The sequence below is a fragment of the Streptomyces sp. NBC_01244 genome, assembly GCF_035987325.1.
GTDB lineage: Bacteria > Actinomycetota > Actinomycetes > Streptomycetales > Streptomycetaceae > Streptomyces.
Genome location: NZ_CP108488.1, coordinates 1 through 230,686, shown reverse-complemented (window position 1 = coordinate 230,686; position 230,686 = coordinate 1). Strand labels below are relative to the sequence as shown.

Sequence of the window (230,686 nt, the reverse complement as noted above, 5' to 3'; positions counted from 1 at the left end):
GACCCCTGGATATCCGCTCGGTTCAACTCCTTGACAGCGGTTGCACCGCTCCCTTTACTGGCCAAACACGAGACGACCAATCGTTCGGTCGGGGGTTGTGGAGGCTATCGGTCACCACGCCAGCAGAGAGCCGCGGCAGTGGCAAAACCGCCTCACAAAGGCCTGCCCGTCGCGCATTCGACAGACCCCCATTCCCTGGCGCAAGCCACCCCGTCTGGAGAGAAATGGCCATCAACCAGGAGTTGAGTGAAAGAGTGGCCCCGAAAGGGATCAACCCCCTTCGCGTGGCAGCGGCGAGTTTCGTCGGGACCGCTATCGAGTGGTACGACTACTTCATCTACGGGATGGCCGCGGCAGTCGTTTTCGGACCACTGTTCTTTCCCACGGTCTCCCCGGCGGCGGGCACCCTGGCGGCGTTCGCTACCTACTCCGTGGGCTTCGCGGCCCGGCCGCTCGGCGGCATCATCATGGGCCACTTCGGAGACCGGGTCGGCCGGCGGTCCATGCTGCTCATCTCGCTGCTGACCATGGGTCTCGCGACCGTGGGCATAGGACTGCTACCCACCTACGAGACGGCGGGCGTCTGGGCGCCGATCCTCCTGGTGACCCTTCGGTTCATCCAGGGAATCGGCGTCGGCGGTGAATGGGGTGGAGCGGTCCTCATGGCCGTCGAGCACGCTCCCGAGCGCAAGAAGTCCTTCTACGGGAGTTTCCCGCAGATGGGTGTACCGGGCGGGCTGATCATCGCGAACCTGGCGTTTCTGGGGCTCACCACCAGTCTCACCAAATCGGAATTCATGGACTGGGGCTGGCGGGTCCCGTTCCTGGCCAGCTCAGTTCTGATCATCGCCGGTCTCATCATTCGATTCACGGTGACGGAGAGCCCGGACTTCGAATCAGTAAAGAACACCGGATCCGAGCAGCGTCTTCCGATTGTCGCCGTGCTGCGCGAGAACTGGAAAGAAGTCCTCCTTTCCGCCGGCGCCTTCATCGGCATCAATGCGGTGGGCTACATCTTCATGAGTTACCTGCTCTCCTACACGACCGCGGTACTGGGTTTGAGCAGGAACCTCATCCTCACCTTCACCCTGCTCGCGTCCCTGGTGTGGCTCGCCGTCATCCCGTGGGCCTCGGCACTGTCGGACCGGCGCGGCAAGCGTGAAGTCCTTACCGTCGGATCGGTCGGTCTGGCCGTCTGCGCCGCGATCCTGTTCCCGCTGATCAACACCGCGACCCCGGCCCTCATCCTGATCGCCCTGCTCGTGACGGCGGTGTTCATGGGCATCGTCTACGGACCGATCGCGGCACTGTTCTCCGGGCTGTTCAAGGCGGAGGTCCGCTACAGCGGTGCTTCCCTCGGCTACCAGCTCGGATCGGTCCTGGGGGGCGGCATCGCCCCCACCGTCGCCACCGCCCTCTACACGAGCTGGGGATCCACCACCCCGATCAGCATCTACCTGACGGCCGTCACCCTCGTCAGCCTCGGCTGCGTATGGCTCGTCACCCGTGGAACGAGCGGCCGACCTGCGGTCAGCCCTGCGGTCAGCACTGACCCCAGCGGGCTGTAACAGGCCGCACCGCCTTCTCCGTGAGGCCCGCTGAAGAGCCGCGCCTGCCTCATCCCGCAACAATTCGAAGGAGAGTCATGACGTTCAGTTCGAGGAACATGCTCGTAGGCGCGGCAATGTGCGGATTGGCCCTGGTGGCAGGCGCTCCAGGGGTGGCCACGGCGCAGACGAGCGCGACGGCTGCGTCGCTGATCGGCTGCGGATCACTCCCGCCGTTCAGCGCCGGAGTTCCCTTCGCCGCCACCGTGGCGGCCGGTGACCTGCGTACGAGCGTGCTCATCGCCCCCCGGGCGACCGACCCGCAGATGCAGTGCGGAGCCAGGGCCCTCACGCTCCGCACCGACGTCACCTACGGAACGGGCCAGAGCGCCGGCGGACAACTGCGCGGACTGAAACTGGATGTCCAGTTCCCGACGTCCGGCGGTCTCAAGCCGCTCGTCGTGTACGTCCCCGGCGGCGGATTCGTCACCGCCGACAAGTCCCAGTCCCTCGACAAGCGAACCCACATCGCCGAGCAGGGCTATGTGGTGGCGTCCGTCGAGTACCGCACCATCCTCGACGGGGCGACCTACGTCGACGGGGTCGCGGACGTCAAAGCCGCGATCCGGTACCTGCGCGCCCACGCCGCCGAGTTCGGCATCGACCCGAACAACGTCGCCGTCTACGGAGAGTCCGCCGGCGGATACCTGGCTTCCATGGTCGGGACCACCGGCGGGGTCCAGAAGTTCGACCAGGGCGAGAACCTGAACCAGAGCAGCCGCGTCCAGGCCGTGGTCGACCTCTTCGGCGCTTCCGACCTCTCCAAGTTCGCCGCCGACTTCGACCCCGCGACCCGCGGATACTTCGAGAACTCCACCGACAACCCGCTGGTCAAGTACGTCCTGGGCCCCAACCAGCAGGCTCGGCTGCTGGACGTGCCCACAGCCGTCGCCGCGGCCAACCCGGTCACCTACATCGACCGCACCGATCCGCCGTTCGTCCACTTCCACGGCACCCAGGACCGCGTGGTCTCCCCGAGCCAGTCCCTGATACTCCACGACGCGCTGCTCAGGAAGGGAGTCCAGAGCACACGCTTCGTCGTCAAGGACGCCGGCCACGGCAGCCTCGTGCCGAACGGCGACACCAGCGCTCCCATGTGGACCACGACCCAGATCATGAACCGCGTCACGACCTTCCTGGATTGGCGGCTGTGAGGGCTTGATCGGCCCGGCTCCCGGCCCCGTAGCCACGATCCGACCGGGTCGGCGGCTGCGGGGCCGACGCGTTCCTCAGCGGGTGTGGCGGCGGACCGCTTCGAGGAGCTGGTCGATGTCCTCGGCGCTGTGGGAGAAGGCGGTGACGAAACGGACGATCCCCGGCTCCCACCGGTCGTGGTAGAAGGCGTAGCCCTCGGCCAGGAGCCCTGCGGTGACGTGCTGCGGCAGCCGGCAGAAGAGGATGTTCGCCTCGGGGACGGCCAGAAGCCCGGTGTCCGCAATGGCCTTGAGGCCCTCTCCGAGCCGGGTGGCCATCTCGTTGGCCTGGCGGGCGTTGTCCAGCCACAGGCCGTCGGTGAGATACGCATCGATCTGAGCCGTCTGGAAGCGCATCTTCGAAGTGAGCTGGCCCGCACGCTTGGTGCGGAAGGCGAGTTCGGTGGCGATCGCGGGGTCGAAGGAGACGATCGCGTCGGCGGTCATCGCCCCGTTCTTCGTCGCACCGAAGGACAGGACGTCGACCCCGGCCTTCCAGGTCATCTCCGCCGGGGTGGCGTCGAGGTGGACCAGGGCGTTGGCGAAGCGAGCGCCGTCCATGTGCACCCGCAGCCCGGCGTCCCTGGCGATGGCGGACAGGGTGCGGATCTCGTCCAGGGTGTAGACGCTGCCGCTCTCGGTGGCCTGGCTGATGCTGAGTACGGACGGCTGCACGCTGTGCACGTCACCGGCCCGTCGGCGTACCGCCTTCTTCAGCAGTTCGGGGTCGATCTTGGTGTCGGGGCCCGCGACGTCTACGAGCTTGGCGCCGCCCGTGAAGAACTCCGGGGCGCCGCACTCGTCGTGGTTGATGTGGCTGTCGGGGTGGGACAGCACGCTGCCCCAGGGCGGGGTGAGGGCGGCCAGGCTCAGACCGTTGGCGGCGGACCCGGTGGAGACGGGGAAGAGGTCGACCTCCCGCTCGAAGATCTCGCCGAGCCTGCGTCGGGCGCACTCGGTGTAGGGGTCGTTGCCGTACGGGAGGACTTGTCCGGCGGCTGCGTCGGCGACGGCCCGGGCTATCCGAGGGGAGGCCCCGGCCATGTTGTCGCTGATGAAGGCACGGCCGGAGGGGGTGGTGGCGATGGTGGTGCTCATGTGGGGGACTTCCTTGGTACTCAGGTGCTCAGGTGCTCAGGTGCTGATGGGGGAGGCGAAGACGACGGTGATGTCCACCTCATCGGCGCCGGTGCGGTAGAAGTGCGGGGCGTCACCGGCGAAGGCGAGCATGTCGCCGGGACCGAGATCCTGCGGCGCCTCGACCGGGCCGGCGGTGACGTACCCGGTGGCGATGAGCAGGTGCTCGATGGTGCCGGTGGCGTGGGGCACACCGGCGAGCTCCGTCTCGGGCGGGATGCGCAGCCGCCAGATCTCCAGGCTGTTGCCGCTGCTGATGCGGCGCAGCAGCTCCCGGGAGACCTCACCCGGCTCGGCGTCCGTGCCGGCCCGGAAGACCGGCCCGGTGTCGGCGTCGCGCGCCAGCAGGTCGGCGATCGGGATCCGCAGGGCGATCGCGATCGCGTCGAGAGTGTCGATCGTCGGATTGCCGTTTCCGGACTCCAACTGCGACAGCGTGGCCTTGCTCAGCCCGGCACGGCGGGCCATTTCCGCGGCGCTCATGCCGCGCTGCTGCCGCCGCAGCCGGATCTTCGCGCCGACCGCGGCAGCGGTACTGCTCACCGGTCGGCGGCCGGTCGGCGAAGGAGGCGTCATCGGCCATCCCAGGCGGCGCATGAGTGAACCATACGTTCACTATAACGTACGAACCCAGCAAGTCGAACCTGGCGTTCGTTTTAACGAACGACGTCGCGGACCCCTGCTGCGCCGCTCATGGGCGGCCCAGGTGGTGCCCCTTCTTCGCCAGGAACCGTGTCATGCGGTCCCTCTTGTCCTGGCCCCGGCCGAGGAGCGGGCCATGCGATCCAGCAGGGCGTGTGCCTCCTTCAGGAGGTCTGCTGCCGCGACGACGTCGATGACGAGCCCGCAGTCCAGTGCGGCGGCGGCGTCGAGGTTCCGGCCGGCCAGTAGGACCTACCTGCTTGGCGATCGGCTCGCCGACCAGCTCCGGCAGCCCCCGGCACGCCCCTGCGGCGGCGAGGATCCCCAGGCCCGGTTCGGGGTTCCCGAACACCGCGTCGGGGCCCGCGATCCTGATGTCGCAGGCGTCGGCAGTCGGTGGATCCGCTCGAACAAGCGGCTGTTGATGCCTTGCTGTCTCTCATACGCGTTCCACCAGCATCGCGACGCCCTGACCGACGCCCACGCACAGTGTGGCCAGGCCGCGGCGGGCGCCTTCGCGTTCCAGTCGGCCGACCAGGGTGAGCAGGATCCGGGCACCGGAAGCCCCGAGCGGGTGGCCGAGCGCGATGGCGCCCCCGTCGGCGTTGACCCGGTCCTCATCCAGCTTGAGTCGGCGGATGACCGCCAGCGCCTGCGCGGCGAAGGCCTCGTTCAGCTCCACGGCTCCCAGGTCATCGCTCTGCCAGCCCGCCCTGGCCAGCGCCTTCTCAGTGGCGGGGACCGGTCCGAGGCCCATCAGGTTGGGCTGCAGGCCCGCCGACACGGAGGTGACGATGCGGGCGCGCGGGGTCAGGCCGTAGCGCTCGACGGCGGCTCCGCTCGCCACCACCAGGGCGGCCGCGCCGTCCGAGAGCGGGGAGGAGGAACCCGCGGTGACGATCCCGCCCTCCCTGAAGATCGTGCGCAGCGTGCCGAGCTTCTCCAGGGTGGTGGACGGCCGGGGATTCTCGTCCTGGGTGACTGGGCCGTCCTTGACCGGCACGGGCACGATCTCCCGGTCGAAGCGGCCGGCGAGCTGGGCCGCTACGGCCCGTTGGTGGCTGCGGAGCGCGAAGGCATCCGATTCCCTACGGGTGATCCCGTCGAGCGCCGCGACCTCCTCGGCGGTCTCACCCATGGACAGGGTGGTCTTGACCGTCTCGGGTCCGGCGCCGAGGGGCACGGCGCGGTCGGCCGCGGTGAAGCGGGGGTTGGTGAAACGCCAGCCGAGGGACGTATCGACGACCGAGCCGGGCTTGGCCCAAGGGGAGCCGGGCTTCTCCATGACCCAGGGTGCGCGGGTCATCGACTCCACGCCGCCCGCGACCACGACCTCGGCCTCGCCGGCGCGGATGGCCTGGGCCGCGGAGACGACCGCCGTCAGGCCGGAGGCGCACAGGCGGTTGACGGTGTAGCCGGGGACGGTGTGGGGGAGCCCGGCGAGGAGCACGGCCATGCGGGCCACGTCCCGGTTGTCCTCCCCGGCCTGGTTGGCCGCGCCGAGGATGACCTCGTCCACCGCCTCGGCGGGGACACCGGCCCGGCGGACCGCCTCACCGACGACGAGGGCGGCCAGGTCGTCCGGGCGTACTGAGGCCAGGGCGCCGCCGTAGCGGCCCTGCGGGGTGCGGGCCCCGTCGACCAGGTAGACCTCGGGCGTGGTTGCTCTCGTGTGCGCGTACGGCGCCATGCGTTCCACCTCTTGACAGGCAGTTCCGATGTGGGGTTACTTAACCGCACCGAAACGCTAACCGAATGTTCGGTCGGTGGCCAAGGTGGTGAAGAGCACATGGAAAGAGCAACACCCGCACCTGTTCAACAAGGCCCCGCTCATGCGATGTTCGCCGCCGACGAAGCGTCCCGGCACCTGGGCATCGACCTCCGGATGGCAGGTGACGGGACCGCTGTCGCGTACATGGCCGTGACCGCGCAGATGGTCAACGGGCACGGCATGGCCCACGGCGGCTACCTGTTCCTCTTGGCGGACACCGCGTTCGCGGGTGCGTGCAACAGCCACGGCCCCGTGACCGTGGCCGCGGGCGCGGACATCACCTTCGTCGCCCCGGCCCGCCAGGGTGACCTACTGGTGGCGACCGCGCACGAACGCACCCGCTACGGGCGCAGTGGCGTCTACGACGTCACCATCCAGCGCGGCGACGAGGTGATCGCGGAGTTCCGCGGCCGAAGCCGCACCCTCAGGCCTGCCAAGGAGAAGCCATGAGCACCAGCACGACAGTTCCGGACGGCCTGGTCCGCCGACTCGGTGAGACGCCCCCTCCGGGCCTGCTGGACGCCGCAGAACGGATGGCTCCCGAAGAGCTGAGGACCGTACAGCTCGCGCGCCTGCAGCGCACCCTGAAGCACGCGTACCAGAACGTCGAGCTCTACCACCGCAAGTTCGACCAGGCCGGTGTCAAGCCGGAGGACTGCCGCACCCTCGCGGACCTGGCCCGATTCCCGTTCACCACCAAGGCCGACCTGCGCGACGGCTACCCGTTCGGCATGTTCGCCGTACCGACGGCCGATGTCCGCCGCATCCACGCCTCCAGCGGCACCACCGGGCGCCCCACCGTGGTCGGTTACACCGAGCAGGACCTCTCGATGTGGGCCGATGTCGTGGCCCGCTGCATCCGCGCCGCGGGCGGCCGGCCCGGCGACATCCTGCACAACGCCTTCGGGTACGGCCTGTTCACCGGCGGACTCGGCGCCCACTACGGAGCCGAACGCGCCGGCTGCACGGTCATTCCGGCCTCCGGCGGCATGACGGCCCGACAGGTCCAGATCATCCAGGACTTCAAGCCCAGGATCATCATGGTCACCCCCTCCTACATGCTCGCGCTCCTCGACGAGTTCGAACGCCAAGGAGTGGACCCCCGCACCACCTCACTGGAGATCGGCATCTTCGGTGCGGAACCCTGGACCGAGCAGATGCGCTCCGAGATCGAGGAACGCCTCGGCATCCACGCCGTGGACATCTACGGCCTGTCCGAAGTCATCGGCCCCGGCGTCGCCGGCGAGTGCGTCGAGACCAAGGACGGACTGCACGTCTGGGAGGACCACTTCTACCCCGAGGTGCTCGACCCACTCTCGGACGAGGTCCTGCCCGACGGCGAAAGCGGAGAACTGGCCTTCACTTCCCTGACCAAGGAAGCCATGCCCATCATCCGCTACCGCACCCGCGACCTCACCTGCCTGCTGCCCGGAACGGCCAGGCCCGCCTTCCGGCGGATGGAGAAGGTCACCGGCCGCTGCGACGACATGATCATCCTGCGCGGAGTCAATGTCTTCCCCACCCAGATCGAGGAAATCGTCCTGCGCATCCCCGCCCTGTCCCCGCACTTCCAGCTGGAGCTGACCCGGCGCGGCCGTATGGACAGCCTGACCGTCCGCGTCGAGGCACGGCCGGACGCGACGGCGGACGCACGCGCCGCAGCGGCGGGAATCCTCGCCAAGGGAGTCAAGGACGGCGTCGGGGTCACGGTCACCGTCGACATCGTCGACCCCGAGACCCTCGAACGCTCGGTCGGCAAACTGCGCCGCCTCATCGACTCCCGCGAGCAGTGACCACCGGTCCTGCCACCCTGATCGCATGAGCCCGTCCGCCCCCCGAGCCGAAGCGACGAAGGCTGCTCGACGGCTGTTCCGGGTATGCAGTGCGGCAGATGTACGGGTTCACGGCGTGCCCGCTGGGGCACACGGGGGATCAGGGCGCGACAGGGCCTGGCACCGGCTGCTCGCCGTGGTGTCACCGATGGTTTCGAAGACCTGCGCCGCCCGCAGGTAGGCACTGCGGCTTTCGTCGGTCAGGCCTTCTTCGGCCAGTAGGGAAGCCAGCGTTTCCAGGGCGTCCGCCTGCCGGTAGTCGGACGCCCGGAGCTCGTCCACGAGGTCGATTCCCGCGCGGAGCGCGGTGATCGCCTCCGCACGACGGCCGAGATGTCCGAGGCAGGAGCCGATGCGGAGCAGCGCCAGCGGCCGACTGTGTACGGCGACGCTCGGTGTCATCCCTGACTCGGGATCGTCCAGCACCGCGAGCAGCCCGAGGTAGCGCTCCAAAGCCTCGGCGTAGCGCCCTTCGTCAAAAAGACACTTGGTGATGGCGGCGTTGCTCTGGATATAGGAGTCGACGTCGCCGATGGCCCGGAACATCTCCGCTGCCCGGGAGGACGACTCGATGGCCCCGTCGTGTCGGCCCAGCAGGAGGAGCGCCTCAGCGGTGTACTCGTGCGCCCAGGCGATCTGCGCAGTGACATCGGCCCGGGTGGCCAGCTCCAGCGCCTCGGCCGCGTACCGCAGGACCGCCTCCGGATCAGCGGGCGGCACCGAGTGGACCCAGGCCAGATAGTTCAGCTGGGTCGCTTGCTGCCCGGGGTCGCGGAGAGCGCCTGCGACTTCTGCTCCGAGCGCGAAGACCTCCCGCCAGTGCGGGCTGTGTGCCCAACGGTCGGAAAACCAGTGCATCGACTCCGCACAGTCGAGGACGAGAGAGTGCAGACCGTTGCCTGCCGCGCCCCGCATCGCACCCATCCAGTTGTCCACGTTCACCCGCAGCCACCCGTCTGCCTCCTCCTCGCAGGACAGCGCCGTGAGATCGGGGTCGGGTCGGTCGGGGCGGCCGTAGCCGGGCTCGAACCACCGCCCGGACATCGTCGCCATCCGCAGCAGCCACGACGTCACCCTCTTCTCCAGCGCCTCGCGCCCGGTAGAGGTCTCCTCCTCCTGGAGCCGGTCGCGCGCGAACAGACGGACGAGATCGTGGAACCGGTATCGTCCCTCGGCGCTGTCCTGCAGCAGGCCCAGGTCGACAAGCTCATCGAGGGCATCCCACGCGTCCGCGATCGGTACCCCTCCGGCCACGGCCGTGAGAGCGGCATCCAGATCCCGGCCGGGTACCACGGCAAGGTTGCGGAACACCCGCCGCGTGGAGTCCGCGAGCTGCTCGTACGACATGCCGAACGCATTGGCGATCTTGAGGTCGCCCGCCTTGAACTGATGCAGCCGGCGCTCCTCGTCCGCCAGCCGGGCGGCGAGTTGAGCAGCGTCCCAGTCGGGGCGGCTGAGCAGTCGGTTGCCGATGATCCGCAGCGCCAGGGGCAGCCCTCCGCACAACTCGGCGAGCCCGGCGAGCGTCGATTCCTCGTCCCGTGCGGAACGCTCGCCCAGAATCCCGGTCAGCAGTTCCGTGGACTCCGGCAACGGCAGGGGACCCAGGGCGAGTCTGCGGACCCCCTCCAGACCCGCCAGCAGCCGCCGTGTGGTGATCAGCGCTCTGCTCGCGCCCCCTCCCGGCAGCAGCGGGCGCACCTGCTCCTCCGCGGCGGCGTTGTCGAGGACGACCAGGACACGCTTGTCCCTCAGCAGCGACCGGTACAAGGAGGCGCGTTCGCGGGGATCGCCCGGGACGTCCTGGTCGGCGACACCGAGGGCGCGCAGCAGCAGCCGTAGCGCGTCATCGGGGGTCAGGGGTTGCTGCGACATGCCGAACAAGTCGAGGAACAGAACCCCGTCGGGGAAACTCGGTCGCACGGAATGCGCGGCACGGACGGCGAACGTGGTCTTCCCCAGACCGGCGGAGCCGGTGATGAGCCCCACCACACCGACACCCGGCGAACTCTCGGCACACACCAGCTCGCCCAACCAGAGGAGTTCCTCGCCGCGCCCGGTGAAGTCACCAACCGAACCGGGAAGTTCACACAGACTGCTGCGCCGCGTCCAGTGGTCCCGCAGGCGCCCGTCGCGTGCCAGCCCGATCAGCCTCGCGCGAGCGCCGTCGTCCAGCTTCAGTGCGTCCGCCAGGGCGGTCACGGTCCGGGCCTGAGGCCCCTTGCTCCGTCCGCGCTCCATGTCCGACAGGGTCCGCGCGCTGACCCCCGAAACCTCGGCCAACTGCTCCAACGTCATTCGCGCCGCGCGGCGGTGACCACGCAGTACCTCACCGAAGCCGGCTCGGTCTGTCTCACTCATGGAGTCGCTCCCGATCAGCGGCGATGGCAGGGACGGCCCGGCCCAGGTCGGTGTTGACCTGGCCATCGTGGCCCGGCTCAGCTTCTTGTAGCGGGCCGTGGTCCTCTGGGCCCGCCCGGCGGGCGGGGCCGCCGTGCTCCTCGGCTCGCGCGGTGAACTCGGCCGGTCGCCGGTTCCAGGTGGCCAGTACGATCGCGTTGGCGGCCGGCCGGGAGAGCAGCCCCTGACGGACCGAGTCGGGCCCCAGCCGCTTGCGTACCGCCGCCACCAGCAGCATCTGCAGAGGGCCGCGGCACACGGAGCGCTGCGGCCATTGGCATTCGGCTGCGCGTCCCGGCGGCTTCTCCTGGACCATTTCGCCCGTCCGGTCGTGCTGGCTCAGCCCGTGCGGGGGCGGCGCGAGGGAGTCCAGCCCGCCGTCCAGGCCGAGTTCGGAGAGTTCCCGGACAGCGTGCGCTAGCGGGCTGATCCCGACGCCGACGGCCTCGACCTTCCGCGGCGCTTCGTACACCCGTGGCTCGAAGCCGGTGGCGCGCATGCCCGAGGCACAGGTCCACACGGCGATGCCGTCACCGACGATGGTCACTTTCACTGGCCCGCCCTCGCCCTTCGCCGAGGCCACGGGCATGGCCGACAGCCTCGTATCACCCTCGGGATATGGGCCGCGACGCACGTCCGATGCACAGTGGTGATGGCAGCGGCCACGATCCATGGTGGCATCGGGTCCCGTTGCACAGGGTACGCACGGGTTCGGCTGACAGCCATCACAACCTGCAGGGCTGACCGCGTAGTTGATAGTTCCGCGGTCATGGAGCGCGCCGCCCACCCGCCAGACATGGAGCAGGGCCCTGGACGCCATGGCCGGCATCCGCTCCGGCCGGGCCAGCGACACCGTCGTCCAGGTGGGACGTTCCCTCTCCCTGGACGACTGCCAGGGTGGCACTCAATCCATCACCCGCCTCGTCGAAGAGCCCCAGACGGTGCGAGTCGAGGAGATCGACTTCAGCTTGTCGAATGCGTTCGACTGCGCTGCGAGTCCCACTCGTAGTCCTGCCGCTGATCCGCGGGCCGGCGGAGCAGGTCGGAGACTGGGTCGAGGCGAGCGGGAAGCGGCTGACGCACACCGTCGCCACCCACGGCCACGGCGGGCTGGAAGGCGCGCGGCTCCGGAGGTAGGCGGAAGGGGCCGGGGCGGCGACACATGAGCGCGGCGCCGGTCCTGCGCAGGCCCAAGGTCAGGGCTGGCGGATCGCGGAGACCTCGAACTCCAGCACCACCTTGTCGCCGACGAGGACGCCTCCGCCTTCCAGTGCGGCGTTCCAGGTGATGCCGTAGTCCTTGCGGCTGATCGGCGCCGAGCCTTCGAATCCGACGCGCAGGTTGCCGTAGGGGTCCGTGGCGCTGCCCTGGAATTCGAAGTCGATGCTGAGTGGCCGGGTGACGTCCTTGATGGTGAGGTCGCCGGTCAGTCGGAAGTTGCTGCTGTCGAGCTGCTGCACCCCGGTGGAGACGAAGGTGATGTCGGGGAAGTTCGGCGCGTCGAGGAAGTCGTTGGTGCGCAGGTGGCCGTCGCGCTGCTCGTTACGGGTGTCGATGCTGGCGGCCTTGATGGTGACGGACACGGTGGACTCGGTGGGGTCCTCGCCGTCGAAGTGTCCGGTGCCTTCGAACTCGTTGAACGCGCCGCGGACCTTGGTGACCATGGCGTGACGGGCCACGAACCCGATCTGGGTGTGGGCCGGGTCGAGGGCGTAGTTCCCGGTCAGTGAGGTGAGGGGGGTGGTGGTCATGGACCTGCTCCGCGGTGGCTCGGGGACGGGAAGGGGAGGCGCTCGTCCACGCTAGCCATCCCCGAGGTGACCGGCGTGACGGGCGTTCGAGCGCGCCCGCACATCACCCGATCGGCCAGAGAGGGCTCGCGGAGATCGTCCGGACAGGGCCATACGTGGGCGTGGGCGGCCAGGGTGCCTGAGGAGGTCCGGGAGGGACGGGTGTAGGCGTAGAGGATTGCGGCGGACCGGCGGGTCCGGGTGGAGGCGGCGGTCGGCGGGTCCGGGCGGCAGCAGATTGGCGGGAACCACGGCGAGCCCAGTCCGCCAGAGGCCAGTAGGGTGCCTGCTCGGTGCCTACGGTGACGCGGGGGTGGAATCCGGCGGCAGCGCAGGCGGCGTCCAGGATTTCGGCGAGGCCGTTGCCGGGGGCGTACTGGGACCAGTACCGGTGGGCGAGGTCGGCGAGGCGGATGCGGTCCAAGTGGTCGCCGAGGGCCGGGTCTCCGGCGGGAAGGACAACCAGGAACTCCTCCTTACCCGGTTCCCGTGCGGATCCTTCCCGGTTCTGCGGCCCGGGCCCGACGGCGAGGTCGGCGCGGTTCTCGGTCATGGCCGCCCGCAGCTCCTGGGAGTGGCGGAACTCCAGCAGACGGATGCGGACCTCGGGGTGAGTGCCGTGCCATGCGCGCAGTACCGGGGGCAGCATCCCGCGGCGCGGAAGTGCGGGGTCAACCGACAGAATTCGTTGAGCTGTGGCGTTCTACAGGTATTGGGGCATCGGTTCCCAGGCAGACCAAGATTTTTTCCCAACGCGCCGATCAGACCTCATCCGTGGCTCGGCAGCCAGGCGTCGAGGGTTGCCGCCAGTTCGTCGCTTCCGGTGAAGACGTGTCCGTTCATGCCGAGGGACCGCGCGGCGCGCACGTTCTCGGCGCGGTCGTCGACGAAGAGGAAGTCGGTGGGGTCGGCGTGGAGGGCGGCGATGCAGTGGCGGAACGCCGCCGGGTCCGGCTTGGCCGCATGGATCTTCCCGGAGAAGGCGACGTGGTCGAGGTGGTGCAGCCAGGGCTGGGAGGCCAGGAAGGCGTCCGCGTGATCGGCGGGGATGTTGGACAACAGGGCGACTTCCGCGACGTTCCGCAGGGACTGTACGTAGGCGACCATGCGGTCGTCGACGCGTGACCAGCTGTCGATGTCGGCGAGCCGCAGCTCCTCGATGATGTCGGGGTGGGCAGGGAGTGCCAGCTGGTGCAGGACGGCCGTCCAGTACTGGCGCGGGGAGAACAGCCCGGCGTCGTAGGGCTGGCGACAGGCCCAGTAGGCGGCGTCGAAGGCATCGGTGGGCGCACCGCCGCTCAGGGCGGCCATCTCGTCCATGGCGCCGGGGCGCTGGTGGCGTGCGATGACGCCGAAGAGGTCGAACAGCACGATGGGTCGGTCGGTGGACATGGGGAGGGTTCCTTCTACCTGTTGCGGGTTCTTCTCCCCCTGCACTGGTGGCTGGGGAGACGGGCCCTGTGCGGCACGGGTTGAGGTGACGCGTATCAGGGCGCGGGCGGTGGTCTGGATGCGCCGCAGCAGCGGAGTGAGGGGTGGCGTAGTCATCGCGGAGCTCCTGAAGGGGATGCGAGCGGATCGGGCGTGCGGTCGGATCCGGTGCGCAGGACCCCGGCGGCCACGGCGGTGGTCACGCACAGCAGGGTCAGCAGGATGAAGGTGTGGTTGAGGGCGACGAGGTGGGACAGCCAGCCGATGACGGCGGGGCCTGCGAGCATGCCGACATAGCCGAGCCCGGCGACGCGAGAGACGTTGGCGCCGGCGGCGGCGGGGTCGGCGTGCCCGGCCGCGCTGAACAGTTGCGGGACGCAGCCCGACAGGCCCAGGCCGAACAGCGCCCAGCCGGCGAACGTGGTCCACATCCACGGGCCGAGGGCCACGAGCGTGATGCCGGCGGCGGCCGTGGCGGCGCCGTGGCGAAGGATCGCCATGGAGCCGAACCGGGAGACGAGGCGGTCGGCGAGCAGCCGGCCTGCGGTCATGGCCGCCGCGAAGGTGCCGTACGCGAAGGCGGCCGTACTGGTGGACGCGCCGAGGACGTCCTTCAGGTGCAGGGCGCTCCAGTCGTTGGCGGCGCCCTCGCACAGCATGACCATCAGCGCCAGGACGGCCAGGAGCCGGACGCGCCCCGCGGCGCTTCGGCGCGTGCCGTCCGGCGAGGGCCCGGTCTCCTCGGCGGTGCCGTTGCCGGCACCAGCGGGTGCAGTCGGCAGCAGGGCGCGTGCCGAAGCCAGGGTGATCACGATGCCCACGACTCCCAGGGCGGCCATGCTCGCGGCCGGGTTCAGGCCTGAGCTCGCGGCGCCGGCTCCGACGAGCGCGGCCAGGACGCCACCGACCGAGAACGTGGCGTGGAAGCCCGACATGACGGGCCGGCCGTAGGCCTTCTCCACGTGCACGGCGTGGGCGTTCATGCTTACGTCCAGGCAGCCGTTGCAGAAGCCGAAGACCAGCAGGGCGCCCGCCAGCGTCCACGGATCCCGGGCCAGGCCGGGCAGGACCAGGGCCGCACCGCACAGGACGCCGCCGACGGGGATCACGACGCGTGCGCCGAGGCGGTCGGTCAGACGGCCGGCCACTTGCATCCCGGTGAAGGCACCGAGTCCGAGCAGCACCAGCAGGCCGCCCAGCGTCGCGTGGCTGATGCCCACGCGCTCCTCGATGGCGGGGATGTGCACCACCCAGGCACCCATCAGAGTGCCGCACAGGACGAAGTGGACGTAGGTCGCCACCCGGGCGGCTCGAAGTGAACGTTCCATGACATCCACCATAACGAACATTTATCATGTTCGTAAATGCCGTTCTCGAACATCTTGCATGTTCAGTTCTCGGTGGTGTTCAATCGCCGCATGAGCAACACAGACCGGCACGGGCTGATCGCGAAGACCGTCAGCGCCTCCGGCGGCGCCACCGTCCAAGAACTCGCGGAGCTGACCGGGGCCTCGGAAATGACCATCCGGCGCGACCTGGACACCCTGGCCGCACAGGGCGTCCTCGAACGCGTCCGCGGCGGGGCGCGCACCCTGCTGCTCAGGGGCGAGGAGCCGCCCTTCGCGCTGCGCGCCCACGAGGCCGTCGACGCCAAGCGCCGGATCGCGGCCGAGGTCTCCGCGCTCATCGCCGACGGCGAGAGCGTCGTACTGGACAGCGGCACCACCTGCCTGGAGGTCGCCCGGCTCCTGCGCGAGCGCCCCGTCACCGTGATGGCCTTGTCCCTGCAGGCCATCCATCTGCTCAGCGAGCCCCCCGGCCCGGCCACGCTGGTGCTTCCCGGCGGTCAGCCCCGCGCCGCCGAGGGGGCCCTCACCGGGCCCCTCACCCTCGCCTCCCTGGCAGCCCTGCGCTTCGACACCGCCGTCATCGGCTGCTGCGGACTGAGTGCGACCGACGGCCTGACCGCCTACGACCTCGACGACGCCGCGGTGAAGAAGGCGAGCATCGCCGTAGCCCGCCGCACCATCGTCGCCGCGGACGGCGGCAAGCTCGGCCGCACCGCCTTCGCCCACGTCGGACCTCCAACGCTCCTGCACACCCTCGTCACCGACACCACCGCACGCGCCGCCGAGGTGACCGCACTCGAAGACGCCGGCATCATCGTCAGAACCGCCTGAACCGTCCGCTGCGCGGACGCACCGCCTCGCCGTTGCGCATGCCGCAGCCGCTCATGAGGTCGGCGATCAGGAGGAAGCGGTCGTCGCCGGAGGTGCGGATGTCGCGGAGTTGGGTGGGGGAAGGGGTGACCGCGCGTTCCGGGTCGTACTGAGGGGGTTTGACGCCCAGGACGGGGTTCTCGGCGTAGATGCCGAGGCGGTAGGCGTCGCGGATCCGTCCGGCGTCAATGCTGACCTATTGCTGACGCTGGAGGGTCTAATGCGTTCCTGACCTGCACGAAGACGGATATCTCGTGTGATGTCCTGGAACTGGATCGGACGGTCCCAGGAGGATATCGCGGGCTTCCGCGAAGAGTGGATGAACGGCACCCGCTACGGCGAGGTGAAGGGCTACGACGGCCCTCCGATTCCGGCGCCGGAGCTGCCCCCAACTCGCCTGAAGCCTACGGGAAGAGTGTGTTGACCTGCGCTGACGCTGTCCGGGAGTGGATCGGACGGGGACTGTCATTTCGTTCCGGTCCCCGTGGCCTGGTGAACGCCGCCACGGCCTCCGGACAGGGTTCTTGATCTTGGCGTCGCGTCCCACGTGGAGCAGGGTGTGGTCAGGTCTGGCCGGACGAGTGCTGACCCTTTGCTGACCTTACTGACGAGTAGTTAGATTTCTGAATCGGAAGCTCGGGGTGTCGTCCAGCAGGGCGACGCCACGGCGAGGCGCCACGTCTTGGACTCTCCGGCTGTCACGGACGGCGCTGGGTGGCTCTCGCGCGAGGCTGCGGCCGGCTTGCGGTCTGTCGCGCAGGCGGGCGGTACGTTGTGGGCAGTCAACAATGCGCGGTGTTGAAGCCGCCGTCGCTACTTGCGGCCAGGACGTGGCGTGGCCGGCCCTGATCCGGTACCTCGACGGGGAGCTGGCCCACCACCCGCGCAGCGCTCTACCTCCACGGCGTGTGGCAGCCGACCTCACCGCCCGGATCCGCGACCGGCTCGCCCCCGGCGATGTGTTCATCGACGTCGGCGCCCACACCGGCCACTACACGCTCCTGGCTTCCCGCCAGGTCGGAGCGTACGGCCGGGTCGTCGCCATCGAGGCATCCCCCGCCTTCCACACCAGCGTCACCGAGGCCGCACACCGTAACGCCTGCCGCAACGTCCGCACCGTCAACGTCGCGGCCGCCGACACCGCCCGCACCTCAACTCTCTACCTCCAGGACGCCGCCAACCTCGGCAATACCTCCGCGGTACGGCCGAACGCCACTGCTGCCAGCCCTGCGGAAGATCGACCTGGCCTGCCGTCGTTCGGCGGGCGGCAACCTTTTGCGGAGCTGCGGCGACTGACGGGCGACCCGAAGACGATCACACCCACGGATCGTCTGATCACACCGCCGCATGCTGCTGCGCACCGCTGACCAGAACCGGTGTGCGAGGCAGGCTCGGAGCGAGGAGCCCCCCATGAACGAGACGGATCCCACCGCGCACGGTCGCGGTCGGCGCACGCGCGCGGCCGGTGGCGGGCGACGTACGCGTGGACGCCACCGCCGGCGCTGGACGACGATGGGCCTGGCGCTGGGCGTGCCCGGTGTGCTCGGCCCCTACCTGCTGTTCGTGCAGGCCGACTCGGAGGCCGCGACGTTGGATTCCGACGCCTATTACGAGGTGGTGTCCGTGCGCAGCGACAAGGTGCTGGACGTGCCCGGCGCCGACACGTCCGACGGCGCCTGGACACGGCAGCAGAGCCGCGTGGCCGGTGCCGCGAGTCAGCAATGGCGGCTGAGGCCGACGGGGGACGGCTACTACGAGCTGGAGAACCGCAGCAGCAAGAAGGTCCTCGGTGTACGGGGTGCCTCCGTACAGCCGGCGGCCGCCATCGAGCAGCAGTCCGGCCACGGCGACGCCGCGCAGCAGTGGAAGATCGAGAAGGCCGGCGGTGCATCGGTGAAGATCGTCTCGCGGAGCAGCGGCATGGTGCTGGACGTGTGGGGCGGCTCCAGCGGCGACGGCGTGCCGCTCATCCAGTACGCGGACCAGGGCGGCACCAACCAGCGGTGGAAGCTGGTGAAGGCGGGCGGCTCGGGCAGGTACACCTGGCACAACGCGCAGATCGTCGGTGGCGGGTTCGTCACCGGGCTGGTCTTCAACCCCGCCCGCAAGGACCTGCTGTACGCACGGACCGACATCGGCGGCGCCTACCGCTGGGACGCTACCGCCGCCCGCTGGACCTCCTTGACCGACTGGATCGGCGGAGCCGACTGGAACCTGCTGGGGATGGAGAGCCTGGCGACCGACCCGGTCGACCCGAACCGCCTGTACCTCGCGAGCGGCACCTACACCAACGACTGGGCGGGCAACGGCGCGATCCTGCGCTCCACCGACCAGGGCAGGACGTTCCAGCGCACCGACCTGCCGTTCAAACTGGGCGGCAACGAGGACGGCCGGTCCATGGGCGAGCGGCTGGTGGTGGACCCGTCCGACCACGGCACGCTCTACCTGGGTACCCGAAAGAACGGGCTCTGGCGCAGCACCGACTACGGCGTGACGTGGAGCCAGGTCGGCAGCTTCCCCGTGAAGGACGGTGCGAGCAGCGGCGTCGGCCTCTCGTTCGTGACCTTCGGTCCGTCCGGCAGCCGGACGATCTACGTCGGGGTGGCCGACAAGACCACCTCGCTGTACCGCTCCACCGACGGTGGAAGCACCTGGCAGGCCGTGCCCGGCCAGCCGAAGGGGCAGCTGCCGCAGCACGGTGTGCTGTCCGGCGACGGCTCGCTGTACCTGACGTACACCAACGCGCCGGGCCCGAACGGCGTGACGGCCGGTTCGGTGTGGAAGCACACGCCGTCCACCGGGGGCTGGAAGAACGTCTCGCCGTCCAGTGGCGGTTACGGGTTCGCCGGCCTGGCGGTCGATCCGCAGCGCCCGTCCACGGTGATGGTGACCACGCTGGACCGCTGGTGGCCCTCGGACGAGATCTACCGGTCGGCCGACGGCGGCGCCTCCTGGAAGGCGCTCGGCGCGACCTCGGTCCGGGACAGCTCCGCAGCGCCGTACGTGGGCACCGGCATCGGTCACTGGATGGGCGCCCTGGCCATCGACCCCTTCGATTCCGGGCACGTGCTGTACGGCACCGGATCGGGGATGTGGGGCAGCAACGACGTGACCGCGGCGGACAGTGGGCGGGCGACGCACTGGACCATCCCGGCCAAGGGCCTGGAGGAGACCGCGACGCTCGGACTGATCAAGCCTCCCGGTCTTCCCCTGATCAGCGCCCTCGGCGATGTCAGCGGGTTCCGGCACGAGGACCTCACCAAGGTGCCCGCCAAGGCGCTCTCCGAACCGTTGTTCACCAACACCACGGGTATCGACTTCGCCCAGTCGAAGCCGCAGTTCATGGTGCGAGTCGGTCTCGGTGGCGAGCAGCACGGCGCCTATTCGACCGACGGCGGAGCCGACTGGGCGCCGTTCGCCACGGCGCCGGTGCGCGACGCGGGCGGCGGTTCCGCGGCAGTTTCGGCGGACGGCGGCACAGTGGTGTGGACCCCCGACGGCCAGGTTCCGTTCTACTCGACCAACCGTGGCTCGGCCTGGGCGGCGGCCTCCGGTCTCCCCAAGGACACGGCCGTCGTGGCCGACCGGTCGGCGGCGAACACCTTCTACGCCCTCAGCGGCGGCACCTTGTACGCGAGCACCGACGGCGGGAAGCGTTTCACCGCCCGGGCCACCGGTCTGGGCGGCGGGCAGCTCAAGACGGTTCCGGGCATAGCCGGTGATCTGTGGATCGCCGGCGGGGGCAACGGACTCCTGCACTCCACCAACGGGGGTACGAGCTTCGGCAAGCCCGGCGGCGTGCAGCAGGCGAGCGCCGTCGGCTTCGGCAAGCCGGCCCCGGGCGCCCGGTACCAGGCGCTGTACCTCAGCGGGAAGGTGAAGGGCGTCACCGGGCTGTTCCGTTCAACCGACGGCGGCTCGGTCTGGGTCCGGATCAACGACGACCAGCACCAGTTCGGCGGGATCGCCGTCAACGTCATCAGCGGCGACCCCGACGTGTACGGGCGGGTCTACCTGGGCGCCTACGGCCGTGGCGTGGTGTACGGCGACCTGTCCTGATGCTCCGGGCCCGTGGGCGGGCGGCGGTCCGCGCCGTCCACCCACGGGCCGGCGAAGCGGCACGGCCTCATCGTGCCGGGGTGAAGCCGCCCCAGACCGAGAGGGCGCCGCGGGGACCGTGGGCGTCGACGCGGTAGCCGTCGTGCTCGACCTCGCGTGCGCCGGCGGCGTGGTTGTACTGGCCGGCGAAGACATGCTGTCCGGCCGGTACCGTGCGGCCCGGCTTGAGGATCCAGCGGTAGACCACTGCTCCGCCCTCGTTCTGTACGGTGACGGTGAAGTCCTCGGCGGGCAGCGTCCGCCAGCTGCCGGTGCTCTGCACCGCGCCGGTCTGTGTGATGCGCAGTTCCACGGTGAGTGCGGTGAGCGGTTGGGTGGACTTCAGGGTGATGTTGCTCTGCGCCCAGAAGCTGTTGCTGTTCGTGCCCAAGGAGCCGGCCGACGACAGAGGCCCGTCCTGGACGTGCGCGTTGCCCGGCCGGGCCGAGCCCGCGGCGCCTGATGCCGAAGGGCTGGGGCCCGTCGGGGACGAACGGTCCGGCGTGGTCGGGCGGCCGGTGGCGGGCGCCGATGGTGTCGGCGGTGTCGGCCGGGGAGTCCCGGACGGCACGGACGGCGCGGATGGCGCGGCGGGGGTGGCCGAGACATCCGGCCGAGCCGGCGGCGACTGGACGATGGCGGCGACGGCGAAGCCGCCGACCGCCAGAGTGCCGGCCGCTGCCAGGGAAGCGAGCGCGATCCTGGGCCAGGGCCTCGCGCCCGAAGACTCGCGGTGGCGGACGGGGGCACCGGACATGCCGCGTTCCACGCGTGCCAGGATCCGGGCACGGTCGGGCTGGTGGGCCTCGGCGGCCGCGCGCAGCCGCCCGGTGAGTTCCTCGTTCAACGGCTCCTCCTCCCCGCCAACAGTTCCCCGGCTGCTCCTGTGCTGCCCAGCATCCGTTCCAGCTCGGCCATCCCCTTCGAGGTCTGGCTCTTCACCGTACCGACCGATATTCCGAGCGCCAGAGCGGTGTCCCTCTCCGACAGGTCGAAGGCATGCCGCAGGACCACGCACGACCGCTTCCGGAACGGCAACCGGGCGAGAGCGGTCCGCACGTCCACCACGGCGGCCACGTCCGGACCGTGCGACGGCTCCGCACCGCGGGACCAGAACAGGGCGATCCGGCGGCGCTCGCGCACCGTGCTGCGGATCCGCGACCGTGCCAGGTTGGCGACTACGCCACGGGCGTAGGCGAGCGGGTACTCGGCCTGGCGCAGCCGGTCCCAGCGCTGCCACAGCGCGATCAGGGCGTCCGCGGCCAGATCGTCGGCCCCGTCCGCCTCGCCCGTCAGGAGACGGGCGAACCGGGCGAGTTCGGCGTAGTGGCGTTCGAAGAAGTCGTGGAACTCCGCGGACGCGTCATCGAGGACCATGTCCGTTGGTCGTCCCCTCCGCAAAATGTGTGCGCTAACATCCGGGCGGCAGCGTACCAGTGCCCGGTTGGCCGGGGCGCGCCGATGCGGCGTGCCCCGGCTCTGCCCCCGCCGCGGTGAGTCTCAGTGCGCGGCGAACTGGACCCTGGTCGGTTGTGCGACGTTCGGCAGCAGCGCGGTCCCGTCGACCGTCAACTGCTCTCCGTAGATGTCGGTGATCCTTATCGCGCCGCCGCACCCACCGCCGTCGGCGGAGAGGAAGTAGTTGTAGTCGGTACGGGGCAGCTTCCGCCAGCCCTTGCTGGTGCGTACCTCCAGCCGTGCGACCGGATTCCGGTGGTCGATCACCTGGATGCCGCACCAGTGGGCGCTGGACCCGGTCTTGTACCGGAGGGAGAGGGTGTCGGACGTGCGGGGGCTCACCAGGCTCCAGGTGATCGGGATGCGGCCGACCTTGAGCTCGGCCAGTTTCGCGAAGGCCTGTTCGCTGAGGTCCAGTTGTCCGGGCGCGCAGGGGAGCGGGCATACGTTGGTGATCCGGACCGTGATCGAGGCGCCGTTCGCGGCGCGGACGCGCACGTACGCGCCGCAGGCCCTGGACGACTCGTAGTCGGTGGCGTTCATCGCCGCGATCATGAGGTCGTCGCTCGGGCCGAACAGGCAGGCGCCGTTGCCGTCGGCGGCGGCGTAGGCGGTGGCGACGCCCTTGTAGATGGTATCCGGCCGGATGCGTCCTGCCGACGGTGCCGGGGTGGATGCCGCCGGTGGGGTCTTCTTCGCCGCAGGCGGGGGCGCCGCCGCCGCGGTGGTTGTCGCGGCGGTCGCGCTCGGGGTCGCCGCGGTAGGCGAGCCGGACGCCGGGGGTGCTGGGCTCGTCGGGGCCGAGGGCGTGGCTCCCGTACGGGTGGCGGCGGGGGCGGCCACGTCGGCCCCAGCGCCGGCCCTGGCCTTGGGGCCGGGGAGCATGGCCGTCACCAGGCAGAAGAGGACGCCCGCGGCGGTCAGTATCACCGCTGTACCGAGCATCAGCCTGTGTCTGCGCCTGCGCTGCCGCGCGGCCTGCCGTGCAGTCTGCATGTCCGTCCGTTCGAAGATCCGAGTCGAGGTGCACTGCCTTGTCGCCGCAGGACGCGAAAAGGTTGCCGACGGTGGGAAGCAGGCGCGCGGCGGGTCCTTCAGGGCGGCCGGGCAGCGGTGTCCCGCATCGGTCCGCTCACTGAGCGAGGGAGTGCGGGGAAACGGGTCGGGCGGCACGGATGTCGCGAGGAGAGGCTCCGAGTGCGCGGCGACAGGCCTTGTTGAACGCCTGGAGGTCGGGAATGCCGACCGACGCGGCGACGGCGGGCACGCAGAGACGGGGTGCTCGGCCAGGCGGCCAATGCCTGCCGCAACTGAGCAGTCGGCACGTGAGTTCGGCGCCGGAGTCCTGGATCACCGGGACGCTGCGCGGAGTTCCACCTGAGCCCAGGCGGAGGTGGACGTCGGGGTGTGAGGACCGGCCCCGGTAGCGATGGCGGACCTCGGCGCCGGGCGGTACCAGGCTGACCTGGCCGGGGCGGATCGCGTACTCCGTGCCGTCCACCGTCAAATCGGCCTGGTGGTCGTACAGATGGAGCTGCCAGAGATCCGGGCAGGGAGAACACGTCCACGTGGCCGACCGGGCCGTGCATGCCGATGCCGACGGGGGCGAGAGCGGGTGGCTCGTCAAGGTGGGCGAGTGCCGCGTCGCTCACCGTGCCGGGCAGCCACCTCCGGCGGATCAACGAGTCCGACACCGGCCGCTACCAGAACCTGCGCGGCCAGGACCGACTGGCCTGTCCGGCCGTGACGGTGGTGCTTCTGCACCACGGCCTCTGGCACGAGGGCCGGCGCAACGACAGCGACGCCTGACCAGGGTCTCCAATCGCCCCGCGGAGGCACAGGCATGACGACCGGAGCGATCCTTCCCGAGCGGGGGCAAGACGCCGTGCCGGTGCTGCGGCAGCGGATCGTCGACGCGCGAGCGGAGCCGCAGGAGAAGGATCCCCGTCAGGCGCCGCACCCCTCCTCGGGCGGGCGGCCGGGCGGTGCCGCTGAGCCGAGGAGGGGTGGGGTCGGACTCCGAGCTTCGGGCTTCGGGGTCAGGATCCGGCCTTGCGCTTGTTGTAGACGTCGAAGCCGACGGCCGCCAGCAGTACCAGGCCCTTGATCACCTGCTGGTAGTCCGTGCCCACGCCGACCAGCGACATGCCGTTGTTCAGTACGCCCAGCACCAGACCGCCCGTGAGCGCGCCGATGACGGTGCCCACACCGCCGCTCGCGGAGGCGCCGCCGATGAAGGCGGCGGCGATCGCCTCGAGCTCGAAGTTGATGCCGGCCTGCGGCGTACCCGCGTTGAGTCGCGCGGCGAAGACCATCCCGGCCAGGGCCGCGAGGACGCCCATGTTCACGAAGGCGAGGAAGACGACCCGCTTGCTCTTCACCCCGGACAGCCTCGCCGCCGCCTCGTTTCCGCCGATGGCGTAGGTGTGCCGGCCGAGGATCGAGTTGCGCATCACGTATCCGAAGCCGACCAGCAGGACGCCGAGGATCAGGAGGACGATCGGCACCCCGTGGTAGCTGGCCAGCAGCAACGTGAAGGCCACCACGGCCGCGGTGATCGCGCCGAGCTTCACCAGGAACAGTCCGGCCGGGAGCGGTTCCAGCCCGTACGAGGCGGCCCGCCGCCGTCCGCGCACCTCCTGCAGGATCGCGACGGCCAGCACCACGAAGCCCAGCAGCAGGGTGAGGTTGTGGTAGTTGGTGTGGGGGCCGACCGCGGGGAGGAAGCCACTGCTGATGTTCTGGAAGCCCTTGGGGAACGGAGCCACCGACTGGCCTTGAAGGAGGATCTGGGTTCCGCCGCGGAACAGCAGCATGCCGGCCAGCGTGACGATGAACGAGGGGATCCCGAGATAGGCGATCCAGAACCCTTGCCAGGCTCCGGCGAGAGCCCCGATCAGCAGCGCGGCCACCAGCGCCACGGGCCACGGCGCGTGGTGCTTGACCATCATCACCGCCGCGGCCGCCCCGACGAAGGCGGCGAGCGAACCGACCGACAGGTCGATGTGCCCGGCGATGATGACGATCATCATGCCGATGGCCAGGATGAGGATGTAGCCGTTCTGCTGGATCAGATTGGTGATGTTGAGCGGCTGGAGCAGGATGCCGCCCGTCCAGAACTGGAACAGCAGCACGATCAGCGCCAGCGCGAGCAGCATCCCGTACTGGCGCAGGTTGCCGCGCAGCGCTCGTGCCAGTACGGCACCGGCCGACGGTCGTCGGCCGGGCTCTGGTGTGCGGGGCGTGGTCTCTGGGTTGGTCTTGGTCTGGGCCATGCCTCACACCTGCTTGTCGGGGTATGCCGCGCTCATGGTCATGAGCCGCATGAGGGATTCCTGGGTGGCTTCCGCGCGGTCGACCTCACCGGTGATCCGGCCTTCGGCCATGGTGTAGATCCGGTCGCACAGGCCCAGGAGTTCGGGCAGTTCGGAGGAGATGACGAGCACCGCCTTGCCCTGGGCGGCGAGTTCGGCGATGACGGTGTAGATCTCCGCCTTGGCGCCGATGTCGATGCCCCGGGTGGGCTCGTCGAGGATCAGCACCTCCGGTTCGGCGAAGATCCACTTGCTCAGGACGACCTTCTGCTGGTTGCCGCCGCTGAGTTTGCCGGTCTGCGCGAACACCGAGGGGGCCTTGATGTTCATGGTCCGCCGGAACGATTCGGCGACCCTCGCCTCCTCGTGCCGGTCGACCCAGCCCCGCCGGGCGACCTTGCCGAGGGCGCTCAGGGAGATGTTCCGGCTGATGTCGTCGCCCAGGTTGAGGCCGAGCTGCTTGCGGTCCTCGGTCACGTAGGCGATGCCGTGCCCAATCGCCTCCGGCACCGTCCGGGTACGGATCTCCCGGCCGTCCAGCCGCACCCGGCCGCCGGTCCACCGCCCGTACGAGCGGCCGAAGACGCTCATGGCCAGTTCGGTGCGGCCGGCGCCCATGAGGCCGGCGATGCCGACGATCTCGCCTCGACGGACGTTGAGGGAAACGCCGTCGACCACCTTGCGCCGGTGGTCGATCGGGTGTTGGACGCTCCAGTCCTCGATCTCCAAGGCCACCTCGCCGATCTCGGGGGCACGCTCGGGGAAGCGGTGTTCCAGGTCGCGGCCGACCATGCCACGGATGATCCGCTCCTCGGAGATGCCCTCGGAATCGATCGCGATGGTCTCGATGGTCCGCCCGTCGCGCAGGATGGTGACGGCATCGGCGACCCGGGCGATCTCGTTCAGCTTGTGCGAGATGAGGATGCAGGAGATGCCCTGTGCCTTGAGTTCGAGGATCAGGTCGAGCAGCTTGCGGCTGTCCTCGTCGTTCAGGGCGGCCGTCGGCTCGTCCAGGATCAGCAGCTTGACCTTCTTGGCGAGCGCCTTGGCGATCTCGACCAACTGCTGTTTGCCCACGCCGAGATCGGCGATCCTGGTGTGCGGGCTCTCGTCGAGTCCGACCTGCCGGATCAGTGCGGCGGCGTGGGTCAGCGTCTTGTGCCAGCTGATGACGCCCCGGGTGGCATGCTCGTTGCCGAGGAAGATGTTCTCGGCGATGGACAGGTAGGGCACCAGCGCGAGTTCCTGGTGGATGATCACGATGCCGCGCTGTTCGCTGGCCCGGATGTCCCGGAACCTGCAGGGCTCGCCCTCGAAGTAGATCTCGCCCTGGTAGCCGCCGTGGGGGTGGACCCCGCTGAGCACCTTCATCAACGTGGACTTGCCGGCGCCGTTCTCACCGCAGACGGCGTGCACCTCACCCGCGGCGACGGTCAGGTTGACCTCGGAGAGGGCCTTCACGCCGGGAAACGTCTTGCTGATCGACCGCATCTCGAGAACGGGTCGGGCCATGGTTGTGCATCCGTATCGTCGGGGCGGTGCGGCGCCGGGCGGTCCCGCGGGCGTCGCACCGCCGTTTCTTCGTCGCCGGACCCGTCGGTCGGGCTCCGTGGGCTACTTGAGCTGGTCCGCGGTGTACTGGCCGCTGTCCACCAGGACCTTCTGGTAGTTCTCCTTGTCGACACTGACCGGCTGGAGCAGCTGCGCCGGTACGGTCTTGACTCCGTTGTTGTACTGGCCGGTGTCGTTGACCTCGGGCTTGCCGCCGGTCAGTAGCGCGTCGCCCATCTGAACTGCCGCCTTGGCCAGTTGGCGGGTGTCCTTGTAGACGGTCTGGGTCTGCTCGCCCGCGATGATCGACTTCACCGAGGCCAGCTCGCCGTCCTGGCCTGTGACAACGGGAATGGGCTGGCCGGCGCCGTAGCCGACGCCCTTGAGCGAGGAGATGATGCCGATCGAGATGCCGTCGTACGGCGAGAGCACGGCGTCGACGCGGGCGGCGGTGTACGACTTGCTCAGCAGGTTGTCCATCCGGGACTGGGCGAGGCCGCCGTCCCAGCGCAGCGTGGCGATCTGATTGAAGGAGGTCTGGCCGCTCTGCACGACCAGCTTCTTGTCGTCGATGTACGGCTTGAGGACGCTCATCGCACCGTTGAAGAAGAACGTGGCGTTGTTGTCGTCCGGTGAGCCGGCGAACAGCTCGATGTTGAACGGGCCTTTGCCGTCCTTGAGGCCGAGCTTGTCGACGATGTAACTGCCCTGGAGGACGCCGACCTTGTGGTTGTCGAAGGTCGCGTAGTAGTCGACGTTCTCGGTGCCGCGGATCAGCCGGTCGTAGGAGATGACGGGGACGTGGGCGTCGGCGGCCTTCTGCAGCACGTTGGTGAGCGAGGAACCGTCGATGGCGGCGATCACCAGGAGCTTGGCACCCTTGGTGATCATGTTCTCCACCTGGGAGACCTGGTTCTCCACGACGTTGTCGCCGTACTGGAGATCGGTCTTGTAACCCTTGGCCTGGAACTCCTTGACCATGTTGTTGCCGTCATTGATCCAGCGCTCCGACGACTTGGTCGGCATCGCGATGCCGACGAGGCCGCCTTTGGCCTCCCCGCCGCCCCCGGCGGTCCCACCCTCGCCTGCGCCGTTGGCACTCTGGCCGCAGGCTGCCAGCGACAGCGTCAGACCCAGGGCGACAAGGCCCGCTGAAAGCTTCCGCACAGTTCCTCCAGTGATGTTCCGCGACCGGCACGGTGCGACCCGGTTGGGAGAAACCGGAAGCGGTCGAGCGGGGCCGGCCGGGAGTCGTTTCCTCGCACTGTGTGAAGTCCGGGTTCGCGGCGGCTCCGGCCTGGCGATACCTGAGTGTTAACGCTCACAAGTGCGCCGTCAAGGGTCTGTTCGGATCGCCGTTGGGGCGACGACGGGGCGGGGATCGCCGTTCTCCGCGATGCGCCTCCGCATCGAGCGCGTCCGGGGCGGTCTGACCGCAAGCGGCGGCTCCTGCGGCTGGGGTGAGGCGTATCCACGAGTGGACCGGATCTTGGTCCTGGGCACCCCGCCTGCCTACCGCCGCCCGCCTACCGCCTACCGCCTACCGCCTACCGCCGACCGCTCGTCTGCTCGAGGACGGGAGCGTGACGGGGTTTCGAGGGGCCCGCCCCGCCCGGCCCGCCGGTTCGGTGCCGCACGTCGCGGTCGGATCCAGCAGCTGGCCGAGGGTCCCATGGCTGTGGTGGAGAACAGATCCGGGCCCCGAGGCGGCCACCAGGCACCGTACCTGCTGCTCGGTCTCGGCCACCGCGCCGTGCACGACCTGGGCGGCCGGGGTTGGGTGCCTGGTCTTACGTTCTTACTGCGGTTCGGACCGCTCATTCGTGGGATCGATGGAGCCCGACTGCTGTCCCGCCGCGTCATGAACGACGAGACAGAACTGCTCCAGCTCATCGGCGATGTCCTGAAGTTACCGGGTGACGTGCGGTGGGCGTGGGCGCCGGCATCGCCGCGCTGGCGACCGGTCTCCTCCTCAACCACGGCCAGTCCGTCGCCTACCTCACAGGCCGGGCCGCGATCCGTCGCATGGGCGTCAGGCGGCTGGAGACATGGCTCCGCAACCGCAAGCTCGGCGGGGCGGCCGCGCTCGCAGCCCGGGCCGTGGAAGCTGTCCGGAACCAGATGGCCGCCCTGCGAGGCGAAGAGCTGGGCCGCCGAGCTCGTCGCCCGCTCGGTAGCCGCCCACAACCCGTCCCCTGGGACTCCGGGAAGGTCGGCGGGAACATGCGCGGACCTCGCCGCTACCACCGAGGCCTCCAGCGGGCCCTCAGCCTCTCCGCGCAGGTCGGCGTATTCTTCTGCCCGGTCTCCAAGGCGTACTGCGGCCGGAAGAGGAAGGAAGGTGAAGGACACAGGCAAGCAGTCCTCGCCCTCGCCCTCGCCCGGCGCCGCGTCAATGTCCTCTGGGCCGTGATCCGCGGACCACACGCCCCTTCCAGGCCGCTCCAGTCCGCGGCAGACCCGCTTGGCTTCAGGTGGGCAGTGCGGGGCCGTTACGGGTTGAGGCCGACTTACGGGGGCCTCAACTCCACCAACTCCCCGTGCGGTTGACCGTCCCGATTCTGCTTCAGCGATCCGACGGATTCTTGCAGAAGATCTTGACAGTCGCTCAGGCCCCTGGTCTCCTGCCTCCAACGCCGATGTGCGAGCTGCAAATTGTTAGCGCTAACAACGCTCGGCGTCCCCCCAGGGGGCCACACCTTGTCGCCGCTCCGACGCGCCGTGCCCGATCCAGCCGGATCCGCAGGCGCCGAGGGCAGGTCGCCCCTGCCTCAACCGTGTGACAGCCCATCCGGTCACAAAGGAGATCTCAATGCGCAGACAAAGTTCCAGCCGCAGACGCCTGTCCGCGGTGCTCGCCGCCGCGGTTGCGGCCCTGGCCGCGTTGGCGGCGCTGCTCGTCGCCAGCCCGGCTCAGGCGGCCACCACCAGCGACTTGCGCGGTGTTGCCTCCGGCCGCTGTCTTGATGTGGCGGGCTTCAGCCAGACCGACGGCGCAAACGTGCACATCTGGGACTGCCACGGTGGAATCAACCAGCAGTGGACGTTGACGGACAGCAGCCAGCTGACCGTGTACGGCAACAAGTGCCTGGATGTCCGGGGCGGCGCCACCACGTCCGGGGCCCCGGTGCAGATCTGGACGTGCAACGGCAGCGAGAACCAGCAGTGGCGGGTGAACTCCGACGGCACGATCGTCGGCGTGCGGTCCGGGCTGTGCCTGGAGGTCTCGGGCTGGGGTACGGCCAACGGCACGGGCGTGCAGCTCTGGTCGTGCCACGGTGGCAGCAACCAGAAGTGGACCGGTCTGTCCGGGGCGAGCAACGCGTGTGCTCTTCCGTCGACCTACCGGTGGACCTCGACGGGTCCGCTGGCGCAGCCGGCGAACGGGCAGGTCGCGCTGAAGGACTTCTCCACCACTACGTACAACGGCAAGCACCTGGTCTACGCGACCACCTCCAACGGAACGGCGTGGGGCTCGACGGCGTTCAGTCCCTTCACGAACTGGTCGGACATGGGGGCGGCCACCCAGACCAAGATGAACGAGCCTGCGGTGGCGCCCGAGCTGTTCTACTTCGCGCCCAAGAACATCTGGGTGATGGTCTCCCAGTGGAGTCAGTGGCCGCTCTACTACCGCACGTCCAGCGACCCCACCAACCCCAACGGCTGGTCCGCCGCGCAGCCGCTGTTCACCGGCAGCCTCCCCGAGGGCCCCGCGCCGGGCCAGAAGGACGCCCCGATCGACCCGACCATGATCGCCGACGACCAGAACATGTACCTGTTCTTCGCCGCTGACAACGGCAAGATCTACCGGGCGAGCATGCCGATCGGGAACTTCCCGGGCAACTTCGGCTCCTCGTACACGACGATCATGAGCGACGCGACGGACCTCCTGTTCGAGGCGCCGGAGGTCTACAAGGTCCAGGGCCAGAACCAGTACCTCATGATCGTTGAGGCGCAGGGTTCGAACCGCTACTTCCGCTCGTTCACCGCCTCCAGCCTGAACGGTCCGTGGACCGTCCAGGCCGGCAGTGAGAGCAGCCCCTTCGCGGGCCAGGCCAACAGCGGTTCCACCTGGGCCAAGGGCGTCAGCCATGGTGACCTGGTCCGCAACAACCCCGACCAGACCATGACCATCGATCCCTGCAACCTGCAGTTCCTCTACCAGGGCCTCCCCACCAGCACACCGGAGGGCACCGACTACCTGAAGCTGCCGTACCGGCCGGGTCTGCTCACCCTGCAGCGCTGAGCCGCCCGATCCACGGTGATCGCGATGTGGTGCGGTCCGCCGACGTGTAGACGAGCGGTTTACGGCGTGGGCAACTCCACCTGCTGACCCATACTCACCGCACCGAGGAGCCCCAGCCGCGCATCGGCTGGGGCTCCTCATTCTGTCTCCGGCGTCGATCTCGCCCGCGTCTATCCCTTACAGCTCCGGTTCGGCCAAGGCACAGGGGAGCCGGGCCGTGGAACGCCACGGCCCGGCTCTTGGGTGCACCGGCTCAGCGGGCGCCGAGGAGGTGTTCGAGGGCGAGCTGGTCCAGCTGCTCGAAGGCCATGCCGCGGCGGGCGGCGGCGTCGACGTCGAATTCGGCGAAGGCGGTCGGGTCGGCCAGTAGCCCGGCCAGGCCGTCCGCGGCAGTGGGGAGGGCCAGTTCGGGCAGCCGGGAAGCGGCGAGCGCGGCCTGGACCTCCGGATCGGACCGGAAGGCGCGGGCGCGCTCCGCCAGGAGCAGGTAGTTGCGCATGCAGCCGGCCGCCGAAGCCCAGACTCCGGCGGAGTCCTCGGTGCGCGGCGGCTTGAAGTCGAAGTGACGGGGGCCGTCGTAGCCGGCCGACTCCAGGAGGTCGACCAGCCAGAAGGCCTGGCGCAGGTCGCCCGCGCCGAAGCGCAGGTCCTGGTCGTACTTGATGCCGGTCTGACCGTTGAGGTCGATGTGGAACAGCTTGTCGTGCCACAGGGCCTGGGCGATGCCGTGCGGGAAGTTCAGCCCGGCCATCTGCTCGTGGCCGACCTCCGGGTTGAGCCCGACCCGCTCGGGCCGCTCCAGCTCGTTGATGAACGCCAGGGCGTGGCCGATGGTGGGCAGCAGGATGTCGCCGCGCGGCTCGTTGGGCTTGGGCTCGATCGCGAAGCGCAGGTCGTACCCCTGGTTCTCGACGTACTCGCCCAGCAGGTCGAAGGCCTCCTTCAGCCGGTCGAGGGCGCAGCGCACGTCCTTGGCCGCGCCCGACTCCGCGCCTTCGCGGCCGCCCCAGGCGACGTAGACCGAGGCGCCGAGTTCCACGGCCAGGTCGATGTTGCGGATCGTCTTGCGGAGCGCGTACCGGCGCACGTCCCGGTCGTTCGCGGTGAAGGCGCCGTCCTTGAACACCGGGTGGGTGAAGAGGTTGGTGGTGGCCATCGGGACCTTCAGCCCGGCCGTGTCGAGTGCGGTGCGGAAGCGCTTGACCGCCTGCTCGCGGGCGGCCTCGCCGGCGCCGAAGGGGATCAGGTCGTCGTCGTGGAACGTGACGCCGTAGGCGCCGAGCTCGGCCAGCCGCTCCACGCTCTCGACCGGGTCGAGGGCGGGTCGGGTGGCGTCGCCGAAGGGGTCCCGGCCCTGCCAGCCGACGGTCCACAGGCCGAAGGTGAACTTGTGCGCGGGGGTGGGGACGAGCGGGTCGCTGGTCATGAGGCGCTCCGGTTCCGGGCCGAGGGCTATTTGTAATGGCGAAAAACAAATTAGTATGCCGAGACGCCAGAAGGAACCCCACCGGAGGAACGCATGTCTGCTCAGCGTGTCGTGATCGGTGTCGACAGTTCGACCCAGTCCACGAAAGCCCTCGCCGTCGACATCGACACAGGCGCCGTCGTGGGCGAGGGCCGCGCCGCACACACCGTCAGTGAGGGCGCCGGCCGCGAGAGCGACCCCGAACAGTGGTGGCGGGCGCTAGGCAAGGCCATGGCGGGCACTGGCTGGGCGGATCGCGCCGCCGCGTGCTCGATCGCCGGCCAGCAGCACGGCCTGGTCACTCTCGACGCGGCCGGACGGCCGGTGCGCCCGGCGCTGCTCTGGAACGACGTCCGCTCCGCCCCGCAGGCCGCCGAACTCGCGGCCGCGTTCGGCGCGGCAGAGCTCGCCCGCCGCACCGGAAGCGTCCCCACGGCCGCCTTCACGGCCGCCAAATGGGCCTGGCTGCACACGAACGAGCGTGCCGCCGCCGACCGCGTCGCGGCCGTCCGGCTTCCCCACGACTTCCTGACGGAGCGGCTGACCGGTGAGGCGGTGACTGACCGCGGTGACGCGTCGGGAACCGGCTGGTGGGGCCCGGACGGCTACGACCAGGACGTCCTCGGCCGGATCGGCCTCGACCCCGGGCTGCTGCCGCAGGTCCTGGCGCCGGGCGCCCGGGCGGGCGTCGTCCGAGCCGGGATGCCGCTGCGCGAGGGCGCCCTGGTGGCGACCGGGACCGGTGACAACATGTCCGCCGCCCTCGGGCTGGGCCTGACCCCCGGGCGTCCGGTGCTGAGCCTCGGTACCTCCGGCACCGTCTACGCCGTCGGCCGGACCCGGCCCGCCGACCCGAGCGGAACCGTCGCCGGCTTCGCCGATGCCCTCGGCGGCTGGCTGCCGCTCGCCTGCACGCTCAACTGCACCCTCGCCGTGGACCGCTTCGCCGCCCTCGTCGGCCGCGACCGGGAGGACGTCGAGGGAGGCGGCACGGCGGTGGTGCTTCCCTACCTGGACGGCGAGCGCACCCCCGACCTCCCGGGTGCTTCCGGCCTGGTCCACGGCCTGCGCCACGACACGACGCAGGGCCAGCTGCTCCAGGCCGCCTACGACGGCGCCGCCCACGCCCTGCTCACGGCCCTGGACGACGTGCTGCGCGCCGGAGGCGAGAACCCCGCCCCCGACGAACCACTCCTGCTGATCGGCGGCGGAGCCCGCGGCAGGGCCTGGCAGCGGACCGTACTGCGACTGTCCGGCCGAGCGGTCCAGGTGCCCGAGGCCCGGGAACTGGTCGCGCTCGGGGCCGCCGCCCAGGCCGCCGCACTGCTCACCGGTGAGCCCGCCGACGCCGTCGCCCGGCGCTGGCGGACCGCCGAGGGCCGGGTACTGGAGCCCGTACCCCGTGACGACGACACGCTCGAACGGATCACCAGTACGCTGCGGCGGGCGCGGGCCTTGCAGGAGGTCCCGCCGGGAGAGCGATAGGAGGGTCGGGCCGATGACGGGGACCGGCAGGGCGAGCGGGGGCGCGGAGGCCGCGCCCGCCTCGCAGCAGGGGATGCGCCGGCGGAACCTCGCGGTGGTGATCGGCGTGGTCGCCGCACACGGACCGCTCTCCCGGGCGGACGTGGCCGGGCACACGGGCCTGACCAGGCCGGCCGTCTCCTCCATGGTCGACGAGCTCATCGGCCGAGGAGCGCTGACCGAGACGGAGACCGCGCCCAGCGGACGGGTCGGCCGCCCCGGACGGGCGCTGGCCCTGAACGACCGGGGTCCCGCGGGCCTCGGCCTGGAGATCGGCGTCACCCATCTCGCCGCGTGCGTCGTGGACCTGCGCGGTGAACCCCGGGTGTGGCGTCGCGTGGAGCGGGCCAACGCGGGCCGGCCGGCCGGAGAGGTGCTGGCGGAGGCCGCCGCGCTGGGCGCCGAGGCGGAGTCCGAGGCCGCGGCCCTCGGCCTGCGCGTCGAGGGCCGCGTCCTGGCCGTGCCGGGGGTGGTGCCGAACTCGCCGGGCGGGCTGGTCGCGAACGCGCCGAACCTCGGCTGGCAGGCGGTGCGCCCCGCCGACCACTGGCCCGACCCCGAGACCGCGCCCGAGCCGGAGAACGAAGCCAACCTCGGGGCGCTGGCCGAGCAGTGGCACCGGGGCAACCCCGCCGAGACCTTCGTACACGTCTCCGCCGAGGCCGGAATCGGTGCCGCACTGGTCATCGGCGGGCAGCTGTTCCGTGGCGCCCGCGGCTTCGCGGGCGAACTCGGCCACCTGCCCGTCCACCCGGAGGGCGCCCCTTGCGCCTGCGGGGCACGCGGCTGCCTGGAGCAGTACGCGGGCGAAGCGGCCGTGCTGCGCGAGGCCGGGCTGGAACCCGTCGGCGACCCGGTGGCCCTGCTCGCCGAGCGGGCGGCCGCCGGGGACCCCGCGACCCTGCGCGCCCTGGACCGCGCGGGACGGGCCCTGGGCCTCGCCCTCACCTCGGCGGTGAACCTGATCGACCCGGACGGCCTCGTTCTGGGCGGCGCCTACGCCGAACTCGCCGACTGGCTCCTCCCGTCGGTACGCGCCGAACTGGCCGCCCGGGTCACCGTCCGGCCCTGGAACCCGGAGGCGGTACGCCCCTCCGCCCTGGGGCGCCGCGGACCGGTGCTGGGCGCAGCATGGTCGACCGTCCGGCAGATCATCGCTGATCCCGCCCGCCTGCCCATCCGCTGACTGGTGCTGTGACCGGAAGGGCTCACCGTGCCAGGACGCCAGGCACGGCCCGGCGCCCGGTGTGATCGAACACGTACAGCTGCCCCAGATCGACCAGCAGCGGAATCCGGGCGCCCACCCGTACCCGGACATGGGGCCCCGTGCGCACCACGAGGTCGCCGCGCACCGCCCCCTGTCGTGCCGGAGCGGTGTTCGCGTCAGTGCCCTGAGCTGATGCCGGCGGCGCCTCCAGGACCCCGGCCGGACCGGACAGCCGTTCCATGGCCCGGTCCCTGAGTCGGCTGAGGCCGCTCTGGTTCTGTCTGTGGCTGCGCCTGGGACTGGTACACCGCTGCGGGGCCACTCGGAAGCGGGCCGGGACTCCCACGCCGCCGAGCACTTCTCCCTCACCGTGGAACCGGCAGAGTTCCTGGTCCTGTTGGGCCCTTCGGGCTGCGGATCACCAGGACCCCCTGGGCGTCGCCGTCCAGGAGACCCGGACCGACTACAGCCGCTTCGACAACCCGGTCTACGTCCCCAGCACGTGGACGGGCACGATGCCGAACGGCGACGCGGTGAACGCCGCCTCCACCTTCGCCTCGATCCGCACCTTCTACCAGGACGACCCGGCCTGGCCGAAGATCGAGGCCTACCTCGAGGGCGGCGCCGCGCCCGCCTTCACGTACCACCGGTTCTGGGCCCAGGCGGACATCGCCCTGGCCATGGGTTCGTACGCGGAGCTGCTCGAATAACAGCCCGCCCCGCCTGAAGAGCAGCTCCGCGTACGACGAGGCCGGGCAGCCCGCAAGGGCTGCCCGGCCTCTACGCGTCCATCCGGCACCCGCTCTGCCGGAAGCCCGGGCCGCGTCGTTACCGGTGACGGCGGCACGCCCCGGGCTGCGAGCGGTTCACAGCCCCAGCGCCAGCCGGTAGTACGCCTGGTTCCAGCGGAGATCGCGCCGGAACTGCTTCGGGGTGGTGGTCTCGTCGATGAGGGCGAGCTCCAGGCGGAGCATTTCCGCGAGGTCGTCGAGGTGGTCGGAGGTCAGGGCGGTGCTGAGGACGGTGTGGTGCGGTCCTCCGGCCGTCAGCCAGGATTCGGTGGAGGTCCGCAGGTCGGGGCGCGGCCGCCAGACCGCGCGGGCGACGGGCAGTGCGGGCAGCGGGTGAGGGGGTGCCACCACGTCGATGTCATTGGCGATCAGGCGGAAGCGGTCGCCGAGGTCGGCGAGCCCGACCACCACGGCCGGGCCGGGGGCCGCGTCGAACACCAGGCGCACCGGGTCCTCCCGCCCGCCGATGCCGAGGGGGTGGATCTCGCAGCTGGGCCTGGCGGCGGCGATGGTGGGGCAGACCTCCAGCATGTGCGCGCCGAGGATGAGCTCGTTGCCGGGTGTCAGGTCGTAGGTGTAGTCCTCCATGAAGGAGGTGCCGCCCGGGAGGCCGGCGGCAGCCACCTTGAGGGCGCGCAGCAGGACGGCGGTCTTCCAGTCGCCCTCTCCTCCGAAGCCGTACCCCTGGGCCATGAGCCGCTGGACCGCGAGGCCGGGCAGCTGGCGCAGTCCGCCCAGGTCCTCGAAGTTGGTGGTGAAGGCCCCGAAGCCGCCCGTTTCGAGGAAGGTGCGCAGGCCGGCTTCGATGCGGGCCGCGTAGCGCAGCGCGTCGTGCCGTTCGCCGCCCGGTCGCAGTTCCGGCGCCAGGTCGTACAGGTCGGCGTACTCCTCGACGAGGGAAGCCACCCCGGTCTCGTCCGCGCTGTCGACGACCTCCACCAGGTCGTTGACGCCGTAGGTGTTGACGGAGACGCCGAAGCGCAGCTGGGCCTCGACCTTGTCGCCCTCGGTGACGGCCACGTCGCGCATGTTGTCGCCGAAGCGGGCGACCTTGAGGGTGGCCAGTTCGGATCGTGCGGCGGCCGCCCGCGCCCAGACCGCGACGCGTGCGCTCGTCACCGGATCGGTGACGTGGCCGGCCACGGTCTTGCGGGGTACGCCGAGACGGGTCTGGATGTGCCCGAACTCGCGGTCTCCGTGGGCGGCTTGGTTGAGGTTCATGAAGTCCATGTCGATGGTGTCCCAGGGCAGGGCCACGTTCGACTGGGTGTGGAGGTGCAGCAACGGCTTGCGCAGCGCGTCCAGTCCGGCGATCCACATCTTGGCCGGCGAGAAGGTGTGCATCCAGGCGATCAGCCCGATGCACCGGTCGTCGGCGTTGGCATCGAGGCATACCCGGCGGATGGCGTCGGCGTCGGTCAGCACCGGCTTCCACACCACACGCGCGGGAATGCCGGAGGCGTCGGCCAGCGCGGCGGCGATCTGCCGCGACTGTTCGGCGACCTGCTTCAGCGTCTCCTCTCCGTACAGGCCTTGGCTGCCGGTGAGGAACCAGATCTCCTGGGCGGGGGATGCTTGGCTGGGCACATGGACTCCTGATGGTGACGTCCCGCAACGGTGGTGAGACGGCGGGCGGTTGGGGAAGTGGTGACGGACGGTCAGGCAAGATCCGAAGGAGGCGGCCTAGGTCAGCCCGCTGTGCGGGTCGTGTCGCGCATGCTCCTCAGGCGGTGCAGCAGACCGCCGGTCCCGAAGTGGTCGTGCAGGAGCCTGTACTCGGCGAACAGGGCGTCGTAGGCGTCGGCCCGGGAGGTGTCGGGCCTGTAGACGGCAGGCAGTCGGCGGCCCATGGCGGCGGTGGCCGTTCGCACATCGGTGTGCGCGCCGGCGGCCACGGCGGCGTGGATGGCCGACCCGAGGGCGGGGCCCTGGTCGGATGCGGCGAGGGAGACGGGGCGGCGCAGCACGTCGGAGTAGATCTGCATCAGCAGTTCGTTCTTGGCCAGTCCGCCGGCGACGATGAACTCGTAGACCGGTACGCCGCCTGTTTCCAGGGCCTCCACGATGACGCGGGTGCCGAACGCGGTGGCTTCGAGCATCGCGCGGTAGACGTCCTCGGGGCGGGTCGCGAGGGTGAGACCCACGATGACTCCGGAGAGGTGGTGGTCGACGAGGACCGAACGGTTGCCGTTCAGCCAGTCGAGGGCGACCAGTCCGTGTCCGCCGACCGGCTGGCCGGCGGCCTTCCGGGTCAGCAGGGTGTGCAGGTCCTCGCCGCGCTCGGCGGCCTCGGCGAGGTAGTCCGACGGGATGCCTTGCTCCAGCACCCAGGCGAAGATGTCGCCGACCGCACTCTGGCCGGCCTCGTAGCCGTAGGTTCCCTCGACGATCCCGCCGGCCACGACACCGCAGATGCCGGGGACGTCGGCGAGGACGGGGGCGTTCACGACGTGGCAGGTGGAGGTCCCCATGATGGCGAGCAGTTGTCCGTCCTCGACGGCCTGGGCCGCCGCCGCGGTGACATGGGCGTCGACGTTGCCCGCGGCCACGGCGATGCCGGGCCGCAGCCCTGTCCACGCTGCGGCCTCCGTACTGAGCGAGCCCACGCGTGAGCCCAGGGCGGAGAGCGGGAATGCGAGGCGGGTGCGTGCGAAGTCGGCGAACCGGGGGTTCAGCGCGGCCAGGTACTCCTCGCTCGGGTAGGCACCGTCCTGGTGGATGCCCTTGTACCCGGCGGTGCAGGCGTTGCGGGACTCGGTTCCGGTGAGCTGCCACACGATCCAGTCGGCGGCCTCGATCCACCGCGCGCAGTTTTCGTAGACGAGCGGATCTTCCTCCAGGACCTGGAGGGCCTTCGCGAACTGCCACTCGGCGGAGATCCGGCCGCCGTAGCGGGCGATCCACTTCTCCCCGCGGGCGTGGGCGAGTTCGTTGATGCGGTCGGCGTGGGACTGGGCGGCGTGGTGCTTCCACAGCTTGGGCCAGGCATGCGGCCGTCCGGCGAGCTCGGTCTCGGCGAGGGGGGTCCCGTCGGCCCGCGTGGGCAGGACGGTGCAGGCGGTGAAGTCGGTGGCGATGCCGATCACCGCGGCGGGATCGATCCCCGCCGCCGCCAGGGCCTGCGGGACGGCGTGACGCAGTACGTCCCGCCAGTCCTGGGGGTGTTGCAGGGCCCAGTCCGGAGGCAATGGCGCGCCGCCTTGCGGCAGGTATCGGTCGATGACGCCGTGCCGGTAGGGGTGGACCGCCGCGGCAAGTTCCTGACCGTCGCGAACCCGCACCACCACGGCGCGGCCCGACAGCGTGCCGAAGTCGACGCCGACCGTGTACTGCTCCGATTCCTCGGAGGGAGGGATGGGCGCGAGGAGATGGGGTGACGTCAACAGAGTGCCTTTCGAAGGAGCCGTGGGCGGCACGCGGCGCGGCCCGGCAGCCGGAGATGCCGTCCCGACCATCCTGGCGGTCGGCGGAGGATCCGATCAGCTTGCAGTGTGAGCGCTAACAATGTCGATAGGCAAGAGGTCTGCGTGGATCATGCGGGAGACCCTCTTGGTGTGGTGGCCTTCGTATACAGGGTCACGCCTCGATGTGTCGTTGATTCGAGGCGGGTTGAGGTCTCCGATTCGGGTAGCGGGGTCGATGGTCGCGTGAACGGATGGAGTCCGTCTTGTCGCCGCACGTCACGCGGTAACGGACAGGTAACGTGCGCAAAGGGGTTGAGAACCCAGCTTGTTAGCGCTCACAATGCGACGGCGCCCCTCAAAGGCATCCCGCTCCTGTCACCCCCCCGCCCCCGGCCCCGCCACGCCCCCGACCGCGGGCACAGCCCGGCACCGGCCGTGCGGAGCCTCATCCGTAGCCCCGAAAGGACACCCGTCATGGCTCGCAGAGCAGCCCTCGTCCTCACCGCCGCCCTTCTCGCCTCCTCGGCGTTGACCGCCTGCTCGACCGAGGGTCCCGCCTCCGCCCCGGCCTCCGGGGCCAAGACGGGCTCCGGCGGCGCCATCACCATGGGCTTCGCCCAGGTCGGCGCCGAGAGCGGTTGGCGTACCGCCAACACCAAGTCCGTGCAGGAGGCGGCGAAGAAGGCCGGGATCGAGCTCAAGTTCTCCGACGCTCAGCAGAAGCAGGAGAACCAGATCAAGGCGATCCGCACCTTCATCCAGCAGAAGGTCGACGTGATCGCCTTCTCGCCGGTCGTGGAATCCGGCTGGGACACGGTGCTCAAGGAGGCCAAGGACGCGGGCATCCCGGTCATCCTCACCGACCGCGCCGTGGACACCAAGGACACCTCCCTCTACAAGACCTTCCTGGGCTCGGACTTCGTCAAGGAGGGCAAGTCCGCGGGCGAGTGGCTGACCGGCGCGTACGCGAACGAACAGGGCCCGGTCAACATCGTCGAGCTCCAGGGCACCACGGGCTCAGCACCCGCCAACGACCGCAAGGCCGGCTTCGCCGATGCCATCCGTGCCGACGGCAAGTTCAAGATCGTCGCCTCGCAGACGGGCGACTTCACCCGCGCCAAGGGCAAGGAGGTCATGCAGGCGTTCCTGAAGTCCCAGAAGGACATCGACGTCCTCTACGCCCACAACGACGACATGGCCCTCGGCGCCATTCAGGCCATCGAGGAGTCCGGCAAGAAGCCCGGTACGGACATCAAGGTGATCTCGGTGGACGGAATCAAGGACGCCTTCGTCGCCATGACCGAAGGCAAGATCAACGTCGTGGTGGAGTGCAACCCGATGCTCGGCGACCAGCTCATGGAGCTGGCGAAGAAGGTCGTGGCGGGGGAGAGCGTCCCGACCCGGGTCGAGACCCAGGAGGGCGTCTTCCCGCAGGACAAGGCCGCGGCCGCCCTGCCGACCCGGAACTACTGACCCCGCAGGTTCCGGTGCCGCAGGAGGCCGGCCCGGCCCGGCCCCGCCGGAGCTCGCGGGGCCCGCGACGCCTGGCACCGGAGCCCGCTCCACCACCCCACACACGAGAGGAGGGCGGATGGCATCTCCGTCCACCCCGCCGCCCACGGGCGCGGGCGGCCCGCACCCGGTCCTGGAAGCCCACGACATCCGCAAGCAGTTCCCCGGCGTGCTCGCCCTCGACGGAGTCGGCTTGCGGCTCTTCCCCGGTGAGGTGCACGCCCTGATGGGCGAGAACGGCGCCGGGAAGTCCACCTTGATCAAGGTGCTCACCGGTGTCCACCCCGCCGACGGCGGCACCATCGTCGTCGACGGCCGGAGCCACGCGTTCGCGGACCCCCTCCAGGCGCAGCGGGCCGGAATCAGCACCGTCTACCAGGAGGTGAACCTCTGCCCGAACATCTCGGTCGCAGAGAACATCCTCATCGGGCGCGAACCGCGCCGGTTCGGTCTCATCCACTGGTCCGCGATGCGGCAGCGGGCGGCCGAACTGCTGACGGAACTGGACCTCGAACTGGACGTCACCAGCCTGCTCGATTCGCATTCCCTGGCGGTGCAGCAACTGGTCGCCATCGTCCGGGCGGTGGACGTCTCGGCGAAGGTGCTCGTGCTGGACGAACCCACCTCCAGCCTCGATCGCGAGGAGGTCGCCCAGCTCTTCACCCTGGTGCGGCGCCTGCGGGACCGCGGCGTGGCCATCCTGTTCGTCACGCACTTCCTCGACCAGGTATTCGATCTCTGCGACCGCGTCACCATCCTGCGCAACGGCCGGATGGAAGGCGAGTACCCCATCGGCGAACTCACCCCGGTGACCCTGGTGCAGCGCATGATCGGCGGAGAACTGGCCACCCTCGACCAGTTGTCCGGCCGTGCCCAGGAGGAAGCGGCCGAACGAGCGACCAGCGGGCCGTTCCTCCAGGCACGACAGCTGGCCCGTACGGGCTCGATCGAACCGTACGACCTCGACATCCATTCCGGCGAGGTCATCGGACTGGCCGGCCTCCTGGGCTCGGGCCGCACCGAGGTGGCGCGCCTCCTGTTCGGCGCGGACAGCGCGGACTCCGGAGACGTGAGCATCGAGGGCAAGAAGGTACTCCTGCGCACCCCCCGCCACGCCATCGCCCGGGGCATCGCGTTCTGTTCCGAGAACCGCAAGTCCGAGGGCCTGGTGGGCGAGCTCACGGTCCGCGAGAACATCATCCTCGCGTTGCAGGCCACCCGCGGCTGGACCAGGCCGCTGGCCCGCACGAAGCAGGACGAACTGGCACGGCACTGGATCGAAGCCCTGGACATCCGCCCCGCCGACCCCGAAGCGCAAGTGCGCCACCTCAGCGGAGGCAACCAGCAGAAGGTCCTCCTCGCACGCTGGCTGCTGACCGACCCCCGGCTCCTGATCCTCGACGAACCCACCCGGGGCATCGACATCGGCGCCAAGGCCGAGATTCAGAAACTCGTGGCCCGCCTGGCGGGCGAAGGCACCGCGGTGCTGTTCATCTCGGCGGAACTCGAAGAGGTCCTGCGCCTGAGCCACCGCATCGCCGTGCTCCGCGACCACCGCATGGTGGCCACCCTGGCCAACGACGACACCGTCACGCCCGAACGCCTCCTGACGACCATCGCCACCGGAACGGACTCATGACCACCCAGCCCGCCAAGTCCGAGGCGGCCGGAGCGATCGGGAGACGTCTGGCCGGCCACCGCCTGCTGTGGCCCGCGCTCATCCTGCTCGCCCTGCTCCTCGGCAACCTCGCGTTCCACCACGACTTCTTCTCCGTACGCGTGCGCGACGGCCACCTCTACGGCAGCCTCATCGACATCCTCCAGTTCGGTGCGCCCCTCATCCTGGTGGCGCTCGGCATGACCCTGGTCATCGCCACCCGCGGGATCGACCTCTCGGTGGGTTCCACCGTCGCCATCGCCGGCGCCCTCGCCTGCGGGCACATCTCCACCGCCGCGCGTCCCGGCAGTGTCGCCACCATGCTCACGGCCGTCGCCCTCGCACTCGGCGTCGCACTCGTGCTGGGCCTGGCCAACGGCTTCCTGGTGTCCGGGCTGGGTGTGCAGCCCATCGTGGCCACCTTGATCCTCATGGTCGCGGGCCGCGGCGTCGCCCAGCTGATCACGGACGGCCAGATCGTCACGGTGACCAGTGCCCCCTACAAAATGATCGGCGGGGGCTACTGGCTGACCTTCCCGTTCGCCGTCCTTCTGGCAGCCGCCCTCGTCGCGCTCACCGCCTTCGTCACCCGTCGCAGCGCACTCGGCATGCTGATCGAGTCCGTTGGCGGCAACCCCGCCGCCAGCCGCCTGGTCGGCATCCGGGCCGGCGGCCTGCTCGCCCTGGTCTACGTCTTCAGCGCGCTGTGCGCCGCCGTCGCCGGGCTGATGATCAGCTCCAACGTCTCCAGCGCCGACGGCAACAACGCCGGCCTGTGGATCGAGCTCGACGCGATCCTCGCCGTCGTCGTCGGCGGCACCGCACTGACCGGAGGACGCTTCTCCCTCGGCGGCACCGTTCTGGGCGCCCTGATCATCCAGACCCTGTCCACCACCGTCTACACCCTCGGCGTCCCGCCCGAGACCACCCTCGTCTTCAAGGCCTTCGTCGTCATCGTCGTCTGCCTCGTGCAGTCCCCGGTCTTCCGGGCCAAGGTCCTGCGCCGCCGCGGGCCGGCCACTCCCCGATCCCACACCCCGGCGGGCGCCACCCCGCAGCAGCAGGAGGTACGCGCATGAGTACCGGCATCGCGAGCGCCGCCGCGCATCTCACCCGCCCCTTCGCGACGGTGTCCCCGCGCACCCGCACCCGTATCCCACTGATCGTCACGGCCGTCCTGCTGGCCGTCATGTTCGGCGTCGGATCGGTGCGCTACGAGGGCTTCCTCTCCGCGCAAGTCGTACTGAACCTGCTGATCGACAACGGATTCCTCCTGGTCGTCGCGGTCGGGGCGACCTTCGTCATCCTCACCGGCGGCATCGACCTGTCCGTCGGCTCCATGGTGGCCCTGTCGACCATGCTCACCGCCTGGCTGGTCGAGTCGCACGGCTGGCCCCTGGCCACCGTCATTCCACTGGTCCTGCTCGTCGGCGCCGGGAGCGGGACGCTCATGGGCTGGATCATCCACACCTTCGAGATCCAGCCGTTCATCGTCACCCTGGCCGGCATGTTCCTCGCCCGCGGGCTCTGCTACACGATCAGCACCGAATCCATCACGATCAGCGACCCCACCACGGCCGGAATCGCGCAGACCCGGCTGTACGGCCCGGGAGGACTGTTCGTCTCGATCCCGGTGGTCATCGCCCTGGCCGTACTGGTGATCGCCTTCGTCGTACTGCACCACACGCGGTTCGGCCGCAACGTGTACGCACTGGGCGACAACGAGTCCTCCGCACGCCTGATGGGTCTTCCGGCGGGCTCCACCAAGATCGCCGTCTACGCCGTCAGCGGCCTGTGTTCCGCGCTCGGCGGCCTGTTGCTGACCTTCTACATGCTCTCCGGCTACGCCCTCCACGCCATGGGCATGGAACTCGACGCGATCGCCGCCACCGTGATCGGCGGCACGCTGCTGACCGGAGGCTCCGGCTTCGTCCTGGGCACGGCCCTCGGCGTGCTCGTCCTCGGCACGATCCAGACGGTGGTCAACTTCCAGGGCACGCTCAGCTCTTGGTGGACCCGGATCGTCATCGGCGCCCTGCTGCTCGTGTTCATCGTGCTGCAACGACTGATGAGCGGCCGCCGCCCCGCCGCCGGCTGACGCCCTGCCGCTCTGCACGTCAGCCCCGGCCCCAGCGTTCGAGTGCCGCGATTCCACCTTGCTTCCCGGCATGCCCTCCGACGGACCGACTTCCAGGGAACACCGCCATGGAACACACATATGAATCCACCGACCAGGCCACTGACCCCGGGCAGGCTCCCACCTGCCCGGGGGCGGGCCGTCCCCTGCGTCTGGCCGATGAGGAAAGGGGGGAGAGGTGGCGGTTCGGCTTCCCCGGCCGGGCCCGCGCGGAGGTGCACACGCGCGGCGCCCGCCTCCGTTCCCTGATCCTGCCGGACCGCTGGGGCCACACCGCCGACGTGGTGCTCGCGCCCCGCGACCCCGCCGACCGCGAGGGCTCCGCACGCTACTTCGGCGCGACGGTGGGCCGTTACGCCAACCGCGTCGCGCACGGCCGGCTCGTCGTCGACGGAGTCACCCACCAGCTCGCCACCCAGGAGACCGGGCACACGCTGCACGGCGGTCCCGACGGGTTCGACCAGCGCCTGTGGCGGTGCGAACCCTTCCACTCGGCGCACCGCACCGGTGTCCGCCTGTTCCTGCACAGCCCCGACGGGGACCAGGGATTCCCCGGTGCCCTGAACGTGCGCCTCACCTACACGCTGGACCGCGACGACAACCTGACCATGTTGTACCAGGCGGTCGCCGACGCGCCGACGATCGTCAACCTCACCAACCACGCCTACTGGAACCTCGAAGGGGAGGGGCGCGGCAACGTCCTGGCGCACCACCTCCAGGTCGCGGCTCCCCTCTACACCTCCGTCGGCGCCGAGTTGATCCCCGACGGCCCCCACCGCCCGGTCAGCGACACCCCGTTCGACCTCCGCCGGCCCCGGCGTCTCTCCGACGTCCTGACCCATACGGAGGCGCAACTGGCTCTCGCCGGCGGAGGCTTCGACCACAACTGGGTCCTCGACGACGCCCGGCGAGCCGGTCCTCGTAAGGCCGCTGTGCTGTACGCCCCCGCATCCGGCCGCCGCATGGAGGTGCGCACCACGGAACCGGGCATCCAGGTCTACACCGCCCAGGGCCTGACCGGTGACATCACGGGCAAGGCCGGCAGACCCTACCACGCCTACGCGGGGATCGCGCTGGAGACACAGCACTTCCCGGACTCCCCGAACCGCCCCGACTACCCGACGGTCGTCCTGCGGCCGGGCGAGCTGTACCGGTCGACCACGATCCACAGTTTCACCACGGTCACCGCCTGAGAGGGGCGGCGGCCGTAGCTGCTGTCCGGTGCCGCAGGGGGGCGCCGGACAGCGGCTTTCGCGCTTGTGCCGACTTTCCCCGTACGAGGTTTCCCGGGGCCCGGCTCTCGGCGGAAGGGGCCAACAGCCGGGCAGGTGGGGGTCATTCACCGGGTGGAGCGATCCTGCGGGCCGTGCTGGCGCGCACGATGAGCTCGGGCGCCACCACCAGGTGGGTCGACTCGTCGGTCCTGCCCTCGATGTGGTCCAGGAGCAGCCCGATGCTGTCGCGGCCGAGCGAGGCGAAGTCCTGACGGATCGTCGTCAGCGGGGGCGGGAAGAACTCCGCCTCGGGGATGTCGTCGAAACCGGCGACCGCCACGTCCTCGGGCGTCCGCAGGCCCGCTTCCCGCAAGGCCCGTAGGACACCGAGGGCCATCTGGTCGTTGGCGACGAACACCGCGGTGAGGCCGGCTCCCTGCCCTCGGGACGCCAGGAACCGCCCCGCCAGCTGCTGGCCGGCCTGGTATCCCGACAGCGGACTCCAGTCGCCGCGCAGCACGGGCGGCACCTCGGCGCCGGCGTCGCGCAGCGCGTCCTCCCACCCCTGCGTGCGGGCCTCGCTCTCGAGCCAGTCGGGCGGGCCCGCCACATGCCACACGGTGGCGTGGCCCGACGCGAGAAGGTGCTCCGTGATCATGCGGGCGCCGAGGTTCTGGTCCAGCGACACCCCCGGCAGGTCGAGGGTGTGGCCGCCTTCCACGGTGACCACCGGGCACGGCGCTTCCAGCGCCGCCAGGGCGCGCACCGCGGCGCGTTGCGGAGTGACGGCGACGATCCCCTCCACGCCCCACCCGGCGAGGTGCTGCATGGCTTCGGCGAGGGCTGTCTGTGTGGCGGTGCGCAGCGTGACGGCGGACGTCAGGTAGCCGCGGTCCCGAGCCGCCTCCTGCACTCCCGCCACGGTGCTGGCGGGCCCGTGCAGAGTGGTGTTCACCGCGATGACGCCCAGCGTGTGGGTCCGGCGGGTGGCCAGCGCCCGGGCCGCCGAGTTGCGCCGGTACCCCAGCTGCTCGATGACCTGAGTCACCGCCGCCCGGGTCTTGGCGCTGACGTTCGGGTGGTCGCTGAGCACCCGTGAAACGGTCTGATGGGACACGCCGGCGACGCGCGCGACGTCCGTCATCGTGGGCGCTCGCGAGACGTCTGGGAGCTGGGTCAACTCTCTTCCTTTCCTCATCGAGCGGCCTTCCCTCAAGGTACCGAACCAGCCGCGGCCCGCACACATCTCGGACCGACCGGAAGATCGTCGACCAGGTAAAGATGTTGGCGTTCACATTATGCAGCGTGGATCGCACGTTGTGGGCAGGAATCTTCTCGTACCTCTTGAGATTGCTGCATGTTAGCGCTCACAATCTGATCGGGGCGGCCGAGGTGGGTCAACCGCGACGCCTGCTGCTGCGGCCCCCGATCAGTCCAGCCCACTCATGCGCGACCGCGGGGCCTGCCCGACGGCGGTCCCGGAGAAACCCGCCGCGCATGCCGGAGAGACGGTGAGAGCGTAGTGAGCAAGACCTTCCTGGGGGACCTCCGTCGTGAGGTCCTCGCGGCCAACCTGCGCATCCCGGAGGCCGGTCTGGCCACCCTCACCTGGGGAAACGTCAGCGGAGTGGACCGAGACGCCGGCGTCTTCGTCATCAAGCCGTCCGGGGTCTCCTACGCCGACCTCACGGAGGAGGACCTGGTGGTGGTGGCGCTGGAGGACGGCCGGGTCGTCGAGGGGCGGCTCAGGCCGTCCACCGACACCGAAACCCATCGGTGCCTCTACCGGGCCTTCCCTTCCATCGGCGGGGTCACCCACACGCACTCGACGCACGCCGTCGCCTTCGCCCAGGCGCGCCGCCCGATCCCCGTACTGGGCACGACGCACGCCGACACCTTCAACGGGCCCGTCCCCGTGACGGAGGACCTCACCGCGGAACAGTGCGCGCGGGACTACGAGTACAACACCGGGCAGGTGATCGTCGCCCGGCTCGGCGGCGACCCCCGGCGGGCCGAGGAGGTTCCCGGAGCGCTCGTCTCACGACACGGACCCTTCACCTGGGGTGCCACCGCGAAGGCGGCGCTGGAGAACGCCGTCGTCTGCGAGGCCGTGGCGGAGATGGCGCTGCACACGCTGGCGCTGGGCTCCCGCCTCGGGGAAGCCTCCGAACCGCCGAAGCACCTGCTGGAGCGGCACTTCACCCGTAAGCACGGACCTGACGCCTACTACGGCAACGCCCCTCACGCCCCTCACGCCCCGGGCGTCTGAGGCGCGGCCTGAGTCAGGGGGACTCAACTACCGTTTCAGCCAGGCGCCTTGACGTTCCCGTCGGGCGCCTGGCTTCATTGGGAGCGCTCCCACATGAGCTCCCACCCCCCGAGGAAGGCTTCACCGTGCCTCCTGCTACCTCCGCCCGCGGCGTGCCACGTCGCGCGGCCGCCGTGCTCGCCGGCGTCGCGCTGGCCGTCGGCGGCCTGTCCACGACCGCCCTGACCGTTCCGGTCGCGGCTGCCGCCACCACGGCAGCCGCCGCCGTCACGCCCGTACGGGTCAACCGGCTCGGCTACCTGCCCGACGGCCCCAAGCGAGCCACCGTGGCCGCCTCCGCGACCGCTCCGCTCGTCTGGCAACTGCGCGACGCTTCCGGCGCGGTGGCCGCCTCGGGTGCCACCACGGTGCGCGGGTTCGACCAGGCGTCCGGCCAGTCCACGCACCTGGTGGACTTCGGCGCGTACACCGGCACCGGCACCGGCTTCACCCTGGCCGTCGACGGCCAGAGCAGCCACCCCTTCGACATCTCCGCATCGCTGTACGACGGACTGCGCGCCGACAGCATGTCGTTCTTCTACCAGCAGCGCAGCGGCATCGCGATCGAGGCGGCCCTGGCGGGCGGCAGCGCCTACGCCCGCCCCGCCGGGCACCTGGGTGTCGCCCCGAACAAGGGCGACACCAGCGTCCCCTGCCAGGCCGGGGTGTGCGACTACCAACTGGACGTGCGCGGTGGCTGGTACGACGCGGGCGACCAGGGCAAGTACGTGGTCAACGGCGGCATCTCCGTCTGGGAGATGGTCAACTCCTATGAGCGGGCACGGCGTTCGGGCGGCGACGCGGCGCTCGGCGACGCGACGCTGCGGGTGCCGGAGCGCGGCAACGGAACGCCGGACGTGCTGGACGAGGCCCGCTGGGAACTGGAGTTCCTGCTGCGGATGCAAGTCCCCGCCGGGAAGCCGTTGGCCGGGATGGCCTTCCACAAGATGCACGACGCCAAGTGGACCGCCCTGCCGACCCGGCCCGAACTCGATGCCGAACAGCGCGAGCTGCACAAGCCGTCGACCGCCGCGACGCTGAACCTGGCGGCCTCGGCCGCGCAGTGCGCCCGGGTGTACGCGCCCTACGACGCCGCGTTCGCCGCGCGCTGCCTGGACGCGGCCCGCCGCGCCTGGACGGCCGCCAAGGCCAACCCGAACGTGCTCGCCCTGGCGAGCGACAACACCGGCGGCGGTGCGTACGAGGACGCCGACGTCTCCGACGAGTTCTACTGGGCGGCGGCGGAACTCCTGGCCACCACCGGAGAGGCACAGTACCGGGACGCCGTCACCTCCTCCCCGCACCACACCAAGGCCGTCGACGCGTTCTGGTGGGGCGGCACCGCGACGCCCGGCCGCATCACCCTCGCCACGGTCCCCGGCGTGGCCCTGCCGGCCGACGACGTGACCCGGCTGCGCGGCCTGCTGACCACGGCCGCTGATGGCCACCTGTCCACCATGGCCGGACAGGGCTACGCGGTGCCGCTCCCCGCCACCGGATACGTGTGGGGCTCCAACAGCTCCGTCACCAACAACGCGATGGTGCTGGCCGTGGCGTACGAGATCACCGGGCAACAGCGTTACCGAGCTGGAGCGTTGGAGTCCCTGGACTACCTGCTCGGCCGCAACGCGCTCGACCTCTCCTACGTCACCGGCTACGGCGACCGTTACTCCGCGAACCAGCACCACCGGTTCTGGGCACACCAGAACGACGCCTCGCTGCCGCAACCGCCGGCCGGTTCCTTCGCGGGCGGGCCGAACGCGGGGCTGGAGGACCCGGTGGCCAAGGAGAAGCTCGCGGGCTGCGCACCGGCGGCGTGCTACGTGGACGACATCGGCTCGTACTCCACCAACGAGGTGGCCATCAACTGGAACGCCTCGCTGGCCTGGCTGGCGGCTTTCGCGGCTGAGCGGCGCAGCGCTCCGGCGGTGCCCGTGGTCCAGGTGGCACCGGCGGCCGTGACGGTCCCGGAGGGCGGTTCGGTCCCCGTGGGCGTGCGGCTCTCGGCCGCCCCCGCGCAGAACGTCACGGTGACGGTGGCCCGGAACTCCGGCGACCAGGACCTGTCGGCGGCCGCGACCCTGGTGTTCACCCCGGCCGACTGGGCGACGGTGCAGCAGGTTCCGGTCTTCGCCGCGCAGGACGCCGACGCGTCCTCGGGCAGTGCGACATTCACCGTCGGTGGTCCTGGCGCGCAGCCGGCGACGTTCACGGCGACGGAGGCGGACGACGAAGTGTCGGCGGCCTCATGCACAGTGGCGTACCGGATCGACAACGCCTGGGGCAACGGCTTCACGGCGACGGTGACCGTGAGGAACACCGGAACCTCGGCGGTCTCCGGGTGGACCCTCGGCTGGGGCTTCGCGGGTGATCAGCGGATCAGCAATGGCTGGAACGCCACGGTGAGCCAGTCGGGCAGCACGGTCACCGCCCGGGACGCCGGATGGAACGGAACACTGGCACCCGGCGGCAGCGCGAGCTTCGGCTTCCAGGCGACGTACTCGGGTACCAATGCGATCCCGGCGCGCTACACGCTGAATGGTGCACTCTGCTCCTGAACGATCGTCACGCCCCGCCCGCCCGGCGATGGACGACGGAGTGGAGCCAGGTTCTTCCCGGCTCCACTCCATGGTGCGGGCGTGTCACTGGAACTGCGAGAAGAACCTCCAGATCTCTGCCTTGGTCCAGGTCGTGACGCCGCTCTCGTTGGGGGAGCCGTCGACCGGACCGGGCAGGTGGCCTCCGTCGAAAGCGGCCCATTGGACCGGGTACCCGGCAAGGCACCCCGAGTAGGTGGAGGTGATGTGCGTCCGGCTGCCCGGCGCCGGCTCGCGCGGGTTCTGGGGAGTGCAGCCGTTGTTGCCGACGAACCTGTCGCGCAGGGACCGTCCTTGCGCGATGTTGAGGACGGAGTCGCCGACGCCGTGGATTCCGAAGTAGGCGATGGGCTGGGTGCCGCCGCTGCACCCGCTGATCTCGCCGCCGGAGATGACCGCGACAGCCCTGAAGACGTTCGCCCGGGTGCATGCGAGTGCGTGGCTCATACCGCCGCCCCAGCTGAATCCGGTGGCGAAGCGCTGGGTCGTGTTGACGCAGAGGCCGCCCTCGATTCGCCGGATCATGTCGTCGACGAAGGTGACGTCCTCACCGCCCGAATTGGCCCAGCCGTTGCCGAGTCCCTGGGGGGCGACGAGGATGGCGCTGTTGCTCGATTGTTCCTGTTGGCCGTAATAGGACCATGCAGTCCCGCTCGTTCCGCCCGAGGCGACGTCGCCGGCGGTTCCGCCCCGCCAGTGGAACGCGAAGATCAGCCGGTAGGGCCGGCTGTTGGTGTAGTTGTCGGGAACTCTGAGGATGAAGCTGCGGCTCTTACCACTGCTCTGAATCGTGTGCGTACCGCTCGCCAGAGTCGGGGCGCTGCCGCATCCGCCGCCACCGGACGACAGCTTGACCATCTGCCATTGCTGGTTGGCGCCACCCCAGTCGGTGTACTGGACGACGTTGCCGCCGTCGGCGGTGGAGCCGCCCTGCATCTCGACGGCCTTGCCGCTGTTGCGGTTGATCAGCCGGACGTGGCCCGAGTCGGAGTCGGCCAGGCGGAACTGCTGGTTGGCTCCGTCGCTGCGCGTCCACTGACTGACCCGCGCGCCGTCGGCGGTGGACGAGCCATAGACGTCCAGCGCCTTGCCGCTGTTGCGGTTGACCAGGACGTACCAGGCATTGCCGTCCACCGTCGCCGCCTCGGCGGGCGTCGGTTTCACCGCGAAGAACACGCCGATCGCGAGCGTCGCAGCCACCACGGCGGCGATCCGGGACCACCGGCGATGCCTTCGTGGAGGGGCGGGGGAAGCCGCACCATAGGTCTTCATCGGTTCACCCTTTCACCGTGGCAGGTCGTCAGGTGCGGGTCCAGCGCTGGTTGCTGCCCCCCGAGCAGGAGTAGAGCTGGATCAGGGTGCCGTTGGCGGTGCCGTTGCCGGTGGCGTCGAGGCAGAGGCCGGACTGGACTCCGACGATGGATCCGTCGGAGTTGAGGCGCCACTTCTGGTTTTCGCCGCCCCAGCAGGCGTAGATCTGGACCTTGGTGCCGTTCGCGGTGCCGGCTGCGTCCAGGCACTTGTTGCCGTAGACCTTGAGCTCGCCTCCGGCGGTGTACGACCACTGCTGGTTGGTGCGGTTGTTGCAGTCCCACAGGTTGACCTGGGTGCCGTCGGTGGTGCTGGAACCGGGCACGTCCAGGCAGCGGCCCGAACCGACGCCCTTGATCTGACCGGAACCGGGCGTGGGGGTCGGAGTGGAGGAGCCGGCGTTGAGTGCGTTGAGCACGGAGGTGTAAGCGGGCTTCTTGTTGCCGTTGCCGTCGAACAGCAGCGGCGAGTGCTCCGGTCGCCAGGAGTCGGTGTCGCGCACACCCCAGACGGTGATGCCGAGGCAGCGCGGGACGGCCAGGCAGTCGTTGGTCACGTTGGCGTAGGTCGTGCCGGAGGCGCCCTGGATGTCGAGTTCGGTGACGGCGACATCGACCCCGAGGGCGGCGAAACTCTGCAGGGTGGTGCGGAAGTTGCTGTTGTAGGGGCTGTCGCTGTTGAAGTGCGACTGGAAGCCGACGCAGTCGATCGGCACGCCGCGCTGCTTGAAGTCCCGGACCATGGCGTACATGGCCTGGGTTTTCGCCCAGGTCCAGTTCTCGACGTTGTAGTCGTTGTAGCAGAGCTTGGCGGCCGGGTCGGCGGCGCGCGCGGTGCGGAAGGCGACCTCGATCCAGTCGTTGCCGGTGCGCTGCAGGTTGGAGTTGCGTCGGGCTCCCGAAGTACCGTCCTCGAAGGCCTCGTTCACGACGTCCCACTGGACGATCTTGCCCTTGTAGTGGGCCATCACGCCGTTGATGTGGTGGGTCATCGCCTGGCGCAGCGTGCTGCCGCTGAGGTTCTGCATCCAGCCGGGCTGCTGCGAGTGCCAGGCCAGGGTGTGGCCGCGTACCTGCTTGCCGTTCTGTACCGCCCAGTTGTAGACGCGGTCACCGGCGGTGAAGTTGAACTGGCCCTGCTGAGGTTCGGTGGCGTCGATCTTCATCTCGTTCTCGGGCGTCACCGAGTTGAACTCGCGGCCGGCGATCGTCGTGTACGCCGAGTCGCCCAGCCTGCCCGAGGCGATGGCGGTGCCGAAGTAGCGGCCGCTCTGCGCGGCCGCGCCACCGAGCGTGCTCTCGGCGGCGTGTGAGGTCAGCGGAGCCACCAGCGCGGCGGCCGAACCGAGGACGCCGAGGACCAGGGCCGTGCGAAGAGCGCCGATCTTCCGGCGGACGGTGGGTGGGTGAATGGCATGCGAGCCCATGAAAGAGCCTCCAGGAAAGAAAACACGGAAGGATTGGAGCGCGGCAGAGTGAATCCGCGCGAACGACGCCCGCGTCCATTGACAAAGGACGCTCATCGGTCAGGGCGTACATATTCAAGGCCGATACCCGGCACCCGGATTCAGACGGGGGGTATCGCCTCTGGCATCAGTCTGGAAACACCGCCGAAACATGTCAATAGTTTCGAAAGGGTTTCGAGAAATCGTCTCTCTGGATAGCCCAATAGCCGCTTTTCATAGAGCGATCCTCATCGAAAGTATTTCGATGAGGATCGCTCGACTGGGCTGCGGGTATTTCCTTCGGTTCGTATCTCCGGTCAGCGCAGGACCGTGTTGAAGTCCAGTGCGGGCTCGGCGTTCCGGACGAGGGACTTGGCCTGCTCCGGCCACCACACGCCGGCCGCGGGATCGACGATGCCGTACTCCGGATCGATGGTGCCGCCCGGGATGCCGCGGTTGCACTGGCCGTCTGACTGGCCGACGGTCTTGATCCACAGGTAGGCGTCGACGAGCGGGACGCCGGTGTTCGCGGTCGGCCGGTCGCCGACGCCGCGACCGGGAGCGTTGCACCAGGTTTGCGGGTCGCCGCTGTACTTGCCCGCGGGCGGGGTCCAGGCGCCCCGGCCGTTGCGGCTGGTGTCGACGACGAGGTGGGTGAGCTCCTGTGCGGGCGGGGTGCCGACGTTCTGCTGGAACCACCGGTCGGTCCAGTGCCAAGTGGACGGGTCGTCCACGTTCACGGAGTTTCCCGGCTGCCCGTCGTTCGGTGCTGCGGGGGAGTAGTACTGGCTCGCGCACCAGTCGGCGTGTCCCCTGGCCCAGTCCGGGCCCTTGGTGGCGAACCACAGGCACTGCGAGACCCAGGTGCCGTAACGGGTGGACAGGTCGGTGGCCAGATAGTTGGAGACGTTCAGTGAGAAGCCCTGGGTGCGGGTGACACCGGCCTGGAGGAGGCGTTGCGCGATGTCGCCGACGCTGCGCCAGTGGCTGTTGCCGGCGTCCAGGTAGACGATGCTGTTCGGCTGCCGCTCCAGGGCGTCGATCGCGTGGTTGAGGTCGGCGAAGCGTCCGGTGGTGATCGCGCCGGTGGGGTCGCTGCCGGGACCGCAGTCGGAGGGGAGGTTGGCCAGCCCGTCCGGCTCGAGGATGACGACGGCCTTGCTGCGGCCGAGCCCCCGGGCGAAGGCGCTGATCCAGGCCTGGTACTCGGCATCCGACTGCGCGCCGCCGGAGGAGTACTGGGAGCAATCGCGCAGCGGGATGTTGTAGGCCACCAGGACGGGAACCGTCCGGGTCCGCTCGGCGCGGCGTACCAGGTCGCGTACTCGGGATTCGACCTGCTCCGGGGTGCCATCGGTGAACCAGGAGGCCTCCGGCCAACTGGCCAGCTTCGCCATGGACCTGGCGCCTTCAAAGTCGCGGTGGAGGAGGTCGGTGACGGCCTGGTGGACCGCGTCGCCGTCGGGATCGACGTAGAAGCGGGTGTTCGTGGGGAGCGTGTGGGAGGCCGGCGCGGAGCTCGCCTCGGCAGAGGCCGGGGCGACGGCGCCGAGGAGCAGCGTGAGTGCGCTCGATGCCAGGACTAATCGGTGCAGGGGGATACGCACGGGGTTCCTTCGGTAGGGGTGTTCGGGTCGCGGGGTCAGTAGCCGTAGATCATCTTGTAGGCGACCTCCGGCAGGAACTGCCCGGCCGAGGAGCCGGCCCCGACACCGCAGTTGCCGTCGGACTCGCCGGGGACCTTGATCCACAGCAGCATCTCGGCACCGCCGCCGCGCTGACTGGGAGTGCCGATCCGGCGGCCGGCGGGGTTGCACCACTGGCCGTTGGAACCGTTGCCGTTGCGGCTGGTGTCGACGACGAACGGCTTGGTGTAGCCGTAGGAGCCCAGGGCGGAGTTGACGGCGTTGCCGTAGGAGGTGTTCTGGTCGGTGGTGAAGTAGTTGGAGACGTTCAGCACGAAGCCGCGTGCCCCGCTGACACCGGCGGCGGCGAGCTGCTGCGCCATCGTCGAGGCGCCGATCCAGCCGGGGTTCCCGGCATCGAGGTAGACCCAGGTATTGGGTGCCTTGGCCTTCAACTGGGCGATCGCGTTCTTCAGCATGGCGTTGCGTTCGGTGATCTGGGCGGCCGTCATGCAGCTCTCGTGGCCGAGCGCGTCGGGTTCGAGGACGACGACGGCCGGGCGGCTGCCGATGCCACTGGCGAAGGCGGCGATCCAGGCGTCGTACGCGGCGCGGCTCCCGGCGCCGCCGCCGGAGTGGCCGGCGCAGATGTCCCGGTTGGGGATGTTGTACGCGACCAGGATCGGCAACTTGTCGTAGGAGTCCGCGCGGCCGGCGTAGGCGCCGGTGGCCGCGCCGATGTCGCCGCTCCAGTTGCCGAACCAGCGGGCCGCCGGGGTGTTGGCGATGGACGTCCGGATCGCCGCCGCCCGCCCGTCGCCTGGGTTCGCGTTGGTCCACCGCAGGGCGGAGTTGTCGGGGTCGGCGTAGAAGCCGCTGGTCATGGTGGTCGGGTCGGCGGCGTACGCCGGGCCGGCGTTGATCAGGGCGAGACCGGCGGTGAGGGCACTGGCCAGCAGGGCGGATGCGGCTCGGACGGACTTGCGCATGGTTCTTCCTCCGGTGGGGGTGGGGAAGTGGAAGCGCTTCCAGTTTTGGTGTGGGGTCGGACCGCGCTGATGGGATGATTGGGGCCGTCGCCGGGGTGTGTCAAGTGGTTGAACACGGAAGTACTGTCGGGGGTCGGTGTGGCGCCATTGGTTGGAAGCGCTACCAGATCGAGGCCGAGGGCGGCGCCGGGTGCAGGCCCGAACTCGGGGCGGTGATGGAATCATGGCCGCTGTTCGCTGTTCGCTGTTCGCGTGAGCCTGAGGAGCAGTTCGTTCATGGAGCCGTCGCCCAAGCGCATGCCCACGCTCGACGAGGTGGCCGCACGAGCCGGTGTGTCACGCACGGCGGCATCCCGGGTGATCAACAACGCCCCGCACGTCAGCCGCGCCAAACGGGAGGCGGTCGAACGAGCGGTGCGCGAGCTGGATTTCGTGCCCAACCCGTCCGCTCAGGCCCTGGCGACCCGTAGGGTGGGAGCGGTGGTGCTGGCAGTCTCCAGCGACGAACCGGGGCTGTTCGCCGACCCGTTCTTCGCGGAGGTCATCGTCGGCGTCAGCGAGGCGCTGGAGCAGACCGAACTGGAACTGATCCTGCTGCTGGCCAACACCCCGCGCGGCCGGGAGAGGTTCGAACGGTTGCTGCGCTCCCGACGGGCCGACGGCGTCATGCTGATGGCGCTGCGGGGCGACGATCCGCTGGGACGCCTGGGCGAGGAGGTCGATCTGCCCGTCGTCTTCGGCGGACTTCCCCTCATTGGCGAACCTACCTGGTACGTGGACGCCGACAACCGGGGCGGTGCCCGCCTGGCCGCCGAGCACTTCGCGCGCACGGGCCGCCGACGGCCCGTCATGATCACCGGCCAGGTGGACACCAGGGCCTCCGTCGCGCGGGAGCAGGGGTTCACCGACGGTCTGACCTTGTCCGGGCTGCCGCTGCTCGGAGTTGAGCCCGGGCAGTTCACCGAGGAGGGCGGGGCCGGGGCGATGGAGAGGCTGCTCCGGGCACACCCCGATCCCGACGCGGTGTTCGCGGCCTCCGACGCGATGGCCATCGGCGCTCTGCGCACCTTGCGGGAACGGGGGCTCCGGGTGCCCGAGGACGTCGCGGTGATCGGCTTCAACGACCTGGCGAGCGCCCGGCACACCAGCCCGCCGCTGACCACGGTCCATCAGCCGGTGCGGGCGCTGGGCCAGGAGATGGCCAGGATGCTGGTCAGTGCCATCGAGGGACACCGCCCCACCCCGCTGATCCTCCCGACCCGCCTGACCGTGCGCGAGTCCGCCCCCGATCTGCCCGCGTCGGCCTGATGGGCGGGCGCTTCCGGCAGGGCCGGCCCGATCTGACGGGAGCGCCTCCCACTCGACTTCCCGTCGCCGCGATCGGCCCGTGGCGATCGGGGGACTCGGCGCCGGGTCAGATGAATCGCCACAGGTGGTCGCTGGTGCCGTTGTCGTCCCAGAGAACGGTCTGTGCTCCCTGGGCGGTGGAGGCGCCGGAGACGCCGAGGACGCGGCCGCTGTTGGCGCACTGGATCCTGAAGGTGTCGCCGCCGCCGTGGCGCAGGCGCCACCGGTGGTCGGCGGCGCCGTTGTCCGCCCACTGGACGATCCGGGCGCCGTTGGCGGTGTCGCCGTTCTCCACGGCGAGGACCTTGCCGCTGTGGGAGTTGCGCAGGCGCAAGTGGCCGCCGGTGTCGACTACGGCCGTCCAGAGATGGTCGGCGGTGCCGTTGTCATCCCACTGGATGGCGAGGCCGCCGTCGGCGGTGGACATGTCCCGCACACCGAGCACCCGCCCGCTGGCGACGTTCTGGATGCGCCTGGCGCCGTCGGGGACGAACTGCCACTGGCCGGCGGGGGCGCCGCTGTCGGGCACCTGTACGGCTGCGGCGCCGTTGGCGGTGGAGCCGCCTTCGATGCCGAGCAGCTTGCCGGTGTGGACGTTCCGAAGCTTGTGGTACCCGTTGCCGGCGTCGACGACGGTCCACCGGTGGTCGGCGGTGCCGGTGTCGGTCCACTGGAGGATCGGGGCGTTGTCGGCGCTGGACATGTCCTTCACACCGAGGACCTTCCCGCTGTTGAGGTTGCGCAGCCGCAGTGCGGCGCCGTCGACGATGAGGACCCACTTGTGGTCGGCGGTGCCGGAGTCGGTCCACTGCAGGGCGAGGCCCCCATCGGCGGTGGACATGTCCCGGATGCCGAGGACGAGTCCGCTGGCCGCGTTGACGAGACGGAAGCCGGGACTGCCGGTCCGCCAGTAGACGGTGTAGTTGAAGCCCTGGGCGTCGTGGAACGGGCCGAGGCCGACCTTCGTACCGTTGGCGGTGGCCGTGAAGGCGAGGGCGGTGCTGTTGGTTCGGGTGATCGAGGAAGGGTCCAGGGCCGGCAGGGAGGACAGTGCGGTGCTGCCGTAGTCGCCGGCGAGGACGGCGGGGCCGTAGGTGATCGCCGCGACACCGGGGTTGTCGTTGGCGGCCTGGAGAGCCACGCGCATGGGGAGCTTCACGGTGATGGTGTCGCCCGAGGCCCAGGATCGGGTGAGCGTGGCGTAGGTGCCCGGACTGGCCGTGACGGTCTGGGCGACGCCGTTGACGCTGATGGTGGCGTCCGAAGCCCATCCGGGGATGCGGACGCGCATCGACCAGGTCCCGCCTACGCCGCCGGTGACCTTGAGCGTTGTGGTGTCGTCGGCCGGGTAGGTGGTGGTCTGGGTGACGGTGATGCCTCGCTGGGTCCAGTTCAGGACGGAGGGGAGGAACAGGTTCACGGTGAGGGTGGTGCTGCCGTCGTGGAAGTAGACGGAGTCCATCAGCTTGGTGTTGGACTCGATGCCCGTTCCCTGGCAGCACCAGAACGTGCCGTAGTCGGTGCTCCAGGTGCCGCCGCCCCACGCCGGGCCCTTGCCGCGGCGGCCGCCCGGGTTGAGGGGGGTGAAGTAGGTGACGTGCCCGTGCGGGTCGGCCGGGTTCTGGGCGCCGATGACGTGGTTGAGCAGCGTCTTCTCGTAGAAGTCGAAGTACGACGCCCGGCCGGGGTCCAGTTGCCACAGTTCTCGGGTCAGCTTGAGCATGTTGTAGGAGTTGCAGAGCTCGCAGGTGTCGGGGACGAGGAAGCCGGAGATGGCGTTCGGGGCCCGGAAGTGTTCCGCCTGGCTGTTGCCGCCGATGGCGTACGTGTGCGAGGTGGTGCAGATCGTCCACGCGTTGGCGGCGATGTCGCGGTATCGGGTCGTCCCGGTGGCCTTGTACTCGCGGACGGCTCCGATCCACTTGGGCACCTGCGTGTTGGCGTGCAGACCGTTCAGTTGGTCCAGGTTCGCGGCGAGGGGGTCGAAGACCGCCGCGTGGTCGAACCGCTGGGCGGTGGTCAGCCAGCGTACGTCGCCGGTCTGCTGGTGGAGGTCGGCCAAGACCTCGTTCATGCCGCCGAACTCGACGCCCAACAACGACTGCATCCGGCTCTGGCTGAGCGCGGCGCTGCGCCGGTCGACCCAGCCGGCGAGCGCGAGGAGCACGTCACGGGCCTGCGTGTTGCCGATGAGGCGCCACACGTCGAGCAGACCGGCCATGGTCTTGTGGACGCAGTAGTACGGGACGTTGCCGTTGGTCAGCGTGCCTGCTTCGAGGCTGGTGAAGTCGGCCTCGGGAAAGCCCGACAGGTAGCCGGCGGAGAAGCCCGCGGCGGAGTTGTTGGCCTGGCACTTGGCGAGTTCGGCCACCATGCGGTCGGCCTTGTCGCGGCAGGTGGTGTCCCCGACCGCGGCGTAGGCCTGGGCCCATGCCGTGAGGAAGTGGCCCTGCACGTGGGTGCGGAAGGGGAACGCCGGGTCGTCCCACCCTCCGGTCGGGGACGCGGCGTTGGTGGAGAGCCGGTGGTTGGTGCGGAAGTTGTACAGCAGGCGGTCGACGTCGATGAAGCGGAGATAGGCCAGGGTGCGGTTCTGGTTGTCGAGCCAGCGGCTGCTGGTGAGCCGGACCTGACCCAGGTCGAACGGGAACACCGACACTCCGACGTCAGACCTGACCGGGGGCGTCTGCGCCGTGGCGGAGACGGTGTTCAGTACGGGGCCGACCGTCGCGGCCACGGCGGCGACGCCGGTCGCCTTGATCACGGCGCGGCGGCTCAAGGGGGGAACCGGCATGGCGAACTCCATGGTCCGTGAGAGATAGGGGTGCCGCGCACAGGGGCTGTTGGGCTTCGACCGGCGGCCGCGAGGTCGGTGCGGTGGCGGCCTGCTGCGGACGAGTGTTAACGCTCACAATTGACGTGTCAATACTTTCGACGGGGGCGGCGACAAGGCCGTCCCGCGCACCGCCACCTGGTCGCGGCGTCAGCGACGTCAGGGCCTGCCTGGTGTCTCCTGCCGGCTCGGGTACGTGATGTCGAACCGCGTGAAGTGGGCTTGGTTGGTGGAGGGTCGGCCGTTGGAGGTGGCGTAGAGGCCGAGCTGGATGCTGGTGAACAGCGGTCTGAGGAAGGTGGCTTCGATGGTGGCCAGGTCTTCCCAGAAGCCGTTCGGAGCCGCGTGGGCGAAGGTGTGACTGAACCCGCGGATGCGGACCCCCAGGCGAACGGGGCCCGGGGGGACGGGAACGCCGGCCAGGACCTCGGGCCCGTGGCGGAGGCTGAGTCCCTCCGTGGTGCGAAGAAGGAGGAGATGGGCGTCGTCGTCGAGGACTACGGCGAGGCCTGCCTGTTCGGCCGGTGCGGCGGGGGTGAAATGCAGTTCGGTGGAGACGTCGCAGTCGGGCTGTTCTTGGGGGCGGGCCAGGAGGGACGGGGTGGTGCGTTCGCCGAGGCGGTCGGGGCGCAGCTGGAGTCGGAGCCCGTCACCGGTTGTCCAGAACCGTGCGGGTGGGGTGCGCAGGGTGCTCCAGTCGGGGGAGAAGGTGGCGAAATCGTCGTGGAGCGGGCGGTGACGGTCGGTGTGGACGACGGGGGAGAAGACCGGCCAGCCCGCGTCCCAGGTGATCCGGCTGAGGAAGGTCTCGCGGCCGAGAGCGGAGCCCGGGCGGATGCCCAGGAGGACGGCCCGCCAGTCGCCGTACGGGGTTTGCACGAGGTCGGCGTGCCCGGTGCAGGTGACCGGCCCCTTGGCGGGTGGGAGCACCGGGTTGCCGGGGGCGCCCTCGTAGGGGCCGGTCACGCGGGCGGCGCGGGCGGCCGCCACGCTGTGGTCCACATCGGTGCCGCCCTCGGCGGTGAGCAGGAGATAGCTGCCGTCGATCTTGTAGAGGTGCGGGGCTTCCGACCATCGGGCGCCCGGGTGGCTTCCCGTCCACAGGACGTGCTCCGGTCCCGTGAGCCGTCGCTCGCGGGGAAGGTATTCGCGCATCCAGATCTCCGTGCGGCCCGCGGCTTCGTCCACGACTCGTGCGGCGGTGAACCAAGCCCGGCCGTCGCCGTCGCCGTCGCCGTCCCCGCCGCCGCCGTCCGGACCGTCGTCGAAGAACAGCGACGGGTCGAAGCCCTCACCGTCCAACCAGTGGGGCTCCGACCACGGCCCCGCCGGGTCGGTGGCCGTGACGACGAAATGGCCGGGGCCGTCCATCAGCGTGCAGACGAGATGGAAGACCCCGTCATGGTGCCGGATCGTCGGTGCGAACAGTCCCCGTGAAGGCTCGCACCCGTCGAGATCGAGCTGGGACGCCCGGTCGAGCGCGGAGCCGATGCGCCGCCAGTTCACGAGATCACGGCTGTGGAACACGGGAAGGCCCGGGAACCATTCGAAGCTGGACGTCACCAGGTAGTAGTCCGCGCCCACTCGGCAGACGGACGGGTCGGGCCGGAACCCTGGCAGCACGGGATCACCGAGGAACCCGGTCATGGAACAGGGACGATCTCGACCGGCACGGACAGCACCCGGTCGGCCGCCGGGTGGCGTACGGGGCCCTCCAGAGTGAAGGAGCCCTGGAGCGGAAGATCGCCGCTGGACCGTCCGACGGCCACGCCGATCTCCCCGGGCTCCACTCTTCTGCGCAGGTCGAGCCCGGTGAAGGAGGTCCGGTCGGCATGGACGAAAAAGGTGATCCGGGCGGCCGCGCCCGGCTGCAGCCCGACCCTGCCGAATCCGGCGAGCCATCGCTGCGGCCGGACGACGGACGCCACGGGGTCCGAGAGGTACAGCTGGACCACCTCGGTCCCGGCCACCTCGCCGACGTTGCGCACGGTGACCGAAACGCAGACGGCCCCGTCCGTCGCGGCAACGGGATCCACCGACAGTTCCGAGTAGGTGAAGCTGGTCCAGCTCAGCCCGTGTCCGAAGGGGAACAGCGGGGTCGGGTCCACCGAGCTCCAGTCGGTGTGGCCGCCGAGCCTCGCGTGCAGGTAGGTGCCGGGCTGGCCGCCGACCTGGCGGGGGATGGAGACGGGCAGCCGCCCGGACGGTTCTGCCGCCCCGCTGATGATCCGGGCCAGCGCCGTCCCGCCCTCCTCGCCGGGGAAGAAGGCCTGCACCACCGCCGATGCGCGCTCGGCCAACGTGCCGAGCGCGTAGGGCCGTCCGGAGACGAGGACCAGGACGGTCGGCACCCCGGAGTCCAGAACGGCGGAGGCGAGTGCGGCCTGGTCGCCGGGCAGGTCGAGGGTCTCGGCGTCACAGCCCTCTCCGGAGGTGCCCCGGCCGAACATGCCGGCCCGGTCCCCGAGCACCAGGACGTTCACGTCCGGATCGTCCGCGGTGACCGTGAACCCGGCAGCGGTGAGCGCCTCGCCGAGCGTCGGAATGTGCAGTCCGAGGTCGCCGGGCAGGGCGACGTGGTTGGGGAAGGAGTAGCAGCCGAGGAAGGACTGGGGGTCGTCGGCGTACGGCCCGCTGATCGCCACGCGGCACGGCCGCAGCGGAAGGATGCCGTCGTTGGCGAGCAGCACGGTGGACCGTTCGGCCAGGAGCCCGGCCAGTGCCCGGTTCTCCGGCGGGTCGAGGTCGACCGGCTCGGGCTTGACGGGTTCCCAGTCGGGGTCGAGCAGGCCGAGTTCGGCTTTCTGCCGCAGGACCCGTTCCGCGGCCCGGTCGATGAGCTCCTCGGGTACGGCTCCCGACCGGACGAGTTCGGTCAGCGGTTCGCCGTAGCAGCGGGCCGTGGGCAGCTCGACGTCGATTCCGGCGGTCAGCGCCAGCGCGCCGGCCGCGCCGCGCGATCCGGTGACGCCGTGCCGGGTCTCCAGGAAGGAGACGGCGTAGTAGTCGGCGACGACCACACCTCGGAAACCGAGCTCACCCCTGAGCAGCTCGGTCAGCAGCCGCTCGTCGGCGGCCACCGGGACTCCGTCCACGTCGGTGTAACTGTTCATCACCGACCGGGCGCCTCCCTCGCGCAGTGCCCGTACGAAAGGCTCGACCAGTACGTCGGCGAACTCGCGCGGCCCCGAGGAGACGGGGGCCATGTTCCGGCCGCCGCGCGAGGCCGAGTACCCGGCGAAGTGCTTGAGCGTCGCCACGATCCCGGCGCCTTCCAAGCCCTGCACGTAGGCGGTGCCGATCGCTCCGACGAGATAGGGGTCCTCGCCGATGCACTCCTCGGTCCTGCCCCACCGGTAGTCGCGGACCACGTCGAGCACCGGAGCCAGCCCTTGGTGGACGCCGACCCGCCGCATCCCCGCCCCGATGGCGGCGGCCATCCGGCGCACGAGCTCGGGATCGAAGGACGCTCCCCAGGCCAGCGGCCCGGGAAAGACCGTCGCCCCGAACGTCATGAACCCGGTCAGGCACTCCTCGTGAGCGATCGCCGGGATCCCGAACCGGCCGGATCCGGTCACCTGCCGCTGGAGCGAGGCGAGCCGCTCCATCCCGGCCTCCGCGGTGATCGGCGCGGTGCCGTACACCCGGGTGAGCTGGCCGAGCCCGTGGGCGACGATGTCGTCCAGGCCGGGCGCGGTCTCGCCGGAATCGTCCTCCATCGGCGCGACCGGTGCGCCCGGATCCGAGGGCAGCGCCCAGAAGCCGGTGAGCTGCCCCGCCTTCTCCTCCAGAGTCATCCGTTTCAGCAGATCGGCGACTCGTGCGGACGCGGGTATGAGGGGGTCACGCCAGGGCTCGGTCAAGGAGTTCTCCTAGGGACTTCGACGACACGACCTAGAGACGGGGCGGGGCGGTGGAGAGCCGGAACTTGAGCTCGGTCGAGAGCTCCATCCGGGGGCTGACCAGCGGCTGGCCGTCCAGGAGCTGGAAGAGCGTGCGGGCCGCGAGCCGGCCCATCTCCTCCAGCGGCTGGCGCACCGTCGTCAGTGGCGGTGACAGCCATTCGCACATCGGCAGGTCGTCGAAGCCGACGACGCTGAGGTCCTGCGGGATGCTCAGCCCGCCCTGCCGGGCGGCTTCGTAGACGCCCATCGCCTGCTGGTCGCTACCGGCGAAGATGGCGGTCGGCGGCTCGGGAAGGGCGAGCAGTTCCCGGGCGCGCTGGAACCCGCCCTCGTGCTGGAAGTCGCCGAACCGGATCAGGTCGCGGTCGACCTCGATCCCGGCCCGCTCCAGCGCGGCGCGGTACCCGTCGATGCGGGCCTGGCTGCAGAGCATCTCCTTGCGCCCGCCGATCGCGGCGATCCGGCGGTGCCCCAGCTCCAGCAGGTGCTCCGTGGCGGCGAGGCCGCCCGCCCAGTTGGTCGCGCCGATGCTCGGCACACCGTTGCCCGGCAGGTCGATCGGGTCGATGACCACCAGCGCCACCCCTGCCTGTTCGACCTGGGCACGCTGGGCCTGGGTGACCGAGGCGGTGACGAGGATGACGCCGTCGCTGTGGTGCAGGACCGGCAGGGCGGCCCAGCTCGACGGCGTGGCCTCGCCCGGCGGGACGAGCGACACGACGGTGCCGACGCTCCGCTGGGCGCACTCGGCCTCTACGCCGCGCAGTATTTCCACCGCCCACGCGCTGTCCAGACCGCCGATGATCAGGTCGACCAGGCCTGACCTGCGGGCCCTGGCCTGCCCGCCGGGGTGGAGGTAGTTGTGGGAGCGCAGCAGGCCCTCGATCCGTTCGCGCGTCGAGGGTGCGACATCGGAGCGGCCGTTGACAACTTTCGACACGGTGGCCTGGGAGACCCCTGCCTCCGCGGCGATGAGGGCCAGGGTCGGACGCTGCTCGCTCAACTTCTCTCCTCTGCGCGAACGTCTTGGGCTCACGACAGGTATCGCAAACTTTCGAAGAGTTTCCGGTCGGTGCGACCAGGTTGTCAAGCTCCAACTGCGTTGCTGCATCGGGGAAATCGGTAAGAAGGCTTGACCCAGGAGTCACGCGTTCCTAGTTTGTGGCAGCACCGAAGCGAGGATTTTGCGAAACAGTTTCGAAATCGAACCGCATTCCCCACCCCGGAGGTCCCATGGCCAGCACACCCCCGAGCCGACGAAGCTTCCTGGCGCTCTCGGGCCTGACCGCTCTGTCCGTCTCGCTGACCGCGGCCTGTGGCGGCGGGGACTCCGGCTCGGGGCCGACGGCCGGCGGCAAGGTGAGCTTCGCGTGGTGGAACATCGCCACGACGGAGCCGGGTAAGTCCCTCTTCCCGCAGATCTCCTCGGCGTTCACGGCCGCTCACCCGAACATAACGATCAAGACGACCTCGTTGGAGAACGAGGCGTTCAAGTCCAAGCTGACGGCCACCACTTCGTCGGGCAAGCTCCCCGACGTCTTCCAGACCTGGGGCGGCGGCGTGCTGCAACAGCAGGTCGACGCGGGTCTGGTGGAGGACCTCACGGACGTGCTCGGCTGGTCGTCCGAGCTCACCCCGGTCTCGCTGCAGGCCTATCAGTTCGAGGGCCGGACCTACGGGGTGCCCTACGACGTCGGCATGGTCGGCTTCTGGTACAACAAGAAGCTCTTCGCCAAGGCCGGGATCACCGCTCCGCCGGCCACCTGGGCCGAGTTCCTCGAAGACGTCAAGAAGCTCAAGGCGGCGGGCGTCACTCCGATCGCCCTCGCGGGCAAGGAGAAATGGCCCGGCCACTACTACTGGGCCTACCTCGCGATGCGCGTCGCAGGCCTCCCCGCGCTGCAGCAGGCCGCGACCACCAAGGACTTCACCGGCGCCGGCTTCGTCCAGGCAGGCGCCCACCTCAAGGAGCTGGTCGACCTCCAGCCGTTCCAGACCGCCTTCCTCGGCGCCGGCTACGCCACCCCCGGCGGCCAGGCCGCGACCATGGGCAACGGTCAGGCCGCCATGGAGCTGATGGGGCAGTGGGGACCGTCGGTCCAGAAGGACGCGGGCGCCGACCTCGGGGCGGACCTGGGCTTCTTCCCCTTCCCCACGGTCGACGGCGGGGTCGGCCGGGCCACCGACGTGTTCGGCGGCGGCGGTGGCTTCGCGCTGCGCAAGGGCGCGCCCAAGGAGGCGCTGGACTTCCTGAAGTTCTTCGTCCTGGACAACCAGTCCAAGCTGCTGGCCTCCAACGGCTACCTGCCGGTGGTCAAGGGCGCGGAGAGCCAGCTCGCCGACCCCAACAGGAAGGTGGTGGCAGAGAGCCTGGTCAAGGCGACGGGCTTCCAGCTCTTCCTCGACCAGGCCTACCCGCCGGCGGTCGGCCAGGAGGTCAACGACAGCGTCGCCGACCTCATCGCGGGCAAGAAGACGCCCGAGCAGGTCACCAAGTCGATCACCGAGGCTGCGAAGGGTGCCTAGCTCCGTGTCCACCCTGACCAAGGAGCGGACGCAGGACGCCGGGCCGGTGGGCCCGCCCGCCCCGGCACGCTCGCTCCCTCGCCGGCTGGGAAGCTGGGCGTCCGTCGCCTGGTTCCTCGTCCCGGCTCTGGTCCTCTTCCTCGTCTTCGTCCTCGCCCCGATCGCGGTCGCCGTCTACACCGGCTTCTTCAAGTGGGGCGGGGTCGGCCCCCTGGAGGAGTTCGTCGGCTTCGGGAACTACGCCACCCTCTTCCGGGATCAGGTCTTCCTCGGTGATCTGGAGCGCGGGCTGTACCTGATCACGCTGTCGATCACGGTGCAGTTGCCGTTCGCGCTGTTCACCGCCGTCCTGCTCAACCAGAGGCTGCGCGGCCGGGCCGTCTACCGGATGCTCTTCTTCGCGCCGTACATCCTGTCCGAAGTGGTCACGGCGGTCCTCTTCACGATGATCTTCCTTCCCGGTGGCGGCATGGCCGACCATCTCGCGGGCGCCCTCGGGCTGGAAGGGCTGCAGGGCAAGTGGCTCGCCGATCCCTCGACGGTCATGCCGACCCTGTTCGTGGTCATGACATGGAAGTACTTCGGGTTCCACATGATGCTCTTCCTCGCCGGACTGCAGAGCATTCCGGGCGAGATCCTCGAGGCCGCCTCCATCGACGGCGCCGGCGCCTGGCAGCGCTTCCGGCACGTGACGCTGCCGTTGCTCGGCCCGACGATCCGGATCAGCGTCTTCCTTTCGGTCATCGGTGCCATCCAGCTCTTCGACCTCGTCTGGGTCATGACCGCCGGCGGGCCCAACCACTCCTCCGAGACGATGGCGATCTCGATGTTCCAGTTCGGGTTCAAGCGCTACCAGGTCGGCTACGCCAGTGCGATCAGCGTGGTGCTGTTCATGATCAGTCTGGTCTTCTCCCTCTTCTACCAGCGCTACGTACTGCGCCGTGACCTGAGCGGGGCCGTCACAACGGGAGGTGGCCGATGAACGCCCGCAGAACGGCACGCGGCCTGTCGCTGCACGCCGTGGTCTGGATGATCGGCGCGTTCGTCGTCGTGCCGCTGGTCTACGCGGTGATCTCCGGGTTCAAGAGCACCGCCGAGCTGACGACCAACCCGTTCGGGCTGCCCGAACACTGGAAGACCGGCAATTACACCGGCATTCTCGGCGATGGAATGTTCTGGCGGCAGATCGCCAACAGCGCGGGCATCGCGATCGGCACGACGTGCTGCACGGTGGCGGCGTCCGCGATGGCGGCGTTCGTGCTCGCCCGCTACGCCTTCCGGGGCAGAGAGCTGTTCTACACGCTGTTCACGATCGGGCTCATGTTCCCGTTCGCCGTGGCCGTCCTGCCGCTGTTCCTGCTCCTGCGCAACTTCGACCTGCTCGACAACCCGCTCGGAGTGATCCTCCCGCAGGCGGCCTTCGGACTCCCGATGACGATCATCATTCTGCGGGGGTTCTTCCGGACCATTCCGGCAGAGGTCGAGGAGGCGGCCGTCATGGACGGCTGCGGCAAGTTCCGCTTCTTCTGGAAGATCCTGCTGCCGATGGCGCGTCCGGCGCTCGGCACGGTGTCGGTGCTGGCCGTCGTCGCGAGCTGGAACAACTTCTTCCTGCCGCTGCTGGTGTTCAACGACCCCCAATGGCAGACGATCCCGGTCGGCGTCCAGCAGTTCCAGGGCCAGTACTCGACCGACTACGCGCTCGTCCTCGCCTACATCGTGCTCGCCATGGTCCCCGCCCTCGCCTTCTACGCCGTCGCCGAGCGGCAGTTGATCGGCGGACTCACCGCGGGCGCCACCAAGGGCTGATTCGTCCCGCACGACATCCACCCCCGAGGAGACGTTGTGAAACGCCTGATCGCCCTGGCAGTCCCAATTTTGTTAGCGCTAACAACGCAGGCCGCGGCCGCCCCCACCACCGCGCGAAACGGCATCGACTTCCGCACAGCGCTCCAGTCCATGGACGGATTCGGCTTCTCGATGGCCTTCCAGCGGGCCGACCTGCTGCACGGCGCGCGGCCTCAGCCCGGCCAAGCAGCGCGAAGTGCTCGACCTGCTGCTCAGCAAGGACAAGGGCGCCGGCCTTTCGATCCTGCGCCTGGGCATCGGGTCGTCGACCGACAGGGTCTACGACCACATGCCGACGATCCTGCCGGCCGATCCCGGCGGGCCGGACGCCACGCCGAAGTACGTCTGGGACGGCTGGGACGGCGGCCAGGTCTGGCTCGCGAAGGAGGCCAAGTCCTACGGCGTCAAACGGTTCTACGCCGACGCCTGGAGCGCCCCGGCCTTCATGAAGACCAACGGAAGCGAGAACGGCGGCGGCGAGCTGCGGCCCGAATGGCGTCAGGCCTACGCGAACTACCTCGTGCAGTACGCGAAGTTCTACCGGCAGGAAGGCATCGGGATCACCGACCTGGGATTCACCAACGAACCCGACTGGACGGCGACCTACGCCTCGATGCGGTTCACCCCGCAGCAGGCCGTCGACTTCCTCAAGGTGCTCGGGCCGACCGTTCGCGCATCCGGGCTGAGGACCGAGCTGGTCTGCTGCGACGCCGCCGGCTGGGACCGGCAGGCCGCCTACACCGAGGCCATCGAGGCGGACCCCGCCGCCGGCAAGTCGGTGCGGGCCATCACCGGCCACCGCTACAGCGGTCCGACCGCGGTCCCGCAGCCGACCGACAAGCCAGTGTGGATGTCGGAATGGTCTCCGGACGGCGCCACCTGGAACGAGAACTGGGACGACGGCAGCGGCTACGACGGTCTCGCCGTCGCGGCCGACATCCAGAACACACTGACCGTCGGAAAAGCCAGCGCCTACGTCTACTGGACCGGCGCGTCCCTCGGCGCGACCCGGGGGCTCATCCAGCTGGCCAACCCCGGTGACGACTACCGGGTGTCCAAGCGGTACTGGGCCCTGGCCGCCTTCAGCCGCTTCATCCGCCCCGGCGCCGTCCGCGTGCCGGTCACGAAGGCGGACCCGGCACTGCAGATCACGGCCTTCCGCAACACCGACGGCAGCCGCGTGATCGAGATCCTCAACACCGCGACCAACGAAAGCTCCGCCGAGTTCTCTCTCCGCGGCGGGCACGACCGCCGCCCCGACGGCTACGTCACCGACGAGACCCGCTCGATCACCCCGGCCGACATCGTCTCCATGCACGGCACGACCCTCAAGGCGACGATCGCCCCACGCGCGCTGACCACGATCGTCCTCGACTGAACCGACCATCACCGCAGGAGTAGTCCGTCATGCCCATTCCCAGGTCAACGTCCCAGATTTTCACCGCTCTGTCCGCCGCCGTCTGCCTGGCGGCCGGCCTCGCCGCCGCGCCCGCATCCGCCGAGCCCCGCCCCAGGACGCTCGGAGAACTGGCCAAGAAGCACCACAAGTACTTCGGCTCGGCCACCGACAACCCCGAGTTCACCGACGCCGCCTATCTGAAGCTCCTCGGCAGCGAGTTCGGGCAGACCACCCCCGGCAACGCCATGAAGTGGTACGCCACCGAGCCCGAGCGCGGCGTCTTCGACTTCACCGCCGCCGACGAGGTCGTCTCGTTCGCCAAGGCCCACCACCAGAAGGTCCGCGGCCACACCCTCATCTGGCACAACCAGCTCCCCGCCTGGCTCACCGAGCGCGCCTGGACCGCCGACGAACTGCGCGCCGTCCTCAAGAACCACATCCAGACGGAAGTCCGGCACTTCAAGGGCCAGGTGATCCATTGGGACGTAGTCAACGAGGCCTTCAACGAAGACGGCACCTACCGCGAGACCCTCTTCTACAAGACGCTCGGCCCCGGCTACATCGCCGACGCCCTGCGCTGGGCCCACGAGGCCGACCAGCACGCCAAGCTGTACCTCAACGACTACAACGTCGACTGGATCGGACCCAAGAGCGACGCCTATTACACCCTGATCAAGCAGTTGAAGGCCGACGGCGTCCCGGTGGAGGGCTTCGGCATCCAGGGCCATCTGGCGCTCCAGTACGGCTTCCCCGCCGATGTCCGGCAGAACATGCAGCGCTTCGCCGATCTCGGGGTCGAGGTCGCGATCACCGAGCTCGACATCCGGATGAACCTCCCCGCGACCCCTTCGAAGCTCGCCACCCAGGCCACCTGGTACGCCGACTACGTCAAGGCCTGCCTGGCGGTCGAGAAATGCGTCGGCATCACCATCTGGGACTACACGGACAAGTACTCGTGGATCCCCTCCGTCTTCCCCGGTGAGGGCGCAGCGCTGCCCTACGACGAGAACCTGCTGCCCAAGCCGGCCTATCACTCGATCAGGAAGGTGCTGGGCGGATGATCCGAACGGCGATCGTCGGAGCGGGCGGGATCGCGGGTCTCTGCCACGTTCCCGCCCTCCGGGCGCAGGCGCACCGGGCCGTGATCGTGGCCGCCGTCGACGTGGACGCCGCGCGCGCCGAGGCGTTCGCGGCCGAACACGGCATACCCGCGGTCTACACCGACCTGCACACGATGCTCCAGGAGCAGAGGCCGGACCTCGTGCACCTGTGCACGCCTCCGTTCCTGCACGCCGACCAGGCCGTGGTCTGCCTGGAGTCGGGCGCGTGGGTCTGGTGCGAGAAGCCGGTGGCCCTGTCGCTGGCCGAGCTCGACCGGATCCGCGGCGCCGAGGGGCCCGCCGTCGCGGGCGCGGTGTTCCAGCACAGGTACGGCTCGGGGGCCGGGTACCTGCGTGACCGGATCGCGGCCGGGACGCTGGGCCGTCCGCTCGTCGCGCAGTGCGTCACGGCGTGGTACCGCGACGACGCCTACTACGACGTGCCCTGGCGCGGCAGCTGGGAGGGTGAGGGCGGTGGCCCGACTCTGGGCCACGGCATCCACCAGATGGACCTGATGCTCGCGGTGCTCGGCGAATGGACCGAGGTACGCGCGATGGCCGGCCGCCTCGAACGCGAGATCCAGACCGAGGACGTGTCCGCGGCCCTCGTCCGGTTCGAGAACGGAGCCATCGCGACGGTCGTCAACAGCGTCCTTTCCCCGCGGGAGGAGAGCTACCTGCGGTTCGATCTCACCGACGCCACGGTCGAACTGCGCCATCTGTACGGCTACTCCAACGCGGACTGGACGTTCACCACCAGCTCGAAAAGCGTGAAGTGGGAGCCGCCGGAGGACCTGCCCAGCTCGCACACCGCCCAACTCGCGGCCTTCCTGGACGACTACGAGGCGGGGATCCGGCCCGACCTCGGCAGGCCCACCATGGAACTGGTCACCGCCTTGTACAAGGCCGCGATCACCGGCCTGCCGGTCCGGCGCGGAGAGATCGACGCGGCCGACCCGTTCTACGGCTTGCTCAACGGAGGCCGCCCGGAGGTGTTCCGATGACCTTCGAACTCATCGAGGACGAGGACTCGCTGACCGTCCGAGCTCGCGGCGTCGACCTCTTCCGGTACGTGCACCGGCCGGTCATGGACCCCTTCGAGGCGCCGAAACCCTACCTCCATCCGGTGCGCACGCTCGCCGGCGACGTGGTCACCGGCTACCGGCCGCACGACCACCGCTGGCACAAGGGCATTCAGATCACGGCGTCGTGGGTGTCGGGGCACAACTTCTGGGGCGGCGGAACCTACTTGCGCGGCCAGGGCTACGTGGACCTGCCGAACCTCGGCACGATGCGCAGCCTCACTCTGTCCGCCGAGACGGTCCGAGGCCGCGCCGTGATCACCGAAGCCCTGGCCTGGTACACGATGGCGGGGGAGCACTGGATCGACGAGCGCCGCACGCTGACCGCCCGGGACGTCGAGGCCGACTCCTGGACCCTGGACGTCACCACCGCACTGACCAACGTTCGGGGCGCCGGTCTGCTGTTCGGTAGCCCCGGCACACAGGGCAGAAGGCTCGCCGGATACTGCGGCCTGTTCTGGCGCGGCCCGCGCGATCTCACCGGCGGCGACGTGATCGGCCCCGCGATGGGCGAGCAGGGTGACTGGCTGGCCTTCACCGGCACGCACGACGAGGTCGACCGCTCCTCCACGCTCCTGTTCCTGGACGATCCGGACGCCCCCTGCGACTGGTTCGTCCGCAGCGAGCCCTTCCCAGCCGTCAACCCCTCCCTGGCATTCGACGAGGAACTGCCGCTGGCCCCGGGCGAGACCATGTCGCGCCGCTACCGGATCGTCGTGGCCAACGGCGCGTGGACCCCCGGGCGCCTGTCCCGCCACATCGCGGAACACTCGTGGTGACCCCGTTCCCCGGCGGCGTGGGGATCTCCGGGCTGACCGTGTACGACTGGGAGGCCGCCGACGGGCTGTGCGGCGGCACGCCCCACATGCACCTCGTCTGCTCCGAAGCCTACGTAGTCACCGGCGGCGCGGGCAGCGTCCAGACGCTCACCACCTCCGGGTTCGCCGACACCCCGCTGCACCCCGGCGACGTCGTCTGGTTCACCCCCGGCACGATCCACCGCCTCGTCAACGACGGCGGCCTGCGCCTCGTGGTGCTCATGCAGAACGGCGGACTCCCCGAGGCGGGCGACGCCGTCTTCACCTTCCCTGCTCCGCTCCTGGCCGATCCCCACGCCTACCGGAGGGCGGCGGCCCTGACCGGTGACCATTCCGCGGCAGCGCGCCGCCGCCGCGACTTGGCGGTCGAGGGTTTCCTGGCCTTGTGCGAAGGCGGGTTGCCGGAGTTCCACATCGCAGCCCACCGCCTGAAGAGCGAGCTCCTGGACGCCTGGTGGATCCGCTGGCGTGACGGCCCCATGGCCGCTGCCGTCACGACCGGCCGTCAGCTGGAACGGCTGAAGGCCGGAGACCTCTCCCACCTCGACCACGGCGAAGTGTCGCGACTGGAGCGTCCGGAGCACCAACGCTTCGGCATGTGCGGCCGCCTTCACACCTATCCCGTCCCCGACCCCCCAATACGGCTGTTCCGCGGTCCGTCGGGGTCACCTCATCCCCACCCTCCAAAGGAGCCCTTCTGATGTGGTTTCGCCATCCCTCCCCGGTCCACCTGAGGCGACGCCTGCTCGCCGTCCTCGCGCCCTTGCTGCTCCTGGCCACCTTCCTCAGCGTCCAGCCCGCCAGCGCGGCGACCGTCGACCCCAACGCCTCCTACGTGCTGGTCAACCGCAACAGCGGCAAGGCCCTGGACGTCTACAACCTGGCCACCGGCGACGGCGCCCGCATCACCCAGTGGACCCGGAACGATCAGAACCAGCAGCAGTGGCAGTTCGTCGACTCCGGCGGCGGCAACTACCGCATCAAGTCCCGCCACTCCGGCAAGGTGCTGGACGTCCAGAACGGGTCCACCGCGAACGGCGCCTCGATCGCCCAGTGGGCCGACGCGAACGGGACCAATCAGCAGTGGCGGCTGGCCGACAGCTCGGACGGCTACGTGAGGCTCATCGCGCGCCACAGCAACAAGGCCCTCGAAGTACAAGGCGGCTCCACCGCCGACAACGCGAACATCGTCCAGTACGACGACTGGGGCGGCACCAACCAGCAGTGGCAGCTCGTCAAGGTCGGTGCCGGCAACCCCGGTGCGTGCGCTCTTCCGTCGACCTACCGCTGGACCTCGACGGGCGCGCTGGCGCAGCCCAAGTCAGGGTGGGCCTCGCTCAAGGACTTCACCGTCGCCCCCTACAACGGCAAGCATCTCGTCTATGCGACGACGCACGGCGCCGCGGGAACGGGAGCGGGCTGGGGTTCGATGAACTTCGGCCTGTTCGGCAACTGGTCGGAGATGGCCTCGGCCAACCAGAACACGATGTCGAACTCCGTCGTCGCGCCCACGCTCTTCTACTTCGCGCCGAAGAACATCTGGGTGCTCGCCTACCAGTGGGGAGGCGGGAGCGCCTTCTCCTACCGGACGTCGAGCGACCCCACGAACCCCAACGGCTGGTCCTCGCAGCAGGTGCTCTTTTCCGGAAGCATCACCGGCTCCACCACCGGCCCCATTGACCAGACGCTCATCGCTGACGGAACGAACATGTACCTGTTCTTCGCCGGTGACAACGGCAAGATCTACCGGGCCGCCATGCCGATCGGGAACTTCCCGAGCAGTTTCGGCTCGACCTACACAACGATCATGAGCGACACGCCGGACAACCTGTTCGAAGCCCCGCAGGTCTACAAGCTCCAGGGCCAGGACCGCTACCTGATGATCGTCGAGGCGAGCGGCCCGCAGGGCCGCTACTTCCGCTCGTTCACGGCCACCAGTCTGAACGGCTCGTGGACGCCCCAGGCCGCGACCGCGAGCAACCCCTTCGCCGGGAAGGCCAACAGTGGCGCCACCTGGACCAACGACATCAGCCATGGCGAACTGATCCGCACCAGCGCCGATCAGACCTTCACCGTCGATCCCTGCAACCTGCAGTTCCTCTACCAGGGGCGGGACCCCAACTCCGGCGGCGACTACGGCCAATGGCCCTACCGGCCGGGTCTGCTGACACTGCAGCGCTAACGGTGTGACACGGGTCCGGCTCCGGAGCGGAGCCGGTGTGGCGGGCTCGGCGGAAGGCCGAGCCCGCCCGGGTCATGCGAAAACGATCAAGCTGAGGCCGTAGCCCGTCAGTCGTTGTGGCGCGCGATCCGGCGCCGAGCGGCGAGGCCCAGGACCGCGGCAGTGGCGGCGGCGAAAGCGCCGCCGCCCAGCATCACCGTTTCGGTGCGTACCCAACCGGTTGCCGGTTCACTGGTCGGTGCGGGGCCCGGCTCGGCGGTGGAATTGAAGGTGACGTCCCCCTGCGTGGTGCTGTCATGCACGCACGACTCGCAGTGCGCCATGAAGAACACGTGGCTGATCCCGACTTCGCCCACTGAGGCCTGTGCGGGGCCGCTCGCGAGTACTGCCGCGACCGCGGCGCCAAGGAGCGCCACGCCCGCGCCCATCCGGGAAAGCTTCATGGTCACCGTGCCGGCCCCAGGAACTGGGTGGCCGCCAGGCGTGCGTACAGGCTGTCTTGGTCGAGCAGTTCCATATGGGTGCCCACCGCTCGTACCCGCCCCGCGTCCATCACCACGATCCGGTCGGCGTGGGTCACCGTGGAGAGGCGGTGTGCCACGACGAGGACGGTGGTGGTTCGGGCTGCCTGCGTGATGACGTCGCGTACCGCCAGTTCGTTGACGGCGTCGAGCTGCGAGGTCGCCTCGTCCAGGAGCAGGAGCCGGGGTTTGCGCAGCAGGGCGCGGGCGATCGCGATGCGCTGCCGCTCGCCGCCCGACAGCTTGGTACCGCGGTGTCCGACCGGGGTTTCCAGTCCCTGCGGCAGGCGGTCCACCAGCGTGTCCAGCTTCGCCCGGACCAGGACGTCGTGGATGTCCTGGTCGGCCGCGTCGGGCGCCGCGAAGATCAGGTTCTCCCGCAGCGTCCCGGCCAGAACCGGCGTGTCCTGCTCCACGTATCCGATGGCGCCCCGCAGCTCCGGCAGCGACCAGTCCCGGACGTCCTTGCCGTCGATCAGAACCCGGCCTCCGGTCGTCTCGTAGAACCGCTCGATCAGCGCGAAGACGGTCGACTTGCCCGCTCCCGAGGGGCCGACGAAGGCCGTCATGCCGCCGCTGCACACCTCGAAGTCGACCTGGTGGTGGACGGGCGGAAGGTCATCGCGGTAGCGGAAACCCACGTCCTCGAAGCGGACCGCCGCCGGGCCGCAGGCCGCCGCCGATGTTCCGGGGCGCTCGGGGTGCTCCTGGTCCAGGGGCTCCGTTTCGAGCCGCTCTACTTCGTCGATCCGGGCGATGGCCGCTGATCCCTCCTGATACGCGGAGGCCGCTTGGACCAGCCTTTCCACCGGCTCGATGACATAGAAGAGGTAGAGCAGGAAGGCGATCAGAGTGGACACGGGGATCGCTCCGGAGGCCACGCGTGCTCCGCCGACCCCGAGCACCGCGAGGAACGACAGCTGCATGGCCAGACCGACCGACCCCTCCGCCACCGCCTCCCACTTCGCACTCGTCACGCCGTGCCGCCACGACCGCTGCAATGCCGCGTCGGCGACCGCGTTCTCGCGCTGTTCGGCACCTGAGGCCTTGACCGTCCGCAGCGCACCGAAGATCCGCTCGAGGACGGAGGAGACCTCCCCGACCGCCTCCTGCGCACGCTCGGTGGCTTGCGCGATCCTGGGCATCACCAGGCCGACGGCCCCGCCGATCAGCACGCCCACAGACAGGGTGACGCCGAGCAGCACGGCGTCCATGAAGGCCATCATGACGATGGCCGCGACCAGCGTTACGACGCCGGTGGCACCGTTGACGAGCGCCTGGGTGGTGACGGCGCGCAGGAGCGTCGTGTCGGAGGTGACCCGGGACATCAGGTCGCCCGGCTGGTGCCGCTCGACCTCCGTGAGGCGCAGCCGCAACAGCCGGCCGACCAGGGTGCGGCGGGCGGCCAGTACGACCGACTCCGCGATCCGCTCCAGCACGTACGCGCCGAGCGCCTGGAGCACCGCGCCCAGCACCACGAGCGCGGTGAGGGCCAGGAGGATCCTGCTGATCGTCTCGCCGGAGCCCAGCCGGTCCACGAGGACCTTCGTGGCCAGGGGCTGCAGCAACCCGCTCCCGGCCCCGATCAGGGTGAGCAGGGCGGCGAGCGAGACGGCCTTGTGGTGCGGTCGGAAATGGGCGTACAGCGCCTGGAACGTCTTCGGGGCGGTCAGTCGTGCGGTGTCGGCGGCCGATGGGTCGGTCGCGGTCATGACGTGGTCCTTTTGTCGTCCGGTTGCCCGGTCACTGCGGTCGCGGATCTGAGCACCAGGTCGTGCCGGTGTGTCAACTGGGGGCGGAGTGTTCAGCCGGACAGCCCGGCGAGGATCCCGCCGGCGTGGTGGACCAGGCCGGCGTACTGATCAGGCCGGAGGACCGCCAGGATTCCGGCCGCCGCGAGGAAGACGAGGAGGCCGGCTTCCCGGCCACCCCTGAGATGTCCGTGCGACGAGTACCTGCCGTCTCGGTCCACTCGCTTGTCGTCCATGCGTCCAGACTCGGCGAGGGGCAGGCTCACGGGTATCCGACAGTCATCCGGACCCCAACCCCCAGGTGGCTGGAGCAGACCCCCCAGGTGGCTGGTGTGCCCACTGGTGAGGTAGGGCGGTGTCAGCGGCGAGCCGCGCGCGGCGTGTCCGGGCCGGGGTGGGGCAGGAGGGCAGGCCACCCCGGCCGGACCTCATCGGATGTACTTCGCCGGCTTGGTGGCGGCGTTGAGCAGAGATTCCAGCGGTCCGCGGCGGAAGAAGCGGGACCAGAGCGCGGCGAACACGATCGCCCCGAGGACGAAATTGATCAGCGTCACCCAGGACCCCTCGTCGTAGGTCGCGCCCAATCCGGGCAGCCAGCCCTGTATGACGAAGTGGCCGACGTAGGCCGTCAGGGACATGGCGCCCACGGCGATGATCGGTTTCGCCAGACGGTGCAGGAGCGGCAGACGGTCCATCAGCACCGTCGCGCACACGATCACGAGGATCGCGACGCCGACGCTGCCGATGATGTCGAACGTGGTGCCGCTGTGCGGCCCGGCGGACAACAGATCCGAGGCCGACCTGCGGGCGTCGAAGGATCCGCCGGCGGAGGACGCCGCCTCGGAGCCGCCGGACGGCTTCCCGCTCTCCGCCGTGCTCCGCAGCGCGTCCTTGCCCGCCAGCAGCAGGGACGTGCCGTACGCGGCCACGGTGAGGGCGGCACCGAGTGCGGCCAGGCGCCGCTGGACGGTGGTGGCGGACAGGTCGAGTCGGGCCAGCGCCATCCCGGCGATCACGAACGGCATCCACGTGATCGTCGGGTAGAAGCCGGTGAACAGCAGATCGAGCACTCCCAGGTCGCTGAGCCGGTGGAGCGGGTCGTAGGCGTTGATGCTCTGCCGGACCGGCTGGGTCAGCAGCGAGTTCAGGGCGAATGACAGCTGTGGTGTGACTAGGGCGAGGCCGGCCGCGATGATCGCGAGTGTCCTGGCCCGCAGTCGCACCAGGGGCAGGGCCAGCAGGAAGTAGACCCCGTAGAAGGCGAGGATGACCACTGACCCGTATTCCATGGCCATCACGGTGCCCAGCGCCAGCAGGATCACGGCGCGGATCGCGATCCGGGCCTTCGCCTGCCGGCCGGCCAGGCCGGTCTTCGGCTCGCGGCGGCCGGCGATCAGCACCAGTGAGAACCCGGCGAGGGTGGCGAACAGGACCGACGAGTGACCGTCCGACATGTACCGGATCCAACTGCCGACGCCGTCCGTGGCCGACAGCGCGGGCCAATGTGCACGACGTACATGCCGAACACCGCCAACGCGCGGGCCAGGTCCACCCCGACGAGGCGTCCCATCGACGGACCGGGCGAGGCCGGCACGGCGGACTCGGGCGAGTTTCGAGGCTCAGGAGGCGAGGTCTCCAGGGGCGGCTGCATCTGTTTCATAGGGAGAATCTCGCGGTGACGCGGGATCCGGGCCATCCGGCAGGCTTCGGTAACGGCCCCGCCGGTCGGCGGTGACCACCCCGCCGACCGGCGGGCGTTGTCCCGACCGGTCCGGCAGGATCAGGCAGTCGGCGGGGCTGTGCGCACGCCTGCCCACAGCCCCCCGGCCTTCAGCCTTCGAACCGGTCTACCGCACTGTCACAGGTAGCGGTCGATGCTGGGCAGGAGCTCCTGGAAGGTTTCTCCGGCCGCGGGTTCGCCGATGGCGGCCAGCTGCCAGCCCTCGGGCAGTCGGATGACCTTGGCCATGATCTGGGCGGTGTGGGAGCCCCCGCCGGACAAGGTGTAGTGGGCGAGTTCGCGGCCCGTGGTGTCGTCCACCAACCGGCAGTAGGCGTGTCCGACCTCGTCGAAAGTGACTCCGGTGAAGGAGTTCACGGTGAAGACGATCTGATCGATCTCCGGGGGGACGCGCGTGAAGTCGACGGTGATGGCTTCGTCGTCCCCCGGTCCGTCGCCGCCGGTGCGGTTGTCGCCGGAGTGCCTCACCGCGCCGTAGGAGCTGACCAGGTAGTTGAAGTAGACGACCTCCAGCATCTCCCGGCCCGAGTACATCAGTGCGGAGGCGTCGAGGTCGATCTCCTTGGGCCCGATCAGTTTTCCGAGGAACCCTTGCGCTGGGCTGCCTGCCAGCCCAGGCCCATGCGTACCCGGATGAGGGGGGCGCGTCGGACTTGGCCAGGCTGATCGTCTGGCCTTTGGCGAGGACTGTGGACATATAGAGGCTCCCGGGATTGATCAGGGGGCTGGGGCTGGGGCCGGGCGGGTGCGGCGGCCCGGTGGGGCCCGCCGCCCGCACGCGGAGGGGGGGGTTCCGCGTGGACGGCGCGGGCGGCGGGGGCTGGGTGGCTCCGGTGTCAGAGACGGACGCCGAAGTCCTGGGCGATGCCGGCCAGGCCGGAGGCGTAACCCTGTCCCACGGCGCGGAACTTCCACTCCGCGCCGTTGCGGTACAGCTCGCCGAAGACCATCGCGGTGTCGGTGGCGGCGTCTTCGCTCAGGTCGTAGCGGGCGAGCTCGGCCCCGCCGTTCTCGTTCACCACGCGGATGTATGCCTGCCGCACCTGGCCGAAGTTCTGCGAACGCGCGGTGGCGTCGTGGATGGAGACTGGGAAGACGACCCTCACCACGTCGGCCGGAAGGGCCCCGAGGTTCACCTTGACGACCTCGTCATCTCCCTCGCCCTCACCGGTGAGGTTGTCGCCGGTGTGCTCGACCGAACCGTCCGGACTCTTGAGGTTGTTGTAGAAGACGAAGTGCGAGCTGGAGGGGACTTCGCCGCCCTCGTTGCACAGCAACGCGCTCGCGTCGAGGTCGAAATCGACGCCGGCCGTGGTGCGCACGTCCCAGCCGAGGCCGATCAGCACCGCGGTCAGGCCCGGGGCCTCCTTGCTCAGGGAAACGTTGCCGCCTTTGGACAGCGAAACACCCATGGGGTTCTCTCCTTGCTCTTGGTGGGATCCGGCCCGGCCCGACGGTGCGGGACGGTGCCGGTGGATGGCCGCGGCGGCAGCACCGGCGAGCAGGGTGCGGGTGGTGATCGACATCGGGGGCTCCATGCTTCTGCGCTCGGCCGACGCGTCGGCCAGGTGTCGGGATGGCGTCCGCCGGGCGGTCCACACCGCGCCGGTAGGGGCCGGTCGTCCGGAAACTTTCATTCCCCGGCCGCGGGTTCGCCGATGGCGGCCAACTGCCAGCCCACGCGCAGGCGCACGAGCTTGGCCATGATCTGGGTGGTGTGGGTGCCCCCGCCGGACACGGTGTAGCGGGCGAGTTCGCCGCCCGTGGTGTCGTCCACCACACGGCAGTAGGCGTGTCCGACCTTGTCGAAGGTCACCCCGGCGAAGGAGTTCACGGTGAAGACGACCTGATCGACCTCCGGGCGGACCCGTGTGAAATCGACGGTGATGGCTTCGTCGTCCCACGGGCAGCAGCCGCCGGAGTGCCTCACCGCGCCGAAGGTGCTGACCAGGTAATTGAAGGAGACGGCCTCCACCACCTCCCGGCTGGGTTGCTCCGGTGCCGGAGGCTGGCGCCGAAGTCACGGGCGATGCCGGTCGGGGCGGAGGCGTAGCCCTGGCCGGCCGCGCGGATCTTCCACTCCGCGCCGTTGCGGTACAGCGTCACGTATCGCTCTGGGCGGGTGGTATCCGACAGGTGTCCGGTTCTCCCCGCCGACCGGCGGGTGCGCCACCCGTCGACCGGCGGGCCCGCGTCGTTGCCGCCGGCCGCCACGGTGATGGTGTAGGCGAGCAGTGGGGCGACCAGCACGAGGATCCGGCGCGACTGTTCGGTCATGCGGTGCGTGCGGTCGGCCGAGTTCATCAACCAGGCCAGCAGCGGCCCCAGCAGGATGCCGACGATGAGTGCCTTCGCCGCGGACGGAAGGGCTGTGCCCAGTGCCTGCATGGGCGTGAGGGCTTGGGTGGTCGCACCGGCGAGGATCAGGGCGAACAGGAAGATGGGCGACACGATTCCGTCGTTGTAACCGCTCTCCACGTTCCGGACGTTGCGCACCCGTGCGGCGATGCGCGTGTCGCGCACCAGTGTCTCGGCCGGGGCGAAGTCGGTCGGAACGATGACGCACGCGATCAGCAGCAGGATTACCACGGGCAGTGCGGGCAGCAGCAGCGAGCCCAGCAGGAGCATCGCGGCCAGACTCAGGGGCAGCGCCACCAGCAGTGCCGGGCGGCCGCGCCGGGATCTTTGCCGAACGGTCGCCCGCCCGGCAGCTCGGTCGCGTCGACGAACAGCAGGACCGCCAGGATGACCTCGGCCACGTGCTGGGCGACCTCGGAGTTCAAGGTGGCGGCGATCTCGTTCTGGGTGAACAACCCGGTGATGATCCCGGCGAGGACCAGCACCAGAGGGGCCCTGATGTGCCGCCGGTCCAGCCATCCGGCGAGGAGCGCCCATTCGGCGGCCACAGCCGTAATCACGATCAAGGTGGAGAGCATGGGATTCCTGTTTCGGGGCGCAGAACGTTACGGATACGGGGCGAAGAAGGGGCCGGGCCGTGCGCGTCGGCGCTTCGCGCGCAGGCGGAACTGCCACCGAGCGGCGGGATGCCCGCTGGCGATGGACCGGACTACGTGTGTGAGGTGGGCTGTGCGGTCAGTCCGCGCGGGACGGGATCCGCATCCGCACCCGGTAGCCGCCCTCGCCGGTCGGTCCGGACTCGAAGGCGCCGTGCAGGATGTCGGCGCGCTCCTTGAGGCCCAGCAGGCCCTGGTGTGCGCCGGGCAGGGGCAGTGAGGGGCGGGACGGCGGGCCGTTGGTGACCGTCACGCCGACGGCGTCGCCGTCGTGCCACAGCTCGACGGTCGCCGTGGCTCCGGGGGCGTGCTTGCGGACGTTGGTCAGCGCCTCCTGCACCGTGCGGTACAGAGCACGTTGGGCGGGCGTGCCCACAGAGGCTGGGAGATCGCCTGTGAGCTCTGCCTCGATGCCGCTGGACGCCACCAGTCTGCGCAGGTCGGCGAGGGTGGGCTGTGGGGTGAGTTCCGTCGCGGCTCCGCCGGAGGCGCGCAGAAGCGTGACCATGGTGCGCAGCTCGTCGAGGGTGTCCACGCTCAGGGAGCGGATGGTGCGCGCCGCTTCCCTGCTGCCCGCGTCCTTGGCCGCCACTTGCATGGCTCCGGCCTGAACCGCGATCAGGCTGACCTGGTGGGAGACGACATCGTGCATCTCGCGGGCCAGCTGGGCGCGTTCCCGGGCCAGGACGGCCTGGGCGTGCAGTTCGCGCTCGTGCTCCCGTGCTTCCTCGATCTCCGCCAGACGCCGTGCCAAGTCCCGCCGTACCTGGACCAGCTGACCCAGCAGGACCGGGGTGGTGGCCGTCGCCAGGTTGTACAGCAAGAAGATCAGCGTCCATGCCCGGCTGCTGGACGGGTCATCCTTCAGCGGGGACTGCACGGCCATGGCGATCGCGGACATGAAGGCGCATGCGCCGAGCAGCCGACGGTCACGCGAGCGTTCGGCCAGGGTGTAGAGGGCGGCGACCGGGGCGACCAGGATGTCCTGGGCCAGCGTGGCCGGCAGGGTGAGCAGGAAGACGGCCAACGGGAACCGCCGGCGCAGGGCCAGGGCGCCGCAGGCGATCGCGGCGAGCGCGAAGCCGAGCGGGGTGCCGTCCCAGAGGCTGAGCCATGCGTCCAGCGCGGCGAGGGCGACCAGAGCGGCATCCCGCGCAGGTGGCGGTACCCGATTCCACAGCCGCTTCCCCAGTGCGGCGCTCACCGGCCTCCCCGGCCGGCGTCCAGCAGCCCGGCTCGCTGGGCGAGCAGCGCCGCCTGGACCCGGCCGGCCACCCGCAGTTTGGTGAGGATGGCGCTGACATGGTCCTTGATCGTGCCGGTGCCCAGATGCAGACGGGTTCCGATCTCGGCGTTGGACAAACCTTCCGCCAGCAGCACGAGCACGTCCCGCTCCCGGTCGCTCAGCCGCTCCACGCGGGCCGCCTCCTCGTCCACGGCCGCAGGCCCCGCGGCAGCAGGATGCGTGCGCAGCAGGCTCCGGGAGGCCTTGGAGGACATCACCACTCCACCGTCGGCCAAGGTCCTGACCAACTGGGGCAGGTGATCCGGTTCGGTGTCCTTGAGGAGGAAACCTGCCGCGCCCGAGTGGAGGGCCGTGAGGACGTACTCGTCGGTGTCGAAGGTGGTGAGCATCGCCACAACAGGGGGAGCGGGCAGGGCGCGCAGCTGAGTCAGAACCGTGAGGCCGTCCACGTCCGGCATTCGGATATCGAGAAGGACGACATCCGGACGGTGTTCCCGCACCGCGTCGAGGGCGTCCCCGCCCGACGCCGTGGCGACGACCTCGATGTCCTCTGCCGCGCCCAGGATGAGGCCGAAACCGGATCGGACCAGCGCCTCGTCATCCACCACCACTACCCGAATCACGTGCGTCGCACCCCGTCGTCAATCGAACCCCGTCGTACCCGACCCTAGGGTCCCTGGGCATCTCCGGCGACGTCGTGAGCCCGGGTCCAGCCGGTAGGGGGGTGCGTTCCCGCCAGTCGGCGGAGGCGTCGGTACGTCTCCGCTACCGCGCCGCCGGGCAGGGCATCTGGGAGCGGCCGGACCGGAATGAGGGCTGGCGGTGCGTCACTCTGCCCATCACTGATCCAGTTGGGCAGCAGAACAGACGGCCGGTGGGGTCGCGGACCAGGGCGGTGAACCGCTGTGCGATCTCGCGGGCGCGAGCGATGTCCGGGACCGGTGCTGAGGGCTCTGATGCTGGCTCTTGCTGACTTCCAGGTCCCAGCCGAGGGTGATCGCGTGGAGGGGTTTGCTCATGGACCCTTCGGCTGCCACGGACGGACTGCCGCAGGTGAGCCTCTTGCGAGGCCGCAGTCCGCTGGCGGTCTGCCGCGGAGGTCCGCGCGCGATGTTGTGGGCATTGGACAAGAGACGGCGTCGAAGCCGCTGTCACGTCAGCAGGGGGCTCCTTCGTCGCCGGGTGCGCATGCGTGCCCACGCCGGGTGTCGACCTTGCTTGGGAGGGTCCTGCCCGCCGGGCCACCGCAGCGTGTTGAGTTGGACGTGGACCCGAAAGCCGCTTCGCCGCCGGATGTTGATGTGGAAGAGGGCGAAGTCATCCCGGCCATGATCCGGCGTGGCCGTCAGGTCGGGGGCTCGCAGGGCGCGGCCACGCAGACCCAGGTGTGGCGCTTGGGCGGATCGATGAGGATGCCAGTGTCGGAGCCGACCTTCCCGTGGTCCCCGCCGCCGAAGCGGTCACGGGAGACCAGAAGGAGGCTCGACCCGCGGTCGACGGCGCCGGGATCGCCGGGGGCCACGACGCGGTCGTCCGCGAGGAGGGCGTGGGGAGCCGCAGTGGTGGCGGCGAGCGCGGTCGACGGGACCAGCAGGCCGCTGACGACCGCGGCGGCCGAAGCGGCCAGGGTGAGGAGGCAGGGCATCCGGAGGGAGGGGGGCATGGGAACTCCAGGGTTTGATGGTTCTGTGGATCGGTGGTCCGCAGGAGCGGACCTGGAGCGTTCAGTACGCCTCGTCCGCCCCCGCACGGTCACGCCCCGGGATCCCGTGTCTTGACATGGGCCGGCGGTGCCGTTCGATGTGGGGCGCGGTATGAGTACCACGCGCAGGGGGACTGAGTAGGGGCACCGTGGTACGGCGCGCCGGGGGCCTGTTCAGTGGTGCCATGACCGAGACCAACCCCGCAGGCGCGTCAGGCCCTTCGGTGCGGTGCACGAAGCCGTGCCAGTGGTGTGGGCGCCCCGTACCGCAGCGCTTCCCCGTGTTTCCCAAGCTCCATTGCGACACCCGGCACTGGATCAGCGATGTGCGCGCCAACTTCTGGCGCCGGTTCTGGGACAACCTCTGACCTTGTCGTTTATCGTCCAGGTGTCGAACGCCCCTCGCACTTGAGCGGCGTTTTGGCAGTTCAGCGGATATAGGGGCGGCCTTCGCCTGATCCTGTGCTCCGGCCAAGGAGCGCACCTGACCGTGACGAAGGCCGTGGAGTCGAGTCTGCTGGATGAGGATGTCCGCCGTGAGGCCTTAGCGGAAGCGTCACACTTCCGGTCGGAGTTCTATGGGTGCGTGCCTGACCAGACGGGGCGACGAGCTGTTCGAGCTTTGTGACGGGCTGCCGTGCTCCGACGGGCCGGTGAGGACCGTGGTCGACCTGGCGCTGGTACCCGAACACCGTCGTGGGCACGGCGCGTTGCACGGCGGTCTCAACCGCGGCCGCGTCGACGACGCACGGCTGCGAAGCACGCCGGCCGGGCTGCCGCTGCCCCGGCCCGCGGACGGGCGCCTGGTGCTTGCGGGCGGACGTCAGCCCGTGGCTGCGGCCGGAGCGATTCGCATGGCGAAGAGCACGGAGTCGTCCTCGGAACGGGCGGGAGCGACGGTGTCGGCCAGATGTCGCAGGACATCGGCCAAGGGGGCCGCGCCCGCGAAGGCGAGCCGATCGTTACCGCTCCCCGTCAGGCCAAGGGGCGCACCGAGCTCCGCCACGCAACGGCGCAGCCTCGCGGTTTCGGCCTCGGCGGAGCCGGCCGGCCGGCTCTCGGCCACGGCAGAAACGTCGCCCGTCATCCACACGAGAGCCCTGGGCGCGGCCAGAGGGCGGGTGGCCACGCGCGCGAAGGGGTTTCACGTCTGCCCCTCACGCGGAAGCCTGCCCCTCCGGTAGAGCTCGGGACGACCTGGCTATGGACCCGGCCCACCGTTCCCCGCCCGGAGCGGCCACCGATGGCGGACGACTACGGAAGGACTTCACCCCTGCGGTGCCAGGATCGTGAACAGGCCGCCCTCGGGGTCGCGAAGGGTGATCGACCGGTCGGCTGCGGAGGTTTCCACGGGGGAGACGGAACTCCCGCCCGCGCTGGTCGCGGCCGCGACGGCGGCCTCCAGATCGGGCACCCGGAAATGGACGTGCCACCGGGGCCGGACGTGCGGGTCGGGGTCCTCGTCCACGGCTCCGCCGCTGATCCGTGCGACCGTGTCGTTGCCGTGGCGCAGGACGACGTGGTCGTGTTCGTAGGCCGCCACGCAGGACCCGGGTGCTTCGCCGGCCCAGTCCAGCACCTCCCCGTAGAAGATGGCGGCCGCGAAGGCGTCACGCGTACGGAGTTCCAGCCAGGCCGGAGCGGGGCCGTGGCCCACTCGCCAGTCCCTGAGCACCCGGCCCTGCCAGAGCCCGAAGACCGCTCCGGCGGGGTCGGCGGCCAGCACGGCCCGGCCCGCTCCGAAGGCCAGGGGGCCGACGGCCACGGTCGCCCCGCGCTCGCGGATGCGGGCGGCGGCGAGTTCGGCGTCGTCGGCGGCGAAGTACGGCGTCCAGGCGGCGGGCAGTGACAGATCGTCGGCGAGCATCCCGAAGCCGGCGACCGGAGCGCCGTCGCGATGGGCGAGCGTGAACCGCTCTCCGAGGCGGGTGCCGCGGAAGGTCCAGCCCAGTACGGCTCCGTAGAACCTCCGGGCGGAATCGAGATCCCGGGTCATCAGACTCACCCAGCACGGTGCGCCGAGGACCTCATGGCTTGACGTGGACACAGCTCCGGGCCGCATCATGGCGCTCACCTCGCAGGGGACGCCTCCACCGTAGCCCCGGCTTCCGCCGCCCGGGCGCACGCCGGCCCGTGTCGTGTCGGCGTGCCGGGCCGGCGCAGGCCCCGCACCGTTTGAACCGCACCCGAGGGTTTCCGTCTGATCCTCCGAAGATCGACGCCTCCCCGGATGGGGCGCTCCGGACCGGGCAGGCGCACCACCTGATCAAGTTCCGGCGGCCCGTTCCGAGGGCCACGGTGAAACCGGAGAAACGGATGCCCAGTACTGCTCTCTCCCCGACCGCATTGCCCGGCGGTCTCCTGGCCCTGCACGGCGTCTATCGGCCGCAGACGGATACTCGGCTCCTCGCCGATGCCCTCACGCTTGAGGACATCGGCCCCCGCACCGACCTCCTGGAGATCGGAACGGGTACCGGCGCCCTGGCCCTGCACGCCGCGAGGAGGGGTGCCCGTGTCACGGCGGTCGACGTGTCCTGGTGGGCGGTGGCCACGGCCCGCCTGAACGCCCAGAAGCTCCGGCTTCCCCTCAGGGTGCTCCACGGGGACTTCGAGGCACGCACCGCGGGACGCCGATTCGACGTGGTCGTCTCGAACCCCCCTTACGTCCCGGGTCCAGGGAGCCGGCTGCCGTCACACGGGCCGGCCCGTGCCTGGGACGCGGGAGTCGACGGACGGGCGGTCATCGACCGCATCTGTGCGGGCGCCCCGGCCCTACTGCGGCCCGGCGGGTTCCTGCTCATGGTCCACTCGGGCATGTGCGGGGCGGGAGAGACCCTCGCCCGGCTGACCGGGGTGGGGATGACCGCGGAAGTCACCGCGAAGGCCGAGGTGCCCTGGGGGCCCGTCCTGCGCTCACGGCGGGCCTGGCTGGAGCGCAGGGGCCTGGTGGACGCGGCGGAGGAATGGGAAGAGCTGGTGGTGATCCGTGCCCGACTCCACTGACGACACCGCCGCCGCCCGTACGTGCCCCGCCGAGCTCAGGGAGGCCAGTGCACGCCGGGTGACGGTCGAGCCCTGCGGCCCGGCATTGGTGGAGGGCCCCGTCGAGATCGCCCTCGAGGACGGGACGGTGGCCCGGTCCGACCGGTTCGTCGTCGCGGTGTGCACCTGCCGCCGGAGCCGCACCTACCCCTGGTGCGACACCAGCCACCGACGCCGCGAACGATCGGTGTCCCCCGACGACAGGAGCCCGTGATGACCCTGACGCCCACGCCTCAGCGCCCGCCCACGCCCGGCACGAGTGCCGGCGTCACGACGGTCGCCCCCGGCCCCCGCCTCGCAGACGGGCGGGGCGAGCTCTCCGACGCCGTGATCGAGGCCCTGAGGTCGGGGGCTCCACCCGAGTACGCCCCCGGCGCGGTACTGAAGGCCGATCCGTGGGGTGAGGACCTGCAGCTCGCCCTGTACCTGCTGTACGAACCGCACTACCGGGGCTTCGAGGGAGTGGACGACGCGCGGGAATGGGACCCGGACCTGCTGCGGCTGCGCCGTGCCCTGGAGGACCTCTTCCTGCACGCCCTGCGCATGGGCCTGTCGGACGGGCCGCGATCGGTGGAGGAGGCCTTCGCCCCGCTGCTCGTCGAGCCCGTGGACCTCTCCGGGAGCCTCAGCCACCACCTCGAAACCGAGGGTGAGCTCTGGCAACTGCGCGAGTACGCGGCCCTGCGCTCCCTCTACCACCTCAAGGAGGCCGACCCGCACGTCTGGGTCATCCCCCGGCTCACAGGCCGGGCGAAGGCCGCGATGGCCGCGATCGAGTACGACGAGTTCGGGGCAGGGCGCGCGGAGCGCATCCACGCGAGGCTCTTCGCGGACCTCATGACCGACCTCGACCTCGATCCCGCGTACGGCCGCTACGTGGAACAGGCGCCGGCGCCCCTGCTCGCGACCGTGAACCTGATGTCCCTCTTCGGCCTGCACCGGACCCTGCGCGGCGCGCTCGTCGGGCACTTCGCGTGCGTCGAAGTCACCTCTTCCCCCGGCTCCCGGCGCCTGGCCAACGCCATGCGGCGCTGCGGGGCCGGTCCGGCCGCCGAGCACTTCTACACCGAGCACGTCGAGGCCGACGCCGTCCACGAGCAGGTCGTGCGCCACGAGGTCATCGGAGGACTCCTGGCCGACGAGCCAGGGCTGGAACCCGATGTCGCCTTCGGCTGCACAGCGACCGTCCTCCTGGAGGACCGCCTCGCGACCCACATCCGTACCGCGTGGAAGCAAGGAGTCAGCGCCCTGCGCACGCCTCCGGCCGGCCGCGGCGTCACCGCATAGGGCACACGGGGGTGCGCGCCCGGTTCAGGAGGACGCGATGGGGCAGGCGCGAGGGAGTCCCGTACGTACCCGACGATTCGGAGCCGTCTCGTGACCCCGACGGGGGAGCGGCTTCTGCCGAGGAGGCGGCTGTGCACGTCCTCCACGACGAGGATGAGACGGGCTCATGAGGGAACACTGGACGCAAGGCGCCCCGAGGCGGGCGCCCCTCATGGCCACACGAGGGGGCTACTGCCCGGGGTTCGCGGGGACAGCCTCTGAACCGGCGTGCCGAGGGGGAACCTTCCGGTGGAGGGTTTCGTGGAGGCGGAGGGTAGGCGCTACCAGGGGAGGAGAGGCCGATGCCAGGGACGGCAGGTCGCGTGGGCAGGCTGAAATGCGAAGACGCCAGGCGGATTGCCCGGGAGGTCCTCTCGGCCCATTCCGTAAGGGGGCGTCTGATGGACGACGTCCTGCTGGTGGTCTCGGAACTTGTCTCCAACGCGGTTCGCCACGCGGGTGGGGTGACCGCTTTGAGGGTCCTGTACCTGTCGGATTCGGTGGCCGTCGAAGTATCGGACGCCTCTCCACTCGCTCCCCACACGCCGGGAACGCCGGCAGCGGCTCCAGGAGGGTTCGGCTGGCTGCTGGTGAAGAAGATCGCGCAGCGCACCGAGATCCGATACGGGCACGGCGGCAAGACCATCACCGCGTTCTTGGCCGCAGGAGCTCGCGCCACGTGAACCCGCACCCGTCGGAGCCGGGCGGCCCCGGCTCGCCGACGCTGTCGCTGGTGGCCGAAGATCCGGTGCACCGAGGGGCCGCGGCCCGGGTTTCACGCCGCCGCGACGACCTTGGTCAGGGTGGCCGAGAGTGCGGCAACGGCCGAAGAACGGGTGGGGTGGACGGCCGGCGCCGCGTTGCCCGCCGTCAGGGCCCGGCGCGCTTCGGCGTGCGCCGCGACGACGGCCAGCGGCGCACCTGCGAAGCGGCACATGTGGTGGACCCGTAGGACCGTGCTCATCGCGGCGGGAGTCAGCGGTGCGTCCGACAGTTCCAGCACCACGGGCGCAGACCGGTGGCCGGTGAGACAGCCGTCGATCGCCCAGGCGGAGGCCGCACGGCCGGAGATGTCCAGGTCGGCTCGCAGTCGGATGATCAGCACACCGCCATCGGTCACCTTGAAGGGCAGCACCGGCACTCCTCGTCTCCACGACGACATCGTTGCGTACGGCGTTGATGCCCGGGCCGGGGGCAGCTATGCGCGGCCAGGGCAGGGTGACGCGTCCGACCCCGTCCGCGGCCGGCGGGCTTGTCCCGGTGGAACTCGGGACCGCTCTTGATCGGCCGGTAAGTCTCCAGCCCCCCCTGCACCGCGGTTTTCGATGGGGTGGGGCGGTGTGGCAGGCGCCGAGGCGGGGCAGACGAATGCAGCCGTGCAGCCCACCCAGGAGGCCTGTCGATGTTCTGCGAGTCCGCTCTGGTCCCTGTTCGCCTTGATGCGGCGACGGGCCGTGTGCCTCTCCTCGTTCGTTTCTCGTACAACGGCCGTGACCCGTACGCGGTGCAGGCGGCGTTCTTCGACGGCCCCTACCTGCTGGCGCGTTGGCGCTTCGACCGGCAGATGCTGGCCGAAGGACTCCAACGCCCGGTGGGCGAGGGCGACGTCGCTTTCCGTCCCCACACGCGAGCCGGCGTCGGCGAACTTCGAATGGACCTGCGCGGCCAGGGGGGTGAGCGAGAAGAGAAAGCCGTTCTTTTCGTGGATGCCGACGCGCTCACGGTCTTCCTGCAGCAGACCTACGCGGTCGTCGGCGCGGGCGCAGAGTTCCTGGATCTCGACAAGCTCCTCGACGAGTTCCTGGCCCGGTAGAGGGGGAACGTGCCCCGGCTTCGCCGCAAGGGCGCAGCCCGGGGCGGGGCGGGCGGGTGTCGGCGGCGCCGACGATCAGCCCACCGATGTCGCACTGGTGATCAGGTCGAGCAGTCCGGGCAGTCCGCCTTCGGCCCAGGCGCGACGCTGGCGGTCGGCGGGGGTGCCCTCCCGCAGGAGCCGGTGGACGAGGGCGCTGACCTGTCGCAGGTCACCGGCTTCCTCCAGGGCCGGGGTGACGTGGCGCAGGAGGGAGCAGAGGACGTCGCCGCTGCTGTGCGGATGGCCGTACGGATCCAACAGGGTACGGTTCAGGCCGTGCCGGGCCGCGTGCCAGTTACCGGCTTGCAGGAGCTCCTGATCGCTCATGGCGAGGGGTGCGCCCGCCTTTTCCTCCGCGATCGCCGTCACGACCAGCGCCCGTACGATGCCGGCGAGCATGACGGCGTCCTCGGCCCGGAGCTGGACGTCCAGGCAGCGCACCTCGATGGTGGGATAGCGGTCGGAGAGTCGGGCCTGCCAGTACACCTGACCGCGGTCGGCGATCATCCCGGACCCCACCAGGGCCTCCAGGCGCCGTTCGTAGTCCGTGAAGCCGTCGAAGACGGGCGGCGGGCCGCTCACCGGCCAGCGTCCGAAGATGATGGTTCGCCAGCTGGCGAACCCGGTGTCCCGGCCCTCCCACAGGGGTGAGTTGCCGGACATGGCGAGCAGCGCGGGCAGCCAGCCGCGTATCCGGTTCATCACCGCGATGCCGGTCCCGGGGTCGGGGACCGCCACGTGGACGTGCATCCCGCAGATCAGGTGCTCGTCGACCAGTTGCCGGGCCTCCCCCTCCATCCGTAGGAAGCGCCGGGTCGGGGTTACAGGCACGGGCAGGGACCCCCGCAAGGGCGCCGCACCCGTGGCGGCGATCCGGCAGCCGCTCGCTTCCGCGGCGGAGGCCACCGCATGGCGCAGGCGCAGCAGGTGGCCCCCCACCTCGTCCAGGCTCGAACAGACGGGAGTGGCCACCTCGATCTGGGCCTGGAGCAGCTCGTTCTGGACCTCGCTGCGATCCGTGATCCGTCCGAGCCCGGCCGTGCGTCTCACGTCCTCCACGCGTGGTGCCGGCAGCCCGGTCACCGGATCCACCAGCACGTACTCTTCTTCGACGCCAACCGTGATCATCTCTTGCGGCTACCCCGCCACGCCTTGATCACGCGCCCGGGAGCGGGCGGCGCCACCAGTAGCCCCGAACGCAGGACCGAACGCAGGACCGGACGCCGAGGTCAGGGTGTGAAGAGGACCTTGACGGCGCCGTCCCGCTTCTTCTGGAACATCTCGTACGCGGCCGGTGCCTCGGCGAGGGGCAGCCGGTGCGTGGCGAAGCCTGGTGCTGTTCCAGTCCGGCCCCGACCGGGCGCTCACCGTCGCCCTGGGCCCTGGGCCCCCTTCGCGAGCGGTGCCCCATGGGCTTCCATGCCCACGGCGTCGATGACGGCGTCCGGACCTCGTCCACCGGTCAGCGCCCGCACCTCGTCGGCGATGGCCTCGCCGTAGGTGCCCAGATCGAGGGCGTGGACCCCGCGGGCGGCCGCCCGGCCGAGGCGTTCGGGGACGAGGTCGATGCCGATGACCAGGCCGGCGCCCCGGTGCGCGGCGATGAGGGTGGCCATGTCGCCGATCGGTCCGAGGCCGAGTACGGCAACCGTTCCGCCCGGCGGGATCGCCGCGTACTCGACGGCCTGCCAGGCCGTGGGAGGGACGTCGGAGAGGTAGACGAACCGGTCGACGGGCCCGTCGTCGGGCCCGTCGACGGGCACCCGAACGGGAAGGTTGTTGCCGAAGGACACCCGCGAGCACTCGGCCTGACCGCCGGGCACCTGCCCGTACAGCTTCGTGTAGCCGAACGGGGACGCTCCGCTGCCGTACCCGCACACCTGGGTCGTCTCGCATTGCGACTGCAGACCATGAGTGCACATATGGCAGGTGCCGCAGGAGATGTTGAACGGGATCACGACCCGGTGCGGATCGCCGTGAGGTGCTCGGTCGGGGCTCATCAGGACGAAGCCGTCTGCGATGCGGCCCGCCAGTTCGGCGGCGTTCGGGCCGAAGCCGGAAAGCCCACGGGGAGCCTCTGGCGGAGGCCTCAGGGCGGGCTGTGCCTCGGACCGCGCGGTGCAGGCCGTGGGTCGGCCTCGGGCAGGAGCCCGAGCATGTCCAACAGCAGCGCCAGCTCGCTCGCGTCGGCGGCCCGTGAGGCGACAAAGCGGCGCGCTGCCGCACGGTCCGTGGACCCGGAACATGCCAGGGATGCAGGCTCGTCACAACCAAAGGGATCCTTCACCCGGCCGATCCCACCATGCCCACCCGCGCTGTGCACCCGCAGTGGTCCGCCTGATCGACCGGCTGGACCGGCCGGTGAGAGCCGAAAGCAAGGGCTGGGCGGGGCGAAACCAGGAACGGACCGGGCACGACGACGCTCCCGCCGGATCCTGCTGCGCCCCGGCTCTGGAGAGGGGCGAACGGGGCCGTACGTCCCGTCCGCGCCGGGTCTCCGGATCGGCCGATCGGGGGAGGACGGCGCCGGGGCGTACGGCCTAGCCTGGACCGGCAGCAGTGGGAGACCCGGGGGGCCGAGTCCGAAGGAAGAGCGCCTCCATGGGCATCACCCGCAGTTCCGTAAGCCGTCTTCGGGCGGGGTCCGCCGTGGCGGCTGCTGCCGTCATCGTCCTGTCGGCGGCCGCCGGCGCGCCGGCCTTCGCGGCCCCGAGCGGCCAGGCCGCCTCGGCCGACGGGCCGGGGGAGCCCTCGGCGGGGGTCCGGTCATCCGCTGTGAGCGCCAACGGCCCGGCTCAGGTTCCGCCGGGCATCTCCAGGCTGGCGCAGGGCCCGGGTCACGACATAGCCATCACCATCGACGACGGTCCGGACCCGCGCTGGACGCCCCAGGTCCTCGAGGTGCTGCGGGAGAACCACGTCAAGGCCACCTTCTGCATGATCGGAACCCGCGCGCAGCAGTATCCGGACCTGGTGCGCTCGGTCGCCGCCGAGGGGCACAGCCTCTGCGACCACTCGGTCGACCACGACGTGACCATGGACCACAAGCCCGTCGCGTACCAACGGCAGCAGATCCTCGACGCCAAGTCCATGATCGAGAGGGCCGTGCCGGGGGTCGCCGTCCGCTACTACCGCGCCCCCGGTGGCGCCTTCACCCCCGACAGCCGTGCGATAGCCGCCGGGAGCGGGATGCGGCCGCTGGGCTGGAGCGTGGACCCCAAGGACTGGAGCAGGCCGGGCCTGCCGGCGATCGTCGCCGCCGTGGAGGGAAACCTGCCCGCACAGCCGACGGTCCTCTTCCACGACGGGGGCGGCGACCGCAGCGAGACGGTCGCAGCGCTCAAGGAGTACCTGCCGTGGCTCACGGCGCAGGGCTACACCTTCACCTTTCCGAAGCTCACCACCCCGTAGCCCCGCGGCCACCCGCTCGACGGGCGCGGCCACTGAGGCGGGGCTGACGGGGGTGGGTTCTGTCGGCGGGCCAGACGGGTGCCAGGTCGGCAGCCAACGACGGGAGATGCGCGATCTTGCCGCCGTTTCAAGCGTCCCGAAGGTCCCGCGCGGCTGAGGCGCGGTGGCTCGCCGGGCCGCCCCCTGGCGTGCGGCGGCCCGGCCAGGTTCCGGTTCAGGTCGTCAGCTTCGCAGGCCGGCTCGGCTCAGCACGGGGTGGCGCCGGTGGGCGCCCGGTCGGTCTCAGGGTCGGCCGCGGGTTGGACGAGCTGCTCGCGGAGGTACTTCCACACGACCCCGATCAGCGCCGCGGCCGGAACCGCCAGCAGGCTGCCGACCACTCCGGCCAGACTGCCGCCCAGCGTCACCGCCAACAGGACCACCGCCGCGTGCAGCCCGAGACCGCGGCTCTGGATCATCGGTTGGAAGACGTTGCCCTCCAGCTGCTGCACCACGATGATGATCACCAGCACGATCAGTGCGTCCGTCAGACCGTTCGAGACCAGCGCGATGAGCACCGCGACCAGGCCGGCGAACAAGGCACCCACGATCGGCACGAACGCGGACACGAAGGTCAGTACCGCCAGGGGCAGCACCAGGGGAACCCCGACGATCCACAGCCCCAGCCCGATGAAGACGGCGTCGAGCAGCCCCACGAACGCCTGTGAGCGCACGAACGAACCGAGGGTCTCCCAGCCGCGCTCGGCGACCACGGGGACGTCGGTGGCGAGCCGGCCGGGGAGTTGCCGGGTGAGCCACGGCAGGAACCGCGGGCCGTCCTTGAGGAAGAAGAACATCAGGAAGAGCGCCAGGACGGCGGTGACCAGACCGCTGAAGACGGTGCTCACGCCCGTGACGACCGTGGAAACCGTGGTGCCGACGCTCTTCTGGACCCGGTCGACCGCGCTGTCGAACGCCGCCGTGATCTGGGCGTCGCCAATGTTCAGCGGCGGCCCGGCAGCCCACCCGCGCAGGTGCTGGATCCCCTTGACCACGCCGTCGCCCAGCTCGCCGGCCTGCGCCGCCACCGGCACGGCGATCAGTGCCACGACACCTGCGGCGACCACGAGGAACAGTACGGTCACCAAGGACGCGGCCACGGCGGGAGGCCACCCGCGCCGGCGCAGGAACGCGGCCAGGGGCCACGTCAGCGTGGTGAGCAACAGGGCCACGACCAGCGGCCAGACCACCGACCACATCCGACCCAGAAGCCACAACGTCACGGCCGTCATCACCAAGACCAGGAGCAACTCGGCGGAGACCCGTGCGGACGCACGTAGCGCGGACGCGGTCTTTTGTGAACTCAACGTGTCAGACATGGGGTCACCCTATGGAACGCGCCCACGCCGCCGGACCCGGCCCCGATGGGTACGGATCACCGAAGGTGAGATAGGACCGGACTCGGCAACTCTCGCGCCGTTCCTGTGGTTTCGATCTTCCCTACGAGCGACTGGTCCGTGGGTCTCGCCAGTTCCGGATCGCGCACCGTGCCCGGGGCACCGCCGGGCCGGGCATGGAGGGGGGAATGCAGGGTATTCGCGGGGCATGACGGCTGGCGGAGCGGTACGCGAGGGTGTGGAGACGGCATCGAGCGGCGGCAAGGCGCGGGGAGTGCTGGCCCGGTGTGGCCTGGTGACGCGTGGGCTGCTCTACGTGATCATCGGTGTACTCGCGGTGCGCGTCGCCTTCGGTGTGAGCGGCGGCGGGTCAGCGGACCGGACCGGCGCGCTGCAGGAGCTCGCGGAGAAGCCCTTCGGCGGTGTCCTCGTATGGGCCGTCGGTATCGGTCTGGTCTGCATGACGCTGTGGCGGCTTTCGGAGGCGGCGCTGGGTGCGGCGGGCCCCGACGGGGACAAGCCCGGCAAGCGACTGGCCGCGGCGGCCCGGGCCGTGTTCTACGGAGTCGTCGCGTTCTCCGTGCTCTCCTTCGCCGCCGGCACCGGCGGGGGCCGGTCCGGCGACGCGCAGTCGCGTGACGTGACGGCCAGGGTGCTCGATGTGCCCGGTGGTCCGTGGTGGGTGGCGGCCGTGGGAGTGGGGATCGCCATCGGCGGTGTCGTGATCGCCGTACAGGCGGCGCGGCGCACCTTCCGCAAGCACCTGGCGATGGATCGACAGCCCGAGGAGGTCCGCAAGGCGGTCGAGATCCTCGGGGTGGTGGGCGGTGTGGCGCGCGGCGCCGTCTTCGCCGCGGCCGGCGCCTTCGCCGTGTACGCAGCCCTGAGCTACGACCCGGCGAAGGCGAAGGGGGTCGACGGCACGCTCCGCGCGTTCACCCAGACCCCCGCGGGCCCGTGGCTGCTCCTGGTGGTCGCCCTCGGGCTCGTGCTGTTCGGGTTGTTCTCCTGGGCCATGGCCTGCTGGCGCCGGGTCTGAGCATCCCGGCGGGCAGCCGGGCCACGCCGAGGCCGCCCTCACCCTTCACCGCCCAGATCCCGACGCCGAACACCTCACCGGCTCAGAACTCCGCTCAGGCGAGTTCGAACCGGTCGAGGTTCATCACCTTGTCCCACGCCGCCACGAAGTCACGTACGAACTTCTCTCCCGCGTCCTGGCACGCGTAGACCTCCGAGAGGGCTCGCAGCTGGGAGTGCGAACCGAAGACGAGGTCGACGGCGGTGGCGGTCCACTTGACCTGGCCCGTCGCGCGGTCCCGGCCTTCGAACACGTTCTCCGCCGAGGCCGACGCCTTCCACTCCGTGCCCATGTCGAGCAGGTTGACGAAGAAGTCGTTGGTCAACGTCTCCGGCCGGTCGGTGAAGACACCGTGTCGGGTCCCGTCGAAGCCGGTGTTCAGGGCCCGCATTCCGCCGGTGAGCACCGTCATCTCGGGTGCGGTCAGGGTCAACAGGCAGGCCCGGTCCAGCAGGAGGGTCTCCGGCGACAGCTTCTCTCCCGCCCGGAGGTAATTGCGGAACCCGTCCGCCCTGGGTTCGAGCACGGCGAACGACTCCACGTCGGTCTGCTCCTGCGAGGCATCCGTGCGCCCCGGTGCGAACGGCACGGTGACGGCGTGCCCGGAGTTCTTCGCGGCCTGCTCGACGGCCGCGCAACCGCCCAGGACGATCAGGTCGGCGAGCGAAACCGACGCACCGCCGGATTGCGCACCGCCGGCCTGCGCACCGCCGGCCTGCGCACCGCCGGCCGGCGTGCCGTTGAAGTCCTGCCGGATCTGCTCCAGGACCCGCACCACCTCGGCGACCTCGGGCTGGTCGTTGACCTCCCAGTCCTTCTGCGGCGCGAGCCGGATCCGTGCCCCATTGGCCCCGCCGCGCTTGTCGGTGCCGCGGAAGCTCGCCGCCGACGCCCAAGCGGTGGTGACCAGCTGGGGGACGGACAGCCCCGAGGCGAGGATCCGTGCCTTGAGGTCGGCGATCTCCGCGTCCCCGACCAGCGCGTGATCGACCTCGGGAACGGGGTCCTGCCACAGCTGCGGCTCGGCGATCCACGGGCCGAGGTACCGGGAGAGGGGGCCCATGTCACGGTGCAGCAGTTTGTACCAGGCCTTGGCGAACGCGTCCGCGAGCCTCTCCGGGTTCTCGTGGAAGCTCTTCGAGATCGGCCCGTAGACCGGGTCCAGCTTCAGCGAGAGGTCCGTCGTCAGCATCATCGGAGCGTGCCGCTTCGACGGATCGTGAGCGTCGGGCACCGTGCCCTGGGCCGAGGCGTCCGTGGGGGTCCACTGCTGCGCGCCGGCCGGGCTCCTCGTCAGCTCCCAGTCGTACCGGAACAGGTTGTCCAGATAGCCGTTGTCCCACTTCGTCGGCTCCGAGGTCCACGCGCCTTCGAGCCCACTGGTGAGCGCGTCGACACCCTTGCCGCTGCCGTACGAATTCGTCCAGCCGATGCCCTGCTGCTCGATGGGGCAGGCCTCGGGCTCCGGACCGATGTACTCGGGGTCGACGGCGCCGTGGCACTTGCCGAAGGTGTGGCCGCCGATGATCAGCGCGACCGTCTCCTCGTCGTTCATCGCCATGCGTGCGAACGTCTCGCGAATGTCCCGGGCCGCAGCGATCGGATCCGGATTGCCGTTCGGTCCTTCCGGATTGACGTAGATCAGTCCCATCTGCACGGCGCCGAAAGGCCCGGTGAGTTCCCTGTCGCCGCTGTATCGTTCATCTCCGAGCCAGATGTCCTCCGGCCCCCAGAAAACTTCCTCGGGCTCCCAGATGTCATCGCGCCCGAATCCGAATCCGAACGTCTTGAACCCCATGGATTCCATGGCGCAGTTTCCGGCGAAGACCAGAAGATCGGCCCATGAGATTTTCCGGCCGTACTTCTGCTTCACGGGCCAGAGCAGCCGGCGCGCCTTGTCGAGGCTCGCGTTGTCCGGCCAGCTGTTGAGCGGGGCGAAGCGCTGGGCGCCGGAGCCGCCACCGCCCCGGCCGTCGGCGATGCGGTACGTCCCCGCGGCGTGCCAGCTCATCCGGATGAAGAGCGGCCCGTAGTGGCCGTAGTCGGCGGGCCACCAGTCCTGTGATGCGGTCATCACCCCGAAGACGTCCTGCTTCAGCCCCTCGAGGTCCAGGGTCGCGAACTCCGCCGCGTAGTCGAAGTCCTCACCCATGGGATTGGACCGGGGTGAACGCTGGTCGAGAACCTGAAGGTCCAGCTGATTCGGCCACCAGTCCTGGTTCGCCCTGGGGCGAGTCGGCGTGGGGGTCGGGGAGGGGATTGCCGGGTTCTCGCTCTCGCTGCCGGACACGTAGTCCTTCTTCCTGTCGCAGTGTTTTCCTCTGCCGGCTGCGCTGCTCGCTCTTGACGCCGTCTGCTTCTGCGAGTCGAGCAATGCGACCCATGACTCCGACGGGACCGTATGCTCACGAACGACGCCGATAAATCGAGCGCGCGTATCGGCGTCCGTATGGTCGCGCACCGCGAAGCGCACTGCGGCGAGAACACGCAGAGCACCCTCTCTCGTATAGCAAACAGCAGAAATAAATCCCAAAGTGAAATCTTCCGATCATTGTGACCTTTCACCGCTGATATGAGAATCGGAAGTGAATTGGCTGCCGGCCGGCCCGGCGCGTAACGGAGACGTGAACCGAAATGAACGACCTGCTGGAACGGCTGCGAGAACGTGACTGGCGCATGACGTCCCAGCGGCGGGTCGTCGCGGAGGTGCTCGACGGCGAGCACGTACACCTGACGGCCGACGAGGTGCACGCCCGCGCGGCGCGGCGGCTCCCCGAGATCTCCCGGGCGACCGTCTACAACACCCTGGGCGAGCTGGTCTCGCTCGGCGTGGTGGTGGAGGTCTCCGGCCAGGGGCGTGCGAAGCGCTACGACCCCAACGCGCACCACCCGCACCAGCATCTGGTGTGCTCAGGCTGCGGCCTCATCCGCGACGTTCACCCGACCGGCGACCCACTGGCCGGCCTCCCGGCGGCGGAGCGGTTCGGCTTCACCGTGTCCGAGGTCGAGGTCACCTACCGCGGACTGTGCCCCACCTGTACGAGGGCCCTACCGTAGGCGGCCCGGGCAGTCGGCCACGGGCACGGACCCGGCAGCAACGTGTCACCGTGCCGCTCGTCGGGTCCCCGGCCCGGCGGGGCAAGCGCGCCGGCCGACACCGGGACCGACTCTGCCCTGCCCGTCTACGGCTCCGCCGTACGGGTAAGCGCGTGGCATGGAGCGGTGGCTCCGACCGACGAGGTGCGCAGGATGCACGAGCGGAGCAGGGCCCGCGGCCACGACGCCGCGGGCTGACGGCCGACGGCTCGAGCGGTCTACATGGGGTCCATGGTTCCGCTGCCCCTGCCGTTCTCCCGCTCGCTCTTCTCCCGGATGTGCAGGGCCTTGGCGGTCAGCCGCTCCCGCTCCGCGGGATCGGCGGCTCGCTGCGCCGCCTGCTCCAGTTCCTGAGCCTTGTCGCGCATCTGTCGGGCCCGCTCGCTCGGCTGGCTTTCGGTGCTCATGATCGTCCTCGATGAGAGTCGGGGCTAGGGTCCTCCAAGCCAAACAGGAGCACGCCGGACCCGCCACCGTGACGCTTTCGAGCAGCTCGAACCGGAGGGGTTTCTCCTTCCCCCGAACAGGTCGCCCGAGCATGACGCGTCGCAGGTGCAGGACGGGGTAGTCGCCGGAAGACCGGCAACCACTGAAGAAGGCCGAGATGGCGGCTCACGAGGATCCCCGGCACCACGCGCGGCCCACCCCGTCCGAGGCGGCGGGAGAGCGCGGCGACCGGGAGGCCCGGCGGCAGCCGGACGAAGCCGTCGTCCGGCGCCCGGCCCGTGGCGGCGAATCCGTCGCCCGCGGGGACGGGGCCGAGCGACAGCGCCCCGGTACCGGCAGCAAGGAGCCGGACCGCCGGAACGACCAGGCGCCGTCCGGCGGCGGGGACAACGGGACGGAGTGAATGCGGATGCGCACCACAGCGGCACGGGTGATGGGCGCGGCCACCCTCGGATACGGAGTGGCGGTCGCCTGCAGACCCGAGGTGCTGGCCCGCCCGTGCGGCCTGGCCGAACGGGGTTCCTCCTCCGCACTGCTGATCCGCGCCCTGGGGGCACGGGACGCCGTCATCGGCGCAGCCATGCTCGCGGCCCCCGAGGGCGGTGGGCTGCGTACGGCCGTACTGTGCCGGGTCGCCATCGACGCGGGGGACGCGCTGCTCTTCGGCACCCTTCTGCCCCAGCGGACCGGGCGCGCCAAGGCGGCCTCGGCCGCGCTGGTCTGGGCGGCCCTGTGCGGCTGGACACTGACCAGCGATGACCGCTCGGCGGCAACGCTCGTGGAGGACGCGACGAACCTCGCGGTACGGGCGGCCCAATCCGCCACCCGCGCGGATCTGCTTTAGGTCATGACGTTGGGGTGGCAAGCCGTTCGAGGGTGGCAGGACCGCTGTGTGGACGGTGGCCCCATGAGAACGCACAGGGGGCACAGCCCCTCCGTCAGCAGCGTCTACCGCGCTCTGGCCGCACACGAGAAGACCTTGGGCCTACCCCGAAGCCGTCGAAGCGGCCCACACCGCCTTCGCCGCCCGCCGCTGATGATGATGGGGTTGCCGAGACCTCCGCTCGGCCCCACCGGCCGACGAACTGACCGGCCGGATCGTGCGCTGAGATGCCGCCCGCCCGCTACTTCAGGGAGAGCCACATGTCGACGCTCTCGATCCCCCGTTCGCGAAAGACTCCGGCCGGCTTGAATCCCGCCTTTTCGTAGGCGCGGATCGCCTGGGCGTTGGAGGTTCGGGTGCCGCCGAACAGGATGACGTGCCGGCATCCGCGCTGACGCAGGATGCCGAGCGCCCCTTTGAGCAGCTCGGTTCCGAGACCGTTGCCCTGCAAATGATCGGCAACGACGGGGGCGATGCGGCAGTCCGCGCCGTCCTCGATGGCACACTCGAGATTCCGGTAACGCGCCTTCTCGCCCTCCGGGATTACGAACTGGGCCAGCAGATAGGCCACCACGCGATCGTCATGGGCATCCGCCAGCACGAAACGCAGGGCGGTCGGGTCGTCGAGAGCAGCACAGATCCGCTCCGCTTCAGTCCGGTCGAGCGGATGTGGGCTGTAGCGCTCTCTGGTCTCCGCCGAGAGCGCCTCGAGGAATTCCCCGAAACTGGAGGCGTCTTCACTCTTCAGGGAACGCAGGGTGGCGACAGCGCCATTGATCCCGGTGACCGGCCTCGCGAGGAACGGGTGCGCGGTGGATTCGTCCATGCCGGGCAGCGTAACCAACCTGCCCAGGGGAGGGGAGGCTGTCGCGCAGCGCCCCGGCGCCGTGGCCGGCTCGCGAAATCATGTACGTGGTGCGGTGGTTGGAGAGCAAGGACTTACGGGGCCGCAGAAGCCCCTGCCCGGAGGGGGAGACCTGGGGCAGATGCTCACGGGGATCTCCGGGTTTCATCCGGCCCTGAGGTGAGGGTGCCGGCGAGTCGTGCGAGCAGGTCGGCGAGGTGTGCCTGCTCATCGTCGCTGAGCCCGGCAAGGAGCCGGTGCTGGTTGTCCAGATGGGCGGCGATGAGTTCGTCGGTCAGCGCGATGCCCTCGGCGGTCAGGGTGATGAGGCGTCCGCGTGAATCAGTCTCGGCGACGGTCCTGGCGACCAGGCCGCGGGCTTCGAGTCGGTCGACCCGCTTGGTGATCGCGCCGGTGGTGACCAGGACGGTGCGGCTGAGTTCGCCCGCGGACAACGCATAGGGCTCGCCGGCACGGCGGAGGGCCGCGAGTACGTCGAAGTCGCCGTTTCCCAGGTTCGCGGCGTTGAAGGGTGGGCGCAGTTGCTGGTCGAGGGCGTCAGCGAGCCGGAAGAGCCGGCCGATGACGAGCATCGGCGCTGGATCCAGATCGGGTCGCTCGCGTTCCCACTGTTCGACGATGGCGGCAATGGCGTCGGGCTGCATGCCTTCACTATATCTTCCACGGATGATAAAAAACCTTCCATGGAAGATGTCTGCGTTTCTCAAACCGCCCCACTGAGGGTGTTCGCCGAGTCGAAGCGGGGTCCGGGTGCGCTCGACCTTCGCTGAGCCCGGCGCTCGCACGGGCCGCCGCGTGATCGCCGCAAGTCTGGTCAGCTCGATCGGCGACGGCATATACGTGCCGTTGACGATGCTGTTCATCCACTCGCTCACCGGCCTGTCCCTGACCTCGGTCGGCGCGGGCCTGACGATCGCCGGGCTCGGCGCGCTGGCGTTCATGCCGGCCGCAGGCATCCTCATCGACCGGTTCGGCGGCCGGCGGGTGCTCATCGGTGTCCTCGCGCTGCGCGCGATCGGTTTCGCCGCCTACCCGTTCGCCGACTCCTACCCCGCCTTCCTGGCGATCGCCTTGGTGGTCGCGGTGGGAATGTGGGCCTCCTCGCCCAGCCAGCAAGCGCTCATCGGTGACATCGCCCAAGGTGCGGAACGCGACCGGCTCCTGGCGTGGGACCGCAGCCTGCGCAACGCCGGGATGGGATGCGGCAGCCTGGCGGCGGCCGGCATGCTGGCGGTCAACGGCACAGCTGGTTTCATCGCCTCAGCCGAGGTTCTGGCCTTGGTCTTCGCCGCCGCCGCAGTCCTAGTGGCCCGGATCCCGAACGTCCGCGGCGGCGTCACGCGGCCACCGACACACGAGGGGTACCGGCAGGTGCTCGCCGACCGGCCCTACCTGCTCATCACGGCAGCCAATTTCCTGATCGCCTTCGGCTACACCACCCAGGCCATGGCGTTGCCGGTGTTCCTCACCCGAGATGTCGCCCTGCCCGACGCTCTGGCCGGGGCCGTCTTCGCGGTCAACACCGCCCTGGTCGCCGCGCTCGGCGTTCCCGTCGCCCGTCTGACCCTGCGCGGTAGACGCACCCGCGCTGCCGCCCTCGGCGCGGTCACCTTCGCGCTCTCCTTCGCCGCCTTCGCGGTCCTGCCCCAGCTCGTCAGCGGCCCGGACGCCCTCATCGCCGTCCTCGCGATCGCGGTGCTCTACACCGCCGGCGAACTCATCCACTCCGCGCCCTCGCAGGGCCTGTCCGTCCAGGCCGCCCCCGATCACCTGCGGGGACGGTACCTGTCGGTCTATCAGCTGTCCTGGTCGGTCTGCCGCACCATCGCGCCGATGCTGCTGGGTTTCCTGCTCGACGCGGGGCAGTGGCAACTGTGGACGGTCCTTGCGCTCATGGTGCTGACCGGCGCAGCGATCCTGCTGTGCGCCGAGCGGTCGCTGCCCACACACTCGGTCACCACCAGCCATGCCGCCACCAGCATCGCTCCCGAAGATGTCACCACCTGATGGCCGAAAGCCCATACGCACCCTGTGAGCCCCTTCCGGTCCTCTTGGCCAAGACCCAGGGCTTCGTCGCTTTGGCAGGATGGGCCAACGCATTGGTCCACTGCGCGTCGCTGCCCGACGTGGGGACGGCAGGATTTGATCAGCGGCGCCGCATTGCCAGCCGCCGACGCTCACACGACGGCCGCAGCGATGTCCCGACCCCGGCACGTCTTGAGTTTCCGGCCACTCAGGAGGTTGCGGGTGAGCTTGCCGTCGATGGCTTCGCTCTCGAGCTGGTCTTCGAGCTCCTGGGTACGGTGCTGCGCGATGGCGGCATCTGCTTGCAGACGCTATCCGGCAGGCGGCGCCGTAGTCGTCTTGCGGAGAACGCCTATCTTGTCGATGCGGTGTTCGGGATTGCCCTGGGCGTCGCTCCAGAAGTTGCCTTCGGCGTGGTCTTCCGGGGTGGCGCAGGTCGAGATCGTGATCATGGCCTGGGTCGGGGTCGCACCCGGCTTTCCGGGGACCGCGGCGCGCTGCTCGCTCAGCGAGCGTTCCGACCGGAAGGACGTCTTGCGGCTCGCGGTGATCTCGTACGTGTACACCACATCGCCCACGGTCACGAGCACCGAGTCGCCCTTCGCCACGGCAGGCAGGTCACGCAGCGGGCCGCCCGCCGACAGGCGGTGCGCGGTGACCAGGAAATTGCCCGCCTGGCCGGGCCCGACTCCGCCACGCTGCCCGTACGGGCTGGCCGCCACGCCCTTGTCCTGGATACGGGTGCCGGGCGCATCGTCCGTGGTGCCCTCGTACGGCATCACGCGCAGTCCGGTGATGCCCACCGAGGGTATGGCCAGGACGGAGGCCTCGGTCTGCACGGAGGTAACCGGTGGCTCGGACGGCCGTGCGGCGGTGGCGGCCCGGGCCGAAGCGGGTGCCGCTGCCGTCGCCGGCGGTGCGGGAGCCGCCGCGCCGGCGGCAGCCTGAGTGGTGCTGCAAGCCGCCATCAGGACGACCACGGCGCCAGCCGCCGCAGCGGATGCGGCTCGGGACGGGAAAAGCAGGGGCATGGGCGTTTCCGTACTGGTTGGCGGGGTCGCCGGGGCAGGGCCCGAGCCGGTTTGCCCGCCAGAGTGACATACGGAGCGAGAGGTTCATATGGGCCGGATCTGTGACCTTCGCCCTCCCAGGGACGGGACGGGACGTGGTGACGGTCAGGACGTGGTGGATGTGAGGACGCCGATCTTGTCGATGCGGTGTTCGGGGTTGTTCTGCGCGTCCCGCCAGTGATTGCCTGCCGCATCGTCCTCGGGCGTGAGGCAGGTGGTCACGGTGATCATCGCGCGGGCAGGGGCCGGGCCGGGGAAGCCGGGGACAGCGGCGCGCTGCGCGGCCATGGAGGCCGGGGAGCGGAAGGAGGTCGTCCGGGTCGTGGTGATCGTGTACGTGTACGTCACACCGCCGGCGGTCACGACGACGGACGCGCCCGTCGGCAGTGACGGCAGGGCCCGCAGTGGCCCGCCCGCCACGATGCGGTGTCCAGTGACGATGTAGTTGCCCACATCGCCGGGGCCGACGCCGCCGGCGGGACCATGCGGGCTGGCGGCCAGGCCCCGGTCCTGGATTCGAGTGCCCGGCGAGTCGTCGGGGCTTCCGCGGTACGGGACGACAGACAGCCCGGACACGCCGATGGCCGGAATCGACAGCACGGCTGACTGTGGGCGAGCTGTTGCGGCCGGCCCGGTCGCCGCCGCGGGCGTGCCGGGTGTCGTCAGCAGGAGAGCGAGGACGGCGCTGGTAAGCACCGCCGGCACGGTAGGGGAGGCGAGGAACGCGCGCTGGGACATAGCGGTATCCCTGGTCGGCCGGGCCGCGCGGGGTCGAACAGGCCCGGTTGGCCCTTCCAGCGTCGCATACGCGCCGAGATCGGCAGGGTGGCGTCCGACAGCAGAAACCAGGAGGCGCAACAGGCTCGCCGTCTGCCAGATGTGGCGACGACTTTGGCCCATCGTGGGCTCGGTCCGGTCCCTCCGCGTAGCCCGCGCTGCGCATGCGCGTTTGTCGCGCGAAACTGAAGCTGATGGGTGGGCGACGGTGTGCCGTACTCGACTGGTGGCATGGCGTCGAGGGCCACCACTTACCTCGGGGTGGCACCAGCGATTCTCTGACCAAGGAGGCGCCATGACGAAGAGGGGCAAGAGCAGAGAAGCCATCCCGGATGAGTTCGGCGGACTGATCGCGGAATTTCGCGGCCTCCTCGAGAAGTACCCGCAGGCGGTCGGACATTTCTCGCTCGCATACCACCCCACGGATCGTGGAGAGGAACCGGGCAAACCGGTGACGGCGGCAATCACTCAGCCGGTCTTCGAGTGCACGGAAATCGAACCCGGACTTGCCATGTGTGAGCGGGTCGACGAACAGTGACGCGGGCAGCGCCATCGCATGCCCCAAGCCCGAACTACCTACACGGACTCCGGAAGGGGATCGTCAAGCCCCGTATCGAATCGCAGGAGCCATGATGTCCTATCGACCCGACGGTCGTCTCAGTGACGAGCATGTGAAGGCCCTCAGAGAGGCGGCGCGGCTGATCAGTCAGGCACGCGCTACCGCCGCCGACGTGCTGGCCCGGTCCGGAATCGACCCGGGTATCGCGTCGCACGGGTCCTTGGAATTCTGCACCGGGGTGGTATCCCCAGGCACGCCGATCCAAGCCTGCGGGTGCCCGGGATTCCGCGGCGACTCCGACTCCTGCTTCAGCCAGTACCGGGACTTCACGGGGCCGGATATCGGCTCAGGTGCAATCATCCGCGTCTGCGGTCACACGCGGGTGGAGCACGAGGCGATCTGACGTAGCGGGGCGGCCCAGCCAGCGGGGCCGCGCCGCGCGACTTCGCCGAAGCCGGTGGAACCAGAATTCGTGGGCGGGCGGGGGCGGTCCGGATGGCTGGATTCGAGGTGCCCCGTTTGATCTTAGGGGGAGCGATGACGTTCGGTCACTGAAGCAGGATCAACTTCCGGATCCCCTCGCCGCGTCGGACGCTGCGGAGACCCAAGCGGGAGTAGTCGCTCTCACCGCTGTTGCAGCACCCACTGGGGCTGCCGTGCACGCGCGACTTGTTCACCGTCCTTGGGGGCGGAAGTCTGCGACCCCGAGTGACGACACGGATGTTCTTTCTCAGCTTCGGCGGGGAAGGGCACTGCCGCCTCCGCGCGCGTCCCGGGTGGGCGGCTGCCGCCGGGATCCGAGGCCCGGGGACGGTGGTCTGAGCGCCGTCGTCGGGGGCTGCCGGGAAGCCGCTCCGCTGTCGCGACTGGGGAGCTGGTCGGGGCGTCGGAGTTCCCGGTGCCGCGCGGATCCCGTGCGGCAGTCGTGGTGCCCGTGGCCGGGGCCGCGCGAGCATCGTCCTCCCGCACGGCCCCTGCCGGCGAAGCCTTGCTGCAGTCCGGGCTGCGTGCTCCGCTGTCTAAGCGTCTGACCCGCTTGCAGCCGGACAAACGCCTTATGTGAAAGCGACTCTGAGTTGCCGTCAGGATTCTGCCGAAGTCCCGGCGGGCTCGGCACTGCCGTCGTGGCCTGAGGCGACAGCGGGCACAGGGAGCGGGAAGCACCGGACATACGGACGGTACGTCAACCGGGCTGGCGCGGTGGATCCTGCGGCACCAGGTGCAGCCGGTGGGTCGGGCTGCTGCCGGGCGGGTTTTGTGAGCGGTGGCGCCTGCCAGGCCCGGCACCGCCGGCACGGAAGAACGGCGACGGCGACCGCGCGCAGCAGTGGGAGCGCCGCGACGCCGACAACCAGCGCTTCACCCTGGAAGCGACAGAAGACGGCTACTACCGGATCACTGCCCAGCACAGCAGCAAGGACCTGGAGGTCACCGACGCCGGCACCGCCGTGTGGCAGTGGGACTGGAGCGGCGGAACCGATCGGCAATGGCGGCCCGACCACCAGAAGTTCCGCCTCGACCCCCACAACTGACCACCCGGCTCCAGCCAGGCGGCCCTGCCGGGGGATCGGACGGCCGGCAGCGGCTTGCCCACGAGCAGGCAGGGCATCGCCCGCGTGTCCGAGACGGCGGCCGCGGGTGAACGGCCGTCTCGGACAGCCCGGTCCCACTTGGGTGGCGGGCACCCCGACTACTTGCCTGGGGAGGATCCTGGCGAAGTACGTGACGAGGGTGAGGTGAGGTCGGGGGCGGGTAGTGACCTGCGGTGGTCGGCCCAAGGCGGGTTCGGCCTGTCGGGGAGGTTTTTCGTGCGTATTGCCCTTGCCCACAACCTGCGGCGTGGTGACGAGGTGGGCCAGCGCGGCTTCACCTCGCCTGGGGAGGTGGAGGAGCTACTGACGGGCCTGCGGGCTCTGGGCCACGAACCGGTCGCCGTGGAGGTCAGCGCAACGCTGGAAGTCACGCTGGCACGGTTGCGCTCGGCTCGCCCGGATCTGGTGTTCAACCTCGCAGAAGGGTGGAGCGGGCCGTGGCGGCAATCCTTCTACCCCGCTCTCTACGACCAGTTGGGGCTCGCCCACACCGGCTCGGGGCCCCAGGCGCTCGCACTCGCCTTGGACAAACACCTCACCAAGCTCGTGCTGCGCGCCCACGGGATTCCCACCCCCGGCTGGGTCTTCGTCAGGGACGGAGCACAGGTGCCGGCGCTGGACCATCTGCGGTTTCCGGTCATCGTCAAGCCCAACTTCGAGTCCTGTTCCAAGGGCATCGGCCCGCAGTCGCTGGCCGCCACACCCGATGAGGCGCGCACCCGCGCCCTGGGATGCCTGGCGGAGTATCCGGACGGAGTGCTGGTGGAGGAGTACGTGCCGGGACGCGACCTCACCGTGCCTTATTTCACGGCGGCGGGCGGGGCCCTGACGGTGGCCGAGACCACGATGCCGGACACCGCAGCATACGGTGGGCTGTTCGACTACGTTCTCAAGCAGGATCCGTCGCGCTGGAGCCATCTGAAGGTACCCGCCCCCATCCCCAGCGCCTTGGCCGCTCAGGCCCGCACCCTCACGCACACAGCCGTACAGGCCCTGGGGCTGCACGATTTCGCACGAGCCGACTTCCGCCTCGCACCAGATGGCGCCTTGCACCTCCTGGAGGTCAACGGACTGCCTGGGCTTCCTGCGGGCGGAGCCTCTCACCAGGCGGCGGTCCTGGCCGGCCTCGCCCCAAACACCGGACTGGCCGACGCGGTGATCTCAGCAGCCGTCACGCGACTCGGGCTGTCGACTACTGCATCAGATGGCTTTGTTCACGAGACGTTCTCGTGAACAGCCACCTACTGGGTGGTCCGGAGGTGGTCGGCGGCGGCCAGGACCTCGTGGAGGAGGGTGTCCACGTCGTCGGTGGTGGTGAGGTGGTTGCAGACGCAGGCGCGCAGGACTGTTTGCCCGTCGTGGCTGACCGTGGCCAGGTAGGCGTGGCCACGGGCCTGGACGCGGGCGGCCACCGCCGTGTGCAGGCCCGCTTGGCCCTGCCGGCCCGTTTCCCTGCCGGCCCGTTTCCCGGGCGGGCCGGCAGGCGGAAGCGCGTTGGCGACGGTATCGGGCGAGGTCTTGGTAGTGCTGGAGGAGGGCGGTCACGCCGGTACGGCCGAGGTGGCGCAGGGTGGCCCAGAGGGTGAGGGCGCGGGTGCCGGGGCGGGTGAGTTCGATGGTGTAGTCGGACATCCAGGGCCAGTCCTGGTCGCCCTCGAGGTAGGAGGCGCGGAAGGTGAACGCGTCGCGCAGCCGGGCGGGGTCGGTGACCAGGGCGGCGCCGCAGCCGACCGGCACGGACAGGGCCTTGTGCGGGTCGACGGTGAGGGAGTCCAGGCCGGCGACGCCTCGGTAGGAGGGGGCCAGTTCAGGGACTTGGGCGCCGAGTCAGCCTCAAGCTCCGTCGCCGTGGTGCCACAAGCCCGCCCGGTGGCAGACCTGGGTGATCGCTTCGATCGGGTCGATGGCGCCGGTCGCGGTGGAGCCGAGGTTGGAGACGACGTAGAAGGGCAGCAGACCGGCCGTACGGTCGGCGTCGACCATGGTGCGCAGGACCTCGACGTCCATGGACCGGTCGGCGGTGGTGGGGACGGCGCGCAGCCTCCAGGGCGGCAGGCCGATCACGGCCGCGGCCTTCGCGCGGGCGTGCTCATCCATGCCGCAGGTCGCGTTGACCGCGGTGGCCAGCAGTTCGGCGATGACCCCGGCCGGGGACGGCGGCGAGTTGATCCAGGCGAAGAAGGCGGGATGACCAATTGCCGGTCGGGTACGGGGCGATCGCCTGCTCGACGAACTCCAGCAGAGTGCCAAGGTCCTGGCCGTCCTGCGGCAGCGACCCGGTGGCGAGGGCCTGTCGGTGCGCCGGCGGCACCGGCCGGGTGACCGGACGTTGCCCGATCCCCTGGAGGTAGTCGGCGACCCACTCGGCGGCAGCCGCCAGTTCGTCCCGGAACCCTTCGGTGCCACGGCCAACGTACCGGCCCGGCCACCACACTCCGGCCTGGCCGAGGCCAGGTGGGCCGAACGGTCGAACTCTGACGGTGGGGGCATGGGCTGGCTGCGCCTTCGCTCGGGGTGTCGGCCGGATGGCCGTGATCCAAAACGACGGCTGTGCGCGCACGCACTTCTCCGAGAACAGCGGCACTTCGAACTCACGCCACCACTAGCAAACGCCCAATAGGGCTTCTCGCCGATCGCAACCTGATCGACCAAAGCCAACTTCTCAGGGAAGATCCCATCAGCATTGACCCATGACGCTGAGGAGATCCCTGTGATCACACAAGGAGTGCAGGTCACAGGCCGGTGCAGTGCCTGCGGAGGTGTGACGACCTGCGATGTTGGTCAGTTCTTCGACCGCGGCATGCTGTGTTGGGGCACCGAAGGGCGATGCGTGGACTGCCCGAATGGGTGGTGCGAGGAAGACAGCGGCCCCGTCACGCCCGAGAACATTCGGCAGGCTCTGCTGCAAACGCACGGGCCGGCGCGGCTTCGCTTGTCTGGAGACGTGCCGAGCCTTGTTCCCGTACTGCAGGTCCTCCGCAGTGCACGGGAAGTGGCCCTGGGCGAAGCACGGGCGCAGGCGACGGAACTAGCCGAGATGGGTCTCATCGGTACGCTCGTCGAGATGGAGGTCCTGGCGATCCACCTTCGGAGACGAGCGCTCGCCGTGAGCGTCGAACCAGCGGAGTAGCGCCGTCCGGACAGCACCCGCGCGGCTTGACAAGGACATTGAGAAATCTAGCGTCTCGCCAGCACCCGAGTGTCAGGCCACTCTCTATGTGAGCACGCGTAGGTGGGGGCTCGCGACGCTTGCGGTGGACATCAGTGTTGGCTCGGTGGGGAGTCAGATCCCTTTTCGTGTGCGGCGACAGGGTGAACACGAAGAGCCGGTTCACGAGAGCGGTTCCGCGTCGGGACGTGCCCCTCGTTTGGTGACGTGCGGCGGGTCCGAGTACGGGGCCGGCCATGCCTGCAGTCGGATCTCCTCGGTGTCTTCGGGCTCGATCTCGCAGTCGAGGTCGGGGTCGAGGAAGACCGCGCCGGCGGGGTCGCGCCTGGAACCTGTTGACGACCCGCCAAGGTTCACGCGGTCAGCGGACCGCAGGTGTGGCTCGCGGCCCTTGGAGTCCAGGTACACGCGGGAGCTCGGCCTTGTCTCTCCTGGCTGGCTCCGTGCCGCTGGCCGTTGTCCGTCCGAGTGCCCCGGACTGTTAGCCGACAAGCCGACAAGCCGACACTCTGCGTGGCGATGAAGCGGGGTGACGGCTACGCCCGCGGGGTCGTCCGTGTTCGGCGTGGATGGGATCAGCGCGGAATCCGCTGCTGCTCGCTTCCGATCATTGTCGCGGCGTCGCCCGTCACCCGCGTCCCTGGATGCAGCAGCGAGCACAGGAATCCCACGCTCATGGCGATGGCCATCCCGTAGAAGACCCACTGATTGGCCTCGGCGAAGTCCGTACGGATGGCGTGCCCGGCGCTCCGTAGAAGAGAGGCGGTTGGCCCGTCGCCGGTGGGTTGGTGGTCGTCCGGATGGCCGGTGATGGCTTCCGCGATGCCTCGGGCCGCGTTGCGGGCTTTGTCCTCGGGCATGCCGTTCGTGGCGAGCGTCGAGGAGACCCGGCTGGTCGTGACATGGACGAGGACCGTTCCGAAGATCGTCATGCCCACGGCGGCCCCGTAGTTGCGCACGGTCTGGGTCAGGCCGGTGACCTCGCCGTACGAGGAGTCGATCGCTCGGTTCGCGGCGTCGGTGGAGGCCGGGGAGAGCAGCAGGCCGATGCCGGCTCCGGCGAGGGCGACGTAGGGCCACTGGTCGTGGGGTGAGAGGTCCGTCAGTTTCCACGCCCACAGGGCGAACCCCACGGAGCCGAGCGCGGTGCCGAGCAGCATCGCGGGCCGGGCACCGCGTTTGTCGAGGATCCGGCCGCCCGCTTGGGCCGAGAGGCCGAAGCCCGCGAAGAAGTACAGAAGGTAGAGCCCGGCCTGATTGGGTGACGCGCTCAGCGAGATCTGCGCGTAGACGGACGCGAAGAACATCACCGGTACGAACGCCAGCATCGCGAAGAAGAGCACCAGGACGTCGGCCGTGAACGCCCGGTCGCGGAAGACGCGCAGCTTGATGAGCGGATCGTCGGTCCGTAGTTCGTGCCTGCAGAAGAACGCGAGGACGACCAGCCCGCCGATCACGCACCCCCAGGTGGCGGGGGCGTCCCAGCCCCAGGACGGGGCCCGCTGGAGCCCGAGGACGCTCAGCCCCAGACCGGTGGCGACGAGCACGGCGCCGGGTACATCGATGCGTTCGGGGCGCCGGACGTTCGGGAGGCGGGCGAGCGCGGTGAGGACGAGCGAGGCGAGGGCGATGGGGACGTTGACCCAGAAGATGGCCCGCCAGGTCCAGGCCGTCAGCAGACCGCCGAGCAGGGGGCCGGCGATGGTGAGCGACCCGGCGAGGACGTAGAAGACAGCCAGTGCCCGGCCGCGTTCGGCCACGGGAAAAGCACTGATGACGACGGCGAGCGCGGCCGGGAAGATCAGCGCCGCGCCGAGTCCCTGGGTGGCGCGGAAGAGCACGAGCCAGCTCTGGGCGAAGCCTCCCATCGGCGCCGAACCGCACAGCACGGACGAGGCGGCGAAGACGAGCGTGCCGGTCACCAACATCCGACGGTGGCCGAAGACGTCTGCGAGCCGTCCGCCGAGGGCGAAGAACGCGGCGAGCGCGAGCAGGTAGGCGTTGACCACCTGCTGCATTCCGGAGGAGGAGAGGTCCAGGTCCTCGACGATCGTCGGGGCGGCGATGCTGACGATCGTCTGGTCCACGAAGACCATGGCGACGGCGAGGAGCATGGCCGCGAGGGTGAGGACCCGCTTCGGGCCACTCTCCGGCCGCTCGCGCCCGCGCCCGCGCGGTGCGGGAGCCGCCGGTGTGCGGTCCGCACCGGGAGCACCGTGGGGAGCACCGGGGGAGGCGCCCCCGGCGGCGCCCCCTGTGCCGTTCACATCCCCCATCCTCCCCGCAGAGGAGCCGTCCCGCACACCGGAAGAGGGCGCAGCAGCGCATCGGGGGCCTGCCTGCTGCGGGGACCGGCGGCCCGCCCGCGGCGCCGGCCGGCTCCTCGTACGGCGAGGGCGCCTCGGACGAGTACACCGGCCCACCTCGGCCTGGTCCCGCGTCCGCAGGTAGTGCCCGGCGGTGGCGGTGCGCACAAGGAGGGGACCCATCGGGCCGTACTGCCTGCGGCGCCGCAGGTGGGGCACCGGCCGGCGGCCGAGCGGGTCCACGTCCCGTTCCCGGCAGCTCACGGACCCGACGAGCGCATCAACGACCGGCCTTCCGGGACGCCCGCCACGCGAGGCGGACGATGGCCGCACCGGTGCCGATGACCCACACGATGCTGGGCCAGGCCGCCGTCCTCTCGAACAGGCCTTGGATCCCGACGTCGGGCTTGAGCGCCGTCAGCGCGGTGAAGACGAGGGACGTCACCCCGCAGACGATGCCGCTGGTGCCCCAGAACGGCCGGTCCGCCTGCCGGAACGCGATGCCCAGCAGGAGGACGCCGACCCCGCCGGCGATGAAGCACGTTCCGGCGGACAGCAGATGGGCGGCCGGACGGAGGTTGTACGGGTTCATGCCGCTGGCGAGCAGTCCCACGCCGCTGAGGGTCAGTGCGCCGAACCCCATGTTCCGCAGCCGGTCCGGTGCGAGGATCGCCGCATTGAGCAGCGCGCCTACGGCCAGGCAGGCCCCGCCCGCGATCCAGGCGCTGTCGGCGGCCTCGTGCCAGGGGGAGCAGAAGCGGATCCCGTCGATGACTTTGCACCGGGTGATCCCGAGCGCCGAGATGATCTCGTGCACCAGGCTGCGGTTCGAAGCCCGGGGAAGCACGATGGCGTAGTTCACTACGAACACCTGGAGCAGGGAGAGCCAGATGAGGCCTCCGGCCAGGAGTCTCCTCGAAGCCGTGACGGTGAGTTCGCGCATGTGAGGGTGCCCGATCGAGGGTCGTTCCGCCGGAACCGACTGCCACCGGTCGGGCCCGCGGACCCCCCGCGAAGCCTCCCGATGACCATCCGAGTCTCTCCTCCCGCCGGCCGCTGGATCAGTACCTCGCCCCGGCGAGTCCCGGACCGGGCCGCCATCGCGGTGACGACCCCCGTCGGGGGTGTCAGGGTCGAGCCGCACTGCATCACGCGCCGCTCGCTGTCGGGCGTCACCTCGAGGTACAGGCATTGCCACCGGTCGAATCCGTACTGCTCCCGTGGCCGTCGTCGAACCTGGTGAGGTCGCCCGTGCCGCCGATCGGCGTTCCCGCCTTCGAGGTTCCCACCGGGTTCTGGAAGTGATGGGTCGGGTGGTTCTCGAGCTCCAGGCCCCCGCGAGTCACGGGCTCCGGGCCGCCTGCTCCTGGCATCCTGACGACGCCTTCTTTCCCGCCCGCCCCACCAATCGATCCGCTCTCCCACACTCCAAGGTGCCCTGTGCCCGAAAACGGCGGCGCGCGCCCCCGGGCCGACCTGACACCCACCGACGTCGCGATCATGGTGGTCGGCATCGTCCTCGGTATCGGCATCTTCAAGACGCCATCGCTGGTCGCGCAGTACTCGGGCGGCGACGAGGCTGCCTTCGTGTCGCTCTGGTTGCTGGGTGGGCTGATCACCGTCCTCGGTGCGCTCTGCTACGCAGAACTGGGCAGTGCGCGCCCGAACGCGGGAGGTGAGTACGCCTTTCTGCGCGAGGCCTACGGGCCGCGCCTGGCGCTGATGTTCGGCTGGGCACGCTGCACGGTCATCCAGCCCGGTGCCATCGCCGCCGCGGCCTTCGTCATGGGCGACTACGCGGAGGTGCTCGTGCCCCTCGGCACGTACGGCCCGGGCGTCTACGCCCTGGCTTCGATCGTCCTGTTCACGCTGGTCAACTGTGTTGGTACAGGGCCGGGAAAGACGACGCAGAAGGTCGTCGAGGTCGTCGTCGTCCTCGCCGTCATCGGCATCATCGTGTCCGCGTTCGTCACGCGGGGACCGGCGCCCAGCCCGGAAACGCCCCACGACACCTCCCCGAGCGGCATCGGCCTCGCGATGATGTTCGTCCTCCTGACCTACGGCGGCTGGAACGAAGCTGCTTACCTCTCGGGCGAACTCCAGGACGCACGGCGCAACATGGCCCGCGCCCTCGTCGTCGGCGTCCTGATCGTCATCGCCGTCTCCCTCGCGATCAACTTCGCCTATCTGCACGTGCTGGGGCTCGACGGCGTCCGGGACTCCGATGCCGTGGGCGCCGCCATGATGCGGGCCGTCGCCGGCGACACCGGAGCAACGATCATGAGCGTCATCGTCGTCCTCACCACCCTGACCACGCTCAACGGTCTGATCATCACCGGGTCCCGTTCCTACTACGCTCTCGGCCGGGACATCACCGCCCTCCGTGCGATCGGTACGTGGAAGGAGCGTGGCTCGACCCCCGCCAACGCGCTCCTGCTCCAGGGTGCGGTGTCCGCCGCGCTGGTCGCTTTCGGGTCCGCCACGCGTGTCGGATTCCGGGCGATGGTCTCCTACACCTCGCCCGTGTTCTGGTTCTTCATGTTGCTGGTCGCCGTCTCGATCCACGTGTTCCGCAAGCGCGAGGCCGGTGGCCGGCACCACTACCGGGTCCCGCTCTACCCGGTGACGCCGGTGCTCTTCGCCCTCAGCTGCCTGTGGGTGCTCTGTTCCAGCCTCTTCTACGCCGGATGGGGATCGGTCCTCGGCGTGGTGGTGCTGCTCACCGGCACCCCGCTGCTGCTCCTCAAGCCCACCCGATCGAGTTGAGGCCCGTGAGCCGGTTCGCGCGTGGGAACCGGGCGCCGCGCCCCCGCCGTCCCGCCCGGCAACGGCCCCTCTTCGGCGCCGAGTTCCTCGCCGGAGCCGGCGGCGGCCTGAGGCGGCCGGCGCGGATTTGGTCGGCCACATGGCCAACGGCCCGTACGGCCTGCCGGTCGACCATCACCATCTCACCTCGGTCGTGAGGACATCGGCACCGTCTGCGGGGTCGCAGGGCCAGGAGCGAAGAAAGCAGAGGAAAGGTCGCCGTCGGCGACGCCAGCTCCCACATGCCGTGCACTCGCGTACCCGACCCGCACCACGGCCCTGGAGAATTCGGGGCTGGCACGTGGCGGCACGTGGTCAACGAGCTCTCCCGCGCCACCGTGGTCACGCCCCTGTACCGACTCAGCAGTAGAGCCACGGGACACGGCCGTTGTCGCAGGTGGCGGCTATGTTGCAGCTCGGTACGTAGGCGACGGGGGAGCGGCAATGGTGGTTGAGGTGGGGTACGCGCAGGCGTGGGACCTGGAGGCTCGCGTCCTATGGCGGCCGATATCCGTGAAGGAAGCCCGTGAGCGGGATGCAGCCGGGCTTCCGTACGTGGTGGTCTACCGGATGGCGGGCCGGGAGGCTCCGCTGGAGGTCCGGCTCGTCTCCTGGCGGGATCACCATGTCGGTCTGTTGGTCTACGACGCGAAGGGTCGCCGTACCTACGACCTGGACATGCGGCTGCTGGACGACCAGATGCGCCTGCTGCACCGGTACACCGTCTGCTGGAAGTACACCGGCCCGGACATGGCGGAATTCGACCAGGCGTGCCCGCGCGTCACCGTGGAGCTCTTCCCGGACGGGAGGGGCCGGCGGACGGAGGAGCCCAGGGGCAAGCTCGGAGGAGGCGACATCACCGCGCCCCAGGTCCGCGACAACGAGCGCTGGATGGAACGGCCTGTCTTCGGAGAGCGGCCCCTTCTCTCGGCCCAGTTCCACGGAGTAGCGGAGACAACGGACTTCGAGGTCGCCGAGGCGGCCTCGGCAGCCGACGACAGCAGCAGCCACGCTCCCGCCACCTCCTGGCGTCCGCCCCGCCCCGCGCAGCCCGGACCGATTGGTGAGCTGTTCCGACCCGGGGTGCGCGTGACCGACGGGTACCACCCTGAGATGACGATTGTGGAGCCGCGGAGCATCGGCACCCTGCGCGTGCCCAGCGGGCTACTGGCCGTTTCCGGCCCGGACATCGACCACGCAGACGGACCCCACGTCACGGTCCCCGTCCCGCCCGGGGAGTACGTACTGGACGAGGCGCGGGCCCGCCACACCTACCACTGCGAGTGGGAGCAGAGCGAGGTCACGCGCACCGACCCCCTGGCTGTCCGCCTCCTCGTCAGCGCGGCTCCCGCCGTGACCTGGGAGATGGCGCTCACGCCCAAAGACGACCCTCGGCTGTTCATCGAGAACCAGATCTCCGGATTCGTCACGGACGGCGCCACCGGTTGCTTCGCCGATGCCGGTGCATGGGAGCCGCTCCTCGCCCTCTTTGAGAAAGGCATGATCCAGGCAGACCCGGACCTGGACCCGGACGTCTACAAGGAATTCAGCGACTCCATGTACCTGCTCCGTACCCGGGACCATGCCTCCGGCGGCGAGCTGGCGGCCTTCGCGACGACGGGGGACGGTACCTATCCCGTCTGGGTCGGCCGCACCGAAGCCTGCGAGGTGGCCGGGGTCGTAGTACTGGTGGAGGGGACGCCCGAGCTCCTCCCGGACCGCGGAGCCAATGCCGGCGCCTGACCTGGCCACGCGGAGTCCGGGTCTGGTTGGCCCTTTGGCGTCGTAGTTGGCCCCTGAGCGTTCTAGTTGTCCTGCCTGGGTGGCGCCGGAAAGCCTAAGCCGGCGAGCCCGGTACTTCGTTGAGGGACATGGGCTGTGCGCTCCCCGCCGCGACCTTACGCTCTGTCGCGAGGTATGGCTTGAACACGGGATCCCCGCTGCGGAGATCGACCGGGCTGTGGCCTTCCAGGGCCGCTGGGGAGGTTGCCCTGCTCTTCCGTCCCGCACACCTGCTGAGCGCTTTACTTCGCCGTCGGGGCCAACTGCAGCGCTGAGTCTCACGGATGTGAGGCTCACAACTGCAGTTGGCCTTCTACGGCGGGCAGACTGCGCACATGCAGCTCCCCACCGAAGCCGTTGCCGCCACCGTGCTGATCGAGGTCGTGAGGATCTCCGCCCTCCCGACCAAGCGGGGCGCCCCGTATCCCGGCAGGGCGGTCGCCCACTGGGCCGGGAGCGAGGCCACCGACGCTCTGACCTTGATCGAGAACCTGCCCGGCAGCGAACAACACCGCTGCGGCTTCTCGCCAGGCTGGAGCGTCCGGGCGTACGAGGACTCGCTCGACCTGGCGCTGTTCGAAGCGGCGTTCTGCTTTAGGTGCCACGAGGTCCGCATGCACGGAACGGCCGTGCCACCCGCGCTGGCCACGCAGTTCTTCGACGCCGACACCCCATCGGCCCAGGCCCTCCTGGCCCTCTTCCGTGCGACGACCCCATACCCAGCCGACCGGACGAGCGGGTTCGCGTAGCCCTCGGACGTCTACTTCCCAGACATCGCTGCAGCTCAGAGGCTTCCGAACTTAGCGCTCTAGTTGGCCTTACGTTCCTGGGACGGGATGGCAGAGCCCTTCGTATGGTTGCGCCGCCCGGGGGTGCCGGGTGTGGCTTCTAGTTGGCTGCCACCCGTGGCTGCAATGGCTTGGCCGCCCGGCTTCCCCACGACGACCCGGCCGCCAGATTGGGAAGTGCGACAAAGATCGCTGCGTAAGGCCATGCCGGCGAGGTCGTCTGCGGCAGACCTGCACGCACGATCGTCTGGAGCACGATGAACCGGATCTGGGCCGGAATCGACAGTGGCAAGACCCACCACCACTGCGTCGTCATCAACCAGGACGGGGCGAAACTGCTGTCCCGGCGGGTGCCGAACGGAGAACCTGAGTTACTCCAGCTCCTCCAAGACGTCCTCGCCCTGGCCGACCACGTCACCTGGGCCGTCGACATGGCCGGTGGGGAACCCGCACTGCTCCTGGCCCTGCTCACCGGCCACGACCAGGAGCTCCTCTACATCCCCGGCCGCGTCGTCAACCGGGCCAGTGACGGATACCGCGGCGAGGGGAAGACCGACGCCCGCGACGCGCTCGTGATCGCCGATCAGGCCCGCATCCGCCGCGACCTCAAGCCGATGCGGCCCACCGATGAGGCCACTATCGAGCTGAAGATCCTCACCAGCCGCCGCACGGATCTCGTCCGTGACCGGACCCGGGCGATCAACCGTCTGCGCTCCACGCTGACCGGCATGTTCCCCGCACTGGAACGAGCTCTCGTCCTCACCAGCACCGGCCCGCTCATCCTCCTTGACGGCTACCAGACCCCGGCCGCGATCCGACGCATGGGCACCACCCGACTGACCCGCTGGCTCCGCGCTCGAGGCGTCCGCAGTCCGGAGGAGCTCGCGACGACGGCAATCGAGACCGCCGAACAGCAACACACCGCAGTCCCTGGCGAGGCGGTCATCGCCCAGCTGGTGCGGACCCTTGCCGCGGACGTGCGGGTGCTAAACGAAAAGGTCGCGGAGGTCGACCGGCTCATCGAGGACCGCTTCCGCGCACACGACCTCGCCGAGATCATCACGAGCATGCCCGGCATCGGACCTCTCCTCGGCGCCGAGTTCCTCGCCGGAGTCGGCAGCGACCTCACCTTCTTCGCGACCCCGGACCGGCTGGCCGCGTTCGCTGGTCTTGCGCCGGCGCCGCACGACTCGGGGAAGAAGAGCGGCACCCTCCACCGTCCCCGCCACTCCCACCGCGGCCTCCAGCGGGTCTTCTACATGTCCGCGCTGACCAGCGTCCGCTACGACCCGAACTCCCGGGCCTTCTACGACCGCAAACGATCCGAGGGGAAACGCCATACCCAGGCCGTGATCGCCCTCGCCCGACGCCGCGTCAATGTCCTCTGGGCCCTCATCCGTGACCGGCGGCTCTACGAAGTTGCACCGCCACCGGCCACGCTGCACTGACCCGGCCCGAAGCCATGGTGGTGTCTTCAAGGCGCCAAGAACGAACGGAGTAGGCGGGCATCTCGTGGGCGCTCAGGCCGACGCCGGGGAAGGGGTCATGTCGTACTCATCGACGTCCAGAAGCGCGCCAGTAGCGGCAAGAAAGGTGATCGCTTCGCGGTCGAGCGCCCAGCCGAAGAGGTTGTGCTTGTCCCTATCCTGCGGCTGCCCGGCCTCGTCCTGCTGCTCGGTGTCATTGAAGTAGCGCACCACCTCCAGCCGGGCTTCGAGGTACGGCTCGTCTTCGCCGTCTGCACTGTTGTACTGCTTCATGAGCTCGGCTATGCGGTCGGTCTGTGGCCGGAGACGGCCCAGGACGTGCGCGATCTGTTCGTCCACGCACAGGCCCGGTTCCCTGCACACGACCTTCCAGATCTGACAGAACGGATTCGCCGGGTCAACAGGGAGACGGCGCGGGTTGACCACTCTCGTCTCATCAGGCTCGATACCCAGCGCATCAGTTATCTCCTGCGCGGTAATGCTTCGGCTGGACAGAGCGAAGTAGACGTACTGGTGGAGAGGCATCCCCGGAGAATACGCGGTCACCCTTCATCCCCACTCGCCTGACTGTGAGTGAGTCCCGACGCCCAGTGGGGTCATGGGCAAGACATCTGAGGAACGACTCCACTACCCGCAGCGGACTCCCGAGCTGTTTGACTTCTCCGTTGGGAAGCCAGACGGGCCAACTGCCGCGCCCAGTCACCCCGGATGAGGTCGGGTAACCAGAGACCACTGCTGATCTCCGGCTACCCGACCACAGCAGGCGCTGGGGCGAGGGGAGGTTCGGCGACGAGTACGGGGCGTAGTCTGGCCATCCCGGCCGCCCCGCTCAGCCCGACGGGCCCCGGATCAGGCTCGGATCAAGGCCATCTCTACCATCACGGCATGACCGACGTATCAGCCCTGGCCCCGTTCCACCTGGACGAACACAGTGAGGCCGACAGCTCCCACTGCCTCTATCTGTTCGACGGTGCCATGGAGCAGGTGGCCGACGTCTTCGAAGAACACAACGCCGAATCCCATGGTTACGGCTGGGAAGGCCTGGCCCGGTCACTGGCCCACTCCCACATGCCCGAAAACGGCAACGAGCTCCAATTTTTTGGATCAGAGGCCGGCACCTTCGTGGTCACAAGCCCTGACCTCGAGGCCCTCACGGAGCCGGCCGTCCTTCTGCACTCCGCCTTCCACAACCGCGAACTCCTCAGCCACTACATCCAGACGGCCGACCCTCGCTTCCTCGACCGAGAGAACCCGTGAGCGGGGCCAGGACAGACCGCAACCCGGGGCCGCCTCAAGCCGTTCCGAAAGCCGTGAGGCGACTGCACTCCTTCGCTGACGGACAACTCTCGCCCGGGCGTAACGCTGATCCCCGGCTCTCAGGGCGAAGACATGCCATCGTCGCTCCGAAGGAGATCGATCAAGGCGTCCCGTGTCTTCACCAACTGTCGAGCAGGCTCAACGAGGGCGGCACCGTTTCCTGAGCGCCCAACTTCGGCGACCAGATGGCAGACCGGGGCAATCTACCCCTCCAGCATCGTGATCAAGTTGAACGTGCTGCGGGGGCCAACGATGCGGGCGCCCGTGCCTTGCCGTCGGACCTGACCGATGAGGTCGTCGATGCGATCCGCGACCCCCTGCATGTCTCCAAATACACGTTTCCTAGGAGCGTGAGGGCGACTCCGGCAGGCGCGGATGCCACGGGGATCAACTGCCCTGCTATGTCCGTCACAGCTGGAGTGTGGCAGCACCCAGCACCCAGCACCCAGCAGGGAGCAGGGAGCAGGGAGCAGGGAGCATAAGCCGAGACTGGGCGTCACACAGCAGAGTCCCCGATTCCATGGTCCGGAAGAGCTCCGTGGCGGTCGCAGAGGCAGTTGCGCGTCGTGTCTGGACGGCGTGGGGCGGCGAGCGGGGCGTAGAGGTCAAGCACCACCACATCGAGCATCCGGTGCTGTCGGCCGCCGGCTGAGGTGGTCGAGCAACCCGGAATCGACGTTCCGAAGCTGAGGGCGCAGGCCCTACGAAGGCGTGGCGGATCCCACCCCGGACGCCGGGGTGGGATCCGTTCTCGTCCGTGTGGTGAGGTCCTCCAGCGGTCGTTGGGGGGCTATGACCCGGGGATGAGTGAGCCGTTCGCCTCGGGCGAGGACCATCCGGCGTGTGGGATCTACCCCTCGAAGCGGCTGCCGCGCGAGGCTTTGGGGTCTACGTACCGGCCCGGCCGGGAGGGCCCGTTCGACCCGGCCGACGGGTGGCGGTAAACCGCCGACGGAACCCCGGCCTGTGTCCACCCGCACGAGCTCGGGGTCGAGGCGGACCGGATCGCGCCGCCGCCCAAACCGATCGCGCCGGACGACGAGACGGCCGCTACTCCGAGGCCGCGAAGGCGATGGCCGCCGTCTTTCCTCGCTCGGCAATGCCGATCTCGGCGTATGGGACCTCGAGGACCTGATGGCGGCGCTCCGTCTCGGGTGCATCGATCCAGAACCTCGGGTTCACCGGACCGAAGGCGGTGCGGTAGGACTGGTGGGTGAAGTCGCCGTGGACCCAGGTTCCGCCGGACATCCCGTCCTCCATGTCGGTGGCGTGGACGAAGAGGATGCCGGTGCGCCGCTGGATCCGGGTCATGACGGTGAACTGGGCAATCAGGGCGTGCGAAATGACGACCACGGCCACCGCCAGAGCGAGCTCGGCGGCCTTCTCGTCCAGACGCTCAGCTCGTACATCGCGGACTTCAGCGCCATGGCCCGCATGGTCTCGATGCACAGGGCCGGCGCATCGACGAGGGCGTCGTAGTAGTCAATGTCTTGCTCGACATCCCGACCACTGGCCGGATCTACGCGAAGCGATCATGCGGATCGCCCACATCCAGTCCGTGATCCGGGCCGATCAGGGCGATGTCGCGGTACCGACCGGCGCTGCGGGGACAACCAGGCGCCGGGGCAGCTTGTACGCGCCGCCGCAGAGCCGGCACTGCGCGGTGTAGAGGGCGGCGGCCGCCTCGACTCCTCGCGGTCCGGGGAACCCCGCCGGTTCGTCCGCAGGGGTGGAACTCCGCCCTCGGAGGGCTTAGCGCGGCCCGCGCCTCGGACGTCCGGCGCACGTTCGGCACAAAGCTGCTGCCTGCTCGTTTCGGCGCGACTCGGAGGTCCGTACGCCCATGACCCACTCACACCCCAGCGCACCCGAAGGGCGTCGCCGCTCCGTCCGGCACCGCGGACGGTCGGCGCGGATGGTGGCAGCCGCGTCCGCTGCCGCCCTGGCGCTGGTCCTCGCGCTGCCCGGCACCGCACTCGCGGCCCCAGGGGACCTGGACCCCGCGTTCGCCGGCTCCGGGAAGGTCCAGACGTACTTCCCCGACGACGGGGGGCCGTGGGACTACGCGGAGGGTCTGGACGTCGCCCGGCAGGGCGACGGGAAGCTGGTCGTGGCCGGCCGTGTCACGGGGCCGGGCGTCCCCTTCGACATGGCGCTGATCCGGTACAACGCCAACGGCAGTGTCGATTCCGGATTCGGCGGCGGCGACGGTCGGGTGACCAGTGACTTCGGGGGCGACGACCAGGCCGAGGCGGTGGCGGTTCAGCCCTCCGACGGGAAGATCGTGGTCGCCGGCCGTACGGAGGTCATGGAGGAGGGCGGGGGCTGCTGCATCTTCTCCGTCGCCCGCTACAACACGGACGGCTCCCTCGACCAGAGCTTCGGCTCGGGCGGCCTGGTCCGCGTCGAGTCGTTCGGCAGCGCCTCGGGCGCCTCCGACCTGGTCGTCCAGCCGGACGGAAGGATCCTCGCGGTCGGCCTCAGCGGCGGGGCGGGCTTCGCGCTGGCCCGCCTCAACGTGGACGGCACTGCGGACCCGTCGTTCGGCGGGGACGGCACGGTGGTGGCGGGCTTCGCTCCCACCTTCCCCGGGGAGGCGGGCGGCCAGGCCACCGGCCTGGCGCTCCAGCCGGACGGCAGGTTCGTCGCCGTCGGCTACGTGGGCAGTACCGCTTTCGACTTCGGAGTGGCCCGCTACCTGTCCAACGGCAGCCTCGACACATCCTTCAGCGGCGACGGTATGGCCACCGCGGACTTCGGCGGTACGGACTTCGGCCGCGCCGTGGCGGTCCAGTCCGACGGCGCGGTCGTCGCCGCCGGGTCGGCCAACACCGGTTTCGCGCTGGCCCGGTTCACCGCCGGCGGCACTCCCGACCCCGCCTTCGGCACCGGCGGCCGGGTCACCACCGTCTGGCCCCTCAGCACGGCGATGGCCTACGACATGGCGCTCCAGCAGGACGGGAAGATCCTCGTCGGCGGCACGGCAGACGACCCGGACAGCCAGGAGGCCTCGGACTTCGCCCTCGCCCGCTACCTGCCGAGCGGCAGTCTGGACACCGGCTTCGGCGGCGGTGACGGCCGGGTGTACACCGGCATGCTGGGCGGTGAGGAGATTCGGGGACTGCTCGTGCAGCCCGACGGGAAGACCGTGGCCGCGGGCCTGGCCGGGCTGGGCGCCTTCGGCATCGCCCGCTACGAAGGCGGCGGCGGCACCCCGCCTCCGCCTCCGGCCGCCGACCTTTCGGTGACGAACACCGGAACGACGACCGTGAGCATCGGCGACCAGGCCTCGTACACCGTACGGGTCTCCAGCGCCGCGACGTCCACCGTGACCGCGACCGGCGTGACGCTCACCGACACCCTCTCGGGGGCCGGCGGCACCCTCCTGTCGGCCGTTCCGTCCCAGGGCACCTGTACGACATCGGCGACCGGGGCCACCTGCGCCCTCGGCAGCCTCGCACCGGGTGCGAGCGCCACGGTCACGGTGACGGCCGAACCGCGTGCCACCGGCACCCTGACGAACAGCGCCTCCGCCACCGCCCTGCCCCAGGACCCGAACCCGGCCAACAACAGCGCCGGCGCGTCGACCTCGGTGAACAACTCCCGCGGCTGCACGATCATCGGCACCAGCGGTACGGACACCCTCAACGGTGGCTACTCCAACGACGTCATCTGCGCCCTCAGCGGCAACGACACCGTCCGCGCGAGCTACGGCAACGACACCGTCCACGGCGGGCCCGGCAACGACAACATCGACGGGGGCTTCGGCGACGACACCCTGGGCGGCGGACCGGGCAACGACACCCTCACGGGCTACTACGGCAACGACCGCCTGACCACCACCGACGGTGTCAGCGCCAACGACACCGCCAACGGCGGCATGGGCACCGACACCTGCACCACCGACGCGGGCGACACCCGCATCAGCTGCCCCTGACATGACGCTCGGGAGGGGTTCCCCCTCCCGACTGGGCGGTCCGTCAGATCCATGACCCCGAAGGAGCGGCAGATGACCGACACGACGATGCTCGACCTCGGACCGCAATGCCGGATCGTGGCCCGACTCGCGGCGGGCGTCACCGAAGCCCGGCTCGCCGACCCGACGCCCTGCCCCGCGTACGCGGTCGGCAACCTGCTGGGCCACCTCACCGGCCTGGCCGTCGCGTTCCGCGACGCCGCCCGCAAGGACCTGGGCCCCACCACGAACACGGACCCCGGCACAGCCCTCCCCTCCCTCCCCGCCGGCTGGCGCGAGGAACTGCCCCGGATCCTCGGCGAGCTGGCCGAGGCCTGGACGGATCCGGCCGCCTGGACCGGCACGACCCGTGCGGGCGGGGTGGACCTCCCTGGCGAGATCGCGGGCCTGGTGGCCGTCAACGAACTGGTCATCCACGGCTGGGACCTGGCCCGGGCCACCGGCCAGGAGTACGCACCCGATCAGGCCGCGCTGCAGACCTCGTACGGGTTCCTGCTGGCATCGGTGGAGGAAGAGGGGGACAACGGGGGCATCTTCGGCCCCGCCGTCCCCGTACCGGACGAGGCCCCGCTGCTGGACCGGGCGGTCGGGCTGAGCGGGCGCGATCCGTCCTGGCCGAGCGGTACGGGGTGATGGACACGGAGACTGCCCTCAAGTTGTTAAGTGAGCATTTGATTCTCGGTTGTCTGTTTCATCTGGGGTCAGGTGTCGCGTTGGACGATTTCGAGGTCGATGCCGCGGGTGGCGGGCTGCGAGGTGGTCGATGAGGTGGGTGCCGGCGGCGGATTCGTGGACGCTGGCGGCGGTGACGAGGACGGCCAGGAGGAGGCCGAGGGGGTCGGTGGCGATGTGCCGTTTGCGGCCGATGATCTTTTTCGCGGGGTCGATGCCCTGATCGGCGAGGTGGACGGTGGCTGAGGTCTTGATGCTTTGGGAGTTGAGCGGGCAGGCGGTGGGCTCAGGTTCACGGCCTTCGGCCTGGCGGAGCAGGCTGCGCAGGAGGCCGTTGAGGCGGTCGAAGACGCCGTCGTTTTGCCAGTGGGCGAAGTAGCCGTAGACGCTCTGCCAGGGTGGGAAGTCGTGCGGTAGGTAGCGCCAGGGGACTCCGGCGCTTGCAGCTGTCAGAGAGGGCGTGTGAGATGGCATTCCCCGAAAACACCGTCGCTACCAGCTCGTTGAGACTCTCCATGCTCACATGGAGGATTGCACCTGGACCAGCGGCGCCGCCCTGTGGCGGACCAGCTACCGCGTCGATGCCCGAAGGCCTGGTCCGCGACGCGATGCTTGACTCCCCGGCCTCGCCCGACATGGCTGCCGCGACCGGCTGAAAGGCCAGACCGGGCCTGAAGGAGGGGTTCGGCCCTTCGTGGTCGGCCGGTCACCGTACGCGTAGGCGGCCTCGGGTACAGGAGAGCACTCCGGATCCCACTCCGGGCTGCTCTCCTGCTCGGAGCCCCCATCGTCGTAGCCACCGTCTCCGGGACCCCGGCGAACGTTCGCGAAGCCGAGAACCTCTACGTTCGGCTCACCGGGGGTTCGCCGGAGCCGGCAGGGGCCGCTCGACAGAAAGAGGCCCGAGATATGGACGAGTCAAGGACGGGTACGTGGACGTCACAAGGGCCTCCAAGGGCTGTCCCGTCACTGGGCGGTCCTCCCTTGCCGATCCGGGATCGGACCGTGTCGGTGGCTGGTGGCAGGATCGGAGGGTGCTGATCAAGGGATACGACGTCGGCCCGTTGGTGGCGGGCGAGTCACTGCTGGCCCGCCTGGGCTTCTGGTCGAACTACCTTCTGTCGATGTGCAGCGACGGGGGGTGTGCTGAGCGGCCGGTTCCGGAGTGGTTTGGTGAGGACGGCGCCGATGCCGATGCCCTGTCCGAGGTCCTCTTCGATCCTGAACGCTGGCCGGTGTTCAGGGTGCCGGCAGAAGAGGATCCCGGAGCTGTGGTGATCTACCGCAACCTGGATGGCGACTACGCCACCGACTACCTCCTGACCCATCCAGGCAGGAGTTGTGTCGAGCAGATCGCCAGCTGGGATGGCGACTTCTCGGGCACTGGGCTGACATGGTGTGAACTGATCCGGATTGCTGATAGCCCGTCCTTTACGGCCGATGGCGTCCATGACACGGCCGTCCGTTTCCTGCTGCTGCTTCCTTTCCTCACCGACCCGGACGTGCCGGAAACAGCATCGTCAAGGATTGCCGCCGCCTTGGGCGTGGTCGGCGCGCCGCAAGACACCGCCTCCATCGCGGCGGAGCACCTGCTGGACCACCTCGCGAGGAGATCCCGACACGACCCCTCGTGGGTATCTCCGCTGAGCGGCAGCTGACAGGCAGGTCGGTCGTCAGTCACTCCATGAAACGATCTTGGTGTGGCTGGTGTGATCACGGCGTTGGAGCCGTCCTGGATAGCCCCGTTCTCGGGGCTGAGCCCGCGTGCCTTCGGGAAGCTGGTCTCGGTTCTGCGGCGCGAGGCGCGGACGCGGTCGTAAGGGCCGGCCCTGGAGCCTTTCACTGGAGGACCGGGTACTGCTGGTCGCGGCGTACTGGCGCACCGGCGGCCCCTCATGCGTCGCACCCCACCGTCCGACGAACTCCCCAAGGGCGCGGCGCTGCTGTTCCTCGCGGGAGCCCTGCCGCGCGAGGACGTCGCGGTCGATGTACGGGGCGACGGCGGCGAGGACCAGGTGCTGGAGTTCGTCCGGCTCCAGGGCTTCGACCTCCCACTGAGCCTTTTCCAACCTCACGCTGATGCGTGGTGAAGGACGAGGACTGCCTTCACCACGTCGGTGATTCGGTTGGTGCTGCAGCGGAGCTTCCGCAGGAGGCGCCAGCTCTTGAGGGTGGCCGTGGCCTGCTCGCCGAGGCAGCGGATCTTGGCGTGGGTGGTGTTGTGGCGACGCTTCCATCGCTTGAGGCGGCGGCCCCGAAACGGAACCCGGACGGATCCGCCGGCGCCCTGGTATGCCTTGTCCGCCCAGCATTTGAGCCCCGCATCGGCGAGGGCGGGGCGAGGGCGGCCAGGGCCTCGACGGCTTCACGTATGTAGCGGTACACCGTCGCGATCCCGATGCCGAACCCGGCGGCGAGCTGGGCGTAAGTGTCACCGCACCGCAGGTGGGCCAGGGCGAGCAGGGCCTGACGTCCGGCAGGAAGGCGCCGCCACCGCGTTCCGATCTCCTGCCGCCGGGCTGTCAGTTGCCTGGTCAGGAACCGCAAAGTGCGGCCGGACAGATCAATCGAGGACGGGTAGACAAGCACGCGAAGCTCCTGGCGGACACGGGTGATCTTGGTCGAGAACCCGTCTACCAGGAGCTTCGTCGTTCCGCAGGACAGTCCAACTCGTGGTCAGCACCGCCAGCTCGAAAAGGGCTCAGTGACTTCGAGGCTGAAGTCAGGGGCGGGCCTGGGGTCTCTCCCGTAGGGGACCCGCGGAGACTGCCGACCACCGCCCTCCCCCCAGGGATCATCCCCATGCCGCCACGACACGTCTACGCCAGCCCCGCAGAAGGCGGTCGGACGGACCGCCGTAGACACGGTGGGCCGCCAGAGACGTCATCCAGGACCAACTGCCCCCTGGGCGCCTGTCAGCGCGTCGACCGTCTCCACGTGCTCGACGCGCTTCCTCGGCACCGACAGATGCCCCTCACGCATGTGGAACGCCTTTGCCGCCCGCAGGTTGAGCTTCCACTTGTGTCCTGCGTGCGCTTCTCCGGCCGCTCGTCCTCACCGGCTGGTTCGAGTCCGAGGGCGTTCTCCAGCAGCCACTGCTGCGCGGGCAGCAGAGCATCCCAGCAGAACCGGCACCCCTGGGCCCACCGCCCCAAGTCCTCGCCCTGGACCACGACCTCCCCGGCCCCCAACGGCACGCGGCCGCCGTTCTTCAGATGGTTCTGCACGAGCCGAAAGCAGCGCTGCCAGCCGGCGTCCCATGTCGGGCACCAGCCGGGGTCGAGCTCGGCCAGTGCATCCCGCAGCACCCGGGCGAGTTGCGACACCGGGTGCGCCAGCAGCTCGTACCGCCCGTGCATGGCGGTCGCCGACTGGAGCCCGTACTTCGCTCACACCCTGCCCGGTAGGTGTGCACGAGCTTCTCCAGCCGGGCCAGGTACGCCTTCCGTTCCCTTTCCAGGCCCGCAGCCTGACCTCGCATGCCCGGCGGAGCTTCACATTCGGAGCACCTCACCGGTCTGGTCTGGGAGGCTGTTGCATCCACACAGGGGCGTGTTGTCCGGTGACGGCATGGAAGGCGCTGTCGGTGACGGGCGCATCGAGGGCGTAGCACCGGCGCAGCAGATCGACGATCACCCCGAGGATTCCCTGTGCTTCCGCAGGCAGTAATCGGCCGAGCAAAAGCCCCTCTCCCAAGGCAGACACAGCTTCATGGAGCCGTCCGGCTTCCACCAGTACCTCTCCAGAAGCGGCTAGGGTCTGGACGCAGTCGCGCAAGTAGGCGTCGCGGTTGAGGCCGACCAGTGCGCGGTGGGCGTCGACAGCTTCCTGGGAGACGGATACCGCTTCTTCCCACCGTCCTGCCCTCATCATCAGACCTACGAGGTTGCGCAAGGACCTCGCCAGGTCGGGCAGATAGCCGTCGCGGTTGAGGTCGGCCAGTTCCCGGTAAATGTCGATCGCTTCCTGGGAGGCAGCCAGGGCTTCATTGGGTCGCCCGGCATTGGCCAGCAGAGCCGCGTGGTTTCTGACCGAGACCGCCAGGTCGGGGAGGTAGGCGTCGCGATTGCGGTCGGTCAGCTCCCGGCGTAGTGCGAGTGCTTCCTGGGATGCGGCCAGGGCTTCATTGGGTCGCCCGGCATCGGCCAGCCGGGCCGTGTGGTTATTGATCGACACCGCCAGGTCGGGAAGGTAGGCGTCGCGATTGCGGTCGGCCAATTCCCGCCCCATTTCGAGTGCTTTCTGGGAGGCGGCCATGGCTTCATTCCGGCGCCCTACCTGGGCCAAGCGAACAGCGTGGCCGCTAACCGACCTCGCCAGGTCGGGCAGGTGGGCGTCGCGGTTGAGGGCGACTAATTCCCGGCGTAGCGCAAGGGCTTCCTGGGATGCGGCCAGGGCTTCATTGGGTCGCCCGGCATGGGCCAGCAGGGTCGCGTAGTTGTAGATCGACATCGCCAAGTCGGGTAGGTGGGCGTCGTGGTTGAGAGCGACGAGTTCCCGGCGTAGTTTGAGTGCTTCCCGGGAGACGGCGAGTGCTGCAGCCCTTTGCCCCACCTGGGCCAGGCGGATGGCGTGGTTATGGACCGACATTGCCAGGTCGGGGAGGTGGGCGGCGCGGTTGATATCGGCCAGTTCCCGGTAGGTGTCAACGGCTTCCTGGGATAGAGGGAGCGCGTCCTTGTGCCTTCCTGCCTCTGCCAGCCGGTTCGCATGGTTAGTCACCGAGGCGGCCAGGTCCGGGAGGTGGGCGTCACGGTTGAGGCCAGCCAGTTCCCGGCGTAGATCGACGGCATCCTGGGAGACGGGCACTGCTTCGGCCAATCGGCCTGCCTCCGCCAAGCAGACGGCGTGGTTGTGGATCGAGCCACCCAGCTCGGGAAGGTGGGTGTTGCGGTTGAGGGCGACTAGTTCCCGGCACAGTTCGACTGCTTCCTGGGAGGCGACCAGGGCTTCACCCCGCCGCCCGGCGTCGGCCAATAGGGCCGCGTAGGTGGTGACCGAGCCACCCAGCTCGGGAAGGTGGGCCTTGCGGTTGAGGTCGGTCAGTTCCCGGCAAATGTCGATCGCTTCCTGGGAGACGGCGAGTGCTGCAGCCCTTTGCCCCACCTGGGCCAGGCGGATGGCGTGGTTGTGGACCGACATCGCCAGCCCGGCCAGGTATGTGTCGCGGTCGAGGGCGGCCAGTTCCCGATAGGTGTCAACGGCTTCCTGAGACACGGGGACTGCTTCATCCCGCCGCCCCACCTGGGCCAACAGGACGGCGTGGTTGTTCAGCGACACTGCCAGGCTAGGCAGCTGCATGGCGTGGTCGAGATCGGCCAGTTGGCGCCAGATGAGCACGGCCTGGCGGCTGGTGTCCAGAGCTTGGTCGTGGAGTCCCGCGCGGTGAAGGCACGTGGCGAGGTTGTAGTGGAGACGGGCGCGCTCGGCCCGGTCTGCGGTGGTGGCGAGGCGGTGCTCGGCCAGGCGCTGAGCCAGGGCGGCGATCCCCGCATCGAGGTCGATGTGCCGATGAGCGGGAAGGTGCTCCTCAATGGCCGCGAGGAGGTCGAGGGGGATACCCGGCAGGGCAGTGAGAGAGACCAGAGCGGCTCCGCCCGCAGCCAGGGCGAGCTGTGGGCGGGCACGCAGGAGCGGGAAGAGCACATCGCTAGCGATGTCGGGCCACCGGTGTGCGGTCTCGATAAGGGTGGTCAGGGCAGGGTGCACCCATGCCGCTGCGGGGCCGGGGGTGTCACTGGCGCGCGGAAGGAGAAGGCGGGCGGATGCGGCCGTCGCCCAGGGATCGGTGGGGAAGGCAGCCCTGTTGCCGCTCCGCCGTCCGGCCGTAGGGCGGGGGCTGGAGGCGGGGGTAAGCAAACCGATGAAGTCCTCGCCGAGCCGGTCAGGGTACAAGGGCTCCAGCACGGTCTGGTTACCGGGCGGCGGGTAACAGTGGGCGTGGTCCTTGAGGATCTGGCCGGGGGGCTGAGCGGACTCCACCCCGGCCCGGGTGAGCGCGGCCAGGCCGTCCCTGTAGTGCACAGGGCCGGTGAGAGTAGCGAGGTAGACGGCCTGACCCATCGCGTCTGGCTCGGTGAGCAGGGGCGGCTTGGCGCGCGTGAACACCGCCTCCCAGTGCAGGCGTTCACGCGTCAACAGAAACTGCGACACCTCCACCGGTTCCGCCCCCCACCCGCCCGCCCAGAGCGGGGCGCTCCCGGACCGGTCGCCGCCGTTCGTGGTGTCGTGGTCGTGGTCGTGGGCGGCCAGGACCAGGACCAGGGCAGCCATGTGGACCGCGAGGACCAGGTGGTAATCCGGATAGGAGTCCAGTCCGGCGGGGGCAACGATACGGTCGGGGTCCGGCACGCCCAGCAGACCACAGAACCGGTCCCTGGCCTGGTGGAACAGATCCCGCCGGGCCTCTTCCGGATCACATAGGGTCGTCTCCTCCACCGGCGGCAGCAAAAGGTCGTCCGGCTCCACCTCCGGCCGTCCGACGGCCCTGGGGATCTGCTGACACAGGCCACTCCACCACCACCCGGTGGGACGGGCCAACAGGAGCACCCGCACCACCGCCCCGGCCGCAGCGGCGGTATCGGTCAGCAGCTGCAGCAGGTCCGGTACCGCCCACCGCTCCGCATAATCGACCACCACCAGCACTCCCGCCACACCCTCAGTCGGCGGCTGCTCCAGGGCTGCCGGTCCGGCAGGGTCGTCACGATGATGAGCGCGCAGTACCACCCACCCCTGCCCGCCCCACCCCCGTGCGACTTCTGCTGCCAGACGGCTCTTGCCCTGTCCTCCAGGACCATGCAGCAGCCGGACAGCGAAAGGCGGACCTCCCTGCCACTCCAGGAGCTTCTCCAGCTCCCAATGCCGGCCCGTGAACCCCACCACCTCCAACCCCGCCTGCAACAACAGACTCGGTCGGGCCAGGGCCTTCTCAGCTGGGGGAGGTTGTGCCCGTTCCCGCGGCCACACCGACAACCGGTAAGGAGCATCGCCCTGGAAAACGATCTGATTGCCCCCGGCCTGGAAGACACGCGCGAACCACGTTGCCACAGCCTCCTGCCGCACCCTGCGCGCATTCACGGCCCCTCACCCCCTCGCCCGGGCCCCGTCCGGCCACGCCACTCAAGAACCCGCTGGCGGATCCTCATTCCCCGCCACCTGCCGCGCCTTCCCATCCTTTGCGACCGCGAACTGCTTCACCCGGCCCAGCAGCGCCCGATAACGGCTCCGCGAGCGGTGACCCCCCACCTGCACGACCTCACTGTCAGGGCCGGTAGCGCGTGCCCGCTGCACTACTCGCAGGGACCCACCCTCTCCCGTACCAGCCGCCCGGCTCCGCACTTCCCCGAGCACCGCCAAGGCCAGGCCCGCCGCAGTCAAGAAGACCGACACCACACTGGCCACCCACCCCGCCTTCTCCCAGCCCAGCGTCACCAGATAGACAGCCAGCCCCCCAACCGCCACACCAACAACAACCCAGCCCACCAACTTCAACGCAACCGGAGACACCCCTCCATCATCCAGCCCCGGCAAGATCAAAACCAGTAATAGGCAGAAATACCCCCCCAGCAAACCGCCAATCCTCCTGTAGACCGAGCCCTTTTCGAGCTGGCGGTGCTGACCGCGAGTTGGACTGTCCTGCGGAACGACGAAGCTCCTGGTAGACGGGTTCTCGACCAAGATCACCCGTGTCCGCCAGGAGCTTCGCGTGCTTGTCTACCCGTCCTCGATTGATCTGTCCGGCCGCACTTTGCGGTTCCTGACCAGGCAACTGACAGCCCGGCGGCAGGAGATCGGAACGCGGTGGCGGCGCCTTCCTGCCGGACGTCAGGCCCTGCTCGCCCTGGCCCACCTGCGGTGCGGTGACACTTACGCCCAGCTCGCCGCCGGGTTCGGCATCGGGATCGCGACGGTGTACCGCTACATACGTGAAGCCGTCGAGGCCCTGGCCGCCCTCGCCCCGCCCTCGCCGATGCGGGGCTCAAATGCTGGGCGGACAAGGCATACCAGGGCGCCGGCGGATCCGTCCGGGTTCCGTTTCGGGGCCGCCGCCTCAAGCGATGGAAGCGTCGCCACAACACCACCCACGCCAAGATCCGCTGCCTCGGCGAGCAGGCCACGGCCACCCTCAAGAGCTGGCGCCTCCTGCGGAAGCTCCGCTGCAGCACCAACCGAATCACCGACGTGGTGAAGGCAGTCCTCGTCCTTCACCACGCATCAGGTGAGGTTGGAAAAGGCTCACTGCACCGGGTGGCGGGGGTCGAAGCCGTAGCGGCGGGCGAAGGCCGGCCACCTCGGATCGCCGCTTTCCCCCTCGGTCGCCGGGAGCCCGTACGCGTACCAGCTCGTAGGTGAGCAGCACCCGGGGCGCCGAGCTCCAGCAGTCCGTCCGCTCCACCCAGCTCAATGTCCTCGCCGGAGCAGTCGAAGTCGCCAACCATTCTCTGGGGCGCCGCGAGCGTGCGGTTTTAGGTCGGGAGGCCGGCCGCGATGGCGGCGTGGTCGCGGGCGAGGACCGTCATGACACCAGCGAGACACCACCAACAAGCACCGCTGACCAGTAGCACGACGCCCAAACCTGACGAGCCATCAGTGCCGACCCATCAGAGACACCTCCCCACCGTCGGGGCTGTGAGCTTGCACGGGTGTACCGGCCCTCAGGTCGCCATCGGCGGCCTCGACCTCATTGGCGGGAGCGTCGTGGCCATCGACAATGCTCTGGTGCAGCGCGCGGAGAACGAGGAGATGGGTCTGGTGGTCGGATGCGGCGGCGACATGGGGCCGGACGGGCCGCATATCGCACCACCGCCACCGACCACGGCGCTTCCTCGACATCGACGTCCACCCCGTCCAACACCCGCCCGGCGAGCGCGGGTTCACGATCATCCCGAGACGGTGGATCGTCGAGCGCAGCATCGGCCGGCTCATGCACCGCCGACGCCTCGCCCGCGACCACGAACGCCACCCGCACCGCTCCGCCCCGAAGCTGTGATCCACCTCGCCGTGATCGACCTCATGGCCCGCAGACTGGCCGGCGAAGCCACCCCGAACCGGCGCGGGGTGCAATCCGGGACTACACGCGAATCACCGGACCAAACGCTCAGTGAGCCGTCGTCACACCCGTCCCGCCGATGGGGCCGGGGTCGGAGGCGGCGCGCCAGCTGCCGATTCCCTCGACCTGCTTGCCTGCCGGACCCTCACCCGGGGGCCGTGCGCACGGTCATCGTTGTTGCCGATCGTGCGCCCTGGTGAGTCTTCCCGGGAGCTGCTTTGTTCCATCCGGGCCACCCGTTGTCGGAACCGTCTCACCCCGCGTCCCGTTTCGCACTGCCCTGACCTGCGGCCTGATGCGCGTCTTCGGAATCGCCGACACCACAGCCATGAGATACGTCAAGGCAGCCCACCCACACCGCTTCACCAAGGACCCCACCCGAGCGTGACCAGCACTGCACTCCGCTGACTGCGTCGCAGCGGCTCGTTCCGAAGCGCGCCGACCCAGTCACGCGGAAGCGCACGGTTGCTGGCCTAAGGCTTGTCCCGTAACTGCTGGTCACGGGTGAGATGATCTTGATGTGGCTGGTGTGATCACGGCGTCCGAGCCGTCCTGGATAGCCCCGTTCACCGGGATGAGCCCGCGTGCTTTCGGGAAGCTGGTGACCGTGCTACGGCGCGATGGCGCTGATGCGGTTCGCAAGGGCCGGCCGTGGGGCCTGCCGCTGGAGGACCGGGCACTTCTGGTCGCGGCGTACTGGCGCACGAACTTGACGATGCGGCAGATCGCACCGCTCTTCGGGGTCTCAAAGTCGGCGGCGGACCGCATCATCGACCACCTCGGGCCGATGCTCGCGCTCCAGCCCCGCAAGCGGTTCGCCAAGGACACCGTGCTCATCGTGGACGCACCCTGGTACCCACCCGCGACCACACCATCGCCGCGCAGTCGAAGACATCTCATGTCGTCGGTAGGTCAAGTAGGTGCTCAGGCGGCGAGCTCCAGGGGTGCCGCGAAAGCACGATCGGGGTCGAATAGCGTGCGGCGTTGCAGGCAGTGATAGAGGCAGCCGAGCAGTTTGTTGAACAAGTTCCTGAGAGCTGCAGTATGGCGCTCTCCACCAGCGCGCCGCCGGTCGTAGTGGGCGCGTGGAGCCTGCGTGCGAAGGGCTGCGAAGGCCCACATGTGCCCGGCTGAGGCCAGGCGCTGGTTCTTGACGGTCCGTGCGACCACTACGTGGCTTCGCCCGGAGGCCCGGGTGATAGGGGCCGCTCCCGCGTACGCCTTCATGGCGCGGGCATCCGCAAAGCGTTCGCGGTCATCTCCGAGCTCGGCGAGAACTCGCGCTCCGGAAAGCACAGACAGCCCAGGGAAGCTGGTGATGATCTCGGCATCTGGGTGCGCGAGGAATGCCTCCTCCGTCGCCGCCGCGAGCTGAGCGACGCTGTTGCATGAGGCATCGAGCTGGCGGATGAGCGCTACTGCCTGGTGCCCCAGGGCCTGCTCGACCTGCGGCAGCTGCCTCAGGTAGTCCGCGCGGAAGATTGCCCGAAGCCGCTCGACCTCAGCCTCGATTCCGCAGCGCGGACGCTCGCCCCGCTTGAGCAACGCACGCAGCTGGCTGCGGGAGAGTACGGCAGCGTCGGCCGGCGTCGGTGCAGCGGTGAGAATCACGCGGGCACGTGGCGAGTCGAGTCCCGGTTTGCCGGGGCCATGGAAGGCTATGAGAGCGGCTGGATAGTACTCGCGCAGGTGCGACCGGAGCCGGTTCATCATCTGCTGCCGGTCCCAGATGGCGTCCTGGTGAGCGCGGGCCAGGACAGCGACGGCCTGCCCGGCCTCGCTGTCGTCGGGTAGGGGGCGGTGGGCGTGCCGGTCGGTTCGAAGGACATTTGCTAGAACACGGGCGTCCGCTGCATCGGACTTGGCTCGGGAGACGCTGGCGCGATCGCGGTAGCGGGCCGCGGCCAGGGGGTTGATTGCGTAGACCTGTCGGCCCGTTGCCCGCAGGCCGGCGACTAGGAGGCCGCGTGGCGTCTCGATCGCAACGGGGATCGGATGCTCTGCGGAGTCGCCATGCCTGGTCAAGAGTTCGATCAGTGCGTGGAAGCCGGCACTGTCGTCGCTGATCCGTAGCTTGGCGACCTGGGATCCGTCCTGGTCGACCAGGGCTATGTCGTGGTGTCCCTCCGCCCAGTCAATTCCACAGAAGATCTCGCTCAACACTGTGCCTCCGTCTCAACCTGCAGGTCGATCCCATGCGGAGCACGCGGCGCTCTAATAGAAGTGCTCTGGGCACGCCATCTCATGAGCCGTTCGTGTCTCCAGCGACCGGCAGGGACCTCGGTCTGTTGGAGAGCTCATCGGCTCGCGAACTGTTGAGAGGTCGGCCCCTGCCGGCGGGCTGAGAACATGAAAGCTGGTGATATTCGAGCCTCTGCCGGGCGGGACCGGTCTTTGACGAGAGGTCAAGGCCACGGAACTACCGAAGGTCTCCGCCCGGCAGGGCGCGGGCGAGGCAGGGCCGGCCTGACCGGAGGGATCCGGGCCTCGACCTCGCCTGGTGGCCCTTGCACTCACGCGCCTGGGTCACCGATGACCTATTAGAACTACCGGTACTCCACCAACCATCAGGTCGTCATCGACGCCGACACCCGCCTGGTCGTCGTGGTCGGCCGGCCGCTCGCCGGGAACCGCAACGACTGCAAGGCCTGGGAGGAATCCGGCGCCAAGGCCGCGGTCGGAAGGACCACGACGATCGCCGATGGCGGCTACCCGGGCACCGGACTCGTCATCCCGCACCGCCGCCGCAAGGGCGAAGACCTGCCCGAGTGGAAAGAAGTGCACAACACGTCCCACAAGCAGGTCCGTGCCCGGGTCGAGCACGTCTTCGCCCGTATGAAGACCTGGAAGACCCTCCGCGACTGCCGCCTCAAAGGCGACGGAGTCCACCACGCCATGCTCGGCATCGCCCGCATGCACAACCTCGCCCTCGCCGGATAGGCAAGCGGCCCGCACCGCGATCGACCGCCCCGGCGACTCAAAGATCATTTACGGGACAAGTCTTAGGAATGGTTTGTGGCAGGACTCGAGGTCATGACGGATGTTCAGATCGCACTCGCGTCCGAAGTGGACGATGTCGAGCGCCACCCCTGCCCGCGCTGTAGCGCATTGTCAGGTTCACCCTGCTGCTCGCGCTCCGGCGCGGTCGCCGGCACCTACCACACCGGCCGCTTCACGAAGGTGCCCCGACTCTCGAAACTCGGGGACTGGCAGCAGACAGGGACATCGAGCGGAACCTGCTCGTACAACGGCACATCCGGCGTGTCCAGTGTGACCCATGTAGAAGGCATCAAGGGGTGACCGTCCCCTCGGTCAGCAAGCCCGGCGAAGGCCCTTGAGCGTTCTTCGCCGGGCGTTCCGGCGTCCTCGCAACCGGAACCCTCTGCCCGGGAGCCTCGTCTTGCTCTCAGGAATAGCAGCCGATGAACGGAGGCGCATGATGGCCAGCGATCGTTCCAGTACCAAGACCCCGTACAGCCGACCTGGCCGCCGATTCCGGCGCGTATCCGCTGCGGCCGCAATCTCCGTCCTGGCAGCCGTCCTGGTGGGCTGCGGCGGTGGTGGCGGGCCGGATGCGGGTCCGACGTTCCGGGCATCGCAGCCCACCAGAGAGGGCAGGGAAGCCAGTCAGGACGTAAAGGACTTCCATGCGTACCTGGCCACCCATGAGGGCACGAAAGATCTCACGATGATCGATATTTGGGCCATAAGCGAGACAGCCGACTCCGGTTCCAATCCGTACTCGAAGATCGTCACCGGGTTCAACTTCCACGGGAAGGAAAGTCTGCAGGGCGAGGCGGAGACGGCTGCTCTTGAGAAGGTGGAAAGGTTGGCGGAGGCATTCGCGGCCTGGCGTACCGGAGTGGGTCAGGAACACGGCATGGTGAGGATCAACGGCCCGATCGGCAGAAGCGTGGCGGAGGAAACCTGGTAGGGCGCCTGGCTGCCGACGGGCCGGTAGCCAGGTCGTGGAAGCCGGCCCCCCAACTCCTCCAGGCCCTGGCCGCCCTGGCGAAGAGCCGCGGTGCGGACGAGCTGGCCGACGATCTCGATCTGATGTCTCGTCCGCTGTGCCTGGAACCGTTGGATGCCGTGCTGCCGCAGGACGGAACCCGCCCCCGGCCCCGCTCCGGCGAGGTCCCCGGCCCCGCCCGGCCCGCTGGCCCCTGCCTCCGCCCGCTTCCATCCGCGGGCCGCCGCCTCCGACAGCGAGTCGTACCCGCCGGAGTTGAGAACTGGGCCTACCCGAGGGGTGGGCCTGCACGTGATCGAGCAGGGCATCGACACCGGGCCGAGGCGTGAGTTCATGAATCCCGAAGTCGGCGAAACTCACAGGTCAGCGCGCTGACAGGCGCCAGAGCGCTCCCCTCGCCCGAGAATCAGTCAACTGGCTCCGCAGCGTCTCCGCAGGTGAAGGGCGATTACACGGAGCTACTCGCCACTTGGTGGGAGCTCTACGAGAACTGGGCCGTGGCCGGGGCCGTCGCGACGGTGGAGGCCCTGGTGCCCGAGGACGACGGGTCGGCCGAGGCGGCGATGCGCGCGAAGTTCGGCCTGCGCTACAACACCGTGCGCCCGTTCCTGTCTCTGCTGGGCGAGGCGGAGGCACTGGACGCGGCCCCGGCCGGGCGGCACATCCTCAAGAGAGTGCGCCGCGGGCGGAGATCTCGGCGAACTTTTCCCTCTCGTCCGAAGGCTCGCCGGAGATTTCCCGATCACCTACGGGTGCGGGTGGGGAGATACCGAGTTCGATATCCGTGGCCATGGCGATTCGCCTGCTTCTCGGAGTGAGTGCGGTGTGCCTGTCGCCACGGGGAGTGTTCCACTCGACCACGATCGAAGCGACAGTGCCTCGAATCCATTCGGCTGAAGCCGTATCAATTCCATGACGCCCCCTCCAGAGGTGCTGTTCAACCCGCATTCCAACTCGCACTCTGCCTTCCAAGGGACGTGATTAAGCTTCCTCAGGCCAGTCGTACACGGTGCATTCCACCGCCGGGTTCCGTACGCCCTTGAGCTTGACGTCCGTCGTCGGCTCGACCGCGAAGCGGTGGACGGGGTCGTTCACCAGGCGGAGGGTAGGGGTGCCTGCGCCCTCCGCCAGGTGCGAGGCGATGACGAGGGTGTAGTTCGTGCCCTCCGACCAGGCCCGTACGAACTCCGCCCGGGTCAGGGACAGCTCGCCCGGCACTGCCTGTCCGTGGGCCTTGATCTCGTAGTAGCGCCCGGCCGAATCGACCGCGTCGGTTCCCAGTCCCGAGACGCCCCGCTGTTCCTCCAGCGTGAGGCCCTGCTCCTGCAGGATCCGGCCGAGGGCCCTGAGGGTCAGTTCCTCCTTGTCGTGGTCGGCGTAGGCGCGGGGAGGAGCCTGGTTGTGGAGTGGGGCTCCGCCCGCCCTGGGGCGGGGGAGCGGGATTCCGTACGGTGCTTCGCGCGGTGAACCGTGCGGAGGGGGAGGGGCGATGCCGGGGCGCGGCGGTGTGCCGTCCCGGACGACGACCTTGCGGGGCAGGGCTTCGAACACGGCCCCGTCCACCAGAGTGCGGGCGGCGGCCTGCTGCTGCGGACCGGCCGCCGGAGAGGGAGTCGGAGAGGGAGTCGTAGGCGCAGGCGGGAAGACAGCGGGGGAGAGGGGCCCGGCCGCCGCGGCGCGCTGCTCGGGGGGCTTGGGACCCGGCCGCGAAGCAGGGACGGGGGGAATCTGCTGTGCCCGCCGGTGGAGTTGTTCGGCCAGGCGTTGCCGTTCCTCGCGGTCCCGCTGCTCGGCGGAGACGAGTGCGGTCCCGGGATTCGACTCCACCAGGCCTTCCTCCCAGATGTCGCGCCAGGCGTGACCCACGCGGGAGCGTTGTCCCGCGAAGTGGGCGGCGATGGCCGCTCCCGCCCCCGGCTTGGTGCGCAGCGCCTCGGGGTGTGCCAGGAACAGGGTGCCGCGATCGCGGTCGATGTGTGCGTCGGCGGAGAACTCGACGGTTCCGTGGCTGCCGCCCGGCTCGAGGCGGATCGTCAGGCCGGGGCGCAGCCGTACGTCCAGGCCCGCCAGCCAGTTCCACCCGGTGAAGGCTTCCGCGGTTTCCGGCTCGTCGCGTACGAGGAGGTCCTGCAGGGCGACCACTCCGCTGCGGAAGTCCTCGGTGAGGGTGGCATCGGCGGGCCCGCCCTCGCTGGGCAGGCCCTCCGCGGACAGGTCCCCTGCGGACAGGTCCCCGGCGCCGGCGGTGCCCGGGACCTCGGCGTTCGCCACCTCCAGGGGCGTGACGTGCAGCAGCCCGAGGAGGGCGGTGAACTGGAGGACGTTTCCTCCCGGCTTCCACAGCGGAAGGCGATTTCCCAGGGACCGTTCGACCGCGGGGTCGGTCACCGCGAACACCTGCCGGCCCTTGGTCCTCCTCACCCAGCCGGCCGTGGTCCACAGCGGCAGACCGCGCAGCTTGCTCCGCAATCCCGGGTCCACGGGCCGGTGAGCACCGGACAGCAGGTCCCGTAGGCGGCGCAGGGCGTAGAGCATGACCTGCTGGCCGTCCGCATCGGGCGCGTCACCGGATCCGGCGATCTCCCTCAGAACGTCGACCAGCTCGCCCGCCCCGGGCTCGGCCATGTACAGGACCCGCCACACCGGATCCAGGTCCTCGCCGGTCAGGGCGAAGGCGCGGAACCCACGGAGGATCGCCGGCCCGCGGAAGCACTCGCGGGACTTCTTCCAGCCCCGGTCGGTCAGTACGAGGTCCTCGCCCCGGAACTCGTGGCGGACCTTCTCCTCCACCGCTGCCTGTGACGTGTCGGCGGAGCGGTGCGTCAGACGCCGGGCCAGGGCTCGGTAGACCAGAAGTGCCTCCGCCTGCAGGCCCTCCGGTACCTCGGCGGCGTCCTCGCAGCGTTTGCGGAGCTCGCGCAGCCGCTGTGCCAGACGCGGTACGTCGGGGTCACCGGAGACCCCGAGTTCGGTGAGGACGTCCTGCCTCGTGGCCAGGGCCCGTTGGATCTCGGGGTGCAGGTAGTTGGGGTCCTCCTGTCCGTAGAGGGCTTCCGTGTCCGGCGTACGCAGGGTGAGTTCGGCGGGTGGACACAGCTCGCCCCGGCTGTTCTCCAGCCAGGCGGTGTCCCGGAGCCGCCACACCCACAGGGCTGCCGTCTGCCCCTTGTCGTTCCACCGCTGATAGCCATGGGCCATACGGACCTTGGCCTGGTCCTCACTGGTCAGTGGTCCGGCGAGGGTGCGCAGGAGGGCCGCCGTGCGGCGACGGCGTTCCTTCTGTTCCTTCTCGGCGACGATGTGCGCGACCACGGCGAGGAGGTCCTCGCTGACCAGGTCGTCGAGCGTGAAGCCGGCACCCGCACGGTACATCTGCGTCCATCGGCCCTTGACGAACCACATGCAGTCGCGCTTCAGCCCGAGGCGGGTGTCTCCTGAGTACACCTTGGTGTACGCGTAGTGGTGCTCCGGTTTCACGGGGGTCAGGCGAGGAGTGTCCGCCGCGCCCAGCAGCCGCAGGAAGGCCGTCCTGCTCAGACCGCCGGCCTCGCCGGCGGACAGCAGCGAGCGCGCGTAGGACCGGTGCACCCATACGAGGCCGGGAGTCCGGCGGGCGGCCGTCGCGAACCGGTCTCCGTCGGTGCTCTGCAACGCCTGGGGGAGATACGCGTGGTGGGGCCGCACCCGACGGGACTGCTCGGCGCCTTCGGCATCGTAGGAGATGCCCTCGAGGACGACGGCGCGGCCGATGCCCGGACCGAGAGGATCGCGCACCGTCTTGGGCGTCCCGGCCAGGGCGCGCTGCAGGGCGACGAGCCGCTCGGCCGACGTCGGCTCGCCGGCTTCGGAGAGGCGCCCGCCGGCTTCGCCGAAGCCGGAGGCGATCCTCAGCAGGGCTGCCGTGTCGTCGCGGCTCACCAGGCAGCCACGGCTCTTCAGCCATTCGACGACCCGCTTCGCCCCGAGGCCGTCGTCCTCGTAGGCGGGATGGAGATCCAGGACGATGCCGAGGACGTCCAGCGGCCCGGCGGCCCCTGCGATCGCGAAGGCGTTCTTCTTGCCCCGCGGCTGCAGCCGGAGCCCGTCGGCGGTGACCACGCAGGGGTGCAGGGAGAGCTGGAACCCGAGGCCGGAGTCGAGGGCGACCGCGCTGAGGCGGACGAGCTGTTCGGGGGTCTGCTGTTCCTCGGCGAAGAGGCCGAGCGCGTCGACGACCCGTACCTCCGGGATCAGGTCCGCTCCCGAGACCCGCCAGTCCGCGAGGACCTGCCGCCAGCGGCCGCCGCCGTCACGGGCGGCGGCGGGGAAGGAGTACGGGACCCCGCCCAGCCGCGCGACGTCCGCGTCGGCGAGTACCCCCGCCAGGGCGGTTTCCTCGGCCGCGAAGTCGGCCAGCGGCGCGCTCCGCCCGGTCTCGGGGACCGTCAGGGTGAGTTCGGCGGCGAGCGACCGACGGGCCCGGGCGAGCAGCTCGGCCAGGATCCGTTCCTCGATCCGGCCCTGGACCCGGTCCTCGATCCGGTCCTGGCTCCGGTCCTGGATCCGTTCCGGCGGCGCGGAGCCCGTCGGCGGGGGCAGGGGGACCAGGTGCCATGCGGTGGGATCCACCCGCTCCAGGACGTCCCGGACCCCTGCCGCCCAGAGGTCGGCTACGACAGGGACCAGCTGTGCGTTGAGGCGGCTGCCGGCGAAGCCCTCGCGGCTGGCCACGGGGTCGAACTGGGCGTGGACGCGGGCGGCCACGCCCAGCGGGGCCACGGGCAGGCCCGCGTGGACACTGCCCTGCGCACGCGGGCCCCGCGCCTGCGGGCCGAGGGGGAGTGCGACCCCCACGGGCACGGTCGCTCCGAGTGCCTTGTGATGGCGTACCCAGTCGGGGCGGGGCGGTACCTCCACCGTGTACACGCGCCACAGGGCCCCGTCGGCCGTCCGGGCGTGCTGCACCTTTACCTCGTGCTCGGCGCCGTCCACCGGGAACCGCTGCGTTGTCACGTCCTCCCAGGACAGCGCCAGTACGGTGGCGCTGCCGCCCGCCTTCACCTCGATGCGTTCGATGCTGCGCAGGAAGAGGAGGGAGGCGTCGCTCCAGCTCTCGAACCACTGCAGAAGCTCCTCGGGAGGCAGCACCCCGGGCTCCAGAGGGATGCGGAAGACGGTCCAACCGGGGCCGGCGATCTCCACGGGCAGTTCCGGCGCCGGGACGGGCTCGAGCGTCAGGTCCACGAAGCGCACGTGGAAGGGGTGACAGTGGGCTTCCCAGGTCGTGGACAGGGCCCGGAGCGTGGACAGTCCGATGCCGAAGCGCCCGGTGCTCCTGGCGTCGGTCTTCTTGCCGCTGAGCCAGGGCTGGCTGAGCAGGAGGACGTCGCCCAGGCGCAGCCCGCCACCGTCGTGCGCGACCAGCAGCGCGTCCGGGTGGCGCAGGAACCGCAGCTGCCGGGCTCCGGCGTCGTCGGCGTTCTGCACGAACTCGGAGAGGAACTGCAGGGGGTTGGTCGACAGCGTCTCCGCGCCTTCCTGCGCGCCTTCCGCCATCTGGAGGTGTACGCCGAGACCTCCCCGCAGCCCCTCGTCGAGGAGACGAATGGCGCGGTCCGCTTCCTGAACGGTCGACACCTCCGCCTCCGTATGCGCGCGCGCATCCTTCAGAAGTGCGCGTACCGCGCCCATGAGAGCGTCGTCGCCCATGCTCGTGTCCCCACCCCTTGGTGCCGTCCGTACGAGGGCAAGCCTGGTGGGCCGGTGAGGTTCCTGGTCACCGAGCGGGTGTGATCCGGACAACGTCCGAGGCGCCGGACGACGATGGCGGGGCGGCCGCTCACGTAGTGCGGCGGGGCTGGGGGCGTAGGGGAGTCGGTCATCAGGCTCCGGGCGGTGTGCTGAACGCGGCGGAAACCGGTTCCTGATGCCTCCTGAATGTCAGCCCCGGGTGGTATGTGCCCGACACGTCGGACTCCGGGGGCTTGTCACGCCAGATGATTGCCGCTGGAGGGTTTCGTCCGGGAGATGTCCTGAAGACGTCTCCGTGCCCAAGGCGGTCTCCCTCGCAGCCTGAGCAGGGCCTGGCCGCCGCCGGTCTCGGCCAGGCCGCCTGACCCGGCCGCAGTCAAGAATCGCTTTCCCGTAATGCGTCAGTCAGGAGGCGGATCTGCGCAGGGTCTCCTGGGTTGATCAGCATGTCCAGACCGGTGGGAACGATTTCGGGCAGCATGCTTCCCAGTACCGATACCCAGTGAACCCCGGCCAGCCGGCGCTTGTGTATCGCGGCAGTGACAACCGCCACGCACGGCACTCCGTCTGGCGATGGCCCTACCATGAGGCGATCGGGCCCCTCGCATGCGAGCTCCACAACGGTGTTCCGGAGCGTTGACAAGAGCTGATCGCCGATACCTTCTCCTTGGCCGGATGCGACCAGGCACAGTAGTTCGTGCATCGGGTCGGTAGGCGTTGACTTGTCGTCAGGTATGTAGTGGGGATTCGGTATGAACGGCCCGGCTCTCCCCTCTTCGTCGAGTTGCCAGCCGCCGACCATCGCATCGGTGGGCAGGCTGTCCGTCGGCGCGCTGGGTTCCCAGTTCGGCTTGGGAAGCAGGAGCCAGCCGTCTTGTTGGATCGCCCTCGCCATCGGCTCTGCCCAGTGCTCTTGGGCCCTTTCGTCGGATACTCGGTTGTAGATGCCGGGCCTTTCAGCAGATCGGATCTCGGCGATGAGGCTGTTGACCGTGGCGAGGACGGAGTGCTGCTCGGCGGGGTCGTCGGCAGGAAAGCGCGTGAGGAGGACGGCGGATTCCTCTGCGGCGGACAGGGCCTCGGCCGGGCGGAGCCGACGCAGGTTCAGCGCGACGAGGTAGAGGGCTGCGGCGACGCCGCCCGGGTAGTGGCGGGACGGCGATTCGCGGAACAGAGCGCGCCAGAGGGCGGCGGCCTCTCGCGCTGCGGTGGTCGCCTGTTCCGCTTGGCCGGTGTCCGTCAGCTTGGCCGCGAGGCGGCGCAGGGCGAGGGCGAGTTGGTCGCGGTGGTCGGCGGCACTGTCCCGGGCAGCGCAGCGACGCCAGGTTCGGACCGCCTCCCGGCCGATGTCCACGGCTTCCTGCCGCCGTTCCAGGTTCCACAGCGCCTCGGACAGGATCTTCGCCGTGACGGCGAGGCCGAGTTCGTGCCCGGCGGGGTCGTCCTGCGCAAGGTGGCGATAGGTCTCGGCTGTCCGCTCCAGCACACGCACAGCCTGAGGCCGGGCCAGTCGGCGGTAGGGATCACCGTCCTCGCGCGGATCGAGGTCGGCGAGCATGGCGGTCATGGTGATGAGCGCGCCTCCCAAGCTCGCTGCGAGGGGGTGATCTCCCTCCACCCATATTTCCCGGGCCGCTTCGTCCAGGTAGGCCAAGGCTTCGTCCCACTGACCCGTCCTGGCCAGGAGGACGCTCGCTTCGACCAGCACACCGAGGACGTCGGACCGTCCTATGGTGTCGTCCCCTGCGTACGAGATCTCGTCCGACGTTCTGAGGAGGTGGATGATGGCGCGATGCACGGTGAGCACGTCCTCCGAACCTGCAGAGGCATCGAGCATGCCGTAGAGGCCGGTCAGGGCTGTCAGCAGCGCGGGTCCGCGACCGGAGGTGTCGCCGAGGGCCAGTCGGCTCAGCACTTCCACCGCCGTGCCGCGCCCCGTCGTCGCACCGGTGGCCCGTTCCTGCATCCACACGAAGCTGATCGCGTGGGCCATGACCTCGTACCAGGGATCCTTGTGCCGGCCCGCTTGTGGTCCTCGGCCGCTGAGCTCCGCGGCCTCGCTGAGCGCGTCGATGGCTTCCTCGGCCCGCTCCAGCCTCAGCAGCACCGACCCCTGGGTGGAGAGCGCGAAGACCAAGTGCTCTATGTGTTTCTCCGGGTCCTCGTGAGCCATCCGGCGGGCGATGCCGACCGCCTCATCGGCCAGAGCCCTTGCCTGCTCGGGGTGCGCTCCGGCCAGGGCTACGGCAGAGGCCACCAGCGCATAGGGCAGCTGGTGAGCCCATTCGTCGGGCTCCTCGTCCGCCAGGTGGCGGACCATGTCGACCACCTCCAGCGCCGTGGCCATCGCCAGGTCGGACGGTCCCAGCCGCGGCACGAGGAAGGTGGCCACAGTCAGCGCCGCGACCAGGTCATCTCGGTGCTCGGCAGGGTTCTCCGCTGCCAGTCGGCGGTATACCTCAGTGGCGTCCCGGAACGCTGCCGCTGCCTGATCGAGCCGTTCCGCGTCGGCCGTGAGGTTCTCGTGAGGCTTCCGTGTCCAGGGTTTCAGGTCCGCGAACACCAGCGCCACGGCCAGTTTGAACGACGACTCGGCGAAGGCGGCTTCGAAAGCCTGAGGGGCCGAGGCGGCCAGCTCGCGATACAGCCGCGTGGCCTCCGCGAATGCGGGAGCGGCCTTCTCGGCCCGGTCTGCCTGTTCGAGTCGCTGCCCCAGCTTGTGGTGGATCCGGGCGCGTTCGGCGGGGTCGGTGGTCGCCGACAGCCGGGGCGGGGCGAGGCGTTCGGTGAGGTCGGCCGCGGCCGCGGCGAGCTCGTCGTAGCTGCCGACGTCGTTTGGCAGGCGCGCGTCGAGGTTTTCCAACGTGGCGAGCAGATGGGGCCAGCGGCGGCTGGCGGCAGTGAGGAAGACGAGGGCCCGGGGGGCGTAGGACGGCAGACCGTTGCGGCTGTCTCCGTCCCGGCCGACACCGTTTTCGGAGCCGGCGGACTCGGCCGCAGGCAGCAGGAGTTCGGGGATGCCGACGGCCCAGGGATCGGCGGCGTGGTCGGGGAGGTGGTGGCCCGGAAGGGAGAGCGCCAGGAAGTCCTCGGCGAGGCGATCGGGGTAGAGAGGTTCCAGGACGGTGCCGGAGGCGCCGGGTGGGTAGCAGTAGGCGTGGTCGGTGAGCAGGCGGTCCGCATCGGCATCGAGTGCGGCCGTCTTGAGCGCTGCCTTCGCCTCCCGGTAGGGGAGCGGTCCGGTGAGCGCCGCCACGAAGGCGGCGCGGGAGATCTCCTCCCTGGTGCTACCGAGCGCCCCGGTCTCGTGCAGCGTGTGCCAGTGCCGGCGTTCCCGGTCCAGCAGGTAGGCGGTCAGGCCGGCCATATCCGGCGCCATGGCCGCGGTGGCGGCATGGGCGTGGCGGTCCACGGCCACCAGTGCGGCCATGTGTACCGCGAGTATCAACCCGAAGTCCGGTCCGCTCAGTCCTTCGGGGAGCTCAATGGCGTACGCGGGCACGCTGTAGAGGGCGGCGAAGGCATCGCGCGCGGCGAGGAACATGCCGTGGCGCTCGCTGTCGCCGACCCGGCCGTCGCCATCGTCCAGGGGCGGCAGGGCACGTGTCGAGGCATCGGCCTGGAGGTCGGCGATGGATGCGCGTACAGCGGGCCAGGCATCTCGGCCACGGGCCAGCAGTAGCACGCGCGCCTGATCCGTGGCCCGGTGCAGGATCGAGTTGCTGAGCAGCCATGTCAGGTCGGCCACCGGCCACCGGTCGGCATAGTCGACGACCAGAAGCACACCGGCACGGGTGTCGGTGCGCAGGTCCTGGCTTCCAGGCGGCGGGTGGGCGACACCTGGGCCGCGTGCGGCCGTTGCCGCGGTCCAACCGGCGGCCTCCGACTCCTTCGCGAACTGTGCGGCCAGTCGGCTCTTGCCCTGGCCGCCCGGCGCGTGCAGCCACTGGACCGAGAGCCGTGGACCGTGATCGCGCCAGTGGCGCAGGTCGGCCAGTTCCTTCTCGCGCCCGGTGAAGGCGACGACCTCGAACCGCGAATGGAGCATGCGGCTGGGCAAATCCAGCAGCCAGGACGCGTCAGGCCGGACCTCGGGGCGCCATCGCTGAAGGACGTACAGCGGCACGCCGTCGCCGAAGACGTGGATGTCCGCGCCTATGCAGCCGTAGGCGAAGCCGTTGACCGCCTGCACGGTCTGCTGCTGGGCAGGGCTCAACGGCCCTCCCCGGTGGGCGGTGTGTCCCGGTCGTGGTGGACGATGACCCTGCTGCCCGGCCCCTGCGCCCCGACGGCGAACCCGCCGTCGCGCGCCTCGATGCGCTGGACCCACTGCTGCTGGACCGGCGGAAGCTGCTGCCGGATCGCCTCCACGAGAGTCCGCAGCTCGGCCGCCGCGTCAGGATGCTCTTGCATCAAATCCTCGAGGTCCTCCCGCCACCGGACGATCTGCGCCTGCCGCACCTCCTCCGGGTCAGCGGCATTCGCGATCCGCGCCGCGCTGCGCTCCAGCCGCACCTCGATGCCGGCACCGGACTCAGGCCCCGACTCGGCGCCACCGGTCCGCCGAACAATGCTTGCAACCCCGGCCTTCATGGCCTGCCAAGCGCTGGTCCCCATCGCCGCAACCATCGTCGTCGCCGCGGTCATCGCCAGTACAGCCGCCGGATCCGGCATCAAGTCCCCCATAGGCAGAATGAGTTGGCGTGTAGAACCTTGGTGACGAAGATATCGCCCAATCCCGTGTCCGCCAGGCCCGACAGCGCACAAAGGCTGCCTGCGAAGCGCCGGGCAGGCCGCGCCGCCGAGCTTCTGGCCATCGCCGAGGACCTGCGCCACCACGACATCCGGCTCGAACTCCTCACCGGCCCCCTCCAAGGGGTCTACGACCCGTCCGGACACGGCGCCGCCCTCTTCGCGTTCTTCGCCGGCATGGCCGAGTCCGAACGCGAGTACATCCGCGAGAAGTACCTGGAAGGGCAGGCGCCCGCCCGCGAACGCGGCCGCCAGGACGGGCATGAGGCGTGCCCGGCGATCAAGTTGTATGCAGCAGACTCCAGCCCACCCACTCGCCCGAGTGCGCAGGGCCCCGCCTCGCGCCGCACCTTTGGGTTCCGGCCCTTGGTACAGCGCGGGCTGGGAAGTGGTGGGCCAAGTCTGTTACTGATGAGATTCCCAACCCGATCGGCTCGATGCCGGCCTGTACTACCGTCACGGTGGGGCCTGTGGGGCCTGTGGGGCCTGTGGGGCCTGTGGGGCTCAGGGCTGGAGGAGCTATGGCCACGTTGGTGGGGCAACAGAAGTTGGATGCCGAGGTCGCGTTCAGGTCGTTCGGGTTCCAGGAATCGGACGACAATCTGGTGCCCGTACCGTATCCCGACGGCTTTGAGTGGGGGGTGTTCCTCCAGCCGCACGTGCGGCGCTTCGACCTGTTCAGCGCAGGGCACACGCACACCGCCGCGGTGATCGCACGAGTCTGGGACAGCGAGCCCGAGGTGGAGGCCGCCGACTGGGACGAGCAGGCCGAGGTGGACTTCGAGTCCGTCACGGGCGACGTGGCGGTGTGGGGAACCGGCCGCTCCGATCAACTGATCCGACTGGGCCGTGCCGCCCTGTGGCGGGTCCGCGTGAGCTGCGCGGGCAGAGCCGAGGTCGAGAGGGTGACCCGTACCGAAGGCACTGCGCACGGAGTGGAGCGGTACACGATCGACTTCTGGCCGAAGGCGACTTAACCGGTGGAGCCTGCCGCCAAGGTGCTCCCCTGCGCGGCAGGCCCTCGGTGCTTCGAGTGTCAGTGGCTGGCAGGGTCGAACTGCTAGGCGAGCGGCTACTTCGGCTACCAGGCCCCCGAGCACTACCGGCCGGCGGTCCTGCACTGGCTCACCGTCGGATGCGGCCCCATGGGGACAGCATCCTGGACCCCGACCGCTATCTCCGCTCCACCCCGACGGCCCTGCAGAAGTAGGCCGTCGGCTACGCCGGCGCTGCACGCTCGCGCGATGCCGCTGTCGGCGCCGTACGGCCCTTCTACCGCTGGCTCGAAACCCCGGAGGCCGCGGGCGGGCCCGGTCTCCTACCGGCCGACACCGCCAGATCCCTGCAGTTCCAGCGCGGCGGGAACCTCGCCGCCGGGCTACCTGGGCGTGAGCTGCGGACGCCCGACCAGTGCCGCTGGCTCGCCCAGGCCGCCCACCGGGGCCCGGTCCCCCTCTCAAGCCGGAAGTGCTCCTCGATGAACTGTGCGCACGGCTGGGAGGACACCTTGGCCGAAACCAATGGCAGGCGCTCGTACGCGACGCCCCTGCCGTTCCACCTGCCCGCGCCAAGTGGAGCGCGGCCTTGTGAGGTAACCAGGTCGATGTGGTCCGCGAGGGGCCGGCAGGGCCGAACTCCGGGGCGGGCACCCGGCGCGAGGGCCCGCACCGCGCCCGGGCCCTCGCCTGCCTCTGCCTCTGCCTCGACCACTGAGAACACACTCCTGGAGCCAACACGGGTGAACTTCCCGGGCGTCCTCATCCCCGCACGCGGAGTTTGCCCCATCCTTTGATCGACCCCGTGTCCTGCGGAGGACCGGGCATGTTCGAGGAGAGCGACGTGCCATTTCGCATCCGTGCTGCCGTCTACGTCGGCGCCGCCGCAGCCGTACTTCTGTCGGCCGCTGCGGCTTCGCCCGCCGCCCCTCACCCGCCGGCAACGCCGGGGGACGGCCTCGTCGTGATGTCCGACGAGGCCTACGCCGCGGAATTCGGGGCGGGCTCTGCACGGTCCGAAGGTTGAGCACGCCACCCCCCCGGTTCCCCCTCCTCGCCCGACGTAGCGACACAGAGACAGGCCGCGGCCACCCGGGCCCTGCTCCGCCTGACGGCCACACCGCTTGGTGGTGGCCCCGTGGTCAGGGGTGTCCTGCCGCTGCGGCATCACCGGGACCTCGTCCGTGTCGTCGTAGGGGACGGCGCCGCCCCGACCGCGTTGACGGCGTACGACGTCCCTCTCTTGGACCCGGACGGGAACGAGATCCCCGCCGCCGAGCTGCCGGCCACCGTACGCCGGCTCGTACGGCACGCCCCGGCCGACCGCCCCGGCGCCACGGACGGCCCCGGCGTCCCCGTGGTGCCGGCGGAAACAGTGCGACTGCTCCTGGACGCCCACGCCGCGGAACTCAACCTCACGGACGCCCTCCACGCGGCAGCCACCGGCATCGCGCCGAGCGCGGACACCGACAACCAGGACGGCCTCGTCCTGCTGGGGTTCCTCCTCCCCGACGAACGCGCCCGCCTGTACCTCACCGGCAGCGGCCTGCCCGACACCGTCGGCCTCGACGTCCACCTGCGCGACCGCGACGGCACGCCGATCTCCGCCCTCACAGGCCTGTCGGCGGCACTCCCCAGCCTCATCGCCAACGACCAACTGCAGTACAACCCGTCGGACGAGACCGCCCCCTACCGCGCGGAGGTATTCGATCTCACCCACTGGTAGGTCCCGCCCCTGACACCGCCGTCCGCGCGGCATCGGCCGGCCCGGCACCGGCGAGCAGGCCCACGAACGTCCTTGATTCCGCCACGGGCGGCGCGGCTGTGCGGGCCCGGCCACGGCTCCGTGTCGAGCACCGGTTTGTCATGTCCGATGCTTGCCTCAAAAGGGTCTGCCCTACCAACTCCCCTTCTACGTAATGTCACATGGCATGAAGATTCTCCACCGTGCGGCCCTCATCGCCGCCCTGCTCGGCGTCACCGCGGTCCTGCCTCCCACGGGCGCGCACGCCGCGGCCCCGCCAACCTGCGGGGTCGAGGCCGCCTCGCCCACCACCGGTGCCCCCGCCGAGCCTTCGGCCCACCCCTCCACCGTCCGTGACCCCGAGCAGGCGCGCCTCGCCGATCCGCGGACCGCCGCCTTCGCGGAGCGGGCCGCGTTCGGCGAGTTCGTGCGCCGCTTCCCGGCCGCGCTCTGCTCCGCGCGCGACGCCACCGAGGCGGGCCGGCTCCTCGACGCCTGGGGCGAGGCGCTGTGGCAGGCCGCCGTGAACCGGGCGCAAGGGCGCCGCGCCGGCGGGGACCTGGCAGCAGGAGACGACCGCCCGCTGTACTGGACCCGGCTGCGGATGACCGTCCAACTGGCGGACTGGAATCCGGGGTTCCCGGTCGACCGGCCAGCCCTGCGCTCCCGCTTCGAGGACGCCTCGCGGGGGCTGACCACCAACGACTTCCGCGGCACCCCGGGCGTGCGGCGCCTGTTCGTCAGCGGATTCGACCCCTTCGGCCTGGACACCGAACTGCGCCGGGCCAACCCCTCCGGCTCCGCGGTCCTCCAGCTCAACGGACGCCGCCTCACGCTCGCCGACGGCACCCCCGTGGAGATCCGGGCCGTGGTCCTGCCCGTGCGCTACGCCGCGTTCGACGCCGGGATCGTAGAGCGTGCGTACGGTCCCCGTCTCGCTGCGGGTCCCCGCGCCGCCGACATGATCACCAGCATCAGCCAGGGCTACCCCGGGATCTTCACGCTGGAGGCCTGGGCGGGGCGCGCCCGCTCGGCCGACCCGTATCCGGACAATGCCGACGCGCTTTCGGGGGGTACGTACGCACACCCCGTCACGGCGCCGGGCCTCGGTCCGGGAGCGGAGTTCCTGCGGACCACCCTCCCCACCGACGCCATGACGGCCGTGCAGAGCCCGTACGCGGTGCTGCTGAACACCGAGGTCAGTGAGATACCTGCAGGTCAGGACAGTCCCGAGGATCGCGCGGACGGGCCGACCCCCGGCTCCCGTGCCGTTGCGGGCGGAGGCGGGGGATACCTCTCCAACGAGGTCGCCTACCGCTCCAACCGGCTCCGGACGGAACTGAGCCCCCGGCTGCCCGGCGGCCACCTGCACACGCCCGTGCTCACAGGGCTGCCCTCCGACCCGAACCAGCTGACGGGCGCTGCGTTCGAGCAGAACGAAAGCGCGATCGCCTCGCAGGTGCTGGAGGTGCTCCGGCATTCCGCCCCCGCAGGACCCTGACCCGCCGATGTGCGCGGGCGAGCGGGTCAAGGACGGCGCAGGGCGTTAGGGGCCGCCGAGGCTGGGGGCGGCCCAGGCGCGGTCGCATGGCGCCCGGCTGGTCCCGGTGGTGCAACCGGTCGGCACGAGAGCCTCTTGCGATGGCGGGCGGCTGCAAACTGAGGTCGACTGGTCCAGCGCCTCCCCATCAGGCAGGCGGCCGGTCGGATGCGTTCAACCTCGTCGCAAGGAGCTTGATCATGGCAGGACGGTTCGCTCTGACCGATGCCACGATCGTCACCGGTGACACGGAGGGAACCGTGCTGCCGGACAGGACCATCGTCGTGGGCGCCGATGGAGAGATCGAGCAGGTCGGGCCCACTGCGACGACGCCCGTACCCGGTGGATACCGAGCCATCGACACGGCCGGACGCTTCGTCGTCCCCGGTCTGATCAACGCGCACGCCCATCTGTTCTCCGACGGCAGACCGCTTCCTGCGATCCTGCTGAACGAGTCCACGCAGGGACTGGTCTCGTTGTTCTCGCACAGTCCGGTCGGCAGGCGGTTCTTCAAACGGCGCACGAAGACCAACGTCCTGACGCAGCTGCGTTCGGGTGTGACCACGATTCGCACAGTGGGTGACGTCGCCTACGAGGTCGTCGCGGTCGCGGATGAGATCGACCGCGGCAGATACCTCGGGCCCCGGATGCTCGCGTCGGGGCCGTTGCTCGCGGTGACTGGAGGCCACGGTGCTCCGCAGATCGCCTTGATCGCGGACTCGCCCTGGGAGGCCCGTCGCAACACCCGTCTCAACCTGCGGCACGGCGTCAAGGCGATCAAGATCTCGGCCACCGGCGGGGTGACCGATGCCCGCACGATCGGTCAGGCCGGGCGACCGGAAATGACTGAGGAGGAGATGACGGCGATCTGCGAGGAGGCTCACAACGCCGGCGTCCTCGTCGCCGCGCATGCCCAGAGCAAGGAGGGCATCCTCGCGTCGCTGCGCGCCGGTGCCGACACGATCGAGCACGGCGCGGGAATGACTTCAGAGATCATCGGCCTGTTCCTGGACAATCCGCGCTCGCTGAAGGGGACGTCGGCGCTCATTCCGACCTTGCAGGCGTGCCTTCCGCTGGTGAAGCTAGATCAGGCGGTCACCGGCATCAACGACACCGTCAAGGCGAACGCCGGGATGGTCCTGGAGGAGATGATCCAGGGCATCCAGGCTGCCCAGGAGCACGGGATCAGCATCGGCATGGGCACCGACTCGGCACTCACCTTTGTCACCCACTACAACGCCTGGCGCGAGATGGATCTTGTGGTCCGCTACGGCGGGCTCACCCCGGCACGGGCGCTGAATGCCGCTACGAGGACCAACGCGAAGATCCTCGGCCTGGACGACGTCACGGGCTCGATCGAGCCCGGTAAGGCCGCGGATCTGGTCGTCCTCGGCTCGAACCCGCTCGACGGATTCCGGGCATTCACCGACCCGCTGATGGTCGTCGCACGAGGCACGGTCATCGACCGGCCATCCGTCACCCGCTACCCCGACGTGGACGCCCACCTCGATTCCTTCTGAATTCGCCGGACCCGGAAACCGGACCGAGACGACCGGAAGACGATACGGAAGGCCGCTGGCACACCCTCGAACACGCTCCCGGTCGGCATCCTCATCGAGGACAGCTCCATCAGAGCCGCCCCAGCTCCGAAAGCGCCCAACTCGGCTGCCCGATCCTGGCCCGTGATGCCCGTCCGGCTACTGCAGGCGGTGCCCCCGCTGATCGTCAACTCGTGAAAGGGCAACTACTAGAAGATTGCAGGTCGCCCGTCCAGGGGCGCGGGGCGGTTCCAGCAGTCGTCTACTGGATCAGGTCGGTGTGCGTGAAGATCAAATTCCTCGGCGCGGTCAACAACCTCAGTAAACTCTTCGATCACAAGGCCAGAACAGGGTTTTGACCGCTACCGGGCGGCAGTTATGCGACAGCATCCCCGTCCGCGCGTGCAGGTTCCTGAACCCTCGGCGGACCCGGGCGGGGGTGAGTGAACGCGGCTCGGCGGGCCGTTCCCAGGGCCTGCGGAGGTCCTCGGCGAGGGGCCGGACGAGGCTGAGTTGGGTGTGGGCGGCGACGACCACCCAGGTCCACAGGTCGGCCGCGTGCGGATCGCGGACTTTGGGGACGGCCCAGCCGGGGGTCTGCTTGAACAGCCGGAAGGTGTGCTGAAGATCGAATCTGCGGAGGAACGCCCGTCAGTCGACATGGACGTCCCGGCCGGTCATGGCGGTGCGCGAGGACCACAGGCGCACCGGCTTGGGGTTCGCGGTCACCGGGCAGGTAGGTACTCGACCTTCAGCCGGATCGACGTGCCGTGGATGAAAGGGGGTTTGTCGCAGTGGTCGAGCCAGGGCCACGGGCCTGCAATCTGGGGTGCATCCGGTCCCAGGCGAGGCCCTCGGCCGTGCCTCAGTGGGTGGTGTCGCACGTCGTGGCCTGGTCAGGAGTGTGCCAGGACTCAGGCTTGGAGAAGGTGAGGATTCCGCCGTGCCAGCGGGGCTGTCCGCCTCCTGGGGAGCGACGCGGTCCGGCAACCCGGAGCGTGACCCGGTCCGAGCGCAGCCGGCCGACCGGCTCGACGGGTAGATCGGCCAGGACGCAGGCGAGGCGGGTGACGTCGTAGTCGGTGTCCATGACGACGAGGATGTACGCGTCGCCCGGCCGCCACTGCCCAGTGGGCACCAGTCGGGTGACCACCTCGCGCGGCTGGGTGGAGGTCACCGCGGTGGCGTGAACTGATCCGTGCTGCGGCCCCGCCCGCAGACGTGACAGAACAGCAACTCCGGGCTGGGGGGCGTCGGGACGCGCCGGGGCGGCCCGCTGACCCCGCCTGTGACGTTCTTCCCGGGCGGATAGCGACCCGGTCGCCGGCCGGATACGGGCCGGTCGTCACCCACACGGAAAACGCTTGGACGGCGCGGACGGCAGCGCGGGAGACTGCCGTCTCCGTAACCGAGTGAATTCGTAGGGTGGCCATGAAAGCGTCTCTGGAACGAGAGGGTCCGCCAGGCAGAGGGCCGGTGGTCCTCGCACTCCGCTACTACGGGCGGGAGTTGGCGCGGCTGCGTTGGCTGACCGCGCCCGCCATGCTGATGCCAGCCCTCGGCAACATCGGCATCAACTACATCGCCCCGCTGGTCGTCGCGAAGCTGGTCGGGCGCATCGCGGGCGGCGCCGCGCTCGGCCTCGGCGCCTGCCTCCCGTACGTCCTGGGCTTCGCCGGTGTCCTGCTGCTCTCGGAAGCGGCGTGGCGCCTCGGACTGCACTGCCTGAACCGGCTCGACGCCCTCGGCATCGAGCGGCTGTACATCGTCGGCATGGACGAGCTGTTCGCAAAGGATGCCGCGTTCTTCCACGACAACTTCGCCGGGTCGTTGACCAAGCGGGTGCTGAGCTTCGCCTCCCGCTTCGAAGAGTTCGTCGACGCGCTGACCTTCTCGGTCGTGGGCCGGTTCGTACCGCTGCTGTTCGGTTCGGTGGTGCTCTGGCGCTACGAACCGCTGCTCGTCGTGGCACTCCTGGCGATGCTCGCGGTGACGGGGGTGTGCGTACTGCCCCTGATCCGGCGCCGCCAGGCGCTCGTCGCCCGGCGCGAGGAGGCGATCGCGCGGGTGTCGGGGCACGTCTCCGACAGTCTGATGAACATGGACACGGTGCGCGCGTTCGCCGCGGAGGAGCGCGAGGCGGCCGAGCACCGGTCCCGGGTCGCGCAGTCGCGGGCGCTCACGCTGCGGTCGTGGGACTACGGCAACCTGCGGATCGACACCCTGGTCGCACCGATGTCCGTCGTGACCAACGCGCTGGGCCTGCTGATCGCCGTCACGATCGCCGGGAGCGGCGGCGGGGGTGTGGGCGGAAGCGGGCACGGGGTGGAGGCGGTCGTGGTCGCGTTCACGTACTTCTCCAACGCCACCCGGATCATGTTCGAGTTCAACCAGATCTACCGCCGCCTGGAGAGCTCGATGACGGAGGCCGCGCAGTTCACGCAGCTGCTGCTGACGCCGGCGACCGTACGCGACCCACACTCCCCAGAGCCGGTGCCGGAGCCGGACCGGGCCGGCGAGGTGCGCTTCGAAAAGGTGGGCTTCGCCCACGCGGGCGCGGAGCCGCTGTTCGAGGGGCTCGACCTGGACGTGCCCAGCGGGGCGAAGATCGGACTGGTGGGCCGCTCCGGTGGCGGCAAAACCACACTCACCCGGCTGCTGCTGCGGATGACGGACATCGACGCGGGCCGGATCCTGATCGGGGGCCGGGACATCAGCAGGCTGCGACAGCGCGATCTGCGCGAGCTGATGGCGTACGTCCCGCAGGACCCGGCGATGTTCCACCGAACCCTGCGGGAGAACATCGCGTTCGCCCGGCCTGGTGCCACCGAGGCCGAGATCCGGCGCGCGGCCGAGGCGGCGCACGTCACGGAGTTCGCCGACGCGCTGCCCGACGGCCTCGACACGATGGTCGGCGAGCGCGGGGTCAAGCTGTCCGGCGGGCAGCGCCAGAGGGTCGCGTTGGCCCGGGCGATCCTGCGCGACGCGCCGATCCTGTTGCTGGACGAGGCGACCAGCGCCCTGGACTCCGAGAGCGAGGTCCTCGTACAGGAGGCGCTGTGGCAGCTCATGGAGGGGCGGACCGCCCTCGTGGTCGCGCACCGGCTGAGCACGGTGGCCCACATGGACCGGCTCATCGTCCTCGACCGCGGCCGCATCGTCGAACAGGGCACGCACCACGATCTGCTGGCCTGCGGGGGCACGTACGCGAAGCTGTGGCAGCACCAGTCGGGCGGATTTCTCGACGAGAGCCCCGCACCCCCCTCACCGCGTCAGGGGGATTCCTGGAGGTAGGCGGCGATCAACGCGAGGCCGTTGGCGATGGTGAGGACGGCGGCGGGGTTCGCGGTCGGGGCGTCCCACACGGCGTCGCGCACGACGGCCCATGCGACGGCCCGGGCGGGCGCCGTCGCCGCCGCTCCAGTCCGGTCCGGTCCGCATGGCCGTGGTTCCATCGGGCCGGGCGGGGCTATCCCGCGAAGAGCGGTTCGCCGAGGATCTCGCGTCCGGTACGCGCAGCCAGGCAGCGTGCTCGCTGCAGGTCGCAGCTCTGCACGTGGATGTAGACGGTGTGGTCCTGCGACGGCTCTTACGCACTGACGATCCGGGCATGGCTCACCCTCTACCAGCGCACCGACCTGCACGCCACGGTGGAACTCCTGATCGCCGCCGTCCTACGGCGCCAGGCCGCCAAGGTCCGGCCGAAGGCCGACACCGCACGCGCAGCCCGCACGCCCATGCCGTGTGGTCGCGGCTCCTGGACGAGGACCCGGTAACCGGCCTCACCGTGCCCCGTCCCTGGCGGACATGCTCGTCATCCGGGGATGGGACAACCGCCGCCGCGACGTCCTCGTCCGCACCGAGGCCGCATCCACGCTCGCCGTGTAGGCCGGCTCCGACCTGGTCTTGTCCGGATATCCGTCGGAGAGGAGTACCCCCTTGGATGCGGCTTTGCCACCGGTCCGTGTCACTGGGGCGCTCGGGGGTCTTGAGCGGGCATGAAGATCTTCACGCACCCAGGCTTGGCGGCGGCGGTGCTGGCCGTGGCTGTCGGGGCCGCCCCTCGTCACGGCGTCCCCGGCGGCCGCCGCGCCGCACTTCAAGTCCTCTAGCAGCACCAAGTCGATCGACGACGCCGCCAACTCCAACCCGTGGCCCGATCACTGCGCCCTCCACCTCGCCGCCTTCTTGTTCTGGGTCCGGCGATAGCCTGCTGGGCCTATCGTCCACCCGCCCGCGGCCCTCAGCAGTTGCCATGATGGTTCACTTGCCGGACAGCTCGTGGACGGCCGGGGAGGGCGTGTGGAAGAGCCAGGATTCCGTGTGCTGCTGACAGAAGCAGGCGACCGGAAAATGGAGGCAGTCCGTGCGATACGGACGGTCACCGGCCTCAGCCTGTGGAACAGCAAGCTTCTGCTTGCCGACGCACCCGTAGAGATCGAGGCAGCCGGCTGGTTCGAAGCCGCTGTCGAGACGGCTCGGACGCTTGAGGACGCAGGCGCCCGCACCAGGCTGCTCTGCGACTGCTGCGGCCGCACCATTAGGCGGGGAGCCTTCCCCGTTAACTCGACGCAGTATCCGGAACCATGGCCCCTCGAGATCTGCTGGGCAAGTGGCCTGCCCGCAGCGATCTGAGGCACCGTCTGGACGGGGGACTCCCTCCGGGTCGGCGAGGAACACCTTCAGGTCGGCCGCGCGGGCCCGCTTGGCCGCCCACCGCCGGTCGGCGTGCAGCCCGATCACGACCAGGGCCTGCGCGTCGGGGTGGATGGGCCCGCTCGCCGAGGAACGGCGGGCGGGCATTGGGAATCCGCCACGACCAGGTCCTGATTCGGACGGTGTTCCTGGTATCGCCTCGCTGAGCCTGCTGGCTCTGCGAATTTCAGGCCATGGATCAAGGGTGGGCGGCAGTTCTCGCTGGCGGGGTGGGACTTCTCAGTGCGGTCGGTGGTGCTCTCGTCGGCGGCCTCGCCGCGGTACGAGGCGCCCGGATCGGCGCCGAGGTGAACGCTGCCGCGGTTTTGGCACAGGGGCGGCTTCAAGCGGCAGGTGCCCTTGAACAATGGGTCCGCCAGGAGCGTCAAAAGGCATGCCTGCAAGTGATGGACTGCTACGGACAGTTCAGCCGAGAGTGTGTCCAGTATCGGGAGCAGCTGAAGGAAAGCCGGCCGCTCGATGAACCCACACTGGACTCCTTCACAGCTGCCTTGGCCGCTCTCGTCGGCGCATGCAGCCACCTAGCGCTCTTGGGACCGACGTCTGTTCAGGCGGCAGGGGGCGTTGTCCGCGCGAAGGCCGAGGGCTTCCGTTCGACGCTGATGCTGTGGAACGAGGAATTGGCCGAGGCCCTTCTCGTAGTGCCGCAGCCCGACCTTACTGAAATCACGGGCGTCTGGCTGGACATCCTCGTGGAGAACGGCGGCGCAATGAACGCTGCCTACCTCGAGTTCCTCCATACGGGGCAAACCGAGCTGCTGCGCCCCGTGTGACCGGGCCACGCACCGTGACCCCTACCCGGTGGACGTGAGGGCGTGGAGGGTGTGCGCGATGTCGGTCATGTCCGGACCGTACGGCCGGCGGTACGCGGGGCGGGCACGCAGTGTGGGTGCCTCGGTATACAGCACGAAGCCCCCGCACGCTGCCGGTGAGGGCAGTATCCGGGGGCCTGGCGGCTGTAGCGGAGGGTGGGAGCCCGTCACTCGGCGAAGGCATGCTCGATCGTCTCGGCCTCGGCAAGGTGCCGGGTCTCGACGGTCAGGACGTGGCCTCAGCCGGGCGGGGGCGATGATCTGTGCTTCTTCGGCTTCGTCGTCGTGGGGGCCCTGAGCCAGGCCTCGACGTAGGTGCCGTAGCCGCACCGAAGGCCTCGCCGCGCTCCACCAGAGCGTCATCGAAGCCGTCCAGGCAGGCGGGGCCGCCGAAGTCCCTAGCTCTAGCGCAGCGGATGACGCCCCTGGCGGCCCTTGGGCAGATGTGCCCGTGCCGTTTCGACCGTGCTGCCGTTGATCCACCTGCGGACAGCCCGGCCTTCCGCTCGACGGGTTCGCCGGCGGCTGTCGGATCGTCGGTGGTGTGGTGACTCGCTGCCGCATTCGGGAGGGGACGCACGTGAAGAAGAGGGCTTCGTTCGCCGGTACCGCGGTGTGCACCGCGGTGCTCATGTTTGCTCAGGCTGGCCCTGCGGGTGCCGCCGTGCATCAGAGCGGTCTGCATTTCGGCGCGGTGCAGTTCGATGGGCCGGGTACGGATCTGCCCCGGACGAACAGCAAGCTGAACGCCGAGTACGTCGACCTCCACAACAACACCGGCCAGGCCGTGCAGATGCGCGGCTACACCGTCAAAACCACTGCGGGGGCCCTGTACACGTTTCCGGCGTTCACGCTCGCGGCATGGAAGACGGTCCGGCTGAAGAACGGGCAGGGGAGCAACACCGCCGCCACCGTGTTCCGGAAGAGGGACACCTTCTGGTTCAACAACTCCTCCGGCTCCCTCACCCTGACCGCGCCGGGCGGGGCCAAGAAGGACACCTGCGCCTGGAAGGCCAACGGCCGCGGCTACACCACCTGCCACTAACACCCGCCGGCCCGAGAGGCACCCCTCGGTGGCGGTGCGACGCCGCCCGGCGGCCCTGCCTGGCCGACAGGCAGGGCGACCAAGACACGGCATAGCTCGCCCATGTCCCCGGCCGGCACGCCGGTGGCAGCGTGGCCGGAACGGCGCGCTGCGGGCGTACGGGCGCCGGGCTTCGCCTTCGCCGTGCCCGCCTGCTCGGTGGCGGCCTTCTCGTCGTCGTGCGCGCGCTCAAGCAGCACTTGGTGCTCGGAGCGGGCAGCGACCGAGGCCGTGGGCCGGGGGTGTCAGGCGGGTTCGCGGCCCAGGGCGGTGGCGTGCTGGTAGTACGCGTAGAGCCCGTCGAAGACGGGGTTGGCGATGGCCATGGTGTGGCTGTCGTCGCCGGTCATGGACAGGCCCCGCAGGACGACGTCGAGGCCGGGGGCTTCGGGGGCGTGGAAGCGTTCGTCGTCGATGTCGGCTTCGTGGACGATCTGCGCGATGCGTTGCAGGGCGGGGTCGTCGGTGAGGCGGTGGACGCGCAGGATGGTCTCGAAGCTGCAGTCGCCGTGGTGGTGGCCGAGTTCGGCGCCGCGCATGTCGAAGGGTGTGGCGTCGGCGGGGACGTCGGCGGGGTCGGTGACGAAGGCGAACTCGGCTTCGGGGTCGATGGAGCGGCCGATCAGCCAGGCGCAGGCGGCGCGGTCGATGTGGATGCCGGCGCGGGTGGCCCACTTCATGGGGTGCTCTCTTCCGTGGTGTTGGCGGGCTGTAGGGCCTCGACGGCGCTCTCTGCGGCATGGCGGCCGGGCGGGGGGAAATGGTCGCGGCGCTGGATGCGCCGCAGTTCGGCGCGCAGCTTGGCCAGTACGCGCCGCCGTTCGGCGTCGTCCGTGTCGCGTGCGTTGTCGGCCTGGGCGAGGATCTGCTGGTATTCGGCGGCCCGGGCCTGGGTCATGTCCTTCACGAGCTGCTGTTCGTGACCGGCGGCGGCCGGTTGGGCGATCCACACGGTGGCGGTGCCGCCGAAGTCGGTGACCTCCTCGGCGATCCACTCCAGCTGCTCCTGGGTGTGGGCACCTGCGGGCAGAGCGACCAGGCCGTCACTGATCTGTCCGACTCCCAGGCGCTTGAGCTTGCGCCAGACGGTGATCCGCGGGGTGGAGGGCTCGCGCGGTAGGCGGTAGGAAAGCAGCACCCACTGCCGCTCGGGCCGGCTCACGCGCGGCTTCCCGGCCGGTCTGCCGCAGCCGCAGCCGCAGTTCGAGGCTGCAACGAGCTGTGCACGACCATCCCCCGAGACCTGCCCTTCCAATGCCCCAACGTGCGATGTAACCATGGTTACACAGCGCGGGTGGGGATGGGGGAGCGCGGTCGCGCCAGCCCAAGCCGTCCGAACCCCGGCCGCCTCGTACGGCCTGATCAGGACGAAAGGGAGTGCGGTGACCGCTACCGAACAGCCCCCCATCCCGCGGGCCAGAGCCGACCGTGGCGCCGCCGGCAGTGACGTGATCCCGCTGCGGCAGGCGACCCGGGCATGGTTTGCGATCTCCTGGCAGACCTTCGGCGGCCCGGCCGGGCAGATCGCGGTGATGCAGCGGGCGCTGGTGGAGGACAAGCGCTGGATCGGCCAGCAGCGGTTCAACCACGCCCTGAGCTACTGCATGCTCCTGCCCGGCCCGGAGGCCCAGCAGCTCGCCATCTACACCGGGTGGCTCCTCAACGGCACCCGCGGCGGCCTGATCGCCGGCTCCCTGTTCGTCCTGCCCGGCGTTCTGGCTCTGCTCGCGCTGTCCGCGCTCTACGTCGCCTTCGGCTCGACCGCGGCCCTCGTCGGCGTCTTCGCCGGCCTTGCGCCCGCGGTCGTCGCCATCGTCGTCCAGGCCGTCTCCCGGGTCGCCCGGCGCTCCCTGACCCACCCGCTCCTGATAGCCCTCGCCGCCGCTTCCTTCGCAGCCCTGGCACTGTTCTCGGTGCCGTTCCCCGCCGTCATCGCCACCGCCGCCCTCACCGGCTGGCTCATCGGCCGCTACAAGCCCGACGCCCTCAACCCCCCGGCCGGTCACGGAGCCGGTGACGGCCCGCCGCCGCTCATCCCGGACGACGCCCTCCACCACGAGCAGCCCAGCCGCCGCCGCACCTGGCGCATCCTGGGAGCCGGTCTGCTGCTGTGGGCCCTGCCGTTGGTCGCCGTCGCCCTGCTGACCGGCACCGGGAGCGTGTTCACCACCCAGGGACTGTTCTTCTCCGGCACCGCACTGGTTACCTTCGGCGGCGCCTACGCGGTCCTGGCCTTCGTCGCGCAGCAGGCCGTGCAGACGTACGGCTGGCTCAGCGCCAAGGAGATGGTCAGCGGCCTCGCCCTCGCCGAGACCACTCCCGGCCCCCTGATCATGGTGGTCCAGTTCGTCGCGTTCCTCGGCGCCTACCGCGACCCCGGCGGCCTCGACCCATGGGCCGCGGCCCTCCTCGGCGCCCTGCTCACGACCTGGGTCACCTTCGTGCCTTGCTTCCTGTTCATCTTCCTCGGCGCCCCCTACATCGAACGCCTGCGCGACAACCGCAAAATCTCCGCCGCCCTCACCGGCATCACCGCCGCCGTCGTCGGCGTCATCGCCAACCTCGCCCTCTACTTCGCCGAACACGCCCTCTTCACCGAAGTCGACGACAAGACCATCGGACCGATCACCCTCGCCCTGCCCGACCTGGCCACGCTGCGCCCCGCGGCCCTCGCGATCACCGTGACCGCCGCACTGCTGATCTTCAAACTCCGCTGGAGCGTCCTGCGCACCCTCGGCATCTGCGCCACCCTCGGCCTGGGAGCCGCCTTGGTGGGCTTGCCCGGCATCTGACCCGGCGACCAGGAAAACTCGGCGTCGGAGCATCGGCCTGGCCGTCTCCGGGGGAGGGAGCCCGTATGTGTACAGAGGGCTACGGACCCCGGTGGCCGGGGCTGAGATCGTCAATCCCTCCGTGAAGCCGGAAAGGCTTAGCGAGCGAACGGCACGCGTGGTTTCACGATTTGTGGAGCAAACACCCCTACTCTGTAACGCTGAGTGAGGATCTGTTTCGGTGTTCGTGCCCGTCGTGAGGGAGCCACATCGTCATGCCCATGTTGCTGATCAAGGGTTCGTACCACCTCATCAATAGCCGGTCGGACGGTGACACCATCCACTTCAAGCCGGACAAGAAGGAGGAGTGGGACCTCGTCCCCGGCCCGCACAAGGTCGAGCACAACACGTCCGGCAAGGCCAAGCTGCGGCTGGACGCCATCGACACGCTGGAGACCCACTACGCGCGCAACGGCAATCCCGAGGTCCACCAGCCGTGGCTCCACGGCCGTGCCGCCCGGGACGAGCTGACGGACTGGCTCGGCTTCACCACTGTCGACCGTGCCCCGGACGAGACCGTCACCGCGGCAACTCCCACGACCCGGCCCGGCTGGATCCTCACCCGCGGTGCGGGTCGCGACAAGCGCTGTATCGCCCTCGCCGGGAAGGGCACGCCCCCGGGCGCCAGCGGCACGCAGATCAACGTCGACGAGACGCTGCTGCGCACCACGTTCAACCACCACATTCTCAAAGAGGGCCTGGCCTACCCGACGTACTACACCAACCTCTTCCCCGACCTGCGCGACGAGCTGACCGCCGCGGTGCGTCAGGCGCAGGCGCAGAACAAGGGCCTGTGGAAGGACGACGACACGCTCGACGGCGCGACCGTCACCGCAATCACCTCCCTCCAGGACGACGTCGTGATCCTGCCCAAGCTGTTCCGGCGGCTGGTGGACTACCTGTACCTCGGCGACCCCGACAACGCGGACCTGGCCGGCTTCCCCGCCTTCCTCGACCAGGCAGCGGACGAGTTCTGGGTCATCTCCACCGGCCACTCCACCACCGGCCTCGACGCCATCGTCGAGGTAATCGACAGCACGGTGCGGATGACCCACCCGTCCGAGGACCTCGTCTTCGTCGAGAACTGAACCAGGAGCGCCATGAGCCCCGCCGCGGACTTCCGCGCCTTGTCAGAACTCCTGACCGGTGAAACGCCGCTTGACCAAGCCACCGCGGACGCGCACCGCACCCGCCTCGAAGCCCACTACGCGCCGGCGCTCACCCGTCTGATCGACACCTACCGCAGCGTCTCAGGCGAACCCGACCCGGGAGCGGCGTTGTTCGCCGCGGTCAACGCCGACCCTGCCCTCGCCCGTGTCGCCCGCGAGACCCTCGCCATCTGGTACACAGCCCAGTTCACCCGCCCCGACAACACCCAGGCCGGCCCCGAGTCACCCGCCCGCTACCGCGACGGGCTGGTCTGGAACGTCATCAAGGCGCACCCACTCTCCGCCGCACCGGTGCCCGGCGGATACGGCTACTGGGCCCAGCACCCCTGAAACGAGGACACACCCGTATGGACACCACCTCCTACGACGTCGTCATCGTCGGCGCCGGCGTGGCAGGAGCCCTGTGCGCCTGCCGGATCAAGCAATCCAAGCCGCAGGCCCGCGTCCTGCTCATCGACGCAGGAGACAACGGCATCGACGACGCCCACCGCGCCGGCTTCGTCGACGCCTACCAGCTCTCCGCCTCGAAGAACGTGCCCTCCCCGTACGCGGCCCTGCGCAACGACAAGGACGGCTACGCCCCCTGGGTCGACGTCTTGAACTGCGAAGACGAGGGTTCGCCGCGCGGCATCATGCGAAGATCACCAGTAACGGGCTCTCCCGCATTGGTCGTGAGGCGTGTTGGCCTGGCTCCTGAGGGAAGGGCCCGCTTCGCGGAGCTGCGTTAGTAGTAGCCCTTCGTGCCGTCGAGTAGCTCCCGGACGATGTCCGCGTGCCCCGCGTGTCGCCCCGTCTCCTCGACGAGGTGGATCAGTATCCAGCGGAGGTTGGCACTGCCGTCGCGGAAGTCGGGGTGGCGGCCGGTGTCGTCAAGGTCGGCCGCGGCAACGATCTCGTTGCTGCGGGCGCACTGGGCCTCGTACTCCGCGAGGAGCTCTGCGAGGGGGCGGCCGTCGGTGTGCCAGTCGGCGTTCTTGCTTGACTCGTCGAATGCGGGGTTCTGTTTCTTGTCGCCGCCGAGGAACAGCACTTCCAGCCATATGTGCTCGGTCCAGCGCATGTGGGAGATGAGACCGGCCATCGTCATGGCCGGTGAGGTCGGGATGACCGGGCGGCGCGCGTCCTCGTCGCTCAGCCCCTTGCATTTCCAGCGCAGGATCTGCCGCTGCAGGTCCAGCCAGCCGATGAGCGCGGTGCGTTCGTCCGCTTGGAGCGGGGGGCGTTCCAGTTCCGATGACATGCCGGCGCACGCTACCAGGGCGGTCGGGAGGGGCACCTGGATGACGGGCTCTTCCGCGATTTACGATCTTGGTCACGGTTGGGGACATCGGGGTGTTACTGGTGATCTTCGCATGATGCCGCGCGGCGAACCCTCGTCTTCGCAGTTCAAGACGTCGACCCAGCGACATCACGCATCAAACCTCAGTAGAGCTTGCGGGACATCCACTGCGCCCGGCTGCCACCGGAGGTATTTCCGCAGTTCACAGCGGCGTGCAGTCGTTTCGGAGTGCTGAGCTGTGAAGTCTGCGGCGCCCCGTCCTAAGGCTGGATGGAGGTGGCCGCCGCGGAGGTATGCCGCGCCCTTTAGTGCGCGCACCAGAGGGATCGGCGCTGTCAGTCAGCTGCGATCCGCAGCCGGCTGTGCGCAGAGAGCCGAACGCCGGCGGTACTTCTCTGTGTGACCGGTCAGTTCCATGAAAAGCACGACGATGAACCGATCTCCCTTCTTCTCAAGCCGCTCAATCGCCCGCCGGATCGTGCTCGCCGGCTGTGCCCTCGGCATGGCCGGGGCCTGGGACTGGCCACCGCCACCACCGCCAGCGCCGACGTCGCCATCTCTCTGCCCTCCTCACTCGTCCAGACCGCGATCACGCAGAACCCCTTGCTCCACTGCGCAACCCCCCGTCCGACCCGGAGGCCATCGCCTTCTGCCAGTGCACGCTCGAGACGCCCTGACCCGAGCCCAGGGCTGATGTGGGCACTCATCCCTGACTGGTATTCAGGGCAGTCCCCGCTGAAGGGCAACGGTTTCGCACGGATGTGCCGCCATGTCATTTCCCGTGCAGTGGCCCACCCCGGTTCGCTGACAGGGTGGGCCACTGCACAACCCGTACCCGGATCTCCGAGTGGCCGGGTACGGTCCCGGCACCACCCAACTCAAAGCGGGTAGCCGGCGAACCACCGCGACCGGCAGACCGGCGGGAACCCCCAGGGGAGCCCGCCGTGCCCGCGGTCCGCCCCCGGCTATGTCCACATGGCGTAGGCGCAGCGAGCTGCCCGTCGCAACACGCGGGCGACGCCGCTCGAGGACGCGCACTCACACACCGGGCCGAACGAACCTCGTCGCGGGCTCGGCCGGCAGGACAGTGTCGGCGGGCGTGGCGAGCGAGGAGATCGGCGATGCCCCACCATGGGCCAGGCCCAGGAGTTCCGGTCTCACCCCGTGCCCGCGCAGCACGACGGGGACCCCAGACGCGGTGGCGGGGGTCTGCCGCGGCCGCGAGGCTCGATACCCGATCGACCTGCGGCCTGGCCGGCCGTACCGGTCCTCCCGGGGCTCAGTCCTCTTCTCCTGCCAGGACGCGGTCGGCCACGTGGTGCGGGCAGGACAGCAGGTGCCATGTCACCGTCAGGGTCTCCCCGGCCGCGGCGATGGTGCGTGCCTGGCCGTCGGACGGCCCCGCCGCGCAGTACGGGCACAGCAGACTCTGCGTCCTCGGTGCAGGCACTTCCGGCCCGTTGTGGTGGGCGGCGGCGTCGCCGGCCGGGTCGTGCCTGCGTCCGAAGTGTCCTTCCTGTCCGGGAAGGACACCGACCTGGGGGGCGCCCTTTGCGCGGTGAGGGCCGTAGATCATGAAGTCATGATCCCCTCTGCCTGCCCGGGGATGCGTCCGGCGGTCCGGAGGGCGACGAAGTCGACGTGCGCCGCTGTGACGGCTTCCGGGTACGCCGCCTTCTTCGCGTGCTCGGCCAGGGACCGGTAGACGCTGGACAGGCTCGGGTTGTGGCCCTTGCGCCTGCCGGTGGGGATGAACAGGTCGGGCTGGATCTGCTCGACCGTCTCACCGCCCGCGCGCTGGCGGAGCACGGTGTGCAGCAGGTCGTCGGTGATGACCGGCGGCCGCCCGCCGTGCTTGCCCTTGCGGACCGCGGTGTCGAGTCCTTCCAGCGTCGACTCGCGGATGTTCTCCCGCTCGGTCGCCGCCATCGCGGCGAGGAACGCGAACAGCAGGCGGCCGTGCCCGGTGGGGTCGTAGATCCCGGCCAGCGGCCCGGCGAGCATCTCCAGGACCAGGCCGTGCGCGGCGAGGTGGTCGGCGAGCGCGGTCAGCTCCGCGGCGTCGCGCCCGAGCCGCTTCATCTCGTAGACGGTGAAGATCACCCGACAGTGCGGAGCGTGGGCCTTGATCTCCCGGGCGGCGGCGAGCGCGGCCTCGGACTTCGGACGGACCCGCACCCGGGTACTGATCTTCTCGGCGAAGATCTTGTCCTGGGGAATGCCCTTCGAGTCGAGCGCGTCGAGCTGGGTCTGGAGTTCCTGGGCCAGGGTCGAACAGCGGGGCTACCCGATGCGGATGTCCGCGCTCGGGGTGTCCGGGTCGATCGGCGCGGGCACCAGCGTGCCGGGCCGCCAAGGCTGCCCCGGACCCCGGTCGGCCGGGGTCGGCACCCGCAGGAGTTTCGCGAGCCGGGGCACCTTCGTGAAGCGGCCGGTGTGATAAGTCCCCCGGCGACGGGTCCGGAGCGCGAACGGCAGGGTGAGCCTGGCGCTGCGCTACAGCGCGGGCAGGGATGGACCTCGACATCATGCGCTTCGGACGCGCGTGCGGTCTGGACGACCCGGTACATCGACGCTGTCGTTTCCCAGCTCCGCGCCGAGGAACACGCGATCGGGGACGAGGACATCGCGCGGCTGTCTCCGCTCAAGCACAAGGACCTCAACGTCCTGGGCCGCTACAGCTTCACCGCCTCCACCCCGGACGGCGGCGGCCTGCGGCCGCTACGCGACCCGGACGTGGTCGAATTCGACGATGACGAAGACGGGCACGACTGAGCTGGGCTCATACGTATTTGGGTCCTGAGACCGGCACCAGAGTGGTGGGCAGGGACTGCTGTGGACGATGGCGCTCTTCCCCAGGTGTAAGTTCCCGCGCTTCCCAGCTCCGAAGGCGGCAACGAGGTCGCAGCCCATGGGGCTGTGACCTCGTCCCAACCGCAATTGCAGTACCGGCCGCCGGACGGCTCGGCCTGCCCGGTCGTTCAGCCCGAGGGGCAGGGTGTGAGGGATACGAAGGCGTTGTAGTGGTCGCGGTACGTCTCCGTGTACGTCAGCGGCGGGCACAGCTCCGCGCGCCGCTGCATCTCGCGCGCGTCCTCGGGGAGGATGTACCGCGCCTTCAGATATGTGCGCACCTTGGCGTCGAAGGCCTTGCCGTATGCCCGGTGGTCGGCGAACCCGAGCTGCTGCACGGTTCGCACGTCGTCGTAGGAGCCGATGAAACCGGTGGTGAACCGGGCCTCGCCGAGTTCGACGAACGGCAGGCGGGGGACCGCCCGGCCGGTGCCGTCCTCGGTGATTGCGTTGCCGCGCGCGTCGCGGGCGACGGCGCCGCCGTCCAGGGTACGCAGCCGGGTGCTGAGGGGAGGCGCCGAGCCCTTGCGCAGCACCCAGTCGTGCCCCTGGAGGAAGTGCGCGCGCAGCGCGGGGACGAAGGTCGCCGGCGTGCTGCCGGCCACCGGCGGACCGTCCGGCGAGTTGGCGCCGAGCAGGTCGGGGATGTGCGGGGATCCCGCGACGACGTAGGAGCGGTACTGCTTGGGTGCGACGCCCCGGTCGGTGAGGGTGGGGGCCTCCTCCGCCTCCGAGTTCACGACGACGACCTTGCCCTTGTAGCGGCCGGCGGCGATGTCCGCCTGCGGGTCGAGGGTGTCCGTGGTGAACGGCATGGCGAGGTCGAAGACGCCCGAGGCTTCGCCGGACGCGATCAGTCGCAGCACGGGGTACGAGCTGTCGGAGAAGCCCGCCACGTAGCGCCGGGACAGCTTGCCCACCGTCTTCGGCGTGCCGGACAGGGCCCGGCCGAACTCGGTGATGATCTCGTCGTCGACCCGGTCCCCTTCCTCGTCGAAGCCGCCCTCGATGAAGGTGCCGGGCACCGACGGGTCAAGGATGCGGTTGGCGAAGGTGCTCCAGCCGATCCCGGCGTGCACGAAGCCGCGGGTGAAGAGCAGCTCGGGACGCAGGTACGCGTTGAGCGTGCCGAGACCGATGGCGAAGTGCGCGGGCTCCACCAGCACCGTGCCGTTGGTGCGGTGCGGGTCCTTCGGGGCGCTGATCCGGTACGGGACGCGGAACCGCCCCGTGGACGTCTGCCCTTCGAACACGCCGTCGTACCGGACGTAGGGGATCCCGCCGAAGGTACCGAGTGGCGTGACGGCGGGCGAGCCGAGCCGCCCGTCCGTGGCGCCGGTGGAGACCGGGGACGGCGACGGCTGCCGGGGGGTCGCCTGGGCGGACGGTGCCATGAGGGCCAGACCCAGGAAGGCCGGGAACAAGGCGCGCAGGACCATGCGGGCCCGCCTTCTCCCTGGCCGCGAGTCGGCAAGATGCCGAAACATCAGTGCTCCTTCCGCACCAGGAGCGCGGCCAGGCGCCACGGAGTGGTCCGCCTGGTGCAGGTCGTCGGTGTGCGGCGCCGGGCCCAGCCGACCACCTTTCGCCTCCGACGGCCCTCCGGCCACGCCCGAAGGAGCGAGCGGTTGCACCGCATGGCCCAACAGCCTCCTCGTCCCCGAAGCCGGGCTTCCCGAACCAGGACGAGGCGGTCCCGAAGCAGGAACCTGCGAGTACAGCCACTGCGCTGATGTCTGCACTCCTCTGCACGCCCGCTGTGGGGCCGTATCGAGTCGACTTCCTCGTCAGGCGTGACGGTGCCTCTCCGGGGCGACGGCGAGCGCCTGCTTGTGCGACAGTGCGATCCGGCGCCGAGTGGGGTCGACTGCGAGGATCTTGACGGTGAGTGCTTCGCCGACCTGGACGACGTCTTCGGGCCTTTCCACGTGCTCGTGGGCCAGTTCGGTGTTGTGGACCAGTCCCTCGAAACCGTCCTCGAAGTCCTCGATGCGGACGAAGGCGCCGAACGGTACGAGTTTCGTGACGGGGCCGGTGACGATCTGGCCGACCTGCCGCTCGAGATCCAGCATCGGATCCGGCTGCAGTGCTTTCAGCGATAGCGGCACACGCTCCCGGACCATGTCGACTTCGAGGATCTCCGCCGTGATCTCCTGGCCGACTGTGACCATGTCGGAGGGGTGGTTAATGTGCCGCCAGGACAGTTGGGGAATGTTGATCATCGCGGTGAAGCCGCCGATGTCCACGAATGTGACACCGAAGCTGGCGATCTCGGTCACCGTCCCGGTGATGACCTGGCCTCGGTACAGAGTCTTGAGGATGGCCCAGTGGCGGTCGCTCGGGGTTGGCTCGGTCTTCCAGCGGGCTCGCAGGACGCCGTCGCTGTCGGGTAGGACGGCGGTGAACAGGGGCTGGCGTTCGTCGGTGTACAGGGACAGAGCAGCTGCGGCGCGGGCACCGGTGATCTTCGCTGCGAGCTCCACGAACTGGGTCTCGTCGGCGGTGGTGCTCGTAATCTGACCGTCTGCGTCCTCCCAGACGAGCTCGATCAGGCCCTCTTCGGGGAGACCCTCGAGGACCGCGGCCACGTCGGTGGACAGGCCTGACCAGACGGCCAGCTGAGCGCGGGGGGTCAATCGAGCGCGGACCTCGTCGAGGGTGCCGTCGTTGAGCCGGTGCCAGCGAGTGGCGTTATCGGCGTAGATCTCCTCCAGGATCGCTGCCTGGCCCATGGCCACGCACCAGCGCAGCCGGTCCCAGAAGACGTCGTCGGCGGGACGCTGCTCGCCCGGCTCGTCGTAGTCAGCGTCGTAGGGGGAGGTGTCCAGACGTTCCGGGAACGAGCCGAGTGCGCGGGTGCGGGCCAGTGCTTCCTCGCAGGGCTCGCTGCTGCCGATGTAGACGTACTGGTCCCATCCGACGTGGATGGTGAACCTGCCTTCCACTTCCAGGCGGCACCAGGCGCCGTTGTCGCGGAGCATGGCCAGCGGTTCACCGACCTGGTACGCGACCGCACCAGCCATCTGTTGCAGGACGGGATCAGCGAAGTGGAGCGTGACGCACCTCAGCCGATCCGCGGATTCGCCCGGTTCATGAAGTTCGACATCGACACCGTGACAGCCAGCCTGACCTTGCAGTACAGCTCCAGTGTCGTAGAAGGCCACGTCAACCGCATCAAGACGATCAAGCGGCAGATGTACGGCCGAGCCTCGTTTCCGCGTGCTGAGAGCCCGAATCCTCATCCAACCGTAGTCATCACGGAAGCGCGGGCACAGCCATTTTCACGAATCCTCATCAGCACCCGTTGCCGTGTTCGCCCGCGGCTCTCGACGCCGAGCTGCACGCCGCCCTGGCCGCTTTCGACGCTGCGGCCGTTGGGTGGCGTGAGGCCCTCGAGGACCTGGACGAAGACGTCCTCGCCGAGGCCGCCGCCGAAGCGCGGGCCTTCGGCGGCGGCCTGGCGGCCGACGTCGACGAGCTGGTGCGCGGCCTGCTCGGGCAGTTGGCCGACTGGCGGCAGTCGATCGGCGAGCTGGGCCGCGCGCTCACCACGGCGACTGAAGGCCGACCGCTACCCGGCTGGTCCACCGACGCCGGCCGCACCGAGGACATCGGGTGGCGCCAGGCCCGCACCACGCTGCTCGAGGCCGTCGCACGCCACCACCACGCTCACCTGCTCGCCGCCATCGTCGCGCTCGGCGGTGAGCTGGGGCTCCCAGCTACCCGTAACAGGCGCTTCAGGGGCGCGGTCATCCCGGAAGGCTGCGCGGTCAGCGCCGGCCGCCGCCGATGCGGCGGTCGTCGGCCAGTGCGGTCAGCGGGCCGAACTCGCGGGCAAGCTGGTTCCACGTCAGAACCTCGCCACAGCGGGCCGGGAACTCCTTCGGGTTGAACTCGGGCATGGTCCAGGTGCCAGTGCCCCGGTCCCGCAGCCACAGGTCCCCGTCACCGTCGACCACAGTCGGCGGGACCGGTACGGGCTCGGCCTGATCGGTGGGCTCCCAGGTGACCCGGCCCGGGTGGGAAACGCGGCGCAGCTCGGTGGTGGCCAGCCGCGCGGCCAAGTCACGGGTGGACTCTTCGGTGTCCTTGACCGACGCGAGTCGAAATGCGTCGTCAAGTACGGGCAGGGCTGGATTCTTGCTGCGCTTCGAACTCATACGGTGACTACCTCCGGTGGGGGGCGTCACATCCGTTATGGCACCCCGTAGAGGAACACGGTATCCGAGGCGGGAGCCGGGCCGGCTACGACGACTGTCCAGGTGGAGGCGCTGGCACACCGGGCGGCGGGGTGGTGGTGAGCTGGTCCTGGACGTGGCGCAACCCGTGGTGGTAGCGCTCAGATATGGCGGTCCGGGTCTGAGAAGGTGAGTCCGCCGGGGGCGAGCGGACGTCGGGCCGGGGCGGGTGCGGGCTCGGGCTCGCCGGGCGGCTGGCGGAACTCGGCGCCCTGCTCGACCGGCATCAGCCGGCGCCCACCCGCCTGGGCGGGTACGGGTACGGGTACGTCGGAAGCGGGATCGGAGAAGGTGGGCAGCGAGAGCGGTCGACGGTCGTTCATGATCCCTAGTCTCCCAGGTCCGGCCCTCGGGTAGGGCCAGGCCGCTCTCAGCGGTGATAGTGCTCTGGCCCTGGCTGGCCGGCAGGGCCAGGCTGGTTGTTTCAGCTCACCAGCACAGAGCGGCTAAGCCACTGCTACCGCCGGTGAACCGGCCCGGACCGCCGAGGCCGGGCGGCACACTGCGCGGGTGACCACGACCCCCGCCTGAACCGGGTTCAGAAACCTCCACGCTCAGACCCCGACGCCAGCGCGTGCGCCCAAACCCTCCCGACCTGGCCCCGGCCGCCCACTCGGTTCAAGAAACAGCCGTTCGGCAACCCGTCACGATGTGGGACGGGTCCTCGCAACCGGCGAGGCGTACACCAGACCCGACCATCACAAGAAGGGCACCAAGACCCGCCGACTGGATGAATGACCAGCTGACCTGCGCTGGGGAGCTTCGTGGGGAGGTACCGGGCCCCGGGTGTCCCAGAGGAGCCCGAGGAGGTCGTCAGGACCAGTGCGGGCCCGTGACCTGCGGTGGGGAGGTTTCTGGTGAGGTTCGCGGCCGGGGTACGGCCGGGCATGATGGGGTCGGCGTGGGCTGACGTGCAGCCCACGGGGACCTGGTGGGACCGGCCGGTTGGGCCGCCGGACGCGGTAGAGGAGAAGTGCCGTCCCGGTCCGCCTTAGTGGTCGGCTCCGGAAGTCCTTCGGGGGTTGATCACGCTGCGAGGGCGACGGAGGATTCTTCTTGTCGGTCGGCGGGTGTGTGTCGGTCGAGCCTGGCCAGCAGATCGTCCAGGTCGGAGGTGGTGAACCTCCACTGGAACGGCTGTGCCGTGGCGTTGTAGCGGTCTTCGAACGCTCGGAGTCGGTCCCGGACCTGGGTCAGGTCCGTGAAGTCGTTGGGTTGGACGACCTTGCGCTGGACGATCGAGAAGAAGATCTCGATCTGGTTTGTCCAGGAGGCGTGTATGGGGGTGTGGACCATGACCGCGTTCGGAAACTCCGTGGTCAGGCGATCGATGGCTTTCTTCCCCCGGTGGGAGGAGCCGTTGTCGACGATCCAGAAGACGCGTCTGGCGCTCGCGTAGGGCTCGGTAGTCATGACCTGGGTGACCAGGTTCATGAAGGGGACGATTCCGGTCTTCGGCTCGCAGCGGCCGAAGACTTTCGCGCGGTGGACGTCGTATGCGGCCAGGTAGGCCAGCGCGCCGCCGCGCCCGTACTCGTGGTTGACGCGCATCGCCCGGGCCCGGCCTGGGGCCAGGGTCGGATGGCAGCGGCAGCGGGCCTGGACGGAGGTCTTCTCGTCGCTGGAGACGACGTACTCGTCCTCGCCCAGCGGGACACCGTCGAACGTGCGGGCGTACAGGGCCAGGACACGCTGGGCCTTGGCACGGAAGTCCGGGTCACGGATGAAGATCCAGGACCGGTGCTGCCAGGGCTTGAGCGCGTTCTCGCGCAGCCAGCGGCGCACCGTGGACGCGGACACGGTGTTGGTGATCCCGCGCGCGGTCAGCTCCGCGGCCAGCTCAGGGCAGGACCAGCGCGACAGCGGTACGCCGGTCTCGGCGGGTAACTGGCAGGCCAGTGCCTTGGCCTCGGCGACCTGCACAGGGGTGAAACGGGCGGGGCGCCCGGAACGCTTGCGGTCGGCCAGGGCCGGCAGCCCGCCGTGGGCGAACCGGCCGCGCGAGGTCCGGACCGTGTCCACGTGCAGGTGGGTCTCGGCGGCGATCCTGGCATTACCCCGGCCACGTGCCGCCAGGAGGACGACTGCGGCACGCTGCCGGGCTTGGTGTGGAGTCTTGTGACCGTAAGCCATCTTCTTCACTCGGTGGCGCTCGGCGGCGGTCAGCACCACTGCCACGGCAGCGCGTATGGACAATTGCCTGTCCCCCTGGATCCTGCGGCAGGCTGATAAGCGTGAGCGATTTCGACTGTCTCCCGCTCTTCCTTCCACTTCGTTGGACGTTCAAGGAGGTAGGAGGAGCGGGTAGTGACTGGCACGTTTGACGGCCCACCGACCGTGAGGTCGGAGGGCCGTCGTGATCGTTGAGGGTTCATCGGCACCGCGGAAGACGGCCGGTTGCCTACGCGCGTATCACCATGGAGCGGGGGCACTCACGCGGCGGAGCGGACCTTGATCGCGTGACTGAGGGCGGTCTGCTCTTCGTCGGGAAGGCGACGCTCGGCATGGAGCATGCGTAGGGCGGTGGTGATGCTCTCCTCGTCCTCGGGTGCGCCGAGGTTGCCCATGTACGGGGGCAGCAGCAGGCTCAGGGCTTCGAGGTCCGTGCGGGCGCAGAGCTTGGTGAGGAGTTCGCCGACTGGGTCTTCGTGCTGTGGTGCGGCCGGGGCGGTGGCACGCAGTCCTGCGGCGATGCGGTAGCGGAGCCATTGCTGGTGGGGGCCGGCTGGGACGTCGTCGATGTGCTTGGCCGCAGACTCGAAGTGTTCGCGGGCCTGCTCGATCTGGCCCAGGTCGCGGTGGGCTCGGGCCATGTTGCCGTGAAGTGAGGCGTAGAAGCCACGGACACGGTCGTCGCCGACCTTGTCGGCCCGGTTCAGGCACTCATGGTTCCAGTGCAGGGTCTCCTGCGCGGTGGGCTGGTGCCGGGCGAGGTAGTGCGCGGCGATGCAGGCGTCGTAGTCGTCATCAGCCGCTTCCCACGCTTGAAGGAACAGCTCCCGTGCTCGGACATCTTGTCCTTCGGTCTCGGCCTGCATACCCCGTACGCACAGCTGCACGACGATGTTCTGGGGGTCGGTCATGGTTCTCCTGCGGTGATGAAGGTGTGATGTTGAGGCAGAGTCAGCTGGAGGCGTTGATGGCGACCGGCATGACCAGGGTGGTGAAACTGCCCTGGTCCGCGGAACGCACCACGACAGGTCGGTCTACGGCGGAGATCTCCAACAGAACGTCGGGCCCGACACTGGCCTCCAAAGCGGGAGCCAGGACGGCAGGGTCGAAACCGATCCGCTGGAGCAGGTCTTCATGGCAGACCGCCGGCAGGATGGCGGCGTTGCGGCGATCGGGAAGAGAGACGGTCATCTCGTCGCTGGCGAAGCTCAGAGCGATGCGTGCAGCGTCTCCGTGGCTGTTGACTGCGTCGCGAAGGGCCAGGCGATCCACGATCACGCGGTATTCGGGCGGAGCCAGAGCCGAGAGCATCTCGCGATAGGAAGGAAACAGGTCATCGGTCGTCACCAGGACACGGGACTCTGACGTACTGCATGCTCGGGCCCCGTCCGGTCCGACCTGGATGATGACCTGGTGGACTCGCGCCGCCCATTGCCCGAACTCGATCACGTCAGCCGCCTGCACCAGCAGACGGCAGGGCCCTCCGTCGAGTGCCGCCGGCCTCAGGACGCGCATCGACAGGCGATAGCGATCGGTGGCCACCAGACGAACCTCGCCGTCATCGATCTCGATGAGGACGCAACCAAGCGCAGGGTGTTCCACGCCGGAAGCCGCGGCTAGCACCACCTGGCGTACGGCACTGGCCAACTCCACGCCGCCGATTCGCGCTTCCGTCGTACTTTCGGCAGTCGAGAGGGAACGCAGAGCCACCGCGATGGCGGTCTTGGCGGTCTGAGTCTGGTCCCGCATCCTCTCCAGGTGCCGCTCCAGCACTTCTCGGCCCTCACGCTCGGGCCCGTCGAGCACCACGGTGACCTCGGCCAGCGGCAGTCCCGCCTCTCGCAGACTGCGCAGGAGAGCGGCACGGGCCTCCTGCGCAGGGCTGTAGAAGCGGTATCCGGTCGTCCCGTCAACCCACGCCGGCCGCAGAACGCGGCAGTCGTCGTAGAAACGCAAGGCGCTCGAAGCGAGACCCACTCGCCGCGCGAAGGCGCTGATGCTCAGTAGTTCCGTGGTGCCGTCCATGGACCCGATTGTTGACCTTCATCCAACTTGAAGGTCAACTCGCCCTTCGGCCGCGTTCCACGCCACCACCAGGCACGGGAGCTTCCTCAGCGTCAACCCCCGAAGGACTTCCGAACTCGACCACTTAGGCGTAGGTGCCGACGCCCGCGCCGAGCACCCGCCTCTGGGGCTGCAGGACAGCCTCCGGCGCCCGTTCATCGCGGGGCACCAACAAGGCCGGGGACGGCGAGTTCGGCCGCCAGACGGCCGCGACGTGGCGGCCCGCCAAGGGCGGGGGCCAAACGGGGTCCGGAGCCCAACGTTCTCTCGCATGTTTTGCCTGTTGTTGTGCTTCTCAGTGGAAGCACAGTTCTGCAGGTCATGCCGATCGGGCTGTGACCGTTGCATGCAACAGGTCGACATGGACTTCGCAGGGCCGTGCCTGAAGGTTCCGCCGTGCTGATCGCCCGGTCCGTGTGACGGCGGCCACGAGGATCTCCCCACGTACGGCCAGTTGAGGATGTGACGTTCCGTGACCACCTTCGGTGGGCGCCGGCGCTGATTCGGGGTTAGGCGCGGAATGCCTTCCGGAGGAGCTCGCCGAACTCGGCGGGGTGCGTGGTCAGGCCGGTGTGCCCGCCGGGGAAGTGCCGGAGTTCCGTGCCAAGATGCTCGGCCAGGAAGGCGGCCGGACGATAGGGCAGCTCGCCGCGTGAGTCTTGGCCACAGGCGAGCACGAATCGGTCCGACAGTACCTCCAGCCGGTGGATGTCAGGGGCGTAGGACATGAAGCTGGGCACGATGCGCCCGACGAAGTAGGGCAGGTTGGCCATCGTCCGCTCGGCCCGGGCCGCCGCCTGCGCCGGAAGGCTGATCCCGACCTTCGTCTCGGTGGCGTCGCCGTCCTTCTTCAGACCTGCAGCGAACACAGCCATCGCCGGCATGAGTCCCTCTGTGCGGAGGGTCTCCTGCACGTGCGCGATGAGCGCGCGATGTTCGGGGGCGTCCGGCAGGATTTCCACCAGCGGCGGTTCGTGCGCCACGAGGCGCTCGACGCGTTCGGGGTGGGCGGTGAGCAGGTGCACGGCGGTGATCGCGCCCGAGCTGGAGCCGAACACCCGGGCGGGCTCACCGGGCGACAGCAGGTCCATTATCCGCAACGCGTCGTCGGCGTGCTCGGCCACGCGTCGCGGTGGCGTAGAGCTGGAGTCGCTCTTCCAGTTCAGCGCAGTGTCTGACCAGCTTTGTGTGCTTCTTCTTGAGCTTGTCGTAGTCACTGAGGTCCTTGGCGAAAGCTGCCGGGGTGGCTTCGGCGGCCTTGACCCGGGCCTCGAAGAGTTCTTTGAGGTCGAGGTGCTGGTGTGTCAGGTGCCAGCGCTTGACGCCTGCCTCGATGGCGAGTTGGGAGACGCTGAGCCGTCCGCTGGACCGGAGCGGGTGGCCAGCGAGCAGGCGCTCGATGGCGGCCTGGATCGCGGCCCGGACAGTGTCTTTCCCGGTGGGCTGGGTGGCTGTCATGCCCGGTTTTCTGGCCTTCCGTGGTTGTGGTCGCCGAGGATGGCGGCCAAGCGGTCCCTCTCGTTCGTCTCGCGTGCGTGACGGATCCGGGGAGCCAGGGGGTCCGTGGTGATCTCGGTGAGTTCCTCGTGCCGGGTCCGAATCTGGAGGATGTCGCGGTCGGTGCGGGCGATGTTGCGGCACTTGGGCCGGCAGTCGTCGGTGTCGGGGGTGACCAGCGGGTCGCCCTCGGTGCCGCGGAGTTGACAGGCGGCCTGGGCGGGGTCGAGCACGCAGGTCATCCCTGCATCTGTGGTGAATTTGAAGGAGGGGATTGCCGACCAGGTCCCGGGCTTGGCGGTCGCTGGTCAGGACGTGCCCGGCGAATTGGCGGTTGGCGGCGGTGACACGTTGGCGGTAGGCGTCGGCGGCTGGGCCGCTGACGTGCTCCCCTGCTTCCAGGCCGACTGAGTACCGCCGTGCTGGCTTCGGCCGAGGTCCGGTGCCGATGCCGGTGACCCACCGTCCACAGCGGCACGACCCCGGCCGGCGCCCACCGGGGCAGTGGCAGGGGCCGGGGCCTCGCGAGAACCGCCCCTGGCCGGGGGCCGGGGCGGCAGGGGGGATGCTGATGGCGTCGGAATTTCGCGGGGCACCGTGCTGGCTGGGCTTGGCGGCACGTGCACCCGTGGACGTCCGGATGTGTCAGCAGGACGGCAGCCCCTGCGCGTCCGGGATCACACCGCGGGGTGCAGAGTCGCCTTCCCCGTCGCTTCGATGCCTGTGCGCTCCCCGGGGCGGGCGGTGGCCGGGCTGGGGACGCGGACGTCGATGGGGTCGTCGATGCCGTTGACGGCGACGGTGACCATGGCGTCGTGGCCGTAGAAGCGGACGTTGGTCACCGTGCCGCTGGCTTGGGCGGCGTCCGGGTCGGTCAGCCGGAGCTGCTCCGGGCGCAGCAGGACGACGCCCTCGCGGAGCCCGCCGGGCGGGTCCGCCAGGGGGATGGGGCCGAGCGCGGTGGACGCCGTGTTCTGGTCCGCGGTGGCGGTGACGAGGACCGCGTCACCGACGAAGGCCGCGACCCAGGGGTCCGCGGGACGGCTGTACACCTCGTGCGGTGTGGCGCACTGGGCCACCCGGCCGTCCCGGACGACCGCGACGAGGTCGGCCGTGGAGAGGGCTTCCTGCTGGTCGTGGGTGACGAGGAGGGCGGTGGCTCCGGTGGCGCGCAGGGCAGCGCGCACGTCGGCCCGTACGCCGGTGCGCAGGGCGGCGTCGAGGGCGTTGAACGGTTCGTCGAGGAGGACCAGTGCGGGCTGCGGTGCCAGGGCGCGGGCCAGGGCGATGCGCTGCTGCTGGCCGCCGGACAGTTCGTGGGGCATGCGCTCGCCGTAGCCGGCGAGGCCGACGAGTTCGAGCATCTCCTGCGTGCGCGCCCGCCGGGCGGCCCGGTCGAGGCCGGTCAGGCCGAAGGCGACGTTGCGGGCCACGCTCAAGTGCGGGAAGAGCGCGCCTTCCTGGGGCACGATGCCGATGCGGCGGCGTTCGGGCGGGAGGTGGGCTCCGGGGCCGGAGAGCTCGCGTCCGTCGAGGGTGACGGTGCCCGCGTCGGCGCGCAGGAAGCCCGCGATGATGCGCAGCAGCGTGGTCTTGCCGCAGCCCGAGGGGCCGAGGACGGCGGTCAGCGCGCCGCCGGGGACGGTGAGGTCGAGGCCGTCGAGGACCGGGGCCGCACCGGGGCCGTAGGCCTTGGTCAGGCCGGCGATCTGCAGGTCGGTCATGTGCGGTGCCTTCCGAGGAGGTAGGACGGGATGGCGGCCAGCAGGATCAGCGCGGCGGCGTAGGGCGCGGCGGCGGCGAAGGATCCGGTGCCGGTCTCCGTCCACAGGCGGGTGGCCAGGGTGTCCATTCCCGTGGGGCGCAGCAGCAGGGTGGCGGGGAGTTCCTTCATGCACACGACGAAGGTGAGCGCGGCTCCGGCGGCGACCCCGGGGGCGGCCAGCGGCACGGTGACCTCGCGGAGCACGCGCAGCGGGGAGCGGCCCAGTGAGCGGGCCACGTCCTCCAGGACGGGCGGGGACTGGAGCACGGCGGCGCGGGTTCCGGCGACGGCGACGGGCAGGAAGAGCACGGCGTACGCGCAGACCAGCAGCGGGAGTTCCTGGTAGATCGGTTCGGCGTAGCGGACCGCGAAGAAGACCAGGGACAGGGCGACGGTGATGCCGGGGAGCGCGTGGCCGGCGTAGGCCGACTGCTCCAGCAGCCGGGCGGTCCGGCCGCGGTACCGCGCGGCGATCACTCCGACGGGCAGGGCGAGCAGGGTGGTGAGCGCGGCTCCGGCGGCGGCGACGCCGAGGGTGGTGGCGGCGGTGTCGAGGAGCGTGGCGGGGTCCCAGGTCGCGGAGTTGCCGACGGCCAGCCAGTAGCCGAGGGTCGCCAGCGGGGTGAGGACGGCGACGCCGGTGACGGCCGCGCACCAGGCCAGCGCGGGCGCCCGCCAGCGGCCGAGCGGCGCGGGAACGGCGGGTCGGGCGGTGCCGCCGCCGGTTCGCGCGTGGCCGGCCCGGCCGCGGGTCCGCGCTTCGGCGGCGACCAGGGCGATGGTCATCACCACGAGGACGATGCTGAGTGCGGCGGCGGGAGTGCGGTCGAAGCTGGCCCGGTAGGAGGTGTAGATGCCGCGGGTGAAGGTGTCGTACCGCATCAGCGATACGGCGCCGAAGTCGGAGAACACGTACAGCGCGACCAGTACGGCTCCGCCGGCGGCCGCGGGCCGCAGTTGCGGCAGCGTCACGCGCAGGAAGGTCATCAGCGGTCCGTGGCCCAGTGAGCGGGCGACCTCCTCCTGCGCGGGGTCGGTGCCGCGCAGTGCGGCTGTGACGGGCAGGTAGACGTACGGGAAGCTCACCAGCGTCAGCGCCAGGGCCGACCCGGTGAAACCGGCGAGGTCCGGGAAGGCGGACAGCCAGGCGAAGGCGGCGACGTAGCTGGGGACGGCCAGCGGCAGGGTCACCAGCACCGACCAGCCGCGGGCGCCGGGCAGGTCGGTCCGTACGGTCAGCCAGGCGAGCGAGACGCCCAGGACCAGGCAGGCCGAGACGACCACGGCGGCCAGTCCGAGGCTGCGGCCGAGCAGTTGGGCGGTGCGCTCGTCGGAGACGACGTCCCAGGCGAAGGCCGGGCCGCGCTCCAGGGAGCGGACGGCGAGGTAGCCGAGGGGCAGCAGGGCGAACACGGCGGCGACGGCCGCGGGGACGAGCAGGACGGAGGGTGGCCGGCGCCCGGCACGCCACCGCCCGGTCGGCGCGGTGGCGCCGTCCGGGCGGTGGGCGGTGGCGGGATCCGTCGGCGTGACGGGATCCGTGGAGTGCATGAGGGGCTAGACCATCCCGGCTTCCTGGAGCATCTTCAGGGTCTCCTGAAGCGATTCCAGCTTCCCGAGGTCGATCTTCGGGGCGTCCAGGGTGGCCAGCGGCGGGAGGCCCTTGACCGTGCTGGTCACGCCCGAGGCGAGCGGATATTCCTTGGTGTCCTCGGCGAAGTACTTCTGCGCCTTCTCCGAGAGCAGGAAGTCGACGGCCTTCTGGGCGACCGGGGCCTGGTCGGTTCCCTTGACGATGGCCACACCGGCGGTGTTGACGAGGCCGCCCGGGTCGCCGCCGGGGAGGAAGTGGATCTTCGCCTTGACCTTGGCCTCGCCCTTCTCGGCGACCTGCTCGTACCAGTAGTAGTGGTTGACCAGCCCGAGCGGGACCTGGCCCTTGCCGACCGCTTCCAGCACCTTGAGGTTGTTGTCGTAGACCTTCGGCTCGTTGGCCTTCAGGCCCTTCAGCCAGGTGCGGGTGGCGTCGTCGCCCTCCAGGACGCGCATGCCGGTGACGAAGGCCTGGAAGGAGGCGTTCGTCGGGACGTAGCCGACCTTCCCCTTCCACTCCGGCTTGACCAGATCGTGGACGGTGTCCGGGACCTTGGAGACCTGTCCCGGGTTGTACGCGAGGACGCGGACCCGCCCGGAGGTGCCCACCCAGTCGCCCGCGCCGCCGCGGAAGCCGGGGTCCACCTTGTCGAGGGAGGCCTGCGGAAGCTTCTCCAGCAGGCCCTTGGTGGACAGGGCCCCGAGGGCGCCGGCGTCCTGGGAGAAGAACAGCCCGGCCTTGGTCTTGCCGCCCTCTTCCTGGATCTGGGCGGCGAGTTCGGCGCTCTCGCCGTAGCGGACGGCGACCGTGGTGCCGACGGCCTTCTCCAGCTCGTCGAGGAGCGGCTTGACCAACTTCTCGTTGCGGCCCGAGTAGATGACGAGGCCCGCGTCGTCCTCGTCGACGCCGCAGGCCGCGACGGCGGGGAGAAGAAGTGCCGCCGCGAAGAGCGCGGTCAGGCGTCGGACCAAGGGGCGTCGCATGGGAAGCCTTCCTACAGGGGCAGCGGAGAAACCGGGTAACACCCCATAAGTAAGGTAAAGCTAACCTAAAGGTCAAGGGTGACGCACACAACAATTCAACCGCGCCCACGCATCGGCGGAGCCGACTCTACCGCTTAATTTCCTATGGATCTCCCATGGGTCATCTGTGACTTTCCTGTGACTATCGGGCGAGGTAAGGCCTTCCTAAGATGCGCCCGTGACAGTCCTTCCCGACCACCTCCCAGACACCGTGTCCGTCCCGTTCGCCCTCGGCCTCGCCGCCCACGGGGACCGGACCGCCGTCATCACGGCCGACGGCCCGGTCAGCTATGCCGAGTTGGCCGTACGCGTGGACGCGGCGGCCCGCCGCCTCGGCCGGGAACGCCGCCTGGTCCTGCTGGTCGGTTCCAACACTGTCGACGCCCTCGTCGTCCACCTCGCCGCCCTCGCGGCGGGGCACCCCGTCCTCCTGGTGCCGGGCGACCACCCCGAAGCCGTCCAGTCCCTGATCGACGCGTACGACCCGGACGTTGTGGCCCGCCCCGAAGGCGGGGAGATGCGGCTCGACGAGCGCCGCGAGGTCTCGGCGCACGAGCTGCACCCGGACCTCGCGCTGCTGCTGAGCACCTCGGGCTCGACCGGATCGCCGAAGCTGGTCCGGCTGTCGCACGAGAACCTCCAGAGCAACGCCGAGTCCATCGCGCAGTACCTGGACATCCGGGACACCGACCGCGCCGCGACCACCCTGCCCCTGCACTACTGCTACGGCCTGTCCGTCGTGCACAGCCACCTCCTGCGCGGCGCCGGACTGATCCTGACCGACCTGTCGGTCGCCGACACCTGCTTCTGGGAGCTCTTCCAAGCCTCGCGGGGGACGTCCCTCGCCGGGGTGCCGTACACCTTCGACCTGCTCGACCGGGTCGGCTTCGCCGCCATGGAACTGCCCCACCTGCGCTACGTCACCCAGGCCGGCGGCCGCCTGGCACCCGACCGGGTCCGGCGGTACGCCGCGCTCGGCCGCGCCACCGGCTGGAAGCTCTTCGTGATGTACGGCCAGACCGAGGCCACGGCCCGCATGGCCTACCTGCCGCCGCACCTCGCGGAATCCCGCCCCGAGGCGGCGGGGATCCCCATTCCCGGCGGCTCCCTCCGGCTCCGGCCGCTGCCCGACGGCCCCACCGACGGCGCCCAGAGCCCCGACGAGAACACCGGCGAACTGGTCTACTCGGGCCCCAACGTCATGCTCGGCTACGCCCGGACCCCCGCGGACCTCGCGCTAGGCCGGACCGTGCACGAGCTCCCCACCGGCGACATCGCGCGCCGCGCCCCCGACGGGCTGTACGAGATCGTCGGCCGGAGCAGCCGGTTCGCGAAGATCCTCGGCCTGCGCATCGACCCCGGGCAGGTCGAGGCGATGCTCGCCCGGCACGGCGTCAGCGCCCTGTGCACCGCCGACGACGAGGCGCTGCACATCGCGGCCGTCGGCGGCGACGACTCCGATGCCCGCCGGATAGCCCGGCGCGTGGCCGAGGAATGCGGCCTGCCGGCCCTCGCCGTCCACGTCCGTATCCTGCCCGCCCTCCCTCGCCTCCCCTCGGGCAAGCCCGACTACCGGGCCGTACGCGAACTGACCCGCCGGACGCCCGACAGCACGCGCGGCGCCACCGGCCCCGCGGCCACACCGGACGGCGCCCCCGAACCCCTGCGCCTGCTCTACGCACGGATCCTCGACCGCTCGGACGTGACGGACGACAGCTCCTTCGTCGGCCTGGGCGGCGATTCGCTGTCGTACGTGGAGATGTCGATCCAGCTCGAAGAGCGGCTCGGCCACCTGCCGGCCGGCTGGCACACGACACCGATCCGGGACCTCAGGCCTCCGGAGCGCGCGGACACCTCCCGCCGGCGGACCCTGGAGACGAGCGTCGCGCTCCGTGCCCTGGCGATCTTCTGCATCGTCGGATCGCACATCCAGGTGTTCGGCATCAAGGGCGGGGCACACATCCTGCTCGCGGTCGCCGGATACAACTTCGCCCGCTTCCACCTGACTTCCGCCGAACGGCGCGTCCGCGTACGCCGGGGCTGGACCAGCCTCGCCCGGGTCGCGCTGCCGAGCATGGCCTGGATCGGGCTGATCCTGCTCCTGAACGACGACTACACGCTCGCCAACCTCTTCCTGCTCGACAGTGTCATGGGCCCCGACGGCCTCAAGACCGGGATGCACTTCTGGTTCATCGAGGCCCTCGTCTACATCCTGGTCTCCGCCGTCGGCCTCCTGGGCCTGCCCGCGGTGGACCGGGCGGAGCGCCGGTTCCCCTACGCCCTGCCCCTGGCCCTCGCCGGCCTGGGACTCCTCACCCGCTACGACCTCGTCGGCCTGCCGGAGCGCGAGCACATCCCCGACGCCGTCACCGTCTTCTGGCTGTTCGCCCTCGGCTGGGCGGCTGCGAAGGCCGCCACCGTGCGACAGCGCCTCCTGGTCACGGCCGCGGCCCTGGCCACCGTGCCAGGCTTCTTCCCCGGCGACCCCGGGCGCGAGGCGATCATCCTCGCCGGATTCGTGCTCCTGGTGTGGGTTCCCAGCCTCCCCAGCCGGGAGCGCCTCAACCAACTGGCCGGCCTCCTCGCGACCAGCTCCCTGTACATCTACCTGACCCACTGGCAGATCTTCCCGCTCATCGACGGATTCTCCCGGCACCTGGCGTTCCTCGCCTCGCTCCTCTTCGGCATCGCCTACGCGACGGGCATAGGCCGCCTGACGAGAGTGGTGCGCGGATCGCTGCCCGGCGGGGGCGCGGCTTCCATCCGGCTCATCGGCAGACGATGATTCCACCGGGCCAGGTGAACGACCGGCGCGAGTAGCGGCAGCTGCAGCACCGAGCCGCCGGCTGCGGCTGCGCCTGGACCCGCACCAGGCCTCATGGATCAGACGGATCAGGCAGGCCGGGCCGGGCGTTCAGCTTCCGGCGGGATGACAAGGCGAGCGTCAGCCGAGGGTGCCAAGGAGTTTGTTGCACGCCTGCTCGCAGGATCGGCAAGCCTCCACGCAGATGCGGCAGTGCTCGTGCATGTCCGCGTGCCGTCCGCATTCGTCTGCGCACGACGTGGAGACCATGGCGCACGCCTTCAGGATCGCGGCGGTGATATCGGCGTCGTACCCGGTGTGGCGGGAGAGGACCGCGGCGGTTGCGGCGCAGTCCATGTCGGTGCGGATGCACTTGGCGAGCTCGCTGACCATGCCCTCGGACAGGCAGGCGTCCGCGCACGCCGTACACGCCTGCGCGCAGGCGATGCACTCCTCGATGCAGCGGGTGAGCTTGGCCTGGTCGATGTCGCCGAGGTCGGCCGGGTAGGTGGCGAGCATGTCCTTGACGGTGCTGGACATCATCGGTGCCCCCGTTCCCCGTGAGGCCGGCGGATCGGCCGCCGTCGAAGCCCCCGGTACCTCCAGCTAACGCCCGCCCACGCGAACGCGCCCGGCGGCGCCGTGCGGTGCGGCCGGGTACGCACGGTACCGGGCACTAGCTCGGCGGATTGATCGCCGGGTAGCGCGAGGTGGCAGAATTGTGGAGCGACCGCCTGGGCGGGAGAGAGTCGGGGCCCGACAGACCGCCACCGCCACCTCGAACAGGTCACGGGGTTCCTGCACCACCAGCCGGCCTTCCAGTTTCAGCCATGGGAATGGGGGTCTGTTGGCCAGAAAGGTCAGGTGGTCGGTGTGATTGGCGTATTCGGCTTGGTGATCGCTTACGGCTGACACAGTGACAGGTGCACGTCCGAAAGGGCCCCCCCGTCCGAGGGCCTATGCCACCGCCCGCCCCCTGTTTCGTTCGGAGATGCCCATGTCCAGCCCGCACCGCACCTGGTAGTGCCAGCGCACGCTTCCAGCTGGGCCTTGTGATGCGGCAGAGTCGTTTACCCACGGCCTTCGTGCCGGTCAGATGCTTCTCTGGCCGGAGCGCCATAGGGTCGCCGAGCCGGTGGATCCCGGCCGCGGGGTGATCACGTGCCGGCGCCGGTTCCGCCGGCTTTCCACTGGGTGAGGAGCCGGCGGGTGGCGGCGGTCGTCGGATGGTCCGACCCGAGAACGCGCTCCATACCGTCGACGACGGCGGTCATCTCGGCCAGAGCCGCGTTCTTGTCCCTGCCGGGTTGTTCGTAGCGCAGGATGACCAGTGAACTACGGGCCATCAGTACAAGGTTGTGCTCAAGGCCCAACTCCTGGCCGCCCGCGTTGATGACATGCCGGTACGCGGACTCGGCTAGGTCGTCACGCCCGTCCTGGCCGAACCATTCGCCGAGGATGTACCAGGCCCCCACGGTGTCCGGATGGCCGGGCCCCAGGACGTGGGTGAGGCTGCCCACAAGTTCCTCCATCGCCGCGATGCGGTCCGGCAGGTCACCCAGCTCCCCCCGCACTTGGAGGCACAGACAGCGCGCTGCCAGCGTGTCGGGGTGTTCCGGTCCCTGTACCCGGGACAGGTCCGCCAAGACGGCCTTCAGCCGCGCCATCGCGAGGTCCCCACGCCCCCGCGGCAGGCACGCCGCCGCCGAGAGGACCCGGGCGCGCAACACCGCGGGATCGTCGCCGCCGAGGCGCCACTGCGCGACCGCGACCGCGAACGGGATCTCGCGGTGCGCCATCCGCACCAGACCGGATATCCCACCCAGTGAGATGATCAGATGCGCCCATAACGGCCCGCCGATGGGCACGAACAACGCACCCACGGCGGCGAGCCCGGAGCAGGCCAACGGCCAGCGCCACGCCTTCGACACACGTTGCATGCGGACATCATCGTGCCCACGAAACCCGGAGGGAAGACGCCAGGGCCGACCAGACCGACCGCCATGGCGGTCGGCCCTGAGGGCGTGATCCTGATGCTCCTGGCCGGCCTCGCCCTGACGGTGACCGCCGCGGCGCTCACCCTTCACGTGACCGGTACGGGCGCGCGCGTTGGCCTTCTGGCGGTCGCGGCAGCCGGTGCCGGCGTCGCGTGGTTCCCCCACGAGGCTTGGACTCTGTTCTCCCTGTACGGCGCCACCATCGCGGCGATCCCCCAGCAGGCTTGGGCAGCTCCGGCCCTGTAGGTGGCGCCGAGTAGCCGCCCGGCCCCCCAACGCCGACGCCCACCGAATGGCGACCCTGCGCGTCGCCCAATTTCGGCGGTGCCTACGGGGCTCAGGCGCGCGATGCGCGCTCCGCGACGAACTCGTCCTGGGGAGTCCACTCCCGCAGCACACGCCGGGCCCGGACGGTCTCCTCGACGAGCTGGATAGCCACGGCCTGGCCTCCGTACAGGCCGACCCACCGCCGATGGGTACGCCGCGCGGTGTCCTCGACCGCCCACTCCCCAAGGGTCGCGGGGCCGCCCTCCGTGAACTGGAGGACGACCACGAACAGGGCCGTCACCCCACTGCTCCACCAGCCGCCACCGACACGGCCGTGACGTCCTGCGCGGCGGCGAGCCGGCGCCGCCCCGTGCCGGTGACCTCCACGCTGCTCCACGACCGTGTCGCCCGCACCAGGAGTCCGCCCGCCTCCAGCTGGGAGAGCTGATACGAGACGGACGAGGTGCTCGAAAGGCCGGCCATCACCCCGATCTCCCGGACGGTCGGCCCCCTGCCGTGCGTCTCGATGTAGCCGGAGATCGCTTCGAGGACCGGCATCCTGCGCGCTTTCAGCCGGATCACGCTGCCGCCTCCCAGCCGTACGCGCGGGCCCGGCGCACCAGCTCGGCGTGCATGGCGGACGAGCACCCGGAGGCGGCCCAGTAGGGGTGGGAAGCCAGCGCCCTGGACAGGTCGATGAGCCGGCGGCGCAACTCGGTGGCGCCCTGCGTGCGGGTGAGCCGGGCGAGGGCCTCGTAGGTGCGGATCCACTCGTACTGGAGGCGGATCAGGTCGTGAGGAAGAAGCGGAGCCATCCCCTCAGTAGCGCGCATGTTCGAATTTGGAGGCAAGGCGACACCCGACGCCCCCGACCACAGCTGTGACTGCTGTCCTGTGCCATCGCATCTTGATCGAGTGCCAGCGAAGTTTGACCACTGGCAGTTAGTGTCACCACAGTTCGGGCGCCGTCCCACAGAGCCGAGGTGCGCAGGGAGCTGTGGGCCGCGGAGCCATGAGCGTGCGGCATCGGAAACTGGTGGGGGAGTGACTATGGAGCTGTTGGATCAACTGCCTGCTCTGATAGGCGTCGTGGTCGGGTCGCTTGGCTCGTATACCGCGCAGAGCTTGACCGAACGCCGGAAGTGGACGCGGCAGCGGGAGGAGAGGTGGGACGAGAAGCGCTTTGAGACATACGGCGCTTACGCCAATGCCCTCAAGGCCCAGCTCCGCCTCGCCCAACGCATCGGTGCCGCCCTCGGATTTGCGGACGTGGTCGATCCTTTGCCGCCGGCTGAGGGGCTGCCTCTACTCGCCGACGCGGAGTCCCACCGTGCGACGGAGTGGGAGTCCGTCCTGCTCGTCGGGGACGCAGCGACCATCGCGGCGGCCCGGCGCTGGCACGAGACGATCTGGACAATCGAGCTGCTCATACGCGAGGGGTCGGTCGACGCAGAGAAGTGGACCAAGGTCCATCGGCTGACAAGTGCGGCGCGTGATGCCTTCTACGAGAGCGCACGGCGTGACCTTGGAATCAACGGGGCTCCGCCGCCGTCGGGGCAGTGGCCTCGGCAATGGCGGGCTGAACTGTCCGGATGAGCTCTGGAGGGTTCGTACCCGGCTTGCGTGGGCTCGCTATACGGCAGGTCCTCGTCAGGGTGGTGCGATGAGAGGTGACCTCACGGTGTCCCGAGTTCCGGCACCCGAAGAGCGGGCCTTGACCCCGGATTTTGAACACGTCTATGCGGCTTGGGCCAGAGTAGTTGCTGCTCGTCCGATGTCGTTCTCGTAGGCGATCGGGGAGCGTTGGCCGAGGCGGGAGTGCCGGCGGCGGGTGTTGTATCGGGTCAGCCAGCGGAAGGCGTCGAGCCTGGCCTCACGCTCGCTCGACCAGGCCTTCCGGCCTTTGAGCGTCTCTCTCTTGAAGGCGGCGTTGAAGCTTTCCGCAGCCGCGTTGTCCGCGCTGGAGCCGACCGCGCCCATGCTCTGGCGGACCCCTGCCGACCTGCAGATTTCAGCGAAGGCCCTGCTCGTGTTGGGCGAGTTCAACCGATCGATGCAACACCGGGTTTTTGAAGTGAGCGTAGTTGCTCTTCGAAGACTTCGGCGGGTGTCTTCCACCCGAGGATCTTGCGGGGCCGGCTATTGAGTGCGTATGCGACGGCTTCGAGGTCTTCGGCGGACCACCGAGACAGGTCCGTGCCTTTCGGGAAGTACTGGCGGAGGAGACCGTTGGTATTCTCGTTCGTCGGTCGCTGCCAGGGCGAGTGGGGTCAGCAAAGAACACCCGCGTCCCGCTCTCCACGGCGAACTGGGCGTGACCGGAGAGCTCCTTCCCACGGTCCCAGGTGAGGGTCTTGCGTCGCTGCTCGGGCAACTTGGTCATCGACTCCGTCAGTGCCGCGTTCATCGCGACGGCCCCGTATCCGCCGAGCGACGGCCCGTTCTTCACATACGGTTCCTCGCCCCAGCCACCCAGCCGTGGCAAATGGACCAAGAGCGTGGACCTGCTGCTGCGCTCGACGAGCGTGCCGATCGCGGACCTACCCGTCCCAATGGTCAGGTCGCCCTCCCAATGGCCAGGGACAGCACGGTCGTCGGCCTCGGCCGGGCGCTCACTCAAAACGACGTCCGCGGTGACGTGGCCCTGCCGCTTGTTTCGGGACCGCGTCCTTGGCTCCCGCAGCGCACGGCCCGTGCGCAGACACGTGACCAGCTCGCGCTTGAGCGCGCCCCGGCCCTCGATGAACAGCGACTGGTAGATCGCCTCGTGGCTGATGCGCATGGACTCATCATCAGGGAAGTCGACCCGCAGCCGGCGCGCGATCTGCTCCGGGCTCCATGCCGTCGACCACCGCCTGTCCTGGCGGCGGGGCTTGTCCAGTCCCTTCCACGGCGCCGTCGCAGGACCGGAAACGATCGTGCCGTCGGGCCGACGGATGTCACCGGCGAGCCGGTCCTGCACATACTCACGCAAACGGTCGTTGTCCACGAGCTTCGCCGTCTTTGGGCGCTTCGCGGCCTGCTGCGCCTTCCACTGGGCTACCACAGCGCGGTAGACCGGCTTGCCGCGTTGCGACGCAGTTCGCGAGAGATCGTTCCCGGAGCTCGCCCGATCGTGCGGGCGATCTCACGCACGCTCTTGTCCTGAGCTTTGAGCACTGCAAATCTCCGCACGCTCGGCGAACGACATGTACCGGCCCGAGGGCTCGTCCAGACTCAGCGGCGCCATCTCGCCAGCGTGTCGGAACCATCGGATCCCGACCGGTGCCGACACCCCGACCCCCTCGGCAGCCTGGACAGAAGTGATCCCCGAAGCGATCAGGCGCCAGAAGCCTCGCTGCACAGCGCGCGATGGCTCAGGCCGGCCCGGTGAGCGCATCGGCGGCCGCATCGCCCTATCCGCAGCCCACTGCCGACGCAGACCTGCTGGCGGCTGCGACCCTTGCTTCCTCGGCAGACCCATTACACACCTCCATGATCACGAGGTGTTGCGACGACCAGTTGAATTCACCACGGTGAACTGCCCTTGGTTGAGGGAACGCTGATCCGCCTGAAGGTCGAGCACCTTTCGAAGGAACGGGATGCCCCGCCGGCGTGGATATGGTCCTCGGAGACCGGGGCCACCCCGGATGATGTGGATCGTTTCTGGGAGGCGTTTCTTTGCCGCTTCGACCAGGAGCACACCTTCCGTTTCGCGAAGCAGACGCTCGGCTGGACCACCCCGAAACTCCGCATCCCCGATACGGCGGACTGCTGGATCTGGATCCTGATCGTCGCCCACACCGAGCTCCGACTCGCCCGGCCACTCGCCGCGGACCTCCGTCGGCCCTGGGAGAAGCCCACCGCCTCCGACTGGCTCACCCCGGCTCGGGTCCGCAGGGGGTTTCGGAACGTCCGCGCTCACCTCGCCTGCTCGGCCCGCGTTCCCAAACCCCGAGGAGCGGGTCCCGGCCGGCCACTCGGTGCCAAGAACAAACACCGGGCACCCCGCTACGACGTCGGTAAAGCCGTCAAACGACCCGAGACCCTCAAGGCCATCGCCGAAGAGGCGTCGGCCCACGCGGCAGCCGTGGCGGAATCCATGGGGCTGGTCTGTTTCGACGTACAGCTGGACCGGCTCAGGCCTTGAGCAGGGGCACCATCGGCGATAGCCGATGAGCGATGCGGCATGCCGACGTAAGGCAAGGAAATGTTCGGCCTTCCGCTCGTAGCGGCGATGGAGACGTCGGCAGGCTGCAAGCCAGGACACGGTTCTCTCGACTACCCATCGGTGGCGGCCGAGTCGTTGTGAGGACTCGACGCCCCTGCCAGCGATACGGTGGCGGATTCCCTGACCGCGGAGCCATCGGCGAAGGTAGTCGTATTCGTATCCCTTGTCGGCGTGCAGTTTCGCTGGCCGTCGGTGCCGGGGGCGGGCCCGGACGTACGGGCGCACCGGAAACGCCAAGGCAGCCCAGGCCGCGCTCGGCCGCACCGAGGAACTGCTCGACTCCATCCGGCCGGGCAGCCATGCCCCGGAGCAGCTCGCGTACATGACCCACGCCCGGCTCGCCGCCGACGCCACCGAAGTACACCGCGACCTCGAAGACCCCAAGGGCGCCTTCGCCTGGAACGCCCTGGCCACGCCCATGCCGGCGGACCGCTTCACCCGCGCCACCGGCATCCGCGTGGCCGTCCTGTCCACCAGCCACCTCCAGAACCGCGAGCTCGAACGCGGCCTCACCGCCGCGAACACCTCGCTGCGCATCCTCAGCAACGTCCACTCCACCCGCGCCCACAGTTACCTCCACGACGTCACCCGCGCCCTCGCACCGTGGAAAGGGAACCCCGAGGTGGCCGACCTCATCCAGCGCACGCGCACCGAGCTGCCCGCCGCAGCCTGATCAGCGTTCATGAAGGCCGTGGAGGAGAACATGGCCGCGGCGGGAGTGTCGCTGCTCGGGCACATCGCCCTGACTGCTCTGAGATCCCGCTGCCGACGTCAGACGATGGTGTTGTAGCGGTGACCTGGGTAGATGATTTGGCTGCCCTCACGCGTTGCGAAGGGGGGTTGCGCGTTACCAGTGCCGCGGTAGCGCCAACCGGTGCCGTTCTGGTCGATGGCGAGGAGGTCCGGCTTGCCGTCCATGTTGCTGTCGCCCAGGCCGATCAGCTGGGTGTAGGTGTTCCAGCCGCCGCCGACCCTGGTCCGGGGGGCGTACGGCGCCTTCCAGTTCCCGGTGCCCTTGTAGAGCCACAAGGAGCCGTCGCGGTCGCGTGCGACGAGGTCTGCTCTGCCGTCGCCGAAGAAGTCTCCCGTCCCGGTCAGCTGGGTGTAGATGTTTCAGCCGCCGCCGATCCGAGTGCGGGTGGCGAAGGTGCCCTTGCCGGTGCCCTGGTAAAGCCACAGCATGCCGGCACCGTCGCGGGCCACGACGTCACCTGCGGAGCTGCCGGCGATGTTGCCGACAGGGGTGATCTGGCTGTAGGTGTTCCAGCCGCCACCGAGACTCACCGGAGTGGTGGCGTACAGCGTCGGGTTCCACGGAACCTGGGTGGTGTCGACCCGCCACAGAACACCGGCGCTGTCGAGGCCCAGCAGGTCTGGCGACCCGTTGTCGGTGTAGTCGTGAGGTGCGGGCCGGCGCGTGACCTTGAAGGTGCCGCTCACCTAGAGGTCTGGCCCGAGTCCGTTGCTCGGCTTGGCGGTGATCTGCCAGGTGTAATTGCCGTTGGGGGCTTCGCCCGTGTTGGTCCACCCCGTCCAGTCCATGTGGATCCGCCCCTTGTAGTCCATCCCCACAGGCTCAGTGGTGTCGTTCGACGGAGACAGGTGCGACGTGTTGGAGAGACCCGTCGTGGTGTTGCGTAGGGTGAGGACCACGGCGTTGGGGCGCGACAGCTGCCACCTCGCCCTCCAGGGTGCTGCGTCGAGTGTGGCCACCGCGGGTACGTCGGAACGCACCAGGGTGATCCCCAGCGGCTGGCCGGTACCGGTGACCAGCTTCGCCACCGGCGCGCCGTCAGCACCGGGTGACACCCGGTAGACGCCTTCGCCCTGGGCGAGGGTGCCGCCCATCACCAGCAGTGCACCGTCGGGGGTAGGCGTGAGTGAGGTGGCGTGGTCCAGGATCTTGCGGCTGGTGCCCCCGCCGGCCGGTACCGCCCGGAAGGAGAAGCCCTCGTCGGTGGAGCCCTCGGAGAGCGATGTCCGGGACCCGAACAGAGCCCAGTTCCCGGCCAGCCCCACCAGGGGTTCGGATACGTGCTGGTGCGTGTCGATCTGCGTCTGGCTTTATTCACGGGTTGTGAAGTCAGTTGTTCATGGGTTTGGGAGGCGCCCGGATCCACGGTCGGGTGATGTTCACGAGTTTTGAAGTCACTGGGGTTCTTGCCAGGGCAGCATCGGGATGCTCCTGGTGAGAGGTCGTGGTCATGCCGCAGATGTCGAAGGTCGAGCTGTACGCGGCGATCCGGCGCGACCACCGTGGCGGCATGAAGATCCGGGAGATCGAGCGTAAGTACAACGTGTCGTGGCGGACGGTTCGCAAGGCCGTGGACTCGGTCTGGCCGGAGCCCAGGAAGCAGCTGCCGCCGCGGCCGACGGCCCTGGATCCTTACAAGCCGGTGATCGACGGGATGCTCCAGGCGGATCTGGACGCGCCGCGCAAGCAGCGGCACACGACCACGCGGATCTTCCACCGCCTGGTCGAGGAGCACGACGCGGATGTCTCCTACCAGATGGTCCGGCGCTACGTCTCCGACCGGAAGCCGCAGATCCTCGTCGAGTCGGGGAAGGCTCCGGTCGAAGCGTTCATTCCGCAGACCCACCAGCCCGGTATGGAAGCCGAGGTCGACTTCGGCGACGTGACCATCCGGCTCGCCGGCGAGCTTGTGACCTGCTACTTGTTCTCCTTTCGCCTGTCCTACTCGGGCAAGGCCGTCCACCGCGTCTTCGCGTCCTGCGGCCAGGAGGCCTTCTTCGAAGGGCACGTTCACGCGCTACAGACGCTGGGAGGCGTCCCACGGAACAAGGTCCGCTACGACAACCTCAAGGCCGCCGTCGCCCGGGTGCTGGGGCTGAGCCGGGCCAGGGTGGAAGCCGACCGGTGGATCGCGTTCAGGTCGCACTTCGCAATCGAGAGCTTCTACTGCCGCCCGGGCATCGAGGGCGCCCACGAGAAGGGCGGAGTGGAGGGCCAGATCGGCTACTTCCGCCGCAACCACTTCGCCCCGGTGCCCGAGGTCGACTCGCTGGCCGAGCTGAACGAGCTGGTCGATCAGTGGGACCTGCACGACGGACGGCGCCGGATCGGTTCGCGGCCCCGGACGATCGACGAGTACTTCCAGGTCGAGCGGCCGCTGCTGATGCCGCTGCCGGAGGAGCCGTTCGAGACGGGCCGGCTCTTCACCCCGAGGGTCGACCGCTACAGCCAGATCGCGGTCCGCACGAACCGCTACTCGGTACCGGTCCGCCTGATCGGGAAGCGGGTCCGGGTAGTCCTGCACGCCTCCCACCTGGTGGTTTACGACCGGAACGTGGAAGTGGCCCGGCACGAGCGGCTGATCGCCAAGGGCGGCTGCCGCCTGGATCTGGACCACTACCTCGAAGCCCTGATCCGCAAACCCGGTGCCTTCCCCGGCGCCACCGCGCTCGAACAAGCCCGCTCCGCAGGCAAGTTCACCCCGGTCCATGACGCTTGGTGGGCCGCGGCGGTCAAGGCCCACGGAGACACAGCCGGCACGAGGGCACTGATCGAGGTGCTGCTACTGGGCCGGCACGTCTCTCACGAGCACCTCGTCGCCGGGCTGGCCACCGCCCTGCGGGCCGGGGCACTGACCGCGGACGCGGTCGCGCTGGAGGCCCGCAAGGCCGCCCAGGCCGAGGACGAGCCGACTGGACTCGCGTCGTCGGCCCGAGCCGCCGGCGAGGCGACGGTGACGTTCCTGCACGAGTGGCGGCTCGCGCACCTTCCCCCCGACACCAGGCCGCTGCCCTCGGTGACCCACTACGACCAACTGCTCCGACGCCGTCGCACCAGCGGCGGTGAACACCGCGAGGGAGAAGCACAGTGACCCTGCCCCGCCAGCGAGGACTGACCGAGCAGGCCGCCACCACGGCCATCGACACCGCCTGCCGCCTACTGCGGCTTCCGTCGATCAGGAACGAGTTCTCCGACATCGCCGACCGCGCGATGAAGGACCAGATGACCTACCGCGGCTTCCTCGCCGAACTGCTGATGGCCGAGTGCGACGACCGGGCCCGTCGCCGGTCGGAACGACGAATCAAGGCGGCCGGCTTCCCCCGGGACAAGTCCCTGCGGACCTTCGACTTCGACGCGAACCCCAACATCGACGCAGCCGCCATCCACACCCTCGCCAGCTGCGAATGGATCAAGAAGAGCCAGCCGCTCTGCCTCATCGGCGACTCCGGCACCGGCAAGTCCCACATGCTCATCGCGCTCGGCACCGAGGCCGCGATGGCCGGCTACCGGGTCAAGTACGTGCTGGCTACGAAGCTGGTCAACGAGCTCGTCGAGGCCGCCGACGAGAAGCAGCTGACCAAGACGATCGCCCGCTACGGCCGCGTCGATCTTTTGTGCATCGATGAGCTCGGCTACATGGAACTCGACCGCCGCGGCGCCGAACTCCTCTTCCAGGTTCTGACGGAACGGGAGGAGAAGAACAGCGTGGCCATCGCCTCGAACGAGTCTTTCGGCGGCTGGACCAAGACGTTCACCGACCCCCGCCTCTGCGCGGCCATCGTCGACCGCCTCACCTTCAACGTAACCATCATCGAGACCGGCACCGACTCCTACCGACTCGCCAGCACCCGAGCCCGCGCCGAGCACGCTAACGCCAGCTGACTGGCCCCCACGCTGGTCCACTGCCCGAGGGCAGCGGGCCAGCCAAGCCTCATGACCAGCTTCATTCTCCGAGTGCGAACGACACCCGTTCTTGCCACTTCACGCCGTCGTGCACCATGAGTTCAACCGACGAGACGTGAGACGTGAACGGGAGCCTGCCGGTGAGGTCGGCCTCGATCTCCTCCAGGACGGCGTCTTCCTGTCCTTGAGCGATGGTCAGGTGGGGCACGATCTCGGCAAACCGGCCGCCATACGGAGGAGCCTCAGGCCAGCGATCAGCGATCGCCTCCGTGAGCTGCCGCAGCTGTGTGTCAGGCTCAGGGACGAGATAGAGCACTTCCGGGAGCCGCCCGCATCTCTCGAACCGCAGGTCGAAGGCCTGGTGGCTGCCCAACACCTCCGCGAGAGCGGAGTAGACGAGCGCGTCTATTCGGCTCTCGTCGAGGAACGGGAAGAGCACGGTGATGTGGGCTGGAACCCCGGCCTGGGCTGAGGGGTCGAGCCGTTCACGCCACCCGCGGACGGCCGGCTCTGCCTCCGGGATCCGGACGATGAGCCCCGTCTGGCCCGCCTGAAACGTACTGGTGCTGTCATCTGCCATGACACCGCATGGTGTCACCTCTGCCGCAGACAGCACGGCTCCTTTTCCGCGGAACGATCGATCTGCGAAGCAGGTCTACGAGCGGGACGCCCACGACGGTGCCGCTGCCGCTATTTCCCGTGAACATCCAGAGTGCTGATGATCACTGAACGCCGCCGGAACCCACGAACAAACGCTGTCGGTTGAAGTGAACGAAGCCATGCGTCACCTTGCCGGTGCCACGGTTCTTCACGCGCAACTGTGAGGTGGCCGGCCGGCTCGAGCCTTGCAAAGTGGCGAGGTAGTTCGGGGACAGAGCTGCGCCGGCCCACGTCGTGGGGGCGAGGTTTGAGGGTGATGCGACGCCGGAGGCGAGGTTGACCACCGCGTAGTACCAGTCGGTTTGTGCGCCTGTCGGACGGTTGTAGTCCAGCACCAGCTTCCCGGGGGCGGTGGACGCTACGTCCGTTCGCGTGTCAGTGGGAAGTCCGGTGACCCTCCGGTCGGTCAGCACACCATCCACGATGTTGTGCAGGTGCAGCTTGGTGGAGTCGATGCCTCGCCCCCCTACATAGGGGTTGGTCACCGCTGTCGAACCTACGACACCCACCAGATGGCGGTACTTGCCCAGCACCATGGTGGAAACCGCTCCAGTGGTCATGTCATGCAGTTCCACCCGGTAGTCGGCGTTTCCGAGGTCACCCCGTTCCAGGGCCACCACGTCGGAGACCGACCCGTAGGACTCGTCCATCTGCACCTGCGAATAGCCACGGCCCAGGTTGGTGACCGAACCGTCGGCGTACCGGGTCCACAGCAAGTCGTAGCCGGGAGTCGACGAAAGGAAGCCCGTCACGCCGGCCATGACCAGTTCCGAACCCGGCGGCAGCGCAGCAGCGCTGGTTGCCAAGGGCTCGGTGTCCGGGGCGAGCCGTCCCAGTGCCAGGATCCGCGACCGCGGGCAGCGCGAGGGGGCCGGCAATGGTGGCCATGGCCAGAGCCACCGTCCCGGCCAGGACCTTGCGGGTTGAGTTGCTGTGCGGCACGTGCCCTCCTGGACGCGCTGCTGCGCGAAATGCGAGCAGACGCAACGACGAGGAGGACTGTGCGGGGAACTTCGAATTCTCGCGGATCTTAGCAGCGCCGATCGCCGCTGTGACACATGCGGTGGCAATCACCGGGTGGGTGGGGCCGAACCGACCGGCTCCTCAGCGGGTTGAGGGCTAAATCAAGCGAGTCCTGTCTGTCCGGCGCATGCCGGTCGGTTTGGTCCGCCCTGGGTCGGGCTCACGTCCGGGGTCGGTCCCGCGGCTGGAGTCTCGCCGTATGCGGGGGCTGGCAAACGTGTGTCAGGGGTGGGTCCTGGGCTCTGTCATCTCCCGGCGGAACGCCCACTTCATTTCGGGTTCCGTGACAAACTTCATCGCCCGGCGCACAGGCGGTGTGCACAGGAGAGTCATGACCACGAGCATGGTCACGGTCACGGCCACTCTGCCGGTGGGTGTGTTCAGCACCGGGTAGTGCTCGAGGAGACCGGCGTATTGGGCTCCGCGGATCAGGAACCCGTGCAGCACGTACCCGCATATGGTTCCGGCGCCGAGCACGGTGAACCAGTAACGGCGGCCGGGGACCAGGGCAAGGAAGGCGGCGACCAGTACGAGCGTGCAGCAGAACAGCAAACCCTCCCGCATCAGCCCGGGCCACCAACCCATCCCGAGCTCCTGAACGCTCCTCGACCGGTACAACCAGTTCAGCGGGATGTCGAGCGTCACCCAGTAGGTGAGGGGGATCGCGGCGGCGAACACGAGCACGGCGAATGCTCTGGGTCCGCGGCGGCGCAGAACCTGGAAGTGCTCCAGCTTCATGCACAGGCCCAGCACGAAGAACGGCAGGAACTGCAGGACCCGTATGAGGTCGAGGGTCGGGCCGATATCGGGGGTGATCATCGTGAGTGCGGCGATGACCAGGGAGACCGCCAGCGGCCAGCGCAGGGTGCGCCACAGGGGAGCGGTCAGCCGCCAGATGAAGAGCGCGAGCAGGAACCACATCAGGTAGAAGGGCTGGAGCAGGCTGATGGGTTTCCCGGAGAAGTTGCCCCCGTACCTCGCGAAGAGCGTGTATGCGACCTCGAAGACCACGTAGGGCAGCGCCACCCCCGTCAGGAGCCTTCGCAACTGGTCCGGTCGCCCGGTGTAACTGCGCGAGAGATAGCCGGATATCAGTATGAAGGCCGGCATGTGGAAGAGGTAGACGAACATGTAGAGGGCCCGGGTGGCCCGGCTACCCTCGATCACGAGGGGCAAGACGTGGCCCAGCGCCACAAGCAGGATGGCCAGGTACTTGGCGTTGTCGAAGTACGGGTCCCGACGGGTGGACAGGGGGACCGGCTCCGCGGAGGGCTTCGGCCCAGTCGTCGTGGTAGCCGAAACAGTGTCGGGCCGCCCCAGGTTGGGGGCCCCGCCTCCTCCGTCACGGGCGGAGGAGGCCTTACGTATCTCATGTGCAGCGGAAGGCATTCGAGGACCATAGCCCGGCAATTCCATCTTGGGAAAGGTTGCGGATTGGAGAGTAGCGATTCCGTATACGAGGGAGGTTCCTATGGGCGCCATCTTCGCAAACTAGGGCGTACGGGGTGTTTAGCCTCGCGCTTTCACGAAGTGGGCTGTCCAGCTGATGATCAGGGCAGCAGAAAGTGCCTCTGACCAGCGAGAATGAGGACTGTCTACGCCCTTGTTCCGGCCCCTGTCGGAGGCACTTTCCAGGTGAAGAAGCGTATCGGGTCGTACCCGCGTATCCGCACTGAGGAAGGCGGTCGCGGGGTGGTCTCGCAGGCCGGGGTCGTGCTGCTGGTGGAGACGGTTCGTAAGTCCGGTCTGGATCAGGCGATATCAACTGGGCGCCCACCCGACGCGACAGCCGGGCCGTCAGCCAGGCTGCCACCAGCCCGAGCAGTCGAAACGGCCCACCGGAAGAACCGACGGACCGTCACGAAAGATCGAGATTAGCCGATGAGGGCCTGGGTGATCGGCCGGGTGGGTCTGCGCGGCGAACCGGGGGTTGACGGCGGCGTAGGCGGTGAAGGCGTTCAGACCGGTGGCCAGAGCCCAGCCCCGCCCCCGCATCCAGGTGGCATCGTCCACGCCGAGGGCATCGCGGAAGGCGGCTCGGCTGTCGGCCGTCATCAGGGTGAAGGCGATCACCAGGTCGCAGGCCGGGTCACCGGTGCCGAGCCCGCCGAAGTCGATTGTATTCGCGTCGCGCTGTTTCATCCCGGATGCGTGCTAGCTCTTCCGGCGAGGAGAGCGCGGCGACGAGTCTCTCGGTGTGCGTGTGTGCCCTTTCCGCCGCCGCGACGGCTTCGGCAAGCAACTTCTCCTCGGTCAGCGGCTCCGCGCCTGCGAGATAGATGGCCTGATGTGTATGAACGACGTTTCCAGCGTCATCTCGCACCAGTGCGACGTGACGCCCGGTTTCTTGCATCATGCTCTTGCTCCCGAGTTACCACGGTGGACCGATAATTCAGGCTTTCGCCCATTGTTTCCCCACTGCTGCCTCCCGTAGGAGTCTGGGCCGTTTCTCATACACCACCTGCATACCGGCCCGAAGGGGACGCCTGTCCCCAGAAGTTTCCGACGTATGTCAATGCTTCGCTGCTTGTGCGGGCCCCCGTCAATTCCTTTGAGTCTCAGCCGACCGGGGTATTCCAGATATAGCCCATTGCGCTGCCGTCTACCCATCCATCATAGGATCGCGCGGAGATGTTGAGTTGAGTAATGTTGTCGCCGAAGAACATGCCTTCCCAACTCCCATAGCCCGCACCGCCAATCGTCTTGTAAATGCCCCCTTGGACATAGGCGGAAAAGCCAACCTCACCCCACGTGTCCGTTCCCCCCATGCTACCGACAGCGGCCTGGGCTGTGATACTCAGGGGCTGCGGGAAATGCCAAGAAACGGACCCCGACGACCCTCCCGAACCACCCGGAGTACCAACTAGAGCCCAGTAATAACCAGTGATCGCCATGAATGATCTCCTCCTTAGGTCATGACTTCGATTACAACAGACAGCACGTCTGAAGCGGGATGGAGTGATGAGCTGCATCACATCGATCGCCATTGGTTGACTCAATGCGCTCAGGAAGCATCCTTGACGTCATTCCCGCTATTTAAACGGGGCTGAACGGCTGAACGGGATGGCCAGAGGCGGGGGCGGTGGACCTTAGGCCGTCCGCTCACGGGGCCGACCCAGCCGTGAAAAAGTCCGACTCGTCCTGACTTTCTGGTCCTGCGAGCCGAATACTCTCGCCTGATACCAAACCCGGCCGCTATTTGGTGGCCAGGATGGTCGTTGGTCTGGTTATGGGTGGGGCACTTGGTGATGTGAGGTCGTGGGCGGTGGGTCTGGGTGAAGTGCATGAGCGGTTCGTGCACCGGTTTGTCCGGTCGGAGCCGCGTGAGTCGGCACTGGCGTATATGCGGGGCCTGATAGCCCCGCTGGAACGGAAGAACGGCTGGACGCTCGCGGAGGAGGCCGGTCACGCGGCTCCCGACCGCATGCACCGGCTGCTGAACCGGTGTGACTGGGACGCTGATGAAGTCCTCGACGACGTCCGCGACTACGTCGTCGAGCATCTCGGTGACCCGGAGGCGGTCCTGATCGTGGACGACACCGGCTTCCTGAAGAAGGGCGTCCGATCGGCCGGGGTCCAGCGCCAATACTCGGGAACAGCGGGCCGGACGGAGAACTGCCAGGTCGGAGTCTTCCTCGCCTATGCCGGCGAAGGAGGCCGCACGCTGATCGACCGCCGCCTGTATCTGCCCACGTCATGGACCGATGACCGGGAACGGTGCCGGGCCGCGGGCATCGAGGACACGGTCGCCTTCGAGACGAAAGTGGTCATCGCCCAGGCGATGGACCGCCGGGCGATCACGGAGAAGATCCCGTTCCGTTGGGTAACCGCGGACGCCGCCTACGGCTTCTCCAAGGGCTGGCGGACCGAGCTCGAGCGGGCCGATGTCTTCCACGTCATGGCCACCACCCGTCACGACACCGTCGTCACCCGATGGGCCATGGACCACCCGGTCCACGACCTGTTTCCCGGACTGCCCCGGCAGAAATGGAAACGCCGTTCCTGCGGCAACGGAGCCCACGGCCCACGCGTCTACGACTGGGCGAGGGTCGAGGTCCGTCCCTGGCACCGCGAGGACCGACGGCACGCCGCCGCAGTGTCAGCCGGCCCCAGGAGATCTCCTACTACATCGCCTACTGCCCAGCCGACACCACACTCGACGAACTGATCCGCGTCGCCGGCAGCCGCTGGGCGGTCGAAGAATGTTTCCAGACCGCCAAGCAAGAGTGCGGCCTGGACGATTACCAGGTCCGCCGCTACCCCGGCTGGCACCGCCACATCACCCTGGCCATGGCTGCCCACGCCTGCCTCACCGTCCTGCGGGCGCGAGAGTTGGAGACCGGGAAAGCAGAAACGGATCCTCCCAGCTCATCCCCCTCACCCTCCCCGAAATCCGGCGCCTGATTACCCGTCTCACCCACCGCCGCCCTGCCTCCATCAGCCACGTCCTGCACTGGTCACACTGGCGCCGCCGACGCCAGTTCCAAGCCCGCCTCAGCCACTACAAACAACGCGGCCACACACCACCAGAAGCCAACAAACCCTCAGGACAAAGACCGTTGCAGTACTAGACCTCACGGAGGCCCCGCTCGGCCCGCTGTCCGTGAGAGTGACTGCGCGCGGCGACGAGTGGGTCAAGGGCACCGTCACCGTCGTGGCACCGATCCGTTCGACAGCCGCCCCCACCATCAAGGGCACCGCGGCCGTCGGTGGCAAGGTCACGGCGACGACCGGCTCCTGGTCCCCGGCCGCCGACTCCCACACCTACCAGTGGCAGCCCGACGGGAAGACCATCGCCGGGGCCACAGCCGCGTCGTACACCCTGCCCTCCACGCTCCAGGGCAAGCAGCTCACCGTGGTGGTGACCGCCCGCAAGGCCGGACACCCGACGGTGAAGGCCACCAGCACCGGCGTACTCGTCAAGGGAGCCGCACCCAAGGCCACGAAGGCACCGTCCATCACGGGAACGGCCAAGGTCGGCAGTGTGCTGACCCTCAGCCGCGGAACCTGGACCCGACCTCGTACGACTACCAGTGGTACGCGGACGGGAAGGCCATCACCGGCGCCACCCGAACCACCTTCACCCCGACCAGCGCGCAGCGCGGCAAGCGGATCACCGCGAAGGTGACGGCCCACCGGACCGGCCACCTGGCCGGCACCGCGACGAGCGGCGCACGGGGGCCGGTCACCGGCTGACCCGTCCGCTCGACGGAAATGCCCCACGAGGCGGCCGAACCGGCCGCCATGTGGGGCATTTCCGTCAGACGACGTACGAGCAACTCTTGTGACTGCGACCTTCCGCCTACTCCAGATAGAGAGCTGCCAAGCGGGGCAGCCGGCGCGTCATCTCGTCGCGGTCATCGAAATCAAAGTTCCAGGTGGGGTCCAGCTCCGGGAAGCGGATGGTGCGTGGGCTCGTGGGGAGCTGATCACCGGTCGCCGAGAAGTGTGCGTTCCAGGCGATGACCAGTCACCCCCGTCATCGACGTGACCCGCCTGCCCAAGCCATGAGCGGGGACCCGGATTCCGGCCCGGACGATGCGCGACGAGGCGGCCCTGCGGTTTGTCACACAACGGTCATCAGCAGATAAGAACCGGCCGTCTGCGGGCGGCCGTCCTCACAGCTGTACCAGCCAGCCCTTTCCAGAGAAGAGCCGTCCCCCCCCATGATGCGTGTTCGCCCCCAGGAAACCCCGGCCGCTTCCGCCCCGAGCCGCGGTCGCCCCGCGGTCCCGCTGTTCGCCGCCGTCGCCGGGCTGTTGCTCCTCACGGCCTGCGGCTCCGGCGGGGACATGGGTCGGGCGGACGACTCGAAGGGGTCCGCCGACGTGGCGGGTGTGCACGCCGCGGCGTCGGAGGCGGCCGTACCGCAGAAGGTGACCACCGGAGCCGTACTGGACTTCGACCTGGTCCCGGGGGCAGGGAAGACCGTGGGCACCGGTCAACCGGTGTCCTTGCAGTTCAAGAAGCCGGTCGAGGACAAGGCCGCGGTGGAGAAGGCGTTGACGGTCACCGCGTCGACCCCGACCGAGGGTTTCTGGGGCTGGGTGACCACGCCCTCGGGCCACGACCGCCTGGACTGGCGTCCCAAGGAGCCCTGGAAGCCCGGTACGGACGTCACGGTCAAGGGCACGCTCACCACGGTCGACCCCGGCGGCGCGCACTTCGACCGAGACCTGGACCGCACGTTCAAGATCTGCCGAGACCAGCAGCTGACCGCCGACCTCGACACCCACCGGCTCGTCGTCGAGCGCGACGGCAAGGTGGTGAAGTCCATCCCCATGTCCGGCGGGCAGCCCGTCAAGGGCCGCCAGTCCCGACTGGGCACCTACGCCCTCAAGACCCGGGAACCCAAGGTGCACATGACCTCCGCGTCCGTGGGCGGGCCGGTGGACTACGACGTGGTGGTCAACTGGGGCATGCGGGTGACCGACACCGGCGCGTACCTCCACGAAGGGGTTCCCGAGGCGCAGAAGTACGTCGGCAACACCAACCACAGCGCCGGCTGCATCGGCATGACCCCGGCCGACTCGAAGTGGCTCTTCGACAACACCATCCTCGGCGACCTGATCACGATCAAGGGCCGGGAAGCCATCAAGAACGCAGACGGCCCCGGCAACGGATACGCCGACTGGAGCATCGGCTACGACGACTGGAAGAAGCTGAGCAAGGCCGCCTGACCCCCCGCCCCGGCCACGCCCCGCTTCCATCCGGCACCGGCCCAGCGCTTCGCCCTCGCGGCCCCGTCCGCTTCGGCCTCAGATGCGCCGCTTGGGCTCGGTCAGTCCGGCCGGGTCGATCTCGAAGACGAACGGGGCCTCGACGCGAGTGGTCGCACCGGGCAGAGCGATCGTCTTCTCGGTGTACCGGCCGTCGGCGAGCTCGCTGACGATCAGGCGCGGGGCGGGGTCAAACTCGAGGCGCCAGTAGTGCTGAATGCCGGCCTCGGCGTAGAGCATGGGCTTGAACTTGCGGTCCATGGTCTTGTTGCCGGGGGAGACGAGCTCGACGATCAGCTGGACGGCTTCGGCGTCGATGCTGACGCCGTCCTCGGCGGTGGCGCCCGCGTCCGCGACGACGATTTCCGGCACGACCAGCCCGGACGGCAGATCACGTTGATCGCCTCCAAGACCTCCACCGGGGCGCCGGCGGCCTGGGCCGCGGCGTCGAGGGCGACGTGAAGGCGGTAGCTGGCCCGCTGGTGACGCAGGCCGGGGGCTGGGGACATCACGAGCGACTCACCCACGAGTTCATAGCGGACCGAACGGTCTTCGGCCAGGGCAAGGACTGCGTCAACGGTCCAGGGCCCGTGGTGCTGGGCAAGGCTGGCAACGCTCATATCCCCTTCACCTCCTCATCGCCTACCGCCTGTGTGGACTACGAACGGAAGGCCCGGGAGCTACACAGGCAGGGTCGCGCGCCACTACCTGAGCACGGTTGCGGCCTGTTCCAGGTGGGCGATGAGGGTGTCCACGTCGCTGCGATGGGTCAGTTCGGCATCGTAGGCGTAGTCCCCGGCGGGCAGACGATCGGTCCAGGTATCAGCTCGGGCATCTCGAAGGAGACAGCGCTCATATTTTTCACGATACGGGCGACGAGACCTGATCAGAGCGGGCCGTAAGACAGGCGGGCCGGAGCCGAAAGGCCAGCGGTCCTGGCTGGTCAGGAGGGGCACCATGGAGGGACGTGTGGTTTCCGCGTGGTGGCAGGCGTGGGGCGGTCCGGGCGCACGGTCCCCGACCCGTACCCTCCGACAGGACCCCTCACGTGACCGACAACCTCGACACAGCCCCGCCCACTGGCTCCCGTCCCGGGCGGCGGGTGCTGGTGACCGGCATCGGCATGATCACCCCGCTCGGCGGCGACACAACCTCCACCTGGAACGGCTTCCTCACCGGCCGGTGCGCGATCCGCACTCGACGTGGGGTGGGAGCGGGCGACCCGAACGGAGGCCCGGGACTTCGCCCGGTGGATGCAGATCGCGGACAAGCCGGTCCGCACGCACTGGCGTCATCGCGCAAAGGAGACGGCCGGTGAAGCCTCAGCACGGACTGAGCCGATGGTGAAACCCTTGCCTGGGACGCCGAATCCTGTGACAGGGAAATCCGCGCCGAGCCGGAAGTACGCGGCCTCGACACGAGCACACTGTGAGACGGTGCTGCGCACCTTCTACGAGTTCCACCGCGAGGAGGGCACCGGACCGCTCCTCAACCCGTTCCCGTTGGACCGTTCGCGACGCAGCGGCCGGGCGCATGCCCACCACAACCCGATGGAGCCGTTCAAAGGAGAGCGCCAAGGCCGCTACCGGCCTCGCGTGCCCCGACGGATTCCGCGCCGGATCCCAGACGCCCTCTTCGACGCGCTGTTCGCCTCCCTGAAGTACCAACGCGACCGAGCACTGCTGGCGGCGTGGGTGTCGACTGGTGCCCGGGCCGAGGAGCTCCTGACCGCGCGCCAGCGTGATGCCGACCCGGGGCAACAGCTAATCGGCGTGGTCCGCAAAGGCTCACGGGAGCGCCAGGACCTGCCCGCAGCACCGGACGTGTTCGTGTGGCTGAGGCTGTACCAACAACAGGCATGGGAGGTGGGAGTTCCCCAGAAACCGCACCTGCCCCTGTGGTGGACGCTGCGCCGACCGTGGCGTCCGCTGACCTACCACGCGGCGCGGGCCATGCTGCTGCGGGCCAATGCACTGTTGGGGGCGAACTGGACCTTGCACGACCTTCGGCACACCGCCTCATACCGGATGGCGAGGGACCCACAGCTGCCGCTCACCCACGTGCAATGGGTCCTGGGCCATGCCCACCTCTCTACGACGGAAATCTATCTCGCGGCCGGCCTGGAGGAGATCCTCCAAGAGGTGCGGGCCCATCACGCGCGGCAGGCCGAGCTGCGTCTTCGGCCGCCGGCCCCGCCCGCCGCCGGGTGCCCGCCAGTCGAATGTTCTGACCGAGGCCGTCAGCGAGCTGCGTGATCCTGCGGGCTTCGCCGCGCTGAAGGAAGCGGCCGGCCCGCTGTGGGGCACTCGGCTGTGGAGCAAGGCCGCGTACCAGATCGCCCTGATGGTCCTGGGCAAGGGCGGCGGAGTGCGGGACATCACCGTCGGCGACTGCCTCCAGCTCCGGCACCTCGAGGTCAGCGTTCTACGGCAAGCGCCCACGTCGCGGACCTTGTTCTACACGCTGCTCAACGATCTCGGCGGTTTCCCCGCGAACGCGCCCTCAACGCTGCGGTCAGTGACGGTCCATGCGGGCGAGGCCAGCGCCGAGGAGCTCGTGGACCGCTACCACGTGCGGTGTGGACCGGTGCGCGATCTGTTCGTCGACTACCTCAACGAGCGTCGCCCGGCGCTCGACTACAACACCTTCGAGGACCTGTCCCGCTCGCTGGTGGCCCGATTCTGGGCCGATCTGGAACAGCATCATCCGGGTATCGACTCCCTGCGCTTGACTCCGGACGTGGCCGCGGCCTGGAAGGAGCGCATGCGCAGCAAGACCATCCGCCGCCGCACGCCCGACGGCCATCTGGTGGAGAGCATCGTGCCCCGCGTCAACCCCAGCACCCTGCTGGCCACCGTGCGGGCCTTCTACCTCGACCTTGCCACCTGGGCGGCAGATGAGCCGGGCCGCTGGGGCCCGTGGGTCGCGCCCTGCCCGGTCAAGGACTCCGACGTCGTCTTCCGTAAGCACTCCCAACGAGTAAAAGCGCGCACCGACCAACGCACTCGCGAGAGAATGCCCGCACTGCCCACCGTGCTTCGCACGGCTGAGCTGCGCCTGAAGCAGGCTCAGGAAAGGCTGGCAGCGTTTCGTGAGGCTCCGCTCGGTGGCCGGTTCACTGTCCTGGGCGAAACCTTTACCAAGCCCAAGCCCAAGCACAGCGCTTCGACCCTTGAGCCGACCCTGGCCCTGGACGAAAGGGGCAGGCGCCGCTACCTGGTCCCCGACGAGAACCGGGCGTTCTGGATATGGGCCGCGATCGAGTTTTTCCGGCATACCGGAGCCCGCATCGAAGAGATGTTGGAGATCAGCCACCACAGCCTCGTCCAGTACGTCCTGCCCACCACCGGCGAAGTCGTACCTCTGCTGCAGATCGCCCCCTCCAAGACCGATGAGGAACGACTACTACTGGTGAGTCCCGAACTTGCCGACGTCCTTTCCACGATGGTTACGCGCGTCCGTGGAAAACACGGTGCGGTCCCGCTCGTCTCCGCCTACGACCTGGGTGAACGTGTGTGGAACCCGCCTATGCCTCTGCTCTTCCAATGGTCCAGCGCCGGACAGAACCGCCCGGTCTCCGCGGCGACCATCCGCAAGGCCCTCGGAGAAACCTTGGCCGCCTCCGGTCTCACGGACTCGGTCGGGGACCCGCTTGCCTACCGGCCGCACGACTTCCGAAGGATCTTCGTCACTGACGCCATTCTCTCCGGCTTGCCCCCGCATATCGCCCAGGTGATCTGCGGCCACAAGAGCATCACCACCACCATGGGCTACGAGGCCACCTACCCCACCGAAGCCATCGAAGCCCACCGGGGCTTCATCGCCCGCCGCAGGGCCACTCGCCCCAGCGATGAGTATCGAACCCCCACCGAAGAGGAATGGGACGCCTTCCTCGCGCACTTCGAGAAACGCAAGGTCTCCATCGGGACCTGCGCTCGCGCCTTTTCAAGCCCTTGTGTTCATGAACACGCTTGCATTCGTTGCTCGCTCCTCCGGCCGGACCCGGCCCAGCGCGGTCGGCTGGAGGAGATCCGCGACAACCTCGTCGCCCGCATCGCCGAGGCCGAACACGAGGGCTGGCTCGCCGAGGCCGAACACGAGGGCTGGCTCGGCGAGATCGAAGGTCTCCGCGTCAGCTTGGCCGGCGCCGAAGACAAGCTCGCCCAGATCTACGCACTGGCCGAGAGGAAGTCGGCTACGGTCCAGCTCGGAATGCCTGGCTTCAGCCGGTCAGGAGAAACCGCTGGGACTCCGAGACCAACGTCATGATCGAATCAGGGGCGAGCGAAGACGAAGATCAAACCGGAACTGACAGCCCGGCCTGGCGTAGCTGGGACAGGGCTGTGGACATGCACTGCTGCACGGTCCTCCCGTCAGCACGCATGCCATGCTCCAAAGGACCCCCACTGGCGGCAAACGTCCACGCCGGCGCGTTCTCGGCCGCCCTCTCGGCGTCCACTCTGATCATGGCGTTCACGCCCTGCGCACCCAGCCATTCCAGGATGAGGAGTGTCACGTCCTCGATGCCACCATCCTGGTCGATCTTGGGCCAGCGGCCCTGGTTTCCTGTCATCGCCCAGACTCTACCGAGGAGCTCGAAGCACTCTGCGTCCAGTGCCAGGTCGGGGCTCAGCTCCTGGTTTCCGTTCTGGCAAAGAGTTCAGCGCATCGCCTGCGAAGGAACAGAGCTGGCCCACGACCTGCTGGTACTCCTGCGGATCCCGCACCGTGTTCGTCGTGGTGACGGTCCACTGCTGCCATAGTCCCCCAGGGGCGAGGTAGGGGGCTGCTCGCTCGGTCCCCAGGACGGCGTCGAGGTGGAGCAGTGTGCTGAATACCGCGGTCTGGTCCCAGATGAGGCCGGGTTCGGGCAGGTAGCGATCAAGGTAGGCGCAGAGCAGATCGGCGTCCGCGCTGGTGCCGAAGGTGGCGAGAGCGATGCAGAGAGACCCTTGGTAGGGGCCTCCGCTGGCCAGGAGTAGTTCGCCGATGTGGCTCCGGAAATCGGTCCTCCCGGACACGGCAACCAGCCAGGAGGCCGTCGTGCGCTCTCGCCACCCGCCCTCCAAAAGGATGCCGAGTTCCGTGGGAGTGATCTCCCCGGCAGCCTGGACCAGCTCCCTCACGAACAGGTCGCGCTCAGGTCCGCTCAACCGCAGTGAGCTTGCGCCCAACCGCATGTACCGTCGGCCAGGCGTGACGAATCGTCGGATCAGGTCCATCAGTTCGGGGTCGCCGCTGGCATAGCGCATGGCTGCGTCTTTGCCCGGCGAAGACCTAGCTGCCAGCGGTTTACCCAGAGCCCCCGAGTGGCGATCGCTAGTTCAGAGAACCGGCCACCGCCAAAACCCTGGCCCTCCACGGCCTGCACACCATCGGCAACCTCGCCGACGTTCCCCTGCTCACCCTCCAACGCCTTCTCGGTATCGCCCTTGGACGCGCCCTCCACGAAGCCGCCCACGGGCACGACCACCGGCCCGTCCTCGCCGAACCGATCGCCCAGTCCATCAGCGCCGAGCACCGCTTCACCACCGACGAACTCAACCCCGTCGAGCACCACCGCGCCCTCCTCACACTGACCGGGCACCTCGGCGCCATCCTGCGCGCCGACCGCAAGGCCGCATCAGCCGTGGCCCTGACCGTGCGCTACGCGGACGGCTCCACCACCACGCGCAGCCGCACCCTCCCGGAAGCCACCGCCCACACCTTCCTCCTCACCCGCACCGCCTACGACCTGTACGCCACGCTCTCCCTGCAACGCGCGCGTACGAGCGATCTCCCCTTGTGTGCGGCCGACGAGGCGCCGCGCCAGCTCACCTTCGACCCCGACGTCGACAAATTGCTGGCCATCGAGGCCGTCGCAGACCGGGCCCGCAACCGCTACGGGGTTGGCGCGATCAAACCGGCCAGTCTGGCGCACACAGCGCGCTGAACCTCGTGGTCACCTGTATGTGCCGTGGCAGAGCTGGGTGATGGCCGGACTCGTGACCCCGTGCGAGGAGCGGCACAGTTCGGCCATGGAGACACGACCCGGAGCCGGGATCGCAGCCGGGCGGGAGTGCTGAGGAACCGCGGGCTTCGACGTCCGCACCTTGCGCGGCTTCGTCTTCGCTCTGGCCTTCACCTTGGTTTTCGAGGCCGGGCGCTGCGGGCCGGACTGCTTCGCCTTCACCGGCAGCCGCTCCGGCTTCCGTACCGTTCGCACTCCCGCGCCTGATCCGTCGGCCTTCGTCGTGCGGGGCTGTTCCCGGCGAGGGGGCACGGCCGACGGGCTCTCCTCGGGCGCGATCACCGCGGGCAGGAGCGGGTGGCCGGCTGTCGGGCAACGGCGTCAGCGGCAGCGCCCCACTGGTCTCCCGCTGGGAAGCGGGAGCTGGGACCGAGACCTTCGTGCGGTCCTGCGGGGGCTTGTTGTCGGCGGGGGCGACGGAGACGCCACCGCTTACAAGCCATACCTGGAACGCCGCTGGTCACAGGGGTGCACAAACGCCCGCGCCCTGCATCGCGAGATCACCGAACGGGGCTACCTCAACGGCTACGCCCCCGTCCGCGACTACCTCGTGGCCTTCCGCCTCACCCCCGGAACGCCGCCGCCCGGACCGCCGAGTGTCCGCCGGGTCACCGGCTGGCTCACCCGCCATCCCGGCACGCTCAGCGAAGAGGAACATCAACACCTCAAGATGATCATGGCCCGGTGCCCCGAGCTGGAAGCCGCCCACCAGCACGTCCGCGACTTTGGAGAGATCCTCACCTGCCGCCTCGGCGGCCTGCTCCCCGGCTGGATCGACACCGTCGTCCGGGATGACCTGCCCGGGCTGACAGGCTTCGCCCGCAGCCTGAACAGCGATTTCGCGGCCGTCACCGCCGGCCTCACCCTGCCCTGGAGCTCCGGCGGCACCGAAGGAGCCGTGAACCGCATCAAGAAGATCAAGAGGCAGCTCTACGGACGCGCCGAATTCGAACTACTCCGCAAGATGATCCTGCTCCAGTAACACTCCGAGGCGCCCCAAGATCTGCGTGAAGACCGAGCCGTGGCAGGATGGCCTTATGTTGATCCGAAAGGGCGATGCCGCGTAGGCGTCCCAAGGCCGTCCGCGCCGAGCGGTGGCGGCCACGATGGCAGTATCCGGTCCTGAAGATCCACGGTGTCTCCGCGCGGACTCGTACAGCAATCCGCCGAGTCGAAGACCAGGAGATGTGGCCCAACGCGGTCGCTCATGCGCTCTCTTGTGTCGAGTGGACTTTCAAGCAGCCTGGCCGGTACCTGGATGCCTCCGCGTTCTGCTCGCCCGGCATAAACGATGCCCGTGATGACCTGGAGTGGGCGATGCAGCACACAAGGTGCTGGCCGCCCTGATGGTGCTCATGGCCGCCGCCCTGCTGGTCACGCACACCACAACCCTGGGCACCCTCGGCTTGCCCTTGTGGGCGCAGGTGCCATGCGGGGTCGCAGCTGGCTTCGGCATCGGGGTGGTCGCGGCCGTCATGGGCGTGGCCGGAGGCGAACTGCTGATCCCGACGATCGTTTTGCTGTTCGGGGAGGACATCAAAACCGCCGGAAGCCTCTCCCTGCTGGTCTCCCTGCCGACCATGCTGGTGGCCTTCGCCCGCTACAGCCGCGACGGCAGCTTCGCCGTCCTCGGCGCCAACATCCGCTTCGCCACGATCATGGCCGCAGGCTCCATCGTCGGCGCCGTCCTGGGCGGGCTGCTGCTCGGCGTGTTCCCGGACCTCGTCCTCATCCCTGCACTGGTCGTGATCCTGCTCGTCTCCGCGGTCAAGCTCGCCCGTCACGACTGATCCTGCGAGATGGCTCGGACCGGTGGCCAACCGTGACGCTCAGAGTGGCCAATTTCGGGGTTCTGACCGCGCTTCCGGATGTTGTTGGTGATCTTCGCTCGGTGGGGTGAAAGCACTCCGACATGCTGTTCGTGCTGGCGGTCGATGTGCTGCTGTTGTCGAGCGGGGTAGTTCTGCCGGTCGGAGGGGGCCGGGATGGCAATGGGGTGTGGTTCGGGTCGAGTGGTTCCGCCACTGACCGTGAAGATGGCCCGGGCGAGCAACCCGCGGGGCACCGCGGCGATGTGGATGCGTGACCGCCTGGACGAGTTGTTCGTCGACGAGGACTTTGCCGCCTGGTATCCGGCGGACGGGCGCCCGGGTCTGTCGCCGGCCCGGCTCGCGCTGGTGTCGGTGTTGCAGTACGCGGAGAATCTGACCGACCGGCAGGCGGCGGAGGCCGTCCGGCGCCGTCTGGACTGGAAGTACTGCCTGGGCCTGGAGCTCGATGATGCGGGCTTCGACTTCTCGGTGCTGAGCGAGTTCCGTGACCGGCTGGCCGAAGGGGACCGCGCGGACCGGCTGCTGGCCGTGATGGTTGAACGTCTTGCCGCTGCAGGACTGGTCAAACGCCGCGGCAGGGTCCGCACCGACTCGCCCCACGTGCTGGCTGCAGTACGCCGGCTGAATCGGGGTGAGCTGGTCGCCGAGACCCTCAGAATGGCTCTGGAAGAGCTCGTGGTGAACGGCGAGGAATGGCTGGCCGCACTCGTCACCGCGGACTGGGGTGACCGCTACGGCCGCCCGGTCCGCTACGACCGGCTTCCCCGCGGAGGTGATGCCCTGATCGCCTACGTCCTGCGGGTCGGCGAGGACGGCATGCACATCCTGCGGGCCGTCAACGACGCCGATGCCCCACCCGGACTGCGGGAATTGCCCGCCGTTGAAGTCCTGCGGCAGGTCTGGGTCCAGCAGTACTGGATCGACGAGGATGGCCGACTGTGCTGGCGGGGACTAAAATCCAGCCGGGACCGGGCCAGCCGCAGGACGACCGAGCGCCGCAACACGGGCAAGGCATCCGCGGACGGCCGGCCAGATCCCGCTTCGGCGCGAGTGCCGTGGTCGGGCATGGAGATCGTCACCCCGCACGATCCCGAGGCCCGATACAGCCAGAAGGTCACCGCTGCCGGACAGCGGGACTGGATCGGCTACCGCGACCACCAGACCGAGACGTGCGACGAGATCGGCCCGAACGTGATCGTCCAGGTCACCACTCGGCCAGCGCCCGAGCAGGACATCGACGCTCTCGACCTCATCCACGAGGGACTGACCACGCAGGGATTCCAGCCCACCGAACACGTCGTCGACAGCGGCTACATCTCGCCCGACAGCATCCACCACGCCGCCCAGAAGTGGGACATCACGCTCTTCGGACCGGTCCGGGACGACCCGCAGGCCGGCAAACGGCCCGGCTTCGCCAAACAGGACTTCCGCATCGACTGGCAGGCCCGCACCCTGACCTGCCCAAACGGCGTGACGAGCCCGGCCTGGAAGCCCACACTAGGTGACGGCCACCCCAGGCTCTCTGTCCTCTTCCCTCGCAAAGCCTGCCGCGAATGCGCCGACCGACTCAAATGCACAGGCAACGCCGAAGGCAAGGGCCGCCATGTCTTCCTGATGCCATAGCCTCTTCAGGAGATCCAGACGAAGGCCAGAACAGACCAGACGACAGCCGATTGGCGCCGGAGATACGCCATCCGCGCGGGCTGTGAGGCCACGGTCTCCGAGACGGTTCATGCCCATGGCCTGCGGAACTGCCGCTACCGCGGCATGGCCAGAACCCACGTCCAACACGTGCTGACAGCAGCCGGAACGAACATCGTCCGACTCAGTGAGTACCTCTCACCCGGCATCCCTCCTCCCCACCGGCCCCGGCCCGGAAGTCGCTTCAAAGCCCTCTGCCGAAGCCTGCCCGCCTAAAGATCACCAACAGCATCCGGAGGAGCGGTCAGATCCTTGAAAACGGCCAGACCTGCTCATCGTCCCCAGTCAGTTGCGGGCTCAACCAGGGGTGCGGGGCCGCCTGATAGCCAGCCAGATTCGGGATCGTCGCGGCCTGTCCAGGGTGGCCGTAGGCCATCGCGTCAGCGAGGCGGTTGGAGGAGGAGAGCCGGTCGAGCCGCGTGACTTTGAGGGTGTCGCCCTCGCGGAGCGGCTGCATGACGAGGTCGAGCTGCAGGCGGGACGCTTTGGCGCCGCTCGCGTTTTTCGGCACTTGGGCCCGGCCTCCCTCTGTACTCCCCCTCTCCGGAAGCACCGGGCCATCGGAGCGAACAAAGATTCCTTGCCGTTCGGGGTGCGCCCCGTCGCCTACCAGTGAGAGGTGTTCTCCCGTACCGAATCTCCGGAGGAATCCCGTGGCGCCTACTCCATTGCCCGCTCAGCCCGCCTCCAAGTCCGAAGACGGACGGCTCCCTGCTGCCCGGCTGGCCCACTGGGCGGCGCAGACGGCCAGCGGCCTGCTTACCACGGCCCCATGGTGGCTCTACGTCGCCGACCTGCCGGCCTACATCCGAAGCTTGGCCGCACCCGAGGGAGCCCCGCACGACGTCGGCCTGTACGCCGAAAAGATCATGGAGCAGGTACCCGGCCGCACCCCGCTGGAACTGTGGGAGCACGTCGCCCGGTCCGGCACCATCGCGGTGTACTCCGCGATGCGCTCGCTGCCCGCCGCAGTGCTCACGGCCCGTGCTGCCGCCAGCCTGCCCAACCGCGACGAGCACCTGGAGGGCCTGCGCAGCCACTGGCTGGTCGACTGGATCATCGACTGCGACCAGGTGAGGCCGTCAGGTCCGGCCTGCCACCCGCAGCTGCTTGCGGCACTCGTCAAGGCCGTCGGGGCACAGGGCCAGGTGGAGTACCGAGAACGCTCGGATGGCGAGCTACTTGCCCGCCTGTGGGAGGTGGTCGCTGGGCCAGGACCGGACGACGGGCGGCTCACTCGACGCCAGATCGCGGGTCAACCGCTCCTACTGGTCGACCTGGAGGACCCCTATGTCCAGGACCGCGCACGAACCGTCCCGACCTGGTCGCCCTCCGTGCTGGACACGGAACAGGTTGCGCTGGCCATCCTGCCCGGTGAGCTCCAGCAGCGGGTGCAGGCGCTGTTGTCCCCGCAGGACTACGCGGTGCTCTGTGCCTACTGTCTAGGTGTATTGATCACGAGCGTTGTTGACACCTGGCAGGTCTTGAACATGGCGAAGACCTCCGGTGTGGTGGGAGCTGTCTAGGAACCCATTGCACAACGGAGGTCTTCGTGTCCCACCGTAATGCCCGGCTGACTGTCTTCGGTAGGCGGCTGTTGGTCGATCGGGTCGCATCGGGACGTCCGGTCGCCCACGTAGCAGCCGAGATGGGCATATCGCGGGCCACTGCCCACAAGTGGGTGCGCCGGTGGCGGGCCGAGGGCGAGGCGGGTCTTCACGACCGGTCCAGCCGGCCTCACAGGACGCCGCACCGGACCCCGGCCGCCATCGAGGCGAAGGTCTGCGACCTGCGTCGGACCCGCAAGCTGGGCCCCGCGAGGATCGGCCCGGTCCTGGGCCTGCCCGCTTCGACCGTCCACCGGATCCTGACCCGCCACGGCCTGAACCGGCTCGCCTGGTTCGACCGCCCCACCGGCACCGTGATCCGCCGCTACGAACGCGACCGCCCGGGCGAGCTGGTCCACATCGACGTGAAGAAACTCGGCCGGATCCCCGACGGCGGCGGCCACAAAGTCCTGGGCCGCCAGGCCGGCCGCACCACCCGCTCCGCCATGGGCTTCGACTACGTCCACTCCGCCGTCGACGACCACTCCCGCCTCGCCTACAGCGAGATCCACCCAGACGAGAAAGCCGCCACCTGCGCGGGCTTCCTCACCCGCGCGGCCGCGTTCTTCCTCTCCCAGGGCATCACCCGCATCGAACGGGTCCTGACCGACAACGCCTGGGCCTACCGCAAAGGCCTGGCCTGGAAGAACGTCCTGGCCGACCTCGGCGCGAGCGGCAAACTCACCCGCCCCTACCGGCCCCAGACCAACGGCAAAGTCGAACGCTTCAACCGCACCCTGCTGGACGAATGGGCCTACCTACGGCCCTACACCTCAAACGACGAACGGACAGCAGCCCTGACAGACTTCCTCCACACCTACAACCACCACCGCTGCCACACCGCACTCGACGGCAAACCACCCATCAGCCGCGTCAACAACCCTGCAGGTCAATACACCTAGACGGTGCGGGAACGTGGGCGCAGGCCGCAGCCCTGGCGGTGCCGGGCTGCGATGCCGCCGCGCTTGGCGAGCGCGTGCGGCGCCGGGTCTTGCGGGACCGCAAGGAGGACGAGCGTCGACAGGCCGCCCGCGCTGCCGGGCTTGCGGCCGGCCTCCGATCCGGCGGCGTAGTCCGGTGAGCCGGGCACCGAGGCCCCGGCCGGGCCCGTACCTGCGGCTGCGGGTGGGCGGATTCGAATGCTCGCTTCAGGACCGGCCCGCCTGGCGGGGCACCAGGCGGGCGCTGGCCGCGCTCCTGCCGCTGTGTGGCCTCGCCGCAGGCGCCTCCTGGCTGCTGCGCTGAACCGGCCTCCCCGGCCGGTAGGCCGGGGAGATCCCAAGCCGTGACCGGCGACGTCGACCACTCAATATGGGTTTGGGGCGTATGTCCTCCGCTCCCCTGCGACGCTCGCAGAGCGCCCTTGACCGGCCGTGGTGCTCCCGTACCTCGGCGGCCGGGCGGACCCGCTTCACGGACATCAGCCCGTACACGGTGAGGAACAAGAGCAGGTCTGGGGAACGGCCCGAGCGCGGGTGGGGAAAATCAGAGAGCCTCATCAGTGCTCGGCCTACCCGTGAGCCGGAGCTGGACGGGTCCGGCCTGGGCTGTCTCCTCCGGCTCTGCGCGCCGGACCCACCGGGCGAGTCGGCGGCTTCGTCGGCGGTGGCGCGCTGGTCCGCTTCAACCTCTTCGCGTCGCTTCTTTGCAATGACTCACAGGCGGTCCGCAATCTGTCCATGAGCCGAGCTTGCGCAGGCAGTGGCCGGGAGAAGCGCGGGCTCGTGCACGCCACCGTCTTTCGCACCGGTGAGTGAATGCTCGCGCCCGGATGTCTGCGTGCCCCGAGCCGTAGCCCAGGGCACGCGCATCCTTGATCGCTACCACCAGTGCGTCAGCAGGAAGCGGACGATCTCCCGCGTCCCCCCGAAGCCAGCCACCCGGCAGTCTTCTTCACCATGTCGCGCTGCCACACCTTGTCGCCTGGGGCGATGCGAACACGAGGACCCCGACCAGTGGACCCTAGCGGTCGCCACCCGCTTCGGTACCTGGCACGACTACGACCTGGGAATGGCTGGCTTCCTCGTACAGCTCCTTAGCGGACACATTGCGCCGCCGCTCACCGCGCGGCTCGAGATCAGCCCAGCAACCTTCGAATCCTGGCGCGTGAAGCGCCGGCGGATGATGGCCTACGACGAGGAGTGCGGGTTGTCCTCGTCATGAGCGTCGGCCGCGTCGCCAGCATCGCCGGCCTCCCCGCCGGGGCCGTCTTCACCCACCGGTTGGGGCGCGGCGCGGACGATGTAGGTGGTGCCTCCTACCAGCCGTTCTCCGTCCTTCTGAAGAACGTGCAGCTCGCCTTGACTGCCCGCCTCCATCCCCTCCGGGAGCTGAATACTGAGGGCCACGGTGCGGGATTGGGAGGGCGGAATGCGCAGATCCTGCACCAGAGTCTGCCGGTCTTCCCCGGCGAGCAGCTCGTAGGCGTGTTGGAGGTCGAAGTAGCGGACCCGGCCCTGGCGGTCGGTGAACCGGGTGGGGAGGACCTCGGGCCCGTGATCGATCGGTCTGACGCCATTACCCGGCTGGGGACTCTGGCCGTCCTTCTCTTCCTCGAAGGCGCTGAAGAGCCGGGTCCCGGGTGGCAGATCTGCCCAGTGGACGACCATCGTGAACGGACGTTCGACATGGGCCGGGTTGTTGAGGTAGAGGACGAAGGCGTCGTCGGGGGCGGTCACGCCCGGGGACAGGCTTGCGATCTGGAGGTTCTTGAGCGTGACGTGCTTCCTCGTGGTCACCAGGGTGCCGACGTCGGTGATGCCTGCGCCGTTCAGCGGCTCCTGCGCACAAGTGGTCACTGCGAGGATGCAGGAGTGCGAAGACGCGGAGAGGGGAGCCGTGTAATCCCAGGCGAGTACGGCAGGCTCCGCAGGCTTGAGCAGAGCAACCGTGCGGGTCGGCCCGATCGGGGTCCATGAGGTGGCCGTCGGATCCCCGGTGAAGGGCCTGCCGCCTGCCCAGAAATCAGCCGGCAGCGGCGGTAGGCCTGCTGACGCATCGGCTATGAAGGCGCGCACCTGGACATTGGCCGCCGCGCCCGCGCCGCGGTTGTGCACCTGAACGTAGACACGGTTGACGCTGCCGCGCTGGAGGCTGCGGTGCTGGATGCGGCTCAGCGCCACGAAGTCGGACACCGGCGAGGTGGTCTGGAAGTTGGGCGTGGGAGCGTCAACGACTATGTCGGGGCTCTGCCACCACCAAAGCCGGTTCGTCTCGTTCGGGTCGAACGGATCAATGATGCCGATCGGCGTGCCACCACGGCCGGAGTCGACCCTGTGGTCACGCATGTACAGGTCGACCGTGCTGGCCGTAGATGCGTCGATCGGACGCTCCCACACGCTGCGGCCGTGCGTCGCGGCCCGCAGCAGTCTGCGGGGGCCGTGCACAGCGAGGTGGAAGACGGGGGCGTTGGGCAGGCCCTGATCCCACGGGTACCAGTTCAGGCCCGCGTTATCGGTGCGGAACACTCCGACATCGGCTCCGCAGAAGAGCCGGTTGTTGTCGGCCGAGTCGATGACGATCGTATTGACCGGGTTGGCGCGGGCCAGTCCGTTGGAACGCGACGTCCATGCGGTGTCGTTCGCTCCCCGGCGCCAGACATGATCGTTGATGAACTCTCCGGGGCCTTCACTCTGAAGAATGGAACCCAACGTGGCCCACACCGTGCCGGTGTTGTCCACTGCCAGGTCGGAAACAGCGGAGAGGGGCATGGGGGCGGTCACGTCGGTGCGGGTCACGTCCGAGGGGTTCCACGTCGCGCCTGTGCGCAGCAGTCGGTAGACCTGACCGAGGTTGGTTCCGATGTAGATCGTCTTGTTGTCGGAGTGAACCGCGATGGCGGTGATCGACGTGCCGACTCCTGAGGTGACGGGCGTCCAGGTGTCGGCGTTGTTGGTACTGCGCCAGAGTTCCCTGCCGCCGAAGTAGCAGGTGTTCGGATTGCCGGGATCGAAGGCGAAGGGCGAGTAGAAGCCGGCGCCACTGTTGATGCCGCTGTTTTTCAGTAGCCAGGTCTTCCCGGCGTCGTCCGAGCGGAAGATCTGATCGTGGATGTGCTGGCGATACATACGCGTGGGCTTCTGCGGGTCGATCGCTGTGAACCCGCCGTCGCCGTCGCCCACGTGCGTCCAGCCAGGCAGGCCCTCGTAGCGCTGGATGCCATTGTCCTGGGTACCACCCAGCATCACGCTGTCCCAGGTCGAGTGCTGGGCGATGGAGATGTACTGCAGCGTGGCCAGGTGCCTGTTGCGGGACGTCCAAGTCGTCCCGTTGTTCGTGGACACGTAGACCCCACCGTCATTGACGTCCCAACAGGTCGAAGTGGAGACCGGGTCGAAAGCGAAGGCATGGTGGTCCGCATGGATGCCGGGCAGGGGGGTGAAGTTGCCGCCGTTCGAGAGGCTCCGATACAGCTTCACTTCGCCCAGGAACAGGATGCTGGTATTGACGGGGTGTACGGCGACGTGGAGGTCGTAGCCGGCCTGACCGCACAGCCGGAAGAAGAAGCTGTGCGTGTGGCCGGTGGAGTCAGCGCTGGTCACAGCCGAGAAACCAGGACCACCCCTGGCCATCGTGGCGATCTGCTGTGCCGTGAGCACGAGCGTGTGCGTGTGTGGGGCGCCTCCGCCACCGCCGCTTTGCAGGGTCGTGTACGTATGGTCTGCCGCCGGAGCGATGAGGTCTGCACCTGGCACCACGACCGAGTGGAAGTGCGGCCCCGGGCCGCCCAGGCTCGAGGCGTAATCCGATGTGACGTTGAGCCGGATGGAAACGGCCGACCAGGTCGTGCCGCCGTCCGCAGTCCTGGCCATGCCGGCGAGGTCGCCGTTCAGGGCGAACACGGCAATGATCGTTGAGGGAACGCCCCGCCGCTGAGTGAGCTCAATCCGGTCGTGCTGGGTCGGCAGAGCGGGGGACGAGATCCGGGTCCAGGTCGACCACGTGCCGGAGGTGCGGGTACTCGTCCACAGACCGAAGCTGTTGAAGGCCGCGATGAGCTGCACGGTTCCGGCCGCGGAACCCGGCGGCACCAGGGCCACCAGGTCGCTGGCGCTACCGGCCCTCAGAGAAAGCCAGTTCACCCCGTCATCAGTGGTCCCGTACACGCCGATGCTGGACGAGAGGAACTGGCGCTGCCCGGTGGTGTCCGTCGGGTCGAACAGGACCCGGGAGATCTCGTCCTGTTCGAAGACGGTGGTTCCGAGCTCGGTCCACGTCGTGCCGCCGTCCCGTGACCGGAGCAGGCCGTTGCCGTAGTAGGTCCCGCCGTAGCTGTTGTTGTACTCGCCGGTCCCGGCGACGATGTGCAGCCGGTTGTTCGGGTCGATGGCCACGGTGCCGATGGCCAGACTTCGTTGGAAATCGGTCTTGGGCGACCAGGTCAGCCCCCGGTCGGTGCTCTTCCACAACCCGCCCCCGGCCGTGCCCACGTACATGGTGCTCGTGTCCGTGGGGTCGATGGCGATGGCGAGCGTCCTGCCGCTGTTCGTATCGCTGGGCAACAGGACCGGCCCAGGGCCCACGGGCGTCCAGTTCGCTGCGCCCGACACCGGGGCCGACCGGTCGGCCTCCCCCGTACGCTCTTGGCTCATGGCCGCAGGACCCGTCTCCAGCAGGTCCCGGCGGGCCCGCAACGCGCGAATCTCCTCGATCTGCCTCGCCCGGACACCCAGCGGTACACGCTCGATGTGGCCGAAACGCCGCTCGAAGAAGTAGCGGTCGCGCCCAATGGGATCCTCGAGCTCTTCTGCCTCCGCCCCTTCGCGCAGGTCGGCAGGATGGCCGTGCGGGTCTGGGGGGAACGGGTTCTCGTGTGCCCGTATGACGAGCGTGTTGCGGACGGTGATCTGGCGGCTCTCGTGTGAGGACGTGGCAGTCACCGTGTGATTACCCGGCGGCAGCCGCCATGTTGACACTTGAACAACGAAGGCCCCGGATCCGTCCGGCAGGATGCCCTCGGGTCCGGCCAGGCCGAGCGGCACACGTGCCACGTGAGCCGGACGGCCGTCGACGGTGAGACCCACGCTCCAGCCGTGCCAGCCCTCGCCCCGGACATCGACCTTCGTTCCCTGCAGACAATCCCGCGGCAACACCTCAAGCGTCGCCGTGGCGTCCGCATCACCAGTCGCACCGCTCCCGTACACGTCCATGTCGGTACACCCTCTGAGAGTCAGGGCTTCGAATGGGGCCCGGAATCTTCGGACCAGACGGCCCATGGGCCGCGCATTGCGCGTCGGGCCGTGCACCACCTACACACTCACCATAGGTTGGTGTGATGGGCCCGGCACCTCTACGGGCGCGGGTCGCCGCCGACGCGAAGGCGGACCACGGCGTGCCGATCCGATGGCGGATCCCCGGAGCACGCCTCACATTGGAAGTGGGGTGCCAGGGGCGTCGGGGTATCGGAACAGCGAGGCTGGATCATGGGTACATTCCTCCACCGCCTGCGCGGCGCATTCGCTCTCGTTCCCGCAGTGCTTCGTCAAGCACTCACACTCCTCGCCGACTTGTGGGGAGTGCTCAAGGCCGTGTGGCGACGACTGTGCAGAGGCCGACGTCCGGACCGCGATCCCTGTCACCCCTCGCTTCGAGACGTGTATGTCCGCCCGGATCCCTTGCTGTACGCGCAGTACTACCTGATGGGCCAGGGGCTGGCCGTAACGTGGGACAACCCCGATATCACGCTCTTCGACGCGGGCGTCGAGGTTTCGTCGTCCTCGCTGCTCCCGGACCACGACTACGAAGTACGGGTGCGGGTCTGGAACGGCTCCTACTCGGCGCCGGCGCTCGGGGTGAACGTATCGCTCTCCCAGCTGATTTTCGGCATGTCCACTACATCCGCAGCGATTGCGTCGACCACCGTCGACCTGGGGGTGAAAGGAACCCCCAACCATCCCGGCGTCGCCGTGTTCCCCTGGCACACGCCTTTGGAAGGCGGGCACTACTGTCTCCAGGCTCAGCTCGACTGGCATGACGATGCGAACCCCGACAACAATCTCGGCCAGGAGAACGTCCTCGTCGGTACGTTGGCTTCACCCGCCCATTTCACGTTTCAGCTCCGCAACCCTGCCGCGGTCCGGCGTGGCTTCGTGCTCGAGGCCGACACGTATCGGCTCCCGGACCTTCAGCACTGCGACGAGGGGTATCGGCGGCAGTTCGGTGACACCGAGCGGTTCGCAACGCGGATCGCCGAGAGCCGCGCCCGCTGGGCATGGGCGCTGAACACCCATGCGTACGGCACCTTTCCCGTCCCTCAAGACTGGTCAGTCCGCATCACACCCAGCGAGCCGGTCCTTGGCCCCGGCGAAGAAGTGACAGTCGAGGTCGTGATCGAACCCGAGGACCCGGACTTCTCGGGAACAAAGGCATTCAACGTTCACGGATTCGCTCGAGACCCCGATGGCAGTCGCCGACTGGTGGGCGGCGTGACCCTCATGGTGACGAAGTGAGGGATGGAGATGCCCTTCAAGAAGTACACCCAGTGCTACGAGTTCAAACGGGAGAACCTTCCCTCGAGCCTGCCGTACCGGAAGTCCGACATCCCCGGTGACGTCCTTGTCTTCCTGACGATGGCACTCACCCTTTGGGGCAGTGCGACCGTCATCGGCCTGGCGGCGGCCCCGCCGTTCGGTGCTCTCGTCGGTGCCATCGTCGGCTTCCCGATCGCCGTGACCACGAGTGTGGCCGCCGCGCTCAAGCACGCCTCGAGCCAATGGCGGTTCCACCGGCTGATCTGCCTCTCGGCGCGTCCGCAATGTGCCGTTGGAACCGTCTCCCACGGGCCGAAGAGCAGCGTATTCGAGGAGGAGTACGGGGATTTCGACAACGACGAGTATTTCGATGTGCGACTCATGCCGCATCACGATCTGGACGACTACGCGACCGTGCAAACGGTCGCGGAGAGCACATCGCCCAAGTGGGGAACCATCACCCCACCCCACGATTCGCACATAGAGGACAACCCGGCGAATGAAATATATGAGGACGGCCTTCAGGGGGAGAGGCTGCTGCGCCCACGCCCGCTCCTGCTTCCGGAACCCGGCTACAACACGGGCCAGGAACCCGAGGAGCTTCACACGGCGAGCCGTCTGCACTGCGAGGCCGAGGGAGACTTCTGGGTCCGGATGAATGACCTGGCACTGCTGTTCGGTCTACTCGCCACCGCCCTCGCCGCATTGACGGCTGCCGGCGCGGCCGGCGGATCGTGGGCCGGAGCCGGCATGGGATGCGCCTTGGGCTCGTGGTTCTTCGGGCCCGTCGGCTGTCTGATCGGCAGCATCCTGGGAGGCCTCCTCGGCGCGCTCTTCGGTGGCGCGGTAGCCGGCGCGATCAGCAAGCTGATCTTCGACGCGATCCTGAAATCCGTTTTCGACGCGGCTCCCGGAGAGGTCGAGGATGCCAACGTCGGCGACCGGAACCCCGCCCCGATCGTTGCGGGCAGCAGAGTCGCCGTACTCGGCGAGCACGTTTACGACGGCTTTCATTCCGGGTGGCACGAATTCCACCCACTGATGGCGGTCCTGAAGGTAAAGCCCGACGGCGGCACGGAACCGGATGCCATGCTCACCTGGAATCCGGCCTTCAGCCCCGCAGCGGTGCCCCCCTACGGGCTCTCGACGGACGACATGAAGCAGGGGTTGAGGAGCACGGACTTCAAGAGCCAGGCCGTGAAACTGCGGGACCAGTGGTGTGCGGAGCTGACACGAGCCTTTGAGGAGCCGGTACGCAAGACGCAGCAGAAGATGGAACACCGATGGACGATTCACCCTCTCGTCGACGGCTGTCGCCCCGCGAGCGGTCCGGATGTCGGCTGAGGAGCCGTGATGGAGCCGTACCTGGTCCCGGTTGTGCTCATCGCCGTGTTCGGCGCCTTCGCGGTCTCCGCGGCAGCTGGTTTCGGCGGCAGCCTGATCCTCGTACCCACGCTGGCCCTGGTGCTCGGCACCAAGCCCGGGGTGGCCATGGCAGCCCTCCTCCTCGCGGCCAACAACCTGGTCAAGGTGGTCGCATACCGGAAGACGCTGCCGTACCGGCAGGCGGCTCCCGTGATCGCCCTCGTTGCCGTCGGCACTTTCCTGGGCGCGAAGTTGCTGGTCTCCGCGCCGGAGCGAGCTGTGACGCTGGCTGTGATCCTCAGCTTCGTGGTGGCATTCCTGGTGGAATCGCTCCAGTTCGCGCGTATCCGGCGCCTAAGTGCACCGCTGCTGGCGTTCACGTCCGGCGCGACGTCCGGATTCAGCGGCACCTCAGGTCCCCTGAAGGGGCTCGCCGTCCGCGGTCTGCCCCTGGACCGTCTGCACCTCGTCGGTGCGCTGTCGTTGACCTCGCTGGTCGGTGACGTGACCAAGACGGCGATCTGGACGGACGCGTCGCTGCTCGTGGGCAAGGACTACCTGATCGCTCTCGCGTGCCTGCCCTTGATGCTGTCTGCGACGTTCCTCGGACGGCGTTTCAACACCAAGATCGGCGAGCGGGGCTACTCGGGCCTGTTCTGGGCCGTGATGGTGGGCTACACCGGACGTCTACTGGCCGGCTTGTGAAGACTGAGCTGGCGTCCACGGATCCGGAAAGGTGCTTGGACCTGGTCGCTGCTTTCCGAGAGCGCGGACCTGCGCCATCGGGGGACGGCCGCACGCCGCTCGGCCCGTACTGGGAACCCTGGTCGGCGGCCGCGACCCACTCGGTCCTCGGGCTGAGGATTCGGAGCTGGCAAGTCCGCATTCAAGGCTGGCGACGATCTCGGGCACACCCGGCGGTCATGCGTGCCACCCGATGCCGGATGGCGCCGAGCAGCGCCAGGTCCTCGTGTTTCTCGCCCGAGACCACGCTGGGAGCCCGATCGTTGTAGCCGGCCTGTTGCCGTTCGAAGGGTCAGGTCGCCAGGTCCCCGGCCCGTCTGGAAGGCGGCTGCGCCCCGCCCGAATGTTGGTGATGGGCGCTATGGATCCTTCATTGCCTCGCGACAGGGGTGTGCACCAGGTCGCGGGGCGTTGAGCTGGGATCTTTCGCTAAGATGTGTCGTTTCTCTGCTGAAGGCCGGTGTCGTTTCGCGCTGAAGGTTGGTTGTCGCGTGTGTGGGCTTGTTGTGCGGGCCTGAGTGCTTGGATCTCTGGGTGCCCATGGGGTGCCGCGGTGGCGTGGACTGAAGCGGTCCTGGGGACCGCTGGCCGAGAGGTTGAACGTGCCTCGGGACACGGATCTCGGCGACCGGGCGAAGGCGCTGGTGCAGCGGGGTCCGGTTACTTCGGCCGGGTGGCGGACGCATCCTGATGCCGGTTTCATCGTTTGGACGGGTATGAAGATTTTTGCTTCCGCGACGCTTGCTGTGGCGGCCCTTGTCCTGGCCGCTGTTCCCGCCTCAGCCTCTGGTGCTATCGGACAAGCCCGTTCATAGCTCGGCTCCGGTAGCGGCGGTGGGGACAGTGATGGTGGCCGGGCTTCCGAGCATCGCAATCTCAATCTTGACGGGCGAGCCGGGAGCAGTCACCAACCTGGTCAACAACCTGACGAACCCGCAGCCCAACTGAGCAAGCCTCTCCCTGAGCCGGCCGACGGCACCGACCGCGGTTCTGCGGCCGGCTGGTGGGCGCAGTGGTCCGGGTACGAGGTCGTGGGCCTGGTCCTGACCCTGTTGGCCGGGCCGCGGGCCATGGCGGACCGGGAGCGGTCGATGCGGCTGCTGAAGGCGATCGACGAAGCTGCCGACGACAGGGCGGCCGGGGGAGTTGTCGGAGTACGATGCCGCGTCTGGTTGTCCATCAGGCCGCATGGCCTGTCCCGTGACTCGGTGACTTGATCTGCGCTGGTCAGGGTGGTGCGGGGGATCTGTGAGGACAGTCGGACGCGGTGTAGCACACAGTTGAGATCGTAGGCCCCCGCAGGGGCGGCGGGGCCTGGTTCCATTCTCTATCCAGGTCCTCAGTTTGAAGCATTCTGAAGCACTGGGCACTGGGCGGAGGCTCCCCGGGCTTCCGGCCGTGGTCCGGTCGGCCTCGGGGGTCAGGGTCCGGCCCAAGCCCGACCCTGCGGCCCCCGGCGGGCGCCGGGGGCCGAATGGGAGGGAATCACGGCGGGAAGGTGCTGTGATCTTTTGCGGGCAGGAGTGGTTCAACGCTGATCAGTTGAGTAGGCCGACGGGATCGTCGAAGCCAAGGTTCTGCGGAGCTGCCAGGCATTCGTAGCCGGCTGGCGTGGTCTGCGTTGTGGGTACATCAAGACCTACCTCTTCGAAGGAGAAATCATCTGCCCAGACTCGGCCTCGACCGGACAGCATGAAGCCGTACGCGAGCATCAGGCTTTCGGGGGCGACGTTCAGAACGATGCTGTAGTGACACCAGCCCGTAGTTCCTTTGATCTGCCGGTTGAACATGTTGTCGAATGCGAGCATGTTGCCGTCGGGCCCGTCCACCCGCATCCAGATCGCGGCTTTCCGGACGTTCTCGGTCCTGACCCAGGCGGCCATACGGAGCCGCTGTCCGCGAAATGGCGTGGCGTCGACGGACTGCATGAGTGTGGCGAAGCCCCGGGCCCTCGGCATTGCGTCGATTCGGGCGCTACAGCCGGCATGGCGCGTGACCTCGGAGTCCAGGAGGGCTTCGTAGTCCTCGAACGCCCTGTCCCCGGTCACCTGCCAACCGGGGATCTCGGTCGTCGGGTCGATGCTCAGCCCGGTACTCATGTGTGTGGAAGTCTGAAACCGGATTTGCTCGGCTTCCGCACGGAGTTTGTCGGCCTCAGCCTTGCCCTTCTCCCGAGTCCCGAGGTGGTTGACGAAGGCCACGGCGGAGCCGCCGAAGAGTGCTGAGCCGAGCCCAAGCAGAGTTTCTGTGTTCACGCCGCCCCCAGAGTGAGCCTTCAAGATGGCCAGTCGGAAGTCTGGTCGTGTGGGGATAGCTGCACAAGACCGTGGTGTTGCGGAGGGGTGGGGGAGCGGAGCGGACCCGCCCAACGGGCCGGAGGCCCGGCCCCCGTGAAACGGGGTCACCTCCCGCGCTCCGCGCGGGAGCCCTGAGGCCGGCGAAGCCGGCCTGCTCCGGTGGAGCGCAGCGGAGCCGGAGCCAGTCCGGAGCGAAGCGCATGACTCCGGCCCGAAGGGCCGGCCATGGCTCGGAGCGAAGCGGAGAGCCGAGCCCGAAGGGCCCCGGCCGAGCGCAGCGAGGCCGTTCAGTCCTGAGCGCGCAGCGCTCAGGTA

The 230,686-nt window shown here is 69.4% G+C and carries 189 protein-coding genes and 27 pseudogenes; 107 read left to right on the top strand and 109 right to left on the bottom strand.

What is annotated here, in order from left to right; translation table 11 throughout:
• Positions 1-284 precede the first annotated feature (284 nt).
• Together OG247_RS01065 and OG247_RS01060 are read left to right on the top strand one after the other, a co-directional pair.
• On the top strand, positions 285-1,568 hold the full coding sequence (locus tag OG247_RS01065) for an MFS transporter (protein WP_327250355.1): 1,284 nt from the start codon (positions 285-287) through the stop codon (positions 1,566-1,568).
• Between the two features lie 77 nt (positions 1,569-1,645).
• Entirely contained in the window at positions 1,646-2,761 is a 1,116-nt protein-coding gene (locus tag OG247_RS01060; RefSeq protein ID WP_327250354.1) for an alpha/beta hydrolase, read from the top strand.
• 75 nt (positions 2,762-2,836) lie between these two features.
• On the opposite strand, the gene OG247_RS01055 is transcribed toward OG247_RS01060, so the two are convergent.
• From OG247_RS01055 to OG247_RS01040, 4 genes and pseudogenes are all read right to left on the bottom strand, one after another.
• Positions 2,837-3,898, bottom strand: coding sequence for a threonine aldolase family protein (locus OG247_RS01055; RefSeq protein ID WP_327250353.1), 1,062 nt, complete (start codon positions 3,896-3,898; stop codon positions 2,837-2,839).
• 36 nt (positions 3,899-3,934) lie between these two features.
• Positions 3,935-4,534, bottom strand: a complete 600-nt coding sequence (locus tag OG247_RS01050; protein WP_327250352.1) for a helix-turn-helix domain-containing protein — start codon at positions 4,532-4,534, stop codon at positions 3,935-3,937.
• A 94-nt stretch (positions 4,535-4,628) separates the two neighbouring features.
• Positions 4,629-5,011: pseudogene (locus OG247_RS01045) on the bottom strand (enoyl-CoA hydratase/isomerase family protein); the annotation flags it as partial.
• A 7-nt stretch (positions 5,012-5,018) separates the two neighbouring features.
• Entirely contained in the window at positions 5,019-6,269 is a 1,251-nt protein-coding gene (locus OG247_RS01040; protein WP_327250351.1) for a thiolase family protein, read from the bottom strand.
• A gap of 99 nt (positions 6,270-6,368) precedes the next feature.
• Between OG247_RS01040 and paaI the strand changes: the two genes are divergently transcribed.
• Both paaI and paaK read left to right on the top strand, forming a co-directional pair.
• The gene (gene paaI, locus OG247_RS01035) at positions 6,369-6,800 is read left to right on the top strand and encodes a hydroxyphenylacetyl-CoA thioesterase PaaI (RefSeq protein ID WP_327250350.1); all 432 of its coding nucleotides are present in this window, start codon (positions 6,369-6,371) and stop codon (positions 6,798-6,800) included.
• The gene (paaK, locus tag OG247_RS01030) at positions 6,797-8,143 is read left to right on the top strand and encodes a phenylacetate--CoA ligase PaaK (protein ID WP_442813193.1); all 1,347 of its coding nucleotides are present in this window, start codon (positions 6,797-6,799) and stop codon (positions 8,141-8,143) included. Before paaI ends, paaK begins: the two co-directional genes overlap by 4 nt.
• A gap of 108 nt (positions 8,144-8,251) precedes the next feature.
• On the opposite strand, the gene OG247_RS01025 is transcribed toward paaK, so the two are convergent.
• Together OG247_RS01025 and OG247_RS01020 are read right to left on the bottom strand one after the other, a co-directional pair.
• A complete protein-coding gene (locus tag OG247_RS01025) occupies positions 8,252-10,543 on the bottom strand; it encodes an ATP-binding protein (RefSeq protein ID WP_327250349.1) in 2,292 nt (763 codons plus the stop codon).
• Positions 10,536-11,171 (bottom strand): hypothetical protein, encoded by a 636-nt coding sequence (locus OG247_RS01020; protein WP_327250348.1) that lies wholly within the window; start codon positions 11,169-11,171, stop codon positions 10,536-10,538. Before OG247_RS01020 ends, OG247_RS01025 begins: the two co-directional genes overlap by 8 nt.
• 386 nt (positions 11,172-11,557) lie before the next feature.
• Here OG247_RS01020 and OG247_RS01015 point away from each other — a divergent pair, with 386 nt between their 5' ends.
• Positions 11,558-11,719 carry a hypothetical protein gene (locus tag OG247_RS01015; RefSeq protein WP_327250347.1) on the top strand — a complete coding sequence of 54 codons (162 nt, stop codon included), beginning with the start codon at positions 11,558-11,560 and terminating at the stop codon, positions 11,717-11,719.
• 59 nt (positions 11,720-11,778) lie between these two features.
• Here OG247_RS01015 and OG247_RS01010 read toward each other — a convergent pair whose 3' ends face one another.
• From OG247_RS01010 to OG247_RS01000, 4 genes are all read right to left on the bottom strand, one after another.
• Positions 11,779-12,333: a YceI family protein gene (locus tag OG247_RS01010; protein WP_327250346.1), complete on the bottom strand. Its 555-nt coding sequence runs from the start codon at positions 12,331-12,333 to the stop codon at positions 11,779-11,781.
• Positions 12,334-12,436: 103 nt separating this feature from the next.
• On the bottom strand, positions 12,437-13,021 hold the full coding sequence (locus OG247_RS44695; RefSeq protein ID WP_442813192.1) for a LysR family transcriptional regulator substrate-binding protein: 585 nt from the start codon (positions 13,019-13,021) through the stop codon (positions 12,437-12,439).
• A 119-nt stretch (positions 13,022-13,140) separates the two neighbouring features.
• A complete protein-coding gene (locus tag OG247_RS01005) occupies positions 13,141-13,764 on the bottom strand; it encodes an HAD family hydrolase (RefSeq protein WP_327250345.1) in 624 nt (207 codons plus the stop codon).
• A gap of 152 nt (positions 13,765-13,916) precedes the next feature.
• A complete protein-coding gene (locus OG247_RS01000; RefSeq protein ID WP_327250344.1) occupies positions 13,917-15,131 on the bottom strand; it encodes an MFS transporter in 1,215 nt (404 codons plus the stop codon).
• Positions 15,132-15,221: 90 nt separating this feature from the next.
• Between OG247_RS01000 and OG247_RS00995 the strand changes: the two genes are divergently transcribed.
• From OG247_RS00995 to OG247_RS00980, 4 genes and pseudogenes are all read left to right on the top strand, one after another.
• Complete coding sequence (locus tag OG247_RS00995; protein WP_327250343.1) at positions 15,222-15,983, top strand: DeoR/GlpR family DNA-binding transcription regulator; 762 nt, start codon at positions 15,222-15,224, stop codon at positions 15,981-15,983.
• A gap of 295 nt (positions 15,984-16,278) precedes the next feature.
• A pseudogene (locus tag OG247_RS00990) lies at positions 16,279-16,446 on the top strand (pirin family protein); the annotation flags it as partial.
• Between the two features lie 364 nt (positions 16,447-16,810).
• Positions 16,811-17,389 carry an FkbM family methyltransferase gene (locus tag OG247_RS00985; RefSeq protein ID WP_327250342.1) on the top strand — a complete coding sequence of 193 codons (579 nt, stop codon included), beginning with the start codon at positions 16,811-16,813 and terminating at the stop codon, positions 17,387-17,389.
• Between the two features lie 43 nt (positions 17,390-17,432).
• The gene (locus OG247_RS00980) at positions 17,433-20,081 is read left to right on the top strand and encodes an RICIN domain-containing protein (protein WP_327250341.1); all 2,649 of its coding nucleotides are present in this window, start codon (positions 17,433-17,435) and stop codon (positions 20,079-20,081) included.
• 67 nt (positions 20,082-20,148) lie between these two features.
• Here the strand turns inward: OG247_RS00980 and OG247_RS00975 are convergent, their stop codons facing one another.
• The 3 genes from OG247_RS00975 to OG247_RS00965 form a co-directional block, all read right to left on the bottom strand.
• Positions 20,149-20,967 (bottom strand): hypothetical protein, encoded by an 819-nt coding sequence (locus tag OG247_RS00975; RefSeq protein ID WP_327250340.1) that lies wholly within the window; start codon positions 20,965-20,967, stop codon positions 20,149-20,151.
• A complete protein-coding gene (locus OG247_RS00970) occupies positions 20,964-21,497 on the bottom strand; it encodes a SigE family RNA polymerase sigma factor (RefSeq protein WP_327250339.1) in 534 nt (177 codons plus the stop codon). The genes OG247_RS00975 and OG247_RS00970 overlap by 4 nt, the downstream gene beginning before the upstream one ends.
• A 123-nt stretch (positions 21,498-21,620) precedes the next feature.
• Positions 21,621-22,523 (bottom strand): expansin EXLX1 family cellulose-binding protein, encoded by a 903-nt coding sequence (locus OG247_RS00965; RefSeq protein ID WP_327250338.1) that lies wholly within the window; start codon positions 22,521-22,523, stop codon positions 21,621-21,623.
• A gap of 699 nt (positions 22,524-23,222) precedes the next feature.
• Here OG247_RS00965 and OG247_RS00960 point away from each other — a divergent pair.
• Positions 23,223-23,381: pseudogene (locus OG247_RS00960) on the top strand (phytanoyl-CoA dioxygenase family protein); the annotation flags it as partial.
• 236 nt (positions 23,382-23,617) lie between these two features.
• On the opposite strand, the gene mmsB reads toward OG247_RS00960, so the two are convergent.
• From mmsB to chvE, 3 genes are all read right to left on the bottom strand, one after another.
• Positions 23,618-24,853: a multiple monosaccharide ABC transporter permease gene (gene mmsB / locus OG247_RS00955; RefSeq protein ID WP_327250337.1), complete on the bottom strand. Its 1,236-nt coding sequence runs from the start codon at positions 24,851-24,853 to the stop codon at positions 23,618-23,620.
• A gap of 3 nt (positions 24,854-24,856) precedes the next feature.
• Positions 24,857-26,404 (bottom strand): multiple monosaccharide ABC transporter ATP-binding protein, encoded by a 1,548-nt coding sequence (gene mmsA, locus OG247_RS00950; protein ID WP_327250336.1) that lies wholly within the window; start codon positions 26,402-26,404, stop codon positions 24,857-24,859.
• Positions 26,405-26,506: 102 nt separating this feature from the next.
• Complete coding sequence (chvE, locus tag OG247_RS00945) at positions 26,507-27,610, bottom strand: multiple monosaccharide ABC transporter substrate-binding protein (protein ID WP_327250335.1); 1,104 nt, start codon at positions 27,608-27,610, stop codon at positions 26,507-26,509.
• Between the two features lie 759 nt (positions 27,611-28,369).
• On the opposite strand from chvE, the gene OG247_RS00940 reads away from it, so the two are divergent.
• Entirely contained in the window at positions 28,370-28,993 is a 624-nt protein-coding gene (locus tag OG247_RS00940; RefSeq protein ID WP_327250334.1) for a hypothetical protein, read from the top strand.
• 262 nt (positions 28,994-29,255) lie between these two features.
• Positions 29,256-30,689: a non-reducing end alpha-L-arabinofuranosidase family hydrolase gene (locus tag OG247_RS00935; protein WP_327250333.1), complete on the top strand. Its 1,434-nt coding sequence runs from the start codon at positions 29,256-29,258 to the stop codon at positions 30,687-30,689.
• Positions 30,690-30,942: 253 nt separating this feature from the next.
• On the opposite strand, the gene xylA is transcribed toward OG247_RS00935, so the two are convergent.
• Positions 30,943-32,115 (bottom strand): xylose isomerase, encoded by a 1,173-nt coding sequence (xylA, locus tag OG247_RS00930; protein ID WP_327250332.1) that lies wholly within the window; start codon positions 32,113-32,115, stop codon positions 30,943-30,945.
• A gap of 93 nt (positions 32,116-32,208) precedes the next feature.
• Between xylA and xylB the strand changes: the two genes are divergently transcribed.
• Together xylB and OG247_RS00920 are read left to right on the top strand one after the other, a co-directional pair.
• A complete protein-coding gene (gene xylB, locus OG247_RS00925; protein WP_327250331.1) occupies positions 32,209-33,639 on the top strand; it encodes a xylulokinase in 1,431 nt (476 codons plus the stop codon).
• A gap of 13 nt (positions 33,640-33,652) precedes the next feature.
• A complete protein-coding gene (locus tag OG247_RS00920; protein WP_327250330.1) occupies positions 33,653-34,864 on the top strand; it encodes an ROK family protein in 1,212 nt (403 codons plus the stop codon).
• Positions 34,865-34,886: 22 nt separating this feature from the next.
• Here OG247_RS00920 and OG247_RS00915 read toward each other — a convergent pair whose 3' ends face one another.
• On the bottom strand, positions 34,887-35,126 hold the full coding sequence (locus OG247_RS00915) for a hypothetical protein (protein WP_327250329.1): 240 nt from the start codon (positions 35,124-35,126) through the stop codon (positions 34,887-34,889).
• A gap of 178 nt (positions 35,127-35,304) precedes the next feature.
• Between OG247_RS00915 and OG247_RS00910 the strand changes: the two are divergent.
• A pseudogene (locus OG247_RS00910) lies at positions 35,305-35,595 on the top strand (glycoside hydrolase family 48 protein); the annotation flags it as partial.
• Positions 35,596-35,751: 156 nt separating this feature from the next.
• Here OG247_RS00910 and araA read toward each other — a convergent pair.
• Positions 35,752-37,263 (bottom strand): L-arabinose isomerase, encoded by a 1,512-nt coding sequence (araA, locus tag OG247_RS00905; RefSeq protein WP_327250328.1) that lies wholly within the window; start codon positions 37,261-37,263, stop codon positions 35,752-35,754.
• Positions 37,264-37,364: 101 nt separating this feature from the next.
• Complete coding sequence (locus OG247_RS00900; protein WP_327250327.1) at positions 37,365-39,059, bottom strand: ribulokinase; 1,695 nt, start codon at positions 39,057-39,059, stop codon at positions 37,365-37,367.
• 495 nt (positions 39,060-39,554) lie between these two features.
• Here OG247_RS00900 and OG247_RS00895 point away from each other — a divergent pair, with 495 nt between their 5' ends.
• The 5 genes from OG247_RS00895 to OG247_RS00875 all read left to right on the top strand — a co-directional run bounded on the left by OG247_RS00895 (position 39,555) and on the right by OG247_RS00875 (position 45,579).
• Entirely contained in the window at positions 39,555-40,553 is a 999-nt protein-coding gene (locus OG247_RS00895) for an ABC transporter substrate-binding protein (protein WP_327250326.1), read from the top strand.
• A gap of 118 nt (positions 40,554-40,671) precedes the next feature.
• Positions 40,672-42,231, top strand: coding sequence for a sugar ABC transporter ATP-binding protein (locus OG247_RS00890; RefSeq protein ID WP_327250325.1), 1,560 nt, complete (start codon positions 40,672-40,674; stop codon positions 42,229-42,231).
• A complete protein-coding gene (locus OG247_RS00885; RefSeq protein ID WP_327250324.1) occupies positions 42,228-43,328 on the top strand; it encodes an ABC transporter permease in 1,101 nt (366 codons plus the stop codon). Before OG247_RS00890 ends, OG247_RS00885 begins: the two co-directional genes overlap by 4 nt.
• Positions 43,325-44,347, top strand: coding sequence for a galactofuranose ABC transporter, permease protein YjfF (gene yjfF, locus OG247_RS00880; protein WP_327250323.1), 1,023 nt, complete (start codon positions 43,325-43,327; stop codon positions 44,345-44,347). The genes OG247_RS00885 and yjfF overlap by 4 nt, the downstream gene beginning before the upstream one ends.
• 107 nt (positions 44,348-44,454) lie before the next feature.
• Positions 44,455-45,579, top strand: coding sequence for an aldose epimerase family protein (locus OG247_RS00875; RefSeq protein ID WP_327250322.1), 1,125 nt, complete (start codon positions 44,455-44,457; stop codon positions 45,577-45,579).
• A gap of 142 nt (positions 45,580-45,721) precedes the next feature.
• On the opposite strand, the gene OG247_RS00870 is transcribed toward OG247_RS00875, so the two are convergent.
• Entirely contained in the window at positions 45,722-46,798 is a 1,077-nt protein-coding gene (locus tag OG247_RS00870) for a LacI family DNA-binding transcriptional regulator (RefSeq protein WP_442813191.1), read from the bottom strand.
• Positions 46,799-47,122: 324 nt separating this feature from the next.
• On the opposite strand from OG247_RS00870, the gene araD reads away from it, so the two are divergent.
• Positions 47,123-47,869 carry an L-ribulose-5-phosphate 4-epimerase AraD gene (gene araD / locus OG247_RS00865; protein ID WP_327250320.1) on the top strand — a complete coding sequence of 249 codons (747 nt, stop codon included), beginning with the start codon at positions 47,123-47,125 and terminating at the stop codon, positions 47,867-47,869.
• A gap of 125 nt (positions 47,870-47,994) precedes the next feature.
• Positions 47,995-50,466: a glycoside hydrolase family 9 protein gene (locus OG247_RS00860; protein ID WP_327250319.1), complete on the top strand. Its 2,472-nt coding sequence runs from the start codon at positions 47,995-47,997 to the stop codon at positions 50,464-50,466.
• A gap of 84 nt (positions 50,467-50,550) precedes the next feature.
• On the opposite strand, the gene OG247_RS00855 is transcribed toward OG247_RS00860, so the two are convergent.
• The 4 genes from OG247_RS00855 to OG247_RS00840 all read right to left on the bottom strand — a co-directional run bounded on the left by OG247_RS00855 (position 50,551) and on the right by OG247_RS00840 (position 55,874).
• Positions 50,551-51,708, bottom strand: coding sequence for an RICIN domain-containing protein (locus OG247_RS00855; protein ID WP_327250318.1), 1,158 nt, complete (start codon positions 51,706-51,708; stop codon positions 50,551-50,553).
• Between the two features lie 97 nt (positions 51,709-51,805).
• On the bottom strand, positions 51,806-53,242 hold the full coding sequence (locus OG247_RS00850; RefSeq protein WP_327250317.1) for an endo-1,4-beta-xylanase: 1,437 nt from the start codon (positions 53,240-53,242) through the stop codon (positions 51,806-51,808).
• A gap of 335 nt (positions 53,243-53,577) precedes the next feature.
• Complete coding sequence (locus OG247_RS00845; protein WP_327250316.1) at positions 53,578-54,867, bottom strand: glycoside hydrolase family 6 protein; 1,290 nt, start codon at positions 54,865-54,867, stop codon at positions 53,578-53,580.
• 35 nt (positions 54,868-54,902) lie between these two features.
• Positions 54,903-55,874, bottom strand: coding sequence for a glycoside hydrolase family 6 protein (locus OG247_RS00840; RefSeq protein ID WP_327250315.1), 972 nt, complete (start codon positions 55,872-55,874; stop codon positions 54,903-54,905).
• A 276-nt stretch (positions 55,875-56,150) separates the two neighbouring features.
• Here OG247_RS00840 and OG247_RS00835 point away from each other — a divergent pair, with 276 nt between their 5' ends.
• Positions 56,151-57,182, top strand: coding sequence for a LacI family DNA-binding transcriptional regulator (locus OG247_RS00835; protein ID WP_327250314.1), 1,032 nt, complete (start codon positions 56,151-56,153; stop codon positions 57,180-57,182).
• Between the two features lie 106 nt (positions 57,183-57,288).
• Here OG247_RS00835 and OG247_RS00830 read toward each other — a convergent pair whose 3' ends face one another.
• The 4 genes from OG247_RS00830 to OG247_RS00815 all read right to left on the bottom strand — a co-directional run bounded on the left by OG247_RS00830 (position 57,289) and on the right by OG247_RS00815 (position 64,962).
• The gene (locus tag OG247_RS00830; protein WP_327250313.1) at positions 57,289-60,015 is read right to left on the bottom strand and encodes a beta-L-arabinofuranosidase domain-containing protein; all 2,727 of its coding nucleotides are present in this window, start codon (positions 60,013-60,015) and stop codon (positions 57,289-57,291) included.
• A gap of 198 nt (positions 60,016-60,213) precedes the next feature.
• Complete coding sequence (locus OG247_RS00825; RefSeq protein ID WP_327250312.1) at positions 60,214-61,701, bottom strand: glycoside hydrolase family 43 protein; 1,488 nt, start codon at positions 61,699-61,701, stop codon at positions 60,214-60,216.
• Entirely contained in the window at positions 61,698-63,917 is a 2,220-nt protein-coding gene (locus tag OG247_RS00820; protein WP_327250311.1) for a glycoside hydrolase family 3 N-terminal domain-containing protein, read from the bottom strand. The genes OG247_RS00825 and OG247_RS00820 overlap by 4 nt, the downstream gene beginning before the upstream one ends.
• 31 nt (positions 63,918-63,948) lie before the next feature.
• On the bottom strand, positions 63,949-64,962 hold the full coding sequence (locus tag OG247_RS00815; RefSeq protein WP_327250310.1) for a LacI family DNA-binding transcriptional regulator: 1,014 nt from the start codon (positions 64,960-64,962) through the stop codon (positions 63,949-63,951).
• A gap of 230 nt (positions 64,963-65,192) precedes the next feature.
• On the opposite strand from OG247_RS00815, the gene OG247_RS00810 reads away from it, so the two are divergent.
• The 9 genes from OG247_RS00810 to OG247_RS00770 all read left to right on the top strand — a co-directional run bounded on the left by OG247_RS00810 (position 65,193) and on the right by OG247_RS00770 (position 74,914).
• A complete protein-coding gene (locus OG247_RS00810; RefSeq protein ID WP_327250309.1) occupies positions 65,193-66,485 on the top strand; it encodes an extracellular solute-binding protein in 1,293 nt (430 codons plus the stop codon).
• Positions 66,486-66,570: 85 nt separating this feature from the next.
• The gene (locus OG247_RS00805; protein ID WP_267036930.1) at positions 66,571-67,467 is read left to right on the top strand and encodes a carbohydrate ABC transporter permease; all 897 of its coding nucleotides are present in this window, start codon (positions 66,571-66,573) and stop codon (positions 67,465-67,467) included.
• Positions 67,464-68,294, top strand: a complete 831-nt coding sequence (locus OG247_RS00800) for a carbohydrate ABC transporter permease (RefSeq protein WP_327250308.1) — start codon at positions 67,464-67,466, stop codon at positions 68,292-68,294. Before OG247_RS00805 ends, OG247_RS00800 begins: the two co-directional genes overlap by 4 nt.
• A gap of 235 nt (positions 68,295-68,529) precedes the next feature.
• Positions 68,530-69,711: a glycoside hydrolase family 30 protein gene (locus tag OG247_RS00795; protein WP_327250307.1), complete on the top strand. Its 1,182-nt coding sequence runs from the start codon at positions 68,530-68,532 to the stop codon at positions 69,709-69,711.
• A gap of 29 nt (positions 69,712-69,740) precedes the next feature.
• Positions 69,741-70,793 (top strand): endo-1,4-beta-xylanase, encoded by a 1,053-nt coding sequence (locus OG247_RS00790; protein ID WP_327250306.1) that lies wholly within the window; start codon positions 69,741-69,743, stop codon positions 70,791-70,793.
• Positions 70,790-71,836, top strand: coding sequence for a Gfo/Idh/MocA family protein (locus OG247_RS00785; protein ID WP_327250305.1), 1,047 nt, complete (start codon positions 70,790-70,792; stop codon positions 71,834-71,836). The genes OG247_RS00790 and OG247_RS00785 overlap by 4 nt, the downstream gene beginning before the upstream one ends.
• A complete protein-coding gene (locus OG247_RS00780) occupies positions 71,833-72,693 on the top strand; it encodes a PmoA family protein (protein WP_327250304.1) in 861 nt (286 codons plus the stop codon). The genes OG247_RS00785 and OG247_RS00780 overlap by 4 nt, the downstream gene beginning before the upstream one ends.
• On the top strand, positions 72,690-73,433 hold the full coding sequence (locus OG247_RS00775) for a cupin domain-containing protein (protein WP_327257296.1): 744 nt from the start codon (positions 72,690-72,692) through the stop codon (positions 73,431-73,433). The genes OG247_RS00780 and OG247_RS00775 overlap by 4 nt, the downstream gene beginning before the upstream one ends.
• The gene (locus tag OG247_RS00770) at positions 73,433-74,914 is read left to right on the top strand and encodes a non-reducing end alpha-L-arabinofuranosidase family hydrolase (protein WP_327250303.1); all 1,482 of its coding nucleotides are present in this window, start codon (positions 73,433-73,435) and stop codon (positions 74,912-74,914) included. The genes OG247_RS00775 and OG247_RS00770 overlap by 1 nt, the downstream gene beginning before the upstream one ends.
• Before the next feature lie 107 nt (positions 74,915-75,021).
• On the opposite strand, the gene OG247_RS00765 is transcribed toward OG247_RS00770, so the two are convergent.
• The 12 genes and pseudogenes from OG247_RS00765 to OG247_RS00710 form a co-directional block, all read right to left on the bottom strand.
• Positions 75,022-75,363: a hypothetical protein gene (locus tag OG247_RS00765; protein ID WP_327250302.1), complete on the bottom strand. Its 342-nt coding sequence runs from the start codon at positions 75,361-75,363 to the stop codon at positions 75,022-75,024.
• A complete protein-coding gene (locus OG247_RS00760; protein WP_327250301.1) occupies positions 75,360-77,147 on the bottom strand; it encodes an ABC transporter ATP-binding protein in 1,788 nt (595 codons plus the stop codon). Before OG247_RS00760 ends, OG247_RS00765 begins: the two co-directional genes overlap by 4 nt.
• A gap of 92 nt (positions 77,148-77,239) precedes the next feature.
• The gene (locus OG247_RS00755; RefSeq protein WP_327250300.1) at positions 77,240-77,422 is read right to left on the bottom strand and encodes a hypothetical protein; all 183 of its coding nucleotides are present in this window, start codon (positions 77,420-77,422) and stop codon (positions 77,240-77,242) included.
• Positions 77,423-77,614: 192 nt separating this feature from the next.
• A pseudogene (locus tag OG247_RS00750) lies at positions 77,615-78,756 on the bottom strand (DUF418 domain-containing protein).
• A gap of 288 nt (positions 78,757-79,044) precedes the next feature.
• Positions 79,045-79,624 (bottom strand): annotated as a pseudogene (locus OG247_RS00745) (TerD family protein).
• Positions 79,625-79,763: 139 nt separating this feature from the next.
• The gene (locus OG247_RS00740; protein ID WP_327257295.1) at positions 79,764-80,339 is read right to left on the bottom strand and encodes a TerD family protein; all 576 of its coding nucleotides are present in this window, start codon (positions 80,337-80,339) and stop codon (positions 79,764-79,766) included.
• A gap of 221 nt (positions 80,340-80,560) precedes the next feature.
• Positions 80,561-80,857 (bottom strand): TerD family protein, encoded by a 297-nt coding sequence (locus tag OG247_RS00735; RefSeq protein WP_327250299.1) that lies wholly within the window; start codon positions 80,855-80,857, stop codon positions 80,561-80,563.
• A 74-nt stretch (positions 80,858-80,931) separates the two neighbouring features.
• Positions 80,932-81,582: pseudogene (locus OG247_RS00730) on the bottom strand (cation:proton antiporter domain-containing protein); the annotation flags it as partial.
• Positions 81,567-81,863: a hypothetical protein gene (locus OG247_RS00725; protein WP_327250298.1), complete on the bottom strand. Its 297-nt coding sequence runs from the start codon at positions 81,861-81,863 to the stop codon at positions 81,567-81,569. The gene OG247_RS00725 and the pseudogene OG247_RS00730, both read right to left, overlap by 16 nt.
• Positions 81,864-82,020: 157 nt before the next feature.
• Entirely contained in the window at positions 82,021-83,145 is a 1,125-nt protein-coding gene (locus OG247_RS00720; RefSeq protein WP_327250297.1) for a sensor histidine kinase, read from the bottom strand.
• Positions 83,142-83,810 (bottom strand): response regulator transcription factor, encoded by a 669-nt coding sequence (locus tag OG247_RS00715; RefSeq protein WP_327250296.1) that lies wholly within the window; start codon positions 83,808-83,810, stop codon positions 83,142-83,144. Before OG247_RS00715 ends, OG247_RS00720 begins: the two co-directional genes overlap by 4 nt.
• Before the next feature lie 722 nt (positions 83,811-84,532).
• Entirely contained in the window at positions 84,533-84,850 is a 318-nt protein-coding gene (locus OG247_RS00710) for a hypothetical protein (protein WP_327250295.1), read from the bottom strand.
• Positions 84,851-85,074: 224 nt separating this feature from the next.
• On the opposite strand from OG247_RS00710, the gene OG247_RS00705 reads away from it, so the two are divergent.
• Positions 85,075-85,257 (top strand): hypothetical protein, encoded by a 183-nt coding sequence (locus OG247_RS00705; protein ID WP_327250294.1) that lies wholly within the window; start codon positions 85,075-85,077, stop codon positions 85,255-85,257.
• Positions 85,258-85,391: 134 nt separating this feature from the next.
• Positions 85,392-85,735 (top strand): annotated as a pseudogene (locus OG247_RS00700) (transposase); the annotation flags it as partial.
• Here the strand turns inward: OG247_RS00700 and OG247_RS00695 are convergent.
• Positions 85,713-85,955 carry a hypothetical protein gene (locus tag OG247_RS00695; protein ID WP_327257823.1) on the bottom strand — a complete coding sequence of 81 codons (243 nt, stop codon included), beginning with the start codon at positions 85,953-85,955 and terminating at the stop codon, positions 85,713-85,715. The pseudogene OG247_RS00700 and the gene OG247_RS00695 overlap by 23 nt on opposite strands.
• A 201-nt stretch (positions 85,956-86,156) precedes the next feature.
• Complete coding sequence (locus OG247_RS00690) at positions 86,157-86,885, bottom strand: VOC family protein (protein WP_327250293.1); 729 nt, start codon at positions 86,883-86,885, stop codon at positions 86,157-86,159.
• A gap of 320 nt (positions 86,886-87,205) precedes the next feature.
• Between OG247_RS00690 and OG247_RS00685 the strand changes: the two genes are divergently transcribed.
• The 4 genes from OG247_RS00685 (at position 87,206) to OG247_RS00670 (ending at position 89,940) form a co-directional block, all read left to right on the top strand.
• Positions 87,206-87,892 (top strand): HemK2/MTQ2 family protein methyltransferase, encoded by a 687-nt coding sequence (locus tag OG247_RS00685; RefSeq protein WP_327250292.1) that lies wholly within the window; start codon positions 87,206-87,208, stop codon positions 87,890-87,892.
• A complete protein-coding gene (locus OG247_RS00680; protein WP_442813190.1) occupies positions 87,876-88,145 on the top strand; it encodes a CDGSH iron-sulfur domain-containing protein in 270 nt (89 codons plus the stop codon). The genes OG247_RS00685 and OG247_RS00680 overlap by 17 nt, the downstream gene beginning before the upstream one ends.
• Positions 88,145-89,218, top strand: a complete 1,074-nt coding sequence (locus tag OG247_RS00675; protein ID WP_327250291.1) for an iron-containing redox enzyme family protein — start codon at positions 88,145-88,147, stop codon at positions 89,216-89,218. The genes OG247_RS00680 and OG247_RS00675 overlap by 1 nt, the downstream gene beginning before the upstream one ends.
• A 341-nt stretch (positions 89,219-89,559) precedes the next feature.
• Complete coding sequence (locus OG247_RS00670) at positions 89,560-89,940, top strand: ATP-binding protein (protein WP_327250290.1); 381 nt, start codon at positions 89,560-89,562, stop codon at positions 89,938-89,940.
• 92 nt (positions 89,941-90,032) lie between these two features.
• On the opposite strand, the gene OG247_RS00665 is transcribed toward OG247_RS00670, so the two are convergent.
• Positions 90,033-90,392, bottom strand: a complete 360-nt coding sequence (locus OG247_RS00665) for a hypothetical protein (RefSeq protein ID WP_327250289.1) — start codon at positions 90,390-90,392, stop codon at positions 90,033-90,035.
• A 267-nt stretch (positions 90,393-90,659) separates the two neighbouring features.
• On the opposite strand from OG247_RS00665, the gene OG247_RS00660 reads away from it, so the two are divergent.
• A complete protein-coding gene (locus OG247_RS00660; RefSeq protein WP_327250288.1) occupies positions 90,660-91,070 on the top strand; it encodes an SsgA family sporulation/cell division regulator in 411 nt (136 codons plus the stop codon).
• 75 nt (positions 91,071-91,145) lie between these two features.
• Here the strand turns inward: OG247_RS00660 and OG247_RS00655 are convergent, their stop codons facing one another.
• Positions 91,146-92,240 carry a carboxylate-amine ligase gene (locus OG247_RS00655; protein WP_327250287.1) on the bottom strand — a complete coding sequence of 365 codons (1,095 nt, stop codon included), beginning with the start codon at positions 92,238-92,240 and terminating at the stop codon, positions 91,146-91,148.
• A gap of 101 nt (positions 92,241-92,341) precedes the next feature.
• Positions 92,342-93,076 (bottom strand): annotated as a pseudogene (locus tag OG247_RS00650) (zinc-binding dehydrogenase); the annotation flags it as partial.
• A gap of 637 nt (positions 93,077-93,713) precedes the next feature.
• On the opposite strand from OG247_RS00650, the gene OG247_RS00645 reads away from it, so the two are divergent.
• Positions 93,714-94,523 carry a polysaccharide deacetylase family protein gene (locus tag OG247_RS00645; protein ID WP_327250286.1) on the top strand — a complete coding sequence of 270 codons (810 nt, stop codon included), beginning with the start codon at positions 93,714-93,716 and terminating at the stop codon, positions 94,521-94,523.
• Between the two features lie 245 nt (positions 94,524-94,768).
• On the opposite strand, the gene OG247_RS00640 is transcribed toward OG247_RS00645, so the two are convergent.
• Positions 94,769-95,881, bottom strand: a complete 1,113-nt coding sequence (locus OG247_RS00640; RefSeq protein ID WP_327250285.1) for an AI-2E family transporter — start codon at positions 95,879-95,881, stop codon at positions 94,769-94,771.
• A gap of 226 nt (positions 95,882-96,107) precedes the next feature.
• Here OG247_RS00640 and OG247_RS00635 point away from each other — a divergent pair, with 226 nt between their 5' ends.
• The gene (locus OG247_RS00635; protein WP_327250284.1) at positions 96,108-96,938 is read left to right on the top strand and encodes a DUF1206 domain-containing protein; all 831 of its coding nucleotides are present in this window, start codon (positions 96,108-96,110) and stop codon (positions 96,936-96,938) included.
• A 94-nt stretch (positions 96,939-97,032) separates the two neighbouring features.
• On the opposite strand, the gene katG is transcribed toward OG247_RS00635, so the two are convergent.
• Positions 97,033-99,267, bottom strand: a complete 2,235-nt coding sequence (gene katG / locus OG247_RS00630; protein WP_327250283.1) for a catalase/peroxidase HPI — start codon at positions 99,265-99,267, stop codon at positions 97,033-97,035.
• Positions 99,268-99,611: 344 nt separating this feature from the next.
• Between katG and OG247_RS00625 the strand changes: the two genes are divergently transcribed.
• Positions 99,612-100,034 (top strand): Fur family transcriptional regulator, encoded by a 423-nt coding sequence (locus tag OG247_RS00625; protein ID WP_327250282.1) that lies wholly within the window; start codon positions 99,612-99,614, stop codon positions 100,032-100,034.
• Positions 100,035-100,291: 257 nt separating this feature from the next.
• Here OG247_RS00625 and OG247_RS00620 read toward each other — a convergent pair whose 3' ends face one another.
• Positions 100,292-100,480, bottom strand: a complete 189-nt coding sequence (locus OG247_RS00620) for a DUF6381 family protein (RefSeq protein WP_327250281.1) — start codon at positions 100,478-100,480, stop codon at positions 100,292-100,294.
• Positions 100,481-100,677: 197 nt separating this feature from the next.
• On the opposite strand from OG247_RS00620, the gene OG247_RS00615 reads away from it, so the two are divergent.
• Both OG247_RS00615 and OG247_RS00610 read left to right on the top strand, forming a co-directional pair.
• Positions 100,678-100,923 (top strand): hypothetical protein, encoded by a 246-nt coding sequence (locus OG247_RS00615; RefSeq protein ID WP_327250280.1) that lies wholly within the window; start codon positions 100,678-100,680, stop codon positions 100,921-100,923.
• 6 nt (positions 100,924-100,929) lie between these two features.
• On the top strand, positions 100,930-101,364 hold the full coding sequence (locus tag OG247_RS00610) for a hypothetical protein (RefSeq protein ID WP_327250279.1): 435 nt from the start codon (positions 100,930-100,932) through the stop codon (positions 101,362-101,364).
• 280 nt (positions 101,365-101,644) lie between these two features.
• Here OG247_RS00610 and OG247_RS00605 read toward each other — a convergent pair whose 3' ends face one another.
• On the bottom strand, positions 101,645-102,229 hold the full coding sequence (locus OG247_RS00605; RefSeq protein WP_327250278.1) for a GNAT family N-acetyltransferase: 585 nt from the start codon (positions 102,227-102,229) through the stop codon (positions 101,645-101,647).
• Between the two features lie 164 nt (positions 102,230-102,393).
• Entirely contained in the window at positions 102,394-102,912 is a 519-nt protein-coding gene (locus tag OG247_RS00600) for a MarR family winged helix-turn-helix transcriptional regulator (protein WP_327250277.1), read from the bottom strand.
• Positions 102,913-103,063: 151 nt separating this feature from the next.
• Between OG247_RS00600 and OG247_RS00595 the strand changes: the two genes are divergently transcribed.
• Positions 103,064-104,275, top strand: a complete 1,212-nt coding sequence (locus tag OG247_RS00595; RefSeq protein WP_327250276.1) for an MFS transporter — start codon at positions 103,064-103,066, stop codon at positions 104,273-104,275.
• Between the two features lie 329 nt (positions 104,276-104,604).
• Here OG247_RS00595 and OG247_RS00590 read toward each other — a convergent pair whose 3' ends face one another.
• On the bottom strand, positions 104,605-105,324 hold the full coding sequence (locus OG247_RS00590; protein ID WP_327250275.1) for a class E sortase: 720 nt from the start codon (positions 105,322-105,324) through the stop codon (positions 104,605-104,607).
• 144 nt (positions 105,325-105,468) lie between these two features.
• Positions 105,469-106,101 carry a sortase domain-containing protein gene (locus tag OG247_RS00585; protein ID WP_327250274.1) on the bottom strand — a complete coding sequence of 211 codons (633 nt, stop codon included), beginning with the start codon at positions 106,099-106,101 and terminating at the stop codon, positions 105,469-105,471.
• A 334-nt stretch (positions 106,102-106,435) separates the two neighbouring features.
• Here OG247_RS00585 and OG247_RS00580 point away from each other — a divergent pair, with 334 nt between their 5' ends.
• From OG247_RS00580 to OG247_RS00570, 4 genes are all read left to right on the top strand, one after another.
• Complete coding sequence (locus OG247_RS00580; RefSeq protein ID WP_327250273.1) at positions 106,436-106,678, top strand: hypothetical protein; 243 nt, start codon at positions 106,436-106,438, stop codon at positions 106,676-106,678.
• Positions 106,679-106,772: 94 nt separating this feature from the next.
• Complete coding sequence (locus OG247_RS00575; protein WP_327250272.1) at positions 106,773-107,102, top strand: DUF6422 family protein; 330 nt, start codon at positions 106,773-106,775, stop codon at positions 107,100-107,102.
• A gap of 766 nt (positions 107,103-107,868) precedes the next feature.
• A complete protein-coding gene (locus OG247_RS44690; protein ID WP_442813566.1) occupies positions 107,869-108,231 on the top strand; it encodes an RICIN domain-containing protein in 363 nt (120 codons plus the stop codon).
• Between the two features lie 276 nt (positions 108,232-108,507).
• Complete coding sequence (locus OG247_RS00570; protein WP_327250271.1) at positions 108,508-109,524, top strand: D-alanine--D-alanine ligase family protein; 1,017 nt, start codon at positions 108,508-108,510, stop codon at positions 109,522-109,524.
• An 8-nt stretch (positions 109,525-109,532) separates the two neighbouring features.
• Here the strand turns inward: OG247_RS00570 and OG247_RS00565 are convergent, their stop codons facing one another.
• Positions 109,533-109,703, bottom strand: a complete 171-nt coding sequence (locus OG247_RS00565; RefSeq protein ID WP_327257822.1) for a hypothetical protein — start codon at positions 109,701-109,703, stop codon at positions 109,533-109,535.
• Between the two features lie 139 nt (positions 109,704-109,842).
• Positions 109,843-110,388: pseudogene (locus OG247_RS00560) on the bottom strand (pyridoxal phosphate-dependent decarboxylase family protein); the annotation flags it as partial.
• Between the two features lie 847 nt (positions 110,389-111,235).
• Between OG247_RS00560 and OG247_RS00555 the strand changes: the two are divergent.
• The gene (locus tag OG247_RS00555) at positions 111,236-111,421 is read left to right on the top strand and encodes a hypothetical protein (protein WP_327250270.1); all 186 of its coding nucleotides are present in this window, start codon (positions 111,236-111,238) and stop codon (positions 111,419-111,421) included.
• Between the two features lie 201 nt (positions 111,422-111,622).
• Here the strand turns inward: OG247_RS00555 and OG247_RS00550 are convergent, their stop codons facing one another.
• From OG247_RS00550 to OG247_RS00540, 3 genes are all read right to left on the bottom strand, one after another.
• Positions 111,623-111,817 (bottom strand): hypothetical protein, encoded by a 195-nt coding sequence (locus OG247_RS00550; RefSeq protein WP_327250269.1) that lies wholly within the window; start codon positions 111,815-111,817, stop codon positions 111,623-111,625.
• Positions 111,818-112,035: 218 nt separating this feature from the next.
• On the bottom strand, positions 112,036-113,574 hold the full coding sequence (locus OG247_RS00545) for an MFS transporter (RefSeq protein WP_327257293.1): 1,539 nt from the start codon (positions 113,572-113,574) through the stop codon (positions 112,036-112,038).
• Positions 113,575-114,046: 472 nt separating this feature from the next.
• Positions 114,047-114,709 (bottom strand): hypothetical protein, encoded by a 663-nt coding sequence (locus OG247_RS00540; RefSeq protein WP_327250268.1) that lies wholly within the window; start codon positions 114,707-114,709, stop codon positions 114,047-114,049.
• A 497-nt stretch (positions 114,710-115,206) separates the two neighbouring features.
• Here OG247_RS00540 and OG247_RS00535 point away from each other — a divergent pair, with 497 nt between their 5' ends.
• The 4 genes from OG247_RS00535 (at position 115,207) to OG247_RS00520 (ending at position 120,589) form a co-directional block, all read left to right on the top strand.
• Positions 115,207-116,532, top strand: a complete 1,326-nt coding sequence (locus OG247_RS00535; protein WP_327250267.1) for an APC family permease — start codon at positions 115,207-115,209, stop codon at positions 116,530-116,532.
• A 483-nt stretch (positions 116,533-117,015) separates the two neighbouring features.
• Positions 117,016-118,314, top strand: coding sequence for a DUF4241 domain-containing protein (locus tag OG247_RS00530; protein ID WP_327250266.1), 1,299 nt, complete (start codon positions 117,016-117,018; stop codon positions 118,312-118,314).
• A 374-nt stretch (positions 118,315-118,688) separates the two neighbouring features.
• Complete coding sequence (locus OG247_RS00525) at positions 118,689-119,102, top strand: hypothetical protein (protein WP_327250265.1); 414 nt, start codon at positions 118,689-118,691, stop codon at positions 119,100-119,102.
• A gap of 296 nt (positions 119,103-119,398) precedes the next feature.
• Positions 119,399-120,589, top strand: a complete 1,191-nt coding sequence (locus OG247_RS00520) for an IS110 family transposase (protein ID WP_327250264.1) — start codon at positions 119,399-119,401, stop codon at positions 120,587-120,589.
• Between the two features lie 72 nt (positions 120,590-120,661).
• Here OG247_RS00520 and OG247_RS00515 read toward each other — a convergent pair whose 3' ends face one another.
• Entirely contained in the window at positions 120,662-121,153 is a 492-nt protein-coding gene (locus tag OG247_RS00515) for a DUF4279 domain-containing protein (protein ID WP_327250263.1), read from the bottom strand.
• Positions 121,154-121,513: 360 nt separating this feature from the next.
• Here OG247_RS00515 and OG247_RS00510 point away from each other — a divergent pair, with 360 nt between their 5' ends.
• On the top strand, positions 121,514-121,885 hold the full coding sequence (locus tag OG247_RS00510) for an Imm51 family immunity protein (protein ID WP_327250262.1): 372 nt from the start codon (positions 121,514-121,516) through the stop codon (positions 121,883-121,885).
• 580 nt (positions 121,886-122,465) lie between these two features.
• On the top strand, positions 122,466-122,597 hold the full coding sequence (locus OG247_RS00505; protein ID WP_327250261.1) for a hypothetical protein: 132 nt from the start codon (positions 122,466-122,468) through the stop codon (positions 122,595-122,597).
• Between the two features lie 398 nt (positions 122,598-122,995).
• Here OG247_RS00505 and OG247_RS00500 read toward each other — a convergent pair whose 3' ends face one another.
• Entirely contained in the window at positions 122,996-123,394 is a 399-nt protein-coding gene (locus OG247_RS00500) for a hypothetical protein (RefSeq protein ID WP_327250260.1), read from the bottom strand.
• Between the two features lie 466 nt (positions 123,395-123,860).
• Here OG247_RS00500 and OG247_RS00495 point away from each other — a divergent pair, with 466 nt between their 5' ends.
• The gene (locus tag OG247_RS00495) at positions 123,861-125,882 is read left to right on the top strand and encodes a calcium-binding protein (protein WP_327250259.1); all 2,022 of its coding nucleotides are present in this window, start codon (positions 123,861-123,863) and stop codon (positions 125,880-125,882) included.
• A 72-nt stretch (positions 125,883-125,954) separates the two neighbouring features.
• The gene (locus OG247_RS00490) at positions 125,955-126,554 is read left to right on the top strand and encodes a TIGR03086 family metal-binding protein (RefSeq protein WP_327250258.1); all 600 of its coding nucleotides are present in this window, start codon (positions 125,955-125,957) and stop codon (positions 126,552-126,554) included.
• 102 nt (positions 126,555-126,656) lie between these two features.
• Here OG247_RS00490 and OG247_RS00485 read toward each other — a convergent pair.
• Positions 126,657-127,028: pseudogene (locus OG247_RS00485) on the bottom strand (transposase); the annotation flags it as partial.
• 599 nt (positions 127,029-127,627) lie between these two features.
• Here OG247_RS00485 and OG247_RS00480 point away from each other — a divergent pair.
• The 3 genes and pseudogenes from OG247_RS00480 to OG247_RS00470 all read left to right on the top strand — a co-directional run bounded on the left by OG247_RS00480 (position 127,628) and on the right by OG247_RS00470 (position 128,683).
• A complete protein-coding gene (locus OG247_RS00480; RefSeq protein ID WP_327250257.1) occupies positions 127,628-128,251 on the top strand; it encodes a hypothetical protein in 624 nt (207 codons plus the stop codon).
• Between the two features lie 42 nt (positions 128,252-128,293).
• A pseudogene (locus tag OG247_RS00475) lies at positions 128,294-128,477 on the top strand (IS5/IS1182 family transposase); the annotation flags it as partial.
• Between the two features lie 11 nt (positions 128,478-128,488).
• A complete protein-coding gene (locus OG247_RS00470; protein WP_327257821.1) occupies positions 128,489-128,683 on the top strand; it encodes a hypothetical protein in 195 nt (64 codons plus the stop codon).
• Here the strand turns inward: OG247_RS00470 and OG247_RS00465 are convergent.
• Positions 128,665-129,182 (bottom strand): annotated as a pseudogene (locus OG247_RS00465) (transposase family protein). The gene OG247_RS00470 and the pseudogene OG247_RS00465 overlap by 19 nt on opposite strands.
• Before the next feature lie 921 nt (positions 129,183-130,103).
• The gene (locus tag OG247_RS00460) at positions 130,104-133,238 is read right to left on the bottom strand and encodes a tetratricopeptide repeat protein (RefSeq protein WP_327250256.1); all 3,135 of its coding nucleotides are present in this window, start codon (positions 133,236-133,238) and stop codon (positions 130,104-130,106) included.
• A gap of 1,060 nt (positions 133,239-134,298) precedes the next feature.
• Between OG247_RS00460 and OG247_RS00455 the strand changes: the two are divergent.
• From OG247_RS00455 to OG247_RS00445, 3 pseudogenes are all read left to right on the top strand, one after another.
• A pseudogene (locus OG247_RS00455) lies at positions 134,299-134,816 on the top strand (transposase family protein); the annotation flags it as partial.
• A 569-nt stretch (positions 134,817-135,385) separates the two neighbouring features.
• Positions 135,386-135,641, top strand: a pseudogene (locus OG247_RS00450) (transposase); the annotation flags it as partial.
• Positions 135,642-136,162: 521 nt separating this feature from the next.
• A pseudogene (locus tag OG247_RS00445) lies at positions 136,163-136,533 on the top strand (helix-turn-helix domain-containing protein); the annotation flags it as partial.
• Between the two features lie 33 nt (positions 136,534-136,566).
• On the opposite strand, the gene OG247_RS00440 reads toward OG247_RS00445, so the two are convergent.
• Positions 136,567-137,802 carry an IS110 family transposase gene (locus OG247_RS00440; protein WP_327250255.1) on the bottom strand — a complete coding sequence of 412 codons (1,236 nt, stop codon included), beginning with the start codon at positions 137,800-137,802 and terminating at the stop codon, positions 136,567-136,569.
• A 384-nt stretch (positions 137,803-138,186) separates the two neighbouring features.
• Here OG247_RS00440 and OG247_RS00435 point away from each other — a divergent pair.
• The 4 genes and pseudogenes from OG247_RS00435 to OG247_RS00420 form a co-directional block, all read left to right on the top strand.
• Positions 138,187-138,582, top strand: a pseudogene (locus OG247_RS00435) (transposase); the annotation flags it as partial.
• Positions 138,583-138,675: 93 nt separating this feature from the next.
• Entirely contained in the window at positions 138,676-138,942 is a 267-nt protein-coding gene (locus OG247_RS00430; RefSeq protein ID WP_327250254.1) for a zinc finger domain-containing protein, read from the top strand.
• A 136-nt stretch (positions 138,943-139,078) separates the two neighbouring features.
• Positions 139,079-139,576, top strand: coding sequence for a hypothetical protein (locus OG247_RS00425; protein WP_327250253.1), 498 nt, complete (start codon positions 139,079-139,081; stop codon positions 139,574-139,576).
• A gap of 476 nt (positions 139,577-140,052) precedes the next feature.
• On the top strand, positions 140,053-140,433 hold the full coding sequence (locus OG247_RS00420) for a hypothetical protein (RefSeq protein WP_327250252.1): 381 nt from the start codon (positions 140,053-140,055) through the stop codon (positions 140,431-140,433).
• 163 nt (positions 140,434-140,596) lie between these two features.
• On the opposite strand, the gene OG247_RS00415 is transcribed toward OG247_RS00420, so the two are convergent.
• The gene (locus OG247_RS00415; protein WP_327250251.1) at positions 140,597-145,231 is read right to left on the bottom strand and encodes a sacsin N-terminal ATP-binding-like domain-containing protein; all 4,635 of its coding nucleotides are present in this window, start codon (positions 145,229-145,231) and stop codon (positions 140,597-140,599) included.
• Between the two features lie 490 nt (positions 145,232-145,721).
• Positions 145,722-149,561: a type VII secretion system-associated protein gene (locus OG247_RS00410; RefSeq protein ID WP_327250250.1), complete on the bottom strand. Its 3,840-nt coding sequence runs from the start codon at positions 149,559-149,561 to the stop codon at positions 145,722-145,724.
• Between the two features lie 185 nt (positions 149,562-149,746).
• On the opposite strand from OG247_RS00410, the pseudogene OG247_RS00405 reads away from it, so the two are divergent.
• From OG247_RS00405 to OG247_RS00380, 6 genes and pseudogenes are all read left to right on the top strand, one after another.
• Positions 149,747-150,289, top strand: a pseudogene (locus tag OG247_RS00405) (hypothetical protein); the annotation flags it as partial.
• 329 nt (positions 150,290-150,618) lie between these two features.
• Positions 150,619-151,074, top strand: coding sequence for a hypothetical protein (locus OG247_RS00400; protein WP_327250249.1), 456 nt, complete (start codon positions 150,619-150,621; stop codon positions 151,072-151,074).
• Between the two features lie 844 nt (positions 151,075-151,918).
• A complete protein-coding gene (locus tag OG247_RS00395; protein WP_327250248.1) occupies positions 151,919-152,119 on the top strand; it encodes a hypothetical protein in 201 nt (66 codons plus the stop codon).
• Between the two features lie 111 nt (positions 152,120-152,230).
• Positions 152,231-152,818 (top strand): hypothetical protein, encoded by a 588-nt coding sequence (locus tag OG247_RS00390; RefSeq protein ID WP_327250247.1) that lies wholly within the window; start codon positions 152,231-152,233, stop codon positions 152,816-152,818.
• A 205-nt stretch (positions 152,819-153,023) separates the two neighbouring features.
• On the top strand, positions 153,024-154,337 hold the full coding sequence (locus OG247_RS00385) for a pyroglutamyl peptidase (protein ID WP_327250246.1): 1,314 nt from the start codon (positions 153,024-153,026) through the stop codon (positions 154,335-154,337).
• A gap of 140 nt (positions 154,338-154,477) precedes the next feature.
• Positions 154,478-155,896 (top strand): amidohydrolase family protein, encoded by a 1,419-nt coding sequence (locus OG247_RS00380; RefSeq protein WP_327250245.1) that lies wholly within the window; start codon positions 154,478-154,480, stop codon positions 155,894-155,896.
• 883 nt (positions 155,897-156,779) lie between these two features.
• Here the strand turns inward: OG247_RS00380 and OG247_RS00375 are convergent.
• Complete coding sequence (locus OG247_RS00375; RefSeq protein WP_327250244.1) at positions 156,780-157,091, bottom strand: transposase; 312 nt, start codon at positions 157,089-157,091, stop codon at positions 156,780-156,782.
• A 254-nt stretch (positions 157,092-157,345) separates the two neighbouring features.
• Between OG247_RS00375 and OG247_RS00370 the strand changes: the two genes are divergently transcribed.
• The 5 genes from OG247_RS00370 to OG247_RS00350 all read left to right on the top strand — a co-directional run bounded on the left by OG247_RS00370 (position 157,346) and on the right by OG247_RS00350 (position 162,487).
• On the top strand, positions 157,346-159,208 hold the full coding sequence (locus OG247_RS00370) for an ABC transporter ATP-binding protein (protein WP_327250243.1): 1,863 nt from the start codon (positions 157,346-157,348) through the stop codon (positions 159,206-159,208).
• A gap of 275 nt (positions 159,209-159,483) precedes the next feature.
• Positions 159,484-159,690: a hypothetical protein gene (locus OG247_RS00365; protein ID WP_327250242.1), complete on the top strand. Its 207-nt coding sequence runs from the start codon at positions 159,484-159,486 to the stop codon at positions 159,688-159,690.
• A 505-nt stretch (positions 159,691-160,195) separates the two neighbouring features.
• Positions 160,196-160,549 (top strand): ribosomal protein L7/L12, encoded by a 354-nt coding sequence (locus OG247_RS00360; protein ID WP_327250241.1) that lies wholly within the window; start codon positions 160,196-160,198, stop codon positions 160,547-160,549.
• A 290-nt stretch (positions 160,550-160,839) separates the two neighbouring features.
• The gene (locus tag OG247_RS00355; RefSeq protein ID WP_327250240.1) at positions 160,840-161,403 is read left to right on the top strand and encodes a hypothetical protein; all 564 of its coding nucleotides are present in this window, start codon (positions 160,840-160,842) and stop codon (positions 161,401-161,403) included.
• Between the two features lie 703 nt (positions 161,404-162,106).
• On the top strand, positions 162,107-162,487 hold the full coding sequence (locus OG247_RS00350; protein ID WP_327250239.1) for a lamin tail domain-containing protein: 381 nt from the start codon (positions 162,107-162,109) through the stop codon (positions 162,485-162,487).
• Positions 162,488-162,771: 284 nt separating this feature from the next.
• Here the strand turns inward: OG247_RS00350 and OG247_RS00345 are convergent, their stop codons facing one another.
• Positions 162,772-163,206, bottom strand: coding sequence for a chromate resistance protein ChrB domain-containing protein (locus tag OG247_RS00345; RefSeq protein WP_327250238.1), 435 nt, complete (start codon positions 163,204-163,206; stop codon positions 162,772-162,774).
• Positions 163,203-163,688 carry a Chromate resistance protein ChrB gene (locus tag OG247_RS00340; protein WP_327250237.1) on the bottom strand — a complete coding sequence of 162 codons (486 nt, stop codon included), beginning with the start codon at positions 163,686-163,688 and terminating at the stop codon, positions 163,203-163,205. The genes OG247_RS00345 and OG247_RS00340 overlap by 4 nt, the downstream gene beginning before the upstream one ends.
• Positions 163,689-163,908: 220 nt before the next feature.
• Here OG247_RS00340 and chrA point away from each other — a divergent pair, with 220 nt between their 5' ends.
• From chrA to OG247_RS00320, 4 genes are all read left to right on the top strand, one after another.
• Positions 163,909-165,318, top strand: a complete 1,410-nt coding sequence (gene chrA / locus OG247_RS00335; RefSeq protein WP_327250236.1) for a chromate efflux transporter — start codon at positions 163,909-163,911, stop codon at positions 165,316-165,318.
• A 254-nt stretch (positions 165,319-165,572) separates the two neighbouring features.
• On the top strand, positions 165,573-166,445 hold the full coding sequence (locus tag OG247_RS00330; protein ID WP_327250235.1) for a thermonuclease family protein: 873 nt from the start codon (positions 165,573-165,575) through the stop codon (positions 166,443-166,445).
• A gap of 12 nt (positions 166,446-166,457) precedes the next feature.
• On the top strand, positions 166,458-166,856 hold the full coding sequence (locus OG247_RS00325; protein ID WP_327250234.1) for a sugar dehydrogenase complex small subunit: 399 nt from the start codon (positions 166,458-166,460) through the stop codon (positions 166,854-166,856).
• 17 nt (positions 166,857-166,873) lie between these two features.
• A complete protein-coding gene (locus OG247_RS00320; RefSeq protein WP_327250233.1) occupies positions 166,874-167,254 on the top strand; it encodes a lycopene cyclase family protein in 381 nt (126 codons plus the stop codon).
• Here OG247_RS00320 and OG247_RS00315 read toward each other — a convergent pair.
• The 3 genes from OG247_RS00315 to OG247_RS00305 form a co-directional block, all read right to left on the bottom strand.
• Positions 167,251-167,766 (bottom strand): DinB family protein, encoded by a 516-nt coding sequence (locus tag OG247_RS00315; RefSeq protein ID WP_327250232.1) that lies wholly within the window; start codon positions 167,764-167,766, stop codon positions 167,251-167,253. The two genes, OG247_RS00320 and OG247_RS00315, sit on opposite strands and share 4 nt — an antisense overlap.
• Before the next feature lie 1,318 nt (positions 167,767-169,084).
• Complete coding sequence (locus OG247_RS00310; RefSeq protein ID WP_327250231.1) at positions 169,085-169,381, bottom strand: hypothetical protein; 297 nt, start codon at positions 169,379-169,381, stop codon at positions 169,085-169,087.
• The gene (locus OG247_RS00305) at positions 169,378-170,073 is read right to left on the bottom strand and encodes a recombinase family protein (protein WP_442813564.1); all 696 of its coding nucleotides are present in this window, start codon (positions 170,071-170,073) and stop codon (positions 169,378-169,380) included. Before OG247_RS00305 ends, OG247_RS00310 begins: the two co-directional genes overlap by 4 nt.
• Positions 170,074-170,343: 270 nt before the next feature.
• On the opposite strand from OG247_RS00305, the pseudogene OG247_RS00300 reads away from it, so the two are divergent.
• Positions 170,344-170,580, top strand: a pseudogene (locus OG247_RS00300) (Tn3 family transposase); the annotation flags it as partial.
• Between the two features lie 206 nt (positions 170,581-170,786).
• On the opposite strand, the gene OG247_RS00295 reads toward OG247_RS00300, so the two are convergent.
• The 13 genes and pseudogenes from OG247_RS00295 to OG247_RS00230 form a co-directional block, all read right to left on the bottom strand.
• The gene (locus OG247_RS00295) at positions 170,787-172,097 is read right to left on the bottom strand and encodes an alpha/beta hydrolase domain-containing protein (RefSeq protein WP_327250229.1); all 1,311 of its coding nucleotides are present in this window, start codon (positions 172,095-172,097) and stop codon (positions 170,787-170,789) included.
• A gap of 348 nt (positions 172,098-172,445) precedes the next feature.
• Entirely contained in the window at positions 172,446-173,681 is a 1,236-nt protein-coding gene (locus OG247_RS00290; protein ID WP_327250228.1) for a S1 RNA-binding domain-containing protein, read from the bottom strand.
• Between the two features lie 747 nt (positions 173,682-174,428).
• Positions 174,429-174,818, bottom strand: coding sequence for a hypothetical protein (locus OG247_RS00285; protein WP_327250227.1), 390 nt, complete (start codon positions 174,816-174,818; stop codon positions 174,429-174,431).
• 179 nt (positions 174,819-174,997) lie between these two features.
• On the bottom strand, positions 174,998-175,219 hold the full coding sequence (locus OG247_RS00280; RefSeq protein ID WP_327250226.1) for a hypothetical protein: 222 nt from the start codon (positions 175,217-175,219) through the stop codon (positions 174,998-175,000).
• A gap of 703 nt (positions 175,220-175,922) precedes the next feature.
• Entirely contained in the window at positions 175,923-177,092 is a 1,170-nt protein-coding gene (locus tag OG247_RS00270; RefSeq protein ID WP_327250225.1) for an IS630 family transposase, read from the bottom strand.
• A 236-nt stretch (positions 177,093-177,328) separates the two neighbouring features.
• A complete protein-coding gene (locus OG247_RS00265; RefSeq protein WP_327250224.1) occupies positions 177,329-177,979 on the bottom strand; it encodes a hypothetical protein in 651 nt (216 codons plus the stop codon).
• Between the two features lie 40 nt (positions 177,980-178,019).
• Positions 178,020-179,093 carry a DNA polymerase III subunit beta family protein gene (locus tag OG247_RS00260; protein WP_327250223.1) on the bottom strand — a complete coding sequence of 358 codons (1,074 nt, stop codon included), beginning with the start codon at positions 179,091-179,093 and terminating at the stop codon, positions 178,020-178,022.
• A 548-nt stretch (positions 179,094-179,641) separates the two neighbouring features.
• A pseudogene (locus OG247_RS00255) lies at positions 179,642-180,262 on the bottom strand (alpha/beta fold hydrolase); the annotation flags it as partial.
• Positions 180,201-180,590 carry a hypothetical protein gene (locus tag OG247_RS00250; protein WP_327250222.1) on the bottom strand — a complete coding sequence of 130 codons (390 nt, stop codon included), beginning with the start codon at positions 180,588-180,590 and terminating at the stop codon, positions 180,201-180,203. The pseudogene OG247_RS00255 and the gene OG247_RS00250, both read right to left, overlap by 62 nt.
• Positions 180,587-180,862 (bottom strand): hypothetical protein, encoded by a 276-nt coding sequence (locus OG247_RS00245; protein ID WP_327250221.1) that lies wholly within the window; start codon positions 180,860-180,862, stop codon positions 180,587-180,589. Before OG247_RS00245 ends, OG247_RS00250 begins: the two co-directional genes overlap by 4 nt.
• Positions 180,863-181,306: 444 nt before the next feature.
• Positions 181,307-182,353, bottom strand: coding sequence for an ABC transporter ATP-binding protein (locus tag OG247_RS00240; RefSeq protein ID WP_327250220.1), 1,047 nt, complete (start codon positions 182,351-182,353; stop codon positions 181,307-181,309).
• Positions 182,350-183,945, bottom strand: a complete 1,596-nt coding sequence (locus tag OG247_RS00235; RefSeq protein WP_327250219.1) for an ABC transporter permease — start codon at positions 183,943-183,945, stop codon at positions 182,350-182,352. The genes OG247_RS00240 and OG247_RS00235 overlap by 4 nt, the downstream gene beginning before the upstream one ends.
• A 6-nt stretch (positions 183,946-183,951) precedes the next feature.
• Entirely contained in the window at positions 183,952-184,971 is a 1,020-nt protein-coding gene (locus tag OG247_RS00230) for an iron ABC transporter substrate-binding protein (RefSeq protein WP_327250218.1), read from the bottom strand.
• Between the two features lie 217 nt (positions 184,972-185,188).
• Here OG247_RS00230 and OG247_RS00225 point away from each other — a divergent pair, with 217 nt between their 5' ends.
• On the top strand, positions 185,189-187,795 hold the full coding sequence (locus tag OG247_RS00225; protein ID WP_327250217.1) for an AMP-binding protein: 2,607 nt from the start codon (positions 185,189-185,191) through the stop codon (positions 187,793-187,795).
• A gap of 159 nt (positions 187,796-187,954) precedes the next feature.
• On the opposite strand, the gene OG247_RS00220 is transcribed toward OG247_RS00225, so the two are convergent.
• Entirely contained in the window at positions 187,955-188,353 is a 399-nt protein-coding gene (locus OG247_RS00220) for a four-helix bundle copper-binding protein (RefSeq protein ID WP_327257291.1), read from the bottom strand.
• 617 nt (positions 188,354-188,970) lie between these two features.
• Positions 188,971-189,753 carry a tetratricopeptide repeat protein gene (locus OG247_RS00215; protein ID WP_327250216.1) on the bottom strand — a complete coding sequence of 261 codons (783 nt, stop codon included), beginning with the start codon at positions 189,751-189,753 and terminating at the stop codon, positions 188,971-188,973.
• A gap of 63 nt (positions 189,754-189,816) precedes the next feature.
• On the opposite strand from OG247_RS00215, the gene OG247_RS00210 reads away from it, so the two are divergent.
• On the top strand, positions 189,817-190,056 hold the full coding sequence (locus tag OG247_RS00210; protein ID WP_327250215.1) for a hypothetical protein: 240 nt from the start codon (positions 189,817-189,819) through the stop codon (positions 190,054-190,056).
• A gap of 91 nt (positions 190,057-190,147) precedes the next feature.
• Here the strand turns inward: OG247_RS00210 and OG247_RS00205 are convergent, their stop codons facing one another.
• The 3 genes from OG247_RS00205 to OG247_RS00195 are packed head-to-tail and all read right to left on the bottom strand — an operon-like array spanning position 190,148 to position 190,910.
• Positions 190,148-190,378, bottom strand: a complete 231-nt coding sequence (locus tag OG247_RS00205) for a hypothetical protein (RefSeq protein ID WP_327250214.1) — start codon at positions 190,376-190,378, stop codon at positions 190,148-190,150.
• The gene (locus OG247_RS00200) at positions 190,375-190,659 is read right to left on the bottom strand and encodes a LexA family protein (RefSeq protein ID WP_327250213.1); all 285 of its coding nucleotides are present in this window, start codon (positions 190,657-190,659) and stop codon (positions 190,375-190,377) included. The genes OG247_RS00205 and OG247_RS00200 overlap by 4 nt, the downstream gene beginning before the upstream one ends.
• Positions 190,656-190,910: a hypothetical protein gene (locus OG247_RS00195; protein WP_327250212.1), complete on the bottom strand. Its 255-nt coding sequence runs from the start codon at positions 190,908-190,910 to the stop codon at positions 190,656-190,658. Before OG247_RS00195 ends, OG247_RS00200 begins: the two co-directional genes overlap by 4 nt.
• A gap of 217 nt (positions 190,911-191,127) precedes the next feature.
• Between OG247_RS00195 and OG247_RS00190 the strand changes: the two genes are divergently transcribed.
• Entirely contained in the window at positions 191,128-191,673 is a 546-nt protein-coding gene (locus OG247_RS00190; protein ID WP_327250211.1) for a hypothetical protein, read from the top strand.
• A 141-nt stretch (positions 191,674-191,814) separates the two neighbouring features.
• Here the strand turns inward: OG247_RS00190 and OG247_RS00185 are convergent.
• Both OG247_RS00185 and OG247_RS00180 read right to left on the bottom strand, forming a co-directional pair.
• A pseudogene (locus OG247_RS00185) lies at positions 191,815-192,105 on the bottom strand (integrase core domain-containing protein); the annotation flags it as partial.
• A gap of 14 nt (positions 192,106-192,119) precedes the next feature.
• Positions 192,120-193,468: pseudogene (locus tag OG247_RS00180) on the bottom strand (IS30 family transposase).
• A 117-nt stretch (positions 193,469-193,585) separates the two neighbouring features.
• Here OG247_RS00180 and OG247_RS00175 point away from each other — a divergent pair.
• Positions 193,586-194,206: pseudogene (locus OG247_RS00175) on the top strand (hypothetical protein); the annotation flags it as partial.
• Between the two features lie 9 nt (positions 194,207-194,215).
• On the opposite strand, the pseudogene OG247_RS00170 reads toward OG247_RS00175, so the two are convergent.
• A pseudogene (locus OG247_RS00170) lies at positions 194,216-194,521 on the bottom strand (transposase); the annotation flags it as partial.
• On the opposite strand from OG247_RS00170, the gene OG247_RS00165 reads away from it, so the two are divergent.
• Positions 194,451-194,960 carry a hypothetical protein gene (locus tag OG247_RS00165; protein ID WP_327257820.1) on the top strand — a complete coding sequence of 170 codons (510 nt, stop codon included), beginning with the start codon at positions 194,451-194,453 and terminating at the stop codon, positions 194,958-194,960. The pseudogene OG247_RS00170 and the gene OG247_RS00165 overlap by 71 nt on opposite strands.
• 98 nt (positions 194,961-195,058) lie before the next feature.
• Here OG247_RS00165 and OG247_RS00160 read toward each other — a convergent pair whose 3' ends face one another.
• The 3 genes from OG247_RS00160 to OG247_RS00150 are packed head-to-tail and all read right to left on the bottom strand — an operon-like array spanning position 195,059 to position 196,306.
• Positions 195,059-195,385 (bottom strand): FG-GAP repeat domain-containing protein, encoded by a 327-nt coding sequence (locus OG247_RS00160; protein WP_327257290.1) that lies wholly within the window; start codon positions 195,383-195,385, stop codon positions 195,059-195,061.
• Between the two features lie 15 nt (positions 195,386-195,400).
• Entirely contained in the window at positions 195,401-195,727 is a 327-nt protein-coding gene (locus OG247_RS00155) for a hypothetical protein (RefSeq protein WP_327250210.1), read from the bottom strand.
• Positions 195,728-196,306, bottom strand: coding sequence for a hypothetical protein (locus OG247_RS00150; RefSeq protein ID WP_327250209.1), 579 nt, complete (start codon positions 196,304-196,306; stop codon positions 195,728-195,730).
• A 194-nt stretch (positions 196,307-196,500) separates the two neighbouring features.
• On the opposite strand from OG247_RS00150, the gene istA reads away from it, so the two are divergent.
• A complete protein-coding gene (gene istA / locus OG247_RS00145; protein ID WP_327257289.1) occupies positions 196,501-198,132 on the top strand; it encodes an IS21 family transposase in 1,632 nt (543 codons plus the stop codon).
• Positions 198,129-198,923, top strand: a complete 795-nt coding sequence (gene istB, locus OG247_RS00140) for an IS21-like element helper ATPase IstB (protein ID WP_327250208.1) — start codon at positions 198,129-198,131, stop codon at positions 198,921-198,923. The genes istA and istB overlap by 4 nt, the downstream gene beginning before the upstream one ends.
• A gap of 61 nt (positions 198,924-198,984) precedes the next feature.
• On the opposite strand, the gene OG247_RS00135 is transcribed toward istB, so the two are convergent.
• The 3 genes from OG247_RS00135 to OG247_RS00125 all read right to left on the bottom strand — a co-directional run bounded on the left by OG247_RS00135 (position 198,985) and on the right by OG247_RS00125 (position 202,016).
• Positions 198,985-199,524 carry a 2'-5' RNA ligase family protein gene (locus OG247_RS00135; RefSeq protein WP_327250207.1) on the bottom strand — a complete coding sequence of 180 codons (540 nt, stop codon included), beginning with the start codon at positions 199,522-199,524 and terminating at the stop codon, positions 198,985-198,987.
• Positions 199,525-199,666: 142 nt separating this feature from the next.
• Positions 199,667-200,410, bottom strand: a complete 744-nt coding sequence (locus tag OG247_RS00130; RefSeq protein ID WP_327250206.1) for a hypothetical protein — start codon at positions 200,408-200,410, stop codon at positions 199,667-199,669.
• A 439-nt stretch (positions 200,411-200,849) separates the two neighbouring features.
• Positions 200,850-202,016 carry an acyltransferase family protein gene (locus OG247_RS00125; protein WP_327250205.1) on the bottom strand — a complete coding sequence of 389 codons (1,167 nt, stop codon included), beginning with the start codon at positions 202,014-202,016 and terminating at the stop codon, positions 200,850-200,852.
• Between the two features lie 246 nt (positions 202,017-202,262).
• Here OG247_RS00125 and OG247_RS44685 point away from each other — a divergent pair.
• Positions 202,263-202,406: pseudogene (locus tag OG247_RS44685) on the top strand (IS1380 family transposase); the annotation flags it as partial.
• A gap of 95 nt (positions 202,407-202,501) precedes the next feature.
• Here OG247_RS44685 and OG247_RS00120 read toward each other — a convergent pair.
• A pseudogene (locus OG247_RS00120) lies at positions 202,502-202,745 on the bottom strand (phosphotransferase); the annotation flags it as partial.
• 440 nt (positions 202,746-203,185) lie between these two features.
• Positions 203,186-203,521: a hypothetical protein gene (locus tag OG247_RS00115; protein WP_327250204.1), complete on the bottom strand. Its 336-nt coding sequence runs from the start codon at positions 203,519-203,521 to the stop codon at positions 203,186-203,188.
• Between the two features lie 335 nt (positions 203,522-203,856).
• On the opposite strand from OG247_RS00115, the pseudogene OG247_RS00110 reads away from it, so the two are divergent.
• The 3 genes and pseudogenes from OG247_RS00110 (at position 203,857) to OG247_RS00100 (ending at position 207,307) form a co-directional block, all read left to right on the top strand.
• A pseudogene (locus OG247_RS00110) lies at positions 203,857-205,031 on the top strand (IS701 family transposase).
• A gap of 250 nt (positions 205,032-205,281) precedes the next feature.
• Positions 205,282-205,755 (top strand): hypothetical protein, encoded by a 474-nt coding sequence (locus OG247_RS00105; protein ID WP_327250203.1) that lies wholly within the window; start codon positions 205,282-205,284, stop codon positions 205,753-205,755.
• Between the two features lie 538 nt (positions 205,756-206,293).
• Positions 206,294-207,307, top strand: a complete 1,014-nt coding sequence (locus tag OG247_RS00100; protein ID WP_327250202.1) for a L,D-transpeptidase — start codon at positions 206,294-206,296, stop codon at positions 207,305-207,307.
• Positions 207,308-207,385: 78 nt separating this feature from the next.
• Here OG247_RS00100 and OG247_RS00095 read toward each other — a convergent pair whose 3' ends face one another.
• A complete protein-coding gene (locus tag OG247_RS00095) occupies positions 207,386-207,718 on the bottom strand; it encodes a Uma2 family endonuclease (RefSeq protein WP_327250201.1) in 333 nt (110 codons plus the stop codon).
• A 1,064-nt stretch (positions 207,719-208,782) separates the two neighbouring features.
• On the opposite strand from OG247_RS00095, the gene OG247_RS00090 reads away from it, so the two are divergent.
• A complete protein-coding gene (locus tag OG247_RS00090; protein ID WP_327250200.1) occupies positions 208,783-209,601 on the top strand; it encodes a tyrosine-type recombinase/integrase in 819 nt (272 codons plus the stop codon).
• A gap of 88 nt (positions 209,602-209,689) precedes the next feature.
• Positions 209,690-211,615 (top strand): site-specific integrase, encoded by a 1,926-nt coding sequence (locus OG247_RS00085; protein WP_327250199.1) that lies wholly within the window; start codon positions 209,690-209,692, stop codon positions 211,613-211,615.
• A 28-nt stretch (positions 211,616-211,643) separates the two neighbouring features.
• Here OG247_RS00085 and OG247_RS00080 read toward each other — a convergent pair whose 3' ends face one another.
• The 3 genes from OG247_RS00080 to OG247_RS00070 are packed head-to-tail and all read right to left on the bottom strand — an operon-like array spanning position 211,644 to position 212,906.
• Positions 211,644-211,919, bottom strand: coding sequence for a hypothetical protein (locus tag OG247_RS00080; protein WP_327250198.1), 276 nt, complete (start codon positions 211,917-211,919; stop codon positions 211,644-211,646).
• Positions 211,920-211,929: 10 nt separating this feature from the next.
• Entirely contained in the window at positions 211,930-212,526 is a 597-nt protein-coding gene (locus tag OG247_RS00075; protein WP_442813562.1) for a DUF6000 family protein, read from the bottom strand.
• Positions 212,527-212,567: 41 nt separating this feature from the next.
• The gene (locus OG247_RS00070; RefSeq protein WP_327250197.1) at positions 212,568-212,906 is read right to left on the bottom strand and encodes a hypothetical protein; all 339 of its coding nucleotides are present in this window, start codon (positions 212,904-212,906) and stop codon (positions 212,568-212,570) included.
• On the opposite strand from OG247_RS00070, the gene OG247_RS00065 reads away from it, so the two are divergent.
• The 5 genes from OG247_RS00065 to OG247_RS44675 all read left to right on the top strand — a co-directional run bounded on the left by OG247_RS00065 (position 212,841) and on the right by OG247_RS44675 (position 217,105).
• Positions 212,841-213,278 carry a DinB/UmuC family translesion DNA polymerase gene (locus tag OG247_RS00065; RefSeq protein ID WP_327257287.1) on the top strand — a complete coding sequence of 146 codons (438 nt, stop codon included), beginning with the start codon at positions 212,841-212,843 and terminating at the stop codon, positions 213,276-213,278. The genes OG247_RS00070 and OG247_RS00065 overlap by 66 nt on opposite strands.
• Before the next feature lie 160 nt (positions 213,279-213,438).
• A complete protein-coding gene (locus OG247_RS44680) occupies positions 213,439-214,338 on the top strand; it encodes an ISL3 family transposase (protein WP_442813188.1) in 900 nt (299 codons plus the stop codon).
• Positions 214,339-214,666: 328 nt separating this feature from the next.
• On the top strand, positions 214,667-215,146 hold the full coding sequence (locus OG247_RS00055; RefSeq protein ID WP_327250196.1) for a TSUP family transporter: 480 nt from the start codon (positions 214,667-214,669) through the stop codon (positions 215,144-215,146).
• A 288-nt stretch (positions 215,147-215,434) separates the two neighbouring features.
• Positions 215,435-216,811 (top strand): transposase, encoded by a 1,377-nt coding sequence (locus OG247_RS00050; protein WP_442813186.1) that lies wholly within the window; start codon positions 215,435-215,437, stop codon positions 216,809-216,811.
• A gap of 12 nt (positions 216,812-216,823) precedes the next feature.
• Entirely contained in the window at positions 216,824-217,105 is a 282-nt protein-coding gene (locus tag OG247_RS44675) for a transposase (RefSeq protein WP_442813561.1), read from the top strand.
• A gap of 28 nt (positions 217,106-217,133) precedes the next feature.
• Here the strand turns inward: OG247_RS44675 and OG247_RS00045 are convergent, their stop codons facing one another.
• Positions 217,134-217,400 (bottom strand): hypothetical protein, encoded by a 267-nt coding sequence (locus OG247_RS00045; protein ID WP_327250195.1) that lies wholly within the window; start codon positions 217,398-217,400, stop codon positions 217,134-217,136.
• 304 nt (positions 217,401-217,704) lie between these two features.
• On the opposite strand from OG247_RS00045, the gene OG247_RS00040 reads away from it, so the two are divergent.
• Entirely contained in the window at positions 217,705-218,415 is a 711-nt protein-coding gene (locus OG247_RS00040; protein WP_327250194.1) for a hypothetical protein, read from the top strand.
• Between the two features lie 26 nt (positions 218,416-218,441).
• Positions 218,442-219,398 carry an IS481 family transposase gene (locus tag OG247_RS00035; RefSeq protein WP_327250193.1) on the top strand — a complete coding sequence of 319 codons (957 nt, stop codon included), beginning with the start codon at positions 218,442-218,444 and terminating at the stop codon, positions 219,396-219,398.
• Here OG247_RS00035 and OG247_RS00030 read toward each other — a convergent pair.
• Both OG247_RS00030 and OG247_RS00025 read right to left on the bottom strand, forming a co-directional pair.
• Positions 219,395-219,586: a hypothetical protein gene (locus tag OG247_RS00030; protein ID WP_327250192.1), complete on the bottom strand. Its 192-nt coding sequence runs from the start codon at positions 219,584-219,586 to the stop codon at positions 219,395-219,397. The genes OG247_RS00035 and OG247_RS00030 overlap by 4 nt on opposite strands.
• A gap of 1,039 nt (positions 219,587-220,625) precedes the next feature.
• Entirely contained in the window at positions 220,626-224,645 is a 4,020-nt protein-coding gene (locus tag OG247_RS00025) for a WD40/YVTN/BNR-like repeat-containing protein (protein ID WP_327250191.1), read from the bottom strand.
• 444 nt (positions 224,646-225,089) lie between these two features.
• On the opposite strand from OG247_RS00025, the gene OG247_RS00020 reads away from it, so the two are divergent.
• The 3 genes from OG247_RS00020 to OG247_RS00010 are packed head-to-tail and all read left to right on the top strand — an operon-like array spanning position 225,090 to position 228,035.
• Positions 225,090-225,944: a hypothetical protein gene (locus tag OG247_RS00020; protein WP_327250190.1), complete on the top strand. Its 855-nt coding sequence runs from the start codon at positions 225,090-225,092 to the stop codon at positions 225,942-225,944.
• Between the two features lie 9 nt (positions 225,945-225,953).
• Positions 225,954-227,309 carry a hypothetical protein gene (locus OG247_RS00015; RefSeq protein ID WP_327250189.1) on the top strand — a complete coding sequence of 452 codons (1,356 nt, stop codon included), beginning with the start codon at positions 225,954-225,956 and terminating at the stop codon, positions 227,307-227,309.
• A 9-nt stretch (positions 227,310-227,318) separates the two neighbouring features.
• Positions 227,319-228,035 (top strand): sulfite exporter TauE/SafE family protein, encoded by a 717-nt coding sequence (locus OG247_RS00010; RefSeq protein WP_327250188.1) that lies wholly within the window; start codon positions 227,319-227,321, stop codon positions 228,033-228,035.
• Between the two features lie 1,577 nt (positions 228,036-229,612).
• Here OG247_RS00010 and OG247_RS00005 read toward each other — a convergent pair.
• Complete coding sequence (locus tag OG247_RS00005; RefSeq protein WP_327250187.1) at positions 229,613-230,329, bottom strand: hypothetical protein; 717 nt, start codon at positions 230,327-230,329, stop codon at positions 229,613-229,615.
• Positions 230,330-230,686 lie beyond the last annotated feature (357 nt).

Coding starts and splice junctions, on each gene's coding strand:
- OG247_RS00670 (WP_327250290.1), top strand. CDS start 89,560: ATGCCAGGGACGGCAGGTCGCGTGGGCAGGCTGAAATGCGAAGACGCC.
- OG247_RS00660 (WP_327250288.1), top strand. CDS start 90,660: ATGTTCTGCGAGTCCGCTCTGGTCCCTGTTCGCCTTGATGCGGCGACG.
- OG247_RS00080 (WP_327250198.1), bottom strand. CDS start 211,919: ATGACAGGAAACCAGGGCCGCTGGCCCAAGATCGACCAGGATGGTGGC.
- OG247_RS00085 (WP_327250199.1), top strand. CDS start 209,690: ATGGTCCTGGGCAAGGGCGGCGGAGTGCGGGACATCACCGTCGGCGAC.
- OG247_RS00370 (WP_327250243.1), top strand. CDS start 157,346: ATGAAAGCGTCTCTGGAACGAGAGGGTCCGCCAGGCAGAGGGCCGGTG.
- OG247_RS00015 (WP_327250189.1), top strand. CDS start 225,954: ATGCCCTTCAAGAAGTACACCCAGTGCTACGAGTTCAAACGGGAGAAC.
- xylA (WP_327250332.1), bottom strand. CDS start 32,115: ATGACCAGCGACCCGCTCGTCCCCACCCCCGCGCACAAGTTCACCTTC.
- OG247_RS00635 (WP_327250284.1), top strand. CDS start 96,108: ATGACGGCTGGCGGAGCGGTACGCGAGGGTGTGGAGACGGCATCGAGC.
- OG247_RS00280 (WP_327250226.1), bottom strand. CDS start 175,219: ATGAACGACCGTCGACCGCTCTCGCTGCCCACCTTCTCCGATCCCGCT.
- OG247_RS00425 (WP_327250253.1), top strand. CDS start 139,079: ATGATGGCCAGCGATCGTTCCAGTACCAAGACCCCGTACAGCCGACCT.
- OG247_RS00100 (WP_327250202.1), top strand. CDS start 206,294: ATGATGCGTGTTCGCCCCCAGGAAACCCCGGCCGCTTCCGCCCCGAGC.
- OG247_RS00755 (WP_327250300.1), bottom strand. CDS start 77,422: ATGGACGACAAGCGAGTGGACCGAGACGGCAGGTACTCGTCGCACGGA.
- OG247_RS00605 (WP_327250278.1), bottom strand. CDS start 102,229: ATGGACGAATCCACCGCGCACCCGTTCCTCGCGAGGCCGGTCACCGGG.
- OG247_RS00895 (WP_327250326.1), top strand. CDS start 39,555: ATGGCTCGCAGAGCAGCCCTCGTCCTCACCGCCGCCCTTCTCGCCTCC.
- OG247_RS00250 (WP_327250222.1), bottom strand. CDS start 180,590: ATGACAGCCACCCAGCCCACCGGGAAAGACACTGTCCGGGCCGCGATC.
- OG247_RS00580 (WP_327250273.1), top strand. CDS start 106,436: ATGACGAAGAGGGGCAAGAGCAGAGAAGCCATCCCGGATGAGTTCGGC.
- OG247_RS00835 (WP_327250314.1), top strand. CDS start 56,151: ATGGAGCCGTCGCCCAAGCGCATGCCCACGCTCGACGAGGTGGCCGCA.
- mmsB (WP_327250337.1), bottom strand. CDS start 24,853: ATGGCCCAGACCAAGACCAACCCAGAGACCACGCCCCGCACACCAGAG.
- OG247_RS00575 (WP_327250272.1), top strand. CDS start 106,773: ATGTCCTATCGACCCGACGGTCGTCTCAGTGACGAGCATGTGAAGGCC.
- istA (WP_327257289.1), top strand. CDS start 196,501: ATGTCGAAGGTCGAGCTGTACGCGGCGATCCGGCGCGACCACCGTGGC.
- OG247_RS00050 (WP_442813186.1), top strand. CDS start 215,435: ATGCGTGACCGCCTGGACGAGTTGTTCGTCGACGAGGACTTTGCCGCC.
- OG247_RS00740 (WP_327257295.1), bottom strand. CDS start 80,339: ATGGGTGTTTCGCTGTCCAAAGGCGGCAACGTTTCCCTGAGCAAGGAG.
- OG247_RS01015 (WP_327250347.1), top strand. CDS start 11,558: ATGCGTTCGACTGCGCTGCGAGTCCCACTCGTAGTCCTGCCGCTGATC.
- OG247_RS00840 (WP_327250315.1), bottom strand. CDS start 55,874: ATGCGCAAGTCCGTCCGAGCCGCATCCGCCCTGCTGGCCAGTGCCCTC.
- OG247_RS00210 (WP_327250215.1), top strand. CDS start 189,817: ATGGCGGTCGGCCCTGAGGGCGTGATCCTGATGCTCCTGGCCGGCCTC.
- OG247_RS44695 (WP_442813192.1), bottom strand. CDS start 13,021: ATGCTGCCCCCGGTACTGCGCGCATGGCACGGCACTCACCCCGAGGTC.
- OG247_RS00520 (WP_327250264.1), top strand. CDS start 119,399: ATGAACCGGATCTGGGCCGGAATCGACAGTGGCAAGACCCACCACCAC.
- OG247_RS00780 (WP_327250304.1), top strand. CDS start 71,833: ATGACCTTCGAACTCATCGAGGACGAGGACTCGCTGACCGTCCGAGCT.
- OG247_RS00830 (WP_327250313.1), bottom strand. CDS start 60,015: ATGCCGGTTCCCCCCTTGAGCCGCCGCGCCGTGATCAAGGCGACCGGC.
- OG247_RS00610 (WP_327250279.1), top strand. CDS start 100,930: ATGCGCACCACAGCGGCACGGGTGATGGGCGCGGCCACCCTCGGATAC.
- OG247_RS00265 (WP_327250224.1), bottom strand. CDS start 177,979: ATGACCGACCCCCAGAACATCGTCGTGCAGCTGTGCGTACGGGGTATG.
- OG247_RS00825 (WP_327250312.1), bottom strand. CDS start 61,701: ATGACCGGGTTCCTCGGTGATCCCGTGCTGCCAGGGTTCCGGCCCGAC.
- OG247_RS01005 (WP_327250345.1), bottom strand. CDS start 13,764: ATGTCCACCGACCGACCCATCGTGCTGTTCGACCTCTTCGGCGTCATC.
- OG247_RS00675 (WP_327250291.1), top strand. CDS start 88,145: ATGACCCTGACGCCCACGCCTCAGCGCCCGCCCACGCCCGGCACGAGT.
- OG247_RS00875 (WP_327250322.1), top strand. CDS start 44,455: ATGGAACACACATATGAATCCACCGACCAGGCCACTGACCCCGGGCAG.
- OG247_RS00195 (WP_327250212.1), bottom strand. CDS start 190,910: ATGCGCGCTACTGAGGGGATGGCTCCGCTTCTTCCTCACGACCTGATC.
- OG247_RS00985 (WP_327250342.1), top strand. CDS start 16,811: ATGCGCGGTGTTGAAGCCGCCGTCGCTACTTGCGGCCAGGACGTGGCG.
- paaK (WP_442813193.1), top strand. CDS start 6,797: ATGAGCACCAGCACGACAGTTCCGGACGGCCTGGTCCGCCGACTCGGT.
- OG247_RS00385 (WP_327250246.1), top strand. CDS start 153,024: ATGAAGATTCTCCACCGTGCGGCCCTCATCGCCGCCCTGCTCGGCGTC.
- OG247_RS00970 (WP_327250339.1), bottom strand. CDS start 21,497: ATGGTCCTCGATGACGCGTCCGCGGAGTTCCACGACTTCTTCGAACGC.
- OG247_RS00770 (WP_327250303.1), top strand. CDS start 73,433: ATGTGGTTTCGCCATCCCTCCCCGGTCCACCTGAGGCGACGCCTGCTC.
- OG247_RS00295 (WP_327250229.1), bottom strand. CDS start 172,097: ATGGTCCTGCGCGCCTTGTTCCCGGCCTTCCTGGGTCTGGCCCTCATG.
- OG247_RS00330 (WP_327250235.1), top strand. CDS start 165,573: ATGCCCATGTTGCTGATCAAGGGTTCGTACCACCTCATCAATAGCCGG.
- OG247_RS00850 (WP_327250317.1), bottom strand. CDS start 53,242: ATGGGCTCGCATGCCATTCACCCACCCACCGTCCGCCGGAAGATCGGC.
- OG247_RS00240 (WP_327250220.1), bottom strand. CDS start 182,353: ATGACCGACCTGCAGATCGCCGGCCTGACCAAGGCCTACGGCCCCGGT.
- OG247_RS00920 (WP_327250330.1), top strand. CDS start 33,653: ATGACGGGGACCGGCAGGGCGAGCGGGGGCGCGGAGGCCGCGCCCGCC.
- mmsA (WP_327250336.1), bottom strand. CDS start 26,404: ATGGCCCGACCCGTTCTCGAGATGCGGTCGATCAGCAAGACGTTTCCC.
- OG247_RS00965 (WP_327250338.1), bottom strand. CDS start 22,523: ATGCTCGGTACAGCGGTGATACTGACCGCCGCGGGCGTCCTCTTCTGC.
- OG247_RS01060 (WP_327250354.1), top strand. CDS start 1,646: ATGACGTTCAGTTCGAGGAACATGCTCGTAGGCGCGGCAATGTGCGGA.
- OG247_RS00510 (WP_327250262.1), top strand. CDS start 121,514: ATGACCGACGTATCAGCCCTGGCCCCGTTCCACCTGGACGAACACAGT.
- OG247_RS00600 (WP_327250277.1), bottom strand. CDS start 102,912: ATGCAGCCCGACGCCATTGCCGCCATCGTCGAACAGTGGGAACGCGAG.
- OG247_RS00790 (WP_327250306.1), top strand. CDS start 69,741: ATGCCCATTCCCAGGTCAACGTCCCAGATTTTCACCGCTCTGTCCGCC.
- OG247_RS00505 (WP_327250261.1), top strand. CDS start 122,466: ATGGTCCGGAAGAGCTCCGTGGCGGTCGCAGAGGCAGTTGCGCGTCGT.
- OG247_RS00135 (WP_327250207.1), bottom strand. CDS start 199,524: ATGGCAGATGACAGCACCAGTACGTTTCAGGCGGGCCAGACGGGGCTC.
- OG247_RS00260 (WP_327250223.1), bottom strand. CDS start 179,093: ATGGACGGCACCACGGAACTACTGAGCATCAGCGCCTTCGCGCGGCGA.
- xylB (WP_327250331.1), top strand. CDS start 32,209: ATGTCTGCTCAGCGTGTCGTGATCGGTGTCGACAGTTCGACCCAGTCC.
- OG247_RS00885 (WP_327250324.1), top strand. CDS start 42,228: ATGACCACCCAGCCCGCCAAGTCCGAGGCGGCCGGAGCGATCGGGAGA.
- OG247_RS01055 (WP_327250353.1), bottom strand. CDS start 3,898: ATGAGCACCACCATCGCCACCACCCCCTCCGGCCGTGCCTTCATCAGC.
- OG247_RS00980 (WP_327250341.1), top strand. CDS start 17,433: ATGAACGAGACGGATCCCACCGCGCACGGTCGCGGTCGGCGCACGCGC.
- OG247_RS01010 (WP_327250346.1), bottom strand. CDS start 12,333: ATGACCACCACCCCCCTCACCTCACTGACCGGGAACTACGCCCTCGAC.
- OG247_RS00315 (WP_327250232.1), bottom strand. CDS start 167,766: ATGTCATCGGAACTGGAACGCCCCCCGCTCCAAGCGGACGAACGCACC.
- OG247_RS00345 (WP_327250238.1), bottom strand. CDS start 163,206: ATGAAGTGGGCCACCCGCGCCGGCATCCACATCGACCGCGCCGCCTGC.
- OG247_RS01040 (WP_327250351.1), bottom strand. CDS start 6,269: ATGGCGCCGTACGCGCACACGAGAGCAACCACGCCCGAGGTCTACCTG.
- OG247_RS00025 (WP_327250191.1), bottom strand. CDS start 224,645: ATGGACGTGTACGGGAGCGGTGCGACTGGTGATGCGGACGCCACGGCG.
- OG247_RS00645 (WP_327250286.1), top strand. CDS start 93,714: ATGGGCATCACCCGCAGTTCCGTAAGCCGTCTTCGGGCGGGGTCCGCC.
- OG247_RS01025 (WP_327250349.1), bottom strand. CDS start 10,543: ATGAGTGAGACAGACCGAGCCGGCTTCGGTGAGGTACTGCGTGGTCAC.
- OG247_RS00705 (WP_327250294.1), top strand. CDS start 85,075: ATGACCGAGACCAACCCCGCAGGCGCGTCAGGCCCTTCGGTGCGGTGC.
- OG247_RS00235 (WP_327250219.1), bottom strand. CDS start 183,945: ATGCACTCCACGGATCCCGTCACGCCGACGGATCCCGCCACCGCCCAC.
- OG247_RS00810 (WP_327250309.1), top strand. CDS start 65,193: ATGGCCAGCACACCCCCGAGCCGACGAAGCTTCCTGGCGCTCTCGGGC.
- OG247_RS00525 (WP_327250265.1), top strand. CDS start 118,689: ATGCAGCTCCCCACCGAAGCCGTTGCCGCCACCGTGCTGATCGAGGTC.
- OG247_RS00785 (WP_327250305.1), top strand. CDS start 70,790: ATGATCCGAACGGCGATCGTCGGAGCGGGCGGGATCGCGGGTCTCTGC.
- OG247_RS00655 (WP_327250287.1), bottom strand. CDS start 92,240: ATGATCACGGTTGGCGTCGAAGAAGAGTACGTGCTGGTGGATCCGGTG.
- OG247_RS00625 (WP_327250282.1), top strand. CDS start 99,612: ATGAACGACCTGCTGGAACGGCTGCGAGAACGTGACTGGCGCATGACG.
- OG247_RS00285 (WP_327250227.1), bottom strand. CDS start 174,818: ATGAGTTCGAAGCGCAGCAAGAATCCAGCCCTGCCCGTACTTGACGAC.
- OG247_RS00615 (WP_327250280.1), top strand. CDS start 100,678: ATGGCGGCTCACGAGGATCCCCGGCACCACGCGCGGCCCACCCCGTCC.
- OG247_RS00935 (WP_327250333.1), top strand. CDS start 29,256: ATGCGCAGACAAAGTTCCAGCCGCAGACGCCTGTCCGCGGTGCTCGCC.
- OG247_RS00470 (WP_327257821.1), top strand. CDS start 128,489: ATGCGTCGCACCCCACCGTCCGACGAACTCCCCAAGGGCGCGGCGCTG.
- OG247_RS00585 (WP_327250274.1), bottom strand. CDS start 106,101: ATGTCCCAGCGCGCGTTCCTCGCCTCCCCTACCGTGCCGGCGGTGCTT.
- OG247_RS00915 (WP_327250329.1), bottom strand. CDS start 35,126: ATGGAACGGCTGTCCGGTCCGGCCGGGGTCCTGGAGGCGCCGCCGGCA.
- OG247_RS00400 (WP_327250249.1), top strand. CDS start 150,619: ATGGCCACGTTGGTGGGGCAACAGAAGTTGGATGCCGAGGTCGCGTTC.
- OG247_RS00310 (WP_327250231.1), bottom strand. CDS start 169,381: ATGATCTACGGCCCTCACCGCGCAAAGGGCGCCCCCCAGGTCGGTGTC.
- OG247_RS00640 (WP_327250285.1), bottom strand. CDS start 95,881: ATGTCTGACACGTTGAGTTCACAAAAGACCGCGTCCGCGCTACGTGCG.
- yjfF (WP_327250323.1), top strand. CDS start 43,325: ATGAGTACCGGCATCGCGAGCGCCGCCGCGCATCTCACCCGCCCCTTC.
- OG247_RS00685 (WP_327250292.1), top strand. CDS start 87,206: ATGCCCAGTACTGCTCTCTCCCCGACCGCATTGCCCGGCGGTCTCCTG.
- OG247_RS00220 (WP_327257291.1), bottom strand. CDS start 188,353: ATGTCCAGCACCGTCAAGGACATGCTCGCCACCTACCCGGCCGACCTC.
- paaI (WP_327250350.1), top strand. CDS start 6,369: ATGGAAAGAGCAACACCCGCACCTGTTCAACAAGGCCCCGCTCATGCG.
- OG247_RS00690 (WP_327250293.1), bottom strand. CDS start 86,885: ATGACCCGGGATCTCGATTCCGCCCGGAGGTTCTACGGAGCCGTACTG.
- OG247_RS00800 (WP_327250308.1), top strand. CDS start 67,464: ATGAACGCCCGCAGAACGGCACGCGGCCTGTCGCTGCACGCCGTGGTC.
- OG247_RS00515 (WP_327250263.1), bottom strand. CDS start 121,153: ATGCCTCTCCACCAGTACGTCTACTTCGCTCTGTCCAGCCGAAGCATT.
- OG247_RS00890 (WP_327250325.1), top strand. CDS start 40,672: ATGGCATCTCCGTCCACCCCGCCGCCCACGGGCGCGGGCGGCCCGCAC.
- OG247_RS01000 (WP_327250344.1), bottom strand. CDS start 15,131: ATGGAACGTTCACTTCGAGCCGCCCGGGTGGCGACCTACGTCCACTTC.
- OG247_RS00530 (WP_327250266.1), top strand. CDS start 117,016: ATGGTGGTTGAGGTGGGGTACGCGCAGGCGTGGGACCTGGAGGCTCGC.
- OG247_RS00190 (WP_327250211.1), top strand. CDS start 191,128: ATGGAGCTGTTGGATCAACTGCCTGCTCTGATAGGCGTCGTGGTCGGG.
- OG247_RS00115 (WP_327250204.1), bottom strand. CDS start 203,521: ATGGCGATCACTGGTTATTACTGGGCTCTAGTTGGTACTCCGGGTGGT.
- OG247_RS00870 (WP_442813191.1), bottom strand. CDS start 46,798: ATGAGGAAAGGAAGAGAGTTGACCCAGCTCCCAGACGTCTCGCGAGCG.
- OG247_RS00075 (WP_442813562.1), bottom strand. CDS start 212,526: ATGCGGTTGGGCGCAAGCTCACTGCGGTTGAGCGGACCTGAGCGCGAC.
- OG247_RS00725 (WP_327250298.1), bottom strand. CDS start 81,863: ATGCTCTCCACCTTGATCGTGATTACGGCTGTGGCCGCCGAATGGGCG.
- OG247_RS00545 (WP_327257293.1), bottom strand. CDS start 113,574: ATGCTCCTCGCCGTCGCCATGGTCTTCGTGGACCAGACGATCGTCAGC.
- OG247_RS01020 (WP_327250348.1), bottom strand. CDS start 11,171: ATGCCCGTGGCCTCGGCGAAGGGCGAGGGCGGGCCAGTGAAAGTGACC.
- OG247_RS01050 (WP_327250352.1), bottom strand. CDS start 4,534: ATGCGCCGCCTGGGATGGCCGATGACGCCTCCTTCGCCGACCGGCCGC.
- OG247_RS00215 (WP_327250216.1), bottom strand. CDS start 189,753: ATGCAACGTGTGTCGAAGGCGTGGCGCTGGCCGTTGGCCTGCTCCGGG.
- OG247_RS00620 (WP_327250281.1), bottom strand. CDS start 100,480: ATGAGCACCGAAAGCCAGCCGAGCGAGCGGGCCCGACAGATGCGCGAC.
- OG247_RS00495 (WP_327250259.1), top strand. CDS start 123,861: ATGGTGGCAGCCGCGTCCGCTGCCGCCCTGGCGCTGGTCCTCGCGCTG.
- OG247_RS00590 (WP_327250275.1), bottom strand. CDS start 105,324: ATGCCCCTGCTTTTCCCGTCCCGAGCCGCATCCGCTGCGGCGGCTGGC.
- OG247_RS00010 (WP_327250188.1), top strand. CDS start 227,319: ATGGAGCCGTACCTGGTCCCGGTTGTGCTCATCGCCGTGTTCGGCGCC.
- OG247_RS00230 (WP_327250218.1), bottom strand. CDS start 184,971: ATGCGACGCCCCTTGGTCCGACGCCTGACCGCGCTCTTCGCGGCGGCA.
- OG247_RS00540 (WP_327250268.1), bottom strand. CDS start 114,709: ATGCGCGAACTCACCGTCACGGCTTCGAGGAGACTCCTGGCCGGAGGC.
- OG247_RS00995 (WP_327250343.1), top strand. CDS start 15,222: ATGAGCAACACAGACCGGCACGGGCTGATCGCGAAGACCGTCAGCGCC.
- OG247_RS00395 (WP_327250248.1), top strand. CDS start 151,919: ATGTTCGAGGAGAGCGACGTGCCATTTCGCATCCGTGCTGCCGTCTAC.
- OG247_RS00325 (WP_327250234.1), top strand. CDS start 166,458: ATGAGCCCCGCCGCGGACTTCCGCGCCTTGTCAGAACTCCTGACCGGT.
- OG247_RS00380 (WP_327250245.1), top strand. CDS start 154,478: ATGGCGGGCGGCTGCAAACTGAGGTCGACTGGTCCAGCGCCTCCCCAT.
- OG247_RS00430 (WP_327250254.1), top strand. CDS start 138,676: ATGACGGATGTTCAGATCGCACTCGCGTCCGAAGTGGACGATGTCGAG.
- OG247_RS00320 (WP_327250233.1), top strand. CDS start 166,874: ATGGACACCACCTCCTACGACGTCGTCATCGTCGGCGCCGGCGTGGCA.
- OG247_RS00290 (WP_327250228.1), bottom strand. CDS start 173,681: ATGGCTGGTGCGGTCGCGTACCAGGTCGGTGAACCGCTGGCCATGCTC.
- OG247_RS00710 (WP_327250295.1), bottom strand. CDS start 84,850: ATGCCCCCCTCCCTCCGGATGCCCTGCCTCCTCACCCTGGCCGCTTCG.
- OG247_RS00490 (WP_327250258.1), top strand. CDS start 125,955: ATGACCGACACGACGATGCTCGACCTCGGACCGCAATGCCGGATCGTG.
- OG247_RS00760 (WP_327250301.1), bottom strand. CDS start 77,147: ATGACCGCGACCGACCCATCGGCCGCCGACACCGCACGACTGACCGCC.
- OG247_RS00125 (WP_327250205.1), bottom strand. CDS start 202,016: ATGCCTTCCGCTGCACATGAGATACGTAAGGCCTCCTCCGCCCGTGAC.